Origin of the sequence: Streptomyces sp. NPDC004327 (assembly GCF_042873935.1) — a bacterium.
Taxonomy (GTDB): domain Bacteria; phylum Actinomycetota; class Actinomycetes; order Streptomycetales; family Streptomycetaceae; genus Streptomyces.
On the sequence record NZ_JBIAME010000002.1, the window covers coordinates 56,950 to 280,315 of the forward strand.

Annotated in this window: 212 protein-coding genes, 6 tRNA genes and 1 riboswitch (2 of these 219 running past the window's edge); of the genes, 131 read left to right on the forward strand and 87 right to left on the reverse strand. The window is 72.5% G+C overall.

Annotation, left to right across the window (positions count from 1 at the left end):
- The 4 genes from ACFYU9_RS06270 to ACFYU9_RS06285 all read left to right on the forward strand — a co-directional run.
- Positions 1-441, forward strand: partial view of a CGNR zinc finger domain-containing protein gene (locus tag ACFYU9_RS06270; protein WP_389218786.1) — the 3' portion only. The gene continues 114 nt to the left of window position 1, outside the view; the window shows 441 of its 555 coding nt (coding positions 115-555); its start codon lies beyond the left edge, outside the window; the stop codon is at positions 439-441.
- A gap of 138 nt (positions 442-579) precedes the next feature.
- Positions 580-2,943 carry a HelD family protein gene (locus tag ACFYU9_RS06275; RefSeq protein WP_389218789.1) on the forward strand — a complete coding sequence of 788 codons (2,364 nt, stop codon included), beginning with the start codon at positions 580-582 and terminating at the stop codon, positions 2,941-2,943.
- 354 nt (positions 2,944-3,297) lie between these two features.
- Entirely contained in the window at positions 3,298-4,734 is a 1,437-nt protein-coding gene (locus ACFYU9_RS06280) for an NAD-dependent malic enzyme (RefSeq protein WP_389218791.1), read from the forward strand.
- Between the two features lie 350 nt (positions 4,735-5,084).
- On the forward strand, positions 5,085-5,366 hold the full coding sequence (locus tag ACFYU9_RS06285; protein ID WP_389218793.1) for an HU family DNA-binding protein: 282 nt from the start codon (positions 5,085-5,087) through the stop codon (positions 5,364-5,366).
- A 124-nt stretch (positions 5,367-5,490) separates the two neighbouring features.
- Here ACFYU9_RS06285 and murA read toward each other — a convergent pair whose 3' ends face one another.
- Positions 5,491-6,837: a UDP-N-acetylglucosamine 1-carboxyvinyltransferase gene (gene murA / locus ACFYU9_RS06290; RefSeq protein ID WP_389218796.1), complete on the reverse strand. Its 1,347-nt coding sequence runs from the start codon at positions 6,835-6,837 to the stop codon at positions 5,491-5,493.
- A gap of 262 nt (positions 6,838-7,099) precedes the next feature.
- Here murA and ACFYU9_RS06295 point away from each other — a divergent pair, with 262 nt between their 5' ends.
- The 20 genes from ACFYU9_RS06295 (at position 7,100) to ACFYU9_RS06390 (ending at position 30,572) form a co-directional block, all read left to right on the forward strand.
- The gene (locus tag ACFYU9_RS06295; RefSeq protein ID WP_389218799.1) at positions 7,100-7,660 is read left to right on the forward strand and encodes a YqgE/AlgH family protein; all 561 of its coding nucleotides are present in this window, start codon (positions 7,100-7,102) and stop codon (positions 7,658-7,660) included.
- A gap of 97 nt (positions 7,661-7,757) precedes the next feature.
- On the forward strand, positions 7,758-8,042 hold the full coding sequence (locus ACFYU9_RS06300; protein WP_362476211.1) for a DUF3039 domain-containing protein: 285 nt from the start codon (positions 7,758-7,760) through the stop codon (positions 8,040-8,042).
- 209 nt (positions 8,043-8,251) lie between these two features.
- A complete protein-coding gene (locus tag ACFYU9_RS06305) occupies positions 8,252-9,583 on the forward strand; it encodes an extracellular solute-binding protein (RefSeq protein WP_389343106.1) in 1,332 nt (443 codons plus the stop codon).
- A 158-nt stretch (positions 9,584-9,741) separates the two neighbouring features.
- Positions 9,742-10,641 carry a carbohydrate ABC transporter permease gene (locus ACFYU9_RS06310; protein ID WP_389344115.1) on the forward strand — a complete coding sequence of 300 codons (900 nt, stop codon included), beginning with the start codon at positions 9,742-9,744 and terminating at the stop codon, positions 10,639-10,641.
- Positions 10,642-10,646: 5 nt separating this feature from the next.
- The gene (locus ACFYU9_RS06315; protein ID WP_389344117.1) at positions 10,647-11,531 is read left to right on the forward strand and encodes a carbohydrate ABC transporter permease; all 885 of its coding nucleotides are present in this window, start codon (positions 10,647-10,649) and stop codon (positions 11,529-11,531) included.
- 4 nt (positions 11,532-11,535) lie between these two features.
- Positions 11,536-13,179 (forward strand): beta-N-acetylhexosaminidase, encoded by a 1,644-nt coding sequence (locus ACFYU9_RS06320; protein WP_389343109.1) that lies wholly within the window; start codon positions 11,536-11,538, stop codon positions 13,177-13,179.
- A gap of 275 nt (positions 13,180-13,454) precedes the next feature.
- Positions 13,455-14,342 (forward strand): FAD binding domain-containing protein, encoded by an 888-nt coding sequence (locus ACFYU9_RS06325; protein WP_389218808.1) that lies wholly within the window; start codon positions 13,455-13,457, stop codon positions 14,340-14,342.
- Complete coding sequence (locus ACFYU9_RS06330) at positions 14,339-15,535, forward strand: 2Fe-2S iron-sulfur cluster-binding protein (protein ID WP_389343112.1); 1,197 nt, start codon at positions 14,339-14,341, stop codon at positions 15,533-15,535. The genes ACFYU9_RS06325 and ACFYU9_RS06330 overlap by 4 nt, the downstream gene beginning before the upstream one ends.
- The gene (locus ACFYU9_RS06335) at positions 15,532-17,826 is read left to right on the forward strand and encodes a xanthine dehydrogenase family protein molybdopterin-binding subunit (RefSeq protein ID WP_389343115.1); all 2,295 of its coding nucleotides are present in this window, start codon (positions 15,532-15,534) and stop codon (positions 17,824-17,826) included. Before ACFYU9_RS06330 ends, ACFYU9_RS06335 begins: the two co-directional genes overlap by 4 nt.
- A 67-nt stretch (positions 17,827-17,893) precedes the next feature.
- Positions 17,894-18,478: a hypothetical protein gene (locus tag ACFYU9_RS06340; RefSeq protein ID WP_389343118.1), complete on the forward strand. Its 585-nt coding sequence runs from the start codon at positions 17,894-17,896 to the stop codon at positions 18,476-18,478.
- A 58-nt stretch (positions 18,479-18,536) separates the two neighbouring features.
- The gene (locus ACFYU9_RS06345) at positions 18,537-20,027 is read left to right on the forward strand and encodes a hypothetical protein (protein ID WP_389343120.1); all 1,491 of its coding nucleotides are present in this window, start codon (positions 18,537-18,539) and stop codon (positions 20,025-20,027) included.
- A gap of 17 nt (positions 20,028-20,044) precedes the next feature.
- The gene (mycP, locus tag ACFYU9_RS06350) at positions 20,045-21,283 is read left to right on the forward strand and encodes a type VII secretion-associated serine protease mycosin (protein WP_389343123.1); all 1,239 of its coding nucleotides are present in this window, start codon (positions 20,045-20,047) and stop codon (positions 21,281-21,283) included.
- Positions 21,284-21,505: 222 nt separating this feature from the next.
- Entirely contained in the window at positions 21,506-21,922 is a 417-nt protein-coding gene (locus tag ACFYU9_RS06355) for a hypothetical protein (RefSeq protein ID WP_389343126.1), read from the forward strand.
- Positions 21,923-21,945: 23 nt separating this feature from the next.
- On the forward strand, positions 21,946-24,264 hold the full coding sequence (locus ACFYU9_RS06360; protein ID WP_389343129.1) for a hypothetical protein: 2,319 nt from the start codon (positions 21,946-21,948) through the stop codon (positions 24,262-24,264).
- 2 nt (positions 24,265-24,266) lie between these two features.
- On the forward strand, positions 24,267-24,917 hold the full coding sequence (locus ACFYU9_RS06365) for a hypothetical protein (RefSeq protein ID WP_389343132.1): 651 nt from the start codon (positions 24,267-24,269) through the stop codon (positions 24,915-24,917).
- Positions 24,914-25,618, forward strand: coding sequence for a hypothetical protein (locus ACFYU9_RS06370; protein ID WP_389343135.1), 705 nt, complete (start codon positions 24,914-24,916; stop codon positions 25,616-25,618). The genes ACFYU9_RS06365 and ACFYU9_RS06370 overlap by 4 nt, the downstream gene beginning before the upstream one ends.
- 242 nt (positions 25,619-25,860) lie before the next feature.
- A complete protein-coding gene (locus ACFYU9_RS06375) occupies positions 25,861-26,283 on the forward strand; it encodes a hypothetical protein (protein WP_389343138.1) in 423 nt (140 codons plus the stop codon).
- 21 nt (positions 26,284-26,304) lie between these two features.
- Positions 26,305-28,644 (forward strand): hypothetical protein, encoded by a 2,340-nt coding sequence (locus ACFYU9_RS06380; protein ID WP_389343141.1) that lies wholly within the window; start codon positions 26,305-26,307, stop codon positions 28,642-28,644.
- An 11-nt stretch (positions 28,645-28,655) separates the two neighbouring features.
- Positions 28,656-29,288 carry a hypothetical protein gene (locus ACFYU9_RS06385; RefSeq protein WP_389343144.1) on the forward strand — a complete coding sequence of 211 codons (633 nt, stop codon included), beginning with the start codon at positions 28,656-28,658 and terminating at the stop codon, positions 29,286-29,288.
- Between the two features lie 351 nt (positions 29,289-29,639).
- Positions 29,640-30,572, forward strand: a complete 933-nt coding sequence (locus ACFYU9_RS06390; protein WP_389343146.1) for a pentapeptide repeat-containing protein — start codon at positions 29,640-29,642, stop codon at positions 30,570-30,572.
- Positions 30,573-30,847: 275 nt separating this feature from the next.
- Here ACFYU9_RS06390 and ACFYU9_RS06395 read toward each other — a convergent pair whose 3' ends face one another.
- Both ACFYU9_RS06395 and ACFYU9_RS06400 read right to left on the reverse strand, forming a co-directional pair.
- Positions 30,848-31,369, reverse strand: a complete 522-nt coding sequence (locus ACFYU9_RS06395; RefSeq protein WP_389344119.1) for an AAA family ATPase — start codon at positions 31,367-31,369, stop codon at positions 30,848-30,850.
- Between the two features lie 29 nt (positions 31,370-31,398).
- Positions 31,399-32,154 (reverse strand): GntR family transcriptional regulator, encoded by a 756-nt coding sequence (locus ACFYU9_RS06400; protein ID WP_389343148.1) that lies wholly within the window; start codon positions 32,152-32,154, stop codon positions 31,399-31,401.
- A 475-nt stretch (positions 32,155-32,629) separates the two neighbouring features.
- Between ACFYU9_RS06400 and ACFYU9_RS06405 the strand changes: the two genes are divergently transcribed.
- From ACFYU9_RS06405 to ACFYU9_RS06420, 4 genes are read left to right on the forward strand one after another with little or no spacing between them, the layout of a single operon-like run.
- Positions 32,630-32,896, forward strand: a complete 267-nt coding sequence (locus tag ACFYU9_RS06405) for a DUF6284 family protein (protein ID WP_389343151.1) — start codon at positions 32,630-32,632, stop codon at positions 32,894-32,896.
- The gene (locus ACFYU9_RS06410; RefSeq protein WP_389343154.1) at positions 32,896-33,171 is read left to right on the forward strand and encodes a DUF6303 family protein; all 276 of its coding nucleotides are present in this window, start codon (positions 32,896-32,898) and stop codon (positions 33,169-33,171) included. Before ACFYU9_RS06405 ends, ACFYU9_RS06410 begins: the two co-directional genes overlap by 1 nt.
- Positions 33,168-34,328 carry a conjugal transfer protein gene (locus ACFYU9_RS06415; RefSeq protein WP_389343157.1) on the forward strand — a complete coding sequence of 387 codons (1,161 nt, stop codon included), beginning with the start codon at positions 33,168-33,170 and terminating at the stop codon, positions 34,326-34,328. The genes ACFYU9_RS06410 and ACFYU9_RS06415 overlap by 4 nt, the downstream gene beginning before the upstream one ends.
- Entirely contained in the window at positions 34,325-34,660 is a 336-nt protein-coding gene (locus tag ACFYU9_RS06420; protein WP_389343160.1) for an RRQRL motif-containing zinc-binding protein, read from the forward strand. Before ACFYU9_RS06415 ends, ACFYU9_RS06420 begins: the two co-directional genes overlap by 4 nt.
- 9 nt (positions 34,661-34,669) lie before the next feature.
- Here the strand turns inward: ACFYU9_RS06420 and ACFYU9_RS06425 are convergent, their stop codons facing one another.
- The gene (locus ACFYU9_RS06425) at positions 34,670-34,834 is read right to left on the reverse strand and encodes a hypothetical protein (protein WP_389343163.1); all 165 of its coding nucleotides are present in this window, start codon (positions 34,832-34,834) and stop codon (positions 34,670-34,672) included.
- A gap of 38 nt (positions 34,835-34,872) precedes the next feature.
- Between ACFYU9_RS06425 and ACFYU9_RS06430 the strand changes: the two genes are divergently transcribed.
- The 13 genes from ACFYU9_RS06430 (at position 34,873) to ACFYU9_RS06490 (ending at position 44,491) form a co-directional block, all read left to right on the forward strand.
- A complete protein-coding gene (locus ACFYU9_RS06430; protein ID WP_389343166.1) occupies positions 34,873-35,268 on the forward strand; it encodes a DUF3307 domain-containing protein in 396 nt (131 codons plus the stop codon).
- Between the two features lie 23 nt (positions 35,269-35,291).
- Positions 35,292-35,474, forward strand: coding sequence for a hypothetical protein (locus ACFYU9_RS06435; RefSeq protein ID WP_389343169.1), 183 nt, complete (start codon positions 35,292-35,294; stop codon positions 35,472-35,474).
- A gap of 16 nt (positions 35,475-35,490) precedes the next feature.
- Complete coding sequence (locus ACFYU9_RS06440; protein ID WP_389343172.1) at positions 35,491-35,868, forward strand: DUF6251 family protein; 378 nt, start codon at positions 35,491-35,493, stop codon at positions 35,866-35,868.
- Between the two features lies 1 nt (position 35,869).
- Positions 35,870-36,061, forward strand: a complete 192-nt coding sequence (locus tag ACFYU9_RS06445) for a hypothetical protein (protein WP_389343175.1) — start codon at positions 35,870-35,872, stop codon at positions 36,059-36,061.
- A 78-nt stretch (positions 36,062-36,139) separates the two neighbouring features.
- Positions 36,140-36,343 (forward strand): DUF6257 family protein, encoded by a 204-nt coding sequence (locus tag ACFYU9_RS06450; protein WP_389343178.1) that lies wholly within the window; start codon positions 36,140-36,142, stop codon positions 36,341-36,343.
- A gap of 92 nt (positions 36,344-36,435) precedes the next feature.
- Positions 36,436-38,559, forward strand: coding sequence for an ATP-binding protein (locus ACFYU9_RS06455; protein ID WP_389343181.1), 2,124 nt, complete (start codon positions 36,436-36,438; stop codon positions 38,557-38,559).
- A 197-nt stretch (positions 38,560-38,756) separates the two neighbouring features.
- Entirely contained in the window at positions 38,757-39,038 is a 282-nt protein-coding gene (locus ACFYU9_RS06460) for a hypothetical protein (RefSeq protein ID WP_389343184.1), read from the forward strand.
- A 3-nt stretch (positions 39,039-39,041) separates the two neighbouring features.
- Positions 39,042-39,386 (forward strand): hypothetical protein, encoded by a 345-nt coding sequence (locus ACFYU9_RS06465; protein ID WP_389343187.1) that lies wholly within the window; start codon positions 39,042-39,044, stop codon positions 39,384-39,386.
- A 74-nt stretch (positions 39,387-39,460) separates the two neighbouring features.
- Positions 39,461-40,327 (forward strand): bifunctional DNA primase/polymerase, encoded by an 867-nt coding sequence (locus tag ACFYU9_RS06470; protein WP_389343190.1) that lies wholly within the window; start codon positions 39,461-39,463, stop codon positions 40,325-40,327.
- A gap of 2 nt (positions 40,328-40,329) precedes the next feature.
- A complete protein-coding gene (locus ACFYU9_RS06475) occupies positions 40,330-41,802 on the forward strand; it encodes an ATP-binding protein (protein ID WP_389343193.1) in 1,473 nt (490 codons plus the stop codon).
- A 476-nt stretch (positions 41,803-42,278) separates the two neighbouring features.
- Positions 42,279-42,509, forward strand: a complete 231-nt coding sequence (locus ACFYU9_RS06480) for an excisionase family DNA-binding protein (protein ID WP_389343196.1) — start codon at positions 42,279-42,281, stop codon at positions 42,507-42,509.
- 11 nt (positions 42,510-42,520) lie between these two features.
- On the forward strand, positions 42,521-43,801 hold the full coding sequence (locus ACFYU9_RS06485; protein WP_389343199.1) for a tyrosine-type recombinase/integrase: 1,281 nt from the start codon (positions 42,521-42,523) through the stop codon (positions 43,799-43,801).
- Positions 43,802-43,897: 96 nt separating this feature from the next.
- Positions 43,898-44,491: a hypothetical protein gene (locus ACFYU9_RS06490; protein ID WP_389343202.1), complete on the forward strand. Its 594-nt coding sequence runs from the start codon at positions 43,898-43,900 to the stop codon at positions 44,489-44,491.
- A gap of 79 nt (positions 44,492-44,570) precedes the next feature.
- Here ACFYU9_RS06490 and ACFYU9_RS06495 read toward each other — a convergent pair.
- A tRNA-Cys gene (locus tag ACFYU9_RS06495) sits at positions 44,571-44,644 on the reverse strand.
- A gap of 224 nt (positions 44,645-44,868) precedes the next feature.
- Between ACFYU9_RS06495 and ACFYU9_RS06500 the strand changes: the two genes are divergently transcribed.
- The 5 genes from ACFYU9_RS06500 to ACFYU9_RS06520 all read left to right on the forward strand — a co-directional run bounded on the left by ACFYU9_RS06500 (position 44,869) and on the right by ACFYU9_RS06520 (position 50,527).
- A complete protein-coding gene (locus ACFYU9_RS06500; RefSeq protein WP_389343205.1) occupies positions 44,869-46,341 on the forward strand; it encodes an MFS transporter in 1,473 nt (490 codons plus the stop codon).
- Between the two features lie 505 nt (positions 46,342-46,846).
- Positions 46,847-47,023 carry a hypothetical protein gene (locus ACFYU9_RS06505; protein WP_389343207.1) on the forward strand — a complete coding sequence of 59 codons (177 nt, stop codon included), beginning with the start codon at positions 46,847-46,849 and terminating at the stop codon, positions 47,021-47,023.
- Positions 47,020-47,448 (forward strand): type II toxin-antitoxin system death-on-curing family toxin, encoded by a 429-nt coding sequence (locus tag ACFYU9_RS06510; protein ID WP_389343209.1) that lies wholly within the window; start codon positions 47,020-47,022, stop codon positions 47,446-47,448. Before ACFYU9_RS06505 ends, ACFYU9_RS06510 begins: the two co-directional genes overlap by 4 nt.
- 247 nt (positions 47,449-47,695) lie before the next feature.
- Entirely contained in the window at positions 47,696-49,486 is a 1,791-nt protein-coding gene (locus ACFYU9_RS06515) for a DEAD/DEAH box helicase (RefSeq protein ID WP_389343211.1), read from the forward strand.
- Positions 49,487-49,885: 399 nt separating this feature from the next.
- The gene (locus tag ACFYU9_RS06520) at positions 49,886-50,527 is read left to right on the forward strand and encodes an IclR family transcriptional regulator (protein ID WP_389206683.1); all 642 of its coding nucleotides are present in this window, start codon (positions 49,886-49,888) and stop codon (positions 50,525-50,527) included.
- A 234-nt stretch (positions 50,528-50,761) separates the two neighbouring features.
- Here ACFYU9_RS06520 and ACFYU9_RS06525 read toward each other — a convergent pair whose 3' ends face one another.
- Positions 50,762-51,802: a winged helix-turn-helix domain-containing protein gene (locus ACFYU9_RS06525; protein ID WP_389343214.1), complete on the reverse strand. Its 1,041-nt coding sequence runs from the start codon at positions 51,800-51,802 to the stop codon at positions 50,762-50,764.
- An 85-nt stretch (positions 51,803-51,887) separates the two neighbouring features.
- On the opposite strand from ACFYU9_RS06525, the gene ACFYU9_RS06530 reads away from it, so the two are divergent.
- Positions 51,888-53,033: an acetylhydrolase gene (locus ACFYU9_RS06530; protein ID WP_389343217.1), complete on the forward strand. Its 1,146-nt coding sequence runs from the start codon at positions 51,888-51,890 to the stop codon at positions 53,031-53,033.
- A gap of 23 nt (positions 53,034-53,056) precedes the next feature.
- Positions 53,057-53,860 carry a S16 family serine protease gene (locus ACFYU9_RS06535; RefSeq protein ID WP_389206676.1) on the forward strand — a complete coding sequence of 268 codons (804 nt, stop codon included), beginning with the start codon at positions 53,057-53,059 and terminating at the stop codon, positions 53,858-53,860.
- Here the strand turns inward: ACFYU9_RS06535 and ACFYU9_RS06540 are convergent.
- The 4 genes from ACFYU9_RS06540 to ACFYU9_RS06555 form a co-directional block, all read right to left on the reverse strand.
- Positions 53,793-55,130 carry an MFS transporter gene (locus ACFYU9_RS06540; RefSeq protein WP_389206675.1) on the reverse strand — a complete coding sequence of 446 codons (1,338 nt, stop codon included), beginning with the start codon at positions 55,128-55,130 and terminating at the stop codon, positions 53,793-53,795. The two genes, ACFYU9_RS06535 and ACFYU9_RS06540, sit on opposite strands and share 68 nt — an antisense overlap.
- Positions 55,131-55,267: 137 nt before the next feature.
- Positions 55,268-55,444 carry a hypothetical protein gene (locus tag ACFYU9_RS06545; protein WP_389206673.1) on the reverse strand — a complete coding sequence of 59 codons (177 nt, stop codon included), beginning with the start codon at positions 55,442-55,444 and terminating at the stop codon, positions 55,268-55,270.
- A 36-nt stretch (positions 55,445-55,480) separates the two neighbouring features.
- Positions 55,481-56,179 (reverse strand): ArsR/SmtB family transcription factor, encoded by a 699-nt coding sequence (locus ACFYU9_RS06550; protein WP_389206672.1) that lies wholly within the window; start codon positions 56,177-56,179, stop codon positions 55,481-55,483.
- Between the two features lie 111 nt (positions 56,180-56,290).
- Positions 56,291-56,770 (reverse strand): Lrp/AsnC family transcriptional regulator, encoded by a 480-nt coding sequence (locus tag ACFYU9_RS06555; RefSeq protein WP_389206670.1) that lies wholly within the window; start codon positions 56,768-56,770, stop codon positions 56,291-56,293.
- Between the two features lie 121 nt (positions 56,771-56,891).
- On the opposite strand from ACFYU9_RS06555, the gene hppD reads away from it, so the two are divergent.
- On the forward strand, positions 56,892-58,037 hold the full coding sequence (gene hppD, locus ACFYU9_RS06560; RefSeq protein ID WP_389206668.1) for a 4-hydroxyphenylpyruvate dioxygenase: 1,146 nt from the start codon (positions 56,892-56,894) through the stop codon (positions 58,035-58,037).
- A gap of 195 nt (positions 58,038-58,232) precedes the next feature.
- On the opposite strand, the gene ACFYU9_RS06565 is transcribed toward hppD, so the two are convergent.
- A complete protein-coding gene (locus tag ACFYU9_RS06565; protein ID WP_389206667.1) occupies positions 58,233-59,684 on the reverse strand; it encodes a hypothetical protein in 1,452 nt (483 codons plus the stop codon).
- 98 nt (positions 59,685-59,782) lie between these two features.
- On the opposite strand from ACFYU9_RS06565, the gene ACFYU9_RS06570 reads away from it, so the two are divergent.
- On the forward strand, positions 59,783-61,162 hold the full coding sequence (locus tag ACFYU9_RS06570; protein ID WP_389206665.1) for an FAD-binding oxidoreductase: 1,380 nt from the start codon (positions 59,783-59,785) through the stop codon (positions 61,160-61,162).
- A gap of 164 nt (positions 61,163-61,326) precedes the next feature.
- On the opposite strand, the gene ACFYU9_RS06575 is transcribed toward ACFYU9_RS06570, so the two are convergent.
- Complete coding sequence (locus ACFYU9_RS06575) at positions 61,327-61,821, reverse strand: SsgA family sporulation/cell division regulator (RefSeq protein WP_389206663.1); 495 nt, start codon at positions 61,819-61,821, stop codon at positions 61,327-61,329.
- Between the two features lie 375 nt (positions 61,822-62,196).
- Here ACFYU9_RS06575 and ACFYU9_RS06580 point away from each other — a divergent pair, with 375 nt between their 5' ends.
- Both ACFYU9_RS06580 and ACFYU9_RS06585 read left to right on the forward strand, forming a co-directional pair.
- Positions 62,197-64,023, forward strand: a complete 1,827-nt coding sequence (locus ACFYU9_RS06580; protein WP_389343220.1) for an RDD family protein — start codon at positions 62,197-62,199, stop codon at positions 64,021-64,023.
- Positions 64,024-64,174: 151 nt separating this feature from the next.
- The gene (locus tag ACFYU9_RS06585) at positions 64,175-64,975 is read left to right on the forward strand and encodes an RDD family protein (RefSeq protein ID WP_389343223.1); all 801 of its coding nucleotides are present in this window, start codon (positions 64,175-64,177) and stop codon (positions 64,973-64,975) included.
- 15 nt (positions 64,976-64,990) lie between these two features.
- On the opposite strand, the gene ACFYU9_RS06590 is transcribed toward ACFYU9_RS06585, so the two are convergent.
- Positions 64,991-65,293: a hypothetical protein gene (locus ACFYU9_RS06590; protein ID WP_389343226.1), complete on the reverse strand. Its 303-nt coding sequence runs from the start codon at positions 65,291-65,293 to the stop codon at positions 64,991-64,993.
- A 368-nt stretch (positions 65,294-65,661) separates the two neighbouring features.
- On the opposite strand from ACFYU9_RS06590, the gene ACFYU9_RS06595 reads away from it, so the two are divergent.
- Positions 65,662-68,082 carry an immune inhibitor A domain-containing protein gene (locus ACFYU9_RS06595; protein ID WP_389206655.1) on the forward strand — a complete coding sequence of 807 codons (2,421 nt, stop codon included), beginning with the start codon at positions 65,662-65,664 and terminating at the stop codon, positions 68,080-68,082.
- Between the two features lie 144 nt (positions 68,083-68,226).
- On the forward strand, positions 68,227-68,529 hold the full coding sequence (locus ACFYU9_RS06600; protein WP_389206653.1) for a hypothetical protein: 303 nt from the start codon (positions 68,227-68,229) through the stop codon (positions 68,527-68,529).
- A 9-nt stretch (positions 68,530-68,538) separates the two neighbouring features.
- Here the strand turns inward: ACFYU9_RS06600 and ACFYU9_RS06605 are convergent, their stop codons facing one another.
- Complete coding sequence (locus ACFYU9_RS06605) at positions 68,539-69,135, reverse strand: isochorismatase family protein (RefSeq protein ID WP_389343229.1); 597 nt, start codon at positions 69,133-69,135, stop codon at positions 68,539-68,541.
- 116 nt (positions 69,136-69,251) lie between these two features.
- The gene (locus ACFYU9_RS06610; protein ID WP_389206649.1) at positions 69,252-70,580 is read right to left on the reverse strand and encodes a nicotinate phosphoribosyltransferase; all 1,329 of its coding nucleotides are present in this window, start codon (positions 70,578-70,580) and stop codon (positions 69,252-69,254) included.
- A 100-nt stretch (positions 70,581-70,680) separates the two neighbouring features.
- Here ACFYU9_RS06610 and clpS point away from each other — a divergent pair, with 100 nt between their 5' ends.
- The 7 genes from clpS (at position 70,681) to ACFYU9_RS06645 (ending at position 75,446) form a co-directional block, all read left to right on the forward strand.
- Positions 70,681-70,986, forward strand: coding sequence for an ATP-dependent Clp protease adapter ClpS (clpS, locus tag ACFYU9_RS06615; RefSeq protein WP_352080754.1), 306 nt, complete (start codon positions 70,681-70,683; stop codon positions 70,984-70,986).
- Positions 70,986-71,579, forward strand: coding sequence for a DUF2017 domain-containing protein (locus tag ACFYU9_RS06620; protein ID WP_389343232.1), 594 nt, complete (start codon positions 70,986-70,988; stop codon positions 71,577-71,579). The genes clpS and ACFYU9_RS06620 overlap by 1 nt, the downstream gene beginning before the upstream one ends.
- 337 nt (positions 71,580-71,916) lie before the next feature.
- Complete coding sequence (locus ACFYU9_RS06625) at positions 71,917-73,353, forward strand: amino acid permease (protein WP_389206645.1); 1,437 nt, start codon at positions 71,917-71,919, stop codon at positions 73,351-73,353.
- A 96-nt stretch (positions 73,354-73,449) separates the two neighbouring features.
- A complete protein-coding gene (locus ACFYU9_RS06630; protein WP_389206643.1) occupies positions 73,450-73,875 on the forward strand; it encodes a Mov34/MPN/PAD-1 family protein in 426 nt (141 codons plus the stop codon).
- 91 nt (positions 73,876-73,966) lie between these two features.
- Positions 73,967-74,083: a putative leader peptide gene (locus ACFYU9_RS06635; protein WP_389206641.1), complete on the forward strand. Its 117-nt coding sequence runs from the start codon at positions 73,967-73,969 to the stop codon at positions 74,081-74,083.
- A gap of 116 nt (positions 74,084-74,199) precedes the next feature.
- Positions 74,200-74,481, forward strand: a complete 282-nt coding sequence (locus ACFYU9_RS06640) for a MoaD/ThiS family protein (protein ID WP_389206639.1) — start codon at positions 74,200-74,202, stop codon at positions 74,479-74,481.
- Between the two features lie 14 nt (positions 74,482-74,495).
- On the forward strand, positions 74,496-75,446 hold the full coding sequence (locus ACFYU9_RS06645; protein ID WP_389206637.1) for a PLP-dependent cysteine synthase family protein: 951 nt from the start codon (positions 74,496-74,498) through the stop codon (positions 75,444-75,446).
- Between the two features lie 241 nt (positions 75,447-75,687).
- Here ACFYU9_RS06645 and ACFYU9_RS06650 read toward each other — a convergent pair whose 3' ends face one another.
- Positions 75,688-76,197, reverse strand: a complete 510-nt coding sequence (locus tag ACFYU9_RS06650; RefSeq protein WP_389343235.1) for a type II toxin-antitoxin system PemK/MazF family toxin — start codon at positions 76,195-76,197, stop codon at positions 75,688-75,690.
- A gap of 200 nt (positions 76,198-76,397) precedes the next feature.
- On the opposite strand from ACFYU9_RS06650, the gene ACFYU9_RS06655 reads away from it, so the two are divergent.
- Positions 76,398-77,150 (forward strand): MBL fold metallo-hydrolase, encoded by a 753-nt coding sequence (locus ACFYU9_RS06655; RefSeq protein WP_389206633.1) that lies wholly within the window; start codon positions 76,398-76,400, stop codon positions 77,148-77,150.
- Between the two features lie 145 nt (positions 77,151-77,295).
- Here the strand turns inward: ACFYU9_RS06655 and ACFYU9_RS06660 are convergent, their stop codons facing one another.
- The gene (locus ACFYU9_RS06660) at positions 77,296-78,561 is read right to left on the reverse strand and encodes a PTS transporter subunit EIIC (protein ID WP_389343238.1); all 1,266 of its coding nucleotides are present in this window, start codon (positions 78,559-78,561) and stop codon (positions 77,296-77,298) included.
- A 277-nt stretch (positions 78,562-78,838) separates the two neighbouring features.
- Entirely contained in the window at positions 78,839-80,167 is a 1,329-nt protein-coding gene (locus ACFYU9_RS06665) for a PTS transporter subunit EIIC (RefSeq protein WP_389206629.1), read from the reverse strand.
- Positions 80,168-80,389: 222 nt separating this feature from the next.
- Between ACFYU9_RS06665 and ACFYU9_RS06670 the strand changes: the two genes are divergently transcribed.
- The 4 genes from ACFYU9_RS06670 to rdgB all read left to right on the forward strand — a co-directional run bounded on the left by ACFYU9_RS06670 (position 80,390) and on the right by rdgB (position 82,513).
- Complete coding sequence (locus ACFYU9_RS06670) at positions 80,390-80,623, forward strand: glucose PTS transporter subunit EIIB (RefSeq protein WP_389206627.1); 234 nt, start codon at positions 80,390-80,392, stop codon at positions 80,621-80,623.
- A gap of 76 nt (positions 80,624-80,699) precedes the next feature.
- Positions 80,700-81,431, forward strand: a complete 732-nt coding sequence (rph, locus tag ACFYU9_RS06675) for a ribonuclease PH (protein WP_389206625.1) — start codon at positions 80,700-80,702, stop codon at positions 81,429-81,431.
- A 78-nt stretch (positions 81,432-81,509) separates the two neighbouring features.
- Positions 81,510-81,890 carry a hypothetical protein gene (locus ACFYU9_RS06680; protein ID WP_389206623.1) on the forward strand — a complete coding sequence of 127 codons (381 nt, stop codon included), beginning with the start codon at positions 81,510-81,512 and terminating at the stop codon, positions 81,888-81,890.
- A gap of 20 nt (positions 81,891-81,910) precedes the next feature.
- Complete coding sequence (rdgB, locus tag ACFYU9_RS06685) at positions 81,911-82,513, forward strand: RdgB/HAM1 family non-canonical purine NTP pyrophosphatase (RefSeq protein WP_389206621.1); 603 nt, start codon at positions 81,911-81,913, stop codon at positions 82,511-82,513.
- Positions 82,514-82,569: 56 nt separating this feature from the next.
- On the opposite strand, the gene ACFYU9_RS06690 is transcribed toward rdgB, so the two are convergent.
- The 3 genes from ACFYU9_RS06690 to bcp form a co-directional block, all read right to left on the reverse strand.
- A tRNA-Leu gene (locus tag ACFYU9_RS06690) sits at positions 82,570-82,652 on the reverse strand.
- Between the two features lie 12 nt (positions 82,653-82,664).
- A complete protein-coding gene (locus ACFYU9_RS06695; RefSeq protein ID WP_389343241.1) occupies positions 82,665-82,826 on the reverse strand; it encodes an HNH endonuclease in 162 nt (53 codons plus the stop codon).
- A 53-nt stretch (positions 82,827-82,879) separates the two neighbouring features.
- Positions 82,880-83,353 (reverse strand): thioredoxin-dependent thiol peroxidase, encoded by a 474-nt coding sequence (gene bcp / locus ACFYU9_RS06700; protein ID WP_389206616.1) that lies wholly within the window; start codon positions 83,351-83,353, stop codon positions 82,880-82,882.
- A 139-nt stretch (positions 83,354-83,492) separates the two neighbouring features.
- Here bcp and ACFYU9_RS06705 point away from each other — a divergent pair, with 139 nt between their 5' ends.
- From ACFYU9_RS06705 to ACFYU9_RS06715, 3 genes are all read left to right on the forward strand, one after another.
- A complete protein-coding gene (locus tag ACFYU9_RS06705) occupies positions 83,493-83,810 on the forward strand; it encodes a DUF3618 domain-containing protein (protein WP_389206614.1) in 318 nt (105 codons plus the stop codon).
- Between the two features lie 61 nt (positions 83,811-83,871).
- A complete protein-coding gene (locus tag ACFYU9_RS06710; protein WP_389206612.1) occupies positions 83,872-84,210 on the forward strand; it encodes a GroES family chaperonin in 339 nt (112 codons plus the stop codon).
- A 60-nt stretch (positions 84,211-84,270) separates the two neighbouring features.
- A riboswitch (guanidine-III (ykkC-III) riboswitch) is annotated at positions 84,271-84,336 on the forward strand.
- Positions 84,337-84,377: 41 nt separating this feature from the next.
- Positions 84,378-84,698, forward strand: coding sequence for a DMT family transporter (locus ACFYU9_RS06715; protein ID WP_389206610.1), 321 nt, complete (start codon positions 84,378-84,380; stop codon positions 84,696-84,698).
- Here ACFYU9_RS06715 and ACFYU9_RS06720 read toward each other — a convergent pair.
- A complete protein-coding gene (locus ACFYU9_RS06720) occupies positions 84,676-87,012 on the reverse strand; it encodes a transglycosylase domain-containing protein (RefSeq protein ID WP_389343244.1) in 2,337 nt (778 codons plus the stop codon). The genes ACFYU9_RS06715 and ACFYU9_RS06720 overlap by 23 nt on opposite strands.
- Before the next feature lie 196 nt (positions 87,013-87,208).
- Between ACFYU9_RS06720 and ACFYU9_RS06725 the strand changes: the two genes are divergently transcribed.
- The 4 genes from ACFYU9_RS06725 to ACFYU9_RS06740 are packed head-to-tail and all read left to right on the forward strand — an operon-like array spanning position 87,209 to position 91,094.
- On the forward strand, positions 87,209-88,009 hold the full coding sequence (locus tag ACFYU9_RS06725; RefSeq protein ID WP_389344121.1) for an ABC transporter permease: 801 nt from the start codon (positions 87,209-87,211) through the stop codon (positions 88,007-88,009).
- Positions 88,010-88,049: 40 nt separating this feature from the next.
- The gene (locus ACFYU9_RS06730) at positions 88,050-88,835 is read left to right on the forward strand and encodes an ABC transporter permease (protein WP_389344123.1); all 786 of its coding nucleotides are present in this window, start codon (positions 88,050-88,052) and stop codon (positions 88,833-88,835) included.
- A 3-nt stretch (positions 88,836-88,838) separates the two neighbouring features.
- The gene (locus tag ACFYU9_RS06735; RefSeq protein WP_389343247.1) at positions 88,839-89,813 is read left to right on the forward strand and encodes an ATP-binding cassette domain-containing protein; all 975 of its coding nucleotides are present in this window, start codon (positions 88,839-88,841) and stop codon (positions 89,811-89,813) included.
- Between the two features lie 12 nt (positions 89,814-89,825).
- Positions 89,826-91,094 (forward strand): DUF445 domain-containing protein, encoded by a 1,269-nt coding sequence (locus tag ACFYU9_RS06740; protein ID WP_389206604.1) that lies wholly within the window; start codon positions 89,826-89,828, stop codon positions 91,092-91,094.
- A gap of 43 nt (positions 91,095-91,137) precedes the next feature.
- Here ACFYU9_RS06740 and ACFYU9_RS06745 read toward each other — a convergent pair whose 3' ends face one another.
- Positions 91,138-91,446, reverse strand: coding sequence for a hypothetical protein (locus tag ACFYU9_RS06745; protein ID WP_389343250.1), 309 nt, complete (start codon positions 91,444-91,446; stop codon positions 91,138-91,140).
- 121 nt (positions 91,447-91,567) lie between these two features.
- On the opposite strand from ACFYU9_RS06745, the gene ACFYU9_RS06750 reads away from it, so the two are divergent.
- Positions 91,568-92,506: a YDG/SRA domain-containing protein gene (locus ACFYU9_RS06750; protein WP_389343253.1), complete on the forward strand. Its 939-nt coding sequence runs from the start codon at positions 91,568-91,570 to the stop codon at positions 92,504-92,506.
- Positions 92,507-92,595: 89 nt separating this feature from the next.
- Here the strand turns inward: ACFYU9_RS06750 and ACFYU9_RS06755 are convergent, their stop codons facing one another.
- Entirely contained in the window at positions 92,596-93,594 is a 999-nt protein-coding gene (locus ACFYU9_RS06755; protein ID WP_389343256.1) for an SEC-C metal-binding domain-containing protein, read from the reverse strand.
- Positions 93,595-93,656: 62 nt separating this feature from the next.
- Between ACFYU9_RS06755 and ACFYU9_RS06760 the strand changes: the two genes are divergently transcribed.
- The gene (locus tag ACFYU9_RS06760; RefSeq protein WP_389343259.1) at positions 93,657-94,427 is read left to right on the forward strand and encodes a class E sortase; all 771 of its coding nucleotides are present in this window, start codon (positions 93,657-93,659) and stop codon (positions 94,425-94,427) included.
- On the opposite strand, the gene ACFYU9_RS06765 is transcribed toward ACFYU9_RS06760, so the two are convergent.
- The gene (locus ACFYU9_RS06765; protein ID WP_389343262.1) at positions 94,417-95,829 is read right to left on the reverse strand and encodes an MFS transporter; all 1,413 of its coding nucleotides are present in this window, start codon (positions 95,827-95,829) and stop codon (positions 94,417-94,419) included. The genes ACFYU9_RS06760 and ACFYU9_RS06765 overlap by 11 nt on opposite strands.
- 142 nt (positions 95,830-95,971) lie before the next feature.
- Between ACFYU9_RS06765 and ACFYU9_RS06770 the strand changes: the two genes are divergently transcribed.
- The 5 genes from ACFYU9_RS06770 (at position 95,972) to ACFYU9_RS06790 (ending at position 100,458) form a co-directional block, all read left to right on the forward strand.
- Positions 95,972-96,505, forward strand: a complete 534-nt coding sequence (locus ACFYU9_RS06770; protein WP_389206580.1) for a winged helix-turn-helix transcriptional regulator — start codon at positions 95,972-95,974, stop codon at positions 96,503-96,505.
- Between the two features lie 63 nt (positions 96,506-96,568).
- Complete coding sequence (locus ACFYU9_RS06775; protein WP_389206578.1) at positions 96,569-96,880, forward strand: DUF6412 domain-containing protein; 312 nt, start codon at positions 96,569-96,571, stop codon at positions 96,878-96,880.
- Positions 96,881-96,971: 91 nt separating this feature from the next.
- The gene (locus ACFYU9_RS06780) at positions 96,972-97,718 is read left to right on the forward strand and encodes a YidC/Oxa1 family membrane protein insertase (protein ID WP_389343265.1); all 747 of its coding nucleotides are present in this window, start codon (positions 96,972-96,974) and stop codon (positions 97,716-97,718) included.
- A 165-nt stretch (positions 97,719-97,883) separates the two neighbouring features.
- Positions 97,884-98,741 (forward strand): fumarylacetoacetate hydrolase family protein, encoded by an 858-nt coding sequence (locus ACFYU9_RS06785; RefSeq protein WP_389343268.1) that lies wholly within the window; start codon positions 97,884-97,886, stop codon positions 98,739-98,741.
- Between the two features lie 163 nt (positions 98,742-98,904).
- Positions 98,905-100,458 carry a choice-of-anchor A family protein gene (locus ACFYU9_RS06790; RefSeq protein WP_389343271.1) on the forward strand — a complete coding sequence of 518 codons (1,554 nt, stop codon included), beginning with the start codon at positions 98,905-98,907 and terminating at the stop codon, positions 100,456-100,458.
- A 35-nt stretch (positions 100,459-100,493) separates the two neighbouring features.
- On the opposite strand, the gene ACFYU9_RS06795 is transcribed toward ACFYU9_RS06790, so the two are convergent.
- Together ACFYU9_RS06795 and ACFYU9_RS06800 are read right to left on the reverse strand one after the other, a co-directional pair.
- The gene (locus ACFYU9_RS06795) at positions 100,494-100,994 is read right to left on the reverse strand and encodes a heme-degrading domain-containing protein (protein ID WP_389343274.1); all 501 of its coding nucleotides are present in this window, start codon (positions 100,992-100,994) and stop codon (positions 100,494-100,496) included.
- On the reverse strand, positions 100,991-102,079 hold the full coding sequence (locus tag ACFYU9_RS06800) for a Gfo/Idh/MocA family oxidoreductase (RefSeq protein WP_389343277.1): 1,089 nt from the start codon (positions 102,077-102,079) through the stop codon (positions 100,991-100,993). Before ACFYU9_RS06800 ends, ACFYU9_RS06795 begins: the two co-directional genes overlap by 4 nt.
- 56 nt (positions 102,080-102,135) lie before the next feature.
- On the opposite strand from ACFYU9_RS06800, the gene ACFYU9_RS06805 reads away from it, so the two are divergent.
- From ACFYU9_RS06805 to ACFYU9_RS06865, 13 genes are all read left to right on the forward strand, one after another.
- Positions 102,136-103,416 (forward strand): ROK family protein, encoded by a 1,281-nt coding sequence (locus ACFYU9_RS06805; protein WP_389343280.1) that lies wholly within the window; start codon positions 102,136-102,138, stop codon positions 103,414-103,416.
- A 493-nt stretch (positions 103,417-103,909) separates the two neighbouring features.
- Entirely contained in the window at positions 103,910-104,851 is a 942-nt protein-coding gene (locus ACFYU9_RS06810) for a hypothetical protein (RefSeq protein ID WP_389343283.1), read from the forward strand.
- Between the two features lie 160 nt (positions 104,852-105,011).
- Positions 105,012-105,728, forward strand: a complete 717-nt coding sequence (locus tag ACFYU9_RS06815; RefSeq protein WP_389206763.1) for a GntR family transcriptional regulator — start codon at positions 105,012-105,014, stop codon at positions 105,726-105,728.
- A gap of 135 nt (positions 105,729-105,863) precedes the next feature.
- On the forward strand, positions 105,864-106,985 hold the full coding sequence (locus tag ACFYU9_RS06820; protein WP_389343286.1) for a TIGR03364 family FAD-dependent oxidoreductase: 1,122 nt from the start codon (positions 105,864-105,866) through the stop codon (positions 106,983-106,985).
- A gap of 5 nt (positions 106,986-106,990) precedes the next feature.
- Complete coding sequence (locus ACFYU9_RS06825) at positions 106,991-107,677, forward strand: phosphonatase-like hydrolase (RefSeq protein WP_389343289.1); 687 nt, start codon at positions 106,991-106,993, stop codon at positions 107,675-107,677.
- On the forward strand, positions 107,674-108,762 hold the full coding sequence (locus ACFYU9_RS06830) for an ABC transporter ATP-binding protein (protein WP_389206558.1): 1,089 nt from the start codon (positions 107,674-107,676) through the stop codon (positions 108,760-108,762). Before ACFYU9_RS06825 ends, ACFYU9_RS06830 begins: the two co-directional genes overlap by 4 nt.
- Positions 108,755-109,723 (forward strand): 2-aminoethylphosphonate ABC transporter permease subunit, encoded by a 969-nt coding sequence (locus ACFYU9_RS06835; RefSeq protein ID WP_389343292.1) that lies wholly within the window; start codon positions 108,755-108,757, stop codon positions 109,721-109,723. The genes ACFYU9_RS06830 and ACFYU9_RS06835 overlap by 8 nt, the downstream gene beginning before the upstream one ends.
- Positions 109,710-110,513, forward strand: coding sequence for an ABC transporter permease (locus ACFYU9_RS06840; RefSeq protein WP_389206555.1), 804 nt, complete (start codon positions 109,710-109,712; stop codon positions 110,511-110,513). Before ACFYU9_RS06835 ends, ACFYU9_RS06840 begins: the two co-directional genes overlap by 14 nt.
- Before the next feature lie 36 nt (positions 110,514-110,549).
- The gene (locus ACFYU9_RS06845) at positions 110,550-111,611 is read left to right on the forward strand and encodes a 2-aminoethylphosphonate ABC transporter substrate-binding protein (protein ID WP_389206553.1); all 1,062 of its coding nucleotides are present in this window, start codon (positions 110,550-110,552) and stop codon (positions 111,609-111,611) included.
- Between the two features lie 174 nt (positions 111,612-111,785).
- Positions 111,786-113,327, forward strand: a complete 1,542-nt coding sequence (locus ACFYU9_RS06850) for an alkaline phosphatase family protein (RefSeq protein ID WP_389343295.1) — start codon at positions 111,786-111,788, stop codon at positions 113,325-113,327.
- 80 nt (positions 113,328-113,407) lie between these two features.
- Complete coding sequence (locus tag ACFYU9_RS06855) at positions 113,408-114,187, forward strand: HAD-IIA family hydrolase (RefSeq protein ID WP_389206549.1); 780 nt, start codon at positions 113,408-113,410, stop codon at positions 114,185-114,187.
- Positions 114,188-114,271: 84 nt separating this feature from the next.
- Positions 114,272-114,958, forward strand: coding sequence for a PT domain-containing protein (locus ACFYU9_RS06860; protein WP_389343298.1), 687 nt, complete (start codon positions 114,272-114,274; stop codon positions 114,956-114,958).
- Between the two features lie 13 nt (positions 114,959-114,971).
- Positions 114,972-115,616: a class F sortase gene (locus ACFYU9_RS06865; protein ID WP_389343301.1), complete on the forward strand. Its 645-nt coding sequence runs from the start codon at positions 114,972-114,974 to the stop codon at positions 115,614-115,616.
- Positions 115,617-115,825: 209 nt separating this feature from the next.
- On the opposite strand, the gene ACFYU9_RS06870 is transcribed toward ACFYU9_RS06865, so the two are convergent.
- Positions 115,826-115,899, reverse strand: a tRNA-Lys gene (locus ACFYU9_RS06870).
- Between the two features lie 183 nt (positions 115,900-116,082).
- Between ACFYU9_RS06870 and ACFYU9_RS06875 the strand changes: the two genes are divergently transcribed.
- The 4 genes from ACFYU9_RS06875 (at position 116,083) to ACFYU9_RS06890 (ending at position 123,379) form a co-directional block, all read left to right on the forward strand.
- The gene (locus ACFYU9_RS06875) at positions 116,083-117,438 is read left to right on the forward strand and encodes a peptidoglycan-binding protein (RefSeq protein WP_389343304.1); all 1,356 of its coding nucleotides are present in this window, start codon (positions 116,083-116,085) and stop codon (positions 117,436-117,438) included.
- A gap of 2,030 nt (positions 117,439-119,468) precedes the next feature.
- Positions 119,469-120,872, forward strand: a complete 1,404-nt coding sequence (locus tag ACFYU9_RS06880) for an SPFH domain-containing protein (protein WP_389206541.1) — start codon at positions 119,469-119,471, stop codon at positions 120,870-120,872.
- Positions 120,873-121,029: 157 nt separating this feature from the next.
- Complete coding sequence (locus ACFYU9_RS06885; protein WP_389343307.1) at positions 121,030-121,620, forward strand: lytic polysaccharide monooxygenase; 591 nt, start codon at positions 121,030-121,032, stop codon at positions 121,618-121,620.
- A gap of 73 nt (positions 121,621-121,693) precedes the next feature.
- Positions 121,694-123,379, forward strand: a complete 1,686-nt coding sequence (locus ACFYU9_RS06890; RefSeq protein ID WP_389206538.1) for an AMP-binding protein — start codon at positions 121,694-121,696, stop codon at positions 123,377-123,379.
- A 109-nt stretch (positions 123,380-123,488) separates the two neighbouring features.
- On the opposite strand, the gene ACFYU9_RS06895 is transcribed toward ACFYU9_RS06890, so the two are convergent.
- Both ACFYU9_RS06895 and ACFYU9_RS06900 read right to left on the reverse strand, forming a co-directional pair.
- A tRNA-Lys gene (locus ACFYU9_RS06895) sits at positions 123,489-123,562 on the reverse strand.
- 95 nt (positions 123,563-123,657) lie between these two features.
- On the reverse strand, positions 123,658-124,416 hold the full coding sequence (locus ACFYU9_RS06900) for an IclR family transcriptional regulator (RefSeq protein ID WP_389343310.1): 759 nt from the start codon (positions 124,414-124,416) through the stop codon (positions 123,658-123,660).
- A 404-nt stretch (positions 124,417-124,820) separates the two neighbouring features.
- Here ACFYU9_RS06900 and ACFYU9_RS06905 point away from each other — a divergent pair, with 404 nt between their 5' ends.
- Both ACFYU9_RS06905 and ACFYU9_RS06910 read left to right on the forward strand, forming a co-directional pair.
- Positions 124,821-125,903 (forward strand): LLM class flavin-dependent oxidoreductase, encoded by a 1,083-nt coding sequence (locus tag ACFYU9_RS06905; protein ID WP_389206761.1) that lies wholly within the window; start codon positions 124,821-124,823, stop codon positions 125,901-125,903.
- Between the two features lie 257 nt (positions 125,904-126,160).
- On the forward strand, positions 126,161-127,879 hold the full coding sequence (locus tag ACFYU9_RS06910) for a glycosyl hydrolase family 18 protein (RefSeq protein WP_389343313.1): 1,719 nt from the start codon (positions 126,161-126,163) through the stop codon (positions 127,877-127,879).
- Positions 127,880-128,051: 172 nt separating this feature from the next.
- On the opposite strand, the gene ACFYU9_RS06915 is transcribed toward ACFYU9_RS06910, so the two are convergent.
- Complete coding sequence (locus ACFYU9_RS06915) at positions 128,052-130,007, reverse strand: putative bifunctional diguanylate cyclase/phosphodiesterase (RefSeq protein WP_389343316.1); 1,956 nt, start codon at positions 130,005-130,007, stop codon at positions 128,052-128,054.
- 394 nt (positions 130,008-130,401) lie between these two features.
- On the opposite strand from ACFYU9_RS06915, the gene ACFYU9_RS06920 reads away from it, so the two are divergent.
- On the forward strand, positions 130,402-131,658 hold the full coding sequence (locus ACFYU9_RS06920; RefSeq protein ID WP_389344124.1) for a M6 family metalloprotease domain-containing protein: 1,257 nt from the start codon (positions 130,402-130,404) through the stop codon (positions 131,656-131,658).
- Between the two features lie 51 nt (positions 131,659-131,709).
- Here ACFYU9_RS06920 and ACFYU9_RS06925 read toward each other — a convergent pair.
- The 7 genes from ACFYU9_RS06925 to ACFYU9_RS06955 all read right to left on the reverse strand — a co-directional run bounded on the left by ACFYU9_RS06925 (position 131,710) and on the right by ACFYU9_RS06955 (position 138,067).
- Positions 131,710-131,783, reverse strand: a tRNA-Lys gene (locus tag ACFYU9_RS06925).
- 35 nt (positions 131,784-131,818) lie between these two features.
- Complete coding sequence (locus ACFYU9_RS06930) at positions 131,819-132,388, reverse strand: bifunctional DNA primase/polymerase (protein ID WP_389206530.1); 570 nt, start codon at positions 132,386-132,388, stop codon at positions 131,819-131,821.
- 280 nt (positions 132,389-132,668) lie between these two features.
- Positions 132,669-133,025, reverse strand: coding sequence for a hypothetical protein (locus ACFYU9_RS06935; protein ID WP_389206528.1), 357 nt, complete (start codon positions 133,023-133,025; stop codon positions 132,669-132,671).
- Between the two features lie 138 nt (positions 133,026-133,163).
- Positions 133,164-134,492 carry an AAA domain-containing protein gene (locus ACFYU9_RS06940; RefSeq protein WP_389206526.1) on the reverse strand — a complete coding sequence of 443 codons (1,329 nt, stop codon included), beginning with the start codon at positions 134,490-134,492 and terminating at the stop codon, positions 133,164-133,166.
- Positions 134,489-136,042: a hypothetical protein gene (locus tag ACFYU9_RS06945; protein ID WP_389206523.1), complete on the reverse strand. Its 1,554-nt coding sequence runs from the start codon at positions 136,040-136,042 to the stop codon at positions 134,489-134,491. The genes ACFYU9_RS06940 and ACFYU9_RS06945 overlap by 4 nt, the downstream gene beginning before the upstream one ends.
- A complete protein-coding gene (locus ACFYU9_RS06950; protein ID WP_389343319.1) occupies positions 136,033-137,289 on the reverse strand; it encodes a hypothetical protein in 1,257 nt (418 codons plus the stop codon). The genes ACFYU9_RS06945 and ACFYU9_RS06950 overlap by 10 nt, the downstream gene beginning before the upstream one ends.
- Positions 137,195-138,067, reverse strand: a complete 873-nt coding sequence (locus tag ACFYU9_RS06955; protein ID WP_389343322.1) for a phosphatase PAP2 family protein — start codon at positions 138,065-138,067, stop codon at positions 137,195-137,197. The genes ACFYU9_RS06950 and ACFYU9_RS06955 overlap by 95 nt, the downstream gene beginning before the upstream one ends.
- A 158-nt stretch (positions 138,068-138,225) precedes the next feature.
- On the opposite strand from ACFYU9_RS06955, the gene ACFYU9_RS06960 reads away from it, so the two are divergent.
- Positions 138,226-138,819, forward strand: a complete 594-nt coding sequence (locus ACFYU9_RS06960) for a histidine phosphatase family protein (RefSeq protein ID WP_389206519.1) — start codon at positions 138,226-138,228, stop codon at positions 138,817-138,819.
- 127 nt (positions 138,820-138,946) lie between these two features.
- On the opposite strand, the gene ACFYU9_RS06965 is transcribed toward ACFYU9_RS06960, so the two are convergent.
- Positions 138,947-140,302 (reverse strand): tetratricopeptide repeat protein, encoded by a 1,356-nt coding sequence (locus ACFYU9_RS06965; RefSeq protein WP_389206518.1) that lies wholly within the window; start codon positions 140,300-140,302, stop codon positions 138,947-138,949.
- A 247-nt stretch (positions 140,303-140,549) separates the two neighbouring features.
- On the opposite strand from ACFYU9_RS06965, the gene ACFYU9_RS06970 reads away from it, so the two are divergent.
- A complete protein-coding gene (locus tag ACFYU9_RS06970) occupies positions 140,550-141,068 on the forward strand; it encodes a hypothetical protein (RefSeq protein ID WP_389344126.1) in 519 nt (172 codons plus the stop codon).
- 217 nt (positions 141,069-141,285) lie between these two features.
- Positions 141,286-142,152, forward strand: coding sequence for a spermidine synthase (locus ACFYU9_RS06975; RefSeq protein ID WP_389206516.1), 867 nt, complete (start codon positions 141,286-141,288; stop codon positions 142,150-142,152).
- Here the strand turns inward: ACFYU9_RS06975 and ACFYU9_RS06980 are convergent.
- On the reverse strand, positions 142,145-142,690 hold the full coding sequence (locus ACFYU9_RS06980; protein ID WP_389343325.1) for a hypothetical protein: 546 nt from the start codon (positions 142,688-142,690) through the stop codon (positions 142,145-142,147). The two genes, ACFYU9_RS06975 and ACFYU9_RS06980, sit on opposite strands and share 8 nt — an antisense overlap.
- A 34-nt stretch (positions 142,691-142,724) precedes the next feature.
- On the opposite strand from ACFYU9_RS06980, the gene ACFYU9_RS06985 reads away from it, so the two are divergent.
- The 3 genes from ACFYU9_RS06985 (at position 142,725) to ACFYU9_RS06995 (ending at position 146,560) form a co-directional block, all read left to right on the forward strand.
- Positions 142,725-143,435, forward strand: coding sequence for a response regulator transcription factor (locus ACFYU9_RS06985; protein ID WP_389206512.1), 711 nt, complete (start codon positions 142,725-142,727; stop codon positions 143,433-143,435).
- A complete protein-coding gene (locus ACFYU9_RS06990; protein ID WP_389343328.1) occupies positions 143,432-144,817 on the forward strand; it encodes a sensor histidine kinase in 1,386 nt (461 codons plus the stop codon). The genes ACFYU9_RS06985 and ACFYU9_RS06990 overlap by 4 nt, the downstream gene beginning before the upstream one ends.
- Before the next feature lie 249 nt (positions 144,818-145,066).
- Complete coding sequence (locus tag ACFYU9_RS06995) at positions 145,067-146,560, forward strand: cellulose binding domain-containing protein (protein ID WP_389343331.1); 1,494 nt, start codon at positions 145,067-145,069, stop codon at positions 146,558-146,560.
- A gap of 237 nt (positions 146,561-146,797) precedes the next feature.
- Here ACFYU9_RS06995 and ACFYU9_RS07000 read toward each other — a convergent pair whose 3' ends face one another.
- The 8 genes from ACFYU9_RS07000 to ACFYU9_RS07035 all read right to left on the reverse strand — a co-directional run bounded on the left by ACFYU9_RS07000 (position 146,798) and on the right by ACFYU9_RS07035 (position 153,629).
- Positions 146,798-147,625, reverse strand: coding sequence for an alpha/beta fold hydrolase (locus ACFYU9_RS07000; RefSeq protein ID WP_389343334.1), 828 nt, complete (start codon positions 147,623-147,625; stop codon positions 146,798-146,800).
- 45 nt (positions 147,626-147,670) lie between these two features.
- A complete protein-coding gene (locus ACFYU9_RS07005) occupies positions 147,671-148,495 on the reverse strand; it encodes a carbohydrate ABC transporter permease (protein WP_389343338.1) in 825 nt (274 codons plus the stop codon).
- Positions 148,495-149,385 carry a carbohydrate ABC transporter permease gene (locus ACFYU9_RS07010; RefSeq protein ID WP_389343341.1) on the reverse strand — a complete coding sequence of 297 codons (891 nt, stop codon included), beginning with the start codon at positions 149,383-149,385 and terminating at the stop codon, positions 148,495-148,497. The genes ACFYU9_RS07005 and ACFYU9_RS07010 overlap by 1 nt, the downstream gene beginning before the upstream one ends.
- Complete coding sequence (locus ACFYU9_RS07015) at positions 149,382-150,695, reverse strand: ABC transporter substrate-binding protein (RefSeq protein ID WP_389206501.1); 1,314 nt, start codon at positions 150,693-150,695, stop codon at positions 149,382-149,384. Before ACFYU9_RS07015 ends, ACFYU9_RS07010 begins: the two co-directional genes overlap by 4 nt.
- Positions 150,696-150,755: 60 nt before the next feature.
- Positions 150,756-150,828, reverse strand: a tRNA-His gene (locus ACFYU9_RS07020).
- 139 nt (positions 150,829-150,967) lie between these two features.
- Positions 150,968-151,570, reverse strand: a complete 603-nt coding sequence (gene orn, locus ACFYU9_RS07025; protein ID WP_389206499.1) for an oligoribonuclease — start codon at positions 151,568-151,570, stop codon at positions 150,968-150,970.
- 115 nt (positions 151,571-151,685) lie between these two features.
- Entirely contained in the window at positions 151,686-152,867 is a 1,182-nt protein-coding gene (locus ACFYU9_RS07030) for a helix-turn-helix domain-containing protein (RefSeq protein WP_389206497.1), read from the reverse strand.
- 282 nt (positions 152,868-153,149) lie between these two features.
- Positions 153,150-153,629, reverse strand: a complete 480-nt coding sequence (locus tag ACFYU9_RS07035; RefSeq protein WP_389343344.1) for a hypothetical protein — start codon at positions 153,627-153,629, stop codon at positions 153,150-153,152.
- Positions 153,630-153,970: 341 nt separating this feature from the next.
- Between ACFYU9_RS07035 and ACFYU9_RS07040 the strand changes: the two genes are divergently transcribed.
- Positions 153,971-154,492 (forward strand): universal stress protein, encoded by a 522-nt coding sequence (locus tag ACFYU9_RS07040; protein WP_389206493.1) that lies wholly within the window; start codon positions 153,971-153,973, stop codon positions 154,490-154,492.
- 151 nt (positions 154,493-154,643) lie between these two features.
- Positions 154,644-155,207 (forward strand): GPR1/FUN34/YaaH family transporter, encoded by a 564-nt coding sequence (locus tag ACFYU9_RS07045; protein WP_389206491.1) that lies wholly within the window; start codon positions 154,644-154,646, stop codon positions 155,205-155,207.
- 127 nt (positions 155,208-155,334) lie between these two features.
- Here ACFYU9_RS07045 and glmS read toward each other — a convergent pair whose 3' ends face one another.
- Together glmS and ACFYU9_RS07055 are read right to left on the reverse strand one after the other, a co-directional pair.
- Positions 155,335-157,152, reverse strand: a complete 1,818-nt coding sequence (gene glmS / locus ACFYU9_RS07050; protein WP_389343347.1) for a glutamine--fructose-6-phosphate transaminase (isomerizing) — start codon at positions 157,150-157,152, stop codon at positions 155,335-155,337.
- A gap of 60 nt (positions 157,153-157,212) precedes the next feature.
- A complete protein-coding gene (locus tag ACFYU9_RS07055; protein WP_389206487.1) occupies positions 157,213-157,488 on the reverse strand; it encodes a hypothetical protein in 276 nt (91 codons plus the stop codon).
- Positions 157,489-157,681: 193 nt separating this feature from the next.
- Here ACFYU9_RS07055 and ACFYU9_RS07060 point away from each other — a divergent pair, with 193 nt between their 5' ends.
- Entirely contained in the window at positions 157,682-158,632 is a 951-nt protein-coding gene (locus ACFYU9_RS07060; protein ID WP_389206485.1) for a hypothetical protein, read from the forward strand.
- On the opposite strand, the gene ACFYU9_RS07065 is transcribed toward ACFYU9_RS07060, so the two are convergent.
- The 7 genes from ACFYU9_RS07065 to ACFYU9_RS07095 all read right to left on the reverse strand — a co-directional run bounded on the left by ACFYU9_RS07065 (position 158,625) and on the right by ACFYU9_RS07095 (position 166,569).
- Positions 158,625-159,275 carry a hypothetical protein gene (locus ACFYU9_RS07065; protein WP_389343350.1) on the reverse strand — a complete coding sequence of 217 codons (651 nt, stop codon included), beginning with the start codon at positions 159,273-159,275 and terminating at the stop codon, positions 158,625-158,627. The two genes, ACFYU9_RS07060 and ACFYU9_RS07065, sit on opposite strands and share 8 nt — an antisense overlap.
- Before the next feature lie 131 nt (positions 159,276-159,406).
- Complete coding sequence (locus ACFYU9_RS07070) at positions 159,407-161,191, reverse strand: IucA/IucC family protein (RefSeq protein ID WP_389343353.1); 1,785 nt, start codon at positions 161,189-161,191, stop codon at positions 159,407-159,409.
- Positions 161,188-161,733: a GNAT family N-acetyltransferase gene (locus tag ACFYU9_RS07075; protein ID WP_389206479.1), complete on the reverse strand. Its 546-nt coding sequence runs from the start codon at positions 161,731-161,733 to the stop codon at positions 161,188-161,190. The genes ACFYU9_RS07070 and ACFYU9_RS07075 overlap by 4 nt, the downstream gene beginning before the upstream one ends.
- Entirely contained in the window at positions 161,730-163,013 is a 1,284-nt protein-coding gene (locus ACFYU9_RS07080; protein ID WP_389206477.1) for a lysine N(6)-hydroxylase/L-ornithine N(5)-oxygenase family protein, read from the reverse strand. The genes ACFYU9_RS07075 and ACFYU9_RS07080 overlap by 4 nt, the downstream gene beginning before the upstream one ends.
- Positions 163,000-164,439, reverse strand: coding sequence for a pyridoxal phosphate-dependent decarboxylase family protein (locus ACFYU9_RS07085; protein WP_389343356.1), 1,440 nt, complete (start codon positions 164,437-164,439; stop codon positions 163,000-163,002). Before ACFYU9_RS07085 ends, ACFYU9_RS07080 begins: the two co-directional genes overlap by 14 nt.
- A 154-nt stretch (positions 164,440-164,593) precedes the next feature.
- Entirely contained in the window at positions 164,594-165,514 is a 921-nt protein-coding gene (locus ACFYU9_RS07090; RefSeq protein WP_389343359.1) for a siderophore-interacting protein, read from the reverse strand.
- 5 nt (positions 165,515-165,519) lie between these two features.
- On the reverse strand, positions 165,520-166,569 hold the full coding sequence (locus ACFYU9_RS07095; protein ID WP_389343362.1) for an ABC transporter substrate-binding protein: 1,050 nt from the start codon (positions 166,567-166,569) through the stop codon (positions 165,520-165,522).
- A gap of 310 nt (positions 166,570-166,879) precedes the next feature.
- On the opposite strand from ACFYU9_RS07095, the gene ACFYU9_RS07100 reads away from it, so the two are divergent.
- Complete coding sequence (locus tag ACFYU9_RS07100) at positions 166,880-167,206, forward strand: hypothetical protein (protein WP_389206469.1); 327 nt, start codon at positions 166,880-166,882, stop codon at positions 167,204-167,206.
- Positions 167,207-167,225: 19 nt separating this feature from the next.
- Here the strand turns inward: ACFYU9_RS07100 and ACFYU9_RS07105 are convergent, their stop codons facing one another.
- Entirely contained in the window at positions 167,226-168,845 is a 1,620-nt protein-coding gene (locus ACFYU9_RS07105) for an MDR family MFS transporter (RefSeq protein ID WP_389343365.1), read from the reverse strand.
- Positions 168,846-169,125: 280 nt separating this feature from the next.
- Between ACFYU9_RS07105 and ACFYU9_RS07110 the strand changes: the two genes are divergently transcribed.
- Positions 169,126-170,874: a BTAD domain-containing putative transcriptional regulator gene (locus ACFYU9_RS07110; protein WP_389206465.1), complete on the forward strand. Its 1,749-nt coding sequence runs from the start codon at positions 169,126-169,128 to the stop codon at positions 170,872-170,874.
- 71 nt (positions 170,875-170,945) lie between these two features.
- On the opposite strand, the gene asnB is transcribed toward ACFYU9_RS07110, so the two are convergent.
- Positions 170,946-172,829, reverse strand: a complete 1,884-nt coding sequence (asnB, locus tag ACFYU9_RS07115) for an asparagine synthase (glutamine-hydrolyzing) (protein ID WP_389343368.1) — start codon at positions 172,827-172,829, stop codon at positions 170,946-170,948.
- Between the two features lie 111 nt (positions 172,830-172,940).
- Positions 172,941-173,360: a DUF6069 family protein gene (locus ACFYU9_RS07120; protein WP_389343371.1), complete on the reverse strand. Its 420-nt coding sequence runs from the start codon at positions 173,358-173,360 to the stop codon at positions 172,941-172,943.
- A 120-nt stretch (positions 173,361-173,480) separates the two neighbouring features.
- Here ACFYU9_RS07120 and ACFYU9_RS07125 point away from each other — a divergent pair, with 120 nt between their 5' ends.
- From ACFYU9_RS07125 to ACFYU9_RS07135, 3 genes are all read left to right on the forward strand, one after another.
- Positions 173,481-173,978: a MarR family winged helix-turn-helix transcriptional regulator gene (locus ACFYU9_RS07125; protein ID WP_389206459.1), complete on the forward strand. Its 498-nt coding sequence runs from the start codon at positions 173,481-173,483 to the stop codon at positions 173,976-173,978.
- Between the two features lie 177 nt (positions 173,979-174,155).
- Positions 174,156-175,232, forward strand: a complete 1,077-nt coding sequence (locus ACFYU9_RS07130) for a hypothetical protein (RefSeq protein WP_389206457.1) — start codon at positions 174,156-174,158, stop codon at positions 175,230-175,232.
- A 95-nt stretch (positions 175,233-175,327) separates the two neighbouring features.
- Positions 175,328-176,341 carry a beta-ketoacyl-ACP synthase 3 gene (locus ACFYU9_RS07135; protein ID WP_389206455.1) on the forward strand — a complete coding sequence of 338 codons (1,014 nt, stop codon included), beginning with the start codon at positions 175,328-175,330 and terminating at the stop codon, positions 176,339-176,341.
- Positions 176,342-176,423: 82 nt separating this feature from the next.
- On the opposite strand, the gene ACFYU9_RS07140 is transcribed toward ACFYU9_RS07135, so the two are convergent.
- From ACFYU9_RS07140 to ACFYU9_RS07160, 5 genes are read right to left on the reverse strand one after another with little or no spacing between them, the layout of a single operon-like run.
- Positions 176,424-176,741 (reverse strand): antibiotic biosynthesis monooxygenase family protein, encoded by a 318-nt coding sequence (locus tag ACFYU9_RS07140; RefSeq protein ID WP_389206453.1) that lies wholly within the window; start codon positions 176,739-176,741, stop codon positions 176,424-176,426.
- Complete coding sequence (locus ACFYU9_RS07145) at positions 176,738-177,055, reverse strand: antibiotic biosynthesis monooxygenase family protein (protein WP_389206451.1); 318 nt, start codon at positions 177,053-177,055, stop codon at positions 176,738-176,740. Before ACFYU9_RS07145 ends, ACFYU9_RS07140 begins: the two co-directional genes overlap by 4 nt.
- Position 177,056: 1 nt before the next feature.
- A complete protein-coding gene (locus ACFYU9_RS07150) occupies positions 177,057-177,806 on the reverse strand; it encodes an SDR family NAD(P)-dependent oxidoreductase (RefSeq protein WP_389206449.1) in 750 nt (249 codons plus the stop codon).
- Positions 177,807-177,857: 51 nt separating this feature from the next.
- Positions 177,858-178,910 carry a methyltransferase gene (locus ACFYU9_RS07155; RefSeq protein WP_389206755.1) on the reverse strand — a complete coding sequence of 351 codons (1,053 nt, stop codon included), beginning with the start codon at positions 178,908-178,910 and terminating at the stop codon, positions 177,858-177,860.
- A gap of 43 nt (positions 178,911-178,953) precedes the next feature.
- Positions 178,954-179,409: an anthrone oxygenase family protein gene (locus tag ACFYU9_RS07160; RefSeq protein ID WP_389206447.1), complete on the reverse strand. Its 456-nt coding sequence runs from the start codon at positions 179,407-179,409 to the stop codon at positions 178,954-178,956.
- 214 nt (positions 179,410-179,623) lie between these two features.
- On the opposite strand from ACFYU9_RS07160, the gene ACFYU9_RS07165 reads away from it, so the two are divergent.
- Positions 179,624-180,070 carry an anthrone oxygenase family protein gene (locus ACFYU9_RS07165; protein ID WP_389206444.1) on the forward strand — a complete coding sequence of 149 codons (447 nt, stop codon included), beginning with the start codon at positions 179,624-179,626 and terminating at the stop codon, positions 180,068-180,070.
- Between the two features lie 33 nt (positions 180,071-180,103).
- On the forward strand, positions 180,104-180,844 hold the full coding sequence (locus ACFYU9_RS07170; protein WP_389206442.1) for a SchA/CurD-like domain-containing protein: 741 nt from the start codon (positions 180,104-180,106) through the stop codon (positions 180,842-180,844).
- A gap of 79 nt (positions 180,845-180,923) precedes the next feature.
- Here ACFYU9_RS07170 and ACFYU9_RS07175 read toward each other — a convergent pair whose 3' ends face one another.
- From ACFYU9_RS07175 to fabG, 9 genes are all read right to left on the reverse strand, one after another.
- Positions 180,924-181,736 (reverse strand): antibiotic biosynthesis monooxygenase, encoded by an 813-nt coding sequence (locus ACFYU9_RS07175; protein WP_389206440.1) that lies wholly within the window; start codon positions 181,734-181,736, stop codon positions 180,924-180,926.
- Entirely contained in the window at positions 181,733-182,185 is a 453-nt protein-coding gene (locus ACFYU9_RS07180; protein ID WP_389206437.1) for an SRPBCC family protein, read from the reverse strand. Before ACFYU9_RS07180 ends, ACFYU9_RS07175 begins: the two co-directional genes overlap by 4 nt.
- 1 nt (position 182,186) lies before the next feature.
- Positions 182,187-182,441 carry an acyl carrier protein gene (locus ACFYU9_RS07185; protein ID WP_389206435.1) on the reverse strand — a complete coding sequence of 85 codons (255 nt, stop codon included), beginning with the start codon at positions 182,439-182,441 and terminating at the stop codon, positions 182,187-182,189.
- A 68-nt stretch (positions 182,442-182,509) separates the two neighbouring features.
- Positions 182,510-183,727, reverse strand: a complete 1,218-nt coding sequence (locus ACFYU9_RS07190) for a ketosynthase chain-length factor (protein WP_389343374.1) — start codon at positions 183,725-183,727, stop codon at positions 182,510-182,512.
- Positions 183,724-184,992 (reverse strand): beta-ketoacyl-[acyl-carrier-protein] synthase family protein, encoded by a 1,269-nt coding sequence (locus ACFYU9_RS07195; protein ID WP_389206429.1) that lies wholly within the window; start codon positions 184,990-184,992, stop codon positions 183,724-183,726. The genes ACFYU9_RS07190 and ACFYU9_RS07195 overlap by 4 nt, the downstream gene beginning before the upstream one ends.
- Entirely contained in the window at positions 184,989-185,414 is a 426-nt protein-coding gene (locus ACFYU9_RS07200; RefSeq protein ID WP_389206428.1) for a cupin domain-containing protein, read from the reverse strand. The genes ACFYU9_RS07195 and ACFYU9_RS07200 overlap by 4 nt, the downstream gene beginning before the upstream one ends.
- 40 nt (positions 185,415-185,454) lie before the next feature.
- On the reverse strand, positions 185,455-185,775 hold the full coding sequence (locus tag ACFYU9_RS07205; RefSeq protein ID WP_389206424.1) for a TcmI family type II polyketide cyclase: 321 nt from the start codon (positions 185,773-185,775) through the stop codon (positions 185,455-185,457).
- An 86-nt stretch (positions 185,776-185,861) separates the two neighbouring features.
- Positions 185,862-187,481, reverse strand: coding sequence for a peptide MFS transporter (locus tag ACFYU9_RS07210; RefSeq protein ID WP_389343377.1), 1,620 nt, complete (start codon positions 187,479-187,481; stop codon positions 185,862-185,864).
- Complete coding sequence (gene fabG / locus ACFYU9_RS07215; RefSeq protein ID WP_389206420.1) at positions 187,478-188,218, reverse strand: 3-oxoacyl-ACP reductase FabG; 741 nt, start codon at positions 188,216-188,218, stop codon at positions 187,478-187,480. Before fabG ends, ACFYU9_RS07210 begins: the two co-directional genes overlap by 4 nt.
- A 109-nt stretch (positions 188,219-188,327) precedes the next feature.
- Here fabG and ACFYU9_RS07220 point away from each other — a divergent pair, with 109 nt between their 5' ends.
- Positions 188,328-190,745, forward strand: coding sequence for a multicopper oxidase family protein (locus ACFYU9_RS07220; RefSeq protein WP_389343380.1), 2,418 nt, complete (start codon positions 188,328-188,330; stop codon positions 190,743-190,745).
- On the opposite strand, the gene ACFYU9_RS07225 is transcribed toward ACFYU9_RS07220, so the two are convergent.
- Complete coding sequence (locus ACFYU9_RS07225) at positions 190,733-191,758, reverse strand: acyltransferase domain-containing protein (RefSeq protein WP_389343383.1); 1,026 nt, start codon at positions 191,756-191,758, stop codon at positions 190,733-190,735. The two genes, ACFYU9_RS07220 and ACFYU9_RS07225, sit on opposite strands and share 13 nt — an antisense overlap.
- A 97-nt stretch (positions 191,759-191,855) precedes the next feature.
- On the opposite strand from ACFYU9_RS07225, the gene ACFYU9_RS07230 reads away from it, so the two are divergent.
- Together ACFYU9_RS07230 and ACFYU9_RS07235 are read left to right on the forward strand one after the other, a co-directional pair.
- The gene (locus ACFYU9_RS07230; RefSeq protein WP_389206414.1) at positions 191,856-193,472 is read left to right on the forward strand and encodes an acyl-CoA carboxylase subunit beta; all 1,617 of its coding nucleotides are present in this window, start codon (positions 191,856-191,858) and stop codon (positions 193,470-193,472) included.
- On the forward strand, positions 193,469-193,684 hold the full coding sequence (locus ACFYU9_RS07235) for an acyl-CoA carboxylase subunit epsilon (protein ID WP_389343386.1): 216 nt from the start codon (positions 193,469-193,471) through the stop codon (positions 193,682-193,684). Before ACFYU9_RS07230 ends, ACFYU9_RS07235 begins: the two co-directional genes overlap by 4 nt.
- A gap of 83 nt (positions 193,685-193,767) precedes the next feature.
- Here the strand turns inward: ACFYU9_RS07235 and ACFYU9_RS07240 are convergent, their stop codons facing one another.
- The 4 genes from ACFYU9_RS07240 to ACFYU9_RS07255 are packed head-to-tail and all read right to left on the reverse strand — an operon-like array spanning position 193,768 to position 199,425.
- Positions 193,768-194,928, reverse strand: coding sequence for an acyl-CoA dehydrogenase family protein (locus ACFYU9_RS07240; RefSeq protein WP_389206411.1), 1,161 nt, complete (start codon positions 194,926-194,928; stop codon positions 193,768-193,770).
- Positions 194,929-194,930: 2 nt separating this feature from the next.
- Positions 194,931-195,869 carry a hydroxymethylglutaryl-CoA lyase gene (locus tag ACFYU9_RS07245; protein ID WP_389343389.1) on the reverse strand — a complete coding sequence of 313 codons (939 nt, stop codon included), beginning with the start codon at positions 195,867-195,869 and terminating at the stop codon, positions 194,931-194,933.
- Positions 195,866-197,803 (reverse strand): biotin carboxylase N-terminal domain-containing protein, encoded by a 1,938-nt coding sequence (locus tag ACFYU9_RS07250; RefSeq protein ID WP_389343392.1) that lies wholly within the window; start codon positions 197,801-197,803, stop codon positions 195,866-195,868. The genes ACFYU9_RS07245 and ACFYU9_RS07250 overlap by 4 nt, the downstream gene beginning before the upstream one ends.
- A gap of 14 nt (positions 197,804-197,817) precedes the next feature.
- Entirely contained in the window at positions 197,818-199,425 is a 1,608-nt protein-coding gene (locus tag ACFYU9_RS07255) for a carboxyl transferase domain-containing protein (RefSeq protein ID WP_389206404.1), read from the reverse strand.
- 99 nt (positions 199,426-199,524) lie between these two features.
- Between ACFYU9_RS07255 and ACFYU9_RS07260 the strand changes: the two genes are divergently transcribed.
- Positions 199,525-200,115 carry a TetR/AcrR family transcriptional regulator gene (locus tag ACFYU9_RS07260; protein WP_389206402.1) on the forward strand — a complete coding sequence of 197 codons (591 nt, stop codon included), beginning with the start codon at positions 199,525-199,527 and terminating at the stop codon, positions 200,113-200,115.
- Positions 200,116-200,194: 79 nt separating this feature from the next.
- The gene (locus ACFYU9_RS07265) at positions 200,195-200,977 is read left to right on the forward strand and encodes a phosphatase (protein ID WP_389343395.1); all 783 of its coding nucleotides are present in this window, start codon (positions 200,195-200,197) and stop codon (positions 200,975-200,977) included.
- On the opposite strand, the gene ACFYU9_RS07270 is transcribed toward ACFYU9_RS07265, so the two are convergent.
- The 4 genes from ACFYU9_RS07270 to ACFYU9_RS07285 form a co-directional block, all read right to left on the reverse strand.
- A complete protein-coding gene (locus tag ACFYU9_RS07270; RefSeq protein WP_389343398.1) occupies positions 200,967-201,911 on the reverse strand; it encodes a cation diffusion facilitator family transporter in 945 nt (314 codons plus the stop codon). The two genes, ACFYU9_RS07265 and ACFYU9_RS07270, sit on opposite strands and share 11 nt — an antisense overlap.
- A 23-nt stretch (positions 201,912-201,934) precedes the next feature.
- Complete coding sequence (locus tag ACFYU9_RS07275; RefSeq protein WP_389206396.1) at positions 201,935-202,804, reverse strand: acyl-CoA thioesterase; 870 nt, start codon at positions 202,802-202,804, stop codon at positions 201,935-201,937.
- Positions 202,805-203,962: an acyl-CoA dehydrogenase family protein gene (locus tag ACFYU9_RS07280; RefSeq protein WP_389206394.1), complete on the reverse strand. Its 1,158-nt coding sequence runs from the start codon at positions 203,960-203,962 to the stop codon at positions 202,805-202,807.
- Positions 203,963-204,032: 70 nt separating this feature from the next.
- Positions 204,033-205,802, reverse strand: coding sequence for a PucR family transcriptional regulator ligand-binding domain-containing protein (locus tag ACFYU9_RS07285; RefSeq protein WP_389343401.1), 1,770 nt, complete (start codon positions 205,800-205,802; stop codon positions 204,033-204,035).
- 129 nt (positions 205,803-205,931) lie between these two features.
- Here ACFYU9_RS07285 and speB point away from each other — a divergent pair, with 129 nt between their 5' ends.
- The 7 genes from speB (at position 205,932) to ACFYU9_RS07320 (ending at position 215,361) form a co-directional block, all read left to right on the forward strand.
- Positions 205,932-206,909 (forward strand): agmatinase, encoded by a 978-nt coding sequence (speB, locus tag ACFYU9_RS07290; protein WP_389206390.1) that lies wholly within the window; start codon positions 205,932-205,934, stop codon positions 206,907-206,909.
- 145 nt (positions 206,910-207,054) lie between these two features.
- Entirely contained in the window at positions 207,055-208,737 is a 1,683-nt protein-coding gene (locus ACFYU9_RS07295) for a thiamine pyrophosphate-binding protein (protein WP_389343404.1), read from the forward strand.
- Positions 208,738-208,809: 72 nt separating this feature from the next.
- Positions 208,810-209,019, forward strand: coding sequence for a type II toxin-antitoxin system VapB family antitoxin (locus ACFYU9_RS07300; RefSeq protein ID WP_389206386.1), 210 nt, complete (start codon positions 208,810-208,812; stop codon positions 209,017-209,019).
- The gene (locus tag ACFYU9_RS07305; RefSeq protein ID WP_389343407.1) at positions 209,016-209,438 is read left to right on the forward strand and encodes a PIN domain nuclease; all 423 of its coding nucleotides are present in this window, start codon (positions 209,016-209,018) and stop codon (positions 209,436-209,438) included. The genes ACFYU9_RS07300 and ACFYU9_RS07305 overlap by 4 nt, the downstream gene beginning before the upstream one ends.
- Positions 209,439-209,562: 124 nt before the next feature.
- Positions 209,563-213,336: an ABC transporter ATP-binding protein gene (locus tag ACFYU9_RS07310; RefSeq protein WP_389343410.1), complete on the forward strand. Its 3,774-nt coding sequence runs from the start codon at positions 209,563-209,565 to the stop codon at positions 213,334-213,336.
- Between the two features lie 75 nt (positions 213,337-213,411).
- Positions 213,412-213,822 (forward strand): hypothetical protein, encoded by a 411-nt coding sequence (locus ACFYU9_RS07315; protein WP_389343413.1) that lies wholly within the window; start codon positions 213,412-213,414, stop codon positions 213,820-213,822.
- A gap of 87 nt (positions 213,823-213,909) precedes the next feature.
- The gene (locus tag ACFYU9_RS07320) at positions 213,910-215,361 is read left to right on the forward strand and encodes an aminopeptidase (protein WP_389206378.1); all 1,452 of its coding nucleotides are present in this window, start codon (positions 213,910-213,912) and stop codon (positions 215,359-215,361) included.
- A gap of 73 nt (positions 215,362-215,434) precedes the next feature.
- Here the strand turns inward: ACFYU9_RS07320 and ACFYU9_RS07325 are convergent, their stop codons facing one another.
- Both ACFYU9_RS07325 and ACFYU9_RS07330 read right to left on the reverse strand, forming a co-directional pair.
- The gene (locus ACFYU9_RS07325) at positions 215,435-217,108 is read right to left on the reverse strand and encodes a glycoside hydrolase family 3 protein (RefSeq protein ID WP_389344128.1); all 1,674 of its coding nucleotides are present in this window, start codon (positions 217,106-217,108) and stop codon (positions 215,435-215,437) included.
- A gap of 221 nt (positions 217,109-217,329) precedes the next feature.
- Positions 217,330-218,241: a LysR family transcriptional regulator gene (locus ACFYU9_RS07330; RefSeq protein ID WP_389206376.1), complete on the reverse strand. Its 912-nt coding sequence runs from the start codon at positions 218,239-218,241 to the stop codon at positions 217,330-217,332.
- 91 nt (positions 218,242-218,332) lie between these two features.
- On the opposite strand from ACFYU9_RS07330, the gene ACFYU9_RS07335 reads away from it, so the two are divergent.
- Both ACFYU9_RS07335 and ACFYU9_RS07340 read left to right on the forward strand, forming a co-directional pair.
- On the forward strand, positions 218,333-219,268 hold the full coding sequence (locus tag ACFYU9_RS07335; protein ID WP_389343416.1) for an EamA family transporter: 936 nt from the start codon (positions 218,333-218,335) through the stop codon (positions 219,266-219,268).
- Positions 219,265-219,831, forward strand: coding sequence for an AAA family ATPase (locus ACFYU9_RS07340; protein ID WP_389206373.1), 567 nt, complete (start codon positions 219,265-219,267; stop codon positions 219,829-219,831). Before ACFYU9_RS07335 ends, ACFYU9_RS07340 begins: the two co-directional genes overlap by 4 nt.
- Before the next feature lie 17 nt (positions 219,832-219,848).
- On the opposite strand, the gene ACFYU9_RS07345 is transcribed toward ACFYU9_RS07340, so the two are convergent.
- Together ACFYU9_RS07345 and ACFYU9_RS07350 are read right to left on the reverse strand one after the other, a co-directional pair.
- On the reverse strand, positions 219,849-221,591 hold the full coding sequence (locus tag ACFYU9_RS07345; protein WP_389206371.1) for a hypothetical protein: 1,743 nt from the start codon (positions 221,589-221,591) through the stop codon (positions 219,849-219,851).
- A gap of 113 nt (positions 221,592-221,704) precedes the next feature.
- Positions 221,705-222,742, reverse strand: coding sequence for a LacI family DNA-binding transcriptional regulator (locus ACFYU9_RS07350; protein WP_389343419.1), 1,038 nt, complete (start codon positions 222,740-222,742; stop codon positions 221,705-221,707).
- A 183-nt stretch (positions 222,743-222,925) separates the two neighbouring features.
- On the opposite strand from ACFYU9_RS07350, the gene ACFYU9_RS07355 reads away from it, so the two are divergent.
- Positions 222,926-223,366, forward strand: partial view of a Gfo/Idh/MocA family protein gene (locus ACFYU9_RS07355; RefSeq protein ID WP_389343422.1) — the start only. The gene runs 717 nt beyond the window's last position; only the first 441 of its 1,158 coding nucleotides appear in the window; the start codon lies at positions 222,926-222,928; its stop codon lies off the right edge, out of view.

A 223,366-nucleotide genomic window follows, 5' to 3' on the forward strand; every position in this document is an offset into this window, starting at 1 on the left:
CCGCCCGCCACCCGGCTGCGCGCCCTCGACGCCCGCTGGCTGCGCGCCTTCCGCGAGCTGCGCGACTGCGTCGCCGACCTGGTCACCGCCCAGCTCGACGGCCGCCCGGTCCGGCCCGCCGCCCTGGAACTGCTCAACGCGCTCGCCGCCGCGGCCGCGCCGCCCGCGCCCCGCGCCGTACCCACCCGCTCCGGGCACCTCGTGCGCACCCTCAGCCGCGAACCCGACTGCCGCGCCCTGCTCGCCGCCGTCGCCCGCGACGCCGTCGACCTGCTCACCGACCCGGCCGCCCGCGCCCTGCTGCGCCGCTGCGAGGGCCCCGGCTGCCGCCGCTGCTACCTCGACACCTCGCGCGGCCGGCGCCGCCGCTGGTGCTCCAGCGAGGCGTGCGGCAACCGCGCCCGGGTCGCCCGGCACCGTGCCGGCCGGCTGGAGGAGTGAGCCGGCGGACCGGGCCGTCCCGCCGGGGGGACCGACATCACAGCGGCGCGGCCCGCCGATACGGGCCCGGCCCTGACATATCGCCCCGTGGTGGCGTACGCTCGACGGCTGCCCAGTGCACGTCAGAAGGGGGCCCCGGTGGCCGCGCAGGAAGCCGTCGACACGGTCAGAGACCGTGAGATCGGTGTCGAACAGGAACATCTGGATCAGGTCTACCGCCGCCTCGAGGAGAAGATCCACGAAGCCGAGTTCCTGATGGACGACGCCGCCAAGCGCGGTCAGGTCGGCACACCCGGCGCCCTCGCCGAGCGCGACGCCCAGGTCTTCCGGGCCGGCATCCACCTCAACCGGCTCAACAACGAGTTCGAGGACTTCCTCTTCGGCCGGATCGACCTGCTGTACGGCAAGGACGGCAAGAAGGGCCCCGACGGCGCCTACACCTCCGTCGAACCCGCCGACGACGCCGTGCGCCCCGACAACACGGCCGACATCGGCGAGACCCTCCACATCGGCCGGCTCGGCGTCCTCGACTCCGACTACGCCCCGCTCGTCATCGACTGGCGCGCGCCCGCCGCCGCGCCCTTCTACCGCTCGACGCCCGTGGACCCGGGCCGCGTGGTGCGCCGCCGGGTCATCCGCTCCAAGGGCCGCCAGGTCCTCGGCGTCGAGGACGACCTGATGCGCCCCGAGCTGAAGGCCACGCTCGACGGACGCGAGCTGCCGGTCATCGGCGACGGCGCCCTGATGGCCGCGCTCGGCCGGGCCCGCAGCCACACCATGCGGGACATCGTCTCCAGCATCCAGGCCGAGCAGGACCTGGTCATCCGGGCGCCCGCCGCCTCCGTCACCTACGTCGAGGGCGGCCCCGGCACCGGCAAGACCGCCGTCGCGCTGCACCGCGCCGCCTACCTGCTCTACCAGGACCGGCGCCGCTACGCGGGCGGCATCCTCATCGTCTCGCCGACGCCGCTGCTCGTCTCGTACACCGAGGGCGTGCTGCCCTCGCTCGGCGAGGAGGGCCAGGTCGCCATCCGCGCGCTCGGCTCGCTCGTCGACGGCGCCGAGGCCGACGCGTACGACGAGCCGGCCGTCGCCCGGGTCAAGGGCTCGTCGCGGATGCTCGCCGTGCTGCGCAAGGCCGCCCGCGGCGCCCTGGAGACGCCCGCGCCGAAGCCCGCCGCCCCGGCCGCCGCCGACGGCGGCCAGCTCGCGTTCGGGGAGGAGGAGGACGAGGCGCCCGCGCCGACCGGCACGCCCACCCTGCTCCGCGTCGTCGCCTTCGGCCGCCGCCTGGAGCTGGAGGCCGACGAGCTCAGGCGGATCCGGCACAACGTGCTCGGCGGCACCGCGCCCGTCAACCTGCTGCGCCCGCGCGCCCGTCGGCTGCTGCTCGACGCGCTGTACGCCAAGTCCGGCGCGGCCGGCCGGCACAGCGACCCCGAGCTCGCCGCCGAGCTGCGTTCCTCCTTCGACGAGGACGTGTCCACCGAGGACTCCTTCCTCGGCTTCCTCGACGCCTGGTGGCCCGAGCTCACCCCGCTCAAGGTGCTCGACGCCATGGCCGACGAGAAGCGGCTCGGCCGCTGGGCCCGCCGGATCCTCAACCCGGGCGAGGTGCGGCGCCTCGCCCGCTCGCTGCGCCGCCCCGGCCTCTCGGTGCACGACGTGGCCCTGCTCGACGAGCTGGCCACGCTCCTCGGCGCCCCGGTCCGGCCGCGCAAGAAGCGCGAGTACGACCCGCTGGACCAGCTCACAGGGCTTGAGGAGCTGATGCCGGTGCGCGAGGAGTCGCAGCGCGAGCGGGCCGAGCGGCTCGCCGCCGAGCGCACCGAGTACGCCCACGTCATCGTCGACGAGGCCCAGGACCTCACGCCCATGCAGTGGCGCATGGTCGGCCGCCGCGGCCGGCACGCCACCTGGACGGTCGTCGGCGACCCCGCCCAGTCCTCCTGGTCCGACCCGGACGAGGCCGCGGCGGCCCGCGACGAGGCCCTCGGCAGCCGGCCGCGCCGGCGCTTCGAGCTCACCGTGAACTACCGCAACCCGGCCGAGATCGCCGAGCTCGCCGCCAAGGTGCTCGCGCTCGCGATGCCCGGCAAGGAGTCGCCGAGGGCGGTGCGCTCCACGGGCGTCGAGCCCCGCTTCGTGGCCGTCGACGACAAGCGGCGGATGGCCGAAACCGTACGTTTGGAGGCCGAGCGGCTACTCGGCGAGGTCGACGGCACCGTCGGCGTCGTCGTCGCCATGGACCGGCGCCGGGAGGCGGCCGGCTGGCTCGCCGGGCTCGGCGACCGGGTGGTGGCACTCGGCTCGCTGGAGGCGAAGGGCCTGGAGTACGACGCCACGGTCGTGGTCTCGCCCGCGGAGATCGCGGACGAGTCGCCGGCCGGGCTGCGGGTGCTCTACGTGGCCCTCACCCGGTCGACGCAGGCGCTCACGGTGATCTCGGGCGACCGGGACCTGCCGGACGCGGACGGCGTGCCGGACCTGCTGCGCGACTGATTTCAAGTCAACCTGCGTCGCGGGAATCGCTTGCCAGGGGCGTTTGTTAGCCTTGTCGTGACACCGGCTCGATCCAAGCCCCCGGGCCCAACCTTCGTCCCTTAGAGGGACCACTTGCCGCGAGGCGAGCATGGCGGGTCGGTGTCGCTTGCTTGCAGAGGTCCTCGTCACCTTCGGGTGGCGGGGGCCTCTTCTGTTTCCCCGTCGTCTCTCGTATGGTGGAAACTACTTTCCGAAAACGAAAAGACCGTATTACCTGCTACCGGCAGGTAGGTGCGACGATCGGAGGGCGCCGCCCGGCGACCAGCAGGGACGGCGTAGCAACGAAGCCAGGGAAAGCAGAGGAACACGGTCATGGCAACGGCGCCCAGCGTCTCGTACTCGATGACGGTCCGGCTCGAGGTGCCCGCGAGCGGCACCGCGGTCTCCCAGCTCACCACGGCGGTGGAGTCCCACGGCGGCTCCGTCACCGGTCTCGACGTCACCGCCTCCGGTCACGAGAAGCTGCGCATCGACGTCACCATCGCCGCGACCTCCACCGCGCACGCCGAGGAGATCGTCGAGCAGCTGCGCGGGATCGAGGGCGTCGTCCTCGGCAAGGTCTCGGACCGTACGTTCCTGATGCACCTCGGCGGCAAGATCGAGATGGCGTCCAAGCACCCCATCCGCAACCGTGACGACCTGTCGATGATCTACACGCCCGGCGTGGCCCGGGTCTGCATGGCGATCGCCGAGAACCCCGAGGACGCCCGCCGCCTCACCATCAAGCGCAACTCCGTCGCAGTCGTGACCGACGGCTCCGCCGTCCTCGGCCTCGGCAACATCGGCCCCAAGGCCGCCCTGCCCGTCATGGAGGGCAAGGCGGCCCTCTTCAAGCGCTTCGCCGGCATCGACGCCTGGCCGATCTGCCTGGACACCCAGGACACCGACGCCATCGTCGAGATCGTCAAGGCCATCGCCCCCGGCTTCGCGGGCATCAACCTGGAGGACATCTCCGCGCCGCGCTGCTTCGAGATCGAGGCCCGGCTGCGCGAGGCCCTCGACATCCCGGTCTTCCACGACGACCAGCACGGCACCGCGATCGTCGTGCTCGCCGCGCTCACCAACGCGCTGCGCGTGGTCGGCAAGGGCATCGGGGACGTACGGGTCGTCATGTCCGGTGCCGGCGCCGCCGGTACGGCCATCCTGAAGCTCCTCATCGCGGCCGGCGTCAAGCACGCGGTCGTCGCCGACATCCACGGTGTGGTGCACGCGGGCCGCGAGGACCTGGTGGACGCCGCGGCCGGCACGCCGCTGCGCTGGATCGCCGACAACACCAACCCGGAGGGCGTCACCGGCACCCTCAAGGAGGCCGTCGTCGGCGCCGATGTCTTCATCGGCGTCTCGGCCCCGAACGTGCTCGGCGCCGAGGACGTGGCCGCGATGGCCGAGGGCGCGATCGTGTTCGCGCTCGCGAACCCGGACCCCGAGGTGGACCCGGCGATCGCCCGCCAGACGGCCGCCGTCGTCGCCACCGGCCGCTCGGACTTCCCGAACCAGATCAACAACGTGCTGGTCTTCCCGGGTGTCTTCCGCGGCCTGCTGGACGCTCAGTCCCGCACGGTGAACACCGACATGATGCTGGCCGCGGCCAGCGCGCTCGCCGACGTCGTCACCGAGGACGAGCTGAACCCGAACTACATCATCCCGTCGGTCTTCAACGACAAGGTCGCGGGCGCCGTCGCCGGCGCGGTGCGCACCGCGGCGAAGGCGGCGGGCGCGGGCGCGGCCAACGGCGTCAACGGCGTCTGAGTGTCACCGGGGTGCGGCGGCGCCGTGCGTGTCGCGAGTCGCCGCACCCCAAACCCGCCTTTAGGGTGGTAGTCCGGCTCCGCACCGTCCGTGCGGAGTCGACGCAACGTCACCAGCGCGGGGCGGTGGCGCTTTTCGTGTGACCCCGGAGGGTGCCGGATTGGCGTTCCCGCCGCTGGTGGGGGCAGGATGCGGTCTGGGCGCGAGGGTCCGGCACCAGACCCGGGTCCGGGGAGTGTCCGAGGGCCCTGGCAGCATCGGCTTCGCAGTGCCCATCATGCGGCCCCGCCGCGTGGCCCGCCTCACAGGCAACCCGCCTCACAGGCAAGAAGAAACACGGGAGTAACGAAATGAACCGCAGTGAGCTGGTGGCCGCCCTGGCCGACCGTGCCGAGGTGACCCGCAAGGACGCCGACGCCGTGCTGGCCGCCTTCGCCGAGATCGCCGGCGAGATCGTCGCCAAGGGCGACGAGAAGGTCACCATCCCCGGCTTCCTGACCTTCGAGCGCACCCACCGTGCCGCTCGCACCGCGCGCAACCCGCAGACCGGCGACCCGATCAACATCCCGGCCGGCTACAGCGTGAAGGTCTCCGCGGGCTCGAAGCTCAAGGAAGCCGCCAAGGGCAAGTAAGGCCTGCAGGCAGCGCGCCGAGGCCGCCCAGGCGGCCTGAGGGCAAGCAGAAGGGCGGCCACCCTGTCAGGGGGTGGCCGCCCTTCCGTTCGTCCGTCTGCGCGCCCTTCACGGGCCGCGCGAACTACACGAGCGCGCTGCCCGGCAGCTCGACCTTGGCGCCGAGCTCGACGAGCTTCTCCATGAAGTTCTCGTAGCCGCGGTTGATCAGGTCGATGCCGTGGACCCGGCTGGTGCCCTGGGCGGCGAGGGCCGCGATCAGGTACGAGAAGCCGCCGCGCAGGTCGGGGATGACCAGGTCGGCGCCCTGCAGCTTGGTCGGGCCGCTGACGACCGCCGAGTGCAGGAAGTTGCGCTGGCCGAAGCGGCAGGCCGAGCCGCCCAGGCACTCGCGGTACAGCTGGATGTGGGCACCCATCTGGTTCAGCGCCGAGGTGAAGCCGAGCCGCGACTCGTACACCGTCTCGTGCACGATGGACAGGCCGGACGCCTGGGTCAGGGCCACCACCAGCGGCTGCTGCCAGTCGGTCTGGAAGCCGGGGTGCACGTCGGTCTCCAGGGCGATCGCGTTGAGCGAGCCGCCCGGGTGCCAGAAGCGGATGCCCTCGTCGTCGATCTCGAAGGCGCCGCCGACCTTCCGGTACGTGTTGAGGAAGGTCATCATCGAGCGCTGCTGCGCGCCGCGGACGTAGATGTCGCCCTCGGTCGCGAGCGCCGCCGACGCCCAGGAGGCCGCCTCCAGGCGGTCGGAGAGGGCGTGGTGGTTGTAGCCGCCGAGCTTGTCGACACCGGTGATCCGGATGGTCCGGTCGGTGTCGATGGCGATGATCGCGCCCATCTTCTGCAGCACGCAGATGAGGTCCTCGATCTCCGGCTCCACGGCCGCGTTCGACAGCTCGGTGACGCCCTCGGCGAGGACGGCGGTGAGCAGCACCTGCTCGGTGGCGCCGACGGAGGGGTACGGCAGCTGGATCTTGGTGCCGCGAAGCCGCTGCGGGGCCTCCAGGTACTGCCCGTCCGCGCGCTTCTCGATCGTCGCGCCGAACTTGCGCAGCACGTCGAAGTGGAAGTCGATCGGCCGGCCGCCGATGTCGCAGCCGCCGAGGCCCGGGATGAAGGCGTGGCCGAGGCGGTGCAGCAGCGGGCCGCAGAAGAGGATCGGGATCCGCGAGGAGCCGGCGTGGGCGTCGATGTCGGCCACGTTGGCGGACTCGACGTGCGTCGGGTCCATGATCAGCTCGCCCGGCTCCTCGCCGGGGCGGACCGTCACGCCGTGCAGCTGGAGCAGCCCGCGGACCACGCGCACGTCACGGATGTCGGGCACATTGCGCAGTCGGCTCGGCTCACTGCCGAGCAGGGCGGCGACCATCGCCTTGGGCACGAGGTTCTTCGCGCCGCGAACGCGGATCTCGCCCTCCAGCGGGGTGCCACCGTGGACAAGCAGTACGTCATGGCTGTCTGTGCCGGTCATGAATCTCGCGTTCCGGGTCGTCGGTCGGGTGGCCAGAGAAAAGGGTAAGGGGCGATCAGACCCCGATTGTGTGGCCGAGGGGGCTCCGCGAACGTAATGAATTGGGCACAACACCCTCCGTCTCCGTGATCTTGCGGAGCGTCACCGTCCGCTTGGTTCCCGGCCCCTCCCCGGGGCCGGGCTGAGCTGGGACGGCGTACACCTGCCCCGGACCCGGCCGGACAACCCCCGCGATCGCCGAAGATGCGGGATCATGTGTCGCATGACCGAGGTGTCCTCGCTCACAGGCCGGCTGCTCGTCGCGACACCCGCCCTCGCGGATCCCAACTTCGACCGCACGGTGGTGCTCCTGCTCGACCACGACGACGAGGGCTCCCTCGGCGTGGTCCTCAACCGCCCCACGCCCGTCACGGTCGGCGACATCCTCGCGCCCTGGGCCGCGCTCGCCGGCGAGCCCGGCGTCGTCTTCCAGGGCGGCCCCGTCTCGCTCGACGCCGCCCTCGGCATCGCCGTCATCCCCGGCGACGAGGGTCCGCTCGGCTGGCGGCGGGTGCACGGCGCGATCGGCCTGGTCGACCTGGAGACCCCGCCCGAGCTGCTCGGCCCGGCCATCGGCGCGCTGCGGATCTTCGCCGGATACGCGGGCTGGGGCCCCGGCCAGCTGGAGACCGAGCTGCGCGACGGCGCTTGGTACGTGGTCGAGTCCGAGCCCGGGGACGTCTCCTCGCCGCGCCCCGACACCCTCTGGCGGCAGGTGCTGCGGCGCCAGCGGGGCGAGCTCGCGATGGTCGCCACCTACCCGGACGACCCCTCGCTCAACTGACGCGCGGGACGGGCCGGGGGAGGAGGCCCGGGAGCGGGCGTGAGGCGGGTCGCGAGGCGGGTCGCGAGGCTTTCCGTACCCAGTACCCTTGGGTCCCATGAGCACTCTCGAGCCCGAGCGCGGGGCAGGTACGGGAACCCTCGTCGAGCCGACGCCGCAGGTGTCCAATGGTGACGGCGACCACGAGCGCTACGCCCACTACGTCCAGAAGGACAAGATCATGGCGAGTGCCCTCGACGGCACTCCCGTGGTGGCACTCTGCGGCAAGGTCTGGGTGCCGGGGCGCGACCCGAAGAAGTACCCGGTCTGCCCGATGTGCAAGGAGATCTACGACTCCATGGGCGCCGGCGGCGACAAGGACAAGGGCGGCAAGGACAAGTAGCCCCCCGGGCCCGCGAGCCCTTCCGCAGTCGGGGACGGCCCCCGGCGTACGCGCCTGACGGTGCGCGCGCCGGGGGCCGTTTTCGTCGCCCCGGCGGTCCGGGCCCCTTGTGGTGGTCCCGGCAGGCCCCTAGCCTCACGCGTGTCGTTGTGCAGAACGAAACGTCCGTTGCACATGTTGCAACATGCTCGGAGGGGATCTGAACCGCCATGAAGCTTCCTGCCCGGACCTTCGCCCTGCCGCTCGCTCTCCTGGCCCTGGCCGCCTGCGCCCCACAGACCTCCGGCGGCGCCGCCACCACCGACGACAAGACCGGCACCCTGCGCGTCTGGCTCTTCCAGGAGGTCGACAACAAGCCCAAGGAACGGGTCGTCGCCCAGGCCGTCGCCGCCTTCGAGCGGCGGAACGCGGGAGTGGAGGTCGAGGTCGAGTACATCCCCGTCGACACCCGCGCCCAGCGCGTCAAGGCCGCCTTCAACGACCCCTCGTCCGCGCCCGACCTCGTCGAGTACGGCAACACCGACACCGCCGGCTACGTGAAGGACGGCGGACTCGCCGACATCACCGCCGAGTTCGGCGCCTGGCCCGACGCCCGGGACGCCGACCCCACCGCCCGCTCCTCCGTCACCGTGGCGGGCAAGGTCTACGGCGCCCCGCTCTTCGCCGGCGTCCGCGCCCTCTACTACCGCACCGACGTCTTCCGCGAGCTCGGCCTCACCGTCCCCAGGACCCAGGACGAGCTCGCCGCCACCGCCAGGAAGATCCGCAAGGCCAGGCCCGAGCTGTACGGGATCGCCGTCGGCGGCGCCTACACCTACGGGGCCCTGCCCTTCGTCTGGGCCAACGGCGGCGAACTCGCCACGGCAGGCGGCGGGACGGGCGAGACCAGTGGGTCCGGTGGGACAGGCGGGGCTTCCTATACCTCCGCCATCGACAGCGACGCCGCCCGCAAGGGCATCACCGCCTACACCGCCCTCTTCGGCGACGACAACTGCCCCGCCGCCAAGTGCGCCCAGATGGGCGGCAACGCCACCGTCACCGCCTTCGCCTCGGGCAAGGCCGCCATGGCCATCGGCGGCGACTTCAGCCACTCGGCCGTCGAGGCGGGCCCGGTCAAGGGCAGGTACGCGGTCGCGCCGCTGCCCGGCACCACACCCGGCTCCATCGCCCCCGCCTTCGCCGGCGGCAACAACCTCGGCGTCCTCAGGAGCACCTCCCACCGCACCCTCGCCGTCGACCTGATGAAGCAGCTCGCCGGCAAGGAGACCCAGGGCCGGCTCTTCGACGCGATGGGCTTCCTGCCCACCTACACCGACGTACGGCAGCAGGCGGCGCGCAGGGAACCCTTCGTCAAGCCGTTCACCGACACCCTCGCCGCCGGCACGAAGTCCGTCCCCGCCTCGCCCGGCTGGGGGCAGATCGACGCCTCGCTCGTGCTGCCCACGATGTTCCAGGAGATCATCAGCGGCCGTAAGGACGTCGAGGCCGCGTCCGGCGACGCCGCGAAGAAGATGGACGCGGCCTTCGCCGCGGCGCGCTGAGGCCGGGACGGACGGACGTGAAGACGACCGCGCCCACCACCCGCGACGGTGAGGACCGCAACCGTGCAGACCGTGGCGGTGACGACCGCAACCGTGAAGACCACGGCGGTGCAGACCGTAGGCGCAAGGAACAGGCCGGTTCCGCGACCCGCCCACCGATCCGCCGGCCGGCCGGCCGCCGTTCCGGATCCCCCTGGACCCCCTGGCTCTATCTGCTGCCCGCCCTCGCCGTCCTCGGCGCGCTCCTCGTCTACCCCGTCTACCAGCTCGGCCTGATCTCCCTCCTGGAGTACACCCAGGCCCAGGTCAGCGGCGGCGCGCCCACCTCCTTCCAGGGCCTCGGCAACTACACGGCCCTCATGGAGGACCCCCAGTTCCGGCAGGTCCTCCTCGCCACCGTCCTCTTCGCCGCCGCCTGCGTCGTCACCACCCTCGCCGCCGGCTGCGCCCTCGCCGTCCTCCTCACCCGGGTCCGCGCGCTGCCCCGGCTCGCCCTGACGCTGGCCGCGCTCGGCGCCTGGGCGACCCCGGCCGTCACCGGCTCCACGGTGTGGCTGTTCCTCTTCGACCCGGACTACGGGCCGGTCGACCGCGTCCTCGGCCTGGACGGCTTCTCGTGGACGTACGGCCGCTACAGCGCCTTCGCCCTGGTCCTCCTCGAAGTCGTCTGGTGCTCGTTCCCCTTCGTGATGGTCACCGTCTACGCGGGCCTCAGGTCCATCCCCGCCGAGGTCCTGGAGGCCGCCGCGCTCGACGGCGCCTCGCAGTGGCGGATCTGGCGCTCCGTCATGGCGCCGATGCTCCGGCCCATCCTGGCCGTCGTCACGATCCAGTCGGTCATCTGGGACTTCAAGGTCTTCACCCAGATCTACGTGATGACGGGCGGCGGCGGCATCGCGGGCCAGAGCCTGGTCCTGAACGTGTACGCGTACCAGAAGGCGTTCGCCTCGTCCCAGTACAGCCTCGGCTCCGCCATCGGCGTCGTGATGCTGCTGATCCTGCTGGCGGTGACGCTGGGCTACCTCCGGCTGCTGCGCCGTCAGGGAGAGGAACTGTGAGCGCCGTGCGTACCCGCGCCGGGTCCCGGACGGGCCCCGCATCCCGGACGCGCCTCGGGTCCCGGATCCGCAGGCCCGGGCGGCTCGCCGCCGAGGCGCTGACCCTGCTGATCGCCGCCGTCGTCGCCTTCCCCCTCTACTGGATGGTCCTCTCCGCCCTCAAACCGGCCGGCGAGATCCAGTCGGCCTCACCCCGCCCCTGGACCCTGTCCCCGTCCCTCGACTCCTTCCGCCGCGTCTTCGGACAGCAGGATTTCGGCCGTTACTTCCTCAACTCGCTGCTCGTCGCCGGCACGGTGGTCGTCGCCTCCGCCGTCATCGCCTTCCTCGCCGCGACCGCCGTCACCCGCTTCCGCTTCCGCTTGCGGACCACGCTCCTCGTCATGTTCCTCGTCGCGCAGATGGTGCCCGTCGAGGCGCTGACCATCCCGCTGTTCTTCCTCATGCGGGACCTCGGCCAGCTCAACACCCTGGGCTCCCTGGTCCTCCCGCACCTCGCCTTCTCCCTCCCCTTCGCGATCTGGATGCTCCGCGGCTTCGTCAGGGCCGTCCCGGAGGCCCTGGCGGAACAGGCGGCGATCGACGGCGCGAGCCGCGTCCGCTTCCTGTGGCAGATCCTCTTCCCGCTCGTCTTCCCGGGGCTCGTCGCGACGAGCGTCTTCTCCTTCATCTCGACCTGGAACGACTTCCTCTTCGCGAAGTCCTTCCTCATCAGCGACACCTCGCAGTCGACCCTGCCCATGGCGCTGCTCGTCTTCTTCAAGCCCGACGAGAACGACTGGGGAGGAATCATGGCCGGGTCGACCGTGATGACGATCCCGGTGCTCGTCTTCTTCGTACTCGTGCAGCGCCGCCTGGTCTCGGGCCTCGGCGGCGCGGTGAAGGACTGACGCGATGACCCATGAGACTGCCGGACACGACCTGATCCCCGCGCCCGTACGCGTCGAGGGGCCGTATCGCGGCGGCTTCGTCCTGGACCGGCGGACCACCCTGAGCGCCGGATCCGGCACCGAGACCACCGAGCGCTGGCTGCGCACGGTGCTCGGCGCCGCCTTCGCGCTGCCGCTGCGGGAGACGGCCGACGACAACGCGACGAACAGCATCCGGCTGCGCCTCGACGACAGCCTCGCCCCGGAGGCGTACCGGCTCGACATCCTGGTCACCCGGGTCGTCGAGATCACCGGCGGGAGCCCGGCCGGCGTGTTCTGGGGCGCGCAGACCCTCCGTCAGCTGCTCGGCCCGGACGCCTTCCGCAAGGCACCCGTCCGGGCGCGACCGCTCGCCGCCCTGACGGCGCGGACGATCGAGGACGCGCCCCGCTTCCCCTGGCGCGGCCTCCTCCTCGACGTCGCCCGCCACTTCATGCCCAAGGAGGACGTACTGCGTCAGCTCGACCTGATGGCCGCGCACAAGCTCAACGTCCTGCACCTGCACCTCACCGACGACCAGGGCTGGCGCATCGAGATCAAGCGCCACCCGCGGCTCACCGAGGTCGGCTCCTGGCGGGCGCGGAGCAAGTGGGGACACCGGGCGTCGCCGCTGTGGGACGACACGCCGCACGGCGGCTTCTACACCCAGGACGACATCCGCGAGATCGTCGGCTACGCCGCCGACCGGCATATCGCGGTCGTCCCCGAGATCGACCTGCCGGGACACGCGCAGGCCGCCATCGCCGCGTACCCCGAACTGGGCAACACCGACGTCATCGACACCACCGCCCTCTCCGTCTGGGACACCTGGGGAGTCAATCCGAACGTACTCGCCCCCACTGACAACGTGCTCCGCTTCTTCGAGGGAGTCCTCGAAGAGGTGCTCGACCTCTTCCCGTCGACCTTCGTGCACATCGGCGGAGACGAGTGCCCCAAGGACCAGTGGCGGGCCTCCCCGGCCGCCCAGGCCCGGATCGAGGAGCTCGGCGTCGGCGACGAGGACGGCCTGCAGTCCTGGTTCGTCCGCCACTTCGACCGCTGGCTCGCCGCGCGCGGACGCCGGCTCGTCGGCTGGGACGAGATCCTGGAGGGCGGCCTGGCGGAGGGCGCCACGGTGTCGTCCTGGCGCGGGTACGCGGGCGGGGTCACCGCCGCCGAGGCCGGCCACGACGTCGTCATGTGCCCCGAGCAGCACGTCTACCTGGACCACCGTCAGGCGCCCGGCGAGGACGAGCCGATGCCCATCGGGTACGTCCGCACCCTCGCCGACGTCTACCGCTTCGAGCCCGTGCCGCCCGGCCTCGCCCCCGAGGCCGCCGCGCACGTCCTCGGCACCCAGGCCAACGTCTGGACCGAGGTGATGGAGAACCGCGCCCGCGTCGACTACCAGACCTATCCGCGGCTCGCCGCCTTCGCCGAGGTCGCCTGGTCCCGGCTGCCCGCTCCCCACGCGCGCGACGTGGCCGGATTCGAGCGCCGGATGAGCACCCACTACCGGCGCCTCGACGCCCTCGGCGTCGACTACCGCCCGCCCGCCGGCCCCCGCCCCTGGCAGCGCCGCCCCGGCGTCCTCGGCCGCCCGCTCGACGGGACGCCCCCGAACGCGTGAGGGGGCGCGCGAGCGCGGGCGGCGCGCGGGTGGGGCGCGTGTGAGGTACCTATCGCCCCGGGTTCACCCACACGTGGCAAAACGGAAGTTACCGTCGCTCGCGGGACCTCCGCCCACGTCCCGGACGGAACCGTCCTTCGCGGACCCTCGCGACGTACGGCTCGGAAGATGTGCCAGAGTTGCCACGTCCGGGCCGTGAGCACGTACGGTACGCCCACACAGGCGTGACAGCCGGGACGTCGGGGATCTCCGGGACACCGGGAAGGGGCAGCGGGTTGACCACGCACGCACCACAGACGGCACCACACACGGCGCGGTCCGTGACGCTGCCCGCCTCGCTCGACGAGGCCGTGGCGGCGCTCACCGACATGCCGGCCGCCGTTCCCGTGGCCGGCGGCACCGACCTCATGGCCGCCGTCAACCGCGGCCAGCTGCGCCCCGCCGGCCTGGTCGGTCTCGGCCGGATCAACGAGATCCGCGGCTGGCAGTACCAGGACGGCCACGCGCTGCTCGGCGCCGGCCTCACCCACGCCCGGATGGGCCGCCCCGACTTCGCGGCCCTCATCCCCGCCCTGGCCGCCGCCTCGCGCGTCGCCGGCCCGCCGCAGATCCGCAACGCCGGCACCCTCGGCGGCAACGTCGTCTCCGCCGCGCCCACCGGCGACTCGCTGCCCGTCCTCGCCGCCCTGGAGGCCGACCTCGTCGTCGTCGGCCCGCTGGGCAGCCGCGAGCTGCCCGTGAGCCATCTGCTCGCCGGGCGGGACATGCTGGCCCCCGGCGAGCTGGTCGCCTTCGTGCGCGTACCGCTGCTGCACGCCCCGCAGGTCTTCCTCAAGGCCACCGGCCGCACCGGCCCGGCCCGCGCCACCGCCTCCGTCGCCGTCGTCCTCGACCCGGCGCGCCGCGGCGTGCGCTGCGCCGTGGGCGCGATCGCGCCGATGCCGCTGCGGCCGCTGGAGGCCGAGCAGTGGATCGCCTCCCTGATCGACTGGGACGACGAGCGCGGCCTGGCCCCGGAGGCGCTGACGGCCTTCGGCGAGTACGTGGGCGCCGCCTGCGTTCCGGACCCGCAGGGCGACGAGCCGTTGCCCCCGGGCGTACTGCACCTGCGGCGCACCGTCGCCGCGCTGGCCCGACGGGCACTGGGGAGGGCGCTGTCGTGAGCGACGAAGCACAGGCACAGGGGAACCCGCAGGCGGGCGGCTGGGAGCCGATCCCGCAGAGCGAGGGGTACGACGGCGACGCCACGGCCTTCGTGCAGCTGCCGCCGGACTTCATGCTGGCGGGCGTCCCGCTGGAGGCGCCCGGACACGGCTACGTGCCGCCGGTCATCGCCCCGCTGACGCCCCACGTGCCGGAGGCTGGCGCCGCCTGGGCGCCGGAGGAGACGCCCACCGCCTCCTGGACGATCCCGACGATCGAGGACGGCGCGGAGGCGCTGGAGGACTCGGGCGAGTACACGGCCTCCCGGCTCGCGCGGTACACGGGCGACGCCCCGGCCACGCTGCCGGGCGGCGCGCCGGCCCCGTGGGCGGTGCAGGAGCCGGAGCCGGCGCCGGAGGCCGCGTCGGAGGCCGTCCGGGAGCCGGAGGCCGAGCCCGTACCCGTACAGGAATTCGTTGAGCCGGCACCGCAGCCCGTACAGGAGGCTCCGGCACCGGCTCCGGAACCCGTACGGGAGGCCCCCGAGCCCGAGCCCGAGCCCGTAGCCATGCCCGAGCCCGTGCCGGCGGACTTCGCCCTCGACAGCACCGTCGACAGCGACGAGCACCCGCACATCTCCTACGTGCTCCGCGTGAACGGCGCCGACCGCCCGGTCACCGAGTCGTGGATCGGCGAGTCGCTGCTGTACGTGCTGCGCGAGCGCCTCGGCCTCGCCGGGGCCAAGGACGGCTGCTCGCAGGGCGAGTGCGGCGCGTGCAACGTGCAGGTCGACGGCCGGCTCGTGGCCTCCTGCCTGGTGCCGGCGGCGACCGCGGCCGGCAGCGAGGTGCGGACGGTCGAGGGCCTGGCCGTGGACGGCGAGCCGTCCGACGTGCAGCAGGCGCTGGCGAAGTGCGGCGTGCAGTGCGGCTTCTGCATCCCCGGCATGGCCATGACCGTCCACGACCTGCTCGAAGGCAACCACGCCCCGACCGAGCTGGAGACCCGGCAGGCCCTGTGCGGCAACCTGTGCCGCTGCTCCGGCTACCGGGGCGTCCTCGACGCCGTACGCGAGGTCGTCACCGCGCGCGGCGAGGCCGCCGAGGGCGAGGGCCCGGAGCCGTCGCTGTTCGGCGACGATGCCGAGGCCGCCCGCATCCCGCACCAGATCCCGCACCAGGTTCCCCACCCGTACGACGGAGGCATCGCGTGACCGGCGACCCGACGACCACGGAGCCCGAGGAGGGCCCCGGCCTGGCCGGACTCGGTCTCGGTGTGTCGCTCCCGCAGGCCGACGCGCGGGCGAAGACCGAGGGCACCTACCCGTACGCCGCCGACCTGTGGGCCGAGGGCCTGCTGTGGGCGGCGATCCTGCGCTCCCCGCACCCGCACGCCCGGATCGTGTCGATCGACACCTCGGCCGCGGCGGAACTGCCCGGCGTACGGGCCGTCGTCACCCACGCCGACGTGCCCGGCGCCGTCACGTACGGCCGCACGATCGCCGACCGCCCCGTCTTCGCCGCCGACCTGGTCCGCCACCACGGCGAGGCCATCGCCGCCGTCGCCGCCGACCACCCGGACACGGCCCGGCTCGCGGCCGCCGCCATCGCGGTCGAGTACGAGGTCCTGGAGCCGGTCACCGACCCCGAGAAGGCGTTCGCCGCGCCGCCGCTGCACCCCGACGGCAACCTGATCCGGCACATCCCGCTCCGCTTCGGCGACGAGGCGGCCACCGGCGAGGTCGTCGTCGAGGGCCTGTACCGGATCGGCCGCCAGGACACCGCCCCCGTCGGCGCCGAGGCCGCGCTCGCCGTGCCCCGCCCCGACGGCGGCGTCGAGATCTACACCGCCTCGACCGACCCGCACACCGACCGCGACCTCGCCGCCGCCTGCTTCGGCCTGCCGCCCGAGCAGGTCAAGGTCGTCGTGACCGGCGTCCCCGGCGCCACCGGCGACCGCGAGGACCCCGGCTTCCAGATCCCGCTCGGCCTGCTCGCCCTGCGCACCGGCTGCCCGGTCAAGCTCACCGCCACCCGCGAGGAGTCCTTCCTCGGCCACGCCCACCGCCACCCCACCCTGCTGCGCTACCGCCACCACGCGGACGCCGAGGGCCGGCTGGTGAAGGTCGAGGCGCAGATCCTCCTCGACGCCGGCGCGTACGCCGACTCCTCCGCCGAGTCGCTGGCCGCCGCCGTCTCCTTCGCCTGCGGCCCGTACGTCGTCCCCCACGCCTTCGTCGAGGGCTGGGCGATGCGCACCAACAACCCGCCGTCCGGCCATGTGCGGGGCGAGGGCGCGATGCAGGTGTGCGCCGCGTACGAGGCGCAGATGGACAAGCTGGCGGCCCGGATCGGCATGGACCCGGCCGAACTGCGCATGCGCAACGTGCTGGCCACCGGCGACATCCTGCCGACCGGCCAGACCGTGACCTGCCCGGCCCCGGTCGCCGAACTCCTCGCCGCCGTACGGGACTTCCCGCTGCCCGACCTCCCGATGGACGCCCCGCAGGAGGACTGGCTGCTGCCCGGCGGCCCGGACGGCGCGGGCGAACCGGGCGCCGTACGGCGGGGCGTCGGCTACGCCATCGGCATGGTGCACATGCTGGGCGCCGAGGGCACGGACGAGGTCTCCACGGCCACCGTACGGGTCCTCGACGGCGTCGCCACCGTCATCTGCGCGGCGGTGGACACGGGTTCGGGCTTCTCGACGCTGGCCCGCCAGATCGTCCAGGAGACCCTCGGCGTCGACGAGGTCCACGTGGCCCCCGTCGACACCGACCAGCCCCCGGCCGGCCCCGCCACCCACGGCCGCCACACCTGGGTCTCCGGCGGCGCCGTCGAACGCGCCGCCAAGATGGTCCGCACCCAGCTCCTCCAGCCGCTGGCCCACAAGTTCGGCATGTCGACCGAGCTGCTCCAGATCAACGACGGCAAGATCACCTCGTACGACGGCGTCCTGTCCACCACGGTCGCCGAGGCCATGGCCGGCAAGGAACTCTGGGCCACCGCCCAGTGCCGCCCCCACCCCACCGAGCCCCTCGACGACTCCGGCCAGGGCGACGCCTTCGTCGGCCTCGCCTTCTGCGCCATCCGCGCCGTCGTCGACGTCGACGTGGAGCTCGGCGCGGTCCGCGTCGTCGAGATGGCCGTCGCCCAGGACGTCGGCCGCATCCTCAACCCGGCCCAGCTCACCACCCGCATCGAAGCCGGCGTCACCCAGGGCGTCGGCGCCGCCCTCACCGAGAACCTCCGCACCTCCCGCGGCCTCGTCCGCCACCCCGACCTGACGGGCTACGCCCTTCCCACCGCCCTGGACGCCCCCGACATCCGCATCGTGAAGCTGATCGAGGAACGCGACGTCGTGGCCCCGTTCGGCGCCAAGCCGGCGAGCGCCGTACCGGTCGTGACCTCACCGGCGGCGGTCGCGGCGGCGGTACGGGCGGCGACGGGGCGACCGGTCAACCGGCTGCCGATCAGGCCGCAGGCGGCGGTGGTCACCGTCTGAGCGGCGTTCTAGAGTGAACTCCGTTATGTGAAGCGCGACTTGTGGTCACGGGGGAGGAGCGCCAGGCATGGAAGCGTATGTGGACGGCGCGGGTGGCGCCCACGCCATGCGCGGCATGAGCCGAGAAGCCCTGCACTACAGCTCCGAGTCGATGATGGAGTTCAAGAAGGGCGTCGACGAGATGATCGCCGACCTCCTCGCCTCTCCGGCCGCCCCGAAGGCGGTGGGGGCCGACCCGGTGGCCCGCGGCCAGTTCGGCGGGGGCGGCGAGCAGTGGATCGAGGCGCACGCGATCTTCTCGTCGTACAAGGGCGTGCTCGCGGAGCTGACCCGGCTCTCCGGGCTGCTGTCCGACTGCCTCGAGGGCATGGGCATCGCCGTCGGCATCTCCAAGAACGGCATGGAGGACACCGACGACGACATCCGCGGCAAGATGCTGGCCATCACCAGGCGGGTGACGGACGCCAAGGCCGCGGCCGACAAGCAGGCCGGCTACGACACCACGCCGTCCGGGAAGCCGGATGCCACGACCACGGGCGCGGGAGTGCCCCAGTCGCCGGCGGCGCCCGCGGGCGCACCGGAGCCCACGCAGACGGCCGCGGGCGCACCTGAGCCCACGCAGACGGCCGGCGGCGACGCCGACCTTGGCTGAGGCGCCGGCGCCGGCGCGGCCGACGGATTCCGGCAACTCGGGGAGGGAGTGACCTTCGATGGAGATCAACGACAACAGCGGGGGCGGCGGCGGAACCGACTTCCAGTCGATGCCGCACCAGCAGATGCTGAACTGGCTCGACCAGGCCAGCAGCTTCTACGTCCGCGACGCGAGCGACCGCCTGGAGCGCGCCGCGACGAAAATGCGGGAGATCGCCGGCGAACTGAAGAAGCGCCCGGGCGGGGTGCGATGGGAGGGCGAGGCCGAGAAGGCGTTCCTGGAATGGACCACCAGCCTCGCCAGCACCACCCACAGCCTCGCCGACTACAGCTCCCACTCCGCGAGCTGGCTCACCCAGGCCGCCGACGCGATCGCCGCAGCCCAGAGCGCCATCCCGCGCTACACCTCCAGCGCCGAGGCCAAGGAGAACCTGGCGGCGGCGCAGAAGTACCACAACGACCCCGACGCCCAGACGATCGCCCGCAACGCCCGGACGCAGATGGCCCCGGACGGCGCCGACGCGGCCGCGATCAAGGCGAAGGAAGAGGCCAACAGGCAGGCGGCGGCTGCGGAGATGGAGCGGCTGTCGGGGGCGTACGAGTGGTCGGGGAAGCAGATGGCGAGCTTCCGGCTGCCGTCGTTCCAGCCGCCGCCGGTGGACTTCGTGCCGGAAGAAGGCCGCACCTCCGCAGGCGAGTCCCAGTACATCGGATTTTCGTCGCGCACCGAGAGCCGCACCACCGGCACGGACACCGGCACGGACACCGGAACGAGCACGACGCGTACGCAGCCGGACGGCCGGTCTCTGCCCGACATCCGGGTCGTCCAGCCGACGCGCGACACTGTCGGACCGGTCCAGGTCGCGCGGCCCGAAGTCCCGGCGGACCTGGGCATCGACAGCGTGCACACCCTTCCGCCGCCTACGACCGTCACCCCGCCGCCGACCACCGGCATGCCGCCGACGACCCTCACCCCGCCCACCACGGGCCAGCCGCCGGTCCCGCTACCGACGCCGCCCTTCACCGTCCCGCCGAGCCCGGCCCCGATTCCGCCGGTCAGCGGCATCAAGGCGCCTCCGGTCACGGGCGGCCGGACCGGTCTCGGCCCGAACGGCCCGCTGCCCGGGATGCCCCGCGAGGGCATCACCGGCGGCCGTCCCGTACCGAGCAACCCCGGCGGTCCCGCCACCGGCATTCCACGGAGCACGGTGATCGGCCAGGAGCCCACCGCCGGGCGCACCGGCACCGGCGTCGGCCGTGGCCCCATGGCCGGTCCTCCCTTGGGAGGTCACGCCGGCGGGCCCAGCGGTGGCCAGAGTGGCATCAGCGGAGGCCGGCGGCTCGCCTCCGAGACGGGCGGTGTGGTCGGCGGCCGCGCGCAGCGGCCCGGGGCTGTCGGCGGGCGCCCGTTCACGCCCGGCGGCTCGGGGCTCGTGCGCGGCGCGAACGAACGCGAGGAGAGCCGGGGCGAGCGTCCCGACTACCTTGTCGAGGACGAAGAGACCTGGCAGCAGGGCGGCCGCCGCACGGCACCGCCCGTCATCGACTGAACGGCGCGAGGGAGCAGATGCGTACCAGCGGTATTCGACGGAGCCGGGCCCGGAACCTCGCCTCGGCCGGCCTGGGCATGCTGCTGGTTGGCATCGCGTCCGTGCCCGCGCACGCCGAGAGCATCCGATCGCAGCAGTGGCACCTGGACACCCTGCACGCGGAGGAGATCTGGCGGATCAGCAAGGGGCAGGGCGTCACCGTCGCGGTGATCGACTCGGGCGTCGACAAGAGCAACCCCGATCTTGCGGGCCAGGTGCTGGAGGGGAAGGACTTCGCGACCGATCGGCCGGGGGACCAGTTCACCGACTACACGGGACACGGCACGGGCATGGCCGGCCTCATCGCCGGAACCGGAGCACGTGACGGCGGCAACGGAGCCGTCGGGCTGGCGCCCGGCGCCCGTATCCTGCCGGTCAGGGTCACGGGACTCGACGCGGGGCGGAAGAGCCAGCAGAAGGGCGACGAGGAATTCGTCCGCGCCCTGCCTCCCGCGATCAGGTACGCCGCCGACTCCGGGGCCAAGGTCATCAACATGTCCGTCGGCGCGGACTTGGGCTCCCAAGGGCTGACCGATGCCGTGAAGTACGCCCTGGACAAGGGGGCCCTTGTCTTCGCGGCGACGGGCAACGACGCCGAGGCGGGCAACGCACCCGAATACCCGGCAGCCACCCCCGGAGTCGTCGGCGTCGGCGCCATCGACAAGAAGCTGACTCGCATCCCCATGTCCCAGTACGGGCCGCAGGTCGACCTCGTCGCCCCTGGCAAGGACACCGTCCACGCCTGCGGCGGCGGCACCGGTCTCTGCAAGTCGACCGGTACCAGTGACGCCACCGCCCTCGCCTCCGCGTCGGCCGCCCTCATCTGGGCCAAGCATCCCGACTGGACCAACAACCAGGTACTCAAGGTCATGCTGAACACCCTCGCCGCCCCGAACGACGGCGGTGGCCGCAACGACTACCTCGGGTACGGGGCCATCCGGCCGCTGCGTGCCCTGAAGACGCCGGGCGATCCCGGCCCCGCCGGGGTCCGGCCCATCCCGGACCTGCCGGCGGAGCAGACGGCCTCGCCGTCCGCATCCGTGACCCCCACCGCACCGGCGAGCCCCGCCTCAACTCCCGCCCCCGCCCCCGGGTCTGCCGCGCAGGAAGACGGCGGGAACAGCAACACCGGGCTCTGGATCGGCCTGGGGCTCGCCGCGGCGCTGCTGGTCGGCGCGGCCGTCGCCGTACCCGTGCTGCGTTCGCGCCGGGGGTGAGCCACACCTCCGCCGCCTCCTCGCCGCCTCCCCGCCGTTGAGGCGGACTTGACGGATTTGCGGGCGGGATGGATCGCGATCACCTGGCGGAGGTTGCGGTCCACCCGCTCTACACCGTTTCTACTCGGACCAGTTGTTGTTCGCTGCACTAGGATTGCGCCGGTCCGTAGCTCAACACGCTTGCTGATGTGAAGAACAAGCTGAAGCACACGCGGGGGAAGCATGTCGTTCGACGAAGAGTGGCGTCAGTTGCGCGAGGCCGCGGCCATGCGGCTGAACAGCGTGCCGGACGGCCCCGGCGGCGGGAGCGGCGGAGGCGACGACTACGTCGTCACGGCCCCCGATCTGAAGGCGGTCGGCAATGAGGCGCAGGAGCTGTTCCACTGGTTCGAGGCCGACGCGTTCCATGCGGGTGCGCAGACGGACACGGCGTCGAAGGAGCTGGACAAGGACGGGTTCCTGACGGGGTCGGCGATGTGGACGATGTGGGACACGTGGCGAACGCAGGCGGAGACGCTGCTGAGCGCGTGCGCGCACATCCACAACCACCTTGAGGACACGGTGATCACGCACGCCAACCACGAGGAGCAGCTGGTCACCAACTTCTCCGTGTCCTTGATCAACGACCACTTCAAGTAAGCCGCGGCCGGCGAGGGATTCAGATGCTGAAGTTCGATCAGGTGCTGCACGCCCGGATCGGTGGTCTCGACGAGGCCGTCACGGCCTGGTCGGAGACGGTGACCAAGCTGGAGAAGACCAAGGAGAAGGCGGAGAACGGGCTGCGGGCCAAAGCCGACAAGGCGGACTGGAAGGGCCAGAACGCAAGCGTCACGCAGGCGTTCGTACGGAAGACCGCCAAGGAGTTCGGCGACGCTCTCACCGAGGCCACCAGCATCCGCAATGTCCTGCGTGACGCCAGCGGCGAGTTCAAGGCGGCGAAGAGCGCGCTGGAACAGCTGATCGAGGAGGCTCCCGGCAAGGGCGTCCGCATCGACCCCGACGGCACCGTCGCGTACCTCATCCACCCCGACCGTCGCGCCGAGGGCTACGACGGCCCCAAGCCCACCCAGGCCGACTTCGATGCGATGCGCGCCAAGATCAAGGCCGCCGTCGACCGGGCCAACGACGCCGACGACGTGGCGTCGCGGGCCCTGCGCGGGCTCGTCGGCGGCGACAAGAACAACTTCTCCGACACCAGCTACGACTCGCTGAAGGCGGCGTCGAAGGCGCAGGACGCGGAGGACGCCAAGGCCGCGTACGAGCTCTACAAGAAGGGCGACGACGCCTCCCCGGCGGAGATCGACAAGCTCAACGCGCTCTTCAAGGCCAATGCGCACGACCAGTACTTCGCCGAGCGGTTCGCCCTGGAGGTCGGGCCGAAGGGCAGCCTGGAGTACTGGGCTGACATGGGAGACCCCAGCGACGGTTCCCGCCTCGGCGTCGACCACCGCGACAAGCTGGCCGAACTCCAGAAGAACTGGAGCCTCACCCTCGCCTCCGCGACCCGCTCCGACAGCCCGGAGATGGACCAGTGGAAGACCGATCTCATCAAGGCCGGCGCCGAACCCATCCAGACCCGCGGCACCCACCCGTACGGCTTCCAGGTCATGAGCAGCCTGATGCGTGTCGGTGACTTCGACGACAAGTTCCTCAAGGACTACGGCAACAGCCTCGTCGCCACCGAACGCAAGATGACCCACGACGGCCGCCTCCCCGCCGACCGTGTCTGGCTCACCACCGGGGGCATGACGAACCACGTCAACTGGCAGGGCGGCGACATGGGCCAGGACCCCATGATCGGCTTCATGGAGGCCCTTGGCCACAACCCCAAGGCGTCCACGGACTTCTTCAACAGCGACATCGACGTCACGCCCGACAACACGAAGGACGACAAGAAGCTCAACGCCTTCGACTACTTCTCCAAGGACCGCAAGTGGCCCGACGAGCTCACCGACAAGGGCGACATGTCGAAGGAGCCGGGCTACAACGCCCTCGGCCACGCCCTGGAGTCGGCGACGACCGGCCACGCGTACGACGCGGACCCGGAGGGCCTGAAGGACGTACGGACCAAGGACAACGCCGAGGTCATGCAGAAGGTCGTGGAGCGGTACGGCAGCGACCCGAAGTACATGCACGAGCAGCCGGGGATCGACGACAGCCTGGGGAAGATGGGCGCGGCATACATCGACGAGTTCAACCGGTCGATGGAGACGGACTTCGACACGGATACGCAGGAGAAGGAGAATTCGCCGTTCGGGTTCAACGACAAGGACGGACACTCGCGCTTCGGTAAGGAGTTCGACACCAAGCTGCTCTGGAACCGGGGCGACGCGGTCAACTTCCTGGGAACCGTCGCGCAGAGCGAGACGGGGCACACCATGCTCTCCCAGGCCGAGATGATCTACACGACCAGCGTCCTGGACGAGGTCGGCCCCAAGCCCGGCTCCCAGCTGACTGACATGAACCTCACCGACGCCCGGACGACCTTGCGCATCGGCTCGGAGACCCAGGGAATCCTGGACGAGTGCCGCATGGAGCAGATCGACAAGGACTACGAGCACGACTCCGAGGAACACAAGAAGGCCGTCGGCAAGACGACCGAATGGGTCAAGTTCGGCGTGGGCGCCGTGGCGGCGGGTGGTGTCGCGGCGTTGACCGGTGGCGCCGGTGGTGCGCTCGTCCCGCTCGCGACCGAGACCGTGGGCGGTGCTGTAGTGACCTTCCTCGGAATGGAGGCCGATGACGTCGCCGAAGGGTACGAGAAGGACAAGGCCCTCAAGGAGAGTTCGGACAAACTGAAGGAAGCGGCGCTGACCGAGGGCAGGCAGAACTCCCTCAAGCCGGGCATTGCCTATTACCTGGCTCCCGGATGGAGCCAGGATCAACGAAACTTTCTCGACGAGCACTTGGTCGAGGTGGTCAGGAATTCACGCGTCCACGGTCATGACAACGTACTTCCCGACCCTTACGAGAAGGACTGACCGTGCGGACGGTGCTGACCCGGATCGGAGTGGCTGTGGCCACGGCCGCGGCGCTCGTCGGCTGCTCGAACGGCGGGAGTGGCAAGCCGGAACAGCCGGAAGGGACAGTCGCAGCGCAGGTGTGCGGTGGATTCGCGAAGGACTCCACTGCCGCACTGAAGGCGCTGATGGGGAGCGAACGCTTCACCGAGGACCTGTCTCGGCCGGGGAAGGCATTGAAGTACCTGCGGGAGTTCGTGCGAACAGGGCTGCAGGATCCCGGACGGCCTCAAGGCTACACGTACTGCTGGCTCCTCCCTGCCGGACAGGGGATCGCGGACGAGGACCTCGCCGTCGACGTGCGTGGCGTGGCCGGGAAGGCGCCGAGGAGGGATCCCGGGCTGGGGGCCACCTGGTTCGCCTCAGGGGAACTGGCCTATGCCACTGAGAGCCACGGCAAGGTGTTCTTCGCCTGTCGTCTCAAGACAACGGATCGCCCGGCAGTGATCGAGACGGCGGTGCGCGCGCCGGCGGGCCGCGACGACTCCGACTTGCGGCGGCGCACGCAGATGATCACCCTCGCCAATGCTGCCGCCCGGCACATCTCCAAGGAGCTCGGTTGCGTGGATGACAAGCTGGCGCCCGGGACGCCGACGCCGGTGGCGGGCTCATGACGCGGTTCCTGGGTGGCAGACGGCGGCTGAAGGCCGAGTCGTGGCGTCGTGCGGGTGTTGGCCGCAGCCTTGGCGCTTCGGCGATGGCAGTGGCGCTTCTCGCCGGATGCTCGAGCGGCAATGGGGAGCCGCCGGCGCCGGAGCCCACGGCGGCGGCCGAGGTGTGCGGTGGATTCGCGCGGGAGCCTGAGACGACTGCCGCGCTGAAGAGCGTGACGGGAGCGGACCAGTTCGACGAGGGGCTTTCGATTCCTGAGAAGGCTCTTGCCGGGCTGCGTGATGGGATTCGTGTGGGCCAGGAAGACCCGACGCGGCCGCAGGGGTACGCCTATTGCTGGCTGTTGAACGACCCGGCCCCAAGTGGGGAGCGCTACTTCAAGGTCGATGTGCGTGGGGTGTCGGGAGCCCCCGGGCGGGATGCTCGGCTCGCGTACAAGACGACCTGGTACTCCTCGGGGGTGCAGGCCCTCGCAGGTGGAGGCCAAGGCACCGTGTACTTCACGTGTCAGGTCAAGCCGCCTGCGAAGGGGATCATCATCGAGACTGTGGCACTGGTAGCAGATGGTGTCGACAACGCCAGCCTGCGTCGCCGGACGCAGCTGATCACCCTCGCCAACGCCGCCGCCCGGCAGATCTCGAAGGAGCTGGGTTGCGTGGACGACAAGCTGGCGCCGGGGGTGCCGTCGCCAGTGAAGGTGTGACGCGCACTAGACAGGCTGGTACTCGTTCGGAGTACACCCAGGCGTCGGCGTCGTCTACGTCCGGGTGTACTTCGTCTGCTCCGAGGAGCCCGGCTGTCCGGACGACTGCCCTGGTGAACGGCCTTCTGTACGAGGCGCGTTCTTGACGCAGGCGTCCCGCCACACCCATGTGCGTGAGTAAACTCCGGCGCTCCGGAAGGGAAGACTCCACCGAGCCACGCGGGCAACCGCCGGTGGGAATCGTGTCGTTCGACGAGGAATGGGCTGCCGAGCGGAGCGCCGCCGCAGCCCGCGTGAGCATGCGGCTGAACCAGGCGCCTGGCGGCGGCGGGCCCGGCGGCGGGGCCGATCTCAAGGTGCGGCAGGACCACTTGGGCGCCCTCGGGCACGCCGCGTACGAGCTGCACGGGCGCCTGCTCAAGGACGGGAAGCACGCGGGCGGTGACACGGCGGAGGCCGCGAGCGGGCTGTCCAGGAGCGGTTTCCGGACGGGGGCGGCCATGGCGGAGGTCAACGACACCTGGACCTCGCAGCTCGGCGCGCTGCTCGACGCGTGCGCGCACATCTCCAACCACCTGGACTACAGCGCCGCCGCGCACGCCAAGGACGACGACGAGATCAGAACCGCGCTCGCCGTGTCCAGGATCAGCGAGTACTTCAAGTAAGCCGGCCGGGAGGGGCAGACCGTGCTGACCTTTGACAACGTGTACCACGCGCCGCTCGACAAGATGAAGGCCGCCGCCGACCGCTGGTCCGAGATAAAGGCCAAGCTGGACACGCTCGCCGAGGACGCCCGCACCACCATGGCCGCCAGGGCCCGGGACGACGACTGGCACGGCGTCAACGCCCAGGTGACGAAGCCCTTCATCGACAAGACCGCCAAGGAGTTCGCGGACGCGGCGAAGGCGGCCGACGGCATTCGCAAGGTCCTCCAGGACGGCTACCAGACCTTCAGGAAAGCAAAGGACGACCTCGCGAAGATCGTCGAGACCGACGCCCCGCACCAGCACCTCGTGGTGAAGAGCGACGGAACCGTCGAAGCCGCGTACTCGCTCCAGTACGACGCCGTCGCCCGCGACGAACCCGCCTCCCCCCTCGCCGTACGCAAGGAGCGCGCCGCGATCGACGCACTGCAACGCCGCATCGACGCCGTCATCGAGAGCTGCGACGACGCCGACGTGTCCTGCGCCAGCGCGCTCCGCGCCGACATCACCCGCGACAAGCACGACTTCAGCGCCCCGAAGTACACCAGCCTCGACGCCGAAGAGGCCGGACGCGCGGTCGACCTGGCCGGCAAGGGCCGGGACCTCTCCCACGAGGAACTGGTGCAGCTCAACGAGCTGCTCGGCGACAACAAGGCCTCGAAGGAGTTCGCGAGGTCCTTCTACGGAGGGCTCGGGCCCAAGGGCGCGCTGGAGTTCTTCGGCCAGCTGTCCACCGACACGATCGACGACGACACCGGGCGTCTGGACAAGCAGCGCCTGGCGGACGTCCAGGCGCTGCAGAAGAACCTGGGGGTCAACCTCGCCACGGCGACCCAGGGCGGCGACCGCTGGACCGAGCAGTGGTCCGCCGACATGCGGAGACTCGGCACGGAACGCATTCCGCTCGCCAGGTACGACAGCAACCCGGCGTTCGGCTACCAGCTGCTCGGCGGAATCATGCGGTACGGGGACTACGACCCGAAGTTCCTGGTGCCGATCGCGGAGCACGTCACCCAGCTGCACGCGAAGGAGCCGTACCTCTTCGCCAACAGCAAGCCGATGATGGCGGGCTGGTTGCACGATCCCTTCAACCCGTCCGGGGTGAACGGCGCGGGGTACGACCCGATGATTCCCGTGCTGGAGGCGCTGGGGCACAGCCCGGAGGCGGCGAAGGAGTTCTTCTCGGCGGATCCGACGGCGTACGAGAGGGACGGCAGCGTCGGCGGCAGTCTCAGCCTCGGCAAGGGCAAGGACGGCGGAAAGATTGAGAACTACCTCGACTTCTTCGCCAACGAGAAGTACGAGTTCTTCGCCGACATCGACGGCCATGACCCCGGCTCCGCGAAGAAGGCCGCGGACTACATGCCGGATGCGCTGGGGCATGCGCTGGAAGCGGCGACGCTGGGGCATGCGTGGGACGACCCCAAGCCTGAACTGAACCGGGACGCGACGACAGCCAAGATCATGAGCGATGTGGTCGGCGCATACGGGGGCGATGCCGAACTCCTCAAGAAGTACCAGTCCACCATGGCCGACAGTCTCGGCAACATGGGTGCCGGCTACATCGACGATCTCAACTGGGCGTTGACCAAGGGCGAACCGACCAGTCCCTTCGCGCCCACCGGGGACGGTTCCGGACACGCGGAGCTCAGCCGCGAGATGGCGGCCAAATTCCTGAGCACCTTGGGGCAGCATCCGGACGCGTACGCCACGGTGTCCACAGCTGAGCGTCTTCACATCACCAGCGTGCTGGAAGCTCAAGTCGGGGCCGATGGCAACATCGACGAAGCCCATGCCCGCGAGGCCGCCCGTACAGGGGCCACGCTTCAGGGGATGCTGGACGAGGCGCGTGCCAAGCAGGTCGAGGCCGAGGGCATGAAGACCCACGAGGACTATGAGAAAGCGCAGGCGAAGAAGGGCGCCTGGGTGGAGTTCGGCACCACGGCTGCCATCGCGGCCGGTGTGGCCTTCCTGCCGGCCACTGCCGCCACCGCCGGGGCCGCTGCCATCCTCGTGCCGCTCGCTGTCGATACCGGCTCCGGCGCCATGGAAACTCTCGCGGGGCAGGTCGTCGGAGACTGGTCCGACAAGTCTGTCGAGGACCACAAGGAATCCACGGAGGAGAAGATCCACGACGACAGGCGAGCCATTTACGAAGCCGGTAGGTACAGCGCCGAATGGCCCATGGAACGGTTTGTGCAAGCGCACCGGTCGCACGTGAGCGATGACTTCAGACAGGACCTCATCGAGTCCGTCGACGGCGGATATGCAAAGGGCAACGCTCTGACCGGGCAGACCGGAAACGCCTCGGAGACCGATTGATCATGAGGAAAGTGATCAAGTCGGTCGCATTGGGGCTGACCGCCTGCTTTCTGCTCGCAGCCTGCGGAGGTGGTGAAGAGCCGGAGGAGCAGCGTGTGACGGCCGCGCAGCAGTGCGACGACACGCTTTCTCCCGAGGCGGCCCAAGCCCTTGAGGAGGTGCTGAGCACCAGGACATTCGATGACGCCCCGTCGGGTGGTCTGGCGCGTGTCGAGAAGCAGTTGATCGAGGACTACGCCAAGCGTGAGCGATGGTCACTGCACCCTCCCTTGTGCCGTGCCGGGGCGTCCGAAGGCACCGATCGGATCGACATCGATTTCGGCCTGTACTACGACGACGATCTTTTCGGCGATGCCCCCGCTCGGGGACTCCATCCGTACGCCATGGGACGGGAAGCTCAGTCCGGACCGAAAAGGGCGTACCTGTTCGTCACCTGCGTCAGTTCCCAGCTCAAGGGATCCGATCAGCGGCCGGCTCGCATCCGGGGGGCACTCAGGTTCAACAAGTCCAAGCTTCCCGACACCCCCGCCGTCCGCGAAGCCAACCTCACCGTCCTTCACTCCGTCACCCTCGCCGTCGTCAAGAAGCTCGGCTGCCGTGACAACGCAGGGCTGCCCGACAAGCCGGTCCTCACGCCCAAGTAGCAACGCGAAGCGGGGGTGGCTCTCCTGAGGAGAGCCACCCCCGCTGTCTGGAGACCGTGATCGGAATCGAACCGACGTAACTCGCTTTGCAGGTCTGTCCCCGCTGGTCAGGCCCGTGATCGGGACCGTTCGCTCCCGTTCATGGGTGTTCACCAGGCCCCTCCCGCGGGTCCCGCGCACGTCGGTGAACGCCCGCGGACGGCCGTGAACGAGACGGAAACTGAGACGGGCGCCGCGATGGCGATGTTCCGCTTACGGTCGCTGGTAGGGCGCAGGAGCTTCGTACGGCCCCTGGGTCTGAATGATCCCGTTCCCGTCCGGGCAGCTCTCGGGTGGCGACATACTCTGGTCATGAGGAAGTGGATACGCCGGGGAGCGTACGGGGTTGCTGCTGCGTTGCTGGTCTTGGGCTACGCGCTGCTGTTGTGGAAGGGCCCATGGTGGCTTGACGGAGCCCACCTGCGCACGCGGGATTTGCAACCGGCCGACGGCGTTGTGATCACGGGCTTCCGCACCATGATCGTGGCCCTCGGTGTGGCGGCGACAGCGGCAATCGGCCTGTACTACACGCACCGGAATCATCAGCATGCGCTCCAGCAGTTCGAGCACACACAGAAGAAGGACCGCGAGACTGCCGAGTTGACGCGCGAGGCTCAGGTAACAGACCGGTATGTCGAAGCCATCAAGCTCTTGGCGACCCAGGACGAGAAGGGTTCGCGTAGCGGCAGGCTTACCGAGCGGTTGGGGGGCATCTACGCTCTCGAACGCATTATGAGGGATTCGGCGAAAGACCATGACACGGTTGTGCAGGTGCTCGCAGCGTTCGTCAGGCAGCAGGCACCTCGCCCCGACCCAGAGTACGCGCTGGAGAATCATCACAGCGACGAGGAACCCCGCGGAGTGCCGGACGACGTCCAGGCCGCGCTCACGGTCCTTGGTCGGCGTCCCGAACGAACCGAGTCTCAGACGTTGGACCTTTCGTTCACGGCTTTGTACTGGGTTGATCTTTCGCACTCGCGCTTCGAAGGGGCCAGCTTCGCTGGAGCATTGTTCTATCGGGCGAATCTCACTGGCGCGAACCTTCGAGGGGCGCGACTCGAAGCAGCAGAGTTTTGGAAAGCGAAGACGAATGGAGCCGACATCCGGGGCGCGGACTTGGTGGGTGATGGGCTGTCGGCTGAGATGGATGTGGAGCAGCTCCTTGAGATGACTTTCGATCGAACCACCAAGATCCCCGATGCGCTGGCGCTGAAGTCGGAAGTGAAGAAGCTCCTCGACTCATAGCGGCGAGACGGCGCAGATGGATGAGTGATCCGGAGCCGTGCTCCCTCTGGAAGACTCTGGGATCGTCCTACTTCCTTCTTGGCCGCTGTCGCGGCTGATCCGCATCGCTGCCGCACACTCATAGCCGCAATGCTTGCCCCGGCCGACCTCATGTGGGGATCGGCCGGGTGCGGCGACTGCACAGACGGAGGCGGTCCCGTAGCCCGTTCGCTCCAGCTTTTCATGCAGCTATGGAGTGGAAGGCGACAGGTTGCACTGCCGGCCAGGCGCGCGCATCACCCTTCAGCGCCACGGCGACTTTCCTTCAGAGCGCGAAGCACGGTTGTAGCGTCACCGTCATACAGCAGGTGCGGCTCGTCGGCCTGAGGAGGAATGAACCGCTTGCGGTACCGCTGTAGGTCACTCTCCGAGAAGTAGATCGAGTTCGGATCATTGGCGTGGAACTCGTTGCGCCTGCTGACCCGTGCCCAGAGTTCGTCATGGCTGGCTGCCAGGTAGACGAGTACAGGGATCGCGCCCGCATCGACGGCGATCTCTCGCCACTTCGCCCGGTCCTCCGGAGTCCAGAAACCGTGGTCAACGACGACATCGTGACCCGCCTTGAGCTGCTCGCGGAGTTCGACCGCCACGTCTTCCAGCACCGGTCGCTCAAGGGTCGGGAAGATGCCCCGGGGGAAGTCCACTCCGTAGACACCATGCCGGCGGAACATCTCTTCGTCCGGACACAGCCGTTCGAACCCGCGAGCGGTGAGCGCGCGCGAGAGGGTGGTCTTGCCCGAGCCGGGAAGCCCGGCCATCAGGACGCAGAACGGCGGCCTTTTCAGCGTCACGAGACCTCCGATTCGGTGCGCCACGTCCGACCCGGTCCTCCCAGGTCGACGCCGTACTCCACGATGTTGCCCTCGTTGTCGACGAACTTTGCGGTCATCACAACTACGGGTTCTGTCGACAGGTTGTCGGGTTCCAGCTCCAAGAGCCGGGCGTATTCGGGCGTCAGCAGCGAGGCTGAGGCGCTGTCGATTCGGTGGCTGATCGGGTGGCCGGTCGCCTGAGCAATGAGCTGGAGGGAAGTTCCCCCCGTCAGTCGTTCACTCGTTGCCAGCTGAGGGATCAGCTTGCCGTACCGAGCGGGAATCCACGACGTGCTGTGAGCGACGATGCCGTGCCGATCCCTGTAGACGCGGCTACGGCGGATCACGTCAGAGCCGGGCGGGATGTCGAGCGCTTGTGCCACTTCCGCGGGCGCGGGCACTACGGCGGCCTGATGCGAGTCGGACCGTTCGCCGTCTCCCCAGCTAGACCCGGTGCGGCGCCCCCGGTCCTGTCGCTGGGACCCGGAAGACATCGGGGCCGGCGCGTCGAGGACCTCGGTGCCGATGCCGTGGATGCCCCGGACAAGACCCTCGTTGCGCAGCTTGCGCAGCGCCTTTTCCGCCGTCGCGGTGCTGACCTTCCACTCTTCCGAGAGGTTCTTGATGCTCGGCAAGAGCGTCCCGGGCTGAAGCTGACCGGACGTAATCAGCTCCGTGTAGTGGGCGGCGATCCTCGCGTAGGGCGCCCGATTGTCGGCCTGGCCTGCCATATCGCTCACTCCCTGTGGTGACTTCCCTGAGGTTCCCTAGCTTACCGCTTGACACCGCAGGGAACCCTAGGGAACCTTAGGGATGTGCCCGCCGGTCGGTTCGTCCGGTCAACGGGTTCAGGACCTCAATGCGCCCTGATTCAGGGGTCATTCGAGGTCAAGGGGCCCGGGATAGAGCGGGCCGAGGGTCCCGGTCCCTGGTCAACCGGAGGGCTTAGACCGAAAGGTCACGTCCCCATACGCCTTCGCCAGGCATGGCGGCTCTACCTGACACGGGAGTCGCAGACCTGAAGGGGACATCGCAGTACTCATCTCGCCGCAGCCGTCACGGCTGCGGCCGGTTGCCTCCTCTGCCCGTCTCGTGCGGGCGGGGTCGAGGGGAGCCGGAGATTCCTGGTTCTAACGGCGTGAGCCCCCGGTGCTCGAACACCGGGGGCTCTGTTCGGGCCGTTCCTCTCTGGAAGGAACACACCCAATGAAGTCCATCGCTGCACTTCAGGCCGTTGTTACGGCCGTCGCGTTCGACGGTGAGCCGTCGGGCGCGGAGCTGGACGCGATCGAGCAGGAGATGCCGCTGATCCTGGCGGAGGTCGACCTGCTCGACGTGGAGATCACCCTGCTGGACCGTCCGGTCACCGAGCTGGACGACCGGCGGCTGCGCCGGCACCGCAACCGGGTGCTGGCGGCCCGCCGGGACCTGACCAACCGCGCCGGTGTGGCGCTGGCCGGCGGTGCGGCGTGATGCACTCCGCCCGACTGGCATGCACCCGCATCTTCGGATGGGAGCTGTACGTCGTCGACGGCAGCGCCGACGCCAAGGACTGGCCCGCCCACGACTTCGCCCGCCAGGCCCCCATCCCGACGCTCGCCGAGCGGACCGAGGCGCTCGCCGCCCTCGGCTACGAGGCGGCCGGCAGCGAGTGGGAGTGGCAGGAACTCCGCAACGAGCCGACGGACGAGGTCGAGCTGCTCGCCTCGCTCGACGTCCTCCCGCTCGCAGGCGGGGGTGCGTCGTGACCGCCACGGGCAAGCCGCTGTCCCGGGTTCAGAAGTGGGTCTTGGGTGTCGCGTTCGTGCCGATGCTCGCCACGGGCGGCGCCGGCGCGTTCGGCACCTTCACCAACATCCGGGCCGCCTACGGCTCCGGCACCGCGGTGGGTGCGGTCGCGGCCGGTGAGGGCGCCACCGCCGTCCTGGCCGTCGTGTTGCTCGGTCTGACGCTGCTGGGGCAGTCCGCGCCGCTCGTGATCCGGGCGGGGCTGTGGGCTCTTCCCACCGCCGCCTCGGCGATGTCGGCGATGGCGGCCAAGACCCCGGGCGAGATGGTCATCTACGCGCTGACCCCGCTCGGCATGACCGCCTCGGCCGAAGGCGCCGCGTTCCTCGCCCGGCGGATCGTGGTCTACCGCGACGGTCGAGACGCCGAGGCCGAGCGCCGCTCGGCCGGCGTCGTGCAGGCCCTCGCCTATCACCGGGCGCGGGCCGCGAACCACCCCAGCAAGAAGGTTCAGTGGTGGTCCGAGCGGGTCTCGTGGAGGCTCGCGCGGAAGGTGGGCGCCGGTGACCTCGCGCTCGGCGAGCAGCTGCTCGACGTCCAGCGCCACCAGCTCACCGAGGGCGCCAACGCCGCCCTCGCCGCCATGTTCACCATCACGACCACCCCGACTGCCCCGGAGCTTCGCGCCGGACCGGTCGAGGCTCCGGCCGACATGACGGTGGAGCTGGAGGTCGATCGGTCTACCCGACCGGTCCACTCCGTAAATGCGGAGGAATCGACCCATACCAGCATGGAACGGTCTACCTCTGAGCAGCCCGTTCCGGCCCTGGAGCCGGTCCCGCTCGACCTCGACCCGTGTGACCTGTTCGAGCTGGAAGAGTCCACCCCGCCGCCCGTCGTGGCCGCGCCGGTGCAGTCGACCGGTCCGGTCGTGGTCCGCGCGGTGGCCGCCGAGCAGTCGACCCCGCGTCGGGTGACCCGTCGGGTGCCCGAGGCGGCCAAGACTCCGATGCCGCGTCGTTCGAAGGAGGAACTGCTCGCTGAGGCACGGCAGTTGACTGGGTCGTGGCCGGTTGAGCATCTGACGGCCGACCGGATCCGCAAGGCGCTGCGCACGTCCCCGGAGAAGGGGCGGTGGCTGCGCGACACGCTGAAGGCTGAGAGGCCGGCGGCGTGAGCGCGATCCCCGTCTACCCGTGGCGTCTCGCGCCGGAGGGGTTGGCGACGTTCCGGCAGCTTCGGGCGCAGGGTCTGCGCCCGGGTGGTCAGGACGTCGTCGCCCAGTTGGAGCGGCCCCGCCGCCGGCGCGGCCCGCTGGTCGCCTTCCTGTACCGGGTGGACCTGGCCCTGCCGGTCCGCCCGATGACCCCTGCGAAGTGGGCCGCCCTCGGCCGTGCGAACGCCGCGCGGCGGGTCTGCCCGGAGTGCGGGCGGGACGCGGGCTACCGCATCCCGTCGACGCTCGGCATGTGCACCCCTTGCGCCTACCCGGAGCAGGAAGCCGCCTGAGGACGGCCGCTAGGTCAGCAGGTCCACAACAAACCCCACGACCTGCATGACCCGGTACTTCAGCCGGTGCCACCTGCCACAGAACCGCTTCGGCGCCCACCACCGGCGCTGTTCGAGCGGCTGCCGGCACCACTTGCACGGCAGCGGATCGACCTCGATCTCTATAACCCCCATGCCGCGACTCTAGCGGCCGCCCACCAGGGAGAACCCTCGTGTTCGCGAGCCTGTTCGTGCTGCTCTACCTCGGTCACCTGCTGGCCGACTACCCCTTCCAGACCGACCACCAGGCCGCCCACAAGGCCGACCACAGCGCCGAGGGGTGGCGGACCAACCTCACGCACGCCGCTACCCATGTGGCCGCCTGCGGGCTCGCCCTCGCGGCCGGCGTTCTGCTGCTCGACGGTGTGAGCGTGAGCGTCCCGGCCACTGTGGTGGCGCTGGGGTGGATCGGCGGCACGCACGCGTTCATCGACCGCCGCTGGCCGATCCGCTGGTGGATGACCCACATGCGGCAGACCTCATGGGCCGAGCACGGCGGCGCCGCCCACGTCGACCAGACCGCCCACATCCTCGCCCTTGCCCTCGCGGCCCTCGCCCTGGCCGCCTGAACGGCAGTAAGGAGACCCCGGTCATGTCCAAGAACGACATCGCAGTCCGCTACCGCACCGCCGGCGGCGCCATCGTCACCGTCTACGGCAGCCACTTCGCGTATCTGGCCGAATGCGGCGGCTGCCGCGAGCGGTCGCACCTCAGCCGCGACCACAAGCGCTGGGCCCAGACCCACGCCGCCCGCTGCACGGCCCTGCCCCGCTGACGACAGGAGAAGTCCGGTGAACCACCCTCCCGAACCTGTCCGCGTCGTCCAGCTCCCGGACGGCACCTACACCTACGCCGACCACCTCCCCGCCATCCAGCCCGCCCCGGTGCCGCAGGTGGTCCACCAGCACATCCACCAGGCCCCGCCCGACCGGACGGTGCAGCGCATCGCGCTCGGTTCCGGGATCGGCGCCGGCACGGTCGCCGCCGGGGTCTACTTCGGCCCGCTGCTCGTCGGCGCGTTGACCGCGATCGCCGCGAACCTGGCCCTGCTCGCGTTCCTCGCCGTCGCTCTCGCCTGGGGCGTCCACACGGTCGTGAAGTCGGTCGGCGGCCCGGACGGCAAGGCGGCTGCCAAGACCCTCGCCCGTGCCCGCAGGAAGGGGAAGTGACATGTTCCGTGCCGGAGACGAGGTGCTGATCGTGGCCTGCGAGGACGACCCCCGTGCGGTCGGCAAGACGGGCCGGGTCCTGGACGAGGTTCCGCCCGGCCCGCTCACCGGCGGCCGCTGGACCGTCGACCAGGTCAGCTTCTGGATCGCCCCGGTCCTGGTCCACACCCACGAGATCCGCAAGGTCGACTGACGGCTGCCTGTCCGCCCCCGGCAAGTCCGGGGGCGGGCGGGGAGTCGGGACAGCCCCGGCCCCGGAAGGGAAGTCGTCGTGGCCAGCAAGAAGAACGAGCAGCCGGACCCGAACTACCCCCAGCTCACCGCGGGCGAGCACGCCCGGATCGCGTTGACCGTGGCCCGCATGGCGAAGCGGTCGATCGCGAGCGAGACCGTCTACCAGGGCGACCTGGAGCGCCGGATCGACCGCATCATCGACGGCGCCCGCGACCGCGCCGAGAAGAACGGCCGCAAGTAGCTGTGCCCCGGGGCGGCCGCCAAGCCGCCAAGCATCACCGGCCGCCCCGGGCCCTGCACCACCGCCCTTTCGAGCAGCAGCAGGAGACCAGCATGACCGAGAACGTCGTCCCTCTGTTCAAAGACCCCGCCCACGAACAGCCCGTGGAACCCTCGCCCCTGCTCACGGCCGTGCCGGAGCCCGCCCCGGGCCGGCCGGTACCGGTGTGGAAGCGGACCGGCCGGGCCGTCGTCAAGGTGGCCCGCCACGACCGCACCCGCACGGCGGGCCGCATCGTGGTTCGCCACACCTCCTACGTCCTCGGCGGGACCCGGATCGTCACCCGCCGCGCGTGGGACGGCCGCACCGGAGCCCGCTACGAACGCCTCCTGCGCGCCGCCGAAGCCGCGGGGAACTACGAGGCGGCCGGCGAGTGGGAGGAGCGGCTGCACCGCTTCCGGGCGGAGCGCCACAAGCGGCGCATGGACATGCTCGCCGCCCCGGAAACGCTCGTGAAGAACGCCGCCATCGGCGCGGCCGGCGGGATAGGCGCACTGGTCGCGATCGGCATCGCGCTGGCCATCGCCAACGGCGAGATCAGCGACGTGGTGACCCCGCTCATGGCCGTCATCAAGCTGATCCGGCTGCTCGTCGTCATCGTCCAGGTCGTGTGGGGCCCGGCCATGGTCGTCGGGCCGTGGCTCGCGCTCGCCGCCGTGTGGGCGGTCGGCCGGCAGCGCGGCGCCGCCCCGCAGTGGGCCCTCCCGGCCGGGAAGCGCGGAGACGACGCCGGGGCACCGATCACCCCGTCCATCGTGGTGACCGCCCTGCGGGACCTGGGGGTCGCTCCGCTCGCGCGGGCCATCAAGGAGATGGGCGACGCCGGCGCCGCGATGCTCGGCCCGATCCGGATCGCCGGATGCGGCGTGGAGGTCGACGTCACCCTGCCCTCCGGCGTGACCACGGAAGAGGTGCAGAACCGGCGCCGCAAGCTCGCCGAGAACCTCTCCCGCCACGAGCACGAAGTGTTCATCACCATCCCGACCGCCGCCCGCACCGTCCGGCTGTGGATCGCCGATTCCGGCGCGCTAGACGAGCCGATCGGCCCGTCCCCGCTCGTCACCGACGCGACCATGACCGCCAACTACAAGACCGGCAAGGCACCGTGGGGCCAGGACCTGCGCGGGGATGCGGCCATGCTCAGCCTGTATCAGCGGATGCTCCTGATCACGGGCCTGTCGAACCAGGGCAAGACCGCCGCCCTGCGCGCGCTCGCCCTGTGGCTCTCCCTCGACAAGACGGTTGAGTTCCGGATCGCCGACCTCAAGGGTGTGGGCGACTGGGGCATGTTCGACGGCCTGGCCACCGTCCTCATCCAGGGGCCGACCGACGAGCACGTCATCGACGCCACCGAGATGGTCGAGGGCCTGGTGGAGGAGATGGAACGCCGCATCCAGGCCCCGCCCGGCACCAAGTTCGACGCACTCGTCGGCATCGTGGACGAAGCGCAGGTCGCGTTCATGTGCCCGGCCGTCGACGACAACAAGCGCCAGTACGGCGGCTCCAAGGCCACGTCCCGGTACTTCATGGCCGCCCGCAAGGTCCACAACCAGGGCCGGGCCGTGAACGTGCTGCTGTGGGAGGGCACCCAGGACCCGACCGACCAGAACCTCCCCAAGCTCGTCCGCGAGGGCGCCCACACCCGCATCTCCCTCGCCCTCGGCACCGAGTCGCAGGCCCGCATGGCACTGGGCGACAAGGCCGTCGACGGCGGCGCCGCCCCGCACCTGCTCCGCCAGGGCCTCGACAAGGGCACCGTCGTCGTCGCCTCGGACGGCATCACCATCCCGGCCGGCCAGGCGTCCATCACCGTGCGGACCCACTACATCAACACCGACACCGCCCACACCGTCGCCGACCGCGCCAAGGCCCTGCGCGAGGGCGTCACCACCCTGACCGCGGTCGAGCAGCCGGCCACCGTGGTGGACCCGCTCGCCGACATCGCCGACGTCCTCGGCGACAAGCCGAAGATGCTCACCCAGGAAGTCCTGCAGCGGCTCGCCCAGAAGAACCCGGGCGAGTACCGCGAGTGGACGTTCCAGGACCTGCGCCAGGTTCTGGAAGCGGCCGACGCTGCACCCCGTAAGTCCGACGGCCGCATGGTCGTCGACGGTCTCCGGGTCGCCAACGCGCTCGCCCAGCGTGACGAAGAGGGTACCGGCACCGCCGCCCAGTAACAGGGAGGCGCCAGGGAGGCAGGGAGAACTCCCTAACCACCTCCCTGAACCCCCTCCCTGGCACTGACCTGCACAGACATCCCTCCAGGGAGGTAGGGAAGCACCCCAGGTCAGCCGCCTGAAACCCCCTCCACGGGGCTGTTCCGGGCCCGGCCTGCCTCCCTCCCTGCCCACAACCATCAGTCACGAGGAGTTACATGCTGCGCCTGCGTATGCGCGTGCAGGAATGGCCCCGCAGGGCCCTGATCCTCACCGACACGCCCCGACCGAACTGCCCCGACTGTCGGGGCGAGGGTGGGCATAACCGCGATTACGGCGACTACGAGACCGGCGAGTACGCCGGGACCGAGTGGGACCCCTGCCCCTGCTGGGACGAGGACCGCTCCTGGACCCTGCTCCCGCTCCCGCGAGTCCCGCGCTGGGGTCAGCCGCACGTCGACCCGTGGGGCAACGGCTACAACGACGAACCGCCCTTCTAGCCCATGGACGCCGTCCCGTACCTGAACTGGGGCGACGGTCGACACTTCGACAGGTTCAAGGACCTGCCCTGCTGCCTGTGCGGCAAGCCAACCCCCATGCGCTCCCACGCCGACGAGCCCGTCCACAAGGTGTGCGCTGAGGAGTGGAACGCGACCCACCCCGGTGAGCCCCGCCTCTACACGGTGCCCGACAAGAGGAGCCCGGATCGCCCGCAGCACGACGTCGGCACCTGGCGCTTCCACAACGACGGGCCCACCACCCCCGTCTTGTCCCGCCCGGTCGGCACCGCGACCTCACCGCACCGCGAACCGGACGACGACGGCGACCTCACCTTGTTCGCCGCCTAACAACGCCGAAGGCGGCCCCCTCACGCCAATGACCGGGGCCGCCCTCATCCACCCAACTAGTGGAGGTCACCAGCATGACCCATCCCGTCCCGATTCGGCGAGAGTGCGACGTTCTTGCCACTGCGCTTACGCTCGCTGCCGGCGGGTTGCCGGTGCTGCCGTTGAGTGCCGACAAGCGCCCGTTCGGCAACTGCCCCGACTGCCGGGACAACCGGTGCGGCGGGCGGCCGAACATGAAGACCCCCGGATCCTGCGTGTGCCCGCGTCCGTGCCACGGCTGGGCCGCCGCCACCCTCGACCCCGCCATGCTGTCCTCCGGCCCGTGGGTGACCGCATGGCGCCGCGCCGGGGCCGTCGCCTACCACCCCGGCGGCGCCGGCGTCACCGTCGTGGACCTGGACAATGCCGAGGCCGTCGCCTGGGCCCGCGCCACGCTGTCGCCGACCCGCATGGTGGCGACGACGCGGGGCGAGCATTGGATTTACTTCGGCACCGTGCGCTCGGTGAACGGCGTCCGCGAGGGTGTCGACATCAAGTCGACCATGTCCTACGTCCGTTGGCTCGGCCCTGGCACCGGCACCATGACCGCCGTGCCGCCCACCGTGCGCGCGCTCGCCGAGAAGGGGCCCGAGACCGTCCGGCCGGCACCGCGCATGGCCATCGTGGCCGCGCCCACCGGGGGCGGGGAATGCCGTCACCGCATGCCCTCCTACCTGGAGCGGGGTATCGCCATGGCGGAGCAGCGGATCACGGACGCCACCAGCGCGATCCACGCCACCGTGTACCGGACGTTCCTCGCGGTGCTGTCCGCCCACGGCCGGTGCGGCTGCCTCACCGAGGCGCACATCGAGCGGCTGTTCACCGCCGCGCAGACCAAGGGGGAGTCCCCGCGGCACTGCACGGACGCCTGGACCAACGCCCGAACCGCTCTGGGGATGTGACCGTGGCCGAGGACGAGAAGAACCCGGCCCGCGAGATCATCACCAACTACGCGCAGGAACACTTCCGGTACTTTCGCACCGTCGACGGCACCGTCTACGCCCAGCGCAACGGCCATCCCGTCGCCCGCCCGATCCGCTCCCAGGGCACCACCGGCAGCCACCGCCAGGAACTCATGGTCGGCCTGTTCCGCGACGGGCTCGGCGTCTTCAACGGCACCGCCTTGAAGGAGGCACTCGACTTGATCGAAGCACTCGCCCTTACCGAGGACGTCCAGCCCGTCCACATCCGCGTCGCCCCGGGATTCGACGGGGCGACCTGGCTCGACCTGGGCCGCGATGACGGCAAGTCCGTCCGCATCCACCCCAACGGCTGGGACATCCTCACCCCCGACCCGCGCGAGGTCTGCTGGCGCCGTACCCAGCTCACCGGCGAACTGCCCCTGCCCGTCAAGGACACCAACGGCAAGGGCATCGACCTGCTCATGCGACTGGTCAACTTCGCCAGCGCCCACAGCGAGAGCCTGGCTCTGGCCTGGCTGGTCGGCTGCCTCGGCCCCGACGTCCCCGTCCCCGCCCCGTTCCTCACCGGCCCCCAGGGCGCGGGCAAGTCCACCGCCGGGAAGATGCTCGTCCGGATCATCGAGGGCATGAGCGGCGACCTGCGCCGGCCGCCGAAGGACGAAGAGAACCTCATCACCGCCGTCGCGGCCGGATGGGTCACCGGCCTGGACAACCTCTCCCACCTCACCCCGGACCTGTCCGACCTGATGTGCTGCATCGTCACCGGCGCCGAGAACATCAAGCGCGCCCTGTTCACCGACGGCGACGTCGTGCGCTCCCGCTACCGTCGGCCGCTGCTGCTGACCGGTATCGACGTCGGAGTCATCCGCCCCGACCTCGCCGAACGGCTCCTCCCGCTGCGACTGGAGCGCCCCAAGGTGCGGCGGACCGAGGCAGAGCTGTGGACGGACTTCGCACGGGATCTGCCCGTGATCCTCGGGTCCGTGCTCGACCTTGCCGTCACGGTCCGCGCCACCCAGGCCGACATCCCCACCGACCTGCGCATGGCCGACTTCGCCCACCTGTGCGCGCAGCTCGACGCCGCCGCCAGCCTCGGGGCCCTGGACGCCTACCGGGCGAGCCTGGACGACCTCAACGACGACGTCATCGAGGGCGACCTGCTCGCACAGACCGTCCTCAAGCATGCCGCCGGCATCGACCCGGGCAGGGCGGTGCGGATGGCGTCCGCCGAGTGGCTGCACTGCCTCACCCAGCTCTACACCGGCGAGGACTTCCGCCCCACGCCCAAGGGCTGGCCCACCACCGGCAAAGTTCTCTCCGACCGACTCAAGCGCCTGCAGCCCGTCCTCGCCGCCCGCGGCGTACTCGTCGACTGGGGTCGCACCAAGGCCGCCCGCTACATCGAGATGACCCACCAGACGCCCCCGGCCGACGACCAGTCCCCGATGTTCTAACCCCACACCGCGGCGACCGCGCACACAGGCAAGAGGAGCACCCCGGGCCCGGGCGCGGCGTGCTCCTCTTGCTGTTCCGGCGGCTTGCCGCCGCTCAAAGGGCGTGCCGCTCTGCGGCTCCTTCTTCGCGTTCTAAGGCGCGCACTACAACAAGCACCCCCTTCTCTTTTTCCTAAGAGAAGAGACGCTGCGTCACCTGCGTCACCAACGGCCAGAAGACGGCCTGTGACCTGCGGCGACAGCGGTGACGCAGAGCACCGAATCCTGCGTCATCCGGCGTCACCGGCGTCACCGGCGTCACCAGTGACAGAGACCAGCGTCACCGGTGACACAGCCTGACAACCCCTGCGTCACCGAAAACTGCAGGTCAGGCCCGGAAATGACGCGGATGACGCGGTGACGCAGAAATCCGCAGCTCGGACAGACGCGGGCTGAGAAGACTCCCGCACTGCCACTTCCCCAGAGGAGTGCATCGGATGGACACCCGAGATTTCGACTCGCACCAAGACCCCACGCTGGCCCTCCTCACCGTCGAAGAGGCTGCCCGGCGACTCCGCATCGGGCGAACCCTCTGCTTCCGACTCGTCGGCTCCGGAGAACTGGAGTCCGTCGTCGTCGGCCGTCTCCGCAGGGTTCCCCCCGCCGCAGTGCACGACTACGTGACCCGATTCCGCGCGACCAATCGACCTGGCGCGATGGCACGCTGAAAAGGACAACAATGGAAGAGAAGAAGAAGCGGACACGCCAGCCCAACGGCCGGTCCTCGATCTACTTGGGGAAGGACGGCAAGTGGCACGGCCGAGTCACGGTCGGCATCCGCGACAACGGTGAGCCGGACCGCCGGCACGTCGAGCGGAAGACACGCGCCGAAGTGACCGAAGCCGTTCGCGAGCTGGAGCGCCAGCGGGACACCAAGACCGTACGCAAGCCGGGCAAGGCGTGGACGGTCAGGACGTGGCTGACGCATTGGGTTGAGAACGTCGTGCCCCTCGCCGTCAACGACAACACGATGGTTGGGTACGGCGTCGCGGTCCGAAAGCACCTCATCCCCGGCTTGGGCGCCCACGGTCTCGACAGGCTCAAGCCCGAGCACATCGAAGCGTTCTACGCCAAGATGCAGGCCAACGGCAGCAAGCCCGCGACTGCCCACCAGGTACATCGGACCTTTCGCACCGCCCTCAATGAGGCCGTGCGCCGCGGCCATCTCGGGAAGAACCCCGTCCTGTTGGCCAAGGCCCCCAAGACAGGGGAATACGAGGTGGAGCCCTACAGCGTCCAGGAAGTGCAGCGATTGCTGAAGGCCGCTGATCAGCACCGCAACTCCGCCCGCTGGGCCGTCGCCCTCGCTCTCGGGCTGCGCCAAGGTGAAGTGCTCGGCCTGAGGTGGGAGGACGTGGACCTCGACGGTGGCTTCCTCGTGGTCCGGCGCAGCCGTCACCGCCCGCAGTACGCCCACGGATGCGTGGACCCCTGCGGGCGCAAGGCCGCTGGATACTGCCCGCAAAGGCGTCGCACGAACCCGGAGTTGGCCACCACCAAGTCGCGTGCCGGCCGTCGCGCGGTCGGCCTTCCCGAACAGCTCGTTGACCTGCTCCAGGCGCACCTCAAGGCGCAGGAAGCGGAGCGGGACACGGCTGGGAAGCGCTGGGAGGAGAACGGTCTGGTGTTTCCGGATGAGTACGGCCGCAGCCCGTCCCACCGCCGGGACTGGGCCGAGTGGAAGGCTCTTCTGGTCGAGGCGAAAGTCCGGGACGGGCGTTTGCACGACGCGCGCCACACGGCCGCCACGGTCCTGCTCATCCTCGGTGTCCCCGAGCGGGCCGTCATGGGCCTCATGGGTTGGTCGACCACGGCCATGGCCGCCCGCTACCAGCACATGGTGGACGCCGTGCGGACGGACATCGCGCGGCAGGTGGACGGCCTGATCTGGGAACACGAGACGGGCCGACCAGGCGATGACGACTATGGAGCTGCTGGGAAGGCCGTGCGGGCTGGATAGGGGCGGTTGCGGGCGCAGTTCTTCGATGTGAGAGGTGCGGCCCAACCTGCCCAAACTCGTGCGCACCCGGGGGTCCGACCGCGACATCCTTCCGTCATGGACGAAGGAATTGTGGCGTTAGTGGCGGCGGCCGTCGGATTGGTCGGGGCGCTTGGTGGCGCAGCCATGGGCGGACTGGCTGCGGTCCGTGGGGCGCGTATAGGGGCGGAGACAACGGCGCGCGCGACGATCGAACAGGCACGGACCCAGGAGCGTGCTCAGCACGACCACTGGTTGCGGGAGGAGAGGAAGCGCGCGGCGGTCCTCATGCTTGAGGTCTACGACAGGTTCGCCATTTCCGCATCCGACGTCACGCGCATGTTCGACCTGGAGATCGAGGCATCGGGTGATGTCTGGGCCACCTATAGGTCGAGCATGAACGAGATTCGGGGGGCCTACTTCCCCCTCCGTCTCCTCGGACCCGCTCCGGTGCACCAGGCGGCGCGTGAGCTCTGGCAGCAGGTCGAGCAGTACCACGAAGGGATTCAGGAGTGGGCCGACGGCATCATGACGGCGACAGACGAACTCAGGGCTGAGTGGCGGGCTCGTGAGGAGCAGCAGAGATACACACTCGGACGGGCACACAGCGAACTGATTGATGCTGTGAGCGAGTCATTGCAGGGCAATGTTACCGTCCAACGCCCCAACTGAGACGGCAACTGAGACGAAGGATCAAAAGGGCGGCACCCTTCCGAGGGTGCCGCCCTTTCGTTTTGCCTGGTCAGGCAGATGGAGACCGTGATCGGAATCGAACCGACGTAACTCGCTTTGCAGGCGAGCCCCTGACCATTCGGGCACACGGTCGTGGTGGTGCTTCGGTGTTGTGCAGTTGTGCTGCTGTGGCGCTTCGGTGGTGATGAGAAAGACGTTAGGCGGGGGTGCCGAAGTCGCTCAACGGTTTGGCTCGGGCTGCAACACGACTGCCATATGGCGTTCACGGCGGGGGCCTGGTCCTACGACCATCGGGCGAGGGCGGGTGCGACTACCGACAGGGGTCATATCTGTGTACGACCCTTACTCTGGGGTCTATGACAGTCCTCGAACCGCGCGACACCGATGTCGCACCCGCACCGATCTCCGCCGCCGCGCCGGCCACCCGAAACGGCGGCGGGTCCGTGCTCGACCGGGAGCATCGGGCGCTCAGCATCGGGATCGTCTCCGTGGTGCTGCTGATCGCGTTCGAGGCGACGGCGGTCGGGACGGCGATGCCGGTGGCGGCGCGGGAGCTGGACGGGGTGTCGCTGTACGCCTTCGCGTTCTCGGCGTACTTCACGACGAGCCTGTTCGGGATGGTGCTGTCGGGGCAGTGGTCGGACCGGAGCGGGCCGTTGGCGCCGCTCGCGGTCGGGATGAGCTGTTTCGCGGCCGGGTTGCTGCTGTCCGGTACGGCCGGCGCGATGTGGATGTTCATCCTGGGGCGGGCCGTGCAGGGGTTCGGCGGCGGGCTGGTGATCGTGGCCCTGTACGTGGTGATCAGCCGGGCGTACGAGGAGCACCTGCGGCCCGCGATGATGGCGGCCTTCGCCGCCGGGTGGGTCGTGCCGTCCGTGGTCGGGCCGCTCGCCTCCGGGACGATCACCGAGCACCTGGGGTGGCGCTGGGTGTTCGTGGGGATACCCGCGCTCGTCGTCTTCCCGCTGGCCCTCGCGCTGCCCGCCATTCGGCGCACCGCATCCGGGCCCGCCGACCCCGCCGCGCCCGTTCCCGGCTGGGACGCGCGGCGGATCCGGCTCGCCCTCGGGATCTCGTTCGGCGCGGCGCTGCTGCAGTACGCCGGGCAGGAACTGCGCTGGCTGTCGCTGCTGCCGGCCGCCGTCGGTACGGCGCTGCTCGTCCCGGCCGTACGCGGGCTGCTGCCGCACGGCACCTACCGCGCGGCCCGCGGGCTGCCCTCGGTGATCCTGCTGCGCGGCGTCGCCGCCGGATCCTTCATCGCCGCCGAGTCCTTCGTACCGCTGATGCTCGTCACCCAGCGTGGCCTCAGCCCCACGCTCGCCGGGCTCTCCCTCGCCGTCGGCGGTCTGACCTGGGCGCTCGGCTCCTGGGTGCAGTCCCGGCCCGGCACCGAGCCGTACCGTGAGCGGCTCGTCGCCTGGAGCATGGTCCTCGTCGCGCTGAGCATCCTGGCCGTGCCCACCGTGCTCATCGACGCCGTGCCGGTGTGGATCGTGGCCGTGGCCTGGGCCTTCGGGTGCTTCGGCATGGGCATCGCCATCGCCTCCACGAGCGTGCTGCTCCTGAAGCTCTCCCCGCCGGAGGAGGCCGGCGCGAACTCCGCCGCCCTCCAGATCTCCGACGGCCTGTCCAACGTCCTGCTGCTCGCCGTCGGCGGGGCCGCCTTCGCCGCGCTCGGCGGGGGAGCGGTCGGGCACGCCGTCACCGACGGCGCGGCCGGTGCCGGCTCGCACCCGACGGCCTTCGCCGCCGTCTTCGTGCCGATGGCGGTCGTGGCTGCCGTCGGCGCGTGGGTCGCGACGCGGCTGCGCGCGGCGGCCCAGTAGTCGGACGGGCATGGGGCATGCCGGGGGCTGGAGGCCGAGGCCTCCGGCTGGCGGCCCCCGCCCGGTAGCTGGTCACCCGCGCCACGGGGCCACGGGCCAGTAGCCGGCCGGCCACCCCGACTCCCTGAGTCCCGCCGGCGACGCCCTCGCCCCGGCTCGCGGTCCTAGTCCGCCGCGCCCCTTCGGCCCCGCCCCTGTCGGTGACGCCCTCGCCTCTACCGCCTTCGCAGCCCGCCGAGCCCCGTCGGCCCGCCCCCGCCGGCGACACCCCGCCGCGGCTCGCAGTCGTAGTCCGCCGAGTCCCTTCGGCCCCGCCCCCCGCTGGCGACGCCCTCGCCCCGGCTCGCTGTCGCAGCCCGCCGGGCCCTTTCGGCCCCGCCCCCCCGCCGGCGACACCCCGCCCCCGCCCGCCGTCGCCGACCGCCCAGGTCCCTCGCCCTCGCCCCCGCCCCCCGCCTCCGAAAACCCCTCGCCCCAGCCCCGAACCCCCGCCTACTGTCCGCCCATGTCCTACGACCCCGCCGCCCTCGCCGATCTCGCCGATGCCCGCGGTCTCTCCGTCGACGAGCTCGTCGGCGAGGCCGTCCGGCGTCATCTGGACCTTGAGGCCGGGCTCGTGCGGGATGAGGCCGCGCGGCTCGCTCTCCGGCACGCCCCGCTCCTCCGGAGGCTCGGCGAATGAGGCAGGACCGAACGACCCGTGACCGCGCGACGCGGTTCCTCACCGTCGCCGAGGTCGCCGAGATCGCCCGCATCGCGTTCACCGGCGACGGGGTGCCCGAGCTGCGTGCGCCCGGGCTGCTGGAGTCGGCCGTGCATCGGCCCCGGGCGCGGATGTACGGCGAGAGCGCCTATCGGGACACGTACGAGCAGGCCGCCGTGCTCCTGCACGCGCTCGCGTCGAACCATCCGTTCGTCGACGGGAACAAGCGTGCCGCCTGGCTCTCGGCGGCGACCTTTCTTGCTGTCAACGGGGTCGATCTCGGGGATCTCGGGGACGCCGGCCAGGAAGCGGCGTATGCGCTGGTCGTGGGCGTGGCGAGCGGAGAAGTGGTGGACGTATCGGATATCGCGGGGTGTTTGAGGGCGCTCTCGGAGGGGGCTTAGGGGTCGAGGAGAGGGCCGCGGAGAAGGGCGAGGAAAGGGGCGAGGAGAGGGGCGAGGAGAGGGGCGAGGAAAGGGGCGAGGAGAGGGCTGCGGAGGGGGGCGAGGAGACAGGCGCGGAGACGGGCGCGGAGGGGTGTGAGGACTCTCTCACGGGGGCTCGGCGCGGGCTCGTTCGTACGGGGTCGCGGCGGTCGCACCGGTAAGGTGGCCCGGTTGTCATATCTGGACGAGCGTCGAACCGGAGATCGTGACTACTACCGCTACCTCCTCCCATCACCTCTCTCCCGCCTTCCCCGGCCGCGCCCCCTGGGGCACCGCCAACAAGCTGCGAGCCTGGCAGCAGGGCGCGATGGAGAAGTACATCCAGGAGCAGCCCCGTGACTTCCTCGCGGTCGCCACGCCGGGCGCCGGCAAGACCACCTTCGCGCTGACCCTCGCGTCCTGGCTGCTGCACCACCACGTGGTGCAGCAGGTCACGGTCGTCGCCCCCACCGAGCACCTGAAGAAGCAGTGGGCGGCCGCCGCGGCGCGCATAGGGATCAAGCTCGACCCCGACTACAGTGCCGGGCCGCTCAGCAAGGAGTACCACGGCATCGCGATCACGTACGCGGGTGTCGGGGTACGGCCCATGCTGCACCGCAACCGCAGCGAACAGCGCAAGACCCTCGTCATCCTCGACGAGATCCACCACGCCGGAGACTCCAAGTCCTGGGGCGAGGCGTGCCTGGAGGCGTTCGAGCCGGCGACCCGCCGGCTCGCCCTCACCGGCACGCCCTTCCGCTCCGACACCAACCCGATCCCCTTCGTCACCTACGAGGAGGGGAACGACGGCATCCGCCGGTCGTCGGCCGACTACACCTACGGCTACGGCAACGCCCTCAACGACAACGTCGTCCGGCCGGTCATCTTCCTCTCCTACAGCGGCAACATGCGCTGGCGCACCAAGGCCGGCGACGAGATCGCCGCCCGGCTCGGCGAGCCGATGACCAAGGACGCGATCTCGCAGGCGTGGCGCACCGCGCTCGACCCGCGCGGCGACTGGATGCCGAACGTGCTGCGCGCCGCCGACCAGCGGCTCACCGAGGTCCGCAAGTCCATCCCGGACGCCGGCGGCCTGGTCATCGCCTCCGACCAGGACTCGGCCCGCTCGTACGCCAAGCTGATCCGCGAGATCACCGGCACCAAGGCGACCGTCGTGCTCTCCGACGACGCCGGCGCCTCCGGCCGGATCGACGAGTTCAGCGAGAACACCGACCGCTGGATGGTCGCCGTCCGCATGGTGTCCGAGGGCGTCGACGTGCCCCGGCTCGCCGTGGGCGTGTACGCGACGACGATCTCGACCCCGCTCTTCTTCGCGCAGGCCGTCGGCCGCTTCGTGCGATCCCGCAGGCGCGGCGAGACCGCCTCCGTGTTCCTTCCCACCATCCCCAGCCTGCTCTCCTTCGCCAGCGAGATGGAGGTCGAGCGCGACCACGTCCTCGACCGGCCGAAGAAGGATGGCGAGGAGGACCCGTACGCCGAGTCCGAGAAGGAGATGGCGGAGGCGGAGAAGCAGCAGGACGAGGACACCGGCGAGCAGGACATGCTGCCCTTCGAGGCGCTCGAGTCCGACGCCGTCTTCGACCGCGTGCTCTACAACGCCGCCGAGTTCGGCATGCAGGCCCACCCCGGCAGCGAGGAGGAGCAGGACTACCTCGGCATCCCCGGCCTCCTCGAACCCGACCAGGTGCAGCTGCTCCTCCAGAAGCGGCAGGCCCGGCAGATCGCGCACAGCCGCAAGAAGCCGGACACCGAGGCGGACCTGCTGGAGCTTCCCGCGGAACGGCGCCCCGTCGTTTCCCACAAGGAGCTCCTTGAGCTGAGGAAACAGCTCAACACCATGGTCGGCGCGTACGTTCACCAGAGCGGCAAGCCGCACGGTGTGATCCACACCGAGCTGCGCCGGGTCTGCGGCGGACCGCCGAGCGCGGAGGCGACCGCCGGACAGATCCGCGAGCGGATCAAGAAGGTGCAGGAGTGGGCCACCCGCATGCGGTGAACCCCACGGGAAACGATCCGAGGCCCGTACGCAGGCGGCGTACGGGCCTCGGCCATGTCCGGAACCGGCCCCCACGGTCGGGTCCGGGCACACCTCCCACGCTACGGGGACGAACCGGGCGCCCTTGTCCGCCAAAGTCCCCTGTTCAGGCGACTTAGGTCCCGAACCGCGCGTATCCGGTCGCACGCGCCCGGATTCTGGACGAGGTCTTCCGCTGAGCGGGACACGCCGCTACTGTCCCGGCTCAAGCAAACGCCCCGTGGCAGCGCCGCCGCGGAGCGCAGCCGGTGTGCCCCTACCTGCCGGCGGCCTCTGACGTGCGTCGCCGATGGGACCGGTGTCGCAGCTTTCGTACGAGTCCGCTGTCACTCACTCCGACACTCCGAAGGAGAGGGCGTCGTGACCGCGGAGACCTCCCAGACGCTCGACCGGGGACTCAGAGTCCTCAAACTGCTCGCCGACACCGACCACGGCCTGACCGTCACCGAGTTGTCCAACCGACTCGGGGTGAACCGGACCGTCGTCTACCGTCTGCTCGCCACGCTCGAACAGCACGCCCTCGTCCGCCGCGACCTCGGCGGCCGCGCCCGGGTCGGGCTCGGCGTGCTGCGGCTCGGCCGGCAGGTCCACCCGCTCGTGCGGGAGGCCGCGCTGCCCGCGCTGCGCTCCCTCGCCGAGGACATCGGGGCGACCGCCCACCTCACCCTCGTCGACGGCGCCGAAGCGCTCGCCGTCGCCGTCGTCGAGCCCACCTGGACCGACTACCACGTGGCCTACCGGGCCGGCTTCCGCCACCCGCTCGACCGCGGCGCCGCCGGCCGCGCCATCCTCGCGGCCCGCGCCGGCGAACTCACCGAGCCCGGCTTCACCCTCACCCACGGCGAGCTGGAGGCCGGCGCCAGCGGCGCCGCCGCGCCCCTCGTCGGCGTCACCGGCATAGAGGGCAGCGTGGGCGTCGTGATGCTCGCGGACGCGGTGCCGGAGCGGGTGGGGCCGCGGGTCGTCGACGCGGCACGAGAGGTGGCCGACGCGTTGCGCTAGAAGCCCGGTGCGCTAGAGCCCGGCGGGCCAGAGCCTGTTGTGCCAGGGCCTGTTGGGTCAGAGCCTGTTGTGCCAGGGCCTGTTGCGTCAGAACCCGTCGCGCTGGAATCCGTCGGGCTGGGACCCGATGCCCCTGGGGCGCGCGGCTGTCAGGGCTACGCGCTCGGGGCGGGGCCCGGCGTCACGGGCGCTCGGCGGGATGAGGCGTCCACCCGTTCCGGCCGGGTGGGGTGCTCACCGCTTCCCGCAGGGCGTGGTGTCCACCGGTTCCGGTCCGGCGGAGCGCGTGCCCCCGCCGGATGTGACGGCCGCGGGCCGGCCGTCCACGACGAGGCTTGCCAGCGCGGTCCGTTCATGGCTCACCGACCGGCCCGTCCGTGCCGTCGCCACCAGCCCCGCCGCCCGCAGCGCCCCCGCGTGCGCCGACGCCGTCGCGTTGCTCACGCGCAGGGCCCGCGCCAGCTCCGTCGTGGTCAGCGGCCCGGTGAGGAGGCGGAGGAGGTTCGCGCGGGTGCGGCCGAGGACCGCTGCCAGTGGATCGTCCTGGTCGTCCGGTACGGGCGGGAGGGCGGGGCCCGCCGGGTAGGTGAGGACCACGGGGCGGGCCGGGAGGTCCTGGAGGAGCGGGCCCGACGGGTGGTGGAAGGTCGGGAGGAGGACCAGGCCCCGGCCGGAGAGGTGGACCTCCCGGGGCGGGACGGCCGCCGGCCATTCCCACACCCCGCCGTCGAGGCGGCTGCCCGGCGCGAGGGCCGTCAGGGCGGCGGCCAGACCGTGTTCGGCCGTGATGAGGGCGTGCCGGGCGAACTCCTCTCGGTGCAGGTCCTGGATCACCGGCCAGACCGGGGCGAGGACCGTCTCGTACGCGGCGCGCTGGGCCCGGCGCACGGTCTGCCAGGACGCCTCCTCGCCCGCGTACAGGCCCCGGATCCAGTGCGGCGCCGGCAGCGACCCGGGCCCGGTCCCGTAGACCCGCACCAGCTCCTCGCGGACGAACTCCGGGCCCGTCGCGCGGACGAGGTCGAAGGCGTCGGCGAGGGTGTCGCCGAGGACGTCGAGGAAGTACGGCGCGCGGCCCGCCGGGACCAGGTCGGCGAGCGGGTCGGCGGCGGCCGGCAGGGCGCGCAGGACCCGGCCGCGCCAGCGGCCGAACAGCGGGTCCCGGTGGGGCGCGACGGCCGTCGCCAGGGCCGCGTGCAGCTCCTGGAGCGGCGCCGGGCGGGGCGCGAAGCGGACCCGGGCGAAATCGTCCGCGGTGAAATGGATGCGCAGCACCGGCACAACTCCCCGTCTTCCGCCAGCCTTTCGGCCAGAACCTGAACCTTCGCGCCGGAACGGCCCCCGCTCCGACGATGCTCGCATGACCTCGCGAGACACGACTCCCCGACGCTCGACTCCCCGACGCTCGACTCCCCGGCGCACCCTCCTCAAGGGCACCCTGCTCGGCACCGCCGCCGCCCTCGTTCCCGCGGCCGCCGCGGCGGCCACGCGCGGGTCCGCCGCCGCACCGGCCGGCACCGCGCTCCGGCTGCCCGCGCCGACCGGGCCGCACCCCGTCGGCCTGCGCACCGTCCACCTCACCGACCTCTCGCGCACCGACCCCTGGGTCGGCGGCCCGCGCCAGGTCATGCTCACCGTCCTCTACCCGGCGCGCACCGCGCGCGGCTGCCCGCGCGCCCCGCAGCTGACCCGCGACGAGGCCGACGCCTTCGCCGAGCTCGCGCCGCTGGTGCACGAGGGCCTCCCGGCGAAGGGCACGGTCGACTGGGGTGCCGTCCTCACCCACGGGCACGTGAACGCGCCCCCGCTGCCCGGGCCCCGGCCCGTGCTGCTCTACAGCCCCGGCGGCGGCGACTCCCGCACCCTCGGCACCCATCTCGCCGAGGACCTGGCCAGCCACGGCCGGATCGTCGTCCTCGTCGACCACCCGGGCGACGCCAGCCAGGTGGAGCTGCCGAGCGGGCTGCGCTACACGGTGCTGCGCGGCGAACCGGACCCGGCGACCTTCCACACCATGATCGACACCCGGGTCGCCGACCTCCGTCTCGTCCTCGACCACATCCCCGACTTCCTCACCGGCATCGCCCCCGAGGCCCCCGCCATCGGGATCTACGGGCACTCCGCCGGCGGCACCGCCGCCGTCTACGCCGCCCACCACGACCGCCGCATCCTCGCAGCGGCCGACCTGGAGGGCTATCTCGACCTTGACGACCTCGGCTCCCTCGACCGCTTCGACCGGCCGCTGCTGCTCCTGCGCACCGACGGCTTCGACGGCGCCGCCCGCCTCGAACGCTCCTGGGCCGGCCTGCCCGGCCGCCGGGCCCTGCTCACCGGCGCCGGCCACTGGTCCCTCACCGACTACGCCGCCCTCGTGCCCCGGCTCCAGACCGCCGGCCTGGTGACCTCCGCCACCCGCACCGCGCTCGTCGGCACCGCCGACCCGGCCGTGAACGTGGAGGTGCTGCGTCACCGGGTGCGCGGCTTCTTCGCCCGACACCTCCTTTGACGGGCGCCCAGTAGATTGGGGGCGTGCTCTCCCGTCTCGCAGCTCTCCCGCGCACCCGTGCCCTCGCGCTCTGCGCCCTGCCCGTCGCCGCGCTGCTCGCCGTCGCCGGGCTCGCGCCGCTGCCCTTCTCGATCGCGCAGCCCGGCACGACCGCCGACGTGCTCGGCAAGGACCAGGGCGTCGAGGTGATCACGATCTCCGGCACCCCGGTCCGGCCGACCGACGGGCAGCTGCGGATGACCACGATCCTGGCGACCGGGCCGTCCGCGTCCATCGGCCTCGGGGACGTGGCCGACGCCTGGTTCCGCACCGACCGGGCCGTGCTGCCGAAGGCCTCCGTCTATCCGCCGGGGCAGTCCGACAAGGAGATCGAGCAGCACAACCTGGGCCAGATGAAGGAGTCGCAGGACGCGGCCACCCTCGCCGCCCTCGGCTATCTGAAGCTGGACCCGAAGAAGGTGAAGGTGGACCTCCACCTCGCCGACGTCGGCGGTCCCAGTGCCGGACTGCTGTTCTCCCTCGGCATCGTCAACAAGATCGACGGGGACGGTGACGGCGGCGACCTGACCGGCGGCCGGACCGTCGCCGGTACGGGCACGATCGAGCCGGACGGGAAGGTCGGCGCCGTCGGCGGGGTGTCCCTGAAGACGCAGGCCGCCGCGCGCGACGGCGCCACCGTCTTCCTGGTGCCGAAGGACGAGTGCTCCCAGGCGCAGGCCGAGCTGCCGAAGGGGCTGCGGCTCGTCCCGGTCACCAAGCTCAGCGACGCGGTGTCGTCTCTGCGGGCCCTGGAACAGGGGCAGGGGTCGAAGGTCCCGAGCTGCTGACGGCGCCGTCCGGCTGCCCGGCGGGAGCGTCCGCGGCCGGCTGCCCGGCGGAGGCGTCCAGGCCCCGCCAGGCGGGGAATATCAGCGTCGAGAGCGCGGTCACGAGGTGCGCTGCGGCGACCAGGAGCAGCGCCGTGGTGATTCCCGTCCGCTCGACGAGGAAGCCGGCGGCGAGCCCGCCGAGCGGGGTGGCGACGAGCACGCTCGCCGTGCTGGCGCCGCCGACGCGGCTGCGCAGCCGCTCGGGCACCGTTTCGTAGAAGACGGTGGTGAGGATCGGGTTGAGCACCCCGGCGCCGAGACCGCCGAGCGCCATCATGACGAGCAGCGGCGTGGTGGTGTGGGTGAAGGCCGCCGTCACGAACAGCGGGGCGCCGGCGAGGACGAATCCGGCCGCCAGGACCGGGCGGCGCGGGAAGCGGTCGCCGATCGCCCCGTAGAGCAGCGCGCCGACGAGCGCGCAGCCGCCGAAGACGGCGACCAGCAGGCCGAGCGCGGCCGAACCGCCCAGCTCCTCCCGGGCGTGCACCGGGAGGAGTACCGAACTCCAGCTCTGGGCGAGCCCGTTGGTGATCATCACGACCACGCTGACGGCGAGCAGCAGCGGGGTGCGCAGGAGGAAGGAGTAGCCCTCGCGCAGATCGGCCCGGTAGGCGGCGAGCGACAGCGGCGGGGCCCCGCGCACCGGTTCGGCGGACGGGATGCCGCGCAGGCCCGCGACGACGAGCAGCGCGGAGACGACGAACGTGGCGGCGTCCACGTACAGCACGGTGTCGGCGCCGATCAGCGCCACCAGCAGGCCGGCGAGGGCGGCGCCGGTCATGCGGGCGCCGCGGGACACGGCGTCGTACAGGCTGGCGGCGCGGGAGAGCGGCGTGCCGGCGCGCTCGGCCAGGTCGGGTACGAGGACGTGGCGGGCGGTCTCGCCCGGGGCGTGGAAGAGGCCGGTGACGGCCATCAACGCGCACAGCATCCAGAACCGCAGCAGTCCGGCGCCGTTGAGCAGCGGGATGGCGGCGAGCGCGAGCGCGCAGACGAGGTCGGAGGCGACGGAGACCCGGCGGCGGCCGATCCGGTCGATCACGGGCCCGCCCGTGATGGCGGAGACGACGACGGGCACGGCGGCGCAGAAGGCGACGAGGCCGGCCTTGCCGGGGCTTCCCGTGGTCTCCAGGGCGAACCACGGGACGCCGATGAGAGTGAGTGAATTGCCGCTGATGGAGATGGTGTTGGCGGCCAGGACGGTCGCCAGTGGTGTGCGTGAGCGCACGGTCTTTCCCCCCGTTTTCGTTCGGCCGGTTCGGCCGGTTCGGCCGATTCGGCTCGTTCGGCCGGTACGGCTGGTTCGGCTCGTTCGGATCGTTCGGTCTGCTTGGCGCGGTCAGGCGGTGCGGTCAGGCAGCGCGGTCAGGCGGTGCTGACGGTGGTGCGCCGCGGCTCGGGGACGGCGAGCCTGAGGCCGAACTCGACGAGCTTCCAGCCGAGCTGGACGCGTAACGGGGCGGCGGGAACGGTCGTGGCGGCGGCCTCCCGCAGCTCGGTGGCGGTCAGGCGGTGCAGCGTGAGGTGGACGTCGGCGTGCATGGACGTGTCCTTTCCGGTCGAGGCGTGGGAGGGCGGTCAGTTCGCGCCGTGCTGGGGGAAGGCGTGCAGGTGCATCCGGACCCGCTGGACGCCGGCCGCGTCCGGGTCGGTGGCCGCGCCGTACTCGTTGATCAGGTCGTGGATCTTCTCGTTGAGCTCGCTCTGCCGCTCGGGCGTCAGGTGGATCGTGAAGTCGCTCATGTCGGAGGCGCCCACCCAGATGTCGGTCCACTGGTGGCGGGTGCCGAGGTAGGTGTTCAGCTCCTGGGTGTGGATGTTCGCGATCTCGTGGAGATAGACCTCGATGGCGCCCTGGACCTCGGGGTCGGGGTTCTTGTACAGCGCCTCGTCGAAGCTCGTGCCGCCCGACACCGCCTGCCACCAGCGCTCCCGGCCCTTGCCGCGCTCCGGGGCGTCCTCGATGAAGCCGTGGACGGCGAGCTGGCGCAGGTGGTAGCTGGTGGCGCCGCTGGACTCGCCGAGCCGCTCGGCCAGTTGCGAGGCGGTGGCGGGGCCGTGGTGGCGCAGGGCGCGCAGCAGCTGGATGCGCAGCGGGTGGGCGAGCCCGCGCAGCGAGCGCGGGTCGAGCACCCGCGGACCGGGCTGCTCCTCGGGGCCGGGATCGGCTCCAGGCGTGTGGCCGGGGCCGTGATCGGGTCCAGGCGGGTGGCCGGGGCCGGGGCCGGGATCGGCCGCGGGCCGGGGTGCGGTGGCGGGGTCGGGCTTCTCGGACATGGCTCCACAGTAGAGTTGCAAAGAACCCTCTGCAAGGGGTTTTTGCAGAGGGTTCTTTGCAACTTCCACGGCATCAAGCGGAGCCTCAACTTCCGTAGGCTCCCGCCCGCGTCACCGCGGCGGCTGGTCCTCCGCGGCCTGTTCCACCAGCGGGATGATCCGCAGCGGGACCGGGTTCTCCATGACGATCGCCGTGGAGGCCCGGACGATGCCCTCGAAGCCGACGACGCGGTCGATCACCCGCTGGAGATCGGCGTTGGAGCGGGCCACGAGCCGGCACAGCATGTCCCCGTGGCCGGTCGTGGTGTGCAGTTCCAGGACCTCCGGCACGGTCGCCAGGTGCCCGCGCACGTCGGCGCCCTGGCCCTGCTTGATCTCCAGGGTCGCGAAGGCGGTGACCGGGTAGCCGAGGGCCGCCGGGTCGACCTGCGGGCCGAAGCCGCGGATGACGCCGTTCGACTGAAGCCGGTCGAGCCGGGCCTGGACCGTGCCGCGGGCCACGCCGAGCCGCCGTGACGCCTCCAGCACCCCGATCCGGGGCTCCTGTGCGAGGAGGACGATGAGCCGTCCGTCCAGATGATCGATCGCCACGACGGCCTCCCGATGGTCATCATGTACAAGTCGCCCGGCCATACTGGCCGGTCGCTGGGCAGATTGACCAGTAGGACAAGAAACTATTGCGCAGCCTGCCGACCGGCGGGACGCTCATCACATGACTGAGACCATCGATCACACCACTTCCACCGCGCGTGAGGCCGACCCCTTCCCGGTGAAGGGTATGGACGCGGTCGTCTTCGCCGTCGGCAACGCCAAGCAGGCCGCGCACTACTACTCCACGGCCTTCGGCATGAAGCTGGTCGCCTACTCCGGACCGGAGAACGGCAGCCGCGAGACCGCCAACTACGTCCTCACCAACGGCTCCGCCCGTTTCGTGTTCACCTCCGTCATCAAGGCCACCAGCGACTGGGGCCGCTTCGTCGCCGACCACGTCACCGAGCACGGCGACGGCGTGATCGACCTGGCGATCGAGGTGCCGGACGCGCGCGCCGCCTACGCCCACGCGATCGAGCAGGGCGCCACCGGCCTCGCCGAGCCCTACGAGCTCAAGGACGAGCACGGCACCGTCGTCCTCGCCGCCATCGCCACGTACGGCAAGACCCGCCACACCCTCGTCGACCGCTCCGGCTACGACGGCCCGTACCTGCCCGGTTACGCCGCCGCCCAGCCGATGGTCGAGCCGCCGGCCAAGCGCGTCTTCCAGGCCATCGACCACTGCGTCGGCAACGTCGAGCTCGGCAAGATGAACGAGTGGGTCGGCTTCTACAACAAGGTCATGGGCTTCACGAACATGAAGGAGTTCGTGGGCGACGACATCGCGACCGAGTACTCGGCGCTGATGTCGAAGGTCGTCGCCGACGGCACCCTCAAGGTGAAGTTCCCGATCAACGAGCCGGCGATCGCGAAGAAGAAGTCGCAGATCGACGAGTACCTGGAGTTCTACGGCGGCCCCGGCGTCCAGCACATCGCCCTCGCCACCAACGACATCGTCGCCTCCGTGCGCGCGATGCGTGCCGCCGGCGTGCAGTTCCTGGACACCCCGGACTCGTACTACGACACGCTCGGCGAGTGGGTCGGTGACACCCGCGTCCCGATCGAGACCCTGCGCGAGCTGAAGATCCTCGCCGACCGCGACGAGGACGGCTACCTGCTGCAGATCTTCACCAAGCCGGTCCAGGACCGCCCGACCGTCTTCTTCGAGATGATCGAGCGCCACGGATCCATGGGCTTCGGCAAGGGCAACTTCAAGGCCCTGTTCGAGGCGATCGAGCGCGAGCAGGAGAAGCGCGGCAACCTCTGATCAGCGTCTGATCAGCGTCTGATCGGCGTCTGATCGGCTTCTGATCCGCGTTCCGCGCGGCTCCGCCCAGCTCAACCCAGAACCACCCAGCTCAACCCAGAACCACCTTGCACGGCAGGGGCCCGGCCCGGGTGACAGCACCGGGCCGGGCCCCTGCCACGCCCCGGGCGAGTACGGGGGACTCGCCCGGGGCCCTCACGCCGCCTTCGGCTTCCCCGGCTCCTCCGGGAGCACGTTCTTCCGCACGTCCCCGGGCGGCCCGTCCGACCGGGGCTTCTCCGGGCGCACGTCCACGGGCAGCTCGTCCGGCGGGTCGCCCAGCGCCGCGAGCGCCTCCTTCGCGCGCGGTGCGAGCAGCGGCGAGAAGTACGGGTTGATCCGCAGTGCCTCCGCGAGATGGCGGCGGGCCGGGCCGTACTCCTCCAGAGCCCGCTCGATCTCCCCTCGGTGGTACGCGAACAGCGCGCTGCGCAGCCCCTCGTCGGTGGCCTTCTTCGCGTACACCAGCGCCTCCTTCGGCGCGCCCGACCGGAACAGCGCCCAGCCGAGCGCGTCCGCCAGCTGCACGGAACGGTGCCCGCCCGCCCACGCGGCGCGCAGCCGCCGGACCGCGTCCGCCGTCCGCGCCGCGTCGCCGTGGTCCGCGTCGAGCAGCCCCAGCGTCACCTCCGCGCCCGGCCAGGCCGCCCCGGTCCGCAGCCGGTCGTACCGGGCCCGCGCGTCGCCGTCCAGGCCGAGCGACTCGTCCAGCTCCGCCGCCTCCAGGACGTACTCCGGCAGCGGCAACCGCTCCAGGGCCGCCCGCCAGTCCCGTACAGCCTCCGCCGTCCGCCCCAGCGCCGCCCGCGCCCGCGCCCGGCCCGCGAGCGACGGCCCGTGATCCCGTACGAGCCCGAGCGCGGCGTCGTACTGCGCGAGGGCCTCGCGCGGCTCGCCCCGCTCCCACGCCAGGTCACCGGCCGCGGCCAGCGCCGCCGCCTTCTCCGGGCCCGTCTCCGCCAGCGCCACCGCGTCCAGGGCCGCCGCGCCCGCGTCCTCGCGCCAGCCCATGTTCCGGTAGAGCCGCGCCGAACGGGAGCTGACCGCGGAGCCCGAGCGCAGCTCGGCCAGCGTCTCGGTCGCCTTCTGGGCCGCCGGGTAGTCGCCGAGACCGTTGTACGCGTCGATCAGCACCGGGTACGCCGCCCAGCGCTTCGGATCCGCCTTCCGGGCCCGCTCGCCCCACTGCTTGCCCGCCGCCCAGTCACCGCGCGCGTTGGCGAGGGCCGCCATGCCCACCTGCGCGTCCGGGCTGCCGGCGCTCCGGCCGCCCAGGGACCGCTTGAGGGCCCGCTCGGCGCGGGGCAGGTCGGCCGGGTCGGCGCGCCGCAGCGCCCGCTCCGTATAGGCCGCGCCGAGCACCGCCCATGACTCCGCGTCACCCGGGTGGGACCGCAGCCACGTCTCCCGGTCGCCGATCAGCGCGACCAGATCGGGCAGCGCCGCCTGCGCCCCCGCGTTCGCCGCGTGCGTCGCCCGCTCGGCGGGACCGGGCGGCCGCTCCGGCGACCGGCCGACCAGCTCGGGCACGTACAGCAGCGCCGTCGCCGCGAGCACCGCGCCCACGCCGGAGGCGAGGACCGTCCGCGACACGTTCTCGGGTCTCATGGCGCACACTGTGCGCCCGCGCGCCGCTGTACGAAGAGCACACCAGCACCGGGCGACGGCGGGTTCACACCGATGGCCCCGGGTGCCAGGCTGGAGGCATGGACGATCTTCACGAGAGGCTCCACACCCTGCTGCGCGCGGGGCTCCCCGCCGAGGCCGTGCTCACCGATCCCGACGTCACCGCCTCCTACGCCCACGACATGGCGAGCTTCTGCGCGGCCGGCACCCCCGCGGCCGTCGTGCTCCCGCGCACCGTCGAACAGGTCCAGCACGTCATGCGCACGGCGACCGAACTGCGCGTCCCCGTCGTCCCGCAGGGCGCCCGCACCGGCCTGTCCGGCGCCGCCAACGCCACCGACGGCTGCGTCGTGCTCTCGCTCGTCAGAATGGACCGCATCCTCCAGATCGACCCGGTCGACCGGATCGCCGTCGTCGAACCGGGCGTGGTCAACGCCGTGCTCTCGCGTGCCGTCGCCGAACACGGCCTGTACTACCCGCCGGACCCCTCCAGCTGGGAGACGTGCACCATCGGCGGCAACATCGGCACCGCGTCCGGCGGTCTGTGCTGCGTGAAGTACGGGGTCACCGCCGAGTACGTGCTCGGTCTCGACGTCGTCCTCGCCGACGGACGGCTGCTGCGCACCGGCCGGCGCACGGCCAAGGGCGTCGCCGGATACGACCTGACCCGGCTCTTCGTCGGCTCCGAGGGCAGCCTCGGCATCGTCGTCGGGGCCGTGCTCGCCCTCAAGCCGCAGCCGCCCGCCCAGCTCGCGCTCGCCGCCGAGTTCCCGTCGGCGGAGGCGGCCTGCGCGGCCGTCTGCACGATCATGGAGCGCGGCCACACCCCGTCGCTCCTCGAACTGATGGACGGCACCACCGTCCGGGCCGTCAACGAGCTCGCCCACATGGGCCTGCCCGACACCACCGAGGCGCTGCTCCTGTGCGCCTTCGACACCCCGGACCCGGCCGCCGACCTGGCCGCGGTGGGGGAGCTGTGCCGGGCCGCGGGCGCGACGGAGGTCGTCCCGGCGGACTCCGTCGCCGAGTCCGAACTCCTCCTCCAGGCCCGGCGGCTCTCGCTCACCGCACTGGAGACCATCAAGTCGGCCACGATGATCGACGACGTGTGCGTGCCGCGCACGAAGCTCGCCGCGATGCTCACGGGCACGGCGGCGATCGCCGAGAAGTACGCGCTGACCATCGGCGTCTGCGCACACGCCGGCGACGGCAACACCCACCCCGTCGTCTGCTTCGACCACGCCGACGAGGACGAGTCGCGGCGGGCGCGGGAGTCCTTCGACGAGATCATGGCGCTCGGCCTCGAACTCGGCGGCACGATCACCGGCGAGCACGGGGTGGGCGTGCTGAAGAAGGAGTGGCTGGCGCGGGAGCTCGGGCCGGTGGGCGTGGAGCTGCAGCGCGGGATCAAGAAGACGTTCGACCCGCTGGGCCTGCTGAACCCGGGCAAGCTGTTCTGACCCCGGGCAAGCTGTCTGACCTCTGGCCCCTGACCCCTGGCCCCTGAGCCCTGACCTCTGCCCCCTGACCCCTGACCCCTGGCCCCTGGCCCCTGACCCCTGAGCCCTGACCTCTGACCCCTGGCCCCTGACCTCTGGCCCTCCGGCACTTCCGTGCCCCGGTCTCACAGGTCACCGTCGGCGGACTCGTCCGACGGCCACGGGTCGCGCAGCCACAGGTCGTCCGCCAGGACGGTGGTGGCGAGCAGTTCGGCCAGCCCGTCGTCGATGCCGAGCTGCTCGGTCTCGGTGCCCGGCGGCACCACGCGCAGGGTCCGCTCCAGCCACGCGGACACCTGCGCGGACGGGGCCTCAAGGAGGGCGTCGCCGTCGGGCGAGGACAGGGCCATCAGGATGACGTTCCGGCCGTCGACCTTCGTCGGCCAGATCCGTACGTCCCCGTGCCCGCACGCCCGGAACACGCCCTCCACGAGCAGCTCGCGCGCGAACGTCCAGTTGACCGGGTGGTCCGTGCCGATGTGGAAGGTGATGTGGACGGCGTACGGGTCGTCGACGCGGTAGGCGAGGCGGGCGGGGACGGGGACGGAGCGCTCGGGGGAGAGGACGAGCCTGAGTTCGAGCTCGCGCTCGACGACGTTGTTGTTGTCCGTGTTCTGCATGGCGGGCTGCCTCTCTCTGCGTGTGCCCGGGTGGGCCTTCACCGGGAGAGAGAGGGGTCGGGCGGATCCATTACGCGACTTCGGAAAAGTTTCTGGGGAAATTTTTCCGGCGCCGGTCCGGCGCCGGTCCAGAGCCGGTTCGGAGTCGGTCCGGAGCCGCTCCAGGGCCGGCCGGACCCGGATCGAACCGGGTCTACGGGGGTAGGCGGGGGCCCGAGGATCACTCTGGGTGATGATTTTGTGGGGGTGTCCCCCGAAGGCGGGCTTTCTGGCGGGCTCCTTGTCCCAGCGGGGCCGTTCTTCGTTACTGTCCTCCCTGGGCCGCGGGCGCGGTCCGCGCGGATCAGGGCGTTGTGACGGAACGGAGTCGGGGAAGTGGCTACTCCTCCAGGAGGCGGCGGAGACGTACCGCAGGCGGGCTACTACCCGGACCCGTCCATTCCGGGGTACATCCGCTTCTGGAACGGCGGCGCGTGGGTTCCCGGCACCAGCCGGCCGGCCCCCAAGGAGGACGAGTCCGCCCCCGGCGCGCCGGCCGCCCCCACCCCGCCGCCGGCCCCGTCGGCGCCCTCGGTCGAGGAGACGGGCCCGATGTTCCTGGACGAGGACCCCGTGTCCACGCCCAGTGAGCCCGCCTCGGCCTGGCAGGCCACCACCTCCCAGCAGACGGGCTTCGGTGGCGACCGCGACCAGCGGGTGTCCTGGGGCCGCCCGGACGCGGCGGACCCGCGGGCGGCGGGCACGGGATGGCCGGCGGCAGCCGGCGAGGACGCCGCGCACGCCGGCACCCCGGCCGACGGCCGTGCACCCGCCGGCACCCCGGCGGACGGCCGTGCACCCACCGCCGCCCCGGTGGTGCCGGGCCAGGGACACGGCGGCTCACCCGCGTGGCCCGCTGCCGGCGGTCAGGCCGACGCCAAGTCGGGTGCTTCCGCGGCGGCCGACGCCGCCGGTGACTCCTCCGCAAGCGCAGGACCGGCCGTCTGGCCCGCCGCCGGGCAGGCCGACGCCAGGTCGAGCGCTGCCGCCTCGGCGGTACGCGGCTCCGCCGACGCCGCCGACCGGGCGCCCGGCGTGGCCCCCGCGGCAGGCAACGGAGCGCAGGGCCCGGGCAGCGCTCCCGCCGCGACCCCCGGACGCGCGGGTGCCGTACCCGGCCAAGGCCCCGTCAGTGCTCCGGCCGCGACGCCCGGACCCGCAGGACCCGGCCAAGGCCCGGGCAGCGCGCCGGCCACGGCGCTCGGACGCGCGGGTGCCGTACCGGGTCAGGGCCCGGGCAGCGCTCCCGCCGCGACCCCCGGACGCGCGGGTGCCGTACCCGGCCAGGGACCGGTCAGCGCCCCGGCAGTGACGCCCGGACAGCCCGCGGCCGGAGGCCCGGGGGCCCATCCCGCCTGGCCCGCCGCCGGTTCGCAGTCCGGCACCCCCGCCGCCGGTCCCCAGTCGTCCGGTGCCCCTGCCGCCGGTCCGCAGTCCGGCACCCCCGCCGCCGCCTCCGCGCGGCTCGGCGGGATGCCCGCCGGACCGGCCGCCGGCGCCTTCGCCCCTCACTCCTCCGCGCCCTGGGCCCCGCAGGGGCAGCAGGCCTCGCAGGGCCAGGTTGGTCAGGCCGGTCAGGTTGGTCAGTCCGGTCAGGCCGGTGCCGACTCCGCGCCGCCCGTCGTCCCCTGGAAGCCGCCCGTCGACGATCCCTTCCTCGCCGCCGTGCGGGAGCAGGCCGCCGCGCGGCCCGCCGGGATGGGGCGGCGGCTGCTCGCGCGGATCGTCGACGGGGTGGTCTTCGGCGCGGCCATGGGCGCCGTCGCCTATCCGTTCGTCAGCGCGGCGCTCGCGCACATCGAGGAGAAGATCGAGGCGGCGCGGCAGTCCGGGGTCACCGTGCAGGTGTGGCTGGTGGACTCGACGACGGCGGTGCAGTTCGGGATCGTGCTGGCCGCGTTCCTCGTGCTCGGCGTGGTGTACGAGGTGCTGCCGACCGCGAAGTGGGGGCGCACGCTGGGCAAGAAGCTGTGCGGCATCCAGGTGCGGGACATCGAGGCGCACGAGCCGCCCACGTTCGGCGCCGCGCTGCGGCGGTGGCTGGTGTACGGGGTGCTCGGGCTGATCGGGGTCGGGGTGCTGAACGTGCTGTGGTGTCTGTTCGACCGGCCGTGGCGGCAGTGCTGGCACGACAAGGCGGCCAGGACCTTCGTGGCGGGTTAGCGGGTTAGCGGGTTCGCGGGTTAGCGGGTTCGCGGGTTCGCGGTCAGCGGGTCAGCGGCTCAGCGGCGTCGCGGGACGGCCCGGGAGCCGTCCTCCCCCGAACGGGGGGCGAATCGTTGCGAGGCTCATGAGGGCGGGATGCACTGCCCCCATGAGCAACGATCAGCCGCCGCCTCCGCCCTCGGGTCCGCCGCCCGAGGACGACCCGTTCAGCAAGCGGCCCGCCGGCCCGCCGGGCGCCGGCCAGCCGGGCGGCACCCCGCCCCCGGAACCCCCTCCCGGCGGCCCGCCCCCGGGCACCCCGCCACCGGGCCCCCCTCCCGGCGGACCACCTCCCGGCGGACCACCTCCCGGCGGCGGCGGACCACCTCCCGGCGGCGGCGGACCACCGCCCGGCAACCCGTACGACAACGCGCCCCCGCCCCCGTACGGCGGGAACGGCGGTTACGGCTACGGCGGGCCCGATCCGCTCTCCGGCATGCCCCCGCTCGCCGACTCCGGGCGCCGGATCATCGCCCGGATCATCGACTGGCTGATCATCGCCGTGCCGCTCGCGATCATCGGCATCCCGTTCAACATCTACAGGCACGCCACCAACAGCGACAACTTCGACGCCACCGTCAACAGCCTCAACGGCGGCAGCCAGTTGGCGTTCCAGCTGCTCACGATCGTCGCGTACGTCGCCTACGACACCGTCATGGTCGCGACGCAGCGCGGTCAGACCCTCGGCAAGAAGTGGATGAAGCTGCGCGTCGCGATGCTCAACGACGGGTCGACGCCGCCGACGAACACCGCGCTCGTCCGCGCGCTCGTGCTCTGGCTGCCCGCGCTGATCTGCTGCGCCTGTCTGTGGCCGCTGATCCTGCTGATCCTGATCCTCGTGGACAAGCCCTACAAGCAGGGTCTGCACGACAAGGCCGCCAAGACGGTCGTCGTGTCGGTCCCGTCGTAGCTCCTCCGTCGCGGACTACGAACCGGTCCGGGTGTCGGCCCCCGCGCCCACGGGCGCGGCCGGCACCCGGATCTCCTCGTGCGCCTCGGGAGACGACGCGTCACTCGCGTCCGGGGTCTTGACGGGCCGTCCCCGTACCGGCATCGTCACCGCCACCAGCACTCCCACCAGCACTCCGAGCAGCAGCCCCGCGGCGCAGACCGCCGCGATGCCGAGCAGTGTGGTCGTGCCGGAGAGCAGCAGCAGGGCGGCCGTCGACAGTACGACGGTGGCCGAACCGTAGGCGAACTGTGCGGCGTTCACGGCGTTCGGGCGCATGACGGGTACCGTCCCTCGGGGCGAGCGTGGCAACGGGCGACTCTATGACGGTGGATGCCCGAGCGGAACCGGAAGTAAGCGTGACCTAACCCACGGGTCGTGTGAGCCGGTGCACAGGGGGCGCAGGGGCGCACGGCCGGGCCTCGGGCGCCGCCCGTGCTCCCGCACGCCTTACCGCAAGTTCGTTCGATGTTCGACTATCGGAAATCCGCTCCTGCATAGTGCAGTTGGTCTGTCCAAGTCAAGATCTGTCTTTTCTGCTTTAACTCCGGTCGAATGTCGTCACTTGTGACGCGCGCTTCCGCCCGGGCGGACACCCCACCATGCGATCCGCCGGTGTCGAGCGCGCCCCTGGGGAGGACAAACAAGTGACCAACAAGCGACGGGCGATCAGAACGTCCGCCATCGTCGTGGTGCTCGCGGCCACCGCCGCCACCGCTTCGACCTTCGGCACCGCGTGGGCCGACTCGCACAGCGACGCGCCGGCGACGAGCGCCGCTGCCCGGGCCAACGCGATCGACAAGGCCGCGGTCGACCACGACCTCGACGGCCCGTTCAGCAAGCAGCAGGAGCAGGCGCGCAAGGCCGCCGTGGAGCAGGTGCTCAGCGGCGAGACCAAGGTGGAGAAGCGCGGCGCCTCGCAGGTCGTCAAGCTCGACAACAAGAAGTACGTCGAGCTCGGCCGCGAGAAGACCGACAAGATCTTCACCATCCTCGTCGAGTTCGGCGACAAGGTGGACAACACCACCCTGGTCGACCGCAAGGACGACGACACCACGGACCTCAAGCCGAAGTACGGCGGCGAGCCCGGTCCGCTGCACAACACCATCGCGCAGCCCGACCGCGCGAAGGACAACTCGACGGCCTGGCAGCCGGACTACAACCAGCAGCACTTCCAGGACCTGTACTTCGGCACCGGCAAGGACAAGGCCGGCAACCCGAAGCACTCCATGAAGACCTTCTACGAGAAGACCTCCTCCGGCCGTTACTCGGTCGACGGCGAGGTCTCCGACTGGGTCAAGGTCCCGTACAACGAGGCCCGCTACGGCTCCAACTACTGCGGCCAGACCAACTGCGCCAACGTGTGGGACACCGTCCGCGACGGCGTCAACGCCTGGGTCGCCGACCAGAAGGCCAAGGGCAAGACGGACGCCGAGATCAAGGCGGACCTGTCGAAGTACGACCAGTGGGACCGTTACGACGCCGACGGCGACGGCAACTTCAACGAGCCCGACGGCTACATCGACCACTTCCAGATCGTCCACGCGGGCGAGGACGAGTCGGCCGGCGGCGGCGTCCAGGGCACCAACGCCCTGTGGGCCCACCGCTGGTACGCCTACGGCACCGACGCCGGCAAGACCGGCCCGGCCGGCAACAAGGCCGGTGGTACCCAGATCGGTGACACCGGCATCTGGGTCGGCGACTACACGATGCAGCCGGAGAACGGCGGCCTCGGCGTCTTCGCCCACGAGTACGGCCACGACCTCGGTCTGCCGGACCACTACGACACCTCCGGCGGCGAGAACTCGACCGGCTTCTGGGACCTGATGTCCTCCGGTTCCTGGCTCGGCGCCGGCAAGGACTCCATCGGCGACCTGCCCGGCGACATGAGCGCCTGGGACAAGCTGCAGCTCGGCTGGCTGAACTACGCCAAGGTCAACGACTGGCAGCGCGCCGCCAAGACCAAGTTCACGCTGGGCGTCTCGGAGTACAACACCAAGAACCCGCAGGCGCTCCTCGTCGAGCTGCCGAAGAGCAAGGTCGCCACCGAGGTCGTGGCCCCCGCCGAGGGTGCCACCCAGTGGTGGAGCGACATGGGTGACGACCTCAAGAACACCCTCACCCGTGACGTCGACCTGACCGGCAAGTCGAAGGCCTCCCTGGACCTCCAGGGCTGGTACGACATCGAGCAGGACTACGACTTCCTGTACGCCGAGGTCTCCACCGACGGCGGCGCCAACTGGAAGGCCCTCGACGGCACCGCCAACGGCAAGCCGATCGAGAAGGACGCCTCCGGCGCCCCGGCGCTGACCGGCACCTCCGGCGCGTACCAGAAGCTCTCGTACGACCTCGACGCCTACGCGGGCCAGAAGGTCAAGCTCCGCTTCCGCTACCAGACGGACGGCGGCGCGGGCGGCAAGGGCTTCACGGCCGACGCCATCACGCTGACCGCCGACGGTGCCAACGTCTTCTCGGACAACGCCGAGAACGGTGACAACGGCTGGGTCGCCAAGGGCTTCTCGCGCATCGGCAAGGGCTTCACGAAGGAGTACGAGCAGTACTACATCGCGGAGAACCGCCAGTACGTCTCGTCCGACAAGACCCTCAAGACCGGCCCGTACAACTTCGGTTTCACGGGTGACAAGGCCAGCTGGGTCGAGCACTACCCGTACCAGAACGGTCTGCTGATCTGGAAGTGGGACCTGTCCCAGAAGGACAACAACACCTCCCAGCACCCGGGCAAGGGCCTCGTCCTCCCGATCGACGCCCACCCGAGCCCGCTGAAGTGGAGCGACGGCACCCTGATGCGCAACCGCGTCCAGGCGTACGACTCCCCGTTCAGCATCTCCGGCACGGACGGCTTCCAGCTGCACAAGCTGGGCCAGGCGACCTGGGTCCCGTCCCAGGCCGGCAACCCGGTCTTCGACGACCACAAGGGTGTCTACTGGTTCGCCGAGACCCCGCGCGCCGGTGTCCAGGTAACTGACACCAACACCCAGATCCGTGTCCTCAAGGAGGCCAAGGACGGCTCCACGGTCACGGTCCAGGTTGGCCCGTCGGTGAAGTAACAGCTAATTCTCCTGCATCACCGCAGGTCAGAGCATGATCGGCCGTCGCCCCCTAGCGGGCGGCGGCCGATCGTGTTTAGGTGCCTCGTACGGCTCCGGCCGTCCGACCTTATTGACATCAGTTCCACGGGGGAGTGGTTCCGCATGCCCAACGGAGGGTTCTGCAGACTGCCGGGAGGCAGTGTCGTCGTCGCCATCGGACTGCCCAGCCCGGCCGGCGACGGCGCCACCGTGCGCTTCCTGGTGCACGCCGCGAACCGCGCCCGCGCCCTGACCCGGCTGCGGAACCTGGGCCTGCGCGCCGTCTACCTCCGCGGCAACGCCGAGCCGCCCACGCCCGACGAGATAACGGCCGTGCTGCACCACCCGGAGGGCATGCTCTGGCGGATCACCGCCCAGGAGCTGTGGCACCCGATACGGTCCCTGCCGAAGGCCCCCGCGGCCTGACGCGGCGCCTCAGGAGCGGGCGACGACCGGGTTGCCGGTCAGCACCACGCCCGCCTGGCGCAGCTCCTCCATGGCCCGGTCCGTGGTCGGCTGCGCCACCGCCGCCGTCAGGTCGAGCAGCACCCGGGTGCGGAAGCCCTCGCGGGCCGCGTCCAGGGCCGTGGCGCGCACACAGTGGTCGGTGGCGATGCCGACGACGTCGACGTCGGTGACCTTGCGGGCACGCAGCCAGTCGGCGAGCGTGCTGCCGTTCTCGTCGCGCCCCTCGAAGCCGCTGTACGCCGCCTCGTAGGCGCCCTTGTCGAACACCGCGTCGATCGCGCCGCTGGCGACGGCGGGCGCGAAGTTCGGGTGGAAGCCGACCCCCTCGGTTCCGGCCACGCAGTGCCGCGGCCAGGAGGTGACGTAGTCCGGCTCGTCGGAGAAGTGCTCACCCGGCTCGACGTGGTGGTCGCGGGTGGCGACGACGTGCTGGTAGGCGGCCCCCGCCGACTCGCCGACCAGCTCGGTGATGGCGGCGGCGACGTCCGCGCCGCCGGTCACCGCGAGGCTGCCCCCCTCGCAGAAGTCGTTCTGAACGTCCACAACGATCAATGCGCGGTGCATGGCGGCTGTCCTTAGCGAGGCGTCGGCGGGGCGGGTCGGGGAACGGAGCTGAGCCTAGAGACTTCCCCCTCCCTTAGGGAGGGGGCGCTCTGAGGCATTACGGGTACCCGGTGGCGTCACGCGTATTCGGTCGGCAGCACCGGCTCGCCGCGCGACAGCTGCATCGCCGACAGCGGCAGCGCCGCGCGCGCCGCGATGTGCCGGGCGCGCGCCGCCTCCAGGGGCTCGCGGGCCACCACGTCACCGGCCTTGACCAGCTCGACCAGGAGCTGGCGGTCGACGAGCTCCGGCGGGACCGGGCCGGTGCCGATCACCTCGGCCTCGGCCACGCCCTCGGCGTCCGCCCGGCGCGCGGCCCACTTGCGGCCGCCGACCGACGCCTTGCCGCCGAGCGACTTCTTCGCGACCGGCACCAGCGGGGCCTTCGGATCGGCCGAGGAGGCGCGGGCGACCAGCTTGTAGACCATCGAGCAGGTGGGGTGGCCGCTGCCGGTGACCAACTGGGTGCCGACCCCGTACGCGTCGACCGGCGCGGCCGCGAGCGAGGCGATGGCGTACTCGTCGAGGTCCGAGGTGACCACGATCTTGGTGTCCCGCGCGCCCAGCTCGTCCAGCTGCGCCCGCACCCGGTGCGCGACGAGCAGCAGGTCGCCGGAGTCGATGCGGACGGCGCCGAGCCCGGTGCCGGCCACCTCGACGGCGGTGCGGACGGCCTCGGCGACGTCGTAGGTGTCGACGAGCAGCGTCGTACCGCTGCCGAGCGAGTCGACCTGGGCGCGGAAGGCGTCGCGCTCGGTGTCGTGCAGCAGGGTGAAGGCGTGCGCGGAGGTGCCGACGGTCGGGATGCCGTAGCGGAAACCGGCCGCCAGGTCGGAGGTGGAGTCGAAGCCGCCCACGTAGGCGGCGCGCGAGGAGGCCACGGCGGCCAGCTCGTGGGTGCGCCGGGCGCCCATCTCGATCAGCCGCCGGCCGCCGGCGGCGACCGACATGCGGGAGGCGGCGGCCGCGATCGCGGAGTCGTGGTTGAGGATCGAGAGGATCACGGTCTCCAGGAGCACGCACTCGGCGAAGGTGCCCTCGACGCGCAGCAGCGGCGAGCCGGGGAAGTACACCTCCCCCTCGGGGTAGCCCCAGATGTCGCCGGAGAAGCGGTAGCGGGAGAGCCAGGCGAGCGTCGGCTCGTCGACGATGCCGCGCTCGCGCAGGAAGCCGAGCACGCCGGCGTCGAAGCGGAAGTTCTCGACGGCGTCCAGGACCCGCCCGACGCCCGCCACCACGCCGTAGCGCCGCCCCTCGGGCAGCCGGCGGGTGAAGACCTCGAAGACGGACCGGCGGTCCGCGGTACCGGCCCTGAGGGCCGCCTGGAGCATGGTCAGCTCGTACTGGTCGGTGAAGAGCGCCGTCGACGGAACGTCCACCGGCAGCCCAAGGTCCGCAGCGTTCATGCGATGATGCTAGCGCAGTATTCGTCACTTTGACGAATACCCGCTCCGTGGGGTGACCCCGTTTGTGCGACAGGCCCCTCGGGGTGGCAGCATGGGGTAAGTGAGCGTTGCGCCTATCGAGATCGAACGGACCGAATCGGCCGAGGAGGTCTCCGCCGTCGTCGAACCCGACGTGCCCTGGGTGACCCTCGTCCACAATGACCCGGTCAACCTGATGAGCTATGTCACCTACGTCTTCCAGGCGTACTTCGGCTACTCCAAGGACAAGGCGCACAAGCTGATGCTCGACGTGCACAACAAGGGCCGCGCGGTGGTCTCCAGCGGCACCCGCGAGGAGATGGAACGGGACGTGCAGGCGATGCACGGCTACGGCCTGTGGGCGACCCTCTCGCAGGACCGCGGCTGATGGCGGGGCGCTTCGAGGCCCTGCCCGGCGGCGGCGCCGCCGTCGCGCTCGACGAGGTCGAGGTCTCCATCCTGCGCTCGCTCGCGGTACAGCTCCTGGAGCTGATCGGCCCGGGCGACGAGCCGGTCGCGGGCGAGGACCCGCTGGCCGCGCTGTTCGCCGAGGGCCCCAGCGAGCCGCCCTCCGACCCGGCGCTGCGCCGGCTCTTCCCCGACGCGTACGGGGACGACACCGACGAGCTGCGCCAGGCCGCCGCCGACTTCCGCCGCTTCACCGAGAACGACCTGCGGGCCCGCAAGCGCGGCGACGCGCTCGCGATGGTCCGCAGCCTCGACTCGCTCTCCTCCGACTCGGCCGCGGCCGGCGAGGGCGGCGGCGGGATCCTCAAGCTCACCCCGGACGAGTCCCGCGCCTGGCTCGGCACCCTCAACGACCTGAGGCTGACCATCGCCACCCGGCTCGAGGTCACGGAGGACGACGAGAGCGAGCAGCTGTACCGGCTGCCGGACGAGGACCCGCGCAAGCCCATGGTGATGGCGTACCTGTGGCTGGGCGGGCTGCAGGAGACCCTCGTCGAGACGCTGATGTCGTAGCGGAACGCCCTGTTCCGGTAAAGGAGAGGGTGTTCGCTCAGCGGACGCTCAAATCCGGATAACGAATACGTTATCCAACTGCGCCTTTCGTCCTCTTGTGTCCGGTTTTCCCGGCTGTTCTTGTGGCGCGCGTCACGCCCGTACCCGCCGATCACGGTTAAGCGCGTGATAAATCTTCACGACCACCCGGGGACGCCACCCCTGTCCCCGGGGGCGCTTCGACCGGCTGACCGCCGGTGGCACTCCATTCCACATCCGGGGGGATCAGGACCTGATCCGCAGCACAGACGGCCGAGCCGGCCGGTGCGCGGATCAGCATGGAGAAAGGCGCACCACCATGACCTCAGTGCAGGTCGACCAGCAGCACGACGGCAATGAGGCAGCGGACTCCGCTCCGGCCGAGGGCTATCACCGGGCACTCGGCGCCCGTCAGATCCAGATGATCGCCATCGGCGGCGCCATCGGCACCGGCCTCTTCCTGGGCGCGGGCAAGGGCATCTCCATCGCGGGACCGAGCCTGATCCTCGCCTACGCCATCGCGGGCCTCGTCATCTTCTTCATCATGCGGGCGCTCGGCGAGCTCCTCATGTACCGCCCCGTGTCCGGCTCCTTCTCGGAGTACGCACGCGAGTTCATCGGCCCCTTCGCGGGCTTCGTGACCGGCTGGACGTACTGGCTCTTCTGGGTCGTCACCGGCATCACCGAGGTCACCGCCGCGGCCACCTACATGACGTACTGGTGGAACATCCCGCAGTGGCTGTCCGCCCTCGTCTTCACCGTCATCCTCTACGGCGCCAACCTGATCTCCGTGAAGCTCTTCGGCGAGCTGGAGTTCTGGTTCTCGATGGTCAAGGTCACCGCGATCGTCGGCATGATCCTGATCTGCGCCGGCATCCTCACCCTCGGCTTCTCCGACGCCGGTGACACCGCGTCCCTCACCCACCTGTGGGACCTGGGCGGCTTCTTCGCCGGCAAGAACGGCATCTTCTCGACCCTGATGACCCTGCAGATGGTCATGTTCGCCTTCCTCGCCGTCGAGCTCGTCGGCGTCACCGCGGGCGAGTCGAAGGACCCGAAGACCGTCCTGCCCAAGGCCATCAACACCGTGCCGTGGCGCATCGCCGTCTTCTACGTCGGCGCGCTGATCATGATCCTGTCGGTCGTGCCGTGGACCGCGTTCAAGCCGGGCGTCTCCCCGTTCGTCGAGGCGTTCGAGCGGATGGGCCTCGGCGTCGGCGCCGCCATCGTCAACTTCGTCGTCCTGACGGCCGCGCTCTCCTCCTGCAACTCGGGCATGTACTCCACCGGCCGCATGCTGCGCGACCTCGCGCTCAACGGCCAGGGCCCGAAGGCGTTCACCAGGCTGACGAAGTCCGGCACCCCGCTGATCGGCACCACCGTCTCCGCCGCGCTGATGCTGGTCGGCGTCGGGATCAACTACCAGTGGCCCGGCGAGGCGTTCAACTACGTCGTCTCCTTCGCCACCATCTCCGGCATGTGGGCCTGGATCGTCATCCTCTTCTGCCAGATCCGCTACCGCCTCAAGGCCGACCGCGGCGAGCTGCCGCAGTCCTCCTTCAAGGCCCCGGGCGGCATCTGGTTCAGCGTCTTCTCGCTCGCCTTCATCGGCATGGTCATCGTCACGATGGCCATGGACAAGGACAACCGCGTGGCGCTGTACGGCGCGCCGGTCTGGGGCCTGCTGCTCGCGGTCTCCTACCTGGTGCTCAAGGCCCGCAACCCCGAGGGCGCCGCCTTCGCCAAGAAGTCCTGACCGGACTCCTGGGGTCCTGACCAGCAGTTTCTCAGCATTCGGGCCGTCTCGTACCAAACCTCGGTACGGGGCGGCCCGTCTGTTTATCCTGTCGGCATGCTGACCATCACCCGAGCCCTGTACGACCAGATCGTGGATCACTCCCGCGCGGACCACCCCGACGAGGCATGCGGCGTGGTCGCGGGGCCGGTCGGCAAGGGCCGCCCCGAGCGCTTCATCCCGATGCTCAACGCGGCGCGCTCGCCCACGTTCTACGAGTTCGACTCCGCCGACCTGCTCAAGCTGTACCGCGAGATGGACGACCGGGACGAGGAGCCCGTGATCATCTACCACTCGCACACCGCGACCGAGGCGTACCCGTCCCGCACGGACATCACCTACGCCAACGAGCCGGGCGCCCACTACGTCCTCGTCTCCACCGCCGACACCGACGGCGCGGGCCCGTTCCAGTTCCGCTCGTACGCGATCGTCGACGGCGAGGTGACGGAGGAAGAGGTCAAGGTCGTCGAGGCGTACGAGTGACCGGCCGGCCCCGTCCGTCAGTCGAACGCGAACTGTCCGTCATGTGAGATCACATTCCGGAACCCGGACCGGGAATCGATACGATGAGCGCATGGTTTCCCACGACGTGAGCGAAGAGACGCCGAGCACGGTCCCGCTCGTCGCGCGGCTGCACGTCGACCTGTGCCGCCTCGCCAGCGCGATCTGTCCGTCGCGCGCCGAGTTCTGAGCGACCTGACGCACGGCCCGAGCGCACCTCCGCACCACCACCCCTCGCGCGGGGGTCCAGACGCGCGCCCAGCACGCCACTTCGCCCCTTCGCCCCTTCCGACAGGAGCCCACGCCATGGCCATCGAGGTCCGCATCCCGACCATCCTCCGCACCTACACCGACGGCGCCAAGGCCGTCGACGGCAGCGGTGAGACCCTCGACAAGCTCATCGCCGACCTGGAGACCCGTCACGCCGGGATCAGGGAGCGCCTCATCGACGAGAACGGCAAGCTCCGCCGCTTCGTCAACGTCTACCTCAACGACGAGGACGTCCGCTTCCTCGACGGCCTCACCACCGAGCTCTCCGACGGCGACCACGTGACGATCCTGCCGGCCGTCGCCGGCGGCATGGTCTGAGCGGACCGGTCCCCATGCGTTACGACTCCCCGCTCGCGGCGGTCGGCAACACGCCGCTGGTCCGACTGCCCCGGCTCTCCCCGTCGGACGACGTCCGCATCTGGGCCAAGCTGGAGGACCGCAACCCCACCGGCTCGGTCAAGGACCGCCCCGCGCTCCACATGATCGAGCAGGCGGAGAAGGACGGCCGGCTCACCCCCGGCTGCACGATCCTGGAGCCCACCAGCGGCAACACCGGCATCTCGCTCGCCATGGCGGCCAAGCTCAAGGGCTACCGCATCGTGTGCGTCATGCCGGAGAACACCAGCGAGGAGCGCCGCCAGCTGCTCGCCATGTGGGGCGCCGAGATCATCTCCTCGCCGGCGGCGGGCGGCTCCAACACCGCCGTCCGCGTCGCCAAGGAGCTGGCCGCGGAGCACCCGGACTGGGTGATGCTCTACCAGTACGGCAACCCGGACAACGCGGGCGCCCACTACGCCACCACCGGCCCCGAGATCCTCGCCGACCTGCCCTCCATCACCCACTTCGTGGCGGGCCTCGGCACCACGGGCACGCTCATGGGCGTCGGCCGCTACCTGCGCGAGCACAAGCCCGACGTCAGGATCGTCGCCGCCGAGCCGCGCTACGACGACCTCGTCTACGGCCTGCGCAACCTCGACGAGGGCTTCGTCCCCGAGCTCTACGACGCCTCCGTCCTCACCACCCGCTTCTCCGTCGGCTCCGCCGACGCCGTCACCCGCACCCGCGAACTCCTCCAGCAGGAGGGCATCTTCGCGGGCGTCTCGACCGGCGCGGCCCTCCACGCGGCCATCGGCGTCGGCCGCAAGGCCGTCAAGGCCGGCGAGAGCGCCGACATCGTCTTCGTCGTCGCCGACGGCGGCTGGAAGTACCTCTCGACGGGCGTCTACACCGCCGCGACGACCGAAGAGGCGATCGCGACGATGCAGGACCAGCTCTGGGCGTAGCCCGGAACGAGGACCTGTACGACGGGCGGGGGCCGCGCTCCCGCCCGTACGCGCATCCGGGGGGCGTGGCGGCAGGGGTGCCCGGAGGCGTACGCGGACCGCAGCAGCAGCAGCCGGAGCCGCAGCCGCACGCGGACCGGCGGCCGGCCCCGCCCGCGAACCCGCATCCGCCCCGTGCGCGAGCCCGTATCCGTCCGGTACGCGAACCCGCATCCGCCCCGTACGCCACCCGTACCCCGGGCTATCGCGCCAGGTGCCGCACCTGGTCCCAGACCACCGGGTCCGCCGTGCCCACCCGCCGGCGGAAGCCCCACAGCGGGACGTCGCGCAGCTCGTCCGTCTCCAGGAAGCTCGGCCGGCCCTGGGCGTCGCCCACCGAGCCCGGCGGCAGGGCGATCACGCCCGGGCGCTCGTCGTGGTACTTGCTGGTGATCTTGACGACGAGCGCGGTGTCGTGGCGCAGGGAGAGCACCAGACAGGGCCGGTCCTTGGCGCCGGGCCCGTCCTCGTACGGGACCTCCGCCCACCAGATCTCACCCGCGCGCGGCAGCCGCGCCGGCGCCTTCGCGCGCCCCGCGGGCGGCGCCGGGCGGGTCGGCCGGGTCGGGCGGGCCTGCGGCCGGGCCGGCCGGGCCGGCGGGCGGCCGCGTCCCGAGGGCCGGCGGGACGAGCGGCGCCATCCACCGGCGACCACCACGGCCAGCGCGACCACCACGACCGCGACGAGCGCGGGCCACCACGACGTGTCCATACCTCAAGAAGGTACCGTCGCGCCGCTCACCCGGCCGCGCCGCCCCACCATCCATCCGAACCGGTGACAGAGCCCGTGAGTTCGCCCACAACGGGCCGCCGCGGAGGAGCGACCGGCCGCCACGCGCCGTACGCTCGACAGATCGCACGACCTCCCCCCTCAGCGCGCTTTCCGCTCCCGTACACGGAGGTTCACGCTCCATGAAGCTCACCGTCGTCGGCTGCTCAGGGTCGTTCCCGTCCGCGGAATCGGCCTGCTCGAGCTACCTCGTCGAGGCCGACGGCTTCCGGCTGCTCCTCGACATGGGCAACGGCGCCCTCGGCGAGCTGCAGCGCCACATCGGTCTGTACGACCTCGACGCGATCTTCCTCAGCCATCTCCACGCCGACCACTGCATCGACATGTGCGGCTATTTCGTCGCCCGCTACTACCGCCACGAGGGCGGCCGCTGCGACGCGATCCCCGTCTACGCCCCCGAGGGCGCCGAGCAGCGGCTGACCACGGCGTACGCGGACACCCCGTCGCCGCACTCGATGGGCGAGGTCTTCGACTTCCGCACGCTGAAGCCGGGCTCGTTCGAGATCGGCCCGTTCTCCGTGCGCGTGGAGAAGGTGTGCCACCCGGTCGAGGCGTACGGCATCCGCGTCGAGCACGGCGGCCGGGCGCTCACGTACTCCGGCGACACCGGCGTGTGCGACGCGCTGCACGAGCTGGCCGCGGACGCGGACCTCCTCCTCTGCGAGGCGTCCTTCACCCACGGCAAGGAGGACATCCCGGCCCTCCACCTCAACGGCCGCGAGGCCGGCGCCCACGCCGCCCGCGCCGGGGTGCGCCGCCTGGTCCTCACGCACATCCCGCCGTGGACGGACGGCGAGCAGAACCTGGCGGACGCGCGCGAGGTGTACGACGGACCGGCGGAGCTGGCGTACCGCGGCGCGGTGTACGAGATCTGAGCCGGCGGGATCCGAGCCGGCCGGATCCGAGCCGCGCAGACGTTCGGATCCGAGTCGTACGGATCCGACCCGCACGGGCCGCGCAACGGAGAAGTCCCCCGGAACCAGCCGGTTCCGGGGGACTTCTCCGTTCATGGCGAGGGGCTCACGCCTTGGTGAGGTCCTCGACCTCCTCCTCGGGTTCGCGGCCCGGGGTCGGCAGGTTGAACTTGGTGATCGCGAAGCGGAAGACCACGTAGTAGATCGCCGCGAAGACCAGACCGATCGGGATGATCAGCCACGGCTTCGTCGCGAGGTTCCAGTTCAGGCCGTAGTCGATGAGACCGGCCGAGAAGGTGAAGCCCGCGTGGACGCCGAGCGCCCAGGTCACGGCCATCGAGACCGCGGTGAGGACCGCGTGGATCGCGTACAGCAGCGGTGCGATGAACATGAACGAGAACTCGATCGGCTCGGTCACACCGGTGACGAACGAGGTCAGGGCGAGCGAGATCATCATGCCGAGGACGGCCTTGCGGCGCTCCGGGCGGGCCGAGTGCGCGATGGCGAGCGCGGCGGCCGGCAGGCCGAACATCATGATCGGGAAGAAGCCCGACATGAAGAGTCCGGCGCTCGGGTCTCCGGCGAAGAAGCGGTTGAGGTCGCCGTGCACGACGTCGCCGGCGGCGTTGGTGAAGTCACCGATCTGGAACCAGGAGACGGTGTTCACGAACTGGTGCATGCCGACCGGGATCAGCGCGCGGTTGATCAGACCGAACAGGCCCGCGCCACCGGCACCGAGGCCGGTCATCCACTCGCCGAAGCTGGAGATGCCCTCACCGATGGGCTCCCAGACCAGGCCGAAGAAGACACCGACGGCGGTGCCGACGAAGGCCATGATGATCGGGACGAGCCGGCGGCCGTTGAAGAAGCCGAGCCAGTCGACGAGCTTGGTGCGGTGGAACTTCTGCCACAGCATGGCGGCGATCAGACCCATGAGGATGCCGCCGAGGACGCCCGGGTTGTTGTACGTCGCGGCGACGTCGACACCCTTGTTGGCGGTCGTGTTGACGACGGCCTCGGTGACCGGGAACGCCTTCAGCACGTTGCTGTAGACCAGGAAGCCGACCAGGGCGGCGAGGGCGGTGGAGCCGTCGGCCTTCTTGGCGAAGCCGATGGCCACGCCGATGCAGAAGAGCAGCGGCAGGTTGTCGAAGACCGCGCCGCCGGCCGTGGCGAAGACGGAGGCGACCTTGCCCCACCCGAGGCCGTCGGCGCCGAACACGTCGGGCTGGCCGAGACGGAGCAAGATACCCGCGGCCGGCAGCACGGCGATCGGCAGCTGCAGGCTGCGACCGACCTTCTGCAGGCCCTGGAACAGGCCGGATCCGCGCTTCTTCGCGGGAGCGGCGGCCTGGGCGGTGGCCGTACTCATCAACTTCCTCCAGTAGGCAAGGCGCCGCCAGGGGACAGTGAAAGGGGGTGACGGCGGCGTCTCGTGGAACGCGGTGGTCTGAACCGCGTGGTCTACACCAATAACTGGTGTAGACCTGTTGTAGCACGTGGGACTTAGATAAGGAACCTGTGAATTCTGTGCGCTGAGCCATAGCGGGACAGGCAACGACAAAAGGCCCCCGGACCGATGGGTCCAGGGGCCTCGTCAGGGGCCGGAGGGAGGGCCGGGGAGAAGGGCCGGGGGAGGGTCGGAAGCCTCAGGCCTTGGTGATGTCCCGCTCCAGCTCCTCCGCCAGCTCCTCGGGTTCGCGGCCCGGGGTCGGCAGGTCGAACTTGGTGATCGCGAAGCGGAAGATCGCGTAATAGACGACGGCGAAACACAGGCCGATCGGGATGATCAGCCACGGTTTCGTCGCGATCCCCCAGTTGATCACGTAGTCGATCAGGCCGGCCGAGAAACTGAAGCCGTCGTGCACGCCCAGGCCCCAGGTCACCGCCATCGACACACCGGTCAGGAGCGCGTGGATCACGTAGAGCGCCGGCGCGATGAAGAGGAACGAGTACTCGATCGGCTCCGTGATGCCGGTGACGAACGAGGTCAGGGCGACCGACAGCATCATGCCGCCGACCTCCTTGCGCCGGTGCGGCCTGGCGCAGTGCGTGATGGCGAGGGCGGCGGCCGGCAGCGCGAACATCATGATCGGGAAGAAGCCGGAGAGGAACTGGCCGGCGTTCGGGTCGCCCGCCAGGAACATCGGGATGTCGCCGTGCACCACGGTGCCGTCCGGCTTGGTGTACGAGCCGAACTGGAACCAGATCGGCACGTTCAGGAACTGGTGCAGGCCGATCACGAGCAGCGCGCGGTTCGCGAGGCCGAAGATGCCCGCGCCCCACGCCCCCAGCCCGACCAGCCAGTCGCTGAAGTTCTCCAGGCCGTTGCCGATCGGCGGCCAGATCCACAGGCACAGCACGGCGAAGAGGATGCCGACGAAGGCCATGATGATCGGCACGAGCCGGCGCCCGTTGAAGAAGCCCAGCCAGTCGACCAGCTTCACCCGGTGGTAGCGCTGCCAGAAGAAGGCCGCGAGCAGACCCATCACGATGCCGCCGAAGACGCCCGGGTTCTGGTACGTGTACCCGGCGAAGGTGTCGTTCGGGCCCAGGCAGCCGCCGCCGATGTCCCGCGTGCCCGCGGGGCAGGCCTTGGGGAAGGCGTGCAGCACGCCCCGGTAGACGAGGAAGCCGGCCGTGGCGGCGAGGGCGGTCGAGCCGTCCGCCTTCTTCGCCATGCCGATGGCGACGCCGATGCAGAACAGCAGGGGCAGGCCGAGGTCCGCGTCGAGCAGCGCGCCGCCGGCCCCGACCATGACCTTGGCCAGGTTGTCCCAGCCCAGGCCGTCGGAGCCGAAGACGTCCGGCTGGCCGAGGCGGCTGATGATGCCGGCCGCCGGGAGCACGGCGATGGGCAGCTGGAGGCTGCGGCCCATCTTCTGCAGCCCCTGGAAGAAGCCGCCCCACGACACCCTCTTCTTCTGTGGCGGCTTCTGCGGCGGCGCGGCGCCCGCGCCCGGGCTGTCGCTGCTCATCGGCGTCCTCCCTCTGTGCTCCCGAGTGCCCCTGAATGCCCCTGAGGGGCGCACACTGGTGTAGACCAGTTGCGGTAGGCTCCGAACGTCGCCCGAGGGCAGCCCGCCGGTGATCGTCATCATTCGACAGAACGGCGGTATGCGCTCGCGAGGTTGGGCCAACCGTGGGTTACCGTGACAAAGCGGACCATCGGTGCGCGCAGAACGGACAGGGAGAAACACATGGCCAGCAAGGCTGAGAAGATCGTCGCCGGCCTCGGCGGCATCGAGAACATCGAAGAGGTCGAGGGCTGCATCACCCGCCTCCGCACCGAGGTCATCGACCCGTCCAAGGTCGACGACGCCGCGCTCAAGGCCGCCGGCGCCCACGGCGTCGTGAAGATGGGCACCGCCATCCAGGTCGTCATCGGCACCGACGCCGACCCGATCGCCGCGGACATCGAAGACATGATGTGAGCAGCTGACACCAGCTGAAGGAGGGCCCGTTCCGGCAGGGGAACGGGCCCTCCTCGCATGGGGCTACGCTCGTGGCATGTCTCGCATCGACGGCCGTACCCCCGAACAGCTCCGCCCCGTCACCATCGAACGCGGCTGGAGCAAGCACGCCGAGGGCTCCGTCCTCATCTCCTTCGGCGACACCAAGGTCTTCTGCACCGCCTCCGTCACCGAAGGCGTGCCGCGCTGGCGCAAGGGCAGCGGGGAGGGCTGGGTCACCGGCGAGTACTCCATGCTCCCCCGCGCCACCAACACCCGCGGCGACCGCGAATCCGTCCGCGGCAAGATCGGCGGCCGCACCCACGAGATCTCCCGCCTCATCGGCCGCTCCCTGCGCGCCGTCATCGACTACAAGGCGCTCGGCGAGAACACCATCGTCCTCGACTGTGACGTCCTCCAGGCCGACGGCGGCACCCGCACCGCCGCCATCACCGGCGCCTACGTCGCCCTCGCCGACGCCGTCGCCTGGGCCCAGGGCAAGAAGCTCGTCCGCGCCGGCCGCAAGCCGCTCACCGGCACCGTCGCCGCCGTCTCCGTCGGCATCGTCGACGGCACCCCGCTCCTCGACCTCTGCTACGAGGAGGACGTCCGCGCCGACACCGACATGAACGTCGTCTGCACCGGCGACGGCCGCTTCGTCGAGGTCCAGGGCACCGCCGAGGCCGAGCCCTTCGACCGCAAGGAGCTCAACGCGCTCCTCGACCTCGCGTCCGGCGGCTGCGCCGAACTCGCCGAGATCCAGCGCAAGGCGCTCGAGGGAACTCTCTGACGCGGCAAGACGTCCTTGAGGACACGGGCGCACGGGCCGAACCGTGCGCCCCGTCCACATCCTGGGGGGACCAGCACCATGAAGCGCCGCCGCACCATAGCCCTCGCCGTCGCCACGGCAGCCGCACTCACCACGCTCGTCGGCTGCGGCGCGCTCGACAAGGCCATGGACTGCGTCAAGACCGCCGACGCCATCGCCACCTCGGTCAGCAACCTCCAGCAGGCGGTCAGCAGCGCCTCCAACGACCCGACGCAGATCGAAGAGGCCCTGAACAGCATCGACACCGAGCTGGGCAACCTCAAGAACACGACGGACAACGCCGACCTCTCCAAGGCCGTCGACGACCTCGACAAGGGCGTCGACTCCGTCCGCACCGCCGTCAAGAACGGCGACACCACCCCCGACCTCAAGCCCATCACGGACGCGGCCACCGAGATCGGCAAGGTCTGCACCCCGTAGCCCACCGGGATAATCGGGGCATGACCCGTCTGATCCTCGCCACCCGCAACGCGGGCAAGATCACCGAACTCCACGCGATCCTCGCCGACGCCGGCCTCGACCTCGAACTCGTCGGCGCGGACGCGTACCCCGAGATCCCCGACGTCAAGGAAACCGGCGTCACCTTCGCGGAGAACGCCCTCCTCAAGGCCCACGCCCTCGCCCAGGCCACCGGCCTCCCCGCCGTCGCCGACGACTCCGGCCTCTGCGTCGACGTCCTGAACGGCGCCCCCGGCATCTTCTCCGCCCGCTGGTCCGGCACCCACGGCAACGACAAGGCCAACCTGGACCTCCTCCTGGCCCAGCTCGCAGACATCGACGACACCCACCGCGCCGCCCACTTCGCCTGCGCGGCGGCCCTCGCCCTCCCCGACGGCACCGAACGCGTCGTCGAAGGCCGCCTCCCCGGCACCCTCCGCCACGAGCCGGCGGGCACGAACGGCTTCGGCTACGACCCGATCCTCCAGCCGGAGGGCCACGAGGTGACGTGCGCGGAACTGACACCGGAGCAGAAGAACGCGATCAGCCACCGCGGCAAGGCGTTCAGGGCGCTGGTGCCGGTGGTGAAGGAACTGCTGGGCTGAGGGCTCGCACAAGAACGGCCTGCGAATCGAAGCTTCGATTCGCAGGCCGTTCGGGGTGCGGCCGGAGGGATTCGAACCCTCACGGGCGTTAGCCCACTGCGACCTAAACGCAGGGTGTCTACCGTTCCACCACGGCCGCGCGTACGAGGCCTTACTGTACTCGCCGCCCCCCGCGGCACCAGGTGTCAGTGACCGCATGGCAGTTGGGGCACAGCAGCCGCAGGTTCTCGCGCCGGTCGCCGCGCCGGTTGGCGTCGATGTGGTCGGCCTCAAGCGTCACACTGCGACTGCGACTGCGACGGACGGCCCGCACTGCTTCCCGACGGTGGAAGCGTGCGGACCGTTCCGCATTCGGCCTCGGAGGGCTCAGCCCTCGATCTTCAGGTCCTTGATGATCTTGGCGACGTGGCCGGTGGCCTTCACGTTGTAGAGGGCGCGCTCGACCTTGCCCTCCTCGTCGACGACGATCGTCGAGCGGATCACGCCCGTGACGACCTTGCCGTAGAGCTTCTTCTCGCCGAAGGCGCCGTACGCCTCCAGGACGGTCTTGTCCGGGTCGCCGACCAGGGTGACCTTGAGGTTCTCCTTCTCGCGGAACTTGGCGAGCTTCTCCGGCTTGTCGGGGGAGACGCCGATGACGTCGTAGCCCGCGTCGGCCAGCAGGTCGAGGTTGTCGGTGAAGTCGCACGCCTGCTTGGTGCAGCCCGGGGTGAGGGCGGCGGGGTAGAAGTAGACGATGACCTTGCGGCCCTTGTGGTCCGCGAGGGAGACCTCGTTGCCGTCCGCGTCGGGCAGGGTGAAGGCGGGGGCGGTGTCGCCGGGCTGCAGTCGCTCGCTCATGGCTGGCTCTCCTCGGGAAGTTCGCGTACGCGACCCGAGCCTAATGCGGCCTAATGGGGGTCGGGGACGACTCACGGGCGCGTGAGCTGACAAACTGTCCAGAGCGACCGGGAAACACGACTATGACGGAGGCGGCGCGGTGTCGGAGGCCAGGACCCCTGCGGAGATCGAGGCGGACATCGTCCGCCGGCGCGAGCAGCTCGCCGTCACTCTCGACGAGATCGGCATTCGGCTGCATCCGAAGACCATCGTCGGTGATGCCAAGGCCAAGGTCGTCGCCCAGATCGACCACACCGCGGGCCGCGCGTTCGTCGCCGTCAACCGCGTCGTCTCGGACGTGAAGGCCCGCTTCACCCACGCGGACGGCGCGCCGCGTCTGGAGCGCGTGGTGCCGGCGGCGCTCGTCGCCGTGGCCGTCATCGGGCTGATCGCGAGCTCCCGCAGGGACAAGGACTGATCGGGAGCGGCGGAGTGACCTTGCTGTGCGGGCGACACGCCCGGGCAGGTAGGTTCGAACCGTGAGCGACAACACCCACGACAAGCTGCCCATCCGGATGCTGCACGACCGCGTCCTGGTCCGGACCGACACCCCGGAGGGCGAGCGGCGTTCCGGCGGCGGCATCCTGATCCCCGCGACCGCCGCGGTCGGCCGCCGGCTGGCCTGGGCCGAGGTCGTCGCGGTCGGGCAGAACGTCCGTACCGTCGAGATCGGCGACCGGGTCCTGTACGACCCCGAGGACCGGGCCGAGGTCGAGGTGCGGGGCGTGGCGTACGTCCTGATGCGCGAGCGCGATCTGCACGCCGTCGCGGCGGACCGTTTCCAGGGCGCCTCCGACTCGACCGGGCTGTATCTGTAAGACGCTGCGAGACGCAGCTCGAAGGGCCTGGTGACCGGTGTCACCAGGCCCTTTGCATGTTCTTTGCTAGGGTGGAAGCACCCCGACGAGACGCGCCGTACCGGGTTCACGACAAGACGACGCACTCCTGTTGATCGCTCTGATCCGTCTCGCGGAGGTTCGTCGTCATGGCCTGGGTCCTTCTTCTTCTCGCCGGTCTGCTCGAGGTCGGCTGGTCGATCGGCATGAAGTACACCGAGGGCTTCACCCGTCTGTGGCCGAGCGTCTTCACCGTCGCCGGCATCGTCGCCTCGATGCTGCTCCTGGCCCAGGCCACCAAGACCCTGCCCATCGGTACGGCCTACGGCGTGTGGGTCGGCATCGGCGCGGCCGGTGCGGCGGTGCTCGGCATGGTCGTCCTGGGTGAGCCGGCGACCGCCGCCCGGATCTTCTTCGTGTGTCTGCTGCTGGTGGCGGTGGTCGGCCTCAAGGCGACGTCCGGCCACTGACGGCCGCGGGGGCGGCCGCGGGGCCGGAGGGCGGTGCGGGTGCGGGGCCGGGCGCGTCCGGTGCCGGCGGCTGCGGCTGCGACTGCGACTGCGGCTGCGGGGCCTCGCGGGGCGGCTCCTGCCTCGGGGGCGCCGGGCTCCACTCCCGTACGTCGTACCGTCCCCCGTCCCGTACGCCCGCCTTCGGCGCCGGTCCGCCCGCGCCCCGGCCGCGCTGCGGTCCCTCGTAGCCGCCGCCCGGTCCGTTGGGGAGGCCCGGCACCGGCGGTTCCACCTGCGGTTCCTCCGCGCCCTCCATCAGTCGCAGATCGAAGTCCTTCGGCGGCACCCCGGCCAGCGCGTCGCGCGTGAACTGCGCCCAGATCTCGGCGGGCGCGCCGCTTCCGTTGACCCGGGGCACGCCGAGGGCGCCGTACAGCGGCAGCTGGCGGCCGGTCTGCGGGTCCTGGCCCAGCATCGCGACGACGGTGGTGAGCTCGGGGGTGTAGCCGGCGAACCAGGCGGCCTTGTCGTCCTCCGCCGTGCCGGTCTTGCCGGCCGCGGGCCGTCCGGCGGCGAGGGCGGCGGTGCCGGAGCCGCCTTCGACGACGCCGCGCAGGACGGCGGTGGTGGTGTCGGCGGCCTCGCGCCCGACGGCCTGGCCGGCCTCCGGGGTCCGGGCGCCGGGCAGGTCGAGCTCCTCCCCGTCCCGGGTGACCTTCTCCACCAGCGTGTACGCGCCGCGCCGGCCGTGGTTCGCGAGCGTCGCGTACGCCTGTGCGACGTCGAGGACGCTGGCGGTGGCGGGGCCGAGCGCGATGGAGGGGGAGGAGGTGAGGTCGGGGGTGCGGGGCGGCAGGCCGAGGGCGACGGCGGTCTGGCGGACCCGGGCCGGGCCGACGTCGACGGCCAGCTGGGCGTACACGGCGTTGACCGAGTGGTCGGTGGCGGCGCGGACGGTGATCTCGCCGTAGTTGGTGTCGTCCTCGTTGGCGGGGTCGTAGGGCGCGCCGGGCCAGCCCTGCACGGGGCGGCGGTTGTCGCCGTCGTAGAGGGTGTTGGGGGTGATCCGCTCGCCCTCCTGGGTCTGCGCGCCCTGCTGGAAGGCGGCGGCGAGCACGAAGGGCTTGAAGGTGGAGCCGACCTGGTAGTCGCGGCGGGTGGCGTTGTTGACGTACTGCCGGGTGTAGTCGATGCCGCCGTAGAGGGCGACGACCTTGCCGCTCGTCTGGTCGATGGCGGCGCTGCCGACCCGTACCCACGTGTCGGCGGGGTTGAGCGCAGGGTCGAGCCGGGAGGTGACGTGGTCCTCGACGGCCTTGACGAGGGCGGCCTGTTTGGCGGGTTCGAGGGTGGTGGTGATGCGGAAGCCGCCGGCGGCCAGGGTCTTGTCGTCGACGATGCCGTGCTCGGTGAGGTACTGCTCGACGGCCTGGACGAGGTAGCCGCGCTGTCCGGAGAGCCCGGCGGAGGGGCTCATGGGGTGCGGGGCGGGGAAGACGGCGGCGGCGCGCTGCGCGCGGCCCAGCCAGCCCTCCTTCACCATGCCGTCGAGGACGTAGCGCCAGCGGGCGAGGGCGCGGGGGCGGTTCTCGGGGTGGGTGGCGACGTCGTAGGCGTTGGGTGCGTTGAGGAGGGAGGCGAGGTAGGCGCCTTCGGCGGTGTCGAGCTCCTTGGCGTCCTTGCCGTAGTAGGCGCGGGCGGCGGCCTGGATGCCGTAGGCGTTGCGGCCGAAGTAACTGGTGTTCAGGTACCCCTCCAGGATCTCGGACTTGCTCTTCTCGCGGCCGAGCTTGAGCGCGATGAAGAACTCCTTGGCCTTGCGGGTGAGGGTCTGTTCCTGGCCGAGGTAGTAGTTCTTGACGTACTGCTGGGTGATGGTGGAGCCGGACTGGCGGCCCTTGCCGGTGAGGGTGTTCCAGGTGGCGCGGAGCATGGCGCGCGGGTCGACGGCCGGCGAGTGGTGGAAGTCGCGGTCCTCGGCGGCGAGCACGGCGTGCTGGACGGGGAGCGGTACGCGCGCGAGGCTCACGTTCTCGCGGTCGACCTCGCCGGCGCGGGCGATCTGGGTGCCGTCGCGGTAGAGGAAGAGGTTGGACTGGGCGACGGCGCTGGCGTTGGCGGCCGGGACGTCCACGAGGAGGTAGCCGGCGACGAGGCCGCCGAGGAGCAGCAGGCCGCCGAGGACGGCGAGGCCGAGGAGGCGTCTGAGGATCCGCAGGAGGAGGCGGGGCCGCCGTCGGGCCGGGCGGGGTGCGGGGAGGGTCGGGTCCCGGGGCTCCCAGGCCGCGGGGGCGGCCGGTTGGACCTCACTCGTATCGGATGAAGAGGACATAACACCACATCCTGCACTTGCGGGGCCTCATGGGGCGGGAAATCCGCTCGCGACGGCACGGGGAATCCCACTAGGGTCGGGCGCCTTTGGTGTGCGCCTCGATATGCGCCTCGATATGCGCCGCGATGTGCGCTTCGATGTGCGCTTCGATGCGCGCTTCGGTGCGCCGGGCCGACGGGAGGGAGCAGGGGGCATGCTGCGGCTCTACGCGACGGTCGCCGCGGGCGGGTTCCGGCGCCATGCCACGTACCGCGTGGCGACGGCCGCGGGGGTGTTCACCAACACCGTCTTCGGCTTCATCCTGTCGTACACCTACATCGCCCTCTGGCAGGCCCGCCCCGGCCTCGGCGGCTACGGCATGGGTGACGCGCTCGCCTATGTGTGGATCGGCCAGGCCCTCATCACCGTCTGCGGGCTGATGGGCGGCGGCTTCGAGGACGAGCTGATCGAGCGGATCAGGACCGGCGACATCGCCGTCGACCTCTACCGCCCCGCCGACCTGCAGACCTGGTGGTTCGCCGCCAACGCCGGCCGCTCCGCGTACCAGCTGCTCGGCCGCGGCATCGTCCCGATGCTCTTCGGCGCCCTCGTCTTCGACGTCACCCTGCCCTCCCACTTGTGGACCTGGCCCGCCTTCCTCCTCTCCGTGGCGCTCGGCTCGGCCGTCAGCTTCGCGGTCTGGTACCTGGTCGCGCTCAGCGCCTTCTGGCTGCTCGACGGCCAGGGCGTGCTGCAGGTCGCCTGGCTGAGCGGCCTGTTCTTCTCCGGGATGCTGCTGCCGCTGAGCGTCTTCCCGGGCGGCCTCGGCGAGGTGGCGCGGCTGCTGCCGTGGGCGTCGATGCTCCAGGTGCCGGCGGACGTCTACCTGGAGCGGTACGCGGGATGGGGGCTGCTGCGCGCGTACGGCTTCCAGGCCGGCTGGGCGGTGGCGCTGCTCGCGACGGGACGGGCGGTGCAGGCGGCGGCGACGCGGAAGGTGGTGGTGCAGGGTGGCTGAACGCGTGTCACCGGTGGTGGAGTCCTGGCGTACGTACCGGATGGTGGCGGGCATGTGGATCCGCTCCACCCTCACGTACCGCTCCTCCTTCGCCCTGACCTTCCTCTCCAGCCTCGGTGTCACCTTCTTCGACTTCGTCGTCATCCTCCTGATGTTCGGACAGGTCCGGGGCCGCGGGCTCGGCGGCTTCTCCTTCGCCGAGGTGGCCTTCCTGTACGGGACGGCCGGGACGTCGTTCGGGCTGGCCGATCTGGTGATGGGCTCGCTGCCGCGGATGGGCAGGCGGGTGCGCGACGGCTCGTTCGACACGTTCCTGCTGCGCCCGGCGCCGGTCCTCGCACAGGTGGCGGCGGACCGGTTCGCGCTGCGGCGGCTCGGCCGGGTCGTGCAGGGGCTGATCGTGCTGGTGTGGGGTCTGGCGCTGCTCGACGGGGTGGAGTGGTCGCCGCTGAAGGTGGCCCTGGTGCCGGTGATGGTGGTGAGCGGGGCGCTGATCTTCGGGGCGCTGATGGTGCTCGGCGCGTCGGTGCTGTTCTGGATGCAGGACGCGTCGGAGGTCACGAACTCGTTCACCTACGGCGGCAACACCCTCCTGCAGTACCCGCCGACGATCTTCGCCCGGGACCTGGTGCGGGGCGTGGTGTACGTGGTGCCGCTGGCGTTCGTGAACTGGCTGCCGGCGCTGTACGTGCTCGGGCGCCCGGCCCCGGAGGGCGTGCCGGACGCGGCGGCGTTCGCGTCGCCGCTGGTGGCGGCGGTGTGCTGTGTGGTGGCGGGGTGGGCGTGGCGGGTGGGTCTGCGGGCGTACCGATCGACGGGAAGCTGAGCGGTGTTCATTGAGCTGGACGGGGTCGAGAAGGTCTTCACGGTCCGTAGGCGGGCGGGGCTGCTGCGGCGGGAGAAGCGGGAGGTGCGGGCGGTCGACGGCATCTCCTTCGGTGTCGGGAAGGGGGAGATGGTCGGCTACATCGGCCCGAACGGCGCGGGGAAGTCCACGACGATCAAGATGCTCACCGGCATCCTCACCCCGAGCGGCGGCCGGCTGCGGGTCGCCGGCATCGACCCGGCACGGGAGCGGACCCGGCTCGCGCGGCGCATCGGGGTGGTGTTCGGCCAGCGCACGACGCTGTGGTGGGACCTGCCGCTGCGCGACTCGTACACGCTCGTCCACCGGATGTACCGGATCCCGGACGACCGGTTCCGGGCGAACCTGGCGCGGTGCGTGGAGCTCCTGGAACTGGGCGACCTGCTCGACGTACCCGTACGGCAGCTCTCCCTCGGCCAGCGGATGCGCGGCGACATCGCGGCGGCGCTGTTGCACGACCCGGACGTGCTCTACCTCGACGAGCCGACGATCGGCCTCGATGTGGTGTCGAAGGCGAAGGTCCGCGGCTTCCTGCGGGAGCTGAACGCCACGCGGGGCACGACGGTGCTGCTGACGACGCACGACCTGACCGACATCGAGCAGCTGTGCTCGCGGGTGATGGTGATCGACCACGGCCGGCTGATGTACGACGGCGAGCTGGCCGGGCTGCGGGCGGCGGGCGACGGGGAGCGGACGCTGGTGGTCGACCTGGCGCGGGAGACGGACCCGATCGAGGTGGCGGGGGCGCGTTTCGTGAGGGCGGAGGGCCCGAGGCAGTTTCTCGCCCTTCCCTCATCCGGGTCGGCGGCGCCGGTGGTGGCGGCGGTGGCCGCGGCGTACCCGCTGGTGGACCTGTCGGTGCGGGAGCCGGACATCGAGGCGGTGATCGCGAAGATGTATGCGGGAACTCCGCGTACGCCCCGGGAGTCCCTGAGATAGGGAGGTCCGGTGATGGTCAGCTTCACGTACACGGCGGCGGACGAGGAGAAGAGCAGGGGCGTCCGCCGCATGAAGGCGATGGCGACGGGCCTGCTGGCGCTGGTGGCGGCGGTGTACGCCCTGGCCACGTGGGGGAAGAACGAGGGCTGGGGCGCCTGGGCCGGCTATGTGGCGGCCGCGGCGGAGGCCGGCATGGTGGGCGCGCTGGCGGACTGGTTCGCGGTGACGGCGCTGTTCCGGCGGCCGCTGGGCCTGCCGATCCCGCACACCGCGATCATCCCGACGAAGAAGGACCAGCTGGGCGCCTCGCTCGGCGCGTTCGTCGGCGAGAACTTCCTCTCCGCCGACGTCGTACGGGGCAGGCTGCGCGGCTTCGCGATCGCCCGCCGCCTCGGCGCCTGGCTGGCGGACCCGGAGCACGCGGACCGGGTGACGTCGGAGCTGGCGGCGGCGCTGCGCGGCGCCCTGACGGTGCTGCGCGACTCCGACGTCCAGGCGGTCGTCGGCGAGGCGATCACCCGGCGGGCGGAGGCCGCGGAGATCGCCCCGGGCCTCGGCAAGACGCTGGAACGGATGGTCGCGGAAGGCGCCCACCACCGCGCGGTCGACCTCGTGTGCGTGCGGGCCCACGACTGGCTCGTCACCCACGGCGACTCGGTGATGGACGCGGTCCAGGGCGGCGCGCCCGGCTGGACGCCGCGCTTCGTCGACCGCAAGGTCGGCGAACGCGTCTACCGCGAACTGCTGCGCTTCGTCACCGAGATGCGCGACATGCCGTCCCACCCGGCCCGCGGCGCCATCGACCGCTTCCTCCGCGACTTCGCCGCCGACCTCCAGGCCGACACGGACACCCGCGCGCGCGTCGAGCGCCTGAAGTCCGACATCCTGGCCCGCCCCGAGGTCCAGGACATCATCGCCTCGGCCTGGTCCTCCGTCCGCGACCTCCTCCTCGCCGCCGCCGACGACGACCAGAGCCAACTCCGCCGCCGCGCCCGCGCCTCCCTCATCTCCCTCGGCACCCGCCTGTCGGAAGACCCCCAGCTCCAGACCAAGGTCGAGGGCTGGGCGGAAGACGCCGCGGCGTACGTCGTCACCACCTACCGCACCGAGATCACCTCCCTGATCACCGACACGGTCGCCGGCTGGGACGCCACCCAGACCTCGAAGAAGATCGAGGCGAACATCGGCCGGGACCTCCAGTTCATCCGGATCAACGGCACGGTGGTGGGCGCGCTGGCGGGCCTGCTGATCTACACGGTGAGCAGGGCGCTGGGAGGGTGAGAGGGGTCAGAGGGCTAGTGGGCGAGGAGCAAGGGACGAGGGGCTATTCGGCGTTGCGGGTGACGGCGTACGCGGCGCCGGCCATCGCCCCGGCCACGGAGAACACCGCCGGCCACGCCCCGATCTTCTTCGCGAGCGGGTGCGACCCGGCGAAGGCGGCCACGTACCCCGCGGTCAGCCCGACGGCAGCCTTCGTGCCCGCGGCCTGCTGCCACTCCCGCGCCGCCACCCCACCGGCCACGGCCAGCACGACCCCACCCAGCGGCCGCTTCTTGGTCCAGCGGGCGACGGCGTAACCACCGACGAGGCCGGCGGCGGCGATGGCGGGGGAGAGGGTGCGGGTGCTGGGCATGATGAGGCCTTTCGTCGAGAGTGAAGCCAGGTAGGTCACCGAGTGATCAATTTTCGGCCAGGGATGACGAGATGATCGATGCAGCGACCAAAGTGGATCGTTTCATTGGCAACATGTTCGCATGGCTGCGTATCAAGCTGTTTTCGGGCACATCGGCGACATCCTTCCTGGAACGCATTTCGACTCGCGGAAGCATGTGAAGGCAGCTGGCCTTCACAAGGAAGACCAGGCTGGGATCTCGTGGGGGCTGGACGGCAACGCTCGCCGTGTGGCCGACGCAATCGTCCTGAACAACGGCTATGAGGACGATTACGACGAGTGGGACAGCATCCTCTACACCGGAGCCGGTGGGCGTAATCCCAACACCGGGCGCCAAGAGTTCGATCAGTCTTGGGAGACCCCTGGCAACGAGGGCCTTCGAAACAGCAGGCGCTTCGCGCTTCCGGTCCGTGTGATCAGAGGGCCGCGAGGCGACCGCGACCTCTCGCCTGCATCGGGATACCGCTACGACGGTCTGTACCGAGTGACGGAGGAGAGCGAGGAAACGGGTCGGGCCGGCTTCCGAATACTCCGCTTCAAGCTGACGCGACTGGTGGAAGACCAGCAGGAGTTGACCTCGCTCGAGCAGCAGGTCGAAGACCTCGTTCTTGGCGAAGCGCCGCGCCGCACGGCGACCGTAGAGCGCATCGTGCGCGACACCGCCGTCGTACGCCGGGTGAAGACGTGGTACCGGCATCGCTGCCAGATTTGCCGCTCAACGCTGCCGGTGGGCCCCGATGGAAAGAGCTACGCGGAAGGCGCTCACCTTCAGGCCCTGGGGAAGGCGGGTGGCCCGGACATCGAGGGCAATGTGCTCTGTCTGTGTCCTAATTGCCACGTTCGCCTCGACCGCGGAGCCATCTATCTGACGGACACCTTCCAGGTGGTGGACCGGTTTGCCGCGACGGGTGTGCCCTCGGAAAGCCCGCTGTGGATAGAGCCGCAACACCGCGTCAAGGCCAGGTTCGCAGCGGCACACCGCCGGTTCTGGAGGATCCTCGATTCTCAAGAAGGCCAGTGAATCGACCCCGGTAGCCAAGGGTTAAGGACTGCAAAAGGGGCGATCTCCAAGCGGAGGTCGCCCTTTGTGCTGCGTACCCGTGCCGGAACTCAGTCCGCGCCGTGGCACCCCCCGTACGTCCTCCCCGACCCGCACCAGCACGCCGCACCCCGCGCCGGCGGCCACGCCGTCGCTCGCCCCCGCGCCGCGAGGGTCGTCGCGTACTGGGGGAGGAGGTCGGCGTTGGACGGGGTGGTGGATTCGGAGGCGGCGAAGGCTTCGTAGGAGGGGACGGTGGCGGGGACGATGCCGAGGTTGGGGGTGCCGGAGGCGGCGAGTTCGCGGAGGGAGGCCTCGATGTCGGTGAGGTGGGCCCGGTACGTGGGGTACTCGGACTCCAGCTCGGGGTAGGCGGCGAGGAGCTCGTCCAGTTCGGCTTCCGGCCAGTGGAGGACGGCGACCGGGAAGGGGCGGGAGAGGGCCGTGCGGTAGGAGCCGAGTTCGGAGCGCAGGCGGGTGATCTCGGCCTGGAGTTCGGCCGGGTCGGAGGAGCCGAGGGACCACAGGCGCTTGGGGTCGTGGAGCTCGTCCAGGGGGACGTCCGCGGTGTGGAGCGCGTCCGCGAGGGTGTCGTACTCGTCGTGCGTCCGGGCGAGCAGGCGGCGGACCCGGTGGCGGCCGGTCAGGAGGGACTGGACGGCGTACGAGATCTCCTCGGCCGGGTCCACCAGCAGTCGCGCGCCCTCCGTGAACGTCGCCTCCGCCTCCTCCAGCTCGTCGTGCGCCTCCAGCGTCTCCGCCACGATCTCCCACGGCGCCGGCTCCTCCGGGCGGGCGCTGCGCACGCCCTCGATGATCGCCCGCGCCTCCGCCTCGTGGCCGTACTCCCACAGGTTCGACGCCTTCAGCGACCTGATCAGGAGGGGGGAGGCCGGGGACGACGACAGCAGGTCGTCGTACAGGCTCGTCGCTCGCTCTCGGTCCCCCGCCAGCTCCAGGTACGCCGCCGCCCGCAGCAGCAGCGGTTCCCGGTCCTCCGGGTACCGCCCCGCGGTGCGGAGCAGGCGCTCGGCTTCGGTGGTGTGGTCGGCAGGCATGTCGGGGCGCATGCCTTTTACCGTACTGCCGTACGGCCCTGGAGAGTTGGTGCCGCAGCATTTATCGTGCCCGCGTGCGAGCGAGGGTGCGCGGTCGAGGTCCCGTCGTCGTCCAGGTGCGCAGGCCCTTCGGCCGCGTGCTCTGGGCGTGCGCCGAAGCGCTCGTCACCTGCGGCGTTGTCGTCCTTCTCTTTGTCGTTCAGCAGCTCTGGTGGACCAACCAGCAGGCCCGCGCCCAGGCCGTGCGGGAAGTGCGCAACCTTGAGCAGCAGTGGGACTCCTCACCTCCGCCCCCGGTGACGACGTCACCTTCCGCCCCGGTCCCGGTCCCGGTCCCCGCCCCCGATCCCGTGTCCCCTTCGGCCCGCCCCGACCCGGCCCCCACCACAGAAGCCGACCCCGGCCCCGGTCCCTACGCCGTCCTCCGCATCCCCCGGCTCTCCCTCACCGTCCCCGTCGCCCCCGGCGTCGGCAAGCGCTCCGTCCTCGACCAGGGGTACGTCGGGCACTACCCCGGCACCGGCGCCCCCGGCCGGACCGGGAACTTCGCGCTCGCCGGGCACCGCAACACCCACGGCGAGCCCTTCCGCCATCTCAACCGGCTCCGGCCAGGCGACACCGTCTCCGTCCGCACCCGCGACGGGACGTACGAATACCGCGTCGACCGGGTCCTCCCGCAGACCTCGCCCCACGACACGGGTGTCATCGCCCCCGTGCCCCGGTCGCTCTACCGGCCCGGCTACGGCTACGACGACATCGGCAGCTACCTCACCCTCACCACCTGCACGCCCGAGTTCACCTCGCGCTACCGGCTCGTCGTCTGGGCGAAGCTCGTCACCTCCTGACTTCCTGGCCCCGCCCACCCCGAGCCACCCCGAGCGTCACCGCCGCGCCCGCCAGCCCCAGCACCGCCGACACCACCAGCGCCACGTCCGCGCCGGCCGTCGACAGGGCCAGGGCGAGGGCCACGCCGGCGGAGGAGCCGATGTAGCGGGCGGTGTTGTTCGCGCCCGAGCCCATCGCCGCGCGTTCCTGCGGCACGGAGTCGACGGCGAGGCGCGGCAGCGCCGCGTTCAGCAGGCCGCTGCCCGCGCCCGCCACCACCAGACCGGGCAGCAGGCGGACGACGGAAGCCCCCTCCAGAGCGCCGAACAGGCCCAGCACACCCGCCGTCGACAGGGCGAAGCCCAGCGCCAGCTGGTACGCCGGCGAGACCCGTCCCGCGAGGCGCCGCGTCTGCAGCGCCACCACGAACGCCGTGCCCGACCACAGGAGGAACAGCCACGCGGTGGTCAGAGGGGAGAGCCCCGCCCCGCGCTGCAGCAGCGCCGGCAGCACGCTGAAGAAGCCGATCACGGCCAGGCCGGTGAACAGCGCGCCCGCCGTCGCCGCCCGGAACGCCGGGCGGCGGAACAGGGACAGGTCGATCATGGGCGCACGGCTCCGCCGCTCGACCGCCACGAACACCGCCGTCAGCACGACGGCCGCGACCGCCAGCAGCCCCACCGACGGGCGCAGCCAGCCGTCCCGGCCGAGCGTCAGCGCCGTGAGCGCCGCCGCCAGGGCCAGGCCCAGGGTCAGCGCGCCCGCGATGTCCGGCCGGCCCGGGCGCGGGGCGCGGGACTCGGCGAGGGTACGGGTGCCGAGCGCGGCGACCACCAGCGTGCCGGCGGCCAGCGCCTCGTACGTGAGCCGCCAGTCGGCCAGGCTGCTCAGGCCGCCCGCGAGGAGCGGGCCGAGCGCGATGCCCGCGCTGACGAACGCGCCCCACACCCCGGTCGCCCGGATCCGGTCCGCGCCGGCCGGGTACGCGTGCGCCAGCAGACCGAGGCTGGCGGCGAGCACGGCGGCGCTCGCCGCGCCCTGGGCGACGCGGGCGAGGGTGAAGGTGAGCGTGGACCCGGCGAAGCCGCCGAGGGCGGTGGTCAGGCCGAGGGCGAGGGTGCCGAGGAGGAAGACCCGGCGCCGCCCGTGGTCGTCGGCGAGGCTGCCGGCGACGAGGAGGAGGACGGCGAGGCCGAGCGGGGTGCCGTTGAGCAGCCACGCCTGGGCGGAGGCGGGGGTGCCGAACGCGCGGGCCATGCTCGGCAGGGTCAGCATCGGCGCCGTGTAGTTCATCAGCGTGAGCGCGGTGGCGGCGCTGGTGACGGCAAGGGTGGCGCCGGGACGGTGCGCCTTCGGACCGAGTGCCCGTCCATCCCTCACGGAGGTGGCGGGCGTCGCTGCTGCGGCGTCGGGCTGGGGCATGGCGGGACCTCGGCATCCGTAGGTCGGCATCGGCGGGCCGGCAGGGGCGGGCATTCGTAGGTTCGTTCACTGAACCTTGTCGTGGGTGCCACCGTAGCAGCACAGGTTCAATCAATGAACCCACCCCGGTACACTCGTCCCCATGGCCCTCGGCAAGGACTACGCGACCCAGCAGTGCTCCATCGCCCGCGCACTCGAAGTCATCGGCGAGCGCTGGACCCTGCTCGTCGTGCGCGACGCCTTCTACGGCGTCCGCCGCTACAACGACTTCCTCGTCCACCTCGGCGCCCCCCGCGCCGTCCTCGCCGCCCGCCTCCAGGCCCTCGTCGAGGCCGGCGTCCTGGACAAGCGGCGCTACCAGGAGTCGCCGCCGCGCGACGAGTACGTGCTCACCGAGCGCGGCATCGGCCTGTGGCCCGTCCTGCGCTCGCTCGGGCGGTGGGGGCGCGAGGAGCTGCCCGGCGCCGTGCCCGTACGCCACTTCCACCACGTCGACTGCGGCACCGAACTCGGCGCTTACGGCGAGTGCCCGGCCTGCCGGATCCCCGTCCACCCCGCCGACATCGAGATGCGGCCCGGCGCCGGAGTCGACTCCGACCCCGCCGACCCGGTCGGCCGCGCCCTCCTGCGGCCGCGCCGCCTGCTCGTCCCGCTGGAGCCGGCGGAACTCTCGTAGCCCCGGCGGCGTCCTGTATAACGGTCGGAAGATGTGCAAGCGCGCGAGCCGAAAGGAGAAGGCATGAGCCGCGGGTTCCTGTTGCGTGTCCTCGCGCCGCTCCTCTTCCTTCTCGCCCTCGCCGACCTGCTGCTTTCCGACAGCTCCGGCGGCATGGGCGGCGGCCTGTCCGCCGCGTTCGCCGTCGCCGCGACCGCCTTCCTCTGCGCCTTCACCGTCGGCGGCCGTACGGCTCTGCCCGTACCGCCCACCCGGGTCCGCACCGCCCTGCGCGAACGCGCCCTGCGCACCGCCTTCCTGCCGCAACGCGACCCCGACGCCGCGGGCCGCCGCAGGCCCCGGGCGCCCGGCCGTGCCCTCCTGACGGCCGCGTAGAGAGCAGCGGAGCGAACTCTCGCCCCTCCACGCGGTTCCGTCCTGCCGAAAAGCACCTTCCCGGCACGACGAGACCCCACGGAGGGCTCCCATGTTCCAGTCCCTTTTCGACGGCTTCGCCAATCTGGTCGAGCACCTCGCCGACCTGCTCGGCCCGCTCTTCGCCGGCGCCTCCACCGCCGCCGCCATCGTCCTGTTCACGATGGCCGTACGGCTCGCGATCCACCCGCTCTCCCGCGCCGCCGCCCGCGGCCAGAAGGCCCGCACCCGGCTCGCCCCGCAACTCGCAGAGCTGCGCAAGAAGCACGGCAAGAACCCCGAGAAGCTCCAGAAGGCGATCATGGAGCTGCACGCCGAGGAGAAGGTCTCGCCCTTCGCGGGCTGCCTGCCCAGCCTGCTCCAGGCACCGGCCTTCTTCCTGATGTTCCACGTCTTCTCCAGCGGACGGATGGCCGATCACAGCCTGTTCGGCGCCCCCCTCGGCGGCCACTTCGCCGACGCGCTCGGCAAGGGCGGCCTGCTCGGCTCGGCCGGCCTCGTCTACGTCGTCCTCTTCGCGATCGTCGCCACCGTCGCCACGTACACCTACCTGCGCACCAAGCGCCAGCAGGCCCTCAACCCCGTGACGCCCGTCGCCGACGACCAGCCCAGCGCCGGGGCCGTCGCCGCCATGACCAAGTACCTGCCGCTGCTCTCCTTCGCGACCCTCATCTCGGTCGCGGTCGTCCCGCTCGCCGCCGCGCTCTACATCGTCACCAGCACCACCTGGACCGCCGTCGAGCGCGCCTTCCTCTACCGGGACATGCCGACCGCGCAGACCCTTGTTACCGCCGCGTAAGGGTCCAGGGTGTGAACGGGGTCTTGCAGACTGACCCGTCTTCTTGGAGGATCGACCAATCCTCCGATGGCCGCACTCCATCGGCCGGGGCTCACCGCGGCCCGCACGGCGACCGCCGGCGGGCCACCTCGACCAGAGGTACCTGAGGTATCAGAGGAGAAGACCATGAAGCTGCTGCGTGTCGGGCCTGCGGGCGCCGAGCGGCCCGCGCTCCTTGACCAGGACGGGACGCTGCGCGACCTGTCCGCGCTCGTGGACGACATCGACGGCGGGCTGCTCTCCGACGGCGCCGCCCTCGACCGGATCCGCGCCGCGCTCGCCGCGGGCGTGCTTCCCGCGCTCGACCCGGCCGGCCTGCGGACCGGCCCGCCGGTCGGCCGCATCGGCAAGGTCGTCTGCATCGGCCTGAACTACCACGGCCACGCCGCCGAGACCGGGCAGGCCACCCCCGCCGAGCCCGTCGTCTTCCTCAAGGCCGCCGACACCGTCGTCGGCCCGGACGACACCGTGCTCGTACCGCGCGGCTCGACCCGCACCGACTGGGAGGTCGAGCTCGCCGTCGTCATCGGCCGCACGGCCCGCTACCTGGAGACCGACGAGGAGGCCCTCGCCCACGTCGCCGGATACGCGGTCGCCCACGACGTCTCCGAGCGCGAGTTCCAGCTGGAGCGCGGCGGCACCTGGGACAAGGGCAAGAACTGCGAGACCTTCAACCCGCTCGGCCCCTGGCTCGTCACCGCCGACGAGGTCCCCGACCCGCAGGCCCTCGGGCTCAGGCTGTGGGTCAACGGCGAGCTCAAGCAGGACGGCCACACCTCCGACCAGATCTTCCCGGTCGCGCAGGTCGTCCGCTACGTCAGCCGCTTCATGACGCTCTACCCCGGCGACGTCATCAACACCGGTACGCCGGCGGGCGTCGCCATGGGCCGGCCCGACCCGAAGCCGTACCTGCGCGCGGGTGACGTCGTCGAGCTGGAGGTGGAGGGCCTCGGCCGGCAGCGCCAGGAGCTGAAGGACGCCTGAGCCCGGGGCTGCGCTCCGGCCCGCGCTCCGGCCCGTGTTCCGGCCCGTCCGTGAGGCGTTCGGGCGACGCCCCGCCCGCTCCGCGCGTGGGGCGTCGCCTCGAACGGCCGCATTCTGCATATTGCCGGATATGTGTGCATATGTGATGAGTCGTCACCGTCGGGTGACAGCGACGGCCGTGGTGGCCGCCGCGATCGTCGGAGCCCTCGCCCCCGCCACGGCCGCCCTCGCCGACCCGCTTCCCGGCGGCCTCGGTCCGTGCCTGCCGGGCAGCTGCCCCTCTCCGTACCCGGAGGTCAACAACGGCTCCGTCGCCGGCCGCGACAACAACATCAACGTCTTCGTCGGCGGCGACTTCCACGTCGGACAGGCGGCGGCCGAGGCCGAGGGCAAGATCGTGGTCTTGGGCGGCTTCGACATGAACAAGCGCGAGGGCGTCTCGCAGGTCTACAACGTCGGTGTCGCGGGCGTCGGTTCACGCGTCCCGCCCGACAACGGCACCGACTTCCTCACCACCGGCGGCGACGTCACCGTCGCGGCCGGCCAGCGCCTGCTCGCCGAGGAGGGCACGACGCACGGAGTCGTACGGTACGGAGGCACCCTCACCGGTACGGTCAGCCCCAAGGCGGTCGCCGACCCCAGGGCCGCCGAACGGTACAAGGGCCTGCGCGACCAGTTGACCACGGCCAGCCGCTGCTACGCGTACGTGGCGGGCGGGCCGCGCACCGCGACCGGCACCGCCGTCAACAACGGCAGCGAGACCGTCTTCACCGGCGACGGCAAGTCCGCCCTCCAGGTCTTCGACGTCTCCTTCGACCTGGAGTCGAGGACCGGCGGCACGCAGGGCATCCGGTTCACCGGCATCCCGGCCGACGCGACCGTCCTGGTCAACCTCCTCGGCAGGCGCCGGACCGTCGACACCTACGTCGGCGCCTTCCCGGACGGGCTGCGCGAGCGGCTGCTGTGGAACTTCCCTGACGCGACGGACGTGATCTTCGAGGGCAGCGGCCAGCTCGACGGCAGCGTCCTCGTCGGCGACCCGGCGAGCACCGCGACCGTGACGCTGCCCGGCATGAACGGGCGCTTCTACACGAGCGGATCACTCACCCACGCCTCGCGGATCGGCGGAGGCGGCGGGCAGGAACTGCACGCGTACCCGTTCGACGGCGAACTGCCCGACTGCGACGGGAGCACGCCGACGCCGACTCCGACTCCTACGCCGACGCCGACCCCGACGCCGACGCCGACGCCGACGCCGACTCCTACGCCAACCCCGACTCCGACGCCGACCCCCACGCCGACTCCAACCCCAACCCCGACCCCGACCCCAACCCCGACCCCAACCCCGACTCCGACCCCAACCCCGACTCCCACCCCGACCCCCACTCCCACCCCGAGCCCCACCCACTCGGGCACGAACGGTGGGTCGAGTGACGGCGGCACCGCGAACGGCGGGTCGAGTGACGGCGGTACGGACGGAGGCGCGACGACCGGCGGTGCGACCGACGGAGGCGCGACCGACGGAGGGCTGACCTCCGGCGGCGCGGACACCGGCGGTCACGTCACCGGCGGTCACACCTCCGGCGGCGGTGAACTCCCCGACACCGGTTCCGGATCCGCCGCCGGCAAGGTCGTCATGGGCACCATGGCCCTCGCCCTCACCGTCAGCGGCGGTGTCCTGGTGTCGGTCGCGCGCCGCCGACGCCGCACCGCCTAGCCGGCGCCCTACGAGTCGTACGCGTCCTACGCGTCCTACGCGCCCTGAGAGCCGTACGACTCGAGCAGCCGCTCCAGGCCGAGGACCACCAGCGCGTGGTCCTCGACCTGCGGGAGGCCCGAGACGGTGACCGCGCCGACGACGCCGACGCCCGCCACCGCGATCGGGAACGAGCCGCCGTGCGCCGCGAACCGGTCGGGGTCGAGGCGCGAGGACTCCTCGAAGGTCGTGCCCTTGACGCGGAAGCGGGTGCCGACGAGCAGCGAGCTCACGCCGTACCGCTCGACGACCCGCCGCTTCCGGTCGATCCAGGCGTCGTTGTCGGCGCTGGACCCGGGCAGCGCGCAGTGGAAGAGCTGCTGGGCGCCGCGCCGTACGTCGATGGCGACGGGCGCCCGGCGCTCTCGCGCGAGCTCGGCCAGGACCGTGCCGAGCGTCCAGGCGTCCTCGTAGGTGAAGCGGGGCAGGACCAGGCGGGCCTCCTGGGCCGCCAGCTCCTCCAGTGCGTCGGCGGAAGGCGCGGGGCTCGTGCTCACAGGGCCACCGCCCCGCCCTCGCGGGCCGACTTCCGCGCGGCCTCCAGGACGTCGAGGGCGGCGGCGGCCTCGTGCGCCGTCACCGGGTTGGGGCCGGTGCCGCGCAGGGCGGCGGCGACGGCCGCGTAGAAGGCGGGGTAGTCGCCGGGCAGGGTCTCGACGGGGGCGCCGCCGCCGGTGAGCGGCGACTCGCCCGCGCCGAGCCGGCCCCACAGCTCCTCCGGCTCCTCGCCCCACGCCGTGCCGGGCTCGGGGCGCAGGCCCTCGCGCAGCGCGGCCTCCTGCGGGTCGAGGCCGTACTTCACGTAGCCGGCCTTCCGGCCGAGCACCCGGAAACGGGGGCCGAGCTGGGCGGTGGTGGCGGAGACCCACAGGTGGGAGTGGACGCCGTTCGCGTGCGTGATCGCGATGAAGGTGTCGTCGTCGGCCTCGGCGCCGGGGCGGCGGACGTCGGACTCGGCGTACACGCGGACGGCCGGGCCGAAGAGGACGAGGGCCTGGTCGACGACGTGGCTGCCGAGGTCGTAGAGCAGCCCGCCGATCTCCTCCGGCGCGCCCGACTCGCGCCAGCCGCCCTTGGGCTGCGGGCGCCAGCGCTCGAAGCGGGACTCGAAGCGCTGGACCTCGCCGAGGGAGCCGTCGGCGAGCAGCGCCCGGATCGTGCGGAAGTCGTTGTCCCAGCGGCGGTTCTGGAAGACGGAGAGCAGCAGCCCGCGCTCGTCGGCGAGGGCGGCCAGGGCGCGCGCCTCGGCGGCGGTCGCGGCGAGCGGCTTGTCGACGACGACGGGCAGGCCGGCCTCCAGGGCGGCGGTGGCGACCGGCACGTGGGTCTTGTTGGGGGAGGCGACCACGACCAGGTCGAGCTCGTCCGCCCGCGCGAGCAGCTCCTCGGCCGACGCCGCGACCCGCACCCCGGGGTGCTCGGCACGGGCCTGCGCGGCGCGCTCGGGGTTGCCGGTGGTGACCGTGTCGAGGACGAGGTCGGGGGAGGCGGCGATCAGCGGGGCGTGGAAGACGGAACCGGCGAGGCCGTAGCCGACGAGTCCGACCCGGAGCGGGGCGGAGGGTGAGGCGGGGGAAGTCATGCCCACCACTTTGGCAACGCTGTTGCCGAAGTGCAAGCGACAGGCACAATGGCCTGGTGAACAGGGACACGGGTGGGGCCAATCTGCCGGCACTGCGCAGCCACAACGCGGCGCTGGTGCTCGATCTGCTGCGCACGGCGGGGCAGGACGGCATCAGCCGCCTCGAACTCGCCGCCCGCACCGGCCTCACCCCGCAGGCCGTCAGCAAGATCACCGCCCGGCTGCGCGCCGAGGGCCTGGCCGCCGACGCCGGGCGCCGCGCCTCCACCGGCGGCAAGCCGGCGACCGCGCTGCGGCTCGTGCCGGAGGCGGCGTACGCGATCGGGCTCCAGCTCGACCGCGACGAGCTGACCGCCGTCCTGCTCGACCTCGCGGGCGAGCGGGTCGCCGCCCGCCACGCCCCGCTCGACCTCGGCGCCGGCGCCGAACCGGTCCTCACGGCGGCCCGCGCCGAGGTGGCGGCCCTGACCGCCCTCGCCCATGCGGAAGGGGGAGGGGTGCGGGGTGATGGGGCCCAGGGGGGAGGCGGCCAGGGAGCGGCGATCCCGGGAGCCCCGACCCCAGGAAGTGCGATGCCGGGAGGCGTGATCCCGGGAGCCGCGGTGCGGGGAGCCGCAGTCCCCGGAGCCGCAGTCCCAGGAGCCGAGGTGCCGGGTGCCGCCATCCCCGGACCCGCCGCCCCCGGAACCCCGATCCGGGGTGGCGCGATCCTCGGCGTCGGGGTCGCGATGCCCGGGCCGCTCGACCACCTGACCGGCACGCCCGGCCGTGTCACCGGCTTCCCCGAGTGGGACGGTTTCCCGCTCCGCGAGGAGCTGGCCCGGCGGCTCGGGCTGCCCGTCGCCCTCGACAAGGACACCAACGCCGCCGCCCTCGGCCTCGCCCTGCGCCCCGGCGCGCCCGACTCCTTCGCCTACGTCCACCTCGGTACGGGCCTGGGCGCTGGCCTCGTCCTCGGCGGCGCGGTGCTGCGCGGCGGCAGGACCGGCGCCGGGGAGCTCGGTCACCAGACCGTCCAGCTCGACGGGCCGCCCTGCGACTGCGGCGGCCGCGGCTGCCTGGAGGTGCTCTGCCTGACGGCGCTCGCGCGCGGCGACCTGGCCGAGGCGGCCCGCGTCCTGGGCACCGGCGCCGCCAACCTGGTCCGGCTGCTCGACATCGAGCGCGTGCTGCTCGGCGGCCGCGCGGTCCTCGCCGCCCCGGACACCTACGCCCGCGGCACCCGCGAGGTGCTCGCCGGCCTCGGTCTCCCGGCGGACGTGGCCGTGGCCGCCGGCCCGTACGCGGTCGCGGAGGGCGCGGCCCAGCTGATCCTCGCCCCGCTCTTCGGCAAGTAGCCCCGGGCCTCCGGGCCCCGGCCCCCGGGCCTCCGGAGTCGGCGGACCCCGGCCCTCCGGACCCCGGGCCTCCGGACCCCGGCCCCCGGGCCTCCGGGCCTCCGGACCCCGGCCCCCGGGCCTCCGGGCCTCCGGGCCCCGGCCCCCGGGCCTCCGGGCCTGCGGACCCCGGCCCCCGGGCCTCCGGAGTCGGCGGACCCCGGGCCTCCGGACCCCGGGCCTCCGGACCCCGGCCCCCGGGCCTCCGGCCCCCGGGCCTCCGGCCCCCGGGCCCTCCGGACCCCGGCCCTCCGGAGTCGGCGGACCCCGGACCCCCGCACCCGAGACATCGGAAAACCCGAAAATAGGCTGATCGAGCGGAATCCGGCGCGCGTACGGACGGACCCCGTCGCCCCCGCCGCGTCGCTGTCCTCCCCGCCCCGCCCCGCGTGGCAGCGTCGCGGCGACCCGCACGTCCGCGAGCAGCAAAGGCACCGCCCTCATGCGAGCCCTCATGCGAGCCCCCTTGCGGCCGCGCAACGCCCTGGCCCTCGCCGCCACCACGGCCGTCGCCCTGCTGATGGCGCCCGCCGCCGAGGCCCAGGGCCCGCCGGCCCGTGCCGTGGCGCCCGCGTGCGGGGCGGCGAACGCGCCGGACTTCCCGCTGGTCACGCGGATCCACGGCGGTCCCGCCGACTATCCGGCGGGCGGCGGCTTCCGGACCTGGAACCTGGACCTGACGAACACCACCGCCCTGGCCTGCCGGGACATCCACCCCGTGCTGGTCCTGACCGACCGCGAACGGGCGCTGCGGCCGACGCAGATCCGGGCCGAGTTCTACGACGCGGAGGCCCGGGTGTGGCGGCCGGTGGCCTTCGAGGGAACGGACCAGGCCGAGAGCGTCGGCGTGTTCGACGCGAGCCGGGCCGGCCTCGACGGGACGCCCGCCTTCCCGGGCTTCGCGGTGCCGGCGGGCCGTACGCTCACCGTTCCCGTACGGCTCTCCTTCAGCGCCGACGCCGCACCCGACGAGGTCGTGGTCAACGCGGCCGTCGTGCAGAAGCGCGGCGAGGACGGCGACTGGGTGGGCGAGTCGGGCGACTACGTGCTGACGATCGGGCCCGCCGACCCGCACGACGAGACCTTCCCGACCGTCCCGCGCGCCGATCCGACCGCGCCCGCCCCGGACCCCTCGTCCACCGCCGGCCGCGCCCCCGGCACCGGCACGGATCCCCGCTCGGATCCCGGCACCACGCCCGGCCTCTCCGAGCCTCCCGTACGTCCCGGACTTCCCGTACGTCCCGGACTTCCCGAACTCGCCCATACGGGACGCGAGTCCGCCCTCAAGGTCGCCCCGGTCTCCGCCGCGCTCCTCGCGACGGGCGTCGCGCTCGTGCTGCTCGCGCGACGCCGGCGCATCCGCGGGCCACGCTCCGTACGTCTTTCCGTTCACTGACGTCTGCGACGATCACCGCGTGGAGAACGTGGAGAAACAGAGCACCCCCGGAAACGCCCCCGGAAACGCCCCCGGAAACACCCCAGGTGACAGCACCGGCGCCCCCGGCAACACGCCCGGTGCCCCCGGCAACACCCCTGGCGCCCCGGTCCGCTCGGGCATCCCGGAGCACGGCCGCATCCCGAAGTACTACGCGGTGAAGGCCAAAGTCGCCGCGTTGATAGACGAGTTGGGCGAGGGCGGCCTGCTGCCGACCGAGCGGGACCTCGCCGTGCGGTACGAGGTGTCGCGGGAGACCGTCCGCCAGGCCCTGCGCGAGCTGCTCCTGGAGGGGCGGCTGCGGCGGCAGGGGCGGGGGACCGTGGTCGCCGGACCCAAGCTGGAGCAGCCGCTGAGCCTTGCCAGCTACACCGAGGGCGTGCGCCGCCAGGGCCGCCGGCCGGGCCGTGCGCTGATCTCCCTCGACCGGTTCCCCTGCCCGGAGGCGCTGGCCCCCGAGGTCGGCGTGGCGCCCGGCGAGGCCGTCTGGCACATGGAGCGGGTGCTGCTGGCCGACGACGAGCGGGTCGGCCTGGAGAGCACGTACGTCTCCGAGGCCCGCGCCCCGCGCCTGGACGCCGACTTCGACCCGGACTCCTCCTTCTACGCCTATCTGCACGACCGCCTCGGCGTGGTCTTCGGGGACGCCGACGAGCGGATCGAGACCGTGCTCGCGACCCCGCGCGAGGCGCTGCTCGTCGGCACCCCGCCCGCGCTGCCGATGCTGCTCATCCACCGCGTCTCGCGCGACACGGCCGGCCGGCCGCTCGAACGGGTGCGCACGCTCTACCGGGGCGACCGGTTCAGCTTCACCACACACCTCGGCCGCCAGGACTGACCCCATTCCTCCCCCTGTCCCGGGCACCGAATATCACAGAGAGATAACGGGTCTAGTCCAAGCTTGTCGGGCCGTTCACCGTCCCGTCGCCAACCGGTCCTGCCCGGGTCATCCGTCGCCCCGACCGTGTTCGTCATGAAGGTGATCGTCGTAGGAGCAGGCGTGGTGGGCACCATGCACGCCTGGCAGGCAGTCGAACGCGGCCATGAGGTCGTCCACATCGAGCGCGAGGCGGAGGCGCGCGGAGCCTCGCTCCGCAACTTCGGCCAGATCTGGGTCAGCGGGCGCGCGGGCGGGGAGGAACTCGACACCGCCCTGCGCGCCCGGGAGTTGTGGGAGGGCATCGGCGCCCGCGTCCCCGGGCTGGGCTTCCGGGCGATCGGTTCGCTCACCCCGGTCCGCGGCGCGCTCGAACTCGCCGTCGCCGAGGCCGCCCTGGCCCGTGACGACGCCGCCGCCCGCGGCTACAAGCTGCTCACCCCGGCCGAGGCGCGGGAGATCAACCCGGCCCTGCGCGGCGAGTTCGACGCCGCCCTGTGGTGCGAGCGCGACGCCGCCGTCGAGCCCCGCACGGCCCAGCTCGCCCTGCGCGAGGCGCTGCTCGCCACCGGCCGCTACACGTTCCTGCCGAACCGCGAGGTCCGCGAGGTCGTCGGCGAGAACGCGGTCCGCGACGACCGCGGCGACGTCCACACCGGCGACGCCGTCGTCCTGTGCACCGGCGCCTGGCTCTCCGGCCTGGTCCGCGAGGTCGCCGGCGAGATACCGGTGCGCCGGGTCCGGCTCCAGATGATGCAGACCGACCCGCTGGGCGAGCCGCTGACCACCTCCGTCGCCGACGCCGACTCGTTCCGCTACTACCCGGCGTACGCCTCGTCGGCCCTGGACGCGCTCAACGCGGGCCAGGAGCAGGATCCGACCGCCGCCGCCCACAAGATGCAGCTGCTCATGGTGCAGCGCCTCGACGGCGGGCTGACCATCGGCGACACCCACGAGTACGAGCACCCCTTCGCCTTCGACACCGTCGAGGAGCCGTACGAGCACCTCGTCCGCGTCGTCGAGTCCCTGCTCGGCCGCCCGCTGCCGAGGATCCGCCGGCGCTGGGCCGGCGTGTACGCGCAGTGCACCGACACCAGCCGGGTCGTCCACCGCCAGCGGGTGCGCGACGCCGTCTGGCTGGTGACCGGGCCCGGCGGCCGCGGCATGACCTGCTCGCCCGCCATAGCCGAGACCACCGCGAACGAACTGGGCTGGTGAACACCATGACCGCGCACCCCACGACCGACCTGATCGTCCTGGACATGGCCGGCACCACCGTCGCCGACGGCGGCCTCGTCGAGCAGGCGTTCACGGCCGCCGCCGAGCGCCTCGGCGAGGACCCGGCCACGATGATCGACTACGTCCGAGCCACCATGGGCGAGTCCAAGATCTCCGTCTTCCGCCACCTCCTCGGCGGCGACGAGCAGCGCGCCGAGGAGGCCAACCTGGCCTTCGAGGAGGCGTACGGAGAGCTGGTCGCCGGCGGCCGCATCGCCGCGATCCCCGGCGCCGCCGAGGCCATCGCGACCCTCAAGGAGCAGGGCCGGACCGTCGTCCTGACCACCGGCTTCGCCCGGGTCACCCAGGACGCCATCCTCGACGCCCTCGGCTGGCGGGGGCTCGTCGACCTCACGCTCTGCCCGGCCGACGCCGGCGGCCGCGGCCGCCCGTACCCCGACATGGTCCTCGCCGCGTTCCTGCGCACCGGCGCCGTCGACGACGTCCGCCGGGTCGCGGTCGCCGGCGACACCTCGTACGACATGCTCAGCGGCACCCGCTCCGGCGCCGGGATCGTCGCCGGCGTCCTCACCGGCGCCCACGAAGAGCAGGCGCTGAAGGAACACGGCGCCACCCACGTCCTGTCCTCGGTCGCCGAACTCCCGTCCCTCATCGGGGAGTACGAAGGATGAGCGGCGCAGCCAGCGGCATCCGCTTCGACGGCGTCTGCGTCGCGTACAACGGCCACACCGTCCTCGACCACCTCGACCTCACCGTCGAACCCGGCGAGGTCATGGCCCTGCTCGGCCCGTCCGGCTCCGGCAAGACCACCGCCCTGCGCGCCGTCGCCGGATTCGTCCGGCCGGTGGCCGGGCGGGTGTTCATCGGCGACCGCGACGTCACCGGACTCCCGCCGCACAAGCGGGGCATCGGCATGGTCGTGCAGCAGTACGCGCTCTTCCCGCACATGCGGGTCGACGACAACGTCGCCTTCGGCCTCAAGGCGCGGAAGGCACCCAAGGCCGAGATCCCCGGCCGGGTCGCCGAGGCCCTGGAGATGACCGGGATGGCGGCCTACGCCAAGCGCTACCCGCGCGAGCTCTCCGGCGGCCAGCAGCAGCGCGTCGCCATCGCCCGCGCCCTCGCCATCCGCCCCCACGTGCTCCTCCTCGACGAGCCGCTGTCCGCGCTCGACGCCCAGCTCCGCTCCGGCATGCTCGCCGAACTGGCCCGGCTGCACCGCGAGCTGCCCGACGTCTCCATCCTGTACGTGACCCACGACCAGGTCGAGGCGCTCACCCTCGCCGACCGCATCGCCGTCATGGACCGCGCCCGGCTCCAGGACTGCGGCACCCCGCAGGAGCTGTACCGCAGGCCCCGCACCGAGTTCACCGCCTCCTTCGTCGGCAACGCCAACCTGCTGCCGGTGACGGTCGGCCCGGAGGGGGTCAGGCTCGACGGCGCCGACGGAGCCCCGCTGAAGGTCGACGGAGCCGACGCGGCCGCCCCCGGCGCCACCGCCACCCTGTGCGTGCGCCCGCATCTCGTGGGCCTCGGCCCCGGCCCCAACGCCCTCACCGGCCGCATCGCCGAGGTCCAGTGGCGCGGCGCCACCCACCGCCTGTACGTCGAGGTGGGCTCCGGCCCCGGCGCGGGCCACCGCGTGAAGGCGGACGTCCGGGAGCTGCGCGAGACGCCGGCGCTCGGCGACGAGGTGACGCTGCACTTCGCCCCCGAGGACGCGGTGCTCCTCGCCTCCGGAGTGACCGATGGCTAGCCCCGCGCTCACGGCGAGCGGCGGACGGCGCCGGACGGCCGCCGACTCCGCGCCGGAGAGGGGCGGTTCGGCGAAGCTGCTCCGGGCCCTCCCGCCCGTCCTCGCCCTCGCCGTCGTCTTCCTCTACCCGCTCGCGCTCGTCGTCCGCGAGTCCCTCGCCCCCGGCGCGTACGCCCAGGTCTTCGCCTCGGCCTCGTTCCGCGACGCGCTCGTCACCACCGTGTGGCTGGCCGTGGCCGCGACCGCCGGCTGCCTGCTCCTCGGCTTCGTCCTCGCGCTCGTCATTGCCTTCGTGCCCTTCCCCGGCGGCAAGGCGGTCGCGAAGTTCATCGACGTCTTCCTCTCCTTCCCGTCCTTCCTGATCACGCTCGCGCTGCTCTTCGTCTACGGCACGGTCGGCATGGCCAACGGCGTGTGGACGGACGTCACCGGAGCCCCCGCCGGGACCGGCCCGTTCCAGTTCCTCACCACGCCGTGGGGCGTGCTGCTCGCCGAGATCACGTACTTCACGCCGTTCGTGATGCGGCCGCTGCTCGCCGCCTTCTCACAGCTCGACACCGCGCAGCTGGAGGTGGCGTCCTCCCTCGGCGCCCGCCCGCTGCGGATCGTGCGCCGGGTGATCCTGCCCGAGGCGCTCCCGGCCCTCGCCGCCGGCGGCAGCCTCGTCCTCGTGCTGTGCCTCAACGAGTTCGGCATCGTGCTCTTCACCGGCGCCAAGGGCGTCACGACCCTGCCGATGCTCGTCTACGGCAAGGCCATCCTCGAATCCGACTACGCGGCCGCCTGCGTGGTCGCCGTCGTCAACGTCGCGATCTCCGTGGGCCTCTACACGGTCTACCGGGCCGTGACCACGTCCGGCGGCCGGAGGCCGGCGCAGCCGTCCGACGCGGGTGGGGCGCCCCGGCGCCGGACCCTGCGAGGGCGGCCCTCAGAAGGGAGGCTCCGTCGTGCTGGTGCATAGCCGCGCCGGGCGCTGGGGCGTCTGGGCGCTCTTCGCGGTGCTCTTCGTCCCGCTCTTCGCCCTGCCCCTCCTCGTCATCCTCGCCGCCTCCTTCTCCACCCACTGGTCCGGCGCCTTCCCCTCCGGGCCGACCACCGCCCACTACGCGGCCGCCGTGCGCGGCGAGTCGCTGGAGGCGCTCACCACCAGCCTGGTCACCGCCGTCCTCGCGAGCCTGCTCGCGCTGACCACCGGCACCTGGGCCGCGCTCGCCGCCGCGTCCCTGCGCGCGCGGGGGATCGGCCGGAAGGTCCTCGACGCGCTGTTCATGCTGCCGGTGGCGGTGCCGTCGGTGGTCGTCGGACTCGCCGTCCTGGTCGCCTTCTCGCGGCCGCCGCTGCTGCTCAACGGCACGCGCTGGATCGTGATCCTCGCGCACACCGTTCTTGTCACGGCGTTCGCCTACCAGTCGGTTTCGGCCGCCATCCTGCGTCTCGACCCGATGTACGAGCAGGCCGCCGCCAGCCTCGGCGCCCGGCCCTCGTACGTCCTGCTCAGGGTCCGGCTGCCGCTCCTGCTGCCGTCGCTGAACGCGGCGGCGGGGCTCTGCTTCGCCCTGTCCATGGGCGAGCTGAGCGCCACGATGATGCTCTACCCGCCGGACTGGCTGCCGCTGCCGGTGCTCATCTTCACGTCCACCGACCGCGGTTCGCTCTTCACCGGCTCCGCGCTCGCGGTGGTCCTGATGGCGGCGACGCTCCTCGTCCTGCTCGCCGTCTCCCGTATCCGCACCAGAGCCTCGTACAGATAACTCACCCCCGTGACTCACCCTGGAGAGAACGACGTTATGCGTACGTACGTCAAGCCGATCGCCGCCGTCACCGGCAGCCTCGCCCTCGCCGCCACCCTCACCGCCTGCGGCGGCTCCTCCGACGCCGCCTCCGGCGAGAAGGTCGTCACCGTCTACAGCGCCGACGGCCTCAAGGGCGAGGCGGGCGACGGCTGGTACGACAAGGTCTTCAAGGACTTCGAGAAGCAGACCGGCATCAAGGTGAAGTACGTCGAGGGCGGCTCCGGCGAGATGGTGCAGCGCGCCGCCCGCGAGAAGTCCAACACCCAGGCCGACGTCCTCGTCACCCTCCCGCCGTTCATCCAGCAGGCCGACTCCAAGGGGCTGCTCCAGGCGTACGCGCCGCAGGGCTCCGACCAGGTCGGCGGCGCCGACAAGGCGAGCGACGGGAAGTGGGTCTCCGTCGTCGACAACTACTTCGGCTTCGTCCACAACAAGAAGGAGCTGACGCCGGCGCCCACCACCTGGGAGCAGCTGCTCGACGGCAGGTTCAAGAACAAGGTGCAGTACTCCACCCCGGGCGTCGCGGGCGACGGCACCGCCGTGCTCATCAAGGCCATGCACGACTTCGGCGGCAAGGACCAGGCCATGGAGTACCTGAAGAAGCTCCAGACCAACAACGTCGGCCCGTCCTCCTCCACCTCCAAGCTCGCCCCGAAGGTCGACAAGGGCGAGATCCTGGTCGCCAACGGCGACGTCCAGATGAACTTCGCGCAGGCCAAGTCCATGCCGAACCTCGGCATCTGGTTCCCGGCGAAGGACGGCGGCAAGCCGACCACGTTCGCCCTGCCGTACGCCGCCGGCCTGGTGAACGACGCCCCGCACACCGAGAACGGCAAGAAGCTCCTCGACTTCATGCTGAGCGAGCAGGCCCAGCGCCAGGTCAGCGCGATCGGCGGCGGCTTCCCGGCCCGCAAGGACGTGAAGACCACGGACGCGAACGCGATCGAGCTGGCGAAGCTGATGTCGGGCGTCGAGGTGTTCGAGCCGGACTGGGCGGACATCGACAAGAACCTGACGTCGTACGTGGACGCGTGGAAGTCCGCGACCGGCAGCTGACCACCTGAGAGTTCACCGCAGCCCGCCCTTTCACCGCAGCCCCCTTTCACCGCGGCTCATTGTCGCGGAATGATAACGGGTACGGACCAAAGCTTCACGAAGCTCAACGCCCCTGAGGAATCAGGGGCGTTGACGTGCGCGTACCCCCGTCAACGCCTCACGGAGGACTTCGACATGCCCCTCGACGGCATATCCCGCCGCACCGTGCTCGCCGCCACCGGTGCCACCGCCGCCCTCGCCGCCACCGGCCTGGCGACCGCCCCCGCCGCCCACGCGGCGACCGCCGCCCCGACGCTCCCCGACGGCACCAGCAAGGACAAGGTGCTCTTCGTCGGCATGGACGGCCTGCGGTACGACCGCATCGACGCCGCCAAGGCCCCCAACCTCAAGTCCCTGATGGCGGGCGGGACCTACGGCCTCTCGCTCCTCTACGCCAACCCGATGGCCGGCACCCTCTCCGGCCCCGGCTGGTCGACCATCTCCACCGGCGTGTGGCCCGACAAGCACGGCGTGAAGGACAACACCTTCACCGGCCGCAACTACACCCAGTACCCCGGCTTCCTCGCCCGCCTGCACCAGATCCGCCCCGAGCTCTCGCTCTTCGCCGCCGTCGACTGGCCCGAGCTCGACACCTACGGCACGGTCACGCCGGGCGCCGACGCCAAGGTCGTCCACAACAACGACTACGCGGTCAACGACCTCGCGATCACCGACATCACCGAGGACGTCCTGCGCAACCAGAACCCGGACGTCCTCTTCGTCTACTTCGGCGAGACCGACGAGATCGGCCACACCTACGGCGCCGCCAGCCCCAAGTACACCGACGCCATCGACGTCCAGGACGGCTACCTCGGCCGCCTCCTCGCCGCGATCGAGGCCCGGCCCACGTACGCCGACGAGCGCTGGACCGTCATCGTCGCCACCGACCACGGCCACACCGACCCCGGCGGCCACGGCGGCTCCAGCATCGAGGAACGGCGCACCTTCGTCCTCGCCCAGGGCCCCGGCATCGCGGCCGGCGCCCGGCCGATCGACACCCGGCTCGTCGACGTCGCCGCCACCGTCTTCCACCAGCTCGGCATCACCCCCGACCCGGCCTGGGGCCTGGACGGCAAGCCGGTCCAGCAGCGCTCCACGGACCCCTTCGACGGGCTGTACGGCTCGCTCGCCGGCCGCGTCGACGAGACCGGCATCCCGGCCGGCGTCCTCGGCTTCACCCACACCGCGCCCAGCGGCTGGTCGGTCATCAACAACGCCATGGGCACGGGCGGCGTCGCCGAGTGGCGCGGCTGGTCCTTCGCCACCGACGAGTTCTGGTCCCGCGCCCAGCGCGACCAGTCCCGCGAGCTGAACGTCCGCGCCCGCGGCGTGTTCGCGGTCGCCGACTCCGACGAGTGGGCCGACAAGACGTTCTCCGGCACCTACGACTCCACCCTCGTCAGCCCGGCGTACGCGGTCACCGGCGCCACCCGCGTGACCCTCGACTTCACGACCTTCTACCGCCAGGAGGGCGCCCAGACCGCCCAGATCCTGGCGAGCTTCAACGGCGGCACGCCGACGGTCGTCAAGAGCTACACGGCCGACGTGGTCTCGCAGCCCCAGTCGGTCACCGTCGCGGTCCCGCCCGGCGCCTCCAGCGTCAGCTTCCGCTTCCGCTACACCGGGTCCAACAACTGGTACTGGGTGATCGACGGGGTCGGCATCCGCACTTCCTGACCTAGGCTGGGGGCGTCGCCACAGCGTCGTCGCGTCGCCCCCAGTAGGTTGCACGTTTGCACGTCAGGAGTCCCGCACCCATGGCAGAGCGCAAGCCGATCGAATCCTGGCTCACCGACATGGACGGCGTCCTCATCCACGAGGGCGTGCCGATCCCCGGCGCCGATGCCTTCATCACGAAGCTGCGGGAGACCGGGAAGCCCTTCCTGGTCCTCACCAACAACTCGATCTACACCGCCCGCGACCTGCACGCGCGGCTCTCCCGCATGGGGCTCCAGGTCCCCGTCGAGAACATCTGGACCTCTGCCCTCGCCACCGCCAAGTTCCTCGACGACCAGCGCCCCGGCGGCACGGCGTACGTCATCGGCGAGGCCGGCCTCACCACCGCGCTGCACGACATCGGCTACGTGCTCACCGACCACGACCCCGACTACGTGGTCCTCGGCGAGACCCGCACGTACTCCTTCGAGGCCATGACCAAGGCGGTCCGGCTGATCAACGCGGGCGCCCGCTTCATCTGCACCAACCCCGACGAGACCGGCCCCTCCCTGGAGGGCCCGCTGCCGGCCACCGGTTCGGTCGCCGCGCTGATCACCAAGGCGACGGGCAAGGAGCCGTACTTCGCGGGCAAGCCGAACCCGCTGATGATGCGCACCGGCCTGAACGCGATCGGCGCGCACTCCGAGTCCAGCGCGATGATCGGCGACCGGATGGACACCGACATCCTGGCCGGCCTGGAGGCGGGCATGCAGACCTTCCTGGTGCTGACCGGGCTGACGACGCAGGCGGAGGTGGACCGCTACCCGTTCCGCCCGTCGAAGATCGTGAAGTCGATCGCGGACCTCGTCGACCGGATCTGAAGACCCGCGCCCGGGCCCCGGCCGGATCCCCCGGGATGCGGAACGGCCCAAACGGGGTGACCCTGCCAGTACCAGGAGGTCACCATGCGTTCAGGTCCCATCGCTCTCCGTGCCGCGGGGGCGGCCTTGGTGCTGGTGCTCGCGCCCACGGCGGGCACCGCCCTCGCCCACGACGGCGTCGAGGCCGCCGTCACCCCGGCCGCGGCCGCGCCCGGCGCCGATGTCGACGTCCGGGTCACGGGGTGCGGCGGCCCCACCGGCGCGGCGAAGTCGCCGGCGTTCGTCGCGGACGCCGAGCTCTCCGCCCGTGGCGGCGGCACGAGCGCGCTGGCCGGCGGCGCGCGGGTGCGCTCGGGCCTGGAGGAGGGCACGTACGAGATCAGCGTGACCTGCGACGGCCATGACCACGACGCCGTCGGCACGCTCCGGGTCGGGCGCCACCAGAAGCCGGCCGGACAGCCGAGCGGGAAGCCCGCAGGGCAGCCGACCGGGCAGCCCACCGGGCAGGCCGCGCAGCGGCCCGGGCATCAGCCCGCGCACCGGCCGACCGGCCACTCGTCCCCGATCGCGCCGGTCCACGCGGGCGGCGGCGGCACCGCCGCCTTCGCCGCCCCGGCCGCGCCCGGCGTGGCGCAGACCGCGAGCGAGGAGGGCCTGGGTGCCCCGTACACCCTCCTGGGCTTCGGCATGGCCGCCCTCGCCGCGGTGGCCGTCGCCTTCCGCAGCGCCCGCCGCCGGGGCGACTCGCGCCCGGGCCCCGGCGCGGACTGAGGGACGCGGCCCCGTGACGTCCGGGCGGGCGGTGGCCGGTACGGCCTGGGCCGTCCTGGTGCTCGGCCTGTGGGTGTGGGGCCGGGACACCGGCGAGCTGCCGCCCGGCCCGGCGCCGACCACCGGCGACATCGCCGCCGCCGGCCGCCCGCTCACCGCCCCGCTGCCCCCGGCGCACACCCCGCTCGCCGCGGCGGCCGAGCCGCGCCGGGTCGAGATCCCGTCCCTCGGCATCTCCGCGCCGGTCGTCGCGCGGGGCCTGGACGCGGACGGCGCGATCGACCCGCCGCCGTACGACATGCCGCGCACCGTCGGCTGGTACGGCGCCGGCCCCCGCCCCGGCGCCTCCGGGGCCGCGCTCCTCGTCGGTCACGTCGACACCGAGACCCGCCGCGCCGTCTTCTACGGCCTGAGCGCGGCCCGCCCGGGTGCGGAGGTGACCGTGACCCGTTCGGACGGAAGCGTCGCGGAATTCACGATCGACGACGTCCAGGTGCTGCCGCGGGACGGCTTCGACGCGCGCCGGGCCTACGGGCAGCGGGTGCCGGACCGCGCCGAGCTGCGGCTCGTGACCTGCGGCGGGAGCTTCGACCGCAAGTCCGGCGCGTACACGGCGAACGTGGTGGTGTCGGCGTATCTGACCGGCGTACGGGACTGAGCGACCCGGACCCGGCCGGTGGCCGGCCGGGGCCGGTCCTCGACCGCGGGCTCACGGACCGCGGGAGGAGCCCGGAGCCGCCGCGGGCGAGCGAAGCGAGACGGGGGTACCCCCGGCCGAAGGCTGGGGGAGGGATCCGCTCACTGTAGAGGACACGGGGAAACGACCGAGGCCCTTCACCTGATGGTGAAGGGCCTCGGCCTTGCGCGTGCGCCGCCAGGGACTCGAACCCCGGACCCGCTGATTAAGAGTCAGCTGCTCTAACCAACTGAGCTAGCGGCGCCTGCTGACAGAGATAACTCTACAGGACCCCGAACCGTGCTCCTGACCATTTCCGGTCCCGCCCGGCCTGTCGGATGGTCGTATGGGGCCTTCGATCCGTCAAAATGCGATTTGTCCAGACAGTTGAGAAACTGGCGCCCGTGCAAGAGCGCCAAAAGATCTTGACGAGTGTGGAGGGGAACGCATGAGTGTGCCGGTCTTCGAAGAAATCGAGCCCGCGGCCGACTGCGGTTGCCCGGGCTGTGCCCGGCAGCGGCGCGACCTCGCCCTCGGCCTGCCCGTGCGCGCGGGCGGCCATCCGGCGGCGCACGGCGCGCGTCGGGCGCTGGTCCTGGTGACGGCGGCGGGGGTGGCCCTGGGAGCCGGGGGATCGGCGGCCGCGGGGGCGGTGGGCGCGGGAGTGGTGGACGCCGGCGTGGAGCGCGCCGTCTCGGGGAGCGCCACCGGGCCCGGGCCCGAGACCCCGCAGGGCGACCGCGGCCCGCTGCACGGATCGCCCGGACCGGGCTCGGCGCCGTCCCCGGGCGCGAACCCGACGACCAGTCAGATCTCCGCCGACTCCCTGCGGAAGACCACCCGGGCCGAGATCATCAACCGTGCGAAGGCGTGGGTCGCCGCGGAGGTCCCGTACTCGATGGAGCGGTACTGGAGCGACGGCTACCGCCAGGACTGCTCCGGCTACATCTCGATGGCCTGGAACCTCCGCTCCAACGAGTGGACCGGCAGCCTCGACCGCTTCGCCGACCGGATCGACCGCGCCGACCTGCAGCCCGGCGACATCCTGCTCTTCCACAACCCGGACAACCCGACGCGCGGCTCGCACGTGACGATCTTCGGCGGGTGGACGGACTACACGCACACCTCGTACATCGCGTACGAGCAGACCAAGCCGCACACGCGGAAGCAGGCCACGCCGCTCGCGTACTGGGAGAACTCGGACCGCTACGTCGCGTACCGCTACAAGGGCGTGGCCGCCGGGGGAGCGGCCGGGGCCGGCTCCGGGGCCGCGGCCACGCCGTTCCCGGGGGCGGCGATGTTCGGCCCCGGCGCGAACAACGCGTACGTCACCCAGCTCGGCCGGCTGCTCGTCGCGCGCGGCGGCGCGAAGTTCTACAGCCAGGGGCCGGGACCGCGCTGGGGCGAGGCGGACCGGCGGGCCACCCAGGCCTTCCAGCTCGCGCAGGGCTGGACGGGCACCGGAGCCGACGGCCTGCCGGGGCCGCGGACCTGGGCGCTGCTCGTGGGCGGGCAGGGCAGGAGCATCGGCGGTTCGAGTGGTTCGGGCGGATCGAGCGCATCTGCGAGCGGGTTCCCCGGGCGTGGCTCCTTCCGTCCGGGCCAATCCAACGCATATGTGGAGAAGCTGGGCAGGCAACTGGTGAAGCGGGGCTACGGCAAGCACTACACGTCGGGCCCCGGTCCGCAGTGGACGGAAGCGGACCGCCGCAACGTCGAGTCCTTCCAGCGGGCCCAGGGCTGGCGCGGCGCCGCCGCCGACGGCTACCCGGGCCCGGAGACCTGGCGGCGCCTTTTCCGATGACCCCGAGAACATGAGGTGACGACCGAATGACCCCATCGACCCCGACCCCCTCCGACCCCGGCCCCGCCGCCACCCGCGACGCGGCCCGCACCGCCCGCCGCCTCACCGACGGCCGCCTACGCCCGGCGGGCCCGCCGGGCGGGGGCGGGGGTGCGCCTGCGGGAGCCGGTGTGTCGGTGGGTGCGGGTGAGGGCGTGGGTGAGCCGGCGGGCGCCGGTGCCGGTGCCGGCGCGGTGCCGGGTGCCGGAGCGTCGGCGGGTGCGCTGGTGAGTGGGGGCGCGGGCGCGGGTGTGCCGCCGGGTGCGGGTGCGGGTGCGGTGCCGGGTGCCGGAGCGTCGGCGGGTGCGTCGGTGAGTGTGCCTGCGGGTGGGGCCGCGATGCCTGGTGTGGCGTCAGAGACGGCTGGGGCGACGCCGGTTGAGGTGGTGCGCGGCCCCGGGGATCCGGCGGCTCCGGCCGTCGGTACCGCTGCCGGGCCGGCAGGGCCCGGCGGAGGAGTCACCGGTACGCCGTCGAGCGCGGGCCCGGCCGGCGGTCCGGCGGAGCCGGCGCAGGCGCCCACCGCCGGGACTCCCCGGTCCGGGCAGGGGCCCGGCCTCGCACCCGGTCCGGAGCGTACCGCCGTGTCTGCAGCGGCACCGGCCTGCGGTCCGGTTGCCTACGACGGCGGGACCCCCACGGCAGCATCTGAAGCCGGACGGTCGCAGGGCTCCGGCCTCGCGTCCGGCCCGGAGCGTACCGTCGGGTCCGCGTCGGCACCGGCCTGCGGTCCGGTCGCCCGCGACGGTGCGAGTCCCGGGGCAGCCCCCGAAGCTGGACGGTTGCAGGGCTCCGGCCTCGTGTCCGACCCGGAACGTACCGCCGCGTCTGTGACGGCACCGGCCTCCGGTCCGGCCGCCCGCGGCGGTGCGACCCCCGCGGCGGCCCCCGAAGCCGGACAGTCGCCAGCCCCCGGCCTCCCCTCCGGGGCCGCAGGTGCCGCCGCCGCACCGGTGCGGCAGGCCCCCGGCCTGGCGCGCCGTACGGGACCTGGCGCCATGCCGCCCAGCACCGCCCGGGCGGGCACGACCGCCGAGGCCGGTGCCGTCCCCGGATACCCGGCGGCGCCCGTGCCCGGGTCCGGCCGAGCCGCCGCATCCCCCGCAGGGGCGGCTCACGTCGCTGGTGCTCCGTCCGGCGTCAGGTCCGCGGACGCGGGTTCGCCGGCCGGTGCCGGTGCCGCGAACCCGGCGGCGTCCGCCGTCGCAGGCCCGGCAGGTCCGGTACGCGAGTCCGGACGCCACGCGTCCCCCGCCGGCTCGGTCCGCGCTTCGGCGCAGGGCCCGGGGCTCGCGCCCCGCTCGGGGCCGTCCGCCCCGGGGTCCGCCGACGCGCGCTCGGCGGCTGGTGCCGGTCCGTCTCCCGCTCCCGGTTCGCCGCAGGCCCACTCGGCGGGCGCGCCCGCCGCCGAGGGATCGGCCCACGCGGCTCCGTCGCAGGCGGCCCGCCCGGCGGGCGCGCCCGCCACCGCATCCGCCGCTCCGGCGCGGGACCTGGGTCCCGCCGCCGGAGCCGCTTCCGGCTCACGACAGTCGCCCCACCTGCCCGGCGCGTCCGCCGGTGAGGGCTCGGCCCCGGGCCCGGCCGCGACTCCGCCGCACGCACCGCGATCGGCCGGTGCCCCCGCGGCAGAGGCCCCGGCCTCGGCTTCGGCCTCCGCTGATCCGTCGCAGGCGGCCCGCCAGGCCGGCGCGCCCGCCGGCTCGGGTTCGCCCCTGGGCTCGGCCGCCGCCGCGTCGCAGACCCCTCGCTCGGTCGGTGCGCCGGCCGATCAGGGCTCGGTGGCCCGTTCGGCTTCCGCCGCTGAGTCGCCGTCGCCTCACCCGACCCGCGCGCCCGCCGACCAGGGCCCGGCTGCCGCTTCACCTCCCGCCGCTCTTCCGCAGGCGACCCACTCGACCGCCTCGCCCCCCGCCGACGGCCCGGCTCGCAGTTCCGCCCCCGCCGGCGGCCCGGCGCAGGCGCACCACCCGACGGGCGCGCCCTCCGCCGTGGGCTCGGCCCCGGGTGCGCCCTCCGCCCAGGATTCCGCCCCAGGCGCGCCCTCCGCCGCTCCGGCGCAGGCCGCCCCCTCGGCCGGTACCTCTCCCGGCACCGACTCCGTCGACTTCGGCTGGATCGCGGGCGGGCGGGGCAAGGCCGGCGCCGTGCATGCCGGTGTGTCCGCCGAGGGCGCGCCGCGCGCGGGCGGGGGCGCCGGGCATCGGCGGCGCACCGTCATCGGGGCCGAGAGCACCGGGTCGATCCCGGTGCATCTGCTCTTCCGGGACGAGGCGGAGGGCGGCGACGACGGTGGGCCCGCCACCATGCCGGTGCCGGCCGTGCAGGCCGGGGCGCGGACCAAGGCCACGGCGCGGAACACGGCCAAGGCCACGGCGCGGAACACGGCCAAGGCCGCGGCCGAGACCACGGCCAAGGCGAAGAAGCCCGGGATTCCCGGGCCCGCGAAGCACGCGCCCGCGCCCGGTAACCGGCCCGCGCCCACCGCCGATCCCCGGCTCGTCGAGCGGCCGGGGCCGGTGCTGGCCGGGTGGGTCGGGGTGGTGGGCGGGGTGCTCGCGCTCGCGGCGTGCGGAGCGGTCGTGTGGTGGAGCGGGGCCGTGCCCGGCGAGGCCGCGCGGATGCTGGGGCTGCCGGTGCGGCCGTACCACGGGATTCCGCTCGGGCAGTGGGCGCTCCTCGCGCTCGGTGTCGTCCTGGCGCTGTTCTTCCTGGGCGGGCTCGGCCGCGGCCGGGTCGGGTACGCGCTCGTGCTGACGCTCTTCGGCGACTACCGCGGCACCGTGCGCCGTACGGGCCTGCTCTGGGTGAGCCCGCTGCTGCTGCGCCGCCGGGTCGACGTGCGGCTGCGGCACTGGCGCAGTGAGCCGCTGCCCGCCGTGGACGCGAAGGGCACGGCGCTGAACGTCGTGGTCCTCGTCGTGTGGCGGATCCGGGACACGGTCCGGGCGGCGCTCGGGGTGGACCGGCACGAGGAGTACCTGCGGGAGCAGGTGGAGGCGGCGATGGCGCGGGTGCTCTCGCAGCTGCCGGCGGACGCGTTCCACGAGGACGCGCCGACGCTGCGGGACTCGGAGGCGGTCGGCGAGGCGCTGACGCGGCTGCTGTCGGCGGAGTGCGCCCCGGTCGGCATCGACGTGTTCTCGGCGCAGCCGACGCGGATCGAGTACGCGCCCGAGATCGCCGCGGCGATGCGGCGGCGCCGGATCGCGGCGATCGACGCGAAGAACCGGGACAGCGTGCTGACCTCGGTCGTGGACGCGGTCGACGACGTGGTCCACCGGCTGACCTCCCGTGGTCTGGTGGAGCTGGACGACTACGAGAAGAAGGCGCTGGTGAAGGACCTGACCGTGGCGTTCTACACCGGTCGTACGGCCCCGGGGGAGGGCGCGTGATCGGGCTCGCACACCGCCGCCGTTGGTATGGACATGGCCAACTTCCGTCCCTACCTTGGAGCTTGGTCTAGACCTAGAACCCCCCACGAACCACCCCCCACCCGCACGCGTGCAGCACGGCCCAACAGAACTCCCCACGTTCTCCTGGAGCGACAGCATGCGAAAGAAATCAGGGATGGCGGCCGTGGCGCTCGGCGTCGCCGCGGCCTCCCTCCTCGCCACCACCAGCGCGAGCGGCCACGGCTACACCGACTCGCCGATCAGCCGGCAGAAGCTCTGCGCCAACGGCACCGTGACCAACTGCGGCGACATCCAGTGGGAGCCGCAGTCGGTCGAGGGGCCCAAGGGCTTCCCGGCCGCCGGGCCCGCCGACGGGACGATCTGCGCGGGCGGGAACTCCCGCTTCGCGCAGCTCGACAACGGCCGCGGCGGCGCCTGGCCCACCACCAGGGTCACCGCGGGCCAGAGCTACACCTTCCGCTGGCAGTTCACGGCCCGCCACGCGACCACGGACTTCCGCTACTACATCACCAAGAACGGCTGGACCGGCACCAAGGCCCTGACCAGGGCCGACCTCGACCCCCAGCCCTTCCTGGTCGTCCCCTACGGGGGTCAGCAGCCGCCGTCGACGCTCTCGCACTCCGGGACCATCCCGGCGGGCAAGACCGGCCGCCACCTGATCCTCGCCGTGTGGACGGTCGCCGACACCGGGAACGCCTTCTACGCGTGCTCGGACGTCCAGTCCTGACCTCCGGCGGCTCCGGCGAACGACCCGCCGGAGCCCTCCTCATCTGACGTCAAGTCAGCTAACCTCCCGCCCCATGAGGACCGTCGCGGAACTCGTACGACGCCAGTGGCAGGACCACCGGACCGGACTGAGGGACGAGCACACCACCCTCACCCACCACCAGGTCGCCGCCGGCGCCGCCGCCCGCGCCGCGCTGCTCACGGAGCTGATGCCCGACCGGCCGGGGTGCGAGCCGCACCTCGGCCTGCTGCTCGACAACACACCGGAGTACCCGCTCTGGCTCGGCGCGGCGGCCCTCGCCGGGGCCGCCGTCGCCGGGATCAACCCGACCCGGCGCGGCGCCGAGCTGGCCCGCGACATCCGGCACACCGACTGCCGCGTCCTGGTCACCCAGCGCGCCCACCTCCCGCTCCTCGACGGGCTGCCGCTGCCCGGCGTACGGATCCTGGTGACCGACACCGACGCGTACGAGACCCTCCTCGCCCCCTACGGGAGCGCCACCCCGCACGACCGCTTCCTGCGGCCGCCCCGCCCCGACAGCCGCTTCCTCCTCTCCTTCACCTCCGGCTCCACCGGCGCGCCCAAGGCCGCCGTGTGCAGCCAGGGCCGGCTCGCCGCCGCCGGCGACTCGCTCGTGTCGCACTTCTCGATACGACCGGAGGACACCCACTACATCTGCATGCCGATGTTCCACGGCAACGCCGTGATCGCCGACTGGGCGCCCGCGCTCGCCGCCGGCGCCCGGATCGCGCTGCGCGCCCGCTTCTCCGCCTCCCGCTTCCTGCCCGACGTGCGCCTCTTCGGCGCCACGTACTTCACGTATGTGGGCCGCGCCGTCCAGTACGTGCTCGCCACCCCGCCCGGCGAGCACGACCGCGACCACCGGCTGCGGCTCGGCTTCGGCACGGAGGCGGGCGCGGTGGACGCGGCCCGCTTCGAAGCGCGGTTCGGGGTGCGGCTGGTGGAGGGGTACGGCTCCTCCGAGGGCGGGGCCGCGATCCAGTGGAGCCCCGGCACCCCGGCCGGGGCGATCGGGCGGGCCGCCCCCGGCGACGACCTCGCGGTGGTGGACCCGGCCACCCGGCGCGAGTGCCCGACGGCACGGTTTTCGGCCACCGGTGTGCTGCTGAACGCCGACGAGGCCGTCGGCGAGCTGGTCAACCGGGGCCGCAGCGCCTTCGAGGGCTACTGGCGCAACCCCGAGGCCGAGGCCGCGCGCCTGGGCCGGGGGCACCCGCGGGCCGAGGGCTCCGGGGCGGGCTGGTACTGGACCGGTGACCTCTTCTACCGGGATGCCGACGGCTTCCTCTACTTCGCGGGCCGCACCGACGACCGGCTGCGCGTCGACAGCGAGAACCTGGCCGCCGCGATGATCGAGAACATCCTGGCCCGCTGGGAGCGCGCGGCCGGCGTCGCCGTCTACGCCGTCCCCGACCCCGTCGCCGGCGACCGGGTGATGGCCGCGCTCGCCCTGCGCCCCGGCGCCGCCTTCGACCCGGACGCCTTCGCCGCCTTCCTGGCCGGCCAGCGCGACCTCGGCACCAAGATGCCCCCGACCTACGTCCGCGTCGTCCCCGAGCTGCCCCTGACCGCCACCAACAAGATCCACCGGGTCGCGCTGCGCCGCGCCGGACTCGGCGGCCCCGACCCGGTCTGGTGGCGCCCGGCGCCCGCCGCCCCGTACGAGCCGCTCACGGCCCGGGCCCGGGAGGGGCTCCGCCGGGCCTACGAGGAGCAGGGCCGGCCGTTCCCGGGATGACCCGGCCCCGGGGCGGGGAAACCCGGGGCCGGAGAACCCCGGGCGGGGAAACCCCGGGCAGGAAAACAAGGAAGCCCTCTCGCTTTCGCGAGAGGGCTTCCTCTGTCTGTGCGCCGCCAGGGACTCGAACCCCGGACCCGCTGATTAAGAGTCAGCTGCTCTAACCAACTGAGCTAGCGGCGCCTGCTGACAGAGAAAATACTACCTGGTCCCGAGGGGTGCTCGTGACCACCTCTCCGTCACCCCGGCTTCATCCGGCCGTCAGCCCGCGCGGAGCCTCAGATCGCCAGCGACAGCACCACCGGTGCCGCCCGGCGGTTCAGCGTGTCGGCCGCCGAGCGCAGCCGGTGCGCGTGCTCGATCGGGAGTGACAGTGCCAGACAGCCCACGGTCGAGCCGGCCGTCAGCGGTACCGCCGCGCAGACCGTGCCCACCGCGTACTCCTGGAGGTCGAGCATCGGGACGGTCGGCGGCTGGCTGTCCAGCTTGGAGAACAGGATCTTCTCGTTGGTGATCGTCCGGGAGGTCAGCCGGGCGATCTTGTGGCGGGCGAGGTGGTCGCGGCGCCCGTTCTGGTCGAGCTGGGTGAGCAGGCACTTGCCGACCGCGCTGGCGTGGGCGGCCGAGCGGAAGTCCACCCACTCGTTGACCTTCGGGGTGCGCGGGCCGTCGGCGAACTGGGTGATCTTCACCTCGCCGTCGATGTAGCGGCTGATGTCGACGGCGGCGCCGACCGAGTCGCGCAGTTCGGTGAGCGTCTCCTGGAGCTTGCGCTCCAGGGCCTCGCGGCGGGTGACGCCGGAGCCGAGGAGGACCAGGGAGTCGCCGATGACGTAGGCGCCGTCGGAAACCTGCTCCACGTACCCCTCGCGGCGGAGCATCAGCAGGAGGGACGACAGATGGGCGACGGGCAGGCCGGTCTCCCGTGCTATCTGCACGTCGGTCACGCCGCCACCGTGCCGTGAGACCGTCTCAAGCACGCGCAGGGCGTATTGCACCGAGTGGAACGGCGCGGTGGGCTCGGGCTTCAGCGCCACGGTTTCCCCCTACCAGGTTGTGACCGCAAGCTTCCGTACCACGATAGCCGCCAAGGCCCCGCCACGGGGCGGCTGTTGGCGAGATTGATGCGGTGCTCAGGGGGCCTGGGCTGGGGTGCGCCACTCTGGCATATGCCATGGTCACAGCCCTGCCGGAGAGACTGAGGTCAGGGCCGTGCGGGAAGCCGTCCGGACGGCCGTTCGAGCCCGTTCCGGACGTGAAGATTTTTTCGGTGGGCGGTCCGCGCGAGCCTGCTGGGGCCGGTGATGCGCGTGCGGGTCCGAGCCCGGGTCCGTGCCGGGTTCGTGTCCGGGGAATAAACGGAGACAGCCTCCTGTTAGCTTCCCCGATCGGCTTCTGACGACAGAAAGGCCCCACGGTGAGCGACGACCCCACGCCTGACGTGACGCGAGGAGACGCGATTCGGGGCGAGGTGCACGGCACCGCGCCCGTACCGCTGTCCGTACTGGACCTGGTCACCGTCGGCAAGGGACGGACCGCGAGCCAGACGCTCGCCACCAGCGTCGAGCTGAGCCGGCTCGCCGAGCGGCGCGGCTTCCACCGGCACTGGGTGGCCGAACACCACTCCATGCCCGGCGTCGCCTCCTCCTCGCCCGCCGTGATCCTGGCCCATCTCGCCGCCCACACCCGCCGCATCCGGCTCGGCTCCGGTGGCGTGATGCTGCCGAACCACGCCCCGCTGGTGATCGCCGAGCAGTTCGGCACCCTGGAGGCGCTCGCCCCGGGCCGGGTCGACCTCGGCCTCGGCCGCGCGCCCGGCACCGACGGCGCGACCGCCGCCGCGCTGCGCCGGACCCAGACCCTGGGCGAGGGCGCGGACGACTTCCCCGAGCAGCTCGCCGAGCTGACCCGCTTCCTCGACGACGACTTCCCGGACGGCCATCCGTACGCCCGGATCCACGCCGTGCCCGGCCCGGTGCAGGGACCCAAGGGCCGGCCGCCGGTCTGGCTGCTCGGCTCCTCCGGCTTCAGCGCCCGGCTCGCCGGCCTGCTCGGCCTGCCCTTCGCCTTCGCCCACCACTTCTCGGCCCGCAACACCGTCCCGGCCCTCGACCTCTACCGGGACTCCTTCCGCCCCTCGGCCGTCCTCGACGCGCCGTACGCGCTGGTCGCCGTCTCCGCGCTCGCCGCCGACGAGGCCGCCGAGGCCCGCCGCCAGGTGCTCACCGGCGCCCTGTCCATGCTGCAGCTGCGCGCCGGCCGGCCCGCGCTCGTCCCGACGCCCGAGGAGGCGGAGGCGTACGAATTCAGCCTCGCGGAGCGCGAGTTCGTCACCGACTGGCTGGGGAACATCGAGTACGGCACGGCGGACGAGGTGCGGGCGGGGCTCGACGCCCTGCAGAAGCGCACCGGCGCGGACGAGCTGATGATCACGTCCCACGCGCACGGGCCGGACGTGCGGCTGCGCAGCTACGAGCTGATCGCCGACGCGTACGCGCTGCCCGAGCTCCGTCCGGAGGCCTAGGAAGCGGAATTTCCCGGCCGGTTGGTTCACCTTCGAACCGGCCGGCCGGCGGAAGCCTAAGTGAACCTTAAACCGCTCGTCACGCATGGTGGCGGGCGGTTCCTTTTTGTGCTGCGCCCCCTCCGAAAGGCCCTGACGAGGGCTTTCTCTCGCCAATTGGTCTAGTCCTCAATCTGGTTCAGACCATTGACGCACCGTTCACGCGGCGGATATCACTGCTCCAACTTCCGTACCGCCACCCCTCCCGGAGGCCGCACGTGCACCCCCGCAACCCCCGCAAACCGCTTCTCGCCGCGCTGCTCGGCTCGGCCCTCGCCGCCGGCGCGCTCGCCGCGACCGCCGGCCTCGGCTCCGCGCAGGCCGCCGACACCGCCGCCACGCCGTCCACGGGCGGCGTGAAGATCGCCTACTACGACCAGTGGAGCGTGTACGGGAACGCCTTCTACCCCAAGCAGCTCGACGAGCGGGGCATCGCGGCCAAACTGGACGTCATCAACTACTCGTTCGGGAACATCCACCCGACCGACCTCACCTGTTTCGAGGCCAACAAGGCCGCCGGCGACGACGCCAACCCCAACGCCGGTGACGGCGCGGGCGACTCGTACGCCGACTACCAGAAGTCCTTCTCGGCCGCGGACAGCGTCGACGGCGTGGCCGACAAGTGGGACCAGCCGATCGTGGGCGTCTTCAACCAGTTCAAGAAGCTGAAGGCGAAGCACCCCAACCTGAAGATCAACATCTCGATCGGCGGCTGGACCTACTCCAAGTACTTCTCGGACGCGGCCAAGACCGACGCCAGCCGCAAGAAGTTCGTCGCCTCCTGCGTCAAGCAGTACATCCAGGGCGACCTGCCGGTCGACGGCGGCTTCGGCGGCGCCGGCTCCGCCGCCGGCATCTTCGACGGCATCGACATCGACTGGGAGTACCCGGGCTCGGCCGACGGCCACCTCGGCAACCACTACGCCGCCGAGGACAAGCAGAACTTCACGCTGCTCCTCGCCGAGTTCCGCAAGCAGCTCGACGAGTACGGCACCGCGCACGGCGGCAAGAAGTACCTGCTGACCGCCGCCCTGCCGGCCGGCCAGGACAAGATCAAGAACATCGAGACGGACAAGATCGGCGCGTACCTCGACTACGCGAACATCATGACGTACGACATGCACGGCGCCTGGGACGGCGACGGGCCGACGTACCACCAGTCCCCGCTGTACTCCGGCACCAACGACCCGACCGACGTCATCAAGCCGGGCACCGAGAAGTACTCGATCGACAACGCGATCGACTCCTGGATCGACGGCAAGCCCGCCTACGGCATCACCGGCGGCTTCCCCGCCAACAAGCTGACCCTCGGCTACGAGTTCTACTACCGCGGCTGGAAGGGCGTCCCGGCCGGCGCCACCAACGGCCTCGCCCAGACCGCCACCGGCGGCTCCGGCGCCCGCCCGCTCAGCCAGGCGGCCGGCATCGCGTACTACAAGGAGCTCGGCGGCATCGTCGACAACCCGGCGACCACCTTCTGGGACGACCAGGCCAAGTCCGCCTACTTCTACAAGGACGGCGAGTTCTTCACCGGCCTGGACAAGCGCACCATCCAGGCCCGCGCCGACTACGCCCACCAGCGCGGCCTCGCCGGCGCGATGATGTACTCGCTGCTCGGCCTCGACGCCAACGCCACCCTCTTCAACCAGATCGCCGACGCCGTCGGTTCCTCGCCGACCACGCCGCCGACCACCCCGCCCACCACGACGCCGCCGACCACCACGCCGACGACGCCGCCCACCACCCCGCCCACGACCCCGCCGACGACGCCGCCCACCGGCTGCACCGCCGCGGCGTACGTGGCCGGCCAGGTCTACACCGGCGGCCAGACCGTCTCCCACAAGGGCCACAACTGGAAGGCCAAGTGGTGGACGCAGAACGAGGAGCCGGGCACGACCGGCGACTGGGGCGTCTGGCAGGACCTCGGCGCCTGCTAGGGCCTGTCCGGCGGATCAGGGTCGGACAGGCCCTGGTCCCCGCGGTGTGACCCCTTCATGACCACTGCCCCCGCCCGGAATGTCCCTCCGGCCGGGGGCAGTTCCACGCCCGCGCCGCGGTCGCGGGCAGGCGGCCGCCCTTGGTGCCGGGTCAGCCGACGGCTCCGGCGCCTCAGGCGGGCAGCGGTTCCACGGGCAGGGACGTGACGCCGATCAGTTCGGCGATGCGCTCCGGGGTCACCGCCCGCGAGTAGAGCCAGCCCTGCCCGGTGTCGCAGCCGATCCGGCGCAGCCGGGCGGCCTGGCCCGAGGTCTCCACGCACTCGGCGGTGACCGTGAGCCCGAGCCGGTGGGCGAGCTGGACGAGGGCCTCGACGATCAGCTCGTCGGCCGGGTTGGCGTGCGCCTCGTCCTGGAAGCCGCGGACGAAGGAGCCGTCGAGCTTGAGGACGGAGACCGGGAGGCGGCTGAGGTAGGCGAGGTTGGAGTAGCCGGTGCCGAAGTCGTCGATGGCGATCCGCACGCCCATGTCGCTGAGCGCCTTGAGCGCCTGGAGCGGCCGGCCGGCCGAGCCCATGACGGCGGACTCCGTGAGCTCCAGCTGGAGCAGGTGGGGCGCGAGTCCGGTCTCGGCGAGGATGCCGGCGACGTCGGCCACCAGGTCGGAGTCCCACACCTGGCGGACGGCCACGTTGACGCTGACGAAGATGGGCCGCTGGCCCGGGTGGTCCTTCTGCCACTGCCGGGCCTGCCGGCAGGCGGTCCCCAGCACCCAGCGGCCGAGCTCCACGATGGAGCCGTCCTCCTCGGCGATGCCGATGAACCGATTCGGCGTCAGCACGCCGAACTGCGGATGGTGCCAGCGCACCAGCGCCTCGACGCCCCGCACCGCGCCGCCGGCGAGGTCGACGAGCGGCTGGTACTCGAGCGCGAACTCGCCGCGCTCGACGGCCGGGCGGAGGGTGGAGCTGAGCGCCTGCCGGGTCATCCGGTGGGCGTTGCGCTCGGGGTCGAAGAGGGTCCAGCGGGACTTGCCGTCGGCCTTGGCCCAGTAGAGCGTGGTGTCGGCGGCCTGCATCAGGCAGGTGGCGGAGGAGCCCTGGGCCGGGCGCTCGACCACGCCGATCGAGGCGGAGACCGAGAGCCGCTGCCCGGAGAGGTCGAAGGGCTCCTGGAGCGAGGTCAGCACGGACTGGGCGAGGTCGGCGAGCTGCTCGGTGCCGGTGGAGTCCTCGACCAGGATGGCGAACTCGTCGCCGCCGAGCCGGGCCACCAGATGGCCGCCGTTGCGGGTGTATCCGTAGCCGTCCGCGCACTCGGTGAGCCGGGCGGCGACGGCGGCGAGCAGCCGGTCGCCGATCCGGTGGCCGAGGGTGTCGTTGACCGCCTTGAAGCCGTCCAGGTCCAGGTAGCAGATGCCGATCCGCCCTGTTCTGCCATGCCCGTAGGACTGGTACGACTCGTAGGACTCGTGTGACCGGTCCGGGTCCGCCGCGGCGCCGCTGTCGAGGGCGGCGGTCAGCCGCTCGAAGAACAGGGTGCGGTTGGGCAGCCGGGTGACCGGGTCGTGCATCTGGAGGTGGCGCAGCCGGGCCTGCAGCTCGCGGCGGTCGCTGATGTCCGCGACCGAGAGCAGCACCCGGCCGCTGTCGGGTACGGGCGCCACGGTCACCTCGGCCCAGAGCGAGCGCCCGTCGGGGTGCTTGAGGCGGCGCGTGCAGCGGAAGCGGGAGCGCCGGCCGCGCAGCACCTCGCGGTAGGCGTGCCAGGTGCGGCCGTCGGAGCCGAGGTCGACGAGGTCGGCGGCGGCCTGCTCGCGCAGTGCGGCGGCCTCGGTGCCGAGCAGGGTGCCGAAGGAGTCGTTGGCGGCGAGGACGATGCCGTCCCGGTCGACCATGGCCATCGCGAGCCGGGCGGCGTTGAACGCGGCGCGGTAGTCCCGGAGTTCGGGGCCGCCGGGGTCGGAGTCGCCGGGGCCGGAGTCCCGGAGTCCGGGGGTGTGGAGCCCGGGGGCGCCGGCCTCGGGGTCGCGGTGGTCCCGGAGTGCGGAATCCGATGCCGGAGGGTGACTCTCCGTGAGTGCCGGCTCAGCCGACGGGTGCACTGGTCCTTCGGGGGTTCCGCTCACCGCTCGCTCCCGTAGTGCGTTCGGGCCGTACAGATGTGGTCGGAATGATCGGCCGGGGAAAGTGTGCCGATCATAGAGGCTGGCCGGGGCGCCGTTCCAGCTCCTGAGCCGGTCGCGGGCCTCCGGCGGGCTGTGAGGCTGCCCACCCGGACCGCGCGCCCGATCGTTTCTGCGCGGGTCTGACACGGGTCGACAGCGACCTGACCGAATGTGACTTTCCGTGAGCTGTCGCGTGCCCGTGTCGCGTCGACCCGGCGGGTCCCGCTCACCCGACCGGGGCAGCGGAAAGGTGCGAAACCTGGCAAACCACCACAAGGTGGGTGAGGTGTCGCACATTCCGGAGCGGGAGGTCCACGTGAGGGGTCACGGGAAGGGGCAGCAGCCACCCGGGCGAGTGCACGGGCGGGCGCGGGGGCGCGCGCCCGGGCAGCGCTCGCGCCTGCGGGCCGGCGCGGCCGCCTTCACCTCCCTCGCCGCGCTCGCCGCGACCGGTCTCGTCGCCGGCCCCGCCGTCGCCGCGCCCTCCGCCGGGCCCTGCGCCCTGCCCCGTACCGCCGCCCATCACTCGCTCGGCCTCGACACCTGGAACGGGTCCTATCCGCGTCCGACCCGCGCCCTCGACGCCGTCATGATCTTCCTGTCGTTCCCGGACTCGACCCCCATGACCACCCCCGCCGAACTGGCCGCCGACCACTTCCCCGGCACGTCCCAGTTCTTCGAGCGCGCCTCCTACGGCCGCTTCAGCCTGCGCGTCCACCCGCAGCGCGACTGGATCCGGATGCCGCGGGACTCCTCCGCGTACGCGATACGGCGGGACTGGAGCGCCGAGCGCCGGGCGGCCTATCTGCGCGACGCGATCCGCGCCGCGGACGCCTCGGTCGACTTCTCGCGCTACGACGTCGTCTACCTGGTCGCCGACCCGGACGCGCCCGGCGTGGACTCCGACGCCACCAAGGTGGTCAACCTGGAGCACCCGCTGGAGGCCGACGGCGCCGAGATCAAGCGGGTCGTCACGGTCTTCGAGCGCCACCCGCCGGACCGCAACGTGCTCGCCCACGAGACCGGCCACGTCTTCGACCTGCCCGACCTCTACCACCGGCCGACCGACGGCAAGGGCGACTGGGACACCTACGTCGGCGACTGGGACGTCATGGGCAGCCAGTTCGGGCTCGCGCCCGACTTCTTCGCCTGGCACAAGTGGAAGCTGGGCTGGCTCGACCGCTCCCAGGTGGCCTGCGTACGCGGCCCGGGCACCCATGTCGTCAGCCTGGAACCGGTCGCCGCCGCCCCCGTCGCCGGCGGCAGCGTCGGCACCCGGCTCGCCGTGGTCCGTACGGGTGAGGACAGCGTCCTCGCGATCGAGGGCCGCTCGGCGACCGGCAACGACCGCGACACCTGCACCGAGGGCGTGCTGCTCTACCGCGTCCGCAACCAGGCGGCCTCCGGCGACGGCCCGGTCGAGGTCGTCGACACCCATCCGCGCACCGAGGCGTGCTGGGAACGCTCGGTCTACCCGCCGCTCGCCGACGCGCCGCTGCGCGAGGGAGAGTCGTACACGGTGCCGGGCACGGGAGTCCGGGTGGAGGTGGACGGCCGCACCAAGGCGGGGGAGTGGACGGTCCGGATCACGGGCCCGCAACCGGTCGGATGACCGCGGAAAACGAAGAAGCCCCCCGCTTCCGCGAGGGGCTTCTTCTGTCGGTGCGCCGCCAGGGACTCGAACCCCGGACCCGCTGATTAAGAGTCAGCTGCTCTAACCAACTGAGCTAGCGGCGCCTGCTGACGTCGTAGACATTAGCAGGAGGATGGGCCTAACCAAAAATCGATACCCGCACATCGATCCTCCCAACCGCCCGGACGGCCCTGGCCGCCCGCACGCACGCCCACAGCAGCACCTCGGGACCGGGCAGCCACGGCTTGCGGGTGTCGGGGGCGACGAGCCAGCGCGGGCCGGTGGAGTCGTGCGGGGCGAGCGGCGGGATGGTCACCGCGTCGCCGGTGCCGTGGCAGAGCGGACGGGCGACCTCCCGGCCCCACTCCTCCCAGTCGAGCAGGGACGGTAACCGCTGGGCGGTGCCCGGCGCCGCGAAGAGCAGCATCCGGCCCCGGTGCACCGCCACCGGACCGCAGCCCGGCCCCTCGGCCCACAGCCGGTCCAGCATCCGCCGCCCGAAGGTCGGCTCGACGTTCACCACGTCGAAGACCGTGCCGCAGGGGAGTACGGCGGGGGAGGCGGGATGCTGCTCCCAGGTCGCGAGCGCGGGGCCCGGCCGGGACGTGGCGGAGGCGAGCCAGGCGGCGCCGTCCTCGGTGACCCGCGCGGGCTGGTGCCGGCAGATGTCGTAAAGGACCGTCGTCTCGTCGCTCAGCCACGTCGTCATACGAGAGGTCTACCGGCTGTGACGGCCCCGTTCCGGCGGGTTGCCGGAAACCCGGACACGGCGGGGTCGCGGGGAGTATCTTGCGCCCCGGCATATGCCATCCGGCCAGTCCGGGGGCGGGGTGCCGGGGGCGGGGTGCCGCGGGCTTGATGCCGGAAGCCGACTGTCCTGGAGCCCGGCTGTCCTGGAGCCGACTGTCCTGGAGCCGACCGTCTGGGAGCCGGCTGTCCGGCGGCGGGGCGCCCGGGGGCGGGGTGCCCGGGGGCTCCCCGCGCGCGGCTCACTCCTGCGGGTCGCGGCCGCCCGTGCGGATCAGGTCCTGACCGAACTCGATCATCTTGCGGGCGTAGTCCTCGGTCCACGCCGCCCGCTCGGCCACGTCCGCCGCCGTCAGCCGGTCGAACCGGCGCGGGTCGGCGAGCTGCGCCGCCGCGATCGCCTGGTACTCGATCGCCCGGTCCGTGGCCGTGCGGAACGCCAGCGTCAGCTCGGTGGCCCGGGCCAGCAGCTCCCGCGGGTCGTCGATCCGCTCCAGGTCGAAGAAGTGCTCCGGGTCGGCGGCAGCCTCGGCCGGTTCGAAGATCAGCGGCGCCGGCCTGACCCGCCGCTGCGCGCTCCGCTCCGCGGATTCCGCCATGATCCCTCTCCTCCTCACACACGCGGCCCGGACACCCGGGCCACCTCCCATTCTCCCGCGCCTGGCAAGAGGGCCGGGAGCCCGGTACGGCCGCTCCGGCGTCCGGCCCACCCGGGCGCCGTGGCCGGGCGGCGGTACCTACGGCGTCCAGCTCACCCGGTGCTCCGCCAGGTGGGACAGGACCGCGTGGTTCGCCTCCCAGCCGTCCGGGAACTTCATCGTGACGCCCAGCTGGACCGGCTCCGTCGACGGGTGTTCGTCGAGGAGCTCGGTGACGCCGGCGCGGCAGACGACGATGCAGGCGTGGCGGTGGCGGGAGGCCAGGACGCAGAGGCGGCCGGTCTCCAGGTGGAAGGCGGTGGCGTCGGGGCGCCCGGAGAGGGGGTGGAGGACGACGGTGACGTCGTACTCGCGGCCCTGGAGGCGGTTGGCCGTGTCGACCGTGACGCCGGTGACGCCCAGCTCGGTGAGCGCGGCGCGGATCGCGGCCGCCTGGTCCCGGTGGGCGGTGCCGACGGCGACGCGGTCCGGGGTGAGGGGGACGGGCGCGGCGGACCGCTCGTCGGTGGCCGCGCCGCCGCGGTCGAGGAGGCGGCGGACGAGCAGGGCGACCGCGTGGACGGCCTCCGGGTCGGTGCGCGGGGTGTGGCGGGCGGGGAGTTCGAGCAGGGCCCAGCCGGACTCGGCGGCCTCGTCCAGGACCCGGTCCGGGGCCGAGCCGTCGGACGCCACGCCGAAGGAGAGCTTCCGGTCGCCGTGGTCCGTACCGCTGCGGAACGGCGTGTACGGATAGAAGGCGGCGGAGACCAGCGGCGCCGCCGAGGCCGGGAGCCGCCAGGAGACCGGGAGGCGGTGCTGCGGCAGCTCCGGGTTGTGCGCCAGGAGCGTGGAGACCGCGGACGCCGACGGGTCGTACGACAGGCCCGCCCACTGCTCCGCGCCCACCACCGAGAACGGGTCCAGCTGTCCCGGGTCGCCCACGAACAGCGCCCGCTCGAAGAGGCCCGCCACGGCGAGCAGCGCGTCCGAGCGCATCTGGTACGCCTCGTCGACGATCGCGTGCGCCCACGGCTCGGTGTTCTTCACGTGCGCCCACTTCGCGGCGGTCGAGATCACCACCGGCAGCCCGGCGAGCTCCGCCGGCTTCGACGACTTCCGTACGTGTTCGAGGCCGTCGAGCGCCTTGTCGTACGGGTCGGAGTCGTTCGAGTGCAGCCGGCCCACGCCGAGCCCCGGCTCCTTCTCGGCGAGCCGCAGCACCAGGTCGTCCACCTGCGCGTTGGTCTGCGCGACCACCATCAACGGGCGCCCCGCGGCGGCCAGTTCGAGCGCGGCGCGGACGACGAGCGTCGACTTGCCGGCGCCGGGCGGCGAGTCCACGACGACACCGCGGGCGGTGCCGTGCAGGGTGTCGGCCAGGATCCCGGCCGTGGCCCGGGCGGCCTCGGCGGAGGGGTCGAAGGTCACAGGATGTCCTCGGGGGTGATGCCGTCGGGGAGTTCGGCTTCGTCGGTACGGGGCGGGCCGCCGTGCGTCCACGGCGTGTCCTCCGGGTCGGGCAGCGCGGCGCCCGGCCGCTGGTCGTGTTCGAACAGCGTCCAGGCGATCCGTTCGCCCTTCTCCGGCACCGAGCCCTCCGCCGGTTCCTTCGAGCGGCCCATCTTGTCCAGGAGCCGCAGCACCAGCGAGCCGTCCTCCTCCGCGTGCGCGAACTCGGCCGTCTGCGGCCTGCCGTCGAGCACGCGGTACACCTTCACGCCCTCGGCCAGGTGCGGCCGGTCGTCCGTGCGGACCGTCAGCAGGGGCCGCGGGCGGTTCTTCTCCGTGCGCGCCATCGTCACCTCGGTGATCTCCGCGACGAACGCCTCGCCCGCGAGCCGCCGCCCCGCCATCACCAGCGGGTCGTCGAGCGCCTCCTGCGCCTCCAGCTGACCCTGCGCCTGCTCGCGCGCCGCGAGCTTCCGCGCCGCCGTCACCGCGTCGTCGCGGCGCGGCTGCGGCGGCTCGCCGGCCACGATGCGGTCCCGCTGCCCGGTGAAGGACCAGCGGTCCCGGGTCCAGCGGTCGGCGACCCGCGCGCCCTCCGGCAGCTCCCGCACCAGGTCGAGCGCCCGCCACACCGCGTCCCAGGTCGGCTTCAGCTGCGCGGCGACGAGCCGGCGGATCTCCCGCTCGGCCCCGGTCAGCGCGGCCAGCCCCTCCTCGGCGGCCGGCCCGTCCTCGGCCGCGCCGAGCGCCTGACGGGCGCGGTCGAACGCCTCGATCGCGGGCGCGAGCAGCTTGTTGTCGAAGGCCGGGTCGGTCGCCGGCCCGGCCGGCGGGCACAGCAGCTGCCCGCGCGCGTCCCGCGCGAGCTCGGCGCGCAGCGCCGCCTGTGCCCCGGACTCTCCCTCGGGCGGCGCGATCCACGCGAGCAGTGCGCCCAGGTGCTGGTCCTCCAGGGACGACTGGCCGGTCGCCCAGTGCCTGCCCAGCAGGTCCGTCGCGGCCACGAGCAGCGAGGCGCCCGGCACCCGGGCCCGCTCGCCGAAGTGCGTCAGCCAGCGCCCGAGCAGCGGCACCCGGGGCGGCGCCGGATACGGCGTGTCCGGGTCCTGCTCGGCCGTGCGGCGAAAGCGCGTCGACCGGCCCAGGAGTCGTACGTACTCGATGCCGGCCCGGCTCGGCACCACCAACTGCGGTGCGTCCAGGCACAGTTCGACCACCTCGTCCTTGCGCTCCACCGTCTCGACGGCCGCGGCGAAGGAGTCGACGTACGGCAGGATCTCGTCGGCCAGTTCGGCGAGGAACGCGAAGCGCAGGTCCCGGTCGCGCGGCTGCGGCACGACGAGCAGCCGCGGCTCCTCCGGGTCGGTGCCGACGAGCGCGCCGAGCGGCGCGCCCGCCTCGCCCGCTGTCGTCAACGGCACGAAGACCAGGGGCCGTTCGGACAGATGCCGGTGGCGGACCGTGGTGAGCGGCTGGGCCCGCCCGGCCTCGACGGCCTCCATCCGGGCGAGGGTGGAGATCAGCGACATGGGGACACTCCGGTGGACTGAGTGGCCGGTGTGGCATGAGTGGCCTGCGGGGCCACCGTGACGCCCGTGACTCCAGCGGCCTCCGAAACCCCCGCCGCCCCCGCCGCCCCCAGCTCCCCCAGCGCCTCGCTCCGCAGCGCCCGCGCCCGGCGCAGTGCCTCGACCGCCGGGTCGTCCGGGTCGCCCGCCTCGCCCCGCGCCGCCGCCAGGACCGCGTCGATCGTCGTCAGGCCGCCCAGCTCGCCCCGTACCGAACGGCCGAGGGCCGTCACCGCGTCCGCCGCCCTCGCGCGCTCACGGCAGTGGAAGGCGAGTTCGCACGCCGAGAGGCACTCCGGCGCGTACGCGTGCGGCACGCACTCGACCGCCGACGCCAGCTGCTCCGCCGAGCACTCGGCCACGTCGAAGGTCACGCCCTGCGGCAGCGAGTCCGCGATCTCCTCGATCCGGGTCAGCCGGGCGAGCTGGCGGCGGGTGACGGCGACCTGCTTGCGCACGTCCACGGCCGAACCCGTCGGCAGGTTGGAGAAGTCCTTCGGGCAGACGAGCAGCACCCGGTGGGCCACCTCGGCGCCCTCGGTGTGCGCCGCGATCCGGTCCAGGGCCAGCACGTACACCGCGGCCTGGCGGGCCGCCGCGCCGACCTTCGACGCGTCGGCCGCGCCGTCGACCATCGGGAAGGACTTGATCTCGACGACCGTCCAGCGTCCGTCGGGGTGCACCACGACCGCGTCCGGCTCCAGATAGACGGGCGAGCCCGCCACCTCGAGGGCCAGCATCGGATGGTCGAGCAGCGCCCAGCGGCCCGCCGCCGTCGCCTCGCGCAGCGCGAGCGCCGTGCGGGCCGCCCGGCCCTCGGGCCCGGCCGCCGCCAGCTCCGGCACGTCGGCCTTCCCGGGCTCCTCGATGCCGAGCAGGGCGAGCAGCTCCCGGCCGCCGTCGGCCTTCACCTTCGCCTCGAACGCGTTGCCCCGGGCGATCGCGTACTGCGACTGGCCGAACGACGACGGCGCGCCCAGCTTCGCGGCGAGCGCCGTCTTGTCGACTCCGGCGCCGTCGAGGATCGCCCGCCGCCGGCAGCCGGGGTTCGCGGCCAGCGCGGCCAGGGCGCGCGCGTCGAGCGGACGCGGCACCGTGGCCGGTCCGCGCAGCTCAGCGAGTCGGTGCCGCAGAGCTGTCGGCGGTGTCGTCTGCGGCGGTGTCGTCCGCGGCGGTCGGTGCGGATCGCTGTCCAGGGATGCGCTCACCCGCGGAAGTCTCCCATCCGCCACTGACAGGCGGGGAGTTTCGCGACGATTCGCCCCCGAAGATCCGGTCCGCGATCCGGCGCACGCGCGGGGTGAGCAGCAGGCCCGCGCCCATCACCGCCGCCCCCGCGACCGCGTCCAGGAAGTAGTGGTTCGCGGTGCCCATCACGACCAGCAGGGTCAGCAGCGGATACGCCACGCCGAGTGCCCTGAGCAGCGGCGACCGCCCGTACCGCCAGAGCATCACCCCGCACCACAGCGCCCAGCCCACGTGCAGGCTCGGCATCGCCGCGTACTGGTTGGTGAACCCGCCGAGCCCGCGCGGCGCGCTCGCCTCGCCGCCCCACCAGCCGTACGCGCTGAAGTGCGCCATCGTGTCGGTGAAGCCGTGCCCGGCGGCCAGCAGCCGCGGCGGGCAGGTGGGCAGCAGGGCGAAGCCGACGAGGCCGAGGAGGGTGGAGGTCATCAGCCAGGTGCGGGCGGCCAGGTAGCGGGCCGGCCGGCGGCGGAACAGCCAGACCAGGACGGCCGGCGTGACCAGGTAGTGCAGGGAGGCGTAGGCGAAGTCGGCGGGGATGCCGAGCGCGGCGGTCGCCGTGAACAGCCGGTTCAGCGGGTGCTCGAAGTCGATCGCGAGCCGTTCCTCGAACCGGAGGATCGCCAGTCCGTGGTCCACCGCGGCGCCCGCGTCGCCGCGGGCGAGCAGCCGCCCCGCGGAGTACGCCGCGTACACCACGGCGATCAGTATCAGCTCCACCCACCAGCGTGGCCTGCGCATGCCGTCCCCCCACTCGCGTCCGATCACGTCCGATCGTGTGAGGACGCGGAACGGGCGCGAGAGGTTGCCCGTCGGTCACCGCGAAAAGGGGTGGGCGATGATGGTCGGGCATCCGCACCCGAGGATTCCCGAGGGTCCCGAAGATCTGGAGAGCCTGAATGGCACCGCGCATCCTGCTCGCCCGGCACGGCCAGACCGAGTGGTCACTGCTCGGCCGGCACACCGGCAGGACCGACATCCCGCTGCTCGACGAGGGCCGGCGCGGCGCGAAGCTGCTCGGCGAGCGGCTCGCGCGCGGGCCGTGGCAGGGGCTCGACGGGGTCGAGGTGCGCACCAGCCCGCTGGTGCGGGCCCGGGAGACCTGCGAGCTGGCCGGATTCGGCGAGCGGGCGACGGACTGGGACGCGCTGATGGAGTGGGACTACGGCGCCTACGAGGGGCTGACGCCGCCCGAGATCCAGAAGCTCCAGCCCGGCTGGTTCATCTGGCGCGACGGCGTGCGCGACGGCGAGACGATGGCCGAGCTGTCGGCCCGCGCCGACGAGGTCGTGGAGTGGGCCCGCTCGGCCGACCGGGACGTGCTGATCTTCGCGCACGGCCACATCCTGCGCTCGATCGGCGCCCGCTGGCTCGGCGAGGACGTGTCCTACGCCGCCCGCATCCGCCTCGACCCGACCAGCCTGTCGGTGCTCGGCTGGGCGTACGGCGCCCCGGCGATCGAGCGCTGGAACGACACCGGCCACCTGGAATAGGCGAGCCGGTACGTCGTGGCCGGTGGCTCGTAGCCGGTGCCTCGTGGACGGCCCTCGTAGCCGGTGCCTCGTACGCGACCCGGCGGGCGGCTGCCGGCGCGGCCCGGCGTGCGGCTGCCGGCGCGGCTCAGTGCGCGGCGATGACCCGGCGCGTCTCCGACAGCATCCGGCGGATCCGCGCCGACTCGACGCCGTCCAGCGACGCCTCCACCCGCCGTACCTCCGCCGCCGCCTCGTCGGGCCGGCCGGCGTGCGCGAGGTCCGTCGCCAGCTGGGCCCGGTAGAGGGCCAGGTTGCGGGCGAAGTGCGGGTCCTGGAGGAGGGTGGCGCGCTGGGCGTGCCGGGCCGCGCGGGTCCAGTCGCCGAGCAGCGACCAGCACTGGGCCTCCAGGGCCTCGATCTCGGGCTCGCCGAAGAAGGACATCCACTCGGGATCCCGGTCGGTGGCGCCGCGCCCGAAGTGCGTGTGGGCGCGGCCGAGGGCCTGCGCGCAGGAGGACCGGTCGCCGAGCCCGGCCCACGCCCCGGCCTCGCGCAGACTGAGCAGGGCGAGCAGCCGGTTCGAGCCGAGCGACCGGGCGGCCCGGAGCCCGGCCTGGGCGGCCCGTACGGCCTCCCGGTAGCGGCCCGAGTCGCGGGCCAGGAACGAGGTGTTGCAGAACGCGTGCGCCTCCAGGGCCGCGTCCCCGGCCACCCGCGCCGTGGCGAGCGCCTCGGCGTAGTGGGAGCGGGCGTCGTCGAGCCGGCCCGAGTCGTGGGCGAGCCAGCCGACGGAGATGGCGAGTTCGCCGGCCCCGTTGTGCAGCCGGTCGGCGGTCCGGCTGCGGGTGGCGACGCCCGCGTCGAGCAGCGCGTAGGCGGTGCGGAGCGGCTGGGTGGCCCGCTGGTAGAGGCCGTCGGCGCCGTGCCGGTCGTCCAGCAGCCGGATGTGCCGTACGGCGTCCTCGACGGCGCGGACCTCGGCCTCGCCGATGCGGTGGGCGCCGCGGGGCGCCGGGATGGCGACCGGCGGGACGGCGGCGGGCCTGGGGGCGGTGCGGGGGGCGGCCTGGGGGGCGGCGATCGCCGCGGCCGGGCCGCAGAGCCCCAGCGAGGCGGTCGCCACGGTGGCGGTGCCGCCGGTCATGAATGCGCGACGCAGCACGTCGCTCTCCTCATCGTTCCGGGTGGTGAGGGCGAGGGGTGATGGCGGTACCCCGGCCGCCACGGCGGCCGGCCGCCGGCCGCGAACGGCCTCCCGCGCCGAGAACCCCAGGTCCGCAAGGCTCAGCCCGGGGAACATGTGCAGGAACACCCGTTCGTACGCGTAGTTCGGGCAGCGGATCTCGCCCGCCTCCACGCGCCCGATGTAGCGGGCGTCGCATGCGACCTGCTCGCCGATCTCCCGCGCCGCCCGGCGGACGAGCGCGGCGAACTCCGCCGGTGAACGCTGCCCGCGCAGTCTGCGGAAGGCGAGATTGGGAACTGCCCGTGACAACGCCATGGCCGAGCCCTCTCCTGGTGCTGCCGGTGTTCCGGCGGAGCAAGAACGTACCTGCTGTGACCGGTCGCGTACGCAGAGTTTGGCAACAAATCGGATATCTCGCCTGCGATCTGCCATGAACTGCCATCCTTTGCGGCGGCGCGGCGCCGTAGCCGTTGACGCGCACGGGCGTTGAACCAGGGTGTGGAGACGCGGCGCAGCCGGACCGCGCCTCCCGCTTCGGAGTGAGGAGGCTTCCGTGGTGGACATGGTGGGAACCGGAGCCATCGGGCCGGTCGTCGACTGGCCCGTCGCCGGCGCGGCCGCGTCGCAGTCGACCGAGCGGCACGCGCCCACGCCGGACGCCAGCGCGTCCTTCGCGACCCGTGCCGAGCCCGGGGCCGAGCAGCCCTGCGACCTGGTGACCGTGCCGGCCCGGCAGGGCCTGGAGGCCGTGGACATCCTGCGCCGGGCCGACCGGGGCGGCGCGGCCCGGGCGGTCGGACCGGTGCTGCACGACGGCGCCTGCGACACGCTCGGCTTCCTGGTGCCGCCCGGCACGGCCGCCGCCTGGGACATGCCGGGCAGCGCCTGTACGAGGACCGACGGGCGCGGCCTGCGCCTGCCGGATCCGCCCGAGCTGCCCGGCCCGGACGGCGTCACCCCGCGCCCCGCCGACTGGCTGCTGCCGCCCGGCACCGGCGGCGCGGTCACCGACCCGGTGATGCTCCGCGAGGCCCTGGGCCAGGCCGCCCGGCTGATCGAGGCGGCGGACGGCTGCCGGTAGACCCGTACCGCCGGGCCCGTACGCCGGGCCCCACGCGGGCTAGTACCGCCGGGTCCGTACGCCGGGGCCGCGCCACCAGGCCCGTACCGCTGGCGCCGTTCGCCGGGCCCGCGCCACGAGACAGGCTCGTACCGCCAGGCCCGTACCGCCGGGCCTCCACCGCAGGGCCCGAACGGCCGGTGCGGCCGGTTTCGCGGACTTTGCCGATAATGGGCCCGTGGCAAGGAACAAGCAGCGGGAGCGGGCGGCCGGGGCCGCGGCGGTCGTGGAGACCGTCGACGGCGGGCTCGCCGAACTCATACCCGACCGGGAGCGGCCGCGCGGCTGGACGCTGCTCATCGACGGCGCCCCGCAGTCGCACGTCGACCTCGACGACCCCGGGCACCTCACCTTCGAGTACCAGCGGCGCCTCGGCCACATCGCCGACCTCGTCGCCCCGCCGAACAAGCCCGTCCAGGTCGTGCACCTCGGCGGCGGCGCCTTCACCCTCGCCCGGTACGTCGCCGCCACCCGCCCCCGGTCGACGCAGCAGATCGTCGAGCTGGACGGGCCGCTCGTGCAGCTGGTGCGCCGGGAGCTGCCGCTCGACGCCGGCGCCCGGATCCGGGTGCGCTCCACGGACGCCCGCGCCGGGCTCGGCAAGGTGCCGGACGGCTGGGCGGACCTGATCATCGCGGACGTCTTCAGCGGGGCCCGCACCCCCGCGCACCTGACGAGCACGGAGTTCCTGGCGGAGGTACGGCGGGTGCTGCGGCCCGGCGGTTTCTACGCGGCCAACCTCGCCGACGGCCCGCCGCTCGCCCATCTGCGCGGCCAGATCGCGACCGCCGCCACCGTCTTCCCCGAGCTGGCGCTCACCGCCGACCCGACCGTGCTGCGCGGCCGCCGCTTCGGCAACGCCGTGCTGCTCGCCTCGGACCGCGAGCTGCCGGTGGCCGAGTTGACCCGGCGGGTGGCGACCGACCCGCACCCGGGGCGGGTCGAGCACGGGCGGGCGCTCGCCGACTTCACGGGCGGCGCGACGCCGGTCACCGACGCCAGCGCGAAGCCCTCACCCGTACCGCCCGCGTCCGTCTTCAGATAGCGCGTTCGTCGATCTCCACGCGCGGCGCGGTGTCGTGCCACAGGCAGAAGACGGAGATCTCCCGGCTGTCCTTGGTGAAGGTCACCCGGATCCAGGTGGGCTGCTTCCACACCTGCATCTGCCAGCCCGCCTCCGGCGTCGCGTTCACCAGCTCGGCCGACGACGGCCCGAGGTCGAAGACGGCCCGGCCGCCGTCCGTCCCGTAGCTCTTCACGCTGCCGCCCGTGCTCGCCGGGGGCTTCGGCGTGGGCGTGCGGCGCGCCGGGGGAGTGGTCGCCGCCTTCGTCGGACGGGCGGTGCCCGGGGTGGCCGTCGGCGTCGCGGTGGGCGGCGGCGGGCCCACCGGGGCGGTGGCCGAGGCGGCGGTGCCCACCTCGGCGGGGCCGGACGTGCCGGACGGGATCGGCAGCGCGCGCGGCGGGTCGTACACCGTGCCGGCCATCACGGTGTGCACGCCCCACCAGGACAGCGTGACCGCCGCGCCCGTGGCGAGCGACCACGCGAGCGCGTGAACCAGTCCTCTTCGCATCCGGCTCATGGTGCCATCCCCCGGATGGCGTACGGTGCCGCCCATGGCAAGTGTGCTCGTGGTCGAGGACGACCAGTTCGTGCGCTCCGCCCTCATCCGGCATCTGACCGAGGCGTCCCACACCGTGAGGAGCGTCGGCACGGCCCTGGAGGCGCTGCGCGAGGTCGCCCATCTCCGTTTCGACGTGGTCATCCTCGACCTCGGACTGCCCGACCTGGACGGGGCCGAGGCGCTGAAGATGCTGCGGGGGATCACCGACGTGCCGGTGATCATCGCCACCGCGCGCGACGACGAGACGGAGATCGTCCGGCTGCTCAACGACGGCGCCGACGACTACCTCACCAAGCCGTTCTCGGTGGAGCACCTGTCCGCGCGGATGGCGGCCGTCCTGCGCCGCGCCCGCTCCGGGGCCGGGGAGGCGCCGCCGTCGCGCGAACTCCGGGTCGGCGGGCTCGCCATCGACCCGCTGCGCCGCCAGGCGGCGCTCGACGGGGCCGCGCTCGACCTGACCCGCCGCGAGTTCGACCTGCTCGCCTTCCTCGCCGGACGGCCCGGCGTGGTCGTCTCCCGCAAGGAACTGCTCGCCGAGGTGTGGCAGCAGTCGTACGGGGACGACCAGACCATCGACGTCCACCTGTCGTGGCTGCGGCGGAAGCTGGGCGAGACCGCCGCGCGGCCGCGCTATCTGCACACCCTGCGCGGGGTGGGCGTGAAGCTGGAACCGCCCGCCGGACCCCAGGGGCACCTGCCGTGAGATGGGCCCTCGTCAAGGTGTCCCTCGCGGTCACCGTGATGGTCGTGGTCGCCTTCGCCGTGCCGCTCGGGCTCGTCGTCAAGGAGATGGCCCGCGACCGGGCGTTCTCCAACGCCGAGCGGCGCGCCGCCGGGCTCGCCCCCGTCCTCGCCATCACCACCGACCACGAACAGCTCGAACGGGCCGTCGCCACGACCGACGACGGCGCCGAGGGCCGGCTCGCCGTCCACCTGCCCGCCACGCCCGGCGAACCCGGCGGCAAGGGCGCGGCGATCGGCACCCGGCGGGCCGGCGACGCCGACCTCGCCACCACCCGCGCGCTCGGCCGCGCCACCATCGCCGAGGTGCCCGGCGGCTCCGTGCTGCTCCAGCCCACGGCCGTCAGCTCCGGACAGGTCGCCGTCGTCGAACTGTTCGTGCCCGAGGGCGAGGTCAGCAACGGCGTCGCCACCGCCTGGCTGGTCCTCGCCCTGGTCGGCGTCGCCCTGATCGTCGGCTCCGTCGCGGTCGCCGACCGGCTCGGCGTGCGCATGGTCCAGCCCGCCCAGCGGCTCGCCCGCGCCGCCCACGAGCTCGGCGAGGGCCGGCTCGGCGCCCGGGTCCGCGAGGAGGGGCCGCCCGAGCTGAAGTCCGCCGCCGTCGCCTTCAACTCGATGGCCGACCAGGTCGTCCAGCTCCTCGCCAACGAGCGCGAACTCGCCGCCGACCTCTCCCACCGGCTGCGCACCCCGCTCACCGTGCTCCGCCTCAACGCCGCCTCGCTCGGCTCCGGTCCGGCCGCCGAGCAGACCCGGGCCGCCGTCGAGCAGCTGGAACGCGAGGTCGACACCATCATCCGCACGGCCCGCGAGGCCAAGCCGCAGACCGGCGCGACGCCGATCGTCGCGGCCGGCTGCGACGCGTCCGAAGTGGTGCGCGAGCGGATGGACTTCTGGTCCGCGCTCGCCGAGGACGAGGGCCGCAAGGTACGGGTCGCGGGCGTCGAACGCCCGGTCCGCATCCCGGTCGCCCGCCCCGAACTCGTCGCCGCGCTCGACGCGTTGCTCGGCAACGTCTTCCGGCACACGGCGGAAGGCACCGCGTTCTCCGTCGACCTCCACAACGGCGACGACGCCGTCATCATCCTCGTCTCCGACGCCGGCCCCGGCATCCCCGACCCGGCCGCCGCGCTCGCCCGCGGCGCGGGCAGCGGACGCGACGGCTCCACCGGCCTCGGCCTCGACATCGTGCGCCGCATGGCCGAGTCGACGGGCGGCGACGTCCGCATCGGCCACTCGGTGCTCGGTGGCACGGAGATCCGCGTCTGGATCGGGCTCGACGGCCGCGGAGCCGGTACGGGCGAGGGCGGGCGCGGCCGTCGCGGGCGCCGCCGCAAGGCGTGACCCGGCGGGGCGGCCCGGGCGCCACCGCGAGGCGTGACCCGTCGGGCGGGCCGGCCGGGCGCCGCGGCAAGGCGTGACCCGGCCGGCGGTCCGGCCCGGGTCCGGGGCCCAACCTTTCGTCCGCCCGATGCCTCCCTTAAGCGGACCCTAAGAATCCCCGCCACCGCCCCCTCTCGGGCATTTGTCCGTTTCCGGCTCGCTAGCGTGCTGCCGCACCCCACCCCCCCCGTAGGCAGAGGCAGGCACGCGATGGGCAGCAGCAGTACGCACCGGCGCAGGGCGAGCGGCCGGACGAAGGCCGTCGGCGCGGTCGTCGCCGCCGCGGTCATCGGCGGCGCGGCGTTCGCGCTCACCGGCACCGCGCAGGCCGCGTCCGTCGGCGCCGCGTACACCAGGACCAGCTCCTGGGCCGGCGGCTACACCGGCCAGTACGTCGTCACCAACGAGACCACCACCCCGCAGACCGACTGGACGCTCGAGTTCGACCTGCCCGCCGGCACCGCCATCGGCTCGCTGTGGAACGGCGAGCACACCGTCTCCGGCACCCACGTCACCGTGCGGCCCGCGAGCTGGAACCGGCAGCTCGCGCCCGGCCAGTCCGTCACCGTCGGCTTCGTCACCTCCGCGTCCGGCACGGCCGGCGACCCGGCCAACTGCCTCATCAACAAGGCGACGTGCTCGGCCGGCGGGCCGACGCCGACGCCGAGCGGGCGCCCCACGACCCCGCCCACGCAGCCCACCCAGGCACCCACGAAGACGGCGACGCCCACGCCCACCACGCCCACGCCCACCAGGACGGCGACCCCCACGCCGACCGCCACGGCCACCACGCCCCCGGCCCCCGGCACCGGCACCGCCCGCTTCGCCCCGTACGTCGACACCTCCCTCTACCCGGCCTACGACCTCCTCGCCACCGCCGGCCAGAGCGGCGTCAAGGAGTTCAACCTCGCCTTCGTCACCTCCGGCGGCGGCTGCGTCCCGCTCTGGGGCGGCGTCACCGACCTCGGCTCCGACAAGGTCGCCGCGCAGATCGGCGCCCTGCGCGCCAAGGGCGGCGACGTCCGCGTCTCCTTCGGCGGCGCGGCCGGGCGCGAACTCGCGCTCAACTGCTCCTCGGCCGGCACGCTCGCCGCCGCCTACGGCAAGGTCATCGACCAGTACGCGCTCACCAAGGTCGACTTCGACATCGAGGGCGCGGCCCTCCCCGACACCGCCGCCAACACCCGCCGCGCCCAGGCGATCGCCCAGCTCCAGAAGTCCCACCCCGGCCTGAACGTCTCCTTCACCCTGCCGGTGATGCCCGAGGGCCTGACCCAGCCGGGCGTGGACCTGCTCGCCGACGCGAAGCGGGGCGGCGTCCGCGTCGACGCCGTCAACATCATGGCCATGGACTACGGCCCGGCCTACAGCGGCGACATGGGCACCTATGCCATCCAGGCCGCGACCGCCACCCAGGCCCAGATCAAGGGCGTCCTCGGCCTGTCGGACGCGGCCGCGTGGAAGGCCGTCGCCGTCACCCCGATGATCGGCGTCAACGACGTCGGCTCCGAGGTCTTCCGGGTGGACGACGCCACGCAGCTGGCCGACTTCGCCGCGTCGAAGGGCCTGGGATGGCTGTCGATGTGGTCGGCGACCCGCGACAAGCAGTGCGCGTCGGGCGCGGTGAGCTACGCGGACCCGACCTGCTCGTCGATCCTCCAGCAGCCGCTGGCGTTCACGAAGGCGTTCGCCGCGTACAAGTAGCCACCAGGCCCCCCACACCGCGCGCCCCGGACGTTCCACCCCACCACGTCCGGGGCGCGCTCCCCTCTTTTCGCGGCTCGGTTCGCCTCCGGGGCGCTTGAGCCGGGCCCCCTCTTTTTGCGGCTCGGTTCGCCTCCGGGGCGCTTGAGCCGGGCTCACAGGTCCGTCCGTGCTCGCCCCCTCGTTCCTCGGGGGCTGCGCGCGCACGGACCTGTTCCCCCGTCGCGCCCCTTCGGCTCACTCGCCTGTCGGGGGCACCCGGGACGTGTCCGTCACCGCCGCCCTGAACCCCTCCCAGTCCTCCGCCCACGGCATGTGCCCCGCCCCCTTCAGCGTCACCCGCCGGACCCTCGGCAGCGCCCGCTCCAGCGAGTCCACCGCCGAGCGCGGGCGCAGGTCCAGCTCGCCGTCGACGATGACCGTGTCCACGTCGAGCCGCGTGCACCGGGCGTGCAGCGCCTCCGGGTCCTCGGCCCGCATCGCCGCGCTCAGCAGCCCGTTGGACTCCGTGTTGACGCCGAAGAACGGGGTGGCCATCCGGGCCGCCTCCTGGAGCGCCCGGTCCGGGTCCGCGAAGTCGGCCGACCACTGCAGGACGCACCGCTCGCGGTCGCCGGGTGCCAGCTCCTCCCAGCGGTCGCGGTGCGGGCCGAGGGCGTGCAGGAAGCGGTCGACGAAGGGCGGGCGCCAGGCGTCCTCGGGGCCGATGCCGACCCCGGAGACGTACAGGAGCCGGTCGACCCGCTCAGGGTGGTCGAGGGCGTACCGCAGGGCGAGGTAGGCGCCCCAGGAGTGGCCGAGGAGGACCATCCGGTCGAGGCCGAAGCCCCGGCGCACGGCCTCCAGGTCGGCGACGGCCCGCTCGACCGTGTACGGGCCGGCGCCGCCCTCCGAGCGTCCGCAGCCGCGCTGGTCCCAGCGGTGCACCGCGTACACGTCCGAGAGCCCCGCCGCGACCTGGCCGAACATGTCCCAGAGCCCCGGCCCGCCGTGGCACAGCACGAGGGCCGGCCCCGAGCCCGTCCGCCCGGCCCAGAGCCGTATTCCGTCGTCCGTCCTGATCACGATTCCCCCTGTGCGTCGGCGAGCGGCCCGTCGACGATAGCCCGCTCACTCCTTCAGGGCGCCGCTCATGATCCCGCCCACGATCTGCCGGCCCAGCACCGCGAACACGAGGAGCAGCGGCACCGTCCCGAGCAGCGCCCCCGCCACCACCACCGACTGGTCGGGGATGTAGCCGCGGCCGAGCCCGGTCAGCGCCACCTGCACCGTCGGGCTGCCCGTCTGCGTCAGCACGAGGACCGGCCAGAAGAAGTCGTTCCACGCCGCCACGAACGTCAGCGTCCCGAGCACCGCCATCGCCGGCCGCGCCGCCGGGAACACCACGTGCCACACCACCCGCAGCACCCCGGCCCCGTCCACCCGCGCCGCCTCCACCAGCTCGGCCGGCAGCGCCCGCAGCAGGTGCTGGCGCATGAAGAACACCCCGAACGCCGACACCAGACCGGGCAGCACCACCGCCTGGAGCTCGTCCGTCCACCGCAGCCGCGCCACCAGCAGATACAGCGGTACGACCCCGAGCTGCGGCGGGATCAGCATCGTGCCCACGACGAGCGCGAGCAGCGCGCCCCGGAAGGGGAACGTCAGCCTCGCGAAGGCGAAGCCGGCGAGCGTGGAGATCAGCACCGTGCCCGCCGCGACCAGGGCCGCCACGACCGTCGTGTTGGCGAGCGCGGTGCCGAGCCCGGCGTCGGTCCAGGCGAGCGCCAGGTTGCGCGGCAGGTTCCGGCCGAAGCGCAGCGGCGGCGGGGTGTGCGCGAGCCGGGTCGTCGTCCGCGAGGCCGCCACCGCCGCCCACAGGAGCGGGAAGAGCGAACCGGCCGCGAAGAGGCCGAGGAGCACGTACGCGGCCACGGCGGCGCGCTTCGCGGGCATCAGGCCGCCCTGCCGAATCCGTGCCGCACGAGCCGGGCCGCGCCGAGCGTCGCGGCCAGGAGCAGCAGCATCACCCACGCCATCGCCGAGGCCCGCCCCAGATGCAGGTTCACCCAGCCCTGCTCGTACAGATAGAGCCCGAGCGTCTGGAACTGGTGGTCCGCCCCGCCCGACGCCCCCGCGTCCGCCCCGAACAGCAGCGGCTCGCCGAACAGCTGCGTCGCGCCGATCGTCGACACGACGACCGTGAACAGGATCGCCGGCCGCAGCCCCGGCAGCGTCACATGCCTGAACTGCCGCCACCGCGAAGCCCCGTCGAGCGCCGCCGCCTCGTACAGCTCGCGCGGCACGGTCTGCATCGCGGCCAGGTAGATCAGCGCGTTGTAGCCGGTCCAGCGCCACACGACGATCGCCGACACCGCCGCCTTCGACGCCCACGGCCCGTTCTGCCAGTCGACCGGCGCCAGGCCGACGCCGGTCAGGACCCAGTTGACGAGACCGTGGTCCCGGCCGAAGAGCAGCGCGAAGACGAGCGTGGCCGCGGCCACGGAGGTGGCGTACGGCGCGAGCGCCACCACCCGGAAGAACGCCCGCCCCCGCAGCCGTGCGTCGAGCAGCCGCGCCACCGCGAGCGCGAGCAGCAGCTGGGGCACCGTCGACAGGATCCCGATGGCGACGGTGTTGCCGAGCGCGTTCCAGAAGTACGGATCCGCGGCGAGCCGCGTGTAGTTGCGCAGGCCGACCCACTCGGGCCGGTCGAGCGCGGTCAGCTCGACGCGGTGCAGCGACGCCCAGCCGGTGTAGAGGAGCGGGAAGAGCCCGAAGGCGCAGAAGAGGACGAAGAAGGGCGCGAGGAGCCCGTACGCCTGGCGGGCGCGCACCCCGCTCACCGGTCCAGGGCGTTGTCGATGGACCGCAGCGCGTCCGCCCAGGCCCGGTCCGGGTCGCGGCCCGTCTGGTCGACCAGGAGCATGCCGCCGTCGGTCAGGAGCTGGGCGACCAGGCCCTCCTTCGGGCCGATCGGCGCCGACGGCACCCCGCGGGCCGCCGCGCCGAAGATCGCGCCCACCGGAGTGTCGCCGAAGTACGGATGGCGGGCGCCCGCCACCGCCGGCAGGGCGTGGGCGGCGGACGCGCTCGGGAAGCTGCCGCGGCGGGCGAAGACCCGGGCCTGCTGGGCCGGCGCGGTCAGCCAGGCGGCGAGCCGGGCCGCCTCCGCCCGGTGCGGGCCGGCCTTCGGGACGACGAGGAAGGAGCCGCCCCGGTTGCCCGGCCGCGGTGCCGCCGCCACGTCCCAGCGGCCCTTCCCGGCCGGCCCCGCCTTGTCCTGGATGTAGCCGAGCATCCACGCCGGGCACACCACCGTCGCGAAGGCCCCGTTCGCGAAACCCTGGTCCCAGCCGGGCGTGAACTGCTGCAGCCGGGCCGTCAGCCCCTGCCGGGCGAACGCGGCGGCGAGGTCCCACGCCTCCCGTACGGCGGGGTCGGAACCGACGACGAGGGCGCCCCGCTCGTCGTAGAACCGCCGCCGCCCACTGCTGACGACCGCCGAGAGCACCCCGGACGCCGAGTCGGTGAACGCCGTCCCCTTCGGCGCCCGCGCCGCGAAGCGCCGACCCGCCGCCAGGAACCGCCGCCAGTCCCCGGCCCACAGCCGCCCCACCGCCTCCCGCCCGGCCGGCAGCCCGGCCCGCGCGAACAGGTCCTTCCGGTAGCAGACCGCCTGCGGCCCGATGTCCGTCCCGAGCGCCGGCGTCCGCCCGTCCCGCCCCGTGCCCTGCGCCCACTTCCACGGCAGGAACGCCCGCCGCTCGACCCCGGGCTGCGCTCCCAGATCCACCAGGCGTCCGCCCTGCGTGGCGATCACCTCGGCGATGTTCCCGACCTCCACGGCCTGCACGTCGGCGAGCCCGGAGCCGGTGACGAGATGGGTGAGCAGCTGCGGGTAGTAGTTCTCGTTGCGCTCGATGGACGTCTGGCGCACCGCGACGCCCGGGTGCAGCCGCATGTACGCGTCGTAGAGCCCGGCCTCCTGGAACCCGAACGCCCCGAAGACACCGACGGTGAGGGTGACGGGCCGCCCGGCGGGACCGACGTGGCCCCCCGCGTACGGATCGGGCGGCCCGGACGGCGGGTCGGCGGCACAGGCGCTGAGCGCGGCCAGCAGGAGGAGGGCGAGTACGGCGGTGACGCGGCGCACAGTCCCGGAGCGTAAACGACCGAGGCCCCGGTTCTTCCGAACCGGGGCCTCGACACACAGGGTGAGTAACGGGACTCGAACCCGCGACATCCTGGACCACAACCAGGTGCTCTACCAGCTGAGCTATACCCACCACGACCGGTCATCTGCCCGAGGGCTTCCCTGACCGGCCGAGAAGAAGTCTACAGGGTCTTGGGGGGTGCTCGCGCACACGTTTCCCGGCCGCCTTTCCGGCCGGGCCACGGCGGGCGCGGGCACCCCTCGGGAAGGCGCTACTCGCCGCTGATCACGTGGCGGGCCGCGATCTGCCTCGCGGTCTCGGAGTCGGGGCCGGGCTGCGGGACGAAGACCGCCTCGCGGTAGTAGCGCAGCTCGGCGATCGACTCGCGGATGTCCGCGAGGGCCCGGTGGTTGCCGTTCTTCTCCGGACTGTTGAAGTACGCCCTCGGGTACCAGCGGCGGGCCAGCTCCTTGACCGAGGAGACATCGACGATCCGGTAGTGGAGGTGTCCCTCGAGGGCCGGCATGTCGCGGGCGAGGAAGCCGCGGTCGGTCGAGACCGAGTTCCCGCACAGCGGGGCCTTGCGGGGCTCCTTCACGTGCTCGCGGACGTACGCGAGCACCTGGGCCTCCGCGTCGGCGAGGGTGGTGCCCCCGGCGAGCGCGTCGAGCAGGCCGGACTTCGTGTGCATCTCGCGCACGATCTCCGGCATGTTCTCCAGGGCCGCGTCCGGTGGGCGGATCACGATGTCCACGCCTTCGCCGAGCACGTTCAGTTCCGAGTCGGTGACCAGCGCGGCCACCTCGATGAGTGCGTCGTCCGTCAGCGAGAGCCCGGTCATCTCGCAGTCGATCCACACCATGCGATCGTTCATGCGTCCTACCTTAGGGCGTGCCTCATGGCCGAAGGGCCCCTCGGGGAGGTGTCCCCGAGGAGCCCTTCGGTTTACAGGTGCGCGGCTTGTGGCACGCGCGGTACGGGTGCCCCCGTCAGGGGGCGCTCCGCTGGCCCGGCAGGGACGGGCGGCCGGAGCTGAAGGCGTCCGAGCCGGGCTTGCCCGGGTCCAGCGGGCCGCCCGGACGGCGGATCATTCCCGGGCCGCCGGCCTGGGCCTGCGCCGGGACGACCGCGTCGAGCACCGCCGTACCGCCGTCGCCCTGCGGCCGCCGGGCCCGGTACGCGGCCCGGTAGGCGGCCGGCGAGGAGCCCAGCTGCCGCCGGAAGTGCCCGCGCAGGGCCACCGGCGAGCGGAAGCCGCACCGGCCCGCGACCTCGTCGACCGAGTAGTCGGAGGTCTCCAGCAGCCGCTGTGCCTGGAGCACCCGCTGGGTGATCAGCCACTGCAGCGGCGCGGAGCCGGTCAGCGAACGGAAGCGGCGGTCGAAGGTCCGCCGTGACATGTACGCACGGGCCGCGAGCGTCTCCACGTCGAACTGCTCGTGGAGGTGCTCCAGGGCCCAGGCGACGACCTCGGCGAGCGGGTCGGCGCCGATCTCCTCGGGTAAAGACCTGTCGAGATAGCGCTCCTGACCGCCGCTGCGCCGCGGCGGGACGACCAGCCGGCGCGCCAGGGCGCCCGCGGCCTCCGTGCCGTGGTCGGTCCGCACGATGTGCAGACACAGGTCGATTCCGGCCGCCGTGCCGGCGGACGTCAGCACGTCGCCGTCGTCGACGAAGAGCTCCCGCGGGTCCACGTGGACCGACGGATAGCGCTTCGCGAGCGTCGGCGCGTACATCCAGTGCGTCGTCGCCGGCCGGCCGTCGAGCAGCCCGGCAGCGGCGAGCACGAACGCGCCCGTGCACAGGCCGACGATCCGCGCCCCCTCCTCGTGCGCCCGGCGGAGCGCTTCGAGCGCCTCCGGGGGCGGCGGCGAGGTGATCGAGCGCCAGGCGGGCACCACGACGGTGCCGGCCCGGCTGATCGCCTCCAGGCCGTACGGCGCGGAGAGTTCGAGCCCACCCGTGGTCCGCAGGGGGCCTTCCTCGCCTGCGCATACGAGCAGTCGGTAGCGTGGCACCCCCGCGTCCTGGCGGTCGATGCCGAAAACGGAGAGCGGGATCGAGCTCTCGAAGATGGGGCCACCGCTGAACAGCAGTACCGCGACGACTTCGCGACGGCGGCGCCCGGACAGCTTCCGTGCCGTCTCCGGTGCGACGGAGTCCTGGCTCATGACGCTAAGCCCCCCTCGGTGTTGGCGTCTCCCTGGTCATGTGGATGTGCCACGTTTCCCCTCGGTTTTGCGCGAGACCCCAGTCTTCGGTATCCATGATCGAATCTACTGCGTCCCGCGTCGCCGGCGTGACAACTTCTCCTTCCGGCACATTGTCGACATGGCAACTTGGCGCGAAGCGTTCGATCGCCGAGGGCGGCCGAGGGCGGTCATGCCTGGCCCTATGCGGGTTGAGCGTACTTCGGCCAAGGCTCGGATGATCCCTGGAAGTTGGCTGAAAACCTACGGGATCGGCTGTACGAGCATGTCAACTCCGCGAGTGGTCCCGCCCTCCCGTAGGTCCCGCGCCGCCTCCGGCAGCGGTGTCCGGGGCTGTTCCCCCGCCGCCTCCGGCGCTTGCTCCTCCGACCGCTCGGCCCGCAGTCCGCGTTCCGCCCGGCGCAGCAGCACCCGGCACGCGGCCGTCACGGCGGCGAGCCCGAACGCGGTGCCGGCCGCCCCGCCCAGGCTCGTCCCGTAGACCACGAGCACCACCGGGACCAGCACGCAGCAGAAGACCCCCCACCGCACGACGTCGTTCGCCGCCTCGGCCCCGGGACCGCCCGCGGGGCCGCCCGGACGGGGCGTGCGGGGCGGTTCGGGCGCCCCGCGGCGTGCGCCGGGGCCCGCGGGTGCGCGCAGGGCGGTGACCGTCTCGGCGGAGTGGAAGGAGTGGACGGTGTTGACGTCGGTGCGGGTGTCGGCGGGTGACGGTGCGGGCACGGGCGGGCTCCCTGCGACGGTGGCGTTGACCTGTGGGAACGAGGAACGGAACGTTCCGGTCACTGCGGGGCGCGTCCGTTTGGCCCCCGTACGGACACCTGTAGGGCACATCCGGCATTGCGCTCGGCGCGGGGCTCGTGCATTCTCCTGGGACGCCGTGCGGAACACCGCGAGGCAGCCGCGGCGGCGGCTCTGGGCACGGGAGGAGTGTCGCCGTACCCTTGGGGGTATGGGCTTGGGAAGATGATTCCCGGACACAGCTCCGCAGCCGACAGCCAACCGTCGTTCCGCTCCCTGTCCTTTCCGTCCCTCCCGTCAGGACCCTCTTCGCCGAGACACCGATGGCCGGTCACGAATTCCCCGAACCCGCGGACCGCAAGCGCGTCGCCGACTCCACGGTCGACCCCCTCGCGGTGGAACAGCCACGTCACGCCTGCGACCCGGCCTTCCGGCACGGTGTCGTCGTCGGCTTCGACGGATCCACGTCCAGTGAGCGCGCCCTCGCCTATGCCATCGGCATGGCCCGCCGCTCCGGATCCGGCCTGATCATCGTGCATGTCGCCAACCGGCTGCCCACCACCGTGTGGGCCGGCTGCGAGCCGCCGGTCTTCGTCGACGTGCCGGACCACCGCACCGAGGTCCTGGGCCTGGAGCTGGCCTGCGCGGACCACCTGTCCGAGGTGCCGTGGATCCTCGTCGAGCGCGGTGGCGACATCTGCCACGAGCTGGAGGAGGTCGGCCGGGAGTACGCGGCCGACGCGATCGTGGTCGGCGGGACGCACGGCATCGTCGGCCGGATCTTCGGCTCGGTGGCCGGCCGGCTCGCCCGCCGCGCGAAGCGCCCCGTGATCGTGATCCCGTAACCCGGGTCCCGGCTCCCTCTCCCTCAACTCCCTTGTTCCGGCCATAATTTCGGCCTTCCTCAGGTGAATTGTGCGCTTGTGAAGGGTACATAAAGAGCACCGGAACAAAGCAGTCCAAGCAGTACCACTGCACTCCTGAAGGGAGCCCGCCGTGTCCAATGAAGCCGCCGCGGGAAACACCACCTCCACCCTCGGAAACCTCGCACTCGGTCTGACCCTGCTGGCCTTCGGCATCGGCTCCACCGGCGTGGTCGACCACGTCGGCGCTGCGGACGCCGGCGGGCTGGCCACCTGGGTCGGCGGTGTCGCGCTCTTCCTCGTCGGCCTGTTGGCCCTGCGCGCCGGCAACACCGGTGAGGGCACGGCCTTTTCGGCCCTCGGCGCCTTCTGGTTCACCTGGGGCACCGCCGTCGGCGCCCACGCCTCCGCCGAGGCCGCCGGACTCTTCCTGCTGCTGTGGGCGCTCCTGGCGCTCACCCTGACGGTGGCCGCGGGCGGCAGTGGCCTGTTCGGCCAGGGCGTGTACGGGCTGCTCTTCGTGGCCCTGCTGCTGCTCGGCATCGGCGCCTTCGCCGACAACGCGAGCCTCGGCAAGGCCGGCGGCTGGGTCGCCGCGGTCGCGGGCCTCGCGGCCTGGTACGGCGCCACGGCGGCGGTCGCCGGCTGGCCGACGTCGCTGGCGCGGGGCTCCCGCGGCGCGGCCGCGGCGAGCTGAACCGGCACAGCGGAAAAAGAGCGGTCCCCGTGCTCCTGGGAGGCACGGGGACCGCTCGTGTGTCCGGTCGACCACCGGGGGACAGGCCCGGTGGGCGGGACGCCGGGGGACAGGCCCGGCGGCCCGGCTACTCGACCGTGACGGACTTGGCCAGGTTCCGCGGCTTGTCGATGTCGCGGCCCATGGCGAGCGCGGTGTGGTACGCGAGGAGCTGGAGCGGGATGCCCATCAGGATCGGGTCCAGCTCGTCCTCGTTCTTCGGCACCACGATGGTGTGGTCGGCCTTCTCCTGCACCTGGTGCGCGACCGCGAGGATCGGGCCGCTGCGGGCCTTGATCTCCTCGAGCGCGGCGCGGTTCTTCTCCAGCAGGTCGTCGTCGGGGACGATCGCGACCGTCGGCAGGGCCGGCTCGATGAGGGCGAGCGGGCCGTGCTTCAGCTCGGAGGCCGGGTACGCCTCGGCGTGGATGTAGGAGATCTCCTTCAGCTTGAGGGAGGCCTCCAGGGCGACCGGGTAGCCCCGGACGCGGCCGATGAACATCATCGACTGGGCGCCCGCGTACTCCTTCGCCAGCTTCTTGATGTCGTCCTCGGTCTTGAGGATCTCCTCGATCTGGCCGGGCAGCTTGCGCAGGCCCTCGATGATCCGCTTGCCGTCGGTGACGGACAGGTCGCGGATCCGGCCGAGGTGCAGCGCGAGGAGCGCGAACGCGACGACGGTGTTGGTGAAGCACTTGGTGGAGACGACGCAGACCTCGGGGCCGGCGTGCACGTAGACGCCGCCGTCCGCCTCGCGGGCGATCGCCGAGCCGACGACGTTGACGACGCCGAGGACCCGCGCGCCCTTGCGCTTGAGCTCCTGGACGGCGGCGAGCACGTCGTAGGTCTCGCCGGACTGGGAGACCGCGATGTAGAGGGTGTCGGGGTCGACGACCGGGTTGCGGTAGCGGAACTCGGAGGCCGGCTCGGCGTCGGCCGGGATGCGGGCCATGCCCTCGATGAGGGAGGCGCCGATGAGACCGGCGTGGTACGAGGTGCCGCAGCCGAGGATCTTGATCCGGCGGATGGAGCGGGCCTCGCGGGCGTCCAGGTTCAGGCCGCCGAGGTGCACGGTGGAGAAGCGGTCGTCGATCCGGCCGCGCAGCACGCGGTCGACCGCGTCGGGCTGCTCGGAGATCTCCTTGTGCATGTACGTGTCGTGGCCGCCCATGTCGTAGGAGGCGGCCTCCCACTCCACGGTCTCGGGCGTGGCGTTGGTGGACGCGCCGGAGGTGGTGTACGTGCGGAAGTCGTCGGCCTTCAGGGTGGCCATCTCGCCGTCGTCGAGGGTGACGACCTGGCGGGTGTGGGCGACCAGGGCGGCGACGTCGGAGGCGACGAACATCTCCTTCTCGCCGATGCCGAGGACGACCGGGGAGCCGTTGCGGGCCACCACGATGCGGTCGTTGAAGTCGGCGTGCATGACGGCGATGCCGTACGTGCCCTCGATGTGCTTGAGCGCCTCGCGGACCTTCTCCTCCAGGGAGTCGGCCTGGGAGCGGGCGATCAGGTGGGTGATCACCTCGGTGTCGGTCTCGGACGCGAAGACGACGCCTTCGGCCTCCAGCTTGACGCGCAGCTCGGCCGCGTTGTCGACGATGCCGTTGTGGACGACGGCGACCTTGTTCTCGGGGTCGAGGTGCGGGTGGGCGTTGACGTCGCTCGGGGCGCCGTGGGTGGCCCAGCGGGTGTGCGCGATGCCGGTCGTGCCCGCGAAGCGCTTGGGGACGCGGGCCTCCAGGTCGCGGACCCGGCCCTTGGCCTTCACCATCTTCAGGCCGGCGGCCTTGGGGCTGGTGACGACGATGCCGGCGGAGTCGTAACCCCGGTACTCCAGCCGCTGCAGTCCTTCGAGCAGCAGGGGAGCGACGTCGCGCTTGCCGATGTAACCGACGATTCCGCACATAAAGGTGGTACCCCTCCGAAGTCTGTTGGGTGTGCTCTGGCGTGGACGGCCGGGTGGAGATCAGCCGTAGACGATGCGGCGCAGCTGGCGGAGCGAGAGCTCCGGTGGTGCCACGGCGCGGTGCGGCAGCTCGGCCGCGATCCGTTCGAAGATCTCGGCGTTCACCGCGCCGCCGGACTGCAGCTCGCGGTGGCGGCGCCGGACGAACTCCTCTGCCGACTCGTCGAAGTACGCCAGCACGTCGAGCACCACCCGGGCCGCCTCGCCGCGCTGGAGCGCGGTGCTGCGCACCAGGTGGTCGATGAGGTCGTCGTGCGACGGTCGGCGTTCGAGCACCCGTGAATCTTGCGGGGTCCTCGGGGGGCAATGCAAGAATCCTGCCCGTTTTCGGGCAGAAGAGAGCACGATCACGCGTCCGAACGGCCCAATTGGTCTACACCTGGGCCGCGGGGAGGCCCTCCGGGGGACGCCCTCAGCCGGGTGGCGTCCTCTGCGTGCGGGGCCGGGCGCCGGCGCGGAGACTGGCGGCATGCACGTGCCGCGAGGGGCTTCGTCCGCGCAGGCGCCCGCGCCACCGCCCGCGCCCCGGCCTTCGAAGGTGTCGTTCATCGACAAGGCGGCGTACGTGGTGGCGCCGGGGACCGCCGTCATCGGGCTGCTGTACTACTTCGGCAGCGTGTACACCGACGCCTACTACGCGGCCTACGGCGTGCCGCCGGCCGACCTCCAGCTCTCCGTCCAGGCGTACCTGGCCAAGAGTCCGAACGCGGTCTTCGGCCCGGTGTGGTTCCTGCTGGTCTGCGGACTGGTCGTGCTGCTCGTGCTGGGCCGGGTCGGTCATGTGCTCGCCCGGCCGGGGAACGAGCACCGGCGCCGCGTGGCGTGCTGGTGGTTCCTCTCCGCCGGTCTGCTCATGACGATGCTGGGATTTCCGGTCTTCTTCGGGCTGCGGGTCCCCGTCCCCCTCCCGGCGGGCTGGTGGGGCACCCGGTTCGTCCCGAGCCTGCTGGTGGCCCTGGGCGCCACGCTGGCGTTCTTCGCCGTGCAGCAGCGTCTGCAGTGGAGCGCGGACCACGCGGGCCGGCGCGAGGAGGGCGCCAACCGGATGTGGGTCGCCGGCGGCACCCTGCTGATCGGGCTGCTGGCCATGAGCCTGTTCTTCGGCCTGTCCCGGTACGTGGTGGACGCCGGGCGGTCCGACGCCTGGGCGGCGATGAGGGGCGGGAACCGGGCGAGCCTGCCGGTGGTGGTCTACTCGCGCATCCCGCTCATGCACGAGGCGAAGGGCATCGGTTACCGGGACGTCGGTACGGCCAGGGGGCCGTACCGGCACCGCTACACCGGCTTCCTCCTGCTCGCGAAGTCGCCGTCCCGCTACTACCTGGTCTCCTACCGCGCGACGTACGAGGACCATGTGACGGTCGTGCTGCCCGACGACGACACGGTGCGAGTGGCGCTGACGTCGGCGGACGTCAGCTGAGGTCGGGCTCCGGCTCCTGCGACGAGGGCTCGGGCGTCTCGGTGGAGGGGGTCGGCTCCGGAGTGTCGGTGCCGGTGTCGGAGGGGGGCGTGGGCTCGGGCGTCCCGGTCTCGGTGGACGTGTCGCTCACCGCCTCCCCGGAGAACGGCACGCTGACCGTCTCGCCCTGCGAGGTCTGGTAGCTCAGGGTGCCGGAGTAGGACCCCTCCTGGTACGGCGTGAACTGGAAGTCGAGCGCGCACTCCTCGCCGGGTGCCAGCGTGCCGGTGCAGCTGCCGAGGTCCGCGGCACCGTCCCCCATGTCGGGGTTGTCGGTGGTGGTCTCGGGAGCCACGATGTTCATGGGCTCGTGGGAGGCGTTGTGCACCGCCACCTTCCCGCCGGTCGGCTTGCCCACCTTGCTCGTCGGCACGGTGATCGCGGCGGACTTGCCGCCTCCCGTCTTCCCCGGGAACGTCGCCCCCAGCGTGCTGTCCGGCTGCGGCGTGCCGTCCGGCTCCGGGTTCGCCGTCGAGGTGTCCGCGGCCTCCGGGGTGTCGGTGCTCCCGCCGCCCTCGTCACCGCCGCCTCCGCAGGCGGCCGTCGCGGCGAGGGCCATGACCAGTGCCGTTCCGGCGAGACCGCGGGCGATTCGAGTCATCACGCGGCCAAGCTTCCACAGCCACGGTGCGTAGTCGACGATCGCCGCCCGGTGACACAGGGTGATCGCCTGAACGGAGGGGGGACGCGGGCCCCGGTGGAGGACCGTACTCCGCCGGGGCCCGCGCGCCCGGTCTAGGCGTACCGCGCGATCGGGTTCACCAGGTCGCCGACCAGCTGGAGCGCCGCCGACGGGTCCGCCAGGTCGACCATCTGGCGGTTGTTGCGCAGCTGGAGGCGGTTCAGCGCGGAGAGGGCGAAGGTCTCCGTGAACATGTCGTACCGCGCGAAGCGGTCGGCCAGCTCCGGGTGGGCGTCCTGGTAGCCCTTCACGCACACGGCGACGGTGTGCCAGAAGTCGTCCTCGCCCACCACGCCCTCGGCGGCGAGCGTGGCGCCGAGGAAGCGGAAGAAGCAGTCGAAGACGTCGGTGAAGACGGACAGCAGCTTCATGTCCTCGGGGACCTCGGCGCGGATCCGCTCCACGGCGGGCGGCAGGACCGCGTCCGGGTCCATGACGCATATCTCCTCGGCGATGTCCTTGAAGACCGCCCGGGAGACGGCGCCGCGCTCGTCGAGGACGAGGATCACGTTCTCGCCGTGCGGCATGTACACCAGGTCGTACGCGTAGAAGCTGTGCAGCACCGGGAGGAGGTAGGCGTCCAGGTAGCGGCGCAGCCACTCCGTCGGCGCCAGGCCCGACTCCTTGATCAGGGCGCCCGCGAAGGACGCGCCCGCGTGGTCGGTGTGCAGCAGCGAGGCCATGGTCGCGAGCCGCTCGCCCTCGGCGAGGGACGGGACGGGGGACTCGCGCCAGAGCGCGGCGAGCATCTTGCGGTACGGGGAGTAGCGGTCGGTGGCGGCCTCGTACTCCAGGTGCCGGTAGCCGACGGCCGCGCGCTCGCGGATGATCGAGAACCGGGCCGCCTTCAGGACCGGGTCCGCCGCGATCAGACCGGCCAGCCAGTCGTTGATCGCGGGCGTGGCCTCCATGTAGGCGGCGGACAGGCCGCGCATGAAGCCCATGTTGAGGACGGACAGGGCCGTCTTCACGTAGTGCTTGGCCGGGTCGGCGGTGTTGAAGAAGGTACGGATGGACTGCTGGGCCAGGTACGCGTCCTTGCCCTCGCCCAGGTACACCAGCCGCTCCTGGGCGACCTCGGCGGCGAAGGTGACGGACAGCTTGTTCCACCACTGCCAGGGGTGCACCGGGATCAGCAGGTAGTCGGCGAGGTCCAGGCCGCGGGCGGCGAGCGTGGCGGCGAAGCCGTCGACGGCCGCGTCGCCGAGCTCGGCGCGCACGAAGCTCTCGTAGTCGATGCCGGCGCCGGCCGTGAAGGTGGCGCGGTCGCGGTGCGCGGCCAGCCACACCAGGTGGACCGGGGCGGCCGCCTCGGGGGCGTAGGCGCGGTACTCGTCGACGCCGAAGCCGAGCCGCCCGTTGTTGGCGACGAAGCAGGGGTGGCCCTCGGTCATCCCGGTCTCGATGGCCTGGAAGCCGGCCCGGGCCAGCTCCGCGGCCGGCACCCGCGGCTTCGTCGCCTTGAAGGCCGTACCGGCCAGGGTGGAGGAGATCTCCTCCAGGTACACCGGCAGGACCTCGTCGCCGAGGCCGAGCGAGCCGCGCAGCTCGGTGACGAACTGGAGCGCGTCGAGCGGGAGCTGCTCGCTGCCGCGGTGGCGGCTGATCGACTCGGGGTAGACCTGCCAGTGGTCGAGGGCGAAGCGGTCGGCGGTGAAGCGGTACTCGGTGCGGCCGTCGTCGCTGAGCACCGCGTACCGGCTGTCGCCCAGCTCCTGCGGGTCGAGCAGCCGCTCGTGGACGAACTCGGCGAGGGCCTTGCGGATCAGGGCGCGGTTGGCGTCGGCCCAGCGGGCCGGGGTGAGGTGGGCCACGGGGTCCACGGTGGTGGGGTTCATGCGGAGACCTCCATGGCGGCCTCGAACCGGGCGCGGGTGCAGAAGCTCAGCAGCGCCGTCTTCTCCGGCTTCTCGATCTCGCGCTCGGGCACGAAGCCGACGGCCGCGTTGAGCGCGTGCACGGCCGTGTTGCGGACGTCCGGCTCGACGACCACGCGGGCGGTCGCCGGGTCGGCGAACAGCTCGCGCATCACGGCGGTGATCACCAGGCGGGTGAAGCCGTGCACGGGGGTGTCGGTGGGCGCGACGAGGAAGTGCATGCCGACGTCGCCGGGCTCCGGCTCGTACAGGCCGACCAGCTCGGCCTTCGCCGGGTCGTACCGCTCCATGAGGAAAGCGGGCTCGCCGTCCACGCTGCCGAGGAAGGCGTCGTGGTGCGGGTTCGCGGCGATCGCCATGTACTCGCGCTCGACGTCGTGGAGCCTGTGCCCCTGCATCATCCAGAACGCGGCCTTGGGGTGGGTGACCCAGGGGTGGATCAGCTCGGCGTCCCCGAGGGGGTCGAGCGGGCGTATGCGGATCGTGGTGCTGCCGGTGCTCATGCCGCGAACTCCTGGAAGGCGATGGTCTTCTCGACGGGGTAGTACTCGGTGCCCAGCATCTCGCCGATGATGTAGGCGTTGCGGTACGGCCCCATGCCCAGGTCGGGCGAGGTGATCGAGTGGGTGTGCACGCCGGCGTTCTGCAGGAAGACCCCGCGGCCGGTGACGTCGACGGAGTAGTTGCGGGCCACGTCGAAGCGGCCCCGCGAGTCCCGTCGGAACCGGTCGCGGACGGGCTCCAGGAAGGCGGGGACGGAGTACTTGTAGCCGGTGGCGAGGATCAGGCCCTCGGTCTCCAGGGTGAAGTCCTTCTCCTGCTCCTCCTGGCGGAAGCCGAGCGTGTACGTGCCGGTGGCCTCGTCGTACGCGGCCGAGTGCAGCGCGGAGTTGGTGAGCAGCCGGGTCGGTGCCGGGCCGGCCAGGTTCTTCTCGTAGAGCAGGTCGAAGATGGCGTCGATGAGGTCGCCGTTGATGCCCTTGAAGAGGCCCTTCTGCTCGGTCTCCAGGCGGTAGCGGGTCCGCTCGGGCAGCGCGCGGAAGTAGTCGATGTAGTCCGGAGAGGTCATCTCCAGGGTGAGCTTGGTGTATTCGAGCGGGAAGAAGCGCGGCGAGCGGGTCACCCAGTTGAGCCGGTAGCCGTGGGTGTCGATCTCGCCGAGGAGGTCGTAGTAGATCTCGGCGGCGCTCTGGCCGCTGCCCACCAGGGTGATCGACTTCTTCTTCAGCAGCGCCTCGCGGTTCGGGACGTAGGCCGAGTTGTGGAGGAGGTCGCCGCCGAGGTCCCGGCAGGTGTCGGGGACGTACGGCGGGGTGCCGGTGCCGAGGACGAGCCGGCGGGCGCGGAAGGTCTCGCCGCGCTCGGTGGCCACCGTGTACAGCTCGTCGCCCTCGTCGTACGCGACCGAGGTGACGGTGGTCGAGAAGCGGATCGAGGAGAGCTTGCCGGCGGCCCAGCGGCAGTAGTCGTTGTACTCGGTGCGCAGCGGATAGAAGTTCTCGCGGATGTAGAACGAGTACAGCCGGCCCTTCTCCTTCAGGTAGTTGAGGAAGGAGTACGGGGAGGTCGGGTCGGCGAGGGTGACCAGGTCCGACATGAACGGCGTCTGGAGGTGGGCGCCGGACAGGAACATGCCGGAGTGCCACTCGAAGTCCGGCTTGGACTCCAGGAAGAGTCCGGTCAGCTCGGTGATCGGCTCGGTCAGGCAGGCGAGGCCGAGGTTGAAGGGACCGAGCCCGATGCCGATGAAGTCGTACGTGCCGGGCGTCTCAGGCGTGGACAAGGTTCTCTCCCAGGTACTGCTCGGCGTGGCCGGCGATCAGGTCAAGGACGGCGGCGATGTCGGACACCGTCGTCTCGGGGTTGAGCAGGGTGAACTTCAGGTACTGGCGGCCGTCGACCTTGGTGCCGGCGACCACCGCCTCGCCGGAGGCGAACAGGGCCTTGCGGGCGTAGAGGTTGGCGCGGTCGATGTCGGCCGGCGAGGTGACGTGCTCGGGGACGTAGCGGTAGACGAGCGTCGACAGCCGGGGCTCCACCACGACGTCGTAGCGCGGGTCGGCGGCGAGCAGCTCGAAGCCGGCCCGGGCCAGGTCGCAGACCTCGTCGAAGAGCCCGCCGATGCCGTCGGCGCCCATGACGCGCAGGGTCAGCCACAGCTTGAGCGCGTCGAAACGGCGGGTGGTCTGCAGGGACTTGTCCACCTGGTTGGGGATGTGCTCGGCGAGCGTCCGGCGCGGGTTCAGGTAGTCGGCGTGGTACGTGGCGTGCCGCAGCGTCGCGCCGTCGCGGACCAGGAGCGCGGACGAACTCACCGGCTGGAAGAAGGACTTGTGGTAGTCGACGGTGACCGAGTCGGCCCGCTCGATGCCGTCCAGGAGGTGTCGGCGGTTGGGCGAGACGAGCAGTCCGCAGCCGTAGGCCGCGTCCACGTGCATCCAGGCGCCGTACTCCTCGGCGAGGGCGGCGATCTCCGGCAGCGGATCGATCGAGCCGAAGTCGGTGGTGCCGGCGGTGGCGACGATCGCCATCGGGATCAGGCCCTCGGCGCGGCAGGCGGCCAGCTCGGCGGCGAGCACCACGGACTGCATCCGGCGCTCGCGGTCGACCGGGACCGGCACGACGGCGTCGCGGCCGAGGCCGAGCAGCCCGGCCGACTTCACGACGCTGAAGTGGCTGCACTCGGAGGCGAAGATCCGCAGCCTGGAGAGGTCGGCGGTGCCCGCCTCCTCGCGGGCGAGCAGCAGCGCCTGGAGGTTGGACTGGCTGCCGCCGCTGGTGAACACGCCGTCGGCGAGCGGGCCGAGGCCGATCCGGCCGGCCGTCCAGTCGATCAGCCGGCGCTCGATCAGGGTGCCGCCGGCGCTCTGGTCCCAGGTGTCGAGGGAGGAGTTGACGGCGGAGAGCACGGCCTCGCCGAGGACGGCGGGGATGACCACCGGGCAGTTGAGGTGCGCGAGGTAGCGCGGGTGGTGGAAGTAGACCGCGTCGCGGAGGTAGACGTCCTCCAGCTCGTCGAGGGCGGCGGCGGTGTCGCCGAGCGGCCGGTCGAGGTCGACGGAGTCGACGACGCGGGCGAGTTCGGCGGGCGTGACGCCGGTGAACGGCCCGCGCGTCGTGGCGAGTTTCCTCGCCACCCGCTCGACTCCGTCGGTGACGGTGCGTCGGTAGACGTCCGCCGTCGTGTCGTTGAGCAGGTGGGAGCGCATGCGGGTGCCCTTCCGGGTGTGGGGGACGCGGCCGGTCGAGGTGATCGAAAGTAAGGTTAGCCTAACCTAACTCTGGATATGCGACAACGGCCCCTCAACCCGGACGGGTCGAGGGGCCGTTGGCCCTGTGGGGGGTATAGGGGAGTGGCGGGTCCTACGCCTCCTGCCGCGCCTCTGCCCGCGTCCCTTCTCGCGCCTCTTCCCGCGCCTCTTCCTGCGTCTCGTCCGGGACCTCGCGCAGGGCGTCCTCGGACAGGCCCTTGCGCCAGTAGCCGACGAACGTCACCCGCCGCCGGTCCAGGCCGCGTTCGCGCACGAAGTACCGGCGCAGCGCCTTCACCGCGCCCGACTCGCCCGCGATCCAGACGTACGGATCGGCGCCGGGCAGTCCGGCGGCCGCGATCGCCTCGACGGCGGACGGCGCGCCCTCCTCCCGTACGAGCCAGGTGACCGTCGCGTCGGCCTCGGTCGCGAGCTCCATCCGGTCGCCGGAGCAGGGGACTTCGAGGTAGACGTGGGCGCGGGTCTCGGCCGGCAGCCACTCCAGGATCGCGGAGGCGGCCGGCAGGGCCGTCTCGTCGCCCCAGACGAGGACGGAGTCGGCGTCGTCCGGCAGCCGGAAGCGCACGCCGGTGTTGTCGGCCACGGCCGGCCCGAGCACGACCACCCGGTCGCCGGCCTCGGCGCGCTGCGCCCAGCGGCAGGCGGGGCCGCCGTCCTCGTGCAGCGCGAAGTCGATGTCGACCTCGGTACGGCCGTCGGGCGCGGTGCGCTGTTCCCGGACGGTGTACGAGCGCATCACCGCGCGTTCCTCGTGCGGCATCGCCCGGTAGGCGCCCAGGACCGCGTGCATGTCCCTGTCGTCGAGCGGCGGCAGGGCGGGCGCGTCCTGGCCCGGGTGCGGCAGGAAGAGCGAGAGCGACTGGTCGCGGCCGCCGGCGGCGAAGTCCTTCAGATCGTCGCCGACGATGTCGTCGCCGGTGAAGGTGACGCGGACGAGCGACGGGCCGAGCCGCCGCGTCCGGTCGACCTGGAGGGAGAAGAACTGGAACGGGGCGGTCTCGGCGTTCGTCATGCGGGTCAGGCCACCTTCTTGGCGTTCTCGAGGGCCTCGGCCAGGTCCTCCAGGAGCGGGGCGCACTTGGCGTAGGAGTAGACGGGCTCGGTGACGCGCGGGAAGACCTGGCCGGCCTTGACGGCGGGCAGCGCGGCCCAGGTCGGCTTGGCCTTCAGGGCGTCGGGCTGCAGGGCGGAGGTGCGGTTGTCGAGCAGGATGACGTCGGCCTCGTACTTGTCGACGACCTCCCAGCTGAGCAGTTCGAACCAGCCGGTCGGGTCCAGCTTGTCCGGGACGATCAGGTCGACGCCCAGCTCCTGGAAGAAGAGGGTGTCGGTCGGGCGGGCCGGGGCGGAGACGTAGAAGGTGTCCGGGGTGCCGGAGCCGATGAGCACCTTGATGCCCTTCTTCGCCTTGGCGGCCTTGCGGACCCGCTCGGCGGCGGCCTCGAAGCGGGCCTTGTCCGCCTTGATCCGCGCGCTGTTCACGTCGGCGCCGAGCGAGGCGGCGAGGTCGGCGTGGCGCTGGAGCACGGCGGGCATCGACCTGCCGGCGGCCCACAGGGCGACGCTGGGCGCGATCTTGAGGATCTTGGCCTTCTGCTCCTCCGGGACGTACCAGAGCGCGTCCTTCTCCCACATGTCCGTGACGAGGACCTCGGGCTGGAGCTTCAGGTACTCCTCGATCTTGAACTCGCCCCAGACGTTGCCGATGACGGTGACCTTCGAGACGTCCAGGTCACCGGCCTGCACGTCCGGCTTCACCGCGCCGGTCTTCGGGTCCTTGACCGTGGTCGGGCCGAAGACGCCCTTGACCTCGACGCCGAAGTCCTTGAGGGCGGCGGCCGTTCCGGTGAAGGCCACGATGTTCTTCGGGACGGAGGCGAGCTTCACCGTCTGGCCGCGGTCGTCCTTGAACTCCCACGCGCCGGACTTGCCGGAGGCGTTCGAGGCGCCGGAGCCCTTCTCGCCGTTGCCGCCGCAGGCGACGAGCGCGGCGCCGAGCCCGAGGGCGCCGCCCGCGGCGAGCAGTCCGCGGCGGGTGAGGGAGGTGGCTCGGGCGTTGCTGGGCATGGCTGTTCCGCTCTCGTACGTGCCGGTGGCCGGCCTGGTCGAAGACGAAGGTAGGTTAGCCTAACCTCACAACGGCTTGTCCAGGGGAGGGTGCGGCGCCGGAGCGGAACGACGGGGGTGTGGTGGGGGAGCGCCGCGCGACACGGGGGATGAAGAAGCGCGGCGCTCCGCCCACCTGAGGGGCGCGCAGGCCGTGGCGCGCCCACCCTCACAGACTGGCGCGGGCGGCTCGAATTTCGCTCCAGCCGCCTTCGAGGACGGTTGCCTAGCTTCGCAGCCCGGACGGACACGGACGGCGAAGGGAGACCTCGTGGGGCAGCGGTCCAGGAAGTGGCTACGGCGGCTGTGGCGCGACACGCAGCTGGGACTGACCGCGCTGGGGCAGGGCTTCGGGCTCTTCACGGTGCCCGAGTGCTACGGGTACCTGCCGGTGTACGGGGGCGGCGCGCCGGACCCGTGCGTGACGCCGGGCCCGCAGCCCCGTCATCCCGAGCGGCTGGCCGAGCCGGGCGGGCCCGCCATGACGGCCCAGGAGGCCGCGCTGTGGGCGCAGTTGGCGGACGTGTGGGCGGACGCGGACCCGGCGTTCGGGGCGTTGCCGCCACGACTGCCGGGGCCGCGTCCGCGTCCTGAGTGAGCGACGGGCGCCGCGCCCCTCAGGCCGGCGCCTCCGTCTTCACGCCCGGTCCTCCGGGTCCGCCCGGTCCGCCGGGGCCTCCCGGGCCGCCGGGTCCGCCCGGGCCCCGCGCCTCCAGCTTCGTGTCCTTCATCATCAGCGCCAGGACCAGGCCGACGAGCAGGATCGGCACCGCCGAGAGGAAGACCGTGCTCAGGGCGTCGCCGTAGGTCTGCGCGACGGCGGCGACGGTCTCGGGCGGGAAGTCGGCCGCCTTCGCCGGGTCCCAGGTGCCGTCGGTGACGCGCTGGGCGGTGTCGGCGGGGAGCTGCTTGGCGGCCTCGGTGGCGAGGCGCGCGTTGAGGATGGAGCCGAAGACCGTGGCGCCGAAGGCGGTGCCGAGGTTGCGGCTCAGGCCGACCGTGGAGGTGGTGACGCCCATGTGCTCGCGGGGCGAGGTGCTCTGCGCGACCAGCGTCGTGACCTGCGAGGACAGGCCCACGCCCACGCCCATGACGGCGAGCAGCGCGGCGACGGTGGCGGAGCCGGTGTGCGCGGGGTCGAGCGAGAGCAGCGCCGCGGCCGCCGCGGCGAGCGCGGTGCTGGCCACCGGGAACCACTTGTAGCGGCCGGTCTTGGCGATGACCTGACCGGCCACCACGGTGGCGATCGCCATGCCGATCATCGCGGGCAGGAACAGCAGACCGGTCTGCGAGGCGCTGACCCCGTTGACCGTCTGCAGGAACAGCGGCACGAAGTTCACGCAGCCGAAGAAGGCGAAGCTCACGGCGAAGGCCACCGTCACGCAGATCGTGAAGGTGCGGTTGGCGAACAGGCCCAGCGGCACGATCGGTTCGGGTGCGGAGCGCTCCCGCACCACCCACGCCACCGCGAGCAGCACCGCCGCCACGCCGAGGCCGAGCACGACCGGATCGCCCCAGCCCCTGCGGCCGGCGAAGTCGGTCGCCAGGACCAGCGCGGCGATGAGCAGGGTGAGCAGCGCCGTGCCCGGGTAGTCGACGCGCGGCCGCGCGGACGCGCGCGAGCCTGCGGGGAGCAGCAGTCGGATTCCGGCCAGTGCGAGCAGGCCCAGCGGAATGTTCACGTAGAAGATCCAGCGCCAGCCGAGCTGGTCGGTCAGCACGCCGCCGACGAGCGGCCCGGCCAGGTTGGCGAGGACCATGACGCCGGCGAAGAAGCCCTGGTACTTGGCCCGCTGGCGGGGCGGCATGAGGTCGCCGAGCACGGAGAAGGCGCTCACCTGGAGCCCGCCGCCGCCGAGCCCCTGCAGGGCCCGGAAGACGATCAGCCAGCCCATCGAGGTCGCCGCGCCGCACGCGATCGAGCCGATCAGGAAGATGACGATCGCGGACAGATAGACCGTACGCCGCCCGAACAGATCACCGAGTTTGCCGTAGATCGGCATGGCCACGCTGAAGGTGAGCATGTACGCGGTGAACGTCCAGCTGTAGAGGTCGAGGGCGCCCAGTTCGGCGGTGAGCCGGGGGCCGGCGGTGGCGACGATCGACTGGTCGAGCATCGACATCGCGCTGGTCAGCAGCAGCGAGGCGAGGAGCAGGGGGAAGCGTGGCGGGAGGGCGGTTTCGGGTGGTGCGCCGGGGGCCCGCCCCTGGGGGCCGCCCGCGCTGGGTCCGGTCATCGTCGTTCCTCCAGAACGTCTCGGCGCATGTAGGTGTTCATCAATTACATGCTTTCCTCATATGAATGCCCTGTGTAGCGTAACCTCGAAACCGGGCTCCAGCGCGGGGGTTTTTTCCGGACGTTCCCTGGTGGGCGGCTCTTGTCGAGCGCAGCTCAAGCGGAAGCCAAGTGATAGTCAAGTGATTCGCCTCACGCTCACGAAGTGCATCAGGCCGTAAGAGATGCAAGCCACGGGAGGGGCAGTGCTGCAGATCGGTTTACTGGGAACCCTGCAAGTCATGCACGACGGCGTGAACGTCACGCCCTCCGCTCCAAAGGTCCGTCAGGTTCTCGCCTTGCTGGCGCTGCGGGCCAACAGCACCGTTCCACTGCACCAGCTCGTCGAAGAGCTCTGGGAGGAGCGGCCGCCGTCCAGCGCGGCCACCACGCTGCAGACGTACATCTACCAACTGCGCAAGCTGCCCGGCCTCAGCCTGGCGACCACCCCCGGCGGCTACCGGCTCTCGGTGCCCCAGGGCTCCCTGGACAGCATGCGCTTCGCCGAACTCGCCGAACTCGGGCGCAAGGCCATGGAGGAGGGGCAGGTCACCGAGGCCGCCGACCTGCTGCACCGGGCACTCGGCGTCTGGCGGGGGCCCGCGCTCAGTGACCTCACCCCCGGCCCCATCGTCGGCATCGACGCGCTGCGCCTCGCGGAACAGCGCTACGAGGTCCTGGAGGAGCGCATCGACGCGGACCTGCTGCTCGGCCGCCACCACCGGCTGATCAGCGAGCTCACCGCGCTCGCCGCGGACAACCCCACCCGCGAGGGGCTGCACGCCAAACTGATGGTCTCGCTCTACCGCGCGGGCCGCCGCCCGGACGCCCTGGAGGTCTTCCAGCGCATCCGCCGGGTGCTCATCCGGGAACTCGGCCTCGAACCCTGCTCGGAACTCCAGCGGCTGCACCAGCAGGTGCTCGCCGGGGACCGCGGGCTCGACCTGCCCACCGGGCGGGTCGTCGGGCATCCCCTGCCCACCGCCCAGACGCCGGTCAAACTCCCCGCCGACGTCCCGCTGATCGGCCGGGACGCCGAACTCGCCAAGGTCGGCCGGATGCTGCGGGAGCCGGCCGCGCAGGGGCCGAAGTGCGTGTGCGTGGCCGGCGCCCCCGGCGTGGGCACCACCTCCTTCACCGTCGCCCTCGCCCACCGGCTCGCCGACGCCTTCCCCGACGGACGGCTCTACGTGTCCTTCGGCGACCCGGCCGCGCCGCGCCCCGTCGAGGACGTCCTCGACGAACTCCTGGAGGCGGTCGGACACACCCGCGCCGGGCTGCCGGCCGGGCGCGCCGAGAAGGCCGCGCTGCTGCGCGCCTGGAGCGCCGGGCGCCGGGTGCTGCTCGTCGTCGACCACGTCGCCGCCGCGCACCAGCTCACCGACCTGCTCCCGGAGGACAGCGGCTCGGCCCTCCTGGTGGCCGGCTACCGCCGGCTGTGCGGCGGGCAGTTCGGTGCCCCGGTGGACCTGCTGCCCATCGGGCCCGAGCAGTCGCTGGAGCTCTTCCTCGGCGCGCTCGGCAGGGAACGGCTGCTCGGCGAGGGCTCCTCGCGCGCCATGCTCGACCTGTTCGGCGGCCTGCCCGGGCCGATGGCCGAGGCGGTCGGGCTGCTCGAACTGCGTCCGCACTGGTCGGTGCGGCAGCTCGTCGACTGGATGAGCCGTGACCGGCCGACCGCCCTCACCCACCAGCGGCCGCACCCCTTCCACCACGTACGGCGCCGCTGCGGCGGACTCGACCCGCGGGTCGGCGACGCGCTGGCCAAGCTGGCCGGCGAGGCCGACGAGGTGCTCACCGTGGAACAGGCGGCCCGCATACTCGGCCGCAACGCGGACGTCACCGAGGAACTCCTGGAGGAACTCGTCGAGTTCTTCCTCCTGGAGGTCGACCTGGTCCGCGACGGCTCCTCCGAGCGCTTCTTCCAGTACCGGATGCCGCCGCTGCTGCGCATGGCGCTGCGGACGGTCGCCGTCGGGGCGCTCGCCTGATCCACGCACCACCCGCCGCGCGGTGGGGGCGCCCTGACCGGGCGCCCCCGCCGCGCTTTTCGGGGTCTCGGTCACAGCTCCACGCTGTCGCCGTGCTCCACGAGCCAGGTGTTCACCTGGAGCGCCATCTCGATGTTCATCCGGTGCAGCCAGTCCTGCGCGTTCGCCTCGCCCTGCGGACCGACGACCGCGCGCGCCTTGTCCAGGTCGAGCAGGGCGCGCACCGGCGCCGCCGGATCGGCCAGCACCTCGGCGAACTCGGCGTGCAGCGCCTTGGTGTAGGTGGCGTCCTGGCTCACCGGGAACGGCGCCTTGGGCCGCTCCAGGACCTGCTCGGGCAGCAGGTCGGCCACGGCCGCCCGCAGCAGGCTCTTCTCCCGGCCGTCGAAGGTCTTCAGCTCCCACGGGATGTCGTACGCGTACTGGACGAGCCGGTGGTCGCAGAACGGCACCCGCACCTCCAGGCCGGAGATCATGCTCAGCCGGTCGTTGCGCTCGAGGAGCCGCGGCAGCCAGTGGGTCAGGTGCAGATGGCAGATCTCCCGGGCCCGGCGCTCCTCGGCCGACTCCCCGGGCAGCCGCGGGATGTCCGCCATGGCCTGGGCGTACCGCTCGGCGTAGTAGCCGGGCATGTCGAGCCGGGCGGCGAAGGCGGGGGAGAGCAGGCCCTGGCCGAGGCCGTCGCGGGTGCCGGGGTGCCACTGCTCGAACGCCACCCACGGGAACTGCGGCTCGTCGGCCAGGTCCGGGATGTGCACCCAGCTGTAGCCGCCGAAGATCTCGTCGGCGCTCTCCCCGGTCAGCGCGACCGTGGAGTGCCGGGCGACGCCGGCGAACGCCCGGAACGTGGAGGTGTCCATGTCGCCGAAGGGCGCGGGCACGTCCTGCGCGCGCAGCACGTCGCGGCGGGCCGCCGGGTCGATCAGGTCGGCCGTGGAGAGCTCGATCTCCAGGTGGTCGGCGCCGATGTGGTCGGCGACCGCGCGCGCGTACGGCGCGTCGGGCGCGCTGCGCACCAGGTCCGGCCGGAAGTCGTCGCTGTAGCCGCTGTAGGTGACGGTGGAGGTGCGGATCGGGTCGCCGCCGGCGGCCCGGCGGGCACGGGCGGCCAGCGCGGCGACGGCGCTGGAGTCGAGGCCGCCGGAGAGCAGCACGCTCAGCGGCACGTCGGAGACCAGCTCGCGGGCGACGCTGCGCTCCAACAGCTCGCGCACCGTCCGTACGGTGGTGTCGAGGTCGTCCTCGTGCGGGCGCGCCTCCAGGCGCCAGTAGCGGCGCAGCACGGTCCGGCCGTCGGTGCCGTACGTCAGGGTGTGGCCGGGCGGCAGGTCGCGGATGTCGCGGTAGACGCTCTCGCCGGGCGCGCGGGCCATGGAGAACAGCACCCGCAGGCCGTCGAGGTCGACGGCGGGCGTGACCGCCGGGTGGGCGAGCAGGGTCTTGGGCTCGGAGCCGAAGACCAGGCCGCGCGCCGTGGCCGCGTAGTACAGCGGCTTGATGCCGAAGCGGTCGCGGGCCAGGAACAGGACGCGGCGGCGCGGGTCCCAGACGGCGAGCGCGAACATGCCCTCCAGGCGCTCGACGCAGCGCTCGCCCCACTCCAGGTAGGCGTGCAGCACCACCTCGGTGTCGCTGCGGGTGGTGAACCGGTGGCCGAGGCCGGTCAGTTCGGTGCGCAGCTCGGGGAAGTTGTAGACCTCTCCGTTGTACGTGAGGACGACGGCGTGCGCCGGGTCGTCCGGGGCGCCGGCGGGTGCGGCGGCCATCGGCTGGACGCCGCCCGCCACGTCGATGACCGCCAGCCTGGTGTGGATCAGGGTGGCGGGCCCGGTATGCGTGACGCCCTGCCCGTCCGGGCCGCGGCAGGCCATGGTGTGCGCCATTGCCTCCGCGAGCCCGGGCTCCTCCGTGACCGGGCCGCCCTCGCGGCGGACCCAGCCTGCGATGCCGCACATGCGGTTCTCCTTCCGTGCTGCCGATTGCCCTGGGTGGCAAAGATCCCGGGGGACGCTCGAAACGGTGTGGAGCGGCGCTGGACCGGCGGGTGGCCGGCCCGGCACGGCGGATCAGGCGGCAGGGGCGCTCTTGCGGAAGGCCGGCACGAGGATCGCGCCGACGACGAGGTGGAAGAGGACCAGGGTGATCTTGTTGCCGGTGGTCAGGCCCGCGCCGAAGACCGGTGCGAACAGCGAGAGCACCAGGATCACCAGGGCCACCACGGTCCAGACCGTGCGGGCGCGGCCGGCGGCGAACTTCTCCAGGAGGGCCAGCAGGCCCCAGCCGAGCAGTCCGATCACGGCGACGCCGATGATCACCGCCGGGAAGGGGAGCGGGCTGGTGGTGGTGGAGCCCGGGCCGTCCGGGGTCCGCAGGTCGATGTCGAACGCGGAGTGGGCGAGCAGCCAGATCAGGCCGTCGATCACGACGGCGGCGACGACGGCGAGGGCGCGGGTGCGCGTCGGGCTGGTGGTGGATGTCGCGGTCATCTCGGGCCTCCTTCGGTGCGTGGATTAGTTGAGTGCGAGATGTATATGTGTGACTTCCGCACATGATGTTCTCACGTCAAAGAATGTCTCGTCCAGTCACATGCAGGTAACCTGGAAGTCGTGACCGCTACGGAGAAGACCGCGACCGTCGTCGATCCGACCGTGCTCGACGCCGTCGAGTCCGCGATGATCCGCATCCGTCGCAGACAGTCCCGGCGCAGCCTCGCCCGGCCCGTCGTCATGGGTCTCAGCGAGCCGGTCGACCTCAACACGCTCGCCGTCGTCGACGCCGTCGACGAGGGCGCGGGCGAGGACGGCCGCGACGTCACCGTCGGATTCATCGCCGACCGCCTCGCGATAGACCCCTCCCGGGCCAGCCGGATCGTCGCCGAAGCGGTCCGCTCCGGCTTCGTCCGCCGGGTGGCCTCGCAGGAGGACGGCCGGCGCAGCTGCCTGGAGCTCACCGACATCGGCCGCGAGGCCGTGACCGCCGCCCACCGCACCCGGCAGGGCTTCTACTCCGTCGTGCTCGGCGACTGGGAGCCCGACGAGCAGCGCGACTTCGCCCGGCTGCTCACCAAGTTCGTGCACTCCCTGGACGACGCCGGCCGCCGCTGACGGCCGCCGTCGTCCGGGCCCCGCCACCGATCCGCCCTCCGCGGGGGCGTCCACCGGCCTTCGAGGCGGCTTCGAGCCACCCCGGCGACGCTGAACTCACCACAACCCCGCAACCGACGGCGCATCGGAGCCCCGCAGCCGTGGGGCGTCCGCGCCTGTCTCGAAGGAGGCGCGACGGTGAGTACCACCGACCGGACAGACCAGCGGCCCGCGACCGGACCGGCCGAGGGCGATCCCACGCCCGCCGCCCGGCGAGGCCGCCCTGCCCGAACCGGAGCCAAGGCTCCCGCGGCGGCGCCCGTCCGCCCCCCGGCCGCCGTCGGCTGGGCCTACGTGATGGTGATCGTGGCCACCCTCGCCGCGATCGCCAGCAACGTCTTCGAAATCGCCCACCAGGTGGAGACCGGCGTGGCGGGCGCCGCCACCACCGGCGACCTGGCACTGACCATCGCCTTCTGCGCGCTCTTCGGCTTCTTCGCCGAGATGCTGCGGGCCGGCCGCCAGTGGGGCCGGGTGCTGCTCACCGTCTTCACCGCGCTCGGCCTGGTCTTCACCAGCCTCGGCCTGGCCGGCCTCGGCGGCCGCCCGATGGTCGGCCCGCTCCAGGAGAGCCTCGCCGTCGCCAGCCTCGTGCCGTCCGTCATCGGCCTCGTCCTGCTCTTCGTGCCGTCCGTGAACGCCTGGATGACCCAGGTGCGGGTGAGCGGCCGGATGATCTCGCAGCGGCTGCGCAAGCTGATCCTCACCTGCCACGTGGCCATCTCGGTCGGCTGGCTCGGCCTGGTCACCGGCATGTTCGCGATGTCCGTCGCCGGCGCCACCACCGGCGACGCCGCCCAGCAGGCCGCGATGTACCGGACCATGTCGCTGCTCGACGAGATCTTCCTCGGCATGACCAGCATGTTCGCCCTGATCACCGGCATCGTCGTGGCCGCCGGCACCAAGTGGGGCCTGCTGCAGCGCCGTTGGGTCGCCGTGAAGTTCTTCTGGACCATGGGCGTGATGGTGCTCGGCTTCTCCGTGATCCACCAGTACATCCTCAAGGCCAACGAACTGGTCTCGGCCGGCGCCCCCGTGCGCGGCGGCGAACTCGACTCCGTCGGCTGGTCGATGGCCGCCTCGGCCGCCGTGGCCCTGTTCAGCCTGATCGCGATGACGGCCATCTCCACGTACAAGCCCTGGGGCCTCACCAAGCGCGGCCGCGCCGCCTCGCCCGCGGCGCGCACCGCCCGTACCGCTTCCCGCACCTCCTGAAGCCGCGGCCCTCGCGGCCGTACCTCCCGAAGCCGTACCTCCCCAAGCCGTACCTCCTGAAGCTGACGCTCGCCCCGAAAGGACGACCGGCCACCATGACCACGACCCACCCCGTCATCCGGGACACCCGGGAACTGCGGCACAGCCGCCTCCTGGGGCTCGGCGTGTACCGCCCCGAGCGGTCCGTGCCCAACAGCGAGATCGCCGAGCGCACCGGCCTCGACCCGGCCTGGATCGAGAGCCGCTCCGGGATCCGCTCCCGGCGCTACGCCTCCCCGGAGGAGACCCTGCCGACCATGGCGGCCACCGCCGCCGAGAAGGCCCTGGCCGCCGCCGGGATCGGCGCCGACCAGGTCGGCACCGTCATCGTCGCCACCATCACCTCGATGGAGCAGATGCCGGCCGTGGCCGTCGAGGTCGCGCACCGCATCGGCGCCCGGCAGGCCGCCGCCTTCGACATCTCGGCCGCCTGCGCCGGCTTCTGCCACGCCGTCGCGCTCGCGAGCGACCTGGTGCGGCTCGGCCGCTCCGACTACGTCCTGGTGATCGGCGCCGAGCGGATGACCGACATCCTCGACCACGCCGACCGCGACACCGCCTTCCTCTTCGCCGACGGCGCCGGCGCCGTGCTCGTCGGCCCCTCCGACGAGGCGGGCATCGGCCCGGTCGTCTGGCGGGCCGACGGCTCGCGCAACGCCGCCCTGAAGATGACCGACCCGTGGCACGACGGCACCGGCGAGCGCCCCGAGGACCGGCCCGCCATCACCATGTCCGGCTGGAAGGTCTACCGCTGGGCCACCAACGAGATCGTGCCCGCCGCCCGCCGGATGCTCGACCTGGCCGGCGTCACCGCCGACCAGCTCGGCGCGTTCGTCCCGCACCAGGCCAACATGCTCATCACCGACGTCGTCGTCGAACAGCTCGGCCTGACCGAACGCACCGCCGTCGCCCGCGACATCGTCACCAGCGGCAACAGCTCCGCCGCCTCCATACCGCTGGCCATGGAGGAACTCCTCTCCTCCGGCAAGGCCGCGAGCGGCGACCTGGCCCTGCTCATCGGCTTCGGCGCGGGCCTGGTCTACGCCGGCCAGGTGGTCCGCCTTCCCTGACCGGACCGCCGGCACGACGAAGGGCGCCCCGGGCCTCAAGGCCCGGGGCGCCCTTCGTGTGTGCGGTGCCGGCCGGCGGGTCCTAGTACGCCGCCAGGACCTCGAACAGCGCGAACGGGCTGGGCCGTTCGGTGTCCTGGTACGGGCGGAGCGGGGAGGTCGTGCCGCGGTGCGCCGAGCCCGCCTCCCAGTCGCGGAACGCCGCCATCGACTCCCACTCGCTCAGTACGGCGAACGCGCCCTCGTCGCCGAGCGTCCGCAGCAGCTCGTTGCCGAGCAGTCCCGGCGTGCCCGCCAGGTCCTTGCTGATCGTGTGGTACGCCTCGGCGACGGCCTCCGTCTCGGCGGGGGACGGCCGCAGGTGCAGCATCACGCGCACCCGGCCCGCCGCCCCGCTCATCCGGCGACCTCCACCATCCGCATCATCGCCAGCGAGCCGCCGGACCGGTACGGATGCAGCTTCTCGCGGTGCGCCACGTGCTCCGGGCTGCGCTCGAAGGCCAGGAACGAGTCCATGTCCGTCCAGTCGCTCACCACGTAGTACACCGACTCCTCCCCGGGCTTCGCGCTGCGCGCCAGGGTGTGCCCGAGGTTCGCCGGCTGCGCCGTGACCTCCTTGCTGCCCTCGGTCCACACCTGCTCGAAGTCCGCCTCCATGCCCGGGTTCACCTGCACGGTGAGCAGCACCCGGAACGAGCCCGCGCGGGCCGCCATCTCAGACACCCCCGTCGACGTGCAGGGTCTCGCCGTTGACGTACGTGGACAGGTCGCTGGCCAGGAAGAGCACCGCGCCCGCGATCTCCTCCGGGCGGCCGAACCGGCCCAGCGCCATCATCCGCAGATAGCGCTCGTTGTACGCGGCCCGCTGCTCCTCGGTCAGCTCGTCGGGCTCCGAGGTGTCGATGACGCCGGGCGCGACCACGTTGAAGCGGATGCCCTTGCCGCCCAGCTCCTTGCACAGCGAGCGGGTCAGACCGATCAGACCGGCCTTGGAGGCCGTGTAGTGGCCGCGCAGCGGGATGCCCGCCATCGCGCCGCGGGAGCCGATGTTGATGACCGAGGAGCCCTCACGCAGCAGCGGCAGTGCCTTGCTGATCACCATGAACGGGCCGGTCAGGTTGGTCGTGACGACCCGCTCCCACTCCTCGAACGGCAGCTGCGCGAACGGGATCTGGCTGATCACGCCCGCGTTGTTGACCAGCACGTCCAGCGTCTCGAAGCGCTCCCGGCACGCCTGGAGCACCAGCTCCACGCCCTCCGCCGTGCCCACGTCGGCGCGCACCAGCGCGTGGTCGCCGCCGATCTCCTTCAGCTCACGGGCCAGGCTGTCGACCGCCTCGCCCTCCTGCCGGTAGCAGGTCACCACGGTGGCGCCGGCCTTGGCCAGGGCCAGCACGGTGGCCCGGCCGATGCCCCGGCTGCCGCCGGTGACCAGCGCGTTCTTGCCCACCAGTCGAAGTTCCATGTCGTCTTCCTCCGTACGGGTTCGGGAAATCAGCAGGTGTTCCTCAGGTGCTCAGCGCGCCGTCGGCACCGGGCGGCACTCCAGGACCGCCCAGCGGCCGGCGGCCGGTTCGTTAACGAGCTCGAAGCCCGCCGTCGCGAGCAGCTCGCGCCACTGCCGCTCGGAGCGTTCGCGGCCGCCGAAGCGGACCAGCATGTCCAGGTCGAGGAGCTTGCCGCGGTCCCACTCGTTGGCCGGGCCGACGAGGAACTCGCAGATCAGCAGCCGTCCCTCGGGATCGCCGGCCAGCGCCTCGCGGATCCGGCCGAGGATCGCCGCCGCCTTCTCGTCGTCCCAGTCGTGCAGCACGGCCTTCAGGACGTACGCGTCGGCGCCCTTCGGCAGCTCCTCGAAGAAGTCGCCGGGCACCACCTCGACGCGCTCGGCGACCCCGGCCTCCTCGAAGGCCTTGCCGGCCTCCGCCACCACCGACGGGCGGTCGACGAGCGTGCCGCGCACCCGCGGGTTGCGGGCCAGCAGTTCGGCGAGGAACAGGCCCCGGCCGCCGCCGATGTCCGCGATCCGGCCGAAGCGCCCGAAGTCGTAGCCGTCGAGCAGCATCCGCGCGGTGGCGTGGCTCATCCCGGTCATCGCCCGGTCGAACAGCGCGCCCGCCCGCGGGTCCTGCTCCAGGTGCTCGAAGAAGGTGTGCCCGTACGCGGCCTCGAAGGCCGGCTCGCCGGTCCGCACCGTGTGCAGCAGCTGCCCGTAGGAGCGCCACAGCATCTCGTCGCCGTTGTACAGCACCATGTCCCGCTGGCTGCCCGGCGCGTCGGACCGCAGGCACGCGGCCACGTCGTTGAGCGCGTACCGGCCGTCGTCCTCCTGGACGAACACCCCGAACGCGGCGGCCACCCGCAGCACCCGGCCCAGCGCGTCCGCGTGGCTGTCCGTGCGCTCCGCCAGCTCGGCGACGGTCAGCGGGCCGCCGGCCAGCTCGTCGGCGACGCCCAGCTCGGCGACCACGTGCAGCACCCGCGAGATCCGTTTGCCGTCCGTCAGCAGCAGCAGCCGTACGTGCGGCGGCAGCGCGGCGGTCATCGCCGGGCCGACCACACCGGTCATGGAGTCCACACCTTCTCCTTGAGTCCTTGGACGTCGTCGGACGTCAGATGAGTACGCCGGCCGCGCCGACGTTCACGAGCAGCGCCGACACCGCGAGCGCGCCCCGCACCCGGTTCCAGCGGATCCACCGCGCCCGCGGGTCGCGCCGCTCGAAGTCGGCCGGCAGCGCCTGCGGGTCGAGCGTCGACAGCCAGCGGTTGATCGGCACGTTCTTCGTCAGCGACACCGTCATCGCGGCGGCGAGCAGCAGCGCGCCGAGCGCCGCGAGCACCCGCACCGCGGTCAGCGGCGCGGTCGCCGTCAGGGCGAGGTCGCACAGCAGACAGCTCAGCAGCGAGATCGGCATGAACGGGTCGAAGCGGGTGACCAGACCCTTGTGCACCGGGACGTACATCCCGGTCGGCAGCGTGTTGAACAGCGGCGCCGCCAGCACCGAGACGCTGAGCCCGCCGGCCGCGAGACCGCCGGCCAGCAGCGCCGCGGGCATGAGAATCCGCATCGGGTCCACCACGCATCACCCTTCCGAAGCCGCCGCCGCGCCGCGCGGCGGACCACTGCGACGACTCTCGGATCCGCAGGTCGAAACGGACTCGAAGACCGCTCGACGGCGTCCCACCAGACCCGCGGCCCGTGTGCGTCGAGCACCCCTCCACAGCGAATCGAGCAGGTGGCAGCAGGGTGGCGGGGACAACAACCGCGGACCGGGAGTCGTGATGCTTGAGGAAGTGCTGAGCGGGGTCGTGCTGATCGGGACGGGGACCGTCACGGGGATCTTCGTGGCCGTCCTGGTCAGCGTGGGGCCCGCCATGTCGGCCATGGGACGCGCCGACTACCTGCGGGCCCACGCCCTGCTGGGCAGGGGCTACCACCCGTTGATGCCGATCCTGGTCAACGTGGTGACCATCAGCGCCTTCGCGCTCGGCTGGCTCGCCCGGTCGCCGGGCAACGTGCTGTTCCCCGTCGCCGCCGTGCTGCTCGTCGGCGTGCAGGCGGTCTCGCACCTCGGCAACGTGCCGATCAACCGCTCGCTGCGCCGGCTCGCCGCGGACGGCCCCTGGCAGGACCCCCGGCCGCTCTGGCGCGCCTGGCACCGGCTGCGTACGGCCCTCGCCGCGCTCGCCCTGACGGTCGTGACCGTCGCGGTACTCGCCACCCCCTGAACCCCCGGACAGCTCCTTGGAGGAGGAACCGCCATGCCACTCGACGCCATCACCTACCGCGTCCGGCCCGGATGCGAGGAGGACCTGAGGGAGGTGTTCTCACCGCACAACTTCACCCGGGTGGACTCGCCCGTCATCAAGGACGACGCCGGCAACACCCTCGGCATGCTGCTCGGCACCGGCCTGTTCGTGCAGGACGACACGGTGATCCGGGTGATCCACCACGACGGCGTCAGCGCCGCCCGGGTCGCCTCGCACATGTCCGTGCAGACCGGGGTCCACGAGGCCGAGCGGGCCATCCTGCCGTTCCTCGTCGAGCCGCGCGACACCGAGACCCCCGAGGGCTTCCGGCAGCACTTCCACCGCAGCCTGATGACCGCCCTCGAACAGCACAGCCCCGACGAGCGGCCCGCCGCCGGCACGGTCGCGCTGCGCCACCAGCTCCGGGCCGGCGCGGGCGCCGCCCTGGAACGGGAGCGCGGCACCGTCAACCGCAAGGCGTCGCTGCTGCTCTCGCCGGACCACCCGACGATCGTGCGCACCGCGCTCTTCCTGCACGAGGACACCCTGGTGCGGGTCGTCCAGTACGACGGCCATCCGTACGACGTCGTCGGCTACCTCACCGACGTCTGCTTCGCGCAGGACGCCGACGCCTGGCTCCAGCCGTACCTGGCGGACCCCAAGCGGCCCGACCACCCGGACGCCTACCTGGCCCTGGTGCACGAGCAGGCCATGGTGTCCGTCGCGCACATGTCCGTCCTCGGCGTGGACTGACCGGACGCACCACGCCCCGTACACGCGAAACCGCCGCCCGGCCTTCCGGCCCGGCGGCGGTTTCCGTGTCAGCGGGGCGTCACACCTCGGGGTGGTCGAACCACTCGCCGAGCTTGGTGCCCATCAGCGGGCTGCCCCGCAGCTTCAGCTTGCCGGTCAGGAACGCCTTCGCACCGGGCAGCTTGCCCACGCCCATCGCCATCATGTCGGGGAACTTGATCCCGATGGTGATGTCCGGGCTGTCGTGCTGCCCCTTGTCGGTGCGGCACTCGCCGTCCTCGACGTGCACGTAGTGGAGCTTCTGCCCCTCCGTGGACGCGATGTCGAACTGGAAGACGCCCTTCTGGCCGGCCGCCTTCGCCGGGTTGAACTCCGAGACGAGGAGCTCGAAGACCAGCGTCAGGGCGGCGTCCAGGCCGCCCTCGCGCTCGGCGACGGCCGCCTCCAGCTGCTTCGACGGCACCGACTCGACGAGCTCGATCAGCTCGGTCACCTGTTCCTGCTGCACACCCACCGGTTCCTCCTGGAACTCGTCGTCGTACTCGTCGGACTCGTCGGACTCGTCGCCCCGCGCACATGCGTGGAGCGGTTCGAGCAGGTGCATCTCGCCGCCGGCCCGCATCGGCCACAGCCGCCGCAGATACGCCTGCTGCTCCGGGCTCTGCTCGAAGGCCCGGAAGGCCGGCTCGTCGGTCCAGTCGGTCAGGACCGTGAAGCTGCCCGGCTCGCCGGCCAGCCGCAGCAGCTGCTGGCCGTGGTTGTCGGGGAAGGCGCGGACGGTACGGGAGTGCGCGAGCCACAGCTCCTCGAACTCCGCCTCGTGGCCGTCCTTGATCCGGATCTGCAGCAGGACGCGCAGTCCGGCCGCGGCTTCGGTCGCGGGCCCGGTCATGCGCCCACCGCCGCCTGCTCCACCAGGCCCTTGATCCGGGCCATCTCCCGGCGGGTGTTGGTGTTCAGGCGCTCGGCCATCTCCGTGTCGCCGAACGGCAGGCCCTCGCGGACCGCGAACTCCTGGCGCCAGCGCATCTCGACGCCGGCCCCGGTCTGCTCGTACGTCCAGTGCAGGTCCATGAAGACGAACGGGCCGGTCTCGATCCGCCGGGCGCGCACGGTCCGGGTCGCCGGATCGGGGGTGCGCTCGGAGACCCAGCTCCACACCTGGCCGTTCTCGTCCGGGTGCAGGGTGAGCCGGAAGCGCACGGTGGCGCCGTCCCGCTCCAGGATCTCGGCCGCCGCGTACTCGGAGAACAGCCGCGGCCAGGACTCGACGTCGTTCGTCATGTCCCACACCAGGTCCATCGGCGCGTCGATGACGATGCTGTTGTCGGTGGCGGTCATGTCAGGCCGCCGCGAGGCTGTTGTTGACGTACGCGATCACGGCCTCGGGGGAGTTCATCTCCTCGATGGCCTCGTCCGGGATCTGCAGGCCGTACTCGCGCTGGATCTGGCTGGCGATCTCCAGGACCGCGAGCGAGTCGTAGCCGATGTCGGTGAAGTCGGTGGAGAGGTGCTCCTCGGTGAGCTCCTCGGTCTCGCCGGTGCACCGGCTCATGATCTCCTTGAGGTCGCCGAAGGTCATGGTGGTGCTGCTCATCTGTTCCTCCTGGGGACGGTAAGCGGTACGGGGAGAGCGGTAACGCAGAGCGGTACGAGCGGGAGCGGTCATGCGGAGCGGAGCACGAGCGCCGCGTTGAAGCCGCCGTAGCCGCGGCTGAGGACCAGGGCGGTGCGCAGCCGGGTCTCGCGGGGCCAGTCGGTCACCAGGTCGAGCTGGTGTGCGCGGTCCGGACGTATGTTCACCGACGGAGGGATGACCTGGTCGCGCAGCGCGAGCGCGGCCGCCGCCGCGTCGAGCGCCGCGCCGCCGGCGTACAGCCGCCCGGTCATCGTCTTCGGCACCGTCACCGGTACCCCGGCCGGGCCGAAGACCGCGCTGATCGCCGCCGCCTCCTGCCGGTCGAGCTCCGGCACGCCGTAGCCGTCGGCGAAGACCACGTCGACGTCGCCGGGCGCCAGGCCCGCGTCCGCGAGCGCCAGTTCGGCGGCCCGCCGCAGCCCCGGCGGACGGCCGGAGCCGGGCCGCGGGTCCATGGTGGCCGCGTAGCCGGCGATCTCCGCGTACAGCCGCGGGACGCCCCGCCGCTCCGCGTCCTCGCGGCTCTCCACGGTCAGGATCGCGCCGCCCTCGCCCGGCACGTATCCGCCGGCGGCGGGATCGAAGGGCACGAAGGCGCGGTCCGGCCGTTGCTCCTCGCTGAGCCGGCCGTTGCTGAGCTGGCAGACCAGGCCGTACGGGGAGAGCGATGCGTCCGTGCCGCCGGACACCACCAGCCTGGTGCCCTTGGCGAGCACCCGGCGGGCCTGCGCCAGCGCGTCCAGGCCGCCGGCCTGCTCCGAGCAGACCACGCTGCACGGGCCGCGCATGCCGTGCCGGATGGACAGCTGGCCGGTGGTCGCCGCGTAGAACCAGGCGATGGCCATGTACGCGCCGACCGCCTGCGGGCCCTCCGCGTAGAGCTTCTGCAGCTCGCGCTGGCCGAACTCGACGCCGCCGGAGGAGTTGGCGGTGATCACCGCCATGTCCAGGTCGGCGAAGGCAGCGGTGTCCACGGCCGCGTCGGCCAGCGCCTCGTTGGTCGCGGCGAACGCGTACTGCGTCATCGCGTCCGTCTCGCTGACCAGCCGCTGCGGCGCGTGGTCGGCCGGATCGAAGCCGTCGGCCTCGCCCGCCACCCGCACCGGGTAGCGCGCCGGGTCGAAGCGGGTGATCGGGCCGAGCCCGGACTTGCCGTCCAGGGTGGCCTGCCACCACGCCTCGCGGTCCAGGCCGTTGGGCGCGACGACGCCGATCCCGGTGATCACGGGGGTGCTGGTGGTCATCTGGCAGCCCTCCTCGGCGAGGTGAGGACGACGGCGCTCTGGAAGCCGCCGAAGCCGCTGCCGACGCTGAGGACCACGTCGAGCTCCGCCTCGCGCGCGGTGCCCGGCACGTAGTCCAGGTCGCACTCGGGGTCCGGCTCCTCGTAGTTGGCGGTCGGCGGGATCGCGCCCCGGTCCATCGCCAGCGCGCTGGCCGCGATCTCGATCGAGCCGATCGAGCCGAGCGAGTGCCCGACCATCGACTTGATCGAGCTGACCGGGATGCCGTACGCGTGCTGCCCGAGGCTGCGCTTGTACGCGGCGGTCTCGTGCCGGTCGTTCTGCTTGGTGCCGCTGCCGTGGGCGTTGGCGTAGTCGATCTCGTCCGGGTTGATCCGGGCCTCGTCGAGCGCGGCGGTGATCGCCTCGCCCATCTCCCGGCCGTCCGGGCGCAGTCCGGTCATGTGGTAGCCGTTGGCGCGGGCCGCGTACCCCGCCACCTCGCAGTAGATCTTCGCGCCGCGGGCCAGCGCGTGCTCCCGCTCCTCGATCACGAAGACCGCGGAGCCCTCGCCGAGGACCAGGCCGTTGCGCCGCCGGTCGAACGGCTTGCAGGCGTGCTCCGGGTCGTCGTTGCTGGTGGAGGAGGCGCGCAGGGTGTCGAAGCAGGACACGGTGATCGGGTAGATCGGCGCGTCGGTCGCGCCGGCCACCATCACGTCGGCCGAGCCCTCGCGGATCAGGTCCACCGCGTACCCGACGGCGTCGATGCCCGCGCAGCAGCCGGAGCTGACCACGGTGGCCGGGCCCTCGGCGCCCGCCGCCCACGCCACCTCGGAGGCGAGCGAGCTGGACATCACGTACGAGTAGAGGTGCGGCTTCATGTACCCCTGGTCGACCAGCCACTGACGGCCGTTGTCGCTGACCGTGCGGTACTCCTGCTCCATCGAGATGGCGTTGCCGACGCCGTTGCCGATGCTGACGCCGACCCGTTCCGGGTTCTCCGCGTCCATGTCGATCCCGCTGTCGGCGAGCGCCTCGCGGGCGGCGACCAGCGCGAACTGGCCGGCCCGGTCGGTGCGCCGGATCTCCTGGAACGACAGGCCGGCGGCCTCCGGGTCGAAGTCGCACTCGGCGCCGATCCGGGAGCGGAACGGGGCCGGGTCGAACAGGGTGATCCGGCGGGTCGCCGTACGGCCCTTGACGATCATCTCCCAGAAGTTCTCGCGGCCCGGCTGCCCCGGAGCGACCACACCGATCCCGGTGATGACTGCCCTTCCGGTCATCCGGCGCCACCGACCTCGGGCAGGCTGCCCTCGCCGGGCAGCGGCTCGCAGTCGACGTGGCCGAGCTCGGGGCGCGGGGCCAGCGGGCTGAGGAAGAAGGCGACGTGCGCCTGCTCGTCGCCCGGGTTCTCGATCCGGTGCCGCACGCCGATCGGCACCATGAAGGACTCGCCGGGCTCCAGGATCAGCTCCTTGCCGTCGATCCGGAGCAGGACGCGGCCGCGTATCGCGTGGAAGAACTCCTCGGAGTGCGGGTGGTAGTGCTCGGAGACGTACTCCCCGGGCTCCAGCGTGCCGACGCCCATGAACCCCGAGGTCGCGCCACAGGTCTTCGGGCTGAGCAGGACACGCAGGTCGCCGCCGCGCTTGCGGTTCGGCGGCACGTCGTCGATGGCGACCTTGATGAGGTCAGTGGTTTGCATGCGGTGCTCCACAGGATGGGGACGGGTGCGGCGGACGGCTTCAGGGGGTCCAGGTGTAGAAGGCCTCGGCCATCGAGTCCTTCGGCTCCCGCCAGTCGGGGGAGTACGGGGTCATGAACTCCTGCAGGCGGGTGTTGATGTCCTGGTACAGCGGGTGGCTGCGGGCCTGGTAGAGGCTGCCGTTGATCGGCTCCTCGGCCTCCACCAGGTGGAAGTACAGCCCGTGGAAGCGGAACAGGGTGCGCCGCTGGACCCCGATCATGTGCGGCAGATCGGTCGCGTCGGACTCGGCGAACAGCGCGGCCACCTTCTCCGCGTCGTCGTGGTCCATGCGCGCGACGATGAGTGTGCGATGAGCCATGGGAACTCCTCGATGGTGTCGCCCGGAGCGGTCGGGCTTGCGGCGGCCGTGAGCGGTGCGGCCGCCGGTGTCGCGGTTCAGATGATTCACCGGGCGGCTTGAGGCGGAGTCCAGCCCAACTCGACGTCGGATTCGAGCCGTTCCACGGCCGGATCGCCGTACCGCCCGGTATGCGGATCGTCCCGCGGCGCCGCATCCCGCGCGCCTCCGGAGGGTTCGCGCGGCAGCAGGACGGCGGTCACCGCGGCGGCCGCGGCGAAGCCGGCCAGGTACGTCCACAGCGGCAGCACGCCGACCAGCCGGGACAACTGCCCGCCCAGCCCGGCGCCGAGCGCCGCGCCCAGGTAGAACAGGCCCATCATCCGGCCCCGGTGGCCCTCCGGCGCGGTCTCCGCCGTGCTGCTCAGGCCCACCGGGCCGAAGACCAGCTCGCCGCAGGCCACCCACAGGAACGCGGCGAGCAGCCACAGCGGCGACACCGGCCCGCCGGTGCGGTCGGCGAACCAGGCGCCCGCCGCGAGCACCGCGAAACCGACCGCCGCGAATCCGAGCCCGGCCGCGAACTTCCGCCCCGCGCCCCGGCGCGCCGCGCCCGCCCTCGGGCCCGCTTCCGCGCCCTTCCGCCCCGCCCCGCGCCCGATCCGCAGCCACAGCCAGGCGAACAGCGGCGCGAGCAGCAGCAGGAACAGCGGATGCGCGGACTGGAACCAGCTCGCCGGCACCAGGAAGCCGGCCACCTCGCGGTCGGTGTGCTCCCGGGCGAACAGGCTGAAGACCGAGCCCAGTTGCCCGAACATCGCCCAGAACAGCACCGACGGCGCGAACACCCGCAGATAGCCGCGCACCCGGGTCCGCTCGGCCGCCTTCAGCTCGCCGCCGCGCAGCAGCCGGCGGAAGTACCAGACGGGCGCCACCAGCGAACCGAGCCCGCACAGCGCGAGCACCGGGTGCAGCGCCGCCCCGCCCGCCGCGAGCGCCCCGGCCGCGAGCAGCACCGCGAGCGCCAGCGCCGCCCAGGAGCCCCGCCGCAGCCGGCGCATCGACTCCGGCGGCAGCGGACGGCTCGGACCGGTGCGTGCGCCGCGCAGGCTCGGCGCGCCGTGCAGGTACTGCAGCACGCCGAACGCCATGCCGACGGCCGCCGCCCCGAAGCCCAGGTGCCAGGCCACCCGCTCGCCGAGCGCGCCCGTGACCAGCGGCCCGATCAGCGCGCTGACCTGCACGCTCATGTAGAAGAGGGAGAACGCGGCCTGTCGCTGGGCGCTGGAGGCGCCCGGGTTCATCTGGTCGAAGATCACCGGCAGATTGGGCTTGAGCAGCCCGGTGCCGCAGGCCACCAGCATCAGCCCGGCGTAGAACGCGGTCTGCGCGGGCACCGCCATGCACGCGTGCCCGGCCGCGATCACCACCGCGCCGGCCAGCATCGCCCGATGGGTGCCGAGCACCCGGTCGCCCAGCCAGCCACCGGGCAGCGCGGCCAGGAACGACGCCGACACGTACAGCCCGAACAGCGCGCCCGCCGTGCCGTCGGACAGCCCGAGGCCGCCGTCGGAGCGGGGCGCCGTCGCGTACAGGAACAGCAGCGCCTGCATGCCGTAGAAGCTGAACCGCTCCCACATGTCGGTCATGAACAGGGTGCTGAACCAGCGCTCGCGGAACATCGCCCGCAGCGGGCGGCCCGCGGCGGTCGTCGGTACGTCGCTCACAGCGCGATGCCGCCGTCGATCTGCACGACCTGGCCGGTGATGTAGTCGGCCCCGTCGGACAGCAGGAAGGCGACCAGCTCCGCGACGGACCCGGCGGTGCCGAAGCGGCCCATGGCGACCTTCCCGACGGCCGCCGCCCGGGCCTTGGGCGTCATCCCGTCCAGCATGTCCGTCTCGATGAACCCCGGCGCCACCGCGTTGACCCGCACCCCGTACGGGGCGACCTCCTTGGCCAGCGCCCGGGTGAGCCCGTTCAGACCGGCCTTGGCCGTGGCGTAGTTGGTCTGGCCCGGGTTGCCGTACACCCCGATCACCGACGACACGTTCACGATCGCGCCCGCTCGGCGGGCGAGCATCCCGCGCACCACCGCACGGGTGGTGTGGAACGCCCCGTCCAGGCTGGTGCCGACCACCGACTGCCAGTCCTTCGCCGACATCAGCGCCATCGGCCGGTCCTTGAGCACCCCGGCCGAGTTGACCAGCGCGTACGGCGCGCCGAGCTTCTCCTCCGCGCCGGCCGTGAAGGCGCCGACCGCCTCCGGGTCGGTGACGTCGCACACCGCGTGGTGCACGGTCGCGCCGGCCTCCTGGCACAGCCGGACCGTCTCCAGGGCCGCCTCGTCCGCCGCCCGGGAGCAGAACCCGATGTCGTGGCCCGCCTCCGCGAGCCGGACCGCGATCGCCCGGCCGATGCCCCGCGAGCCGCCGGTCACCAGCGCAACGCGCCTTTCGGTCATCTTCCCGTCCCCTTCGCCGCAGTCGTGGCCGGGGCGGCTGCCACGGCCGCGGCGAGCATCGTGCAGCCGCCTCGAGCCAGACTCGAAGCACCCCCACCACGCTGGCCGCATGGTGGAGAACCTCTTCGAGCAGAACCTGCTGTGGGCCGTCCTGGCCGCGGTCTTCTGGGGCTACGCGGCGCGCGGCGCCCGCACCCTGGCGACCCGGCGCACCGCCCGCTCGCTCCGGCGCCGGGCCCGTCTCGGCCTCGTCCTCGTCTGCGTGTCCCTGCTGGTCCTCGCGCTGCGGGTGGGGCTGGCCGTCGCCCTGGCCGCGGCGGCCGGCTGGCGCGGCGGCGCGGACTTCGTGCTGTTCGCGGCCGTACCGCTGACGGTGGCGGGCGCGGCGGTCGCGGCCCTCGCGATCCCGGCGTACGTACGGGTCGTCCGCGCGTCCCGCTCCTCGGCCGAGCCGCCCGCGGCCCCGGCCGGACGGCCGGCCGAGCCGGTCGCGGTCGGGGCGGGCGCCGCCGGCACCGGGGCGGAGGCGACCGGATCCGGCCACCGCGCCGAGGCCCGGCCCGGCGCCGACGGCACCGGCCCCGGGCCGGCCGGTGCCGGCCCGCTGCCCCCGTACCCCGCCGGGCCCGCCGCTCCGCCCCTCGCGCCGCCCGACCTCCGCCGCGCCGCCGCCGACCCGCGGCTCGTCGTGCCCGTGCGGGCCTGCTTCGCCGTGGCGCTGGTGGCCGGGGTGCTCACCCTCCACCCGCCGACGCCCACCTACACCGCCCCCTTCGTCCTCGAACTCGCCCTGTTCGCGGCCGTCGCGGGCGCGCTGCTGCTCTTCCAGCAGCGCCGCCGCGCCGAGCTCGCCGCGGCCGGGTGGACGCGGCCGTCGCGGGCCCGCCGGCTGGTGCGGCCGACCGCGCTGCTGACCTCCGTGGCCCTGCTGTCGACGGCCGGCTGCTCGCTGATGTGGCAGGAGAGCCGGCTGCCCGACACGCTCGGCAGCGCCCAGCACGCGCACACCTTCGACCTCGGCGGCGGCGCGGCCGCCGGCGGCTCCCCGATGCGCGACGTCGCCACCCTCACGGGCCCGCGCGACGAGCGGCCGACCCGCAGCTTCACCCTCACCGCGACCAGCGGCACGATGACCCTGGCGTCCGGGGAGAAGATCCGGGCGCTCGCCTTCAACGGCAGCCTGCCCGGACCCGAACTGCGCATGGTGCGCGGCGAGCTGACCGAGGTCGTGCTGATCAACCGGAACGTGAAGGAGGGCGTGACCGTGCACTGGCACGGCGTCGACGTCCCCAACGCCGAGGACGGCGTCGCCGGCGTCACCCAGGACGCGGTGCGGCCCGGCGAGCGGCACGTCTACCGCTTCCGGCCGCCGCGGGCCGGCACCTTCTGGTACCACTCGCACCAGCAGTCCAGCACCGTCGTCACCCGCGGCCTGTTCGGCGCCCTCGTCGTCGAGGAGCCCGGCGCCCGCCCGCAGGGCGTCGACCGGACCGTGGTCGCGCACGCCTGGCCCGTCACCGACGCCAAGGGCGCGTCCGGCGGCGCCTCCGAAGGCGACGGCGGGGGCGGCCCGCCGCACGGCGGCGGCGCGCTCAGCGGCGAGAACGGCCTCGGCGGCCTGCTGCGCACCGCGCTCGGCGACGACACCCGGCGCCGGACCCAGCAGGTGGCCGCCGGCACGCCGGTCCGGCTGCGCCTGGTCAACGCCGACAACTGCCCCCGTACGTACTCCCTCGCCGGCACCCCGTTCAAGGTCGCCGCGATCGACGGCAACGACGTCAACGCCCCCTCCGAACTGAACGACCGGAGGCTGCGGATCGCCGGCGGCGGCCGGATGGACGTCACCTTCGTCCAGCCCGCGACCCCCGTGCACCTCACCGTCATCGGCGACGCCAACGCGTCGAGCGCCAGCCACAGCTTCGAGGGCTGCGGCGAGGACGGCGCCTACGGCGCCGGCCGCCTGGAGACCGCCTCGCTGCTGCTCGCCCCGGCCGGCGCCGGCACCACCGCGCCGCCCGCCGTCGACGGGCCGCTCTTCGACCCGCTGCACTACGGCGGCCCCACCACCACCCCGTTCGGCCCCGACAGCCGCTACGACCGCGACTTCCACCTCGTCCTCGGCAACAGCGTCGGCTTCTTCGACGGCCGGCCGATGATGCTGTGGACGGTCAACAACGCCGTCTACCCGGACATCCCGGCGCTCATGGTCAAGGAGGGCGACCTGGTGCGCGTCAGCCTCGTCAACCGCAGTCTCGACGACCACCCCATGCACCTGCACGGCCACCGGCTGCTCGTGCTGTCCCGCGACGACGAGAAGGCCACCGGCAGCCCCTGGTGGACCGACACCCTCAACGTCGCTCCCGGCGAGCGGTACGAGGTCGCCTTCCGCGCCGACAACCCCGGCGTGTGGATGGACCACTGCCACAACCTCGACCACGCCCGCGACGGCATGGTCCTCCACCTCGCCTACGACGGCGTGACCAGCCCCTTCCACTCCGGCCGGGCCAGCGGCAATCAGCCGGAGTGAACCGGCGCCGGCGCGGCGTGCGGGCCCGCGAGCGCGAGCAGCCGCTCGCGGGCCGCGCGCACGCTCCGCCGGTCCTCCTCGGGCCCCTTCGCCCGCGGCGGCAGCGTCGCCAGCACCTCGCTGCGCCCGGCCCGCACCGCCGCGTGACCGCGCGCGATGACCGTCAGGCTCTGCGCCGGACCGGCCTCCACCAGGACCCGGTCCGCCGCCGCCAGCACCCGGTCGAGCGTCGGCCAGAACAGCACCGGGGCGGTCGGCTGGCCCGCCCAGAACTCCGGCGCCACCGCCCGCCCGGGCCCCAGCGGCCCGGTCGTGTACGCCGAGTAGATCGGCACCCGCGGCGGCGCGAGCCGCATCGGCGCGAGCAGCTCCCGCGTCGGCGCGACCAGCGGGGCGAGCGCCGGGCTGTGGTACGGGCTGCGCGCGGCGAGCCGGCGGAACGTCCGGCCGTCCGCGACGAGCCGCCGCGCGACCTCCTCCAGCGGCCCGTCCGGGCCCGAGAGCACCGTGTGCCGGGGCGCGTTCACCGCCGCCACCACCACGTCCCCGCCCACGTACCCCGAGAGCTCCGCCGGCGCGGCGGCCACCGCCAGCATCCCGCCGGCCGGCGTCGTCCGCTGCATCAGCACCCGCGCCCACAGCAGCCGCACCGCGTCCGCCAGCGGGAACACCCCGGCGAGCACCGCCGCCGTGAACTCGCCCATGCTGTGCCCGAGATACGCGTCCGGGCGCACCCCCCAGCTCTCCACCAGCCGGCCCATCGCGTAGTTCACGGCGAACAGCAGCGGCGCCGACCGCGCGTCGGCGTCCATCGGCACCGCCGGCACCTGTGCCAGCCAGTCCGCCCGGGCCTCCGCGCCCACCGGACCGAGCAGCCCGAGGACCTCGTCCACGGCCGCGGTGAACACCGGCTCGTGCCCGTAGAGCCCGGCCGCCATGCGCGGATGCTGTGCCCCGGTCCCCGGGAACATCAGGACGACGGAAGGACGCGGCCGGCGCTGAGGAAGAGTCATGGACACCAGCGTGGTCCGCGCCGATCGAGCCGTTCTCCAGTGCCTCATGCAGAAGCGTTCGAGCCCGCCTTGAGCAGCCCGGCGCATCCTGCACCGCATGACCGTTGTCGAGGAAACGCCCCCGAGACCCGGGACCAGCGCCGGCGCCGCGGCCCTTGCGGACGGCTCACTTCGCGACCGGGCGGCGGAACTCGCCGCCCTGCACGAGCGGGTCCGCCGCGGCCCGTCCGAACGGGCCACCGAGGCCCAGCACGCCAAGGGCAAACTGACCGCCCGCGAGCGCCTCGCCCTCCTCTTCGACGAGGGCACCTTCTCCGAGATCGAGGAACTGCGCCGGCACCGCGCCACCGGCTTCGGCCTGGAGGACCGCCGCCCGCACACCGACGGCGTGGTCACCGGCTGGGGTCGGGTGCACGGCCGCACGGTGTTCGCCTACGCCCACGACTTCCGGATCTTCGGCGGCGCCCTCGGCGAGGCCCACGCCGAGAAGATCCACAAGCTGATGGACCTGGCAGAGGCGGCCGGCGCGCCCATCGTCGGCCTGTGCGACGGCGCCGGCGCCCGCATCCAGGAGGGCGTCACCGCGCTCGCCGGCTACGGCGGCATCTTCACCCGCAACGTGCGCAACTCCGGTGTGATCCCGCAGATCAGCGTGATCCTCGGGCCCTGCGCCGGCGGTGCCGCCTACTCCCCGGCGCTCACCGACTTCGTCTTCATGGTGCGCGGCACCGCCCAGATGTTCATCACCGGGCCCGACGTCGTCCAGGCCGTCACCGGCGAGGTCATCACGCACGACGCGCTGGGCGGCGCCGACGCCCACGCCTCCGTCTCCGGCGTCGCCCACTTCGCCTGCGACGACGAGGAGTCCTGCCTGGAGGACGTGCGGCACCTGCTTTCGATGCTGCCCGCGAACAATCGCGAGCTGCCGCCCGCCGAGCCCACCGCGGACCCGCCGGACCGGCGCACCGAGGCGCTGCTCGACCTCGTCCCCGCCGACCCCGGCCGCGCGTACGACATGCGGGCGGTGATCGAGGAGATCGTCGACGACGGCGACGTCCTGGAGATCCAGGAGAGCTGGGCCACCAACATCGTGTGCGCGCTCGCCCGGCTCGACGGACGGGTCGTGGGCGTGGTCGCCAACCAGCCGTCCGCGTTCGCCGGCGTGCTCGACATCCACGCCTCGGAGAAGGCCGCCCGCTTCGTGCAGACCTGCGACTCCTTCAACATCCCGCTGGTCACCCTGGTCGACGTGCCCGGCTTCCTGCCCGGCGTCGACCAGGAGCACGGCGGCATCATCCGGCACGGCGCCAAACTGCTCTACGCGTACTGCAACGCCACCGTCCCGCGCGTCCAGCTGATCCTGCGCAAGGCGTACGGCGGCGCGTACATCGTGATGGACTCGCGCTCCATCGGCACCGACGTGTCGCTGGCCTGGCCGAGCAACGAGATCGCGGTGATGGGCGCGGAGGGCGCCGCGAACGTGGTCTTCCGGCGCGAGATCGCGGCGGCGGCCGACCCGGACGCGGCCCGCGCCCGGCTGGTGAAGGAGTACCGGGCGGAGCTGATGCACCCGTACTACGCGGCCGAGCGCGGCCTCGTCGACTCCGTCATCGACCCGGCCGACACCCGCGCCCGGCTGATCGACGCGCTGGCCATGCTGCGCGCCAAACACGCGCCGCTGCCCAGCCGCAAGCACGGGAACCAGCCCCAGTGAGCGCCGGCGGGAGCCCGATCCGGGTGCTGCGCGGCGCGCCGACGCCGGAGGAACTGGCCGCCTGCGTCCTGGTCCTGCAGTCCCTCGCGGCCCGCCGCGACGAGCCCGCTCCCACCGCCCCGCCCACGGCCTGCTGGCCGAGGCCGGCGGCCCCGCTCGCCGCGCCGGCGGCGGCGTGGTCGGCGGGCCGGGCGGGCACGTGGCGGGGCTGACGGGGCCGCGCGAGGGACCGGCAACGGCGAAAGCCCGCCACCCCGGGCCGGGGTGACGGGCTTTCGCCGCTGTGCCGTGGGGGTCAGGACGACAGACCGAGCTCCCGCGCGATCAGCATCCGCTGGACCTCGCTGGTGCCCTCGCCGATCTCCAGGATCTTCGAGTCGCGCCACATCCGGGCCACCGGGTACTCGTTCATGAAGCCGTAGCCGCCGTGGATCTGCGTCGCCTCGCGGGCGTTGTCGACGGCCACCGTCGACGAGTACAGCTTCGCGAGCGCCGCCTCCTTCTTGAACGGCTCGCCGAGGACGAGGCGGGAGGCCGCGTCGCGCCAGCCGACGCGGGCCATGTGGGCGCGCATCTCCATGTCGGCGATCTTGAACTGGATGGCCTGGTTGTCGCCGATCGGACGGCCGAAGGCGTGACGTTCCTTCGCGTACGTGACCGATTCGTCGACACAGCCCTGGGCGAGGCCCGTGGCGAGCGCCGAGATCGCGACCCGGCCCTCGTCGAGGATCCGCAGGAACTGCGCGTAGCCGCGGCCCTCCTCGCCGAGCAGGTTCTCCACCGGCACGCGCACGTCGTCGAAGGCGAGTTCGCGGGTGTCGGAGGCGTTCCAGCCGACCTTCGAGTAGGGCGCGGCGACGGTGAAGCCGGGCGTGCCCGAGGGGACGATGATCGAGGAGATCAGCGGGCGGCCGTCGGGCTTGCGGCCGGTCACCGCGGTCACCGTCACCAGGCCCGTGATGTCCGTGCCGGAGTTGGTGATGAAGCACTTCGAGCCGTTGATGACCCACTGGTCGCCGTCACGGACGGCCGTGGTCCGGGTGCCGCCCGCGTCCGAGCCGGCGCCCGGCTCGGTCAGACCGAACGCGCCGAGCATCTCGCCGGAGCACAGCTTCGGCAGCCACGCGCGCTTCTGCTCCTCCGTGCCGAAGCGGTAGACCGGCATGGCGCCGAGCGAGACGCCCGCCTCCAGCGTGATGGCGACCGAGGAGTCGACCCGGGCCAGCTCCTCCAGGGCGATGCCGAGCGCCAGGTAGTCGCCGCCCATGCCGCCGTACTCCTCGGGGAACGGCAGGCCGAACAGGCCCATGCGGCCCATCTCGCGGACGATCTCGTACGGGAACTCGTGCCGCTCGTAGTAGTCGCCGATCTTCGGGGCGACGACGTCGTGGGCGAACTCCTCCACCGTACGGCGGAGTTCCTCGTGCTCTTCGGAGAGTCGGTGGTCGAGGGACATGCTCAGGACTCCTTGTGGGAGAGCGCTCGGACGGTACGGGACGGGCTCGGGCGGCCCAGCTGTTCGGCCATCCACACGCTCGTGGCGGTGAGGGCGGCCAGATCTACCCCGGTCTCGATGCCGAGACCGCGGAGCATCCACACCAGGTCCTCGGTGGCGAGGTTGCCGGTGGCGGACTTGGCGTACGGGCAGCCGCCGAGGCCGCCCGCGGAGGCGTCGAAGACGGTGACGCCGTGCTGGAGGGCGGCGTGGGTGTTGGCCAGCGCCTGCCCGTAGGTGTCGTGGAAGTGCACGGCGATGCGGGAGGTGGGCACGCCGGCCTCGTTCAGCGCCGTGAGCAGCGCCTTCACATGGCCCGGGGTGGCGACGCCGATGGTGTCGCCGAGGCTCAGCTCGTCGCAGCCCATCTCGGCGAGCGCCTTGGTCACCCGGACGACCTGATCGAGGGGGACCGCGCCCTCCCAGGGGTCGCCGAAGCACATCGACAGATAGCCGCGGACCTTCAGGCCGGCCTCTATGGCCCGGGTGACGGTCGGCGCGAACATGGCCAGCGCCTCGTCGACGGTCCGGTTGAGGTTGGCCTTCGCGAAGGACTCGGTCGCCGACGCGAAGACGGCGACCTCGCGGGCCCCGAGCGCGAGCGCCCGGTCCAGGCCGCGCTCGTTCGGCACGAGCACCGGAAGCCGGACGGGCAGATCCTTGACCTGCGGGAACAGCTCCTCGGCGTCGGCGAGCTGGGGCACCCACTTCGGGTGCACGAAGCTCGTCGCCTCGACGGTGTCCAGCCCGGCGGCCGCCAGGCGGCGGATGAACTCCGCCTTCACCTCGGTCGGCACGGCGGTCTTCTCGTTCTGCAGCCCGTCGCGCGGCCCGACCTCGTGGATCCGCACCCGGGCCGGCAGCGCGGGATCGGCGACGGTCATCGGCAGGTCGACGCTCATGCCTTCTCCTCCTCGTCGCTCGGGGTCACCACGGCCAGGATCTGGTCCATGGCCACGGTCGTGCCCGGCGTGACGTCCAGTTCGGTGACGGTCCCGGCGTGCGGCGCGGAGATGACGTGCTCCATCTTCATCGCCTCCACCACCAGCAGGCTCTGACCGGCGACGACCTCGTCCCCGACCGCCACCTTCACGACCGTGACGGTGCCGGGCATCGGCGCGGCGAGCGTGTCGGCCCCGCCGTGCCGGGCACCGGAGAGCGCGGCGGCGACCGGGTCGTGGTCCATGACGTGCCAGGAGTCGCCGTCCCGGCCGAGCCAGGCCCCGGCGCGGTGGAAGTGGTGCGTGACCCCGCCGACGGTCACGCTGACCGAGCGGTCCGTCACCCGGGCGCCGCCCGGCACCTCGACCGTCACGGGCTCGGACCCCGCCACCCGGAACGGGAAGGCGAGCGGCTTCGGCGTGCCGCCGAGGCGGAAGCCGTTCGGCACCGAGAACGGGTCCGTCCAGCCGTCCCGCGGCGCGGGGGCGAGCTCCGCGGAGCGCACGGCCGCCGCCGCCGCGTACACCTCCTCCGGGACGCCCTCCGGGACCAGCGACTCCGCGTCCCGCTCCACCAGTCCGGTGTCCAGCTCGCCCGACACCACGTCCGGGTGGGCGAGCAGCCGGCGCAGGAAGCCCGCGTTCGTCGGGACGCCGAGGGTGACCGTCTCCGCGAGCGCGGCGCGCAGCTTGCGCAGCGCGGTCGGCCGGTCGGCGGCGTGGACGATGACCTTCGACAGCATGGGGTCGTAGAGGGAGGAGACCTCCGTGCCCGCCGCGAGACCGGAGTCCGTGCGGACCCCGGCGCCCTGCGGCTCGTTCAGCGCGAGGACCGTGCCGCCCGACGGCAGGAAGCCGCGCGACGGGTCCTCGGCGCAGATCCGGGCCTCGATGGCCCAGCCGTCGAGCCGGACGTCCTCCTGGGCGAAGGACAGCGGCTCGCCCGAGGCCACCCGCAGCTGCCACTCGACCAGGTCCAGGCCGGTGATCAGCTCGGTGACGGGGTGCTCGACCTGGAGACGGGTGTTCATCTCCATGAAGTAGTACGAGGACGGGTCGCCGCCCGGCACGATGAACTCGACCGTGCCCGCGCCCACATAGCCGCAGGACCGCGCCGCCTCGACCGCCGCCGCACCCATCGCGGCGCGCAGCTCGGGGGTCAGCAGGACGCTCGGGGCCTCCTCGATGATCTTCTGGTGGCGGCGCTGGAGCGAGCACTCGCGCTCGCCGAGGTGCACCACGTTGCCGTGGGCGTCCGCCAGGACCTGGATCTCGATGTGCCGGGGGCGGTCGATCCACCGCTCCACGAGCAGCGTGTCGTCGCCGAACGAGGACCGCGCCTCGCGCCGCGCCGCCGCGATCTCGTCGCCCAGGACGGCGAGGTCGCGGACGAGCCGCATGCCCTTGCCGCCGCCGCCCGCGCTCGGCTTGAGCAGCACGGGCGCGCCCAGCTCGTGGGCCGCGGCCTCGATGTCGGGGTCGGCGGCGCCGGGGACGACCGGCACGCCGGCGGCCTTGACGGTCTCCTTGGCGCGGATCTTGTCGCCCATGAGGGAGATCGCCTCGGCGGACGGCCCGATGAAGGCCAGGCCCGCCTCGGCGCACGCCCGCGCGAAGCCCGCGTTCTCGGCGAGGAAGCCGTAGCCGGGGTGCACGGCCTCTGCGCCGGTGCGGCGGGCCGCGTCGAGGAGTGCGGGGACGTTCAGATACGACTCGGCGGCGGGCGCCGGCCCGATCCGCACCGCCGTGTCGGCCTCGCGCACGTGCCGGGCGTCGGCGTCCGCGTCGCTGTAGACGGCGACGGAACGCACGCCGAGCTCGCGCAGCGTGCGGATGACCCGGACGGCGATCTCGCCACGGTTGGCGACGAGCACTGTGTCGAACAGGTGCTGCATGGTGTTGGGGTCCCTCACATCCGGAAGACGCCGAACTGGGGGTCACCCAGGGGCGCGTTGGCACACGCGGTCAGGGCGAGACCCAGCACCTGCCGGGTCTCCAGCGGGTCGATGACCCCGTCGTCCCACAGCCGGGCCGTCGCGTAGTAGGCGCTGCCCTGCGTCTCGTACTGCTCGCGGATCGGCGCCTTGAACGCCTCTTCCTCCTCGGCGCTCCACGCGTCGCCGAGCTGGTCGCGCTTGACGGTGGCGAGGACCGAGGCGGCCTGCTCGCCGCCCATGACGGAGATCTTGGCGTTGGGCCACATCCACAGGAAGCGCGGCGAGTACGCCCGGCCGCACATCGAGTAGTTGCCGGCGCCGTACGAACCGCCGATCACCACCGTCAGCTTCGGCACGCGCGTGGTGGCCACGGCCGTCACCATCTTGGCGCCGTGCTTGGCGATGCCGCCGTGCTCGTAGGCCTTGCCGACCATGAAGCCGGAGATGTTCTGCAGGAAGACCAGCGGGATGCCGCGCTGGTCGCACAGCTCGATGAAGTGCGCGCCCTTCTGGGCGGACTCGGCGAACAGGATGCCGTTGTTGGCGACGATGCCGACCGGGTGGCCGTGGATCCGGGCGAAGCCGGTGACCAGCGTCTGCCCGTACTCGGACTTGAACTCCTGGAAGCGCGAGCCGTCGACGACGCGGGAGATGACCTCGCGCACGTCGTACGGGGTGCGGGAGTCGACCGGGACGGCGCCGTACAGCCCGTACGGGTCGACCTTGGGCTCCTCGGCCGGCTCGACCGACCAGGGCAGCGCGCCGCGCTCGGGGAGGGTGGCGACGATGTTGCGGACGATCCGCAGGGCGTGCGCGTCGTCCTCGGCGAGGTGGTCGGTGACGCCCGACGTACGGGAGTGCACCTCGCCGCCGCCGAGCTCCTCCGCCGTGACGACCTCGCCGGTCGCGGCCTTCACCAGCGGCGGGCCGCCGAGGAAGATCGTGCCCTGGTTGCGGACGATCACGGCCTCGTCGCTCATCGCCGGCACGTACGCGCCGCCGGCCGTGCACGAGCCCATCACCGCGGCGATCTGCGGGATGCCGGCGCCGGACATCCGGGCCTGGTTGAAGAAGATCCGGCCGAAGTGCTCGCGGTCGGGGAAGACCTCGTCCTGCATCGGCAGGAAGGCGCCGCCGGAGTCGACCAGGTACAGGCAGGGCAGCCGGTTCTCCAGGGCCACCTCCTGCGCCCGCAGGTGCTTCTTCACCGTCATCGGGTAGTACGTGCCGCCCTTGACGGTCGCGTCGTTGGCGACGATCACGCACTCGCGGCCGGAGACCCGGCCGATGCCCGCGATCACGCCGGCCGCCGGGGCCTGGTCGCCGTACAGCCCGTGCGCGGCGAGCGGGGCCAGCTCCAGGAAGGGCGAACCCGGGTCCAGGAGGGTGTCCACGCGGTCGCGCGGCAGCAGCTTGCCTCGCGCGGTGTGCCGGGCGCGGGCCTTCTCGCCGCCGCCGAGGGCGGCCGCGGCGAGCTTGGCGCGCAGGGTCGCGGCCAGCTCGTGGTGGGCCGCCTCGTTGGCCTGCCAGGCCGCCGAGGCGGGATCAGCCGCGCTCGTCAGCACAGGTGCCTGCTGCATCCGTCGAGCTCCCTTGCTCGGTCGGTCCGCTCGGTTAATGAGCGTTAACGTATGCCGCCAGGTTAACGAGCGCTAACAGGCTTGTCTAGAATTGCTTCCATGACCACGAGCCCCACGCGGACGGACGCGCCGACGCGCCGCGAGCAGATCCTCAAGGAAGCCGCGCGTCTCTTCGCCGAGCGCGGCTTCCACGGCGTGGGCGTCGACGAGATAGGAGCCGCGGTCGGCATCAGCGGCCCCGGGCTCTACCGGCACTTCCCCGGCAAGGACGCCATGCTCGCCGAGCTGCTCGTCGGCATCAGCGAGCGGCTCCTGGACGGCGGCCGGCTGCGCGTGGCCGAATCCGACGGGGACCCGCGCGCCGTCCTCGGCTCCCTCATCGACGGCCACATCGACTTCGCCCTCGACGACCGCCCCCTCATCACCCTCCACGACCGCGAACTCGACCGCCTCAAGGACGAGGACCGCAAGCGGGTGCGCCAGCTCCAGCGCCAGTACGTGGAGCTGTGGGTCGCCGTCGTCCGCGAGCTGTACCCGGCGGCCGGCGAGTCGGAGGCCCGGGCCGCGGTCCACGCCGTCTTCGGCCTGCTGAACTCGACGCCGCACCTGGGAGCGCCGCTCGGCCGCGAGGGCATGGAGTCGCTGCTGCGGAGCCTGGCGCACGGGGCGTTCGGAGCGCTGGGGGAGTGAGGGGCGCGGTCCGCGACCCGCGGACCACGCGGGGGTCATGCCCACCGCGCCCGGCCCCGCGCCCGGCACAATAAGCCGCATGCCGATACTCAGCCGCGCCGCCCTCGTCGAGCACCTCGTCCGGACCCGGATCGCCGGGGACGTGGCCACGCCACGGGACAACAACCTCAGCCACTACCGCAAGCTCGCCAACGGAGACCGGCACTACTGGCTCGGCCTCGAACTCGGGGACCGGTGGACGGACGAGCAGGACGTGCTCGCGGTCATGGCCGAGCGGTGCGGCGTCGTGGACGACCCGGCGTACCGGGCCGGCCAGGACACGATCGACCCCGAGCTGACCGTCGCCGCGCTCGACCGGATGGCCGCGCGCCTCGCCAAGGCGGCCGCGGGCAAGGAGCGGGTGCTGTTCGCGACCGGGCACCCGGGCTCGCTCATCGACGCGCACAGCCGGGTCGCCGCGGCCCTGCGCGCCCGCGGCTGCGACATCGTCCGGATCCCCGGCGGCCTGACCGCCGACGAGGGGTACGTGGTGCAGTTCGCCGACGTCGCCGTCTTCGAGCGCGGCGCCAGCCTCTGGCACACCCATTCCCCGGAGCCGATGAACGCGATCCTCGACGCGCTGCGGACGCTCGGCGAGCCCGCGCCCGACCTGGTGGTCGCCGACCACGGCTGGGCGGGCCGCGCGGCCCAGCGCGGCATCGACACCCTGGGCTACGCGGACTGCAACGACCCGGCGCTGTTCCTCGCGGAGGCGGAGGGCACGATGCAGGTCACGATCCCGCTCGACGACCACGTGGTGGACCCGCGCTCCTACGAGCCGCTGACGGCGTACCTGCTGGACGCGGCGGGCCTCATGGCGTGACGCCGGGGGTGGGGTCCAGATAGACACGGCGGATCGACGGGACCCGGGCCCGCAGCCGGGCCTCCGCCGTCTCGCAGGCGGCCTCCACCTCGGCCGCCGAGGAGACGTCCCGGAAGTCGATCTTCGCTGCGACCATGACCTCGCCCGGGCCCTGGATCAGGGTGATCAGGTCGAGCACGTCGACGACGTGCTCGACCGACAGCAGCTCCGCCCGTACGTCCTCGCGAAGATGCCGCGGCAACGGCCGCCCCACCAGCAGTTCCGCGTTGGAGCGGCCGAGGACCCAGGCCACGTACACGAGCAGCAGGCCGATCAGGATCGAGGCGACGCCGTCGAAGACTCCCGAGCCGGTGAGCTGGCCGCCGAGCAGACCGCCGGCGGCGAGCAGCAGCCCGGCGAGGGCGGCGGTGTCCTCCATGACGACGGCCTTGACGGTGGTGTCGGGCGTCAGCCGCAGATAGCGGGCGAAGGGCGCGCCCGCGCGGGCCGCCTCGGCGCGCACCTGACGGATTCCGGTGCGCAGCGAGAAGCCCTCCAGGACGAAGGCGACGGCGAGCACCAGGTACGAGACGAGGGGGTCGCCCGGCTCCTCGCCGTGGACGAGCGTGTGGATGCCGTCGTAGACCGAGAACACCGCGCCGCCGACGAAGGTGGCGACCGCGGCCAGCAGCGCCCAGACGTAGCGCTCGCCCGCGTACCCGACCGGATGGTCCTCGTCGGCCGGTTTCGCGCTGCGCTTGAGCGCCGTGAGCAGCATGCCCTCGGTGACGGTGTCGGCGACCGAGTGCGCGGCCTCGGAGAGCATGGCGCTGGAGCCGCTGATGATGCCGGCGACGGCCTTGGCGACGGCGATCCCGAGGTTCGCCGCCGCCGCCACGATCACCGTGAACGTGCTCTCACCATGCTCCGGCTGTTCCGGCTGTTCCGATGTCACATGCCGGACGGTATTTCCGGTCGTCAGCGCGGGACGCGAACGACACCCTCCTGGATGACGGAGATCGCGAGCCGTCCGTCCTGCGTGTAGATCCGGGCCTGCCCGAGCCCGCGTCCGCCCGACGCGGTCGGCGACTCCTGGTCGTACAGCAGCCACTCGTCGGCGCGGAACGGCCGGTGGAACCACATGGCGTGGTCCAGCGAGGCCCCGACGACGTCGCCGACGGCCCAGCCGCCCCGCCCGTGCGCGAGCAGGACCGAGTCGAGCAGGGTCATGTCGGAGACGTAGGTGGCGAGGACGACGTGCAGCAGGGGGTCGTCGGCGAGCTTGCCGTTGGTGCGGAACCACACCTGCGAGCGCGGCTCGCGCGGCTGCCCGACCGAGCCCCACGGCGGCACCTCCGCGTAGCGCAGGTCCACGGCCGCGCGGGCCTCGATCAGCCGGTCGGCGACCTCGCGGGGCAGGTGGCGGGGCAGCATCTCGGCGGGCGTCGGCAGCGTCTCGGGGTCGGGCGCGGCCGGCATCTCCGCCTGGTGGTCGAGCCCTTCCTCGTACGTCTGGAAGGACGCCGAGAGGTGGAAGATCGGCTGGCCGTGCTGGACCGCGACCACCCGGCGGGTGGTGAAGGAGCGGCCGTCGCGGATCCGGTCGACGCTGTAGACGATCGGCGCGCCGGGGTCGCCGGGGCGCAGGAAGTACGCGTGGAGCGAGTGGGCGAGCCGGTCCGCGGGCACGGTCCGCCCCGCCGCCACCAGCGCCTGGGCGGCCACCTGGCCGCCGAAGACGCGGGGGACGAGCGCGGAGCGGGACCGGCCGCGGAAGATGTCCTGCTCGATCCGCTCCAGGTCGAGCAGATCGAGCAGGTCATCCAGTGCGCCGGGTGCCTCGGGCACTTAAAGGCCCATGTCCTTGGCGATGATCGACTTCATGATCTCGCTGGTGCCGCCGTAGATGCGGTTCACCCGGTTGTCCGTGTACAGGCGGGCGATCGGGTACTCGTTCATGAAGCCGTAGCCGCCGTGCAGCTGGAGGCAGCGGTCGATCACGCGGTGCGCGACCTCGGTGCAGAACAGCTTGGCGGAGGCGGCCTCGGCCGGGGTCAGCTCGCCGGCGTCCAGGGCCTCCAGGGCGCGGTCGGCGACGGCCTGGGCCGCGTCCACCTCGGCCTGGCAGGCGGCCAGCTCGAACTTGGTGTTCTGGAAGGAGGCGACCGTCTTGCCGAAGACCGTGCGGTCCGTGACGTACTGCTGGGCGAAGCGGACGGCGGCCGCGGCCTGCGCGTAGGCGCCGAAGGCGATGCCCCAGCGCTCGGAGGCCAGGTTGTGGCCGAGGTAGTAGAAGCCCTTGCCCTCCTCGCCGAGCAGGTCCTCGACCGGGACCTTGACGTCGACGAAGGCGAGCTCCGCGGTGTCGGAGACGCGCAGGCCGAGCTTGTCGAGCTTGCGGCCGATGGAGTAGCCCTCGGACTTGGTGTCCACGGCGAAGAGGGAGATGCCGAAGCGGCGGTCCTCGGCCGAGGGGGCGGAGGTGCGGGCGCAGACGATCACCTTGTCGGCGTGGACGCCGCCGGTGATGAAGGTCTTGGCGCCGTTGAGGACGTAGTGGGTGCCGTCCTCGGAGAGCTTGGCGGTGGTCTTCATGCCCGCGACGTCGGAGCCGGTGCCCGGCTCGGTCATCGCGAGGGCCCACATCTCCTCGCCGGAGACGAACTTCGGCAGGAAGCGCTTCTTCTGCTCGTCGTTGGCGAGCATCTTGATGTACGGCAGGGCGAGCAGCACGTGCACGTTGGAGCCGCCGAAGCTGACGCCGGCGCGGGCGGTCTCCTCGTACAGGACGGCCTCGAACTTGTGCGTGTCCAGGCCGGCGCCGCCGAACTCCTCCGGCACGTTGATGCCGAAGAGGCCCAGCTCGCCGAGCTTGTAGTAGAAGTCGCGGGGCGCCTGGCCGGTCTGGAACCACTCGTCGTAGACGGGGACGACCTCGGCCTCGACGAAGGCGCGGATGGTCTCCCGGAACGCCTCGTGGTCCTCGGTGAAAACGGTACGGCGCACGAGCCGCCTCCTTCGGTTCCAGTGTTGTCTAAGCGCTTGCTCAGCCTATGGAAGTGAAGTTACCGATCGGTCAACCCCTCTGTCCAGAGTTGGCCACCGAGTGCAATGCGAACCACAGCTCCATCCGCACGTCCGCGTCGTCCAGATCCCGGCCGAGCAGCGCCCCGATCCGGGCGATCCGCTGGCGCACGGTGTTCCGGTGGATCTCCATCGCCACCGCCGTCCGGTCCCAGCTGCCGTGCAGCGACAGCCAGGTCCGCAGGGTCTCGGCCAGGGCGGGGGTGAGCGGCGCGAGCACCTCGCGCGCGTACGCCGCCGCCTCGTCCCGGTCGACGAGCCCCGCGAACCCGGCGGCCCGGTGCCGTACGAGGGACGCGCGCGTGGCCTCGGCCCGCCGCAGCGCCCGGGCGGCCTGCGCGTCGGCGGCCGGGAGCGCGTCGGCCCCGGCGGGCGCGCTCACCCCGAGCACCCAGCCGGGCTGGGCGGTGACGGCGGAGGAGGCGGGGAGGAGGAGCCGGACGGTGCGGGGCCCGCCCGCGCGCGGGGCGGAAGCGGGCCCGGGCGGGCTGCCCGCCGCGTCCGGCGTGGCCGCGCCCGTCCGGGCCCCGGCACGACCGCCGGGCGGCGCCGCGGCCTGCCCGCCCGCCGTGCCGGGCAGGGCTGCTGCCGTGCGGGGGAGGGCTGCGCCTGCCGTGCGGGGGAGGGCTGTGCCCGCCGTGCGGGGGAGGGCTGTGCCCGCCGTGCGGGGCAGGGCTGCGCCTGTCGTGCCGGGCAGGGCCGCGCCCGCTGCCGCCTCGGCCCGCTCGTCACCCGGAGCAGCCGGAATTCCCGGGTCCGCAAGTGGCGTCCCCAGGGCCGCCGCCAGCGCGGCAGCGGCGAACGGCGTGCCGTCGCCGCCGCGCGCGTGGACCACCGTCCACGGGCCCGGGGCCAGGGCGGTCGCCGCGTCCTGCGGGGCCGCGCCGAGCAGCAGTCGGACGAGGGCCGTGTCGCGGGCCGTCACGTCGGCGGCCCGGTGCGGGGCCGTGAGCAGCGAGAGGAGGACGACGGCGACGCCCACGATCGTGTGGTCGCCCGGCTCGCGCCGCTCCGTCGCCACGCCCAGCGTCAGTCCGTCGCCGCCGCCCAGCGCGTACGCGGCCAGCCGCAGCCCGCCCCCGCCCCCGTCGCCGCTGGCCGACGCCGGGCCGCCGGGCCGGGGCCCGACCACGCCCGCGAGGTCGGCGAGGGCCCGGGCGGCAGCGGGCGCGATCTCGCGGCCGGCCGCCGCCGACTCCGTGCCGTCCGGGGCGAAGAGCACCGCGCGCCCGCCGAGCCGCGAGGCGAGGGCGCCGAGGACGGCGGGCACCGGAGCCGGGCGGGCGGCGGCCGTCGCCAGGGACTGCTGGGCCTCGGTGACCCGGCGCAGCTCGTGCAGCCGGGCCTCGGCCATCAGCCGCCACAGCGCGCGGGCGACCGCGGTGAACGGGGTCGCGGGCGGCACCTCGATCAGCGGCAGTCCGAGCCGCTCGCACGCCTCGACGAGCGCCGGCGGCACCGTGTCCCACACCGGCGTCACGCCGAAGCCGAGCGCCGCCGCGCCCGCCTCCACGACCCGCTCCACGAACCGCGCCGGATCCGTGAGCTGCACGCCCGCCGTCATCAGCAGCTCGCCGCCGAGCAGATACGGGTACGGGTCGGCCATCTCGGAGGTGTGCACCCAGTGCAGCGACACGTCCGACACGTCGGCCCCGTCCGCCGGGCCCACGAGCAGCCGCAGCCCCAGTTCCCCGCGCGCGAGGAGCGCGGCGAGCGGGACGGGCGGCGCGGGCGGGGTGGTGACGGCCTCGGCCACGGTCATGACATGGACCCTTCGTACTCAACGCGCCCGTACAGTGGAGGAAACGTACACTTCAATGTCGCTTTGGGGCCACTTACGGTCGAGCCGGACCCCGAACCCGTCGACACCCCCCCCAGGAGGACCCCGACCATGAGCAGCAGCGACCAGAACACCCCGCGCGGCCCGATCGACTCGTCCCGCATCCCGCGGTACGCCGGCCCCGCGACGTTCGCCCGGCTGCCGCGGCTCGACGAGGTCGGCACCGCCGACGTCGCCGTGGTCGGCATCCCCTTCGACAGCGGCGTCTCCTACCGCCCCGGCGCCCGCTTCGGCGGCAACGCCATCCGCGAGGCCTCCCGTCTGCTCCGCCCGTACAACCCGGCGCAGGACGCCTCCCCGTTCGCCCTCGCCCAGGTCGCGGACGCCGGTGACATCGCCGTCAACCCGTTCAACATCAACGAGGCCGTCGACACCATCGAGGCCGCCGCCGACGACATGCTCGCCACCGGCGCCCGCATGATGACCCTCGGCGGCGACCACACCGTCGCCCTGCCGCTGCTCCGCTCCGTCGCGAAGAAGCACGGCCCGGTCGCGCTGCTCCACTTCGACGCGCACCTCGACACCTGGGACACCTACTTCGGCGCCGAGTACACCCACGGCACCCCGTTCCGCCGCGCCGTCGAGGAGGGCATCCTCGACACCTCCGCCCTCTCGCACGTCGGCACCCGCGGCCCGCTGTACGGCAAGCAGGACCTGACCGACGACGAGAAGATGGGCTTCGGCATCGTCACCTCCGCGGACATCTACCGCCGCGGCGCCGACGAGGTCGCCGACCAGCTGCGCCAGCGCATCGGCAACCGCCCGCTGTACATCTCCATCGACATCGACTGCCTCGACCCGGCCCACGCCCCCGGCACCGGCACCCCCGAGGCCGGCGGCATGACCTCCCGCGAGCTCCTGGAGATCCTCCGCGGCCTCTCCTCCTGCAACCTCGTCGGCGCCGACGTCGTCGAGGTCGCCCCGGCCTACGACCACGCGGAGATCACGGCCGTGGCCGCGTCCCACACGGCGTACGAGCTGACGACGATCATGTCGCGCCAGATCGCGGCGGCGCGCGAGGCGAAGTAAGGCGAGCGCGGGGCGGGCCGGGCAGCGGCCCGGCCCACCCCGCGGCCGGAGCGTCGGCGTACGTTTCTCCTGCGCGGAGCGGGTGCCGGCACCCGGCCACCCCGCCACCGGGCCGCACCGACCGACACGCCACCCCGAGGGACCCATGACCCACGACCACGACCTCGTGCTCCGGCCCACCGCGGCTCAGACGCGGGCGGCCCTCAACCCGCCCCCCGGGCGGACCGGTGGCGACCTCGTCGTCGAGACGCTCGCCGGGCTCGGTGCCACCACCGTGTTCGGGCTGCCCGGGCAGCACGCGCTCGGCATGTTCGACGCGCTGCGCCGCGGCGGCCTGCGCTACGTGGGTCTGCGGGTCGAGAACAACGCGGGCTTCGCCGCCGACGCGTACGGCCGGATCACCGGCGAGGCCGCCCCGCTGCTGCTGTCGACCGGGCCGGGCGCGCTGATGTCGCTCGCCGCGCTGCAGGAGGCGGCCGCCGCGTCCGCGCCGGTGGTGGCGATCGGCAGCCAGGTGCCGGTGGCGGGGCTCGGCGGCGGGCGGCACGGGTACCTGCACGAGCTGCGCGACCAGCAGGCGTCGTTCCGCGACGTCGTGAAGTCCGTGCACACGGTCCGTACGCAGTCCCAGATCCCGTCCGCGCTCGCCGCCGCCTGGAAGTCGGCGCTGACCGCCCCGCACGGGCCGGTGTGGGTGGAGATCCCGCAGGACGTGCTGGTGGCCGGGACCGCGATCCCGGTCGTGACGTACCTGGACGCCGCGCCGGAGGACGTCGTGCCGCGCCCCGAGCTGACGGCGGTCGCCGCCGACCTGCTCGCGAAGGCCGAGCGCCCGGTGATCATCGCGGGCGGCGGGGTGGTGCGCTCCGACGCGTCCGGCAAGCTGCTCGCGCTCGCCGAGCGGATCGCCGCGCCCGTCGTCACCACGTTCGGCGGCAAGGGCGCCTTCCCGTGGCGTCACCCGCTGTCCCTGCAGTCCTGGCTGGAGGACCGGCACACCACCGACTTCCTGGAGGACGCGGACGTCCTCCTCGTCGTCGGCTCCGGCCTCGGCGAGCTGTCCTCGAACTACCACACCTTCGCCCCGCGCGGCCGGGTGATCCAGATCGAGGCCGACGCCGGGAAGCTGGAGTCCAACCACCCGGCCCTCGGCATCCACGCGGACGCCCGGCTCGCGCTCCAGGCGCTCCTGGAGACGGTCGGGGTGCGCGAGGACCCGGACGCCCCGGCGCGGGTCGCCGCGGTCCTGGCGAAGGTGCGGGACCGGCTCGCCGCGCAGGGCCTGGACCTGGAGCAGCGGGTCGTCGCGGCCGTCCGCGAGGCCCTGCCGGACGACGCGCCGAGCTTCTGGGACATGACGATCCTGGCCTACTGGGCCTGGTCCGCCTTCGACGCCCGCCGCCCCAACACCATGCACTCCGCCCAGGGCGCCGGCGGCCTCGGCTACGCCTTCCCGGCCGCCCTCGGCGCGGCCGCCGCCGACCCGACGCGCCCGGTGCTCGCAGTGTCGGGCGACGGCGGCGCGATGTACTCGCTCGCGGAGCTGGCGACGGCGAGGCAGCACGGCTTCGACGTGACGTGGCTGATCGTCGACGACGGCGGCTACGGCATCCTGCGCGAGTACATGACCGACGCCTTCGGCGAGGCCACGGCGACCGACCTGACCCGCCCGGACTTCGTCGCCCTCGCCGGCTCCTTCGGCGTCCCGGCGGCCCTGGCGACCCCGGACACCCTGGCGAAGGACCTCGCGGCCGCGCTCGCGACCCCGGGCCCTTCGGTGGTGGTCCTCCCGGCACTGCTGCGGATGTTCGAGCCGACGCACCTGTGAGTGAACGGCGTTTGCGGCGCCGTTCCCAGCGGACATATCCTCCATGTGTCGCCAATATATGGAGGTCGGGTCATGTCGAACCTGTACGTGGAAGTCGATGACCTGGCCCTGGCCGAGGCGGCGGAAATACTGGGCACGAAGACGAAGAAGGACACCGTCAACGCCGCCCTGCGGGAGGTCGCGCGGCGCCGTGAGCGGCTGCGGGCGCTGGAGCAGCTGACGGAGATGGCCGAGCGGGGCGACTTCGACATCCTCATGGACAAGGCGAACTATCGCCGATGAGCCTGGTCACCTATCTCGTCGACACCTCCGCCGCCGTCCGCATCATCGCCAGGAAGCACGTCCAGGACGAGTGGCGGAGGTTCACCGCCGAAGGCGTCATCGCCCTCTGCAACATCACCGAGCTGGAGATCCTCTACTCGGCCCAGTCCGCCAACGACCGGCTCGCCAAGGAGGAGCTGCTCGGCCGGCTCTTCAACTGGACCGCCGTCCCCGACGGCGTCTACTCCCGCGCCCGCCGCGTCCAGCAGATGCTGACCAATCGCGGCGAGCACCGCGGCGCCGGCCCCGTCGACCTCCTGGTCGCGGCCACCGCCGAGCTGTCGGGGCTCACCCTGCTCCATTACGAGCGGGACTTCGAGGCCATCGCCCGCGTCACCGGCCAGCCCACCCGATGGGTCGCCCCGCCGGGGACGGCCTGAGCCTGGCGGTCCGGGGTCCTAGGACTCCGGACCGGTCTTCGCCCCCGAATTGTTGCGGCGGGATGAAATCGCACGTCGGGTGCGTTGGGCCTTCCGGTAGAGCAGGACGGACGGGAGGCGCCACGTGGCGGCGGTGGGGCAGCAGCAGACGGAGAAACGGCAGACGGAGAAACGGCAGGCGGGCTGGGCGCGCCGGCTGTGGGGGTATGCCTGGCGGTACCGGACGGACGTGGTCCTGGCGCTCGGGTCCTCGCTCGCCGGCATGGCCGTGATGGCGCTCGTCCCGCTCATCACCAAGGTCGTCATCGACGACGTCATCGGCGCGAAGACCGGATCCCTCGCCCTGTGGACGGGGCTCCTGGTCGCCTCCGCCGTCGTCGTCTACGTCCTCACGTACATACGCCGCTTCTACGGCGGCCGGCTCGCCCTCGACGTCCAGCACGACCTGCGCACCGAGATGTTCGCGACGATCACCCGGCTCGACGGCCGGCGGCAGGACGAGCTGTCGACCGGGCAGGTCGTCGGCCGCGCGACCAGCGACCTCCAGCTGATCCAGGGCCTGCTCTTCATGCTCCCGATGACGATCGGGAACGTGCTCCTCTTCCTCATATCGCTCGGCGTCATGGCCGCGCTGTCCCTCCCGCTCACCCTCGTCGCCCTCGCCGTCGCCCCCGCCCTGTGGTGGATCGCCCGCCGCAGCCGCACCCGGCTGCACCCCGCCACCTGGTACGCGCAGCAGCAGGCCGCCGCCGTCGCTGGCGTCGTCGACGGGGCCGTCACCGGCGTGCGCGTCGTGAAGGGCTTCGGGCAGGAGGCGCAGGAGACCGGGAAGATCCGGGAGGCCGGGCGGAAGCTGTTCGCCGGCCGGCTGCGCACGATCCGGCTGAACGCGAAGTACACGCCCGCGCTCCAGGCCGTCCCGGCCCTCGGCCAGGTCGCCGTGCTCGCACTCGGCGGCTGGCTGGCGTACCGAGGGCAGATCACCCTCGGCACCTTCGTCGCCTTCTCCGCCTACCTGGCCTCCCTGGTCGGCCCGGTCCGCATGCTCGCCATGGTCCTCACCGTCGGTCAGCAGGCCCGGGCCGGCGTCGAGCGGGTCCTGGAGCTGATCGACACCGAGCCGACGATGCGGGACGGCTCGAAGGAGCTCCCGGCGGACGCGCCCGCCACGGTCGAGTTCGACGACGTGTCGTTCGCGTACGAGGGCGCCAACGGCAAGACCAGCCCCGTCCTGCAGGGCTTCTCGCTGGAGATCCGGCCCGGCGAGACCGTCGCCGTCGTCGGCGCCTCCGGCTCCGGCAAGTCCACCGTCTCCCTCCTGCTGCCGCGCTTCTACGACGTGACGCACGGCGCCGTCCTCGTCGGCGGCCACGACGTCCGCGAGCTCACCCTCGACTCGCTGCGCGCCGCCGTCGGCCTCGTCCCGGAGGACAGCTTCCTGTTCTCCGACACGGTCCGCGCCAACATCGCGTACGGCGCGCCCGACGCCACGCAGGAGGAGATCGACGCCGCGGCCCGCGCCGCGCAGGCGGACCGGTTCATCGCCGAGCTGCCGAACGGCTACGACACCAAGGTCGGCGAGCACGGCCTCACCCTCTCCGGCGGCCAGCGCCAGCGCATCGCGCTCGCCCGCGCCATCCTCACCGACCCGCGCCTGCTCGTCCTCGACGACGCCACCTCCGCCGTCGACGCCAAGGTCGAGCACGAGATCCACGAGGCCCTGAAGTCGGTGATGGCGGGCCGCACCACCCTGCTGATCGCCCACCGCCGCTCCACCCTCGGCCTCGCCGACCGGATCGCCGTCCTCGACGACGGCCGGCTCGCCGACATCGGCACCCACGAGGAGCTGGAGCAGCGCTCCGCGCTCTACCGCCGCCTGCTCACCGACCCCGACGAGCTGGGCGGCGTCTCGCCCGGCCACGCCCTCCCGGCCGAGCTGCCCGAGGACCGCACGCTGCGGGCCGAGCTGGACGCCGAGTTCGACGCCGAGCGCGGCATCACGCCCACCCTGTGGGTACGCGACGAGAGCGCCGAGCCGGGCGAGCTGAAGGGCGCCGGCGCCACCCCGGAGCTGCTCGCCGCCGTCGACGCGCTGCCCGCGGCGACCGACACCCCGGCCGTCGACGAGGCCCGCGCGGTCGCGCCCGAGGAGTCGTACGGCCTGCGCCGGCTGCTCCACGGCTTCGGCCGGCCCCTCATGATCAGCCTCGCCCTCGTCGCGATCGACGCGGGCGCGGGCCTGCTGCTGCCGATCCTGATCCGGCACGGCATCGACAAGGGCGTCAACCAGCTCGCGATCGGCGCGGTCTGGGCGGCCTCCGCGCTGGCCCTGCTCACGGTCTTCGTCCAGTGGATCGCGCAGACCGCCGAGACCCGGATGACCGGCCGCACCGGCGAGCGGATCCTCTACGCGCTCCGGCTGAAGATCTTCGCCCAGCTCCAGCGGCTCGGCCTGGACTACTACGAGCGCGAGCTCACCGGCCGGATCATGACCCGGATGACCACGGACGTCGACGCCCTGTCGACGTTCCTGCAGACCGGCCTGGTCACGGCCTTCGTCTCCGTCGTCACGTTCTTCGGCATCATGGTCGCGCTCCTGGTGCTCGACCTCCAGCTCGCCCTGGTCGTCTTCACGACCCTGCCGGTCCTCGCCGTCGCCACCTACTTCTTCCGCCGCGCCAGCGTGAAGGCGTACGAGCTGGCCCGTGAGCGGGTCGGCGTGGTCAACGCCGACCTCCAGGAGTCGGTGTCGGGCCTGCGGATCGTCCAGGCGTTCCGGCGCGAGCAGGCGGGCGTGGAGCGCTTCACGGCCCGCAGCGTCGAGTACCGGGCGGCCCGCATCCGCGGCCAGTGGCTCATATCGATCTACTTCCCGTTCGTCACCCTGCTCTCCTCGGTGGCCGCCGCGGCCGTCCTGATCGCCGGCGCGCACCGCATCGAGGCGGGCACGCTCACCACCGGCGCGCTGGTCGCCTACCTGCTCTACATCGACCTGTTCTTCGCGCCCGTGCAGCAGCTCTCGCAGGTCTTCGACGGCTACCAGCAGGCCACCGTCTCGCTGAAGCGGATGCAGGAGCTCCTCCAGGAGCCCACCTCCACCGTGGCCGCCCCCGCGCCGCGGGCCGTCCCGGAGCTGCGCGGCGAGATCGCCTTCGAGGACGTGTCCTTCGCGTACGGCTCCGAGGAGGAGGCGCTCACCGGCATCGACCTGCGGATACCCGCCGGGCAGACCGTCGCCTTCGTCGGCGAGACCGGCGCCGGCAAGTCGACGCTGGTCAAGCTGGTCGCCCGGTTCTACGACCCGACGGGCGGCCGGGTCACCGCCGACGGCACCGACCTGCGCGACCTGGACCTCACCGCGTACCGGCACCGGCTCGGCGTCGTCCCGCAGGAGGCGTATCTGTTCCCCGGCACGGTCCGCGACGCCATCGCGTACGGCCGTCCGGACGCGAGCGACGCCGAGGTGGAGGCCGCGGCCCGCGCGGTCGGCGCCCACGACATGATCGCCACCCTCGACGGCGGCTACCTCCACGAGGTCGCCGAGCGCGGCCGGAACCTCTCGGCCGGCCAGCGCCAGCTGATCGCCCTGGCCCGCGCCGAGCTGGTCGACCCCGACGTGCTGCTCCTCGACGAGGCCACGGCCGCCCTCGACCTGGCCACCGAGGCCCAGGTCAACGCGGCCACGGACCGCCTTGCCGGGCGCCGCACGACCCTGGTCGTCGCCCACCGGCTCACCACGGCCGCCCGCGCCGACCGGGTCGTCGTCATGGACCACGGCAGGGTCGCCGAGGACGGCACCCACGACGAGCTGCTCGCCCTCGGCGGCCGGTACGCCACGCTGTGGCGCACCTTCATCGGCGAGGAGGAGACCCCGGTGCCGGTGGCCGAAGTGAGCTGATCGGCAACCGAACGCGCGCCCGCCGCGTCGTATGCCCGTACGGCAGGTACGGGGGCGACAGAAGGAGGGGCGCGCGTGTTCGGTGGGGTTGGGGTTCCGAGAAGACAGGCCCGGCGGCTCTCCCTGTATCTGCTCTCGCTGGCCCTCGCCGCCGCCGCCCTGGTCCTCGCCGGCCCCGGCACCGGCTCCGCCGACGCCGTCTCGGCCTGCGTCGGCCGGCCCACCCGCACCGTCGCCTTCGCCACCGGCGAGCTGCGGATCTACCGCACCCGGCAGTACGTGTGCGCGCTCGCCGTGGCCCGGCGGACCGGGCCGCCGCGCCCGATGTCGGTGTCGCTCCAGCCGCGCGGCGGCCGGCCCGCCGTCAACGCGGGGAGGTTCCGCTTCCAGGCCGGACCCGTGACCGTGCATGCCCTCAACCGCTGCGTCCGGGCCGCCGCGACCGTCGACGGCCGCGCCACCGCGACCGGCTGGATCCTGTGCTGACCCATAGGTAATGGTCAATTGGGGCTGGCGGGCCGTGCGTTGACCCGGCTAGGTTCACGACACCGTTGTGAACCAAGGGGAGGGTGAATGCGCAAGTCGCTGAGATGGGTGCTGTCGCTTTCGGTGCTCATAGGCACCGTCGGGTCGACCGGTGTGGCTACCGCCGCGGACACGGAGACCACGACGAGCAGCACGGCCGCGGCCGACTCGCAGAGCACGGACATCAAGGACCGCATCCTGGCGATCCCCGGGATGAGCCTGATCGAGGAGAAGCCGTACGCCGGCTACCGCTACTTCGTCCTCAACTACGAGCAGCCGATCGACCACCACCGCCCGTGGGCGGGCACGTTCCAGCAGCGGATCTCGATCCTCCACAAGGACACGGACCGCCCGACCGTCTTCCGCACCAGCGGCTACGGGCTCAACACCACGCCGAGCCGCACCGAGCCGACGCGGATCATCGACGGCAACCAGGTCTCCATGGAGTACCGCTTCTTCACGCCGTCCCGCCCGGCCCCGGCCGACTGGTCGAAGCTGGACATCTGGCAGGCCGCCAGCGACCAGCACCGCATCTTCACGGCGCTGAAGTCGATCTACGGCAAGAAGTGGCTGTCCACCGGCGCCTCCAAGGGCGGCATGACGGCCACCTACTACGAGCGCTTCTACCCGCGCGACATGGACGGCGTCGTCGCGTACGTGGCGCCGAACGACGTGGTCAACAACGAGGACTCGGCCTACGACCGCTTCTTCGAGACCGTCGGCACCAAGGACTGCCGCGACCGCCTGAACAACATGCAGCGCGAGGCGCTGGTGCGGCGCGAGCCGCTGGAGAAGAAGTACGAGGCGTGGGCCAAGGAGAACGGCTCCACCTTCAACACGGTCGGCTCGCTCGACAAGGCCTACGAGGCCGTCGTCCTCGACTTCGTGTGGGGCTTCTGGCAGTACTACGGCCAGGACGTCTGCGACCAGATCCCGGACGCCGCCACCGCGAGCGACGACGCCGTCTACGAGACGATCGACGCCTACTCCGGCTGGTCCGCGTACACCGACCAGGGCCTGGAGTACTACACGCCGTACTACTACCAGGCGGCCACCGAGCTGGGCTCGCCCAGCATCAAGCAGCCGCACCTGGCCGGCCTGACCCGCTACGGCTACCAGCCGGCCCGCAGCTTCGTGCCGCGCGAGATCCCGATGAAGTTCAAGCCGTGGGTCATGAAGGACGTCGACAACTGGGTCCGCCACAACGCGAACCACATGCTCTTCGTCTACGGCGGCAACGACCCGTGGGGCTCGGAGAAGTTCCGCCTCGGCAAGGGCGCGCGCGACAGCTTCGTGTACGTGGCGCCGGGCGCCAACCACGGTGCCAACGTGGCCGGCCTCGTCGACGCCGAGAAGGCCAACGCGACCGCCCGCATCCTCGCCTGGGCCGGGGTCGACGCCCCCGCCGTCCAGGCCGCCAAGCCGCTGGCCCGCTTCGACGCCCGGATCGACAAGCCGGTCGACGAGGACGCGACCCGCGAGTACGGCCTGCGCCCGTAGGACCGTTCCGCACGACACGAGCCGGGCCCCGTCCTCTCGCGGACGGGGCCCGGCTCCGTCTCATCCCGGTCCCTCAGTACGACAGGCCGTGGCCGATCGGGAAGAGCACCTTCGCCGGGTCGTCCGCGCTCTGCACGGGCACGGGCAGCCGCCCGCGCGGCACGTCCTGGCCGGCCAGCACCCGTACGGCCGCGCGCAGTTCGACGTCCGTCCAGGAGTAGGTGGCGAGCGCGGCGCGCTGACCGGTGGTGCGGGCCACGTCGTACGGGTTGCGCAGCGCGATCGTCACCACGGGCACACCGGTCGCGACGAGCCGGGCCACGAGCGTGCGCTGGGTGCTGGCCGCGCTGAGGTTGTACGTGCCGACGATGACCAGGTCCTGCCCGGCGGCGGCCGTCACCGCCTCCTCGATCCGCGCGGCGGACGGGGCGGAGCCGGTGGACAACGCCGTGGCGGCGAAGCCCAGTTCGCCCAGCGCGCCGGCGAGCGTGGCGGTCGGCGGGCCGGTGGTGCCGGACGGCGAGGCCGGGTCGGCGCCGACGACGAGCACCTTGGGATGGCTGAGCCGGCTGACCGGCAGGAATCCGCCCTCGTTGACGAGCAGCGTCGTGGTGGCCCCGGCGATCCGGTCGGCGTGCGCCAGGTGGGAGGCGGTGCCGACCCGGCGGTCGACCTCCGCGTCCGTGACGTACGGGTCCCGGAACAGGCCCAGCCTCGCCTTGAGCCGCAGGATCCGCAGGATCGATTCGTCGAGCCGGGCCTCGGTCAGCTCGCCGCCGCGCACGGCCGCGAGCACCGCGTTCCACGCCACGGCCAGGTCCGGCGGGTTGAGCAGCTGGTCCACGCCCGCCTTGAGCGCGAGGACCGGCACCCGGTCGTCGCCGTACTTCGTCCGCACGCCCTCCATGCTCAGCGAGTCCGTGACCACGACCCCGTCGTAGCCGAGCTGCTCGCGGAGGATGCCGGTGAGGATCGGCCGCGACAGCGTCGCCGGATCGCCGTTCGGGTCGAGCGCGGGCACCACGATGTGCGCCGTCATGATCGCGTCGATGCCGGCCGCCACCGCCGCGCGGAACGGCGGCGCGTCGAGCTCGGACCACCGCTCGCGGCTGTGGGTGATCACCGGCAGGCCGGTGTGGCTGTCGACCGCCGTGTCGCCGTGCCCCGGGAAGTGCTTGGCGGTCGCCGCGATCCCCGCCTGCTGATACCCCTTGACCTGCGCGGACACCAGCGCCGCCACGGCCTCGGGGTCGGCGCCGAAGGAGCGGACCCCGATCACCGGATTGGCCGGGTTGACGTTGACGTCGGCGACCGGCGCGTAGTCCTGCCGGATGCCCATCGCGGCGAGCTCCTCGCCCGCGACCTGCCCCGCCTTGCGCGCGTCGGACAGCGAGCCGCCCGCGCCCAGCGCCATCGCGCCCGGCAGCAGCGTGGCGGGCTTGCCGACCCGGGCCACGACCCCGTGCTCCTGGTCGACGGAGATCAGCAGCGGGACGGGCGTGGGCTGCGCGAGACCGGCCCGCTGGATGCCGTTGGACAGCGCGGCGATCTGGTGCGGGTCGCGGGTGTTGTGCGCCCACGCGAAGTAGATGATGCCGCCGACGTGATAGCGCTCGACCAGCTCGGCGGCGGTGCGGACGCCGATGTCCTTGAGGTTGGCGTCGATGTCGGCCTGGTCCGGCGCGGTCGCGGAGTGGCCGTACACCCGCATGACGAAGAGCTGGCCGACCTTCTCCTCCAGGGACATCCGGGAGAGGACGTCCTGGAGGTGTTGCTCAGCGGCGTGGGCCACGGGTGCGGTCACGCCGGTGACGGCGGCGGCCGCCGCGGCGGCGGTGAGGTTAAGGACGGTGCGTCGGGAGGGGGCGGGGGGCACTGGTGCTCCTTCCGTGAAGGAAACTTCCAAGGTGCCACGGATAGCCGGAAACTAACTGCCAGGTCAAGGATCCGCGCAGGAATGACGCCCCGTCACCCGGATGACGCGACCTCCGGCCACAGCTCCCCGAGCGTGCGCACCGTCTCCGTGATCGCCGGCCGGCGCGCCGCGCCCGTCCGCCACAGCGCCCGCAGCCGCCGCGTCGGGATCGGCTCCAGCCGCAGCGGCACCACCTCGGCCGGCAGCGTGCCGCGCCCGAGCCGCGGCACCAGCGCGATCCCGAGCCCGGCCGCCACCAGCGCGACCTGGGTGTGGTTCTCCTCGGCCTGGTGGGCGATCAGCGGCTCGTACCCCGTCGCCCGCAGCGTCCGCATCAGCCAGTCGTGGCACACCGTCCCCGGCGGCTGCGTGATCCACCGCTCCCGCGTCAGCTCCTCCCGGCGCACCACGGCCCGCTCCGCCAGCGGATGCCCGAGCGGCACCAGGATGTCGCACAGGTCGTCGCCGATCACCGACTGCTCCACCCCCGGCGGCACGGGCAGCGGCGCGATGTCCCAGTCGTGCGCCACGGCCAGGTCGAGCACGCCCCGCGCCACCAGGTCCACCGACAGATGCGGGTCCACCTCCGTGAGCCGGGCGTCCAGCGACGGATGGCGGCGGGCCAGGTCCGCGAGCACCCGGGGCATCAGACCGCGCGCGCCGCTCGCGAAACAGCCGATCCGCAGCCGCCCGGCCGGCAGCCCGCGCCGCTCCTCCAGACGCACCTCCGCCTCCTCCACGAGGGAGAGCAACCGCTCGGCGGTGTCGGCGAGTTGACGCGCCTCGTCGGTGAGCCGGACGCCCCGGCCCTCGCGCTCGAGAAGGGTCGTGCGGGTCTCCCGCTCCAGCTTCGCGATCTGCTGCGAGACGGCGGAGGGGGTGTAGCCGAGGGCGGTGGCGGCGGCGCCGACCGTACCGTGCACGGCGACGGCGTGCAGCGCCCGCAGACGTCCGAGATCCAGCACGTTCCCAGCCCCTTTCTGTAGCAGTGCTTCATCCAATCATGAAGGAATCCGTGCTGGTGCTACACAGTCCGGAGGGGCGATGCTCATGCTCATGCGCCCCGCCCACATCGCCCTCGCCGCCCTGGTCGCCGCCGTCTGGGGAGTGAACTTCGTCGTCATCTCGATCGGCCTCGACCACTTCCCGCCGCTGCTCTTCTCCGCCCTCCGCTTCCTCGTCGCCGCCCTGCCCGCCGTCTTCTTCGTCGGCCGCCCGAAGGTCGCCTGGAAGTGGATCGCCGGAGTGGGACTCGCCCTCGGCGTCGCCAAGTTCGGCCTGCTCTTCACCGGCATGAGCCTGGGCGCCCCGGCCGGCCTCTCCTCCCTCGTCCTGCAGATCCAGGCGGTCTTCACGGCCCTCTTCGCCTTCCTCGCCCTCGGCGAACGCCCCGGCCGCACCAAGCTGCTCGGCATGGGCGTCGCCCTCGCCGGCATCGCCGTCGCCGCCGTCGACGAGACCTCCGCCCACGGCGGCACCTCCGGCGCCCTCACCGGCTTCGCCCTCGTCATCGCCGCCGCCGTCTGCTGGGGCGTCTCCAACGTCCTCACCCGCAAGGCCGCTCCGCCGGACCCGCTCAACTTCATGGTCTGGGTCAGCACCGTCCCCGTCCTCCCGCTGCTCGGCCTCTCCCTGCTGATCGAAGGCCCCGAGAAGGACCTCGACGCCCTGCGCGCCCTCGACTGGACCGGCGCCGGCGTCATCGTCTACGTCGCCTGGATCACCACCGTCTTCGGCTTCGGCGCCTGGGGCTGGCTGCTCCGCCGCCACCCGGCCTCCTCCGTCGCCCCGTTCTCCCTCCTCGTCCCCGTCTTCGGCATGTCCTCGGCCGCGCTCTTCCTCGGCGAGCCGGTGAGCCCGCTGCGCTGGTGCGCGGCGGCGCTGCTGGTCGGGGGAGTGGGGCTGACCTCGCTCGATATCCGGAGGCGGGAGCGGGGCGCGGCCGGTACGGTGCGGTCGGAACCCCTCCTCGCGGCGAACGAGAGCGCATGACCTTCGAGACCTTCGCGAACATCGACGTCGACAGCCCCGGACCCGCCCCCGGCACCGTCCTGCTGGCCGGCATCCCCGGCAGCGGCAAGTCCACCGTCGCGGCGGCCCTCGCGGCCCGCTTCGGGCGCGCCGCGCACATCGAGGTCGACCACCTCCAGGAGCTGATCGTCGCCGGCGGCCACTGGCCGAGCCCGGACGGCGACGACCCCGAGGCCGACCGGCAGATCCTGCTGCGGGCCCGCAACGCCTGCCTCCTGGCCGGCAGTTTCGCCGCGGCCGGCTTCCTCCCGGTCCTCGACGACGTCGTGGTCCGCCGCTCCCACCTCGACTTCTACCGGGCACGGGCGGCGGCCGCACCACTGCACTTCGTCGTCCTCGCGCCCGGCCCGGACAAGGCCTGGGAACGCAACAACGCCCGCCACAAGCGGCTCACGACCAACTGGGCCTTCCTCGACGAGGCGATGCGCGCCGAGCTGACCGGGGAGGGCGTCTGGATCGACAACGCGGAGCAGACGGTGGAGGAGACGGTGGACGCGGTGCTGGCGGCGACGGACCTGGCCTGAACCGCCTCCGGGGCCCGTCAGCCGACCCGCGTACGGACGGTGACGGAGTTGTTGACCCGGTTCGGGTCCTCGGTGGTGCTCGTGACCTTCGCCGTGTCGGTGACGGTGGTGCCCGCGTTCGCCCGGACCGTGACGGTGATCGTCGCGGTCCGGCTCCTGTTCGCACCGAGGACGCCCAGCTTGCACGTCACCGTGTCCGTCGAGCCGGTCGGCGGCACGACGCAGCTGCCCTGGGTCGAGCTCGCGCTGACGAACTCGCCTTCGGCGGGCAGCGAGTCGTCGAAGGTGACGTTCTCGGCGGCCGAGGGGCCGTTGTTCTTCACCGTCACGGTGTAGGTGAGGTTGCCGTTGGCGGCCACGGGGTTGGGGGAGGCCTTGAGGGCGATGGCGACGTCGGCGCTGGGGCGGGAGGTGACGAGGTTGTGGTAGTCGCCCGCGTCGAGGGCGCCCACGCCGTCGAGGAACCGGGTGCAGGGCGCGGTCTGCCCGACCGCGCAGACCTTGACCGGCACGGTGCTGCTCGTGGTGTCGCCGCTGCCCAGCTGGCCCCTGCTGTTGTCGCCCCAACTGCGGACCGTGCCGTCGGTGCGCAGCGCCAGGCTGTGCTGGAAACCGCCGGAGACGGTGGCGATGCCGGTCAGGAAGGAGGAGCAGGGGGCGGACGTCCCGGGTGCGCAGACCTGCACCGGGGTGCTCTTGCTGGCGTGCGTGCCGTCGCCCAGCTCGCCTTCGGCGTTGTATCCCCAGCTGCGTACGGTGCCGTCGGTCCGTGCCGCCAGGCTGTGGGAACCACCGGCGCTGATCGACTTCACCCCGGTGAGCCCGCTGACCTGGACCGGGACGATCCTGCCGGTGGCGGTGCCGTCGCCCAGCTGGCCGCTGCTGTTCTCACCCCAGCTGCGGACCGTGCCGTCGGCCTCCAGCGCCAGTGAGTGGAAGGCGCCCGCGGAGACGCGGGTCACGCCGTCGAGAAAACTGCTGCACGGCGCGGTCTGTCCTGGGGCGCAGACCTGCACGGGGAAGTCGCTCGACGTCGTCGTGCCGTCTCCCAGCTCCCCTTCGGCGTTGCTTCCCCAGCTGCGTACGGTCCCGTCGGTCAGCACCGCGAGGCCGTGGCGGTAGCCCGCGGCCATGTCGATCACGTCGATCAGGTTGGTGACGACGGGCACGGTGCGCATGTTGCCGTCGGTGCCGTCGCCCAGCTGGCCATAGGTGTTGTCGCCCCAGGCGACGAGAGAGCCGTCCGCCCGCAGGGCCAGGTTGTAGTGGATGCCCGCGGAGATGGCCATGACACCGGTGAGGAAGCTGCCACACGGCGCGCTCGCTCCGACGGCGCACACCTGGACGGGGGTGGTGCTGTTGTTGAACGTGCCGTTGCCCAGCTGGCCGTAGCCGTTGTACCCCCAGGTCCAGACGGTGCCGTCCGCGCGCAGCGCGATGCTGTGTACCCCGTCCCCGTCCACAGCCACCACTTGGTCGAGCGGCGAGGAGCACGGGGCGGCACCGCACACGCGGACCGGGGCGGTGGCCTTCAGGCTCGTGGCGCCGTCGCCGAGCTGGCCCAGGTCGTTGAGCCCCCAGGCGAGCGCGGTGCCGGGCCCGGCGGTCTGCCGGTCCGCGGCGCGCTCGCCCGGCGTCTGCACGGCCTGCGCCGCTGCCGGGGTGTAGCCGATGGCCAGCAACGCCGCCGCACCGATGGCCGCGAGCCGACGCCGTACGGATCCGGTCCTGCGCGGCGGCGACAGGGGGCTTGCTCTCATGGTCACCTCTCGGTTCGGGGCCTTCGAGAGGAAGCCTTCGGGCGTGTGACCCCACACGCCAGTCACGCAGGGCAACCGGCTGATCACTCGGATGCGGCGTCGCCGACCCCGCGTCACCCCCGCGGCGCCGCCGTCGACCCCCGCACCACCAGCTCCGCCGGGATCGTCGCCACACCGTCCGCCGGCGCCGTCTCCGCGCCGAGCGCGAGCCGCCCGGCGCGGGCCCCCGCCTCGTGCAGCGGCAGTCGTACGGTCGTCAGCGCGGGCACCACGTCGACGGAGAACGGCAGGTCGTCGAAGCCGGCCACCGAGACGTCCTCGGGGATGCTCAGGCCCCGCTCGCGCAGCGCCGCGCAGACGCCGAGGGCGACGGTGTCGTTGGCGGCGACGACGGCGGTCAGGTCGGGGGCGCGGCGCAGGAGTTCGGCGGTCGCGGTGTGGCCGGAGGCACGGTCGTACGGGCCGTGGACCGTGGGCCCCTCGGGCACCCCGGCCGCGGCGAGGGCCGCCCGGTGGCCCTCCAGGCGGTGCCGGGTGGTGGTGCGGTCGGCCGGCCCCGCCACGTAACCGATCCGCCGGTGACCGAGGGCCAGCAGGTGCTCGGTGAGCAGGCGCGCCCCGGCGCGGTTGTCGAAGGCGAGCGTGGCGGCGGCGACGTCGGGCACGGGCGGCCGGCCGCACAGCACCACCCGGGTCCCGGCCTCGGCGAGCCGTGCCAGCTTGGCCGCGACCGCCGCCTGGTGCTCGTCGTCCTCCAGGGAGCCGCCGGTGAGGATGACAGCGGCGGCGCGCTGGCGCTGGAGCAGGGTGAGGTAGGTGAGTTCGCGCTCGGGGGAACCGCCGGTGTTGCAGACGACGGCGAGCTTCTCGCCCCCGGCGAGTCCGCGGGCGCCCATCGCGCCCTGCGCCGCGCCCGCCATGATCCCGAAGAACGGGTCGGCGATGTCGTTGACGAGGATGCCGACGAGGTCGGAGGTGGCGGCGGCGAGCGAGCTCGCGGGGCCGTTGGGGACGTAGTCCAGCTCGTCGACCGCGGTCATCACCCGCTCGCGGGTGGCGGCGGCGACCGGGTAGTTGCCGTTGAGGACGCGGGAGACGGTCGCGGGGGAGACCCGAGCGCGGGCGGCCACGTCCGCCAGGGTGACGGTCATCGCGTGCGTACCTCCGGGGCCCGGGGCCCTTGTCGACGGTGATGTCGGCAGGCTAGCGTCACCGTCGACAGAAAGCGCTTTCTACGGTGCTTTCCACCGTGCTTTCTCCCGCGCCTTCTCGCGTCCTTTCCCTCGCGTCTTCTCTCCCCTCCGCCCCGCCCGCCGAACGAGAGGAACACCTCCGTGACCCGCAGGACAGTCCGCATCGCCATGAACGGCGTCACCGGACGCATGGGCCACCGCCAGCACCTCGTCCGCTCGATCCTCGCCCTGCGCGAGCAGGGCGGCCTCGACCTCGGCGACGGCGAGATCCTCTGGCCCGAGCCGGTCCTCGTCGGCCGCCGCGAGCACGCCCTGCGCGCCCTCGCCGAGCGGCACGGCCTCACCGAGTGGTCCACCGACCTCGACGCCGTCCTCGCCGACGACACCGTCCAGGTCTACTTCGACGCCCAGGTCACCTCCGCCCGCGTCGACGCGATCAAGAAGGCCATCGCCGCCGGCAAGCACGTCTACACCGAGAAGCCCACGGCAGCGGACCTGGCCGGCGCCCTCGAACTCGCCCGCCTCGCCGAGGCGAAGGGCATCCGCCACGGTGTCGTCCAGGACAAGCTGTTCCTGCCGGGC

What these genes read in the sequence shown, in the direction of transcription:
- ACFYU9_RS06280 (WP_389218791.1), top strand. Translation starts at nt 3,298, where the DNA reads ATGGCAACGGCGCCCAGCGTCTCGTACTCGATGACGGTCCGGCTCGAG.
- ACFYU9_RS06285 (WP_389218793.1), top strand. Translation starts at nt 5,085, where the DNA reads ATGAACCGCAGTGAGCTGGTGGCCGCCCTGGCCGACCGTGCCGAGGTG.
- murA (WP_389218796.1), bottom strand. Translation starts at nt 6,837, where the DNA reads ATGACCGGCACAGACAGCCATGACGTACTGCTTGTCCACGGTGGCACC.
- ACFYU9_RS06295 (WP_389218799.1), top strand. Translation starts at nt 7,100, where the DNA reads ATGACCGAGGTGTCCTCGCTCACAGGCCGGCTGCTCGTCGCGACACCC.
- ACFYU9_RS06300 (WP_362476211.1), top strand. Translation starts at nt 7,758, where the DNA reads ATGAGCACTCTCGAGCCCGAGCGCGGGGCAGGTACGGGAACCCTCGTC.
- ACFYU9_RS06305 (WP_389343106.1), top strand. Translation starts at nt 8,252, where the DNA reads ATGAAGCTTCCTGCCCGGACCTTCGCCCTGCCGCTCGCTCTCCTGGCC.
- ACFYU9_RS06320 (WP_389343109.1), top strand. Translation starts at nt 11,536, where the DNA reads ATGACCCATGAGACTGCCGGACACGACCTGATCCCCGCGCCCGTACGC.
- ACFYU9_RS06340 (WP_389343118.1), top strand. Translation starts at nt 17,894, where the DNA reads ATGGAAGCGTATGTGGACGGCGCGGGTGGCGCCCACGCCATGCGCGGC.
- ACFYU9_RS06345 (WP_389343120.1), top strand. Translation starts at nt 18,537, where the DNA reads ATGGAGATCAACGACAACAGCGGGGGCGGCGGCGGAACCGACTTCCAG.
- mycP (WP_389343123.1), top strand. Translation starts at nt 20,045, where the DNA reads ATGCGTACCAGCGGTATTCGACGGAGCCGGGCCCGGAACCTCGCCTCG.
- ACFYU9_RS06355 (WP_389343126.1), top strand. Translation starts at nt 21,506, where the DNA reads ATGTCGTTCGACGAAGAGTGGCGTCAGTTGCGCGAGGCCGCGGCCATG.
- ACFYU9_RS06360 (WP_389343129.1), top strand. Translation starts at nt 21,946, where the DNA reads ATGCTGAAGTTCGATCAGGTGCTGCACGCCCGGATCGGTGGTCTCGAC.
- ACFYU9_RS06370 (WP_389343135.1), top strand. Translation starts at nt 24,914, where the DNA reads ATGACGCGGTTCCTGGGTGGCAGACGGCGGCTGAAGGCCGAGTCGTGG.
- ACFYU9_RS06390 (WP_389343146.1), top strand. Translation starts at nt 29,640, where the DNA reads ATGAGGAAGTGGATACGCCGGGGAGCGTACGGGGTTGCTGCTGCGTTG.
- ACFYU9_RS06395 (WP_389344119.1), bottom strand. Translation starts at nt 31,369, where the DNA reads ATGGCCGGGCTTCCCGGCTCGGGCAAGACCACCCTCTCGCGCGCGCTC.
- ACFYU9_RS06400 (WP_389343148.1), bottom strand. Translation starts at nt 32,154, where the DNA reads ATGGCAGGCCAGGCCGACAATCGGGCGCCCTACGCGAGGATCGCCGCC.
- ACFYU9_RS06405 (WP_389343151.1), top strand. Translation starts at nt 32,630, where the DNA reads ATGAAGTCCATCGCTGCACTTCAGGCCGTTGTTACGGCCGTCGCGTTC.
- ACFYU9_RS06410 (WP_389343154.1), top strand. Translation starts at nt 32,896, where the DNA reads ATGCACTCCGCCCGACTGGCATGCACCCGCATCTTCGGATGGGAGCTG.
- ACFYU9_RS06425 (WP_389343163.1), bottom strand. Translation starts at nt 34,834, where the DNA reads ATGGGGGTTATAGAGATCGAGGTCGATCCGCTGCCGTGCAAGTGGTGC.
- ACFYU9_RS06435 (WP_389343169.1), top strand. Translation starts at nt 35,292, where the DNA reads ATGTCCAAGAACGACATCGCAGTCCGCTACCGCACCGCCGGCGGCGCC.
- ACFYU9_RS06445 (WP_389343175.1), top strand. Translation starts at nt 35,870, where the DNA reads ATGTTCCGTGCCGGAGACGAGGTGCTGATCGTGGCCTGCGAGGACGAC.
- ACFYU9_RS06455 (WP_389343181.1), top strand. Translation starts at nt 36,436, where the DNA reads ATGACCGAGAACGTCGTCCCTCTGTTCAAAGACCCCGCCCACGAACAG.
- ACFYU9_RS06460 (WP_389343184.1), top strand. Translation starts at nt 38,757, where the DNA reads ATGCTGCGCCTGCGTATGCGCGTGCAGGAATGGCCCCGCAGGGCCCTG.
- ACFYU9_RS06465 (WP_389343187.1), top strand. Translation starts at nt 39,042, where the DNA reads ATGGACGCCGTCCCGTACCTGAACTGGGGCGACGGTCGACACTTCGAC.
- ACFYU9_RS06470 (WP_389343190.1), top strand. Translation starts at nt 39,461, where the DNA reads ATGACCCATCCCGTCCCGATTCGGCGAGAGTGCGACGTTCTTGCCACT.
- ACFYU9_RS06480 (WP_389343196.1), top strand. Translation starts at nt 42,279, where the DNA reads ATGGACACCCGAGATTTCGACTCGCACCAAGACCCCACGCTGGCCCTC.
- ACFYU9_RS06485 (WP_389343199.1), top strand. Translation starts at nt 42,521, where the DNA reads ATGGAAGAGAAGAAGAAGCGGACACGCCAGCCCAACGGCCGGTCCTCG.
- ACFYU9_RS06490 (WP_389343202.1), top strand. Translation starts at nt 43,898, where the DNA reads ATGGACGAAGGAATTGTGGCGTTAGTGGCGGCGGCCGTCGGATTGGTC.
- ACFYU9_RS06500 (WP_389343205.1), top strand. Translation starts at nt 44,869, where the DNA reads ATGACAGTCCTCGAACCGCGCGACACCGATGTCGCACCCGCACCGATC.
- ACFYU9_RS06505 (WP_389343207.1), top strand. Translation starts at nt 46,847, where the DNA reads ATGTCCTACGACCCCGCCGCCCTCGCCGATCTCGCCGATGCCCGCGGT.
- ACFYU9_RS06510 (WP_389343209.1), top strand. Translation starts at nt 47,020, where the DNA reads ATGAGGCAGGACCGAACGACCCGTGACCGCGCGACGCGGTTCCTCACC.
- ACFYU9_RS06530 (WP_389343217.1), top strand. Translation starts at nt 51,888, where the DNA reads ATGACCTCGCGAGACACGACTCCCCGACGCTCGACTCCCCGACGCTCG.
- ACFYU9_RS06545 (WP_389206673.1), bottom strand. Translation starts at nt 55,444, where the DNA reads ATGCACGCCGACGTCCACCTCACGCTGCACCGCCTGACCGCCACCGAG.
- ACFYU9_RS06550 (WP_389206672.1), bottom strand. Translation starts at nt 56,179, where the DNA reads ATGTCCGAGAAGCCCGACCCCGCCACCGCACCCCGGCCCGCGGCCGAT.
- hppD (WP_389206668.1), top strand. Translation starts at nt 56,892, where the DNA reads ATGACTGAGACCATCGATCACACCACTTCCACCGCGCGTGAGGCCGAC.
- ACFYU9_RS06565 (WP_389206667.1), bottom strand. Translation starts at nt 59,684, where the DNA reads ATGAGACCCGAGAACGTGTCGCGGACGGTCCTCGCCTCCGGCGTGGGC.
- ACFYU9_RS06570 (WP_389206665.1), top strand. Translation starts at nt 59,783, where the DNA reads ATGGACGATCTTCACGAGAGGCTCCACACCCTGCTGCGCGCGGGGCTC.
- ACFYU9_RS06575 (WP_389206663.1), bottom strand. Translation starts at nt 61,821, where the DNA reads ATGCAGAACACGGACAACAACAACGTCGTCGAGCGCGAGCTCGAACTC.
- ACFYU9_RS06585 (WP_389343223.1), top strand. Translation starts at nt 64,175, where the DNA reads ATGAGCAACGATCAGCCGCCGCCTCCGCCCTCGGGTCCGCCGCCCGAG.
- ACFYU9_RS06590 (WP_389343226.1), bottom strand. Translation starts at nt 65,293, where the DNA reads ATGCGCCCGAACGCCGTGAACGCCGCACAGTTCGCCTACGGTTCGGCC.
- ACFYU9_RS06600 (WP_389206653.1), top strand. Translation starts at nt 68,227, where the DNA reads ATGCCCAACGGAGGGTTCTGCAGACTGCCGGGAGGCAGTGTCGTCGTC.
- ACFYU9_RS06605 (WP_389343229.1), bottom strand. Translation starts at nt 69,135, where the DNA reads ATGCACCGCGCATTGATCGTTGTGGACGTTCAGAACGACTTCTGCGAG.
- ACFYU9_RS06610 (WP_389206649.1), bottom strand. Translation starts at nt 70,580, where the DNA reads ATGAACGCTGCGGACCTTGGGCTGCCGGTGGACGTTCCGTCGACGGCG.
- ACFYU9_RS06620 (WP_389343232.1), top strand. Translation starts at nt 70,986, where the DNA reads ATGGCGGGGCGCTTCGAGGCCCTGCCCGGCGGCGGCGCCGCCGTCGCG.
- ACFYU9_RS06625 (WP_389206645.1), top strand. Translation starts at nt 71,917, where the DNA reads ATGACCTCAGTGCAGGTCGACCAGCAGCACGACGGCAATGAGGCAGCG.
- ACFYU9_RS06630 (WP_389206643.1), top strand. Translation starts at nt 73,450, where the DNA reads ATGCTGACCATCACCCGAGCCCTGTACGACCAGATCGTGGATCACTCC.
- ACFYU9_RS06635 (WP_389206641.1), top strand. Translation starts at nt 73,967, where the DNA reads ATGGTTTCCCACGACGTGAGCGAAGAGACGCCGAGCACGGTCCCGCTC.
- ACFYU9_RS06640 (WP_389206639.1), top strand. Translation starts at nt 74,200, where the DNA reads ATGGCCATCGAGGTCCGCATCCCGACCATCCTCCGCACCTACACCGAC.
- ACFYU9_RS06645 (WP_389206637.1), top strand. Translation starts at nt 74,496, where the DNA reads ATGCGTTACGACTCCCCGCTCGCGGCGGTCGGCAACACGCCGCTGGTC.
- ACFYU9_RS06650 (WP_389343235.1), bottom strand. Translation starts at nt 76,197, where the DNA reads ATGGACACGTCGTGGTGGCCCGCGCTCGTCGCGGTCGTGGTGGTCGCG.
- ACFYU9_RS06655 (WP_389206633.1), top strand. Translation starts at nt 76,398, where the DNA reads ATGAAGCTCACCGTCGTCGGCTGCTCAGGGTCGTTCCCGTCCGCGGAA.
- ACFYU9_RS06660 (WP_389343238.1), bottom strand. Translation starts at nt 78,561, where the DNA reads ATGAGTACGGCCACCGCCCAGGCCGCCGCTCCCGCGAAGAAGCGCGGA.
- ACFYU9_RS06665 (WP_389206629.1), bottom strand. Translation starts at nt 80,167, where the DNA reads ATGAGCAGCGACAGCCCGGGCGCGGGCGCCGCGCCGCCGCAGAAGCCG.
- ACFYU9_RS06670 (WP_389206627.1), top strand. Translation starts at nt 80,390, where the DNA reads ATGGCCAGCAAGGCTGAGAAGATCGTCGCCGGCCTCGGCGGCATCGAG.
- rph (WP_389206625.1), top strand. Translation starts at nt 80,700, where the DNA reads ATGTCTCGCATCGACGGCCGTACCCCCGAACAGCTCCGCCCCGTCACC.
- ACFYU9_RS06680 (WP_389206623.1), top strand. Translation starts at nt 81,510, where the DNA reads ATGAAGCGCCGCCGCACCATAGCCCTCGCCGTCGCCACGGCAGCCGCA.
- rdgB (WP_389206621.1), top strand. Translation starts at nt 81,911, where the DNA reads ATGACCCGTCTGATCCTCGCCACCCGCAACGCGGGCAAGATCACCGAA.
- bcp (WP_389206616.1), bottom strand. Translation starts at nt 83,353, where the DNA reads ATGAGCGAGCGACTGCAGCCCGGCGACACCGCCCCCGCCTTCACCCTG.
- ACFYU9_RS06715 (WP_389206610.1), top strand. Translation starts at nt 84,378, where the DNA reads ATGGCCTGGGTCCTTCTTCTTCTCGCCGGTCTGCTCGAGGTCGGCTGG.
- ACFYU9_RS06720 (WP_389343244.1), bottom strand. Translation starts at nt 87,012, where the DNA reads ATGTCCTCTTCATCCGATACGAGTGAGGTCCAACCGGCCGCCCCCGCG.
- ACFYU9_RS06730 (WP_389344123.1), top strand. Translation starts at nt 88,050, where the DNA reads ATGGTGGCGGGCATGTGGATCCGCTCCACCCTCACGTACCGCTCCTCC.
- ACFYU9_RS06740 (WP_389206604.1), top strand. Translation starts at nt 89,826, where the DNA reads ATGGTCAGCTTCACGTACACGGCGGCGGACGAGGAGAAGAGCAGGGGC.
- ACFYU9_RS06745 (WP_389343250.1), bottom strand. Translation starts at nt 91,446, where the DNA reads ATGCCCAGCACCCGCACCCTCTCCCCCGCCATCGCCGCCGCCGGCCTC.
- ACFYU9_RS06750 (WP_389343253.1), top strand. Translation starts at nt 91,568, where the DNA reads ATGGCTGCGTATCAAGCTGTTTTCGGGCACATCGGCGACATCCTTCCT.
- ACFYU9_RS06755 (WP_389343256.1), bottom strand. Translation starts at nt 93,594, where the DNA reads ATGCGCCCCGACATGCCTGCCGACCACACCACCGAAGCCGAGCGCCTG.
- ACFYU9_RS06765 (WP_389343262.1), bottom strand. Translation starts at nt 95,829, where the DNA reads ATGCCCCAGCCCGACGCCGCAGCAGCGACGCCCGCCACCTCCGTGAGG.
- ACFYU9_RS06770 (WP_389206580.1), top strand. Translation starts at nt 95,972, where the DNA reads ATGGCCCTCGGCAAGGACTACGCGACCCAGCAGTGCTCCATCGCCCGC.
- ACFYU9_RS06775 (WP_389206578.1), top strand. Translation starts at nt 96,569, where the DNA reads ATGAGCCGCGGGTTCCTGTTGCGTGTCCTCGCGCCGCTCCTCTTCCTT.
- ACFYU9_RS06780 (WP_389343265.1), top strand. Translation starts at nt 96,972, where the DNA reads ATGTTCCAGTCCCTTTTCGACGGCTTCGCCAATCTGGTCGAGCACCTC.
- ACFYU9_RS06785 (WP_389343268.1), top strand. Translation starts at nt 97,884, where the DNA reads ATGAAGCTGCTGCGTGTCGGGCCTGCGGGCGCCGAGCGGCCCGCGCTC.
- ACFYU9_RS06800 (WP_389343277.1), bottom strand. Translation starts at nt 102,079, where the DNA reads ATGACTTCCCCCGCCTCACCCTCCGCCCCGCTCCGGGTCGGACTCGTC.
- ACFYU9_RS06810 (WP_389343283.1), top strand. Translation starts at nt 103,910, where the DNA reads ATGCGAGCCCCCTTGCGGCCGCGCAACGCCCTGGCCCTCGCCGCCACC.
- ACFYU9_RS06820 (WP_389343286.1), top strand. Translation starts at nt 105,864, where the DNA reads ATGAAGGTGATCGTCGTAGGAGCAGGCGTGGTGGGCACCATGCACGCC.
- ACFYU9_RS06825 (WP_389343289.1), top strand. Translation starts at nt 106,991, where the DNA reads ATGACCGCGCACCCCACGACCGACCTGATCGTCCTGGACATGGCCGGC.
- ACFYU9_RS06830 (WP_389206558.1), top strand. Translation starts at nt 107,674, where the DNA reads ATGAGCGGCGCAGCCAGCGGCATCCGCTTCGACGGCGTCTGCGTCGCG.
- ACFYU9_RS06835 (WP_389343292.1), top strand. Translation starts at nt 108,755, where the DNA reads ATGGCTAGCCCCGCGCTCACGGCGAGCGGCGGACGGCGCCGGACGGCC.
- ACFYU9_RS06845 (WP_389206553.1), top strand. Translation starts at nt 110,550, where the DNA reads ATGCGTACGTACGTCAAGCCGATCGCCGCCGTCACCGGCAGCCTCGCC.
- ACFYU9_RS06850 (WP_389343295.1), top strand. Translation starts at nt 111,786, where the DNA reads ATGCCCCTCGACGGCATATCCCGCCGCACCGTGCTCGCCGCCACCGGT.
- ACFYU9_RS06855 (WP_389206549.1), top strand. Translation starts at nt 113,408, where the DNA reads ATGGCAGAGCGCAAGCCGATCGAATCCTGGCTCACCGACATGGACGGC.
- ACFYU9_RS06860 (WP_389343298.1), top strand. Translation starts at nt 114,272, where the DNA reads ATGCGTTCAGGTCCCATCGCTCTCCGTGCCGCGGGGGCGGCCTTGGTG.
- ACFYU9_RS06875 (WP_389343304.1), top strand. Translation starts at nt 116,083, where the DNA reads ATGAGTGTGCCGGTCTTCGAAGAAATCGAGCCCGCGGCCGACTGCGGT.
- ACFYU9_RS06885 (WP_389343307.1), top strand. Translation starts at nt 121,030, where the DNA reads ATGCGAAAGAAATCAGGGATGGCGGCCGTGGCGCTCGGCGTCGCCGCG.
- ACFYU9_RS06890 (WP_389206538.1), top strand. Translation starts at nt 121,694, where the DNA reads ATGAGGACCGTCGCGGAACTCGTACGACGCCAGTGGCAGGACCACCGG.
- ACFYU9_RS06930 (WP_389206530.1), bottom strand. Translation starts at nt 132,388, where the DNA reads ATGACGACGTGGCTGAGCGACGAGACGACGGTCCTTTACGACATCTGC.
- ACFYU9_RS06935 (WP_389206528.1), bottom strand. Translation starts at nt 133,025, where the DNA reads ATGGCGGAATCCGCGGAGCGGAGCGCGCAGCGGCGGGTCAGGCCGGCG.
- ACFYU9_RS06945 (WP_389206523.1), bottom strand. Translation starts at nt 136,042, where the DNA reads ATGTCGCTGATCTCCACCCTCGCCCGGATGGAGGCCGTCGAGGCCGGG.
- ACFYU9_RS06955 (WP_389343322.1), bottom strand. Translation starts at nt 138,067, where the DNA reads ATGCGCAGGCCACGCTGGTGGGTGGAGCTGATACTGATCGCCGTGGTG.
- ACFYU9_RS06960 (WP_389206519.1), top strand. Translation starts at nt 138,226, where the DNA reads ATGGCACCGCGCATCCTGCTCGCCCGGCACGGCCAGACCGAGTGGTCA.
- ACFYU9_RS06965 (WP_389206518.1), bottom strand. Translation starts at nt 140,302, where the DNA reads ATGGCGTTGTCACGGGCAGTTCCCAATCTCGCCTTCCGCAGACTGCGC.
- ACFYU9_RS06970 (WP_389344126.1), top strand. Translation starts at nt 140,550, where the DNA reads ATGGTGGGAACCGGAGCCATCGGGCCGGTCGTCGACTGGCCCGTCGCC.
- ACFYU9_RS06980 (WP_389343325.1), bottom strand. Translation starts at nt 142,690, where the DNA reads ATGAGCCGGATGCGAAGAGGACTGGTTCACGCGCTCGCGTGGTCGCTC.
- ACFYU9_RS06985 (WP_389206512.1), top strand. Translation starts at nt 142,725, where the DNA reads ATGGCAAGTGTGCTCGTGGTCGAGGACGACCAGTTCGTGCGCTCCGCC.
- ACFYU9_RS06995 (WP_389343331.1), top strand. Translation starts at nt 145,067, where the DNA reads ATGGGCAGCAGCAGTACGCACCGGCGCAGGGCGAGCGGCCGGACGAAG.
- ACFYU9_RS07005 (WP_389343338.1), bottom strand. Translation starts at nt 148,495, where the DNA reads ATGCCCGCGAAGCGCGCCGCCGTGGCCGCGTACGTGCTCCTCGGCCTC.
- orn (WP_389206499.1), bottom strand. Translation starts at nt 151,570, where the DNA reads ATGAACGATCGCATGGTGTGGATCGACTGCGAGATGACCGGGCTCTCG.
- ACFYU9_RS07030 (WP_389206497.1), bottom strand. Translation starts at nt 152,867, where the DNA reads ATGAGCCAGGACTCCGTCGCACCGGAGACGGCACGGAAGCTGTCCGGG.
- ACFYU9_RS07040 (WP_389206493.1), top strand. Translation starts at nt 153,971, where the DNA reads ATGGCCGGTCACGAATTCCCCGAACCCGCGGACCGCAAGCGCGTCGCC.
- glmS (WP_389343347.1), bottom strand. Translation starts at nt 157,152, where the DNA reads ATGTGCGGAATCGTCGGTTACATCGGCAAGCGCGACGTCGCTCCCCTG.
- ACFYU9_RS07060 (WP_389206485.1), top strand. Translation starts at nt 157,682, where the DNA reads ATGCACGTGCCGCGAGGGGCTTCGTCCGCGCAGGCGCCCGCGCCACCG.
- ACFYU9_RS07070 (WP_389343353.1), bottom strand. Translation starts at nt 161,191, where the DNA reads ATGAACCCCACCACCGTGGACCCCGTGGCCCACCTCACCCCGGCCCGC.
- ACFYU9_RS07075 (WP_389206479.1), bottom strand. Translation starts at nt 161,733, where the DNA reads ATGAGCACCGGCAGCACCACGATCCGCATACGCCCGCTCGACCCCCTC.
- ACFYU9_RS07085 (WP_389343356.1), bottom strand. Translation starts at nt 164,439, where the DNA reads ATGCGCTCCCACCTGCTCAACGACACGACGGCGGACGTCTACCGACGC.
- ACFYU9_RS07090 (WP_389343359.1), bottom strand. Translation starts at nt 165,514, where the DNA reads ATGACGAACGCCGAGACCGCCCCGTTCCAGTTCTTCTCCCTCCAGGTC.
- ACFYU9_RS07095 (WP_389343362.1), bottom strand. Translation starts at nt 166,569, where the DNA reads ATGCCCAGCAACGCCCGAGCCACCTCCCTCACCCGCCGCGGACTGCTC.
- ACFYU9_RS07105 (WP_389343365.1), bottom strand. Translation starts at nt 168,845, where the DNA reads ATGACCGGACCCAGCGCGGGCGGCCCCCAGGGGCGGGCCCCCGGCGCA.
- ACFYU9_RS07110 (WP_389206465.1), top strand. Translation starts at nt 169,126, where the DNA reads ATGCACGACGGCGTGAACGTCACGCCCTCCGCTCCAAAGGTCCGTCAG.
- asnB (WP_389343368.1), bottom strand. Translation starts at nt 172,829, where the DNA reads ATGTGCGGCATCGCAGGCTGGGTCCGCCGCGAGGGCGGCCCGGTCACG.
- ACFYU9_RS07120 (WP_389343371.1), bottom strand. Translation starts at nt 173,360, where the DNA reads ATGACCGCGACATCCACCACCAGCCCGACGCGCACCCGCGCCCTCGCC.
- ACFYU9_RS07135 (WP_389206455.1), top strand. Translation starts at nt 175,328, where the DNA reads ATGACCACGACCCACCCCGTCATCCGGGACACCCGGGAACTGCGGCAC.
- ACFYU9_RS07140 (WP_389206453.1), bottom strand. Translation starts at nt 176,741, where the DNA reads ATGAGCGGGGCGGCGGGCCGGGTGCGCGTGATGCTGCACCTGCGGCCG.
- ACFYU9_RS07145 (WP_389206451.1), bottom strand. Translation starts at nt 177,055, where the DNA reads ATGGCGGCCCGCGCGGGCTCGTTCCGGGTGCTGCTCACCGTGCAGGTG.
- ACFYU9_RS07150 (WP_389206449.1), bottom strand. Translation starts at nt 177,806, where the DNA reads ATGGAACTTCGACTGGTGGGCAAGAACGCGCTGGTCACCGGCGGCAGC.
- ACFYU9_RS07155 (WP_389206755.1), bottom strand. Translation starts at nt 178,910, where the DNA reads ATGACCGGTGTGGTCGGCCCGGCGATGACCGCCGCGCTGCCGCCGCAC.
- ACFYU9_RS07160 (WP_389206447.1), bottom strand. Translation starts at nt 179,409, where the DNA reads ATGCGGATTCTCATGCCCGCGGCGCTGCTGGCCGGCGGTCTCGCGGCC.
- ACFYU9_RS07165 (WP_389206444.1), top strand. Translation starts at nt 179,624, where the DNA reads ATGCTTGAGGAAGTGCTGAGCGGGGTCGTGCTGATCGGGACGGGGACC.
- ACFYU9_RS07170 (WP_389206442.1), top strand. Translation starts at nt 180,104, where the DNA reads ATGCCACTCGACGCCATCACCTACCGCGTCCGGCCCGGATGCGAGGAG.
- ACFYU9_RS07175 (WP_389206440.1), bottom strand. Translation starts at nt 181,736, where the DNA reads ATGACCGGGCCCGCGACCGAAGCCGCGGCCGGACTGCGCGTCCTGCTG.
- ACFYU9_RS07180 (WP_389206437.1), bottom strand. Translation starts at nt 182,185, where the DNA reads ATGACCGCCACCGACAACAGCATCGTCATCGACGCGCCGATGGACCTG.
- ACFYU9_RS07185 (WP_389206435.1), bottom strand. Translation starts at nt 182,441, where the DNA reads ATGAGCAGCACCACCATGACCTTCGGCGACCTCAAGGAGATCATGAGC.
- ACFYU9_RS07190 (WP_389343374.1), bottom strand. Translation starts at nt 183,727, where the DNA reads ATGACCACCAGCACCCCCGTGATCACCGGGATCGGCGTCGTCGCGCCC.
- ACFYU9_RS07195 (WP_389206429.1), bottom strand. Translation starts at nt 184,992, where the DNA reads ATGACCGGAAGGGCAGTCATCACCGGGATCGGTGTGGTCGCTCCGGGG.
- ACFYU9_RS07200 (WP_389206428.1), bottom strand. Translation starts at nt 185,414, where the DNA reads ATGCAAACCACTGACCTCATCAAGGTCGCCATCGACGACGTGCCGCCG.
- ACFYU9_RS07205 (WP_389206424.1), bottom strand. Translation starts at nt 185,775, where the DNA reads ATGGCTCATCGCACACTCATCGTCGCGCGCATGGACCACGACGACGCG.
- fabG (WP_389206420.1), bottom strand. Translation starts at nt 188,218, where the DNA reads ATGACCGAAAGGCGCGTTGCGCTGGTGACCGGCGGCTCGCGGGGCATC.
- ACFYU9_RS07220 (WP_389343380.1), top strand. Translation starts at nt 188,328, where the DNA reads ATGGTGGAGAACCTCTTCGAGCAGAACCTGCTGTGGGCCGTCCTGGCC.
- ACFYU9_RS07225 (WP_389343383.1), bottom strand. Translation starts at nt 191,758, where the DNA reads ATGACTCTTCCTCAGCGCCGGCCGCGTCCTTCCGTCGTCCTGATGTTC.
- ACFYU9_RS07230 (WP_389206414.1), top strand. Translation starts at nt 191,856, where the DNA reads ATGACCGTTGTCGAGGAAACGCCCCCGAGACCCGGGACCAGCGCCGGC.
- ACFYU9_RS07240 (WP_389206411.1), bottom strand. Translation starts at nt 194,928, where the DNA reads ATGTCCCTCGACCACCGACTCTCCGAAGAGCACGAGGAACTCCGCCGT.
- ACFYU9_RS07245 (WP_389343389.1), bottom strand. Translation starts at nt 195,869, where the DNA reads ATGAGCGTCGACCTGCCGATGACCGTCGCCGATCCCGCGCTGCCGGCC.
- ACFYU9_RS07250 (WP_389343392.1), bottom strand. Translation starts at nt 197,803, where the DNA reads ATGCAGCACCTGTTCGACACAGTGCTCGTCGCCAACCGTGGCGAGATC.
- ACFYU9_RS07255 (WP_389206404.1), bottom strand. Translation starts at nt 199,425, where the DNA reads ATGCAGCAGGCACCTGTGCTGACGAGCGCGGCTGATCCCGCCTCGGCG.
- ACFYU9_RS07260 (WP_389206402.1), top strand. Translation starts at nt 199,525, where the DNA reads ATGACCACGAGCCCCACGCGGACGGACGCGCCGACGCGCCGCGAGCAG.
- ACFYU9_RS07265 (WP_389343395.1), top strand. Translation starts at nt 200,195, where the DNA reads ATGCCGATACTCAGCCGCGCCGCCCTCGTCGAGCACCTCGTCCGGACC.
- ACFYU9_RS07285 (WP_389343401.1), bottom strand. Translation starts at nt 205,802, where the DNA reads ATGACCGTGGCCGAGGCCGTCACCACCCCGCCCGCGCCGCCCGTCCCG.
- speB (WP_389206390.1), top strand. Translation starts at nt 205,932, where the DNA reads ATGAGCAGCAGCGACCAGAACACCCCGCGCGGCCCGATCGACTCGTCC.
- ACFYU9_RS07295 (WP_389343404.1), top strand. Translation starts at nt 207,055, where the DNA reads ATGACCCACGACCACGACCTCGTGCTCCGGCCCACCGCGGCTCAGACG.
- ACFYU9_RS07300 (WP_389206386.1), top strand. Translation starts at nt 208,810, where the DNA reads ATGTCGAACCTGTACGTGGAAGTCGATGACCTGGCCCTGGCCGAGGCG.
- ACFYU9_RS07305 (WP_389343407.1), top strand. Translation starts at nt 209,016, where the DNA reads ATGAGCCTGGTCACCTATCTCGTCGACACCTCCGCCGCCGTCCGCATC.
- ACFYU9_RS07320 (WP_389206378.1), top strand. Translation starts at nt 213,910, where the DNA reads ATGCGCAAGTCGCTGAGATGGGTGCTGTCGCTTTCGGTGCTCATAGGC.
- ACFYU9_RS07325 (WP_389344128.1), bottom strand. Translation starts at nt 217,108, where the DNA reads ATGTCCCTGGAGGAGAAGGTCGGCCAGCTCTTCGTCATGCGGGTGTAC.
- ACFYU9_RS07335 (WP_389343416.1), top strand. Translation starts at nt 218,333, where the DNA reads ATGCGCCCCGCCCACATCGCCCTCGCCGCCCTGGTCGCCGCCGTCTGG.
- ACFYU9_RS07340 (WP_389206373.1), top strand. Translation starts at nt 219,265, where the DNA reads ATGACCTTCGAGACCTTCGCGAACATCGACGTCGACAGCCCCGGACCC.
- ACFYU9_RS07345 (WP_389206371.1), bottom strand. Translation starts at nt 221,591, where the DNA reads ATGAGAGCAAGCCCCCTGTCGCCGCCGCGCAGGACCGGATCCGTACGG.
- ACFYU9_RS07350 (WP_389343419.1), bottom strand. Translation starts at nt 222,742, where the DNA reads ATGACCGTCACCCTGGCGGACGTGGCCGCCCGCGCTCGGGTCTCCCCC.